Raw genomic sequence first — 168,283 nt, 5'->3', positions numbered from 1 at the left:
ATCAATATAACCCGCATCATAGGTGAAGTTATTTTCACCGGCGTTGCCCAGTGTAAATGTTACTTGTCCCAGCGAACTGGCATCAGTGTCGATAGCGTCGCTATTAGTGCCCGTTGCTGAGTTTGGCTTGCCGCTCAGATTCAACGTACCTGCACTGGCACTTAGCGGAAAAGTCAGTGAGTAGCTACTTCCAGCGGTGAGACCGGTCAGGCTATACACAAAACCAGTAGCTGTTGTGCCTGAAGTTGAATTCGAGAAGTAGTACTCGCCGCTTGAATTTGTTGTCACCGATACACCCGCAGTCGGTAAGCCCGGTCCTTTCAGCAGTACCACTACGCCAGCTAGCGCCGGTTCGCCTGCATCCTGTATACCATTATTATTGGTGTCTTTCCAAACCCGGTTGCCAATCTGAATAGGTGACTGTTCGCAGATGATCTCAAGGTCGCCCAGACTGGCAGCCTTACCAAAAGTGGCTACCCGCTGAGGTTCAGTTAATCCGCCATCCTGAGCTAAGACCTGGTATTGGAAGTCGCTGGTCCCCGTTCTATTGTTAAAATAGCGAGCCCCGGCAGCTCTGAAGTTGGTAAACGGGTCGAAAGCTGTTGCAACGACTTCATTCATACCGGGCCATTGAGCAATACCGCCAACCAGAATCTCCTGGTGACCGCCGTCGGCTGTTGATGAGGTTGGGTCAGTATCTTTGCCTGTGGCATTATTAAGGTACATGTCCTGCCAATAAAATTCGCCACCCCCAGGACCCTGAGGAATTGACTGGTTGGTCGCGATGGTAGTTACAGTTGTCGGTACAATGCTATTGGCTGGGATATTGACTACCGAAGCGTTTGACTCGAGTTGATAGGTACCATCTAGTTTTCGCCCGGCCCGTAGTAAATCGCCAGCGGCTGTAGCCTCGTATACCAGCGTAGAGGAGGTCGTCGTAGAATAGTTGTTGTTACCGGCCTGGTGACCGAACCGGTCAAAGAAGCCAAGAATCATTTCACCATTGTTATCAAATTCGATATCTGATAATACAGGCTGTGGACAAACCGTCTGGTCATACCCCGTGCTTGTAAAGCTGCTTGGAATGTCGGTCCACTGATCGATCCAGGGCCTCCAGTTGGCTGTGGTAAACGAAGTACCTGTGCCTCCATCGAGCCCGCGCGACGTAACATAGCCGCGTGTGTAGTTCAGCGGGAAGGTTAACACCTGCGTAAAGTTGCTGGTAGCGCCTGCCGGATCGTGGGCGTACACATAAGCTTGCAGGTTACTGGCTGTGCCACCCGTTAACTCAGCAGAACAGACTGCTCCGACGTATACTTTGCCCCGATAGAACTTAGCCGCGAAGGGGCGAAGTACGCCATTCACGCACGAGGTGGTAGGTAAAATGTGCCTTGTATACGTTGTTGGTGCAACAGCTGGACTGCCAATGGGTAACTCAATCAATGACCTCTCCTTGAGGTTTATTACCCACAACGTCTTGTCATCATCAGAAATATCAATGTCCCCTAACGACATTTTGCCGACCTGGTCGAAGGCGGCTACGTCATAGTTGGGGGTAGTTTTATTAGTCGGTAAGGCGTTGGTTAGCGCCGTTGGAGCCGAAAGAGAAACACGGGGGGTGGTGCCAACATCGATACCCAAATTAGCCAGATTGACGAAGGGAGTAACGTTCGCCGAAGCACTTGTCGGGTTCGTCATCTTTATGGCATAAATCTGACCGGGGCCTCCAGTACCAAAACCAGAGTGCCGCTTCAGGAAAGCGGCGGCAAAGAGAAGATCACTGCTGCGGTGATAGGCCAGCCCCCAAGTTGCGCCAATGCTGCCTTTCGACAGGTACGTGTTGCGGCCAGTAGCAGCCCCGTCATACTGCCAACCAACCAGCCAGGGGTCCTGAGCGGGACTAGAAGTGCCACTGATCGCCGATGAAGCAACCGGGTCACCATTGGTATAGCAGGATGTCGCCAGGTATGGATTGGCTATACCGCAATAACTGGCCGGGTAGTTTATCCCAAAATTGACTCCGGTGGTGCCGCCGGTCACAAAGCGAACCCCAGACCTACTTTGAGTAGTAGCGGTGCCTGTGACTACAAAACCATCAAAATCACCCGTTATTACGTTGGTGAATTCGACTCGGAATTCGTTACTGCTACCAACTGCCAACGTGTACGACCCACTACTGTTTGTAGTGGTCGATATTGGGGCCACAGCCGAATTGGAACTATAGGCGGTAACAATTACCCCCGGCACCCCCGGCTCGCCGTACGTGTGTGTAGTAGAGGTTTGTACTGTATACGTGCCAGTCGCATTGAAGTCCCTGAAAACAGTACCCGAAATGCTTTGCGCGTGCACGAAGGCAGGCAGTAGCAGACCGAAGATCAGCAGGGTACAATAGCCTAACCACCTGGCACAGACTGAGGCCCAAGGGGAAAACAAGTAATTATTTTTCATGACCAGATCGTAACCAGCCCATGTTGGGCGGTAACGATCTGGATAAGACAATTATAGGGCCACACATGCATGAAAATACGCTTATTTATAATGGGATCAATTGCTGTTTTAATATTGTCTATTTGAATTGTATACTTATAATATATTGATAATCAGATATTTATATAGGTACTGTTTTGTTGGTTCGTATTTTTGCACCTGGTTAATAAGTAACTCAAAAAATACGCACACAGGCAGCTTAAGTGATGAGGCAGTAGGAGCGAAAGTGGCCTGTGTTGTCAAAAATTGTGCCAGCATCTATCATCGCTGGACTAGCGAACCCATAGATTGAGGGGATAAAAACATGAAAAAACAAAGTTTGTTTGGGTTCTGAGGGAGAATCCATCGATATATCGAGGTAGAAGCCCAAATAACAAGCGGTTCTTCCGCAACCAGAGCTATTTTTGACCCTTCAATCAAACAGAACACTCATCTACATGCGTAAACATCTCCTATTGCTCTTGTTGGCAGTCGGATTGGCACAGTCGGGGCTGGCACAAATCACCATTCCGCAAAATGGTGTCCACGACAATCGGCCAAATCTGTATGCATTCACTAATGCGACCATCGTGGTCGACCCACAAACCACCTTGCAAAATGCTACCCTCGTTGTTCGAAACGGACGCATAGAGGCCGTAGGAACCACCGTAACTATACCAGCCGGAGCCGTAGTCGCCAACTTGGCCGGACGACGCATTTACCCGGGCCTGATTGATCTTGACTCTGATTATGGCATGCCCGAAGTAGTTCGGGGAGCACCCGGACAAGGACGTGGCTTCGGCGGCGCTCCTCAGCTTGAAACCAACAAAAAAGGACCCTACTACTGGAACCAGGCCATTCAGCCTGAAAACGACGCCAGCCAGCTATTCAAAGCGGCGGGTCCCAAAGCTGATGAATTGCGTAAACTGGGCTTTGGTGCCGTACTGACGCACAACCACGACGGTATTGCCCGTGGTAGCGGCGCACTGGTAACGGTAGCCGATGACCGGGAGAACATGGTACTCCTGCGCAACGGACTGAGTCAGCACTTCTCATTCAGCAAAGGCACGTCAGGACAGTCGAACCCCAACTCGATAATGGGAACGGTGGCTGTCTTACGTCAAGCGCTGTACGATGCCGATTGGTTCAAGCGTTCGAAGCAAAAGCCACAGATGAACCTGTCGCTTGATGCCTTCAATCGCCTGGCCGGTGTTCCGGCTTTCTTCGAAGCAGGCGATAAACTGGGTATCCTCCGTGCCGACAATATTGGCGATGAGTTCAAGATGCAGTTCATCATCCGGGGTGGAGGCGACGAATACCAAAAAATTGATGAAGTGAAGGCAACGGGGGCTACCCTAATTGTGCCGGTAGCGTACCCACAGGCCTATGACGTGGAAGACGCCTGGGATGCCGATAACGTGTCGCTGGCCGAAATGAAACACTGGGAAATGGCCCCCGCCAATGCCGCCATGCTGGCCGCAGCGAACATTCCTTTCGTGCTGACCAGTTCAGGGTTGCGGAACCGATCCGAGTTTATGGCCAATGTGCGGAAAGCTATCGAACATGGCCTTACCGAACAGCAGGCACTGGAGGCACTGACCACCCGGCCAGCCAAACTGATCAAAGCCGATGACCTGCTGGGTACGCTGGCCGTTGGCAAAGTGGCCAACTTTGTGATCACGTCGGGCAATCTGTTTTCGGCCAACAACGTCATCTACGAAAACTGGATTCAGGGTAAGCAGTACGTGGTGACTAACCCAAACGTAGCAGATCTGCGGGGTACGTACGACCTGAAAATCGGTACAACCGGATCGCCGGACCGTCCAAACCTTAAACTGCTGGTAACGGGCGAGAACCCCGAGAAACCAACCTACCAGATAACCATCAGCGACAGTACGAAGCTAACGCCGATGGTGTCGGTTGATAACAACCTGATCTCGATGCGTGTAGCGCTGAACCGCCGCCAGCCCACGGCTATGACTCGCCTGACCGGCTACCGCGATGGTACCTCATTCCGGGGTGATGGCGAACAGCCGAACGGCCAGCCGGTAACCTGGTCGGCTACCCTAAGCAAGCCATATAGCGCTTCAATAGCCAAAGCCGATACCGCCCGTAAGCCACAACTGGGCGGTATGCTCTACCCGTTTGTGGGTATGGGTAATGCCCAAAAGCCACAGGCGCAGACTACACTGATTAAAAACGCGACTGTCTGGACGAACGAAGCCGCTGGTGTGCAGGCGAATATGGACGTGCTGGTGACGGATGGCAAGATCGTGCAGATTGGTAAGAACCTGCCAGCCCCTGCTAGCGGAAGCGTGATCGACGGGACGGGTAAACACCTGACCAACGGCATCATTGACGAACACTCACACATTGCTTTGGTATCGATTAACGAAGGGTCGCAGTCGAGCACGGCTGAGGTGCGGATGTCCGATGCCATCAACCCCGACGATGTCAACATCTACCGTCAACTGGCGGGTGGTGTCACGTCATCGCAGCTGCTCCACGGTTCGGCCAACGCCATTGGTGGTCAATCGGCTATCGTGAAGTTGAAGTGGGGCGAACCCGCGTCGAACATGCTCATCAAAGGTGCCGACGGGTTTATCAAGTTTGCCCTGGGCGAAAACGTAAAGCAGTCGAGTGCGCAGCCAGCCGGTCAGGTACGTTTCCCGGTAACCCGGATGGGCGTTGAGCAGGTGTACATGGATCACTTCATGCGCGCCAAGGAATACGCCAAAGCCTGGGCCGATTACAATGCGCAGGTAGCCGCGCCGACCAAAGGCAAAAAAGCAACTAACGCTTCCACACTGGAGATGCCGCGCCGGGATATTGAACTGGATGCCTTGTCGGAGATTCTGGCCAAAAAACGGTTCATCACCTGCCACTCCTATGTACAGTCGGAAATTAACATGCTGCTGAAAGTGGCCGATTCACTGGGCTTCAAGGTCAACACGTTTACCCACATTCTGGAAGGCTATAAAGTAGCCGACAAAATGGCGAAACACGGTGTTGGCGGTTCGTCGTTTGCCGACTGGTGGGCGTACAAAATGGAGGTGAAAGACGCGATTCCGTACAACGCAGCCCTGATGAGCCGCGAAGGCGTAACGGTGTCGATCAACTCGGATGATGCTGAAATGGCCCGTCGCCTGAATCAGGAAGCAGCCAAAACAGTATTGTATGGCGGTATGACGGAAGAAGACGCCTGGAAAATGGTGACACTCAACCCCGCTAAACTGCTTCACCTCGACAGCCGGATGGGTAGCATCAAAACGGGTAAAGACGCCGACCTGGTACTCTGGAATAACCACCCGCTATCGATCTACGCCCGTCCCGAGTTTACGATGATTGAGGGTGCTATCTACTACAGCCGCGAAAGCGACGACAAGAACCGCGTAACGATGGAAGCCGAGCGTGCCCGGTTGATCCAGAAAATGCTACAGGCTAAGTCAGGTGGTCAATCTACCGTGCGCCCTACCATGCGCCGTCAGCGGATGTGGCATTGCGAAGATGTTGAGGGTGTGTTCGCTGAAGGAGAGGAAAAGAACTAAAACAGATAAGCACAGAGACGCCGAGCGCACACAGAAAACCCAGTTTGTCTTTGTGTGCTCTGTGCCCCTGCGTTGAAAAAATAGACCATGAGACACATTCTTGTCACCCTACTTGCCCTAGCATCGCTTACGAGCTTTGGCCAGAATCCGGCTCCGGGACGTACCCAGGAGCGGCCGATTGCGCTGATGGGCGCAACCATTCATACAGGGACCGGCCAGGTTATTCAAAATGGCCTGATTACCTTCGATAAGGGCATCATCACCAATGTGGCTGATGCCAGCACGGTACGGCTGAACACCAACGAGATGCAGGTCATCGACGTATCGGGTAAGCACATTTATCCGGGCCTGATTTCCCCCGCTTCGCTGGTGGGGATGCAGGAAATCGCCTCCGTGCGCGCCACCGTCGACTCACGTGAAATCGGGGTGCTGAACCCAAACATACGGTCGCTGATCGCCTATGATTCCGACTCGGAGATCATCCCGACCATTCGCAACAATGGGGTGCTGTTAACACAGGCCATGCCAATGGGTGGTACGGTGTCGGGCTCCTCGTCAATCCTGTATGCCGATGGCTGGAACTGGGAAGATGCCGTTTTGCGGAAAGATGACGGTCTGTGGCTGAACTGGCCAGGCTACTACGCCCGTGAATTCGATTTCGAGACGTTCCAGGCCGCCATCCGGAAAAACGAACGCCGCGACGAAGCCATCCGTGGCTTGCAGGCCACCTTTGCCGAAGCGAAAGCATACGCCGATGGAGCAAGACCTGCGTCAGTAAATCTTCGCTTTGAGGCAATGAAGGGGCTTTTCAAAGGAACGCAAAACCTGTATGTCCGCGCCGATTACGCTAAGGATATCATCGAGGCAGTACGGTTTGCCAAGTCGGCGGGCGTAGTTAAGGTGGTCATCGTTGGGGCAGAAGATGCCAACAAAGTAGCGGGGTTCCTGAAAGAGAACAACGTACCTGTGATCTTGAGCGCGCTGCACCGCCTGCCCAACCGGCAGGACGAGCCAACCGATATGCCTTACCGCCTGCCTGGTATTCTACAGAAGGCCGGTGTGCTGGTTAGCCTGAGCTACGCCGAAGAGTGGTGGCGTACCCGTAACCTGCCGTTTCTGGCGGGTACGGCCGCGGGTTTTGGAGTGACCGATCGGGAAGAAGCCCTGAAGATGATCACGTCGAACACCGCCAAAATTCTGGGGATCGACGGTCAGGTGGGTACGTTGGAGGCGGGTAAGCACGCCACGCTCGTTGTCTCGAAAGGCGACCTGCTCGATATGCGCACCAACTTTGTGGAGCACGCCTTCATCCAGGGCCGCAAAGTCGATCTCGATGATAAGCACAAGCGCCTGTACAACAAGTTCAAGACCAAATACGGTCAGAAGTAAGTCGTAGAGCCGCATGCTTGCGGCTCCTCATGCGTCAGCAATCTATAAGTAGCCTGAGGAGCCGCAGAGATGCGGCTCTACTCTTTTGTGATCAGCGCCACGCAGAAACCGGCGATGCCTTCTTTCCGACCTACGAACCCCATGTGCTCCGAGGTGGTGGCTTTGATGGCAATGTCGTCGCTGGGTACGTTCATCACCTCGGCCAGGCAACTCACCATAGCCGGAATGTGCGGGTTGAGTTTTGGCTCCTGCAGCACCACCGTTACATCGACGTTGCCTACTTCCCAGCCTGCCTCGCGAATCATACGCATGACCTCAGCCAGGAGTACTTTACTGTCGACGCCTTTCCAGCGTGGGTCTTTGTCTGAGAAGTGATACCCGATGTTCCGCATATTGGCGGCCCCGAGTAGCGCATCGCAAATGACGTGGCAGATAATGTCAGCATCAGAATGACCGTAGGCACCGTGCGTGTGCGGAATCTGGATGCCTCCCAGCCAAAACGGATGACCCTCTACGAGTTTATGGACATCGTAGCCTTGTCCAACGCGAATTTTCATGAATGAGTACTAAGCGTAGTTAAGTGAGTCTGAACGGCATCGATGAAAGCTAGTGCAGCCTGTAAACCAGCCTCAGCATCGGCCTGCGTAAAAAGCACATCGACGCTGAGACTGAACCCGCGATTGAGCAATTATGAACGGGTTAAAGATCTGAGTTGCTGTACGATTGGTATCAGGCGGCGGCTTCGGCACGTCGGTAATACAATGTCGAGCTATTTTCGGGACGGAGAATCTGACGGGCTGCCGTCTGAATGGCGTCGGGTGTAACGGCCTGAATTTTCTCGGTTTCCTGATTCACTAGTTCGGGGTCGCCTGCGTTGGCAGCGAAGGCCAGGTTCATGGCCCGGTTTAGTAGTTCTACTTCCGAAAACGCCAACGTCGATTCGGCCTGATTCTTCACCTTCGTTAGCTCCTCGTCGGGTACGTAGTTGTCGATTACTTCCTGCAACACGGTCTGCACGGCGGCATCGGCCTCTTCCAGCGTGACGCCTTCATTCAACGTCCCCTGAACCAGCAATAGACCCGGGTCGATCGACGAGGTTATGTAGGCTCCTACGTTACTGAACAGTGACTGCTCTTTCAATAATTTCTGGTACAGGCGCGACGATTTACTGCGACCCAGCAGATCGCTGAGCAGGTCGGCTTCGGCAAAGCCCGCATCAAACCGGCCAGGCATGTGATAGGCCTTATAAAGTGCATTCAGGGGTACATCGGCGGTAGTCTCGGCAAAGCGGGCGGTAGTTTGGCGCGCTTCGGCAGGCAGGCTACGGATGTAATCTTTCCCGGCCGGGATTGGCTCGAACCACTTCCGGCAAAGCTGCTTCACCTGCTCGGCAGTCACGTTACCGGCAACGACCAGAATGGCGTTGTTGGGCAGGTAGTACTTGTAGAAAAAGGATTTTACATCATCGAGCACCGCATTTTCGATATGACTGATGTCTTTGCCAATGGTGGCCCAGCGGTAGGGATGCTGTTGGTAAGCGAGCGGACGGAGTTTCAGCCAGACGTCGCCGTAGGGTTGGTTCAAATACCGCTGGTTAAACTCTTCGATCACCACTTTCTGCTGTACGTCGAGCACCTGCTGATCGAACGAGAGACTCAGCATCCGGTCAGACTCGAGCCAGAACGCCGTTTCAAGGTTGGCCGACGGCAGGGTAATGTAGTAATTGGTTATGTCGGGGCTGGTAAATGCGTTGTTTTCGCCACCTACCCGTTGCAGAGGTTCGTCATAGCTCGGAATATGCTTTGACCCGCCAAACATCAGGTGCTCGAACAAGTGCGCGAAACCCGTCCGGTTAGGGTCTTCGTCGCGTGAACCAACGTTATAAAGAATATTGACGGCGGCCATTGGTGTGCTGGCATCCTCGTGGACGAATACCTTGAGGCCGTTATCTAAAACAAATTGAGTATATTGAATCATCGAAAATGGTTCGCAAAAGCCGTTATACAGGCTATAAACAAAAGTACACTGTCAGGCGCAGATAGCCATCGCAACTGGTCATCGTGGACCGACAATAAACCATTGACCGTTAAAAACAGTCATACTGGAGTTACTACCTCTTTATGAAACGCATCCTGTTAGTACTTCTGTTCGTTGTTGCTCCTTTTATTGCCCCCGCCCAAATTCTGACTGATCCAGCCGGTCAACAAACGGTAGCTAAAGCACTCAACCATATTTACAATTACGAGTTTGCCGAGGCGGCTCCCTACATCCGTCAAGTTCAAACGAAATATCCGCAAAGTCCGATTGTTCCCGTGTTGCGCGCACTAACGCTTCAATGGCAATACCTGCCTATCAGTGAAAGCCGCACCGTGACTGACCAGTATGTGAAGCAGGTCGAGCTGGCGATTCAGGGTGTCGAAAAGATGATCGACAAAAAGAAAAATGACCCTGAGGCGATCTTCCTGGGGTTAACGGCGCATGGCTACATGTCGATGAAACACAATTTCGATAATGAGACGATGAAAGCCGTCAGTGAATCGCGAAAGGCATATGTCTACATGAAAGACGGATTTGATCTGCTGGATGAAAACGTTGAGTTCTATTTCTCAACGGGTCTTTACAATTATTATGTTGAACGCTACCCGATGGATCATCCGGCGGTGAAGCCCTTTATGTTTTTCTTCAAAGGAGGCGACATCTCCCTGGGATTGAAACAAATGGAGGTGTCGGCCAGGCGGGCATTGTTTACCCGGCCTGAAGCCAACCTGTATCTGGCGCACATTTATGTGAAGCATGAGACGAACTTTCCAAAGGCGGTTGAGCACCTCGATTTCCTGGTTGATAACTACCCGAAGAACCCAATTTTCATGCTCAGGTACGTAGAGGCACTGCTATTGGCGGGGCGGTATACCGAGGGGCAGGCGGCGCTGCAAAAGCTGAAAAAGATGCAGCATAAGTTACTGCCGGCGGCAATTTATACATTCGAAGGAATGCTGGCAGAGCGTCACAGCAAGAATGATTCACTGGCCACATCAGCCTATCAGGCAGCCTTGAAACAGCCGGTGAACATTGCCTACACGCAGGAAGAGCATGGTTTAGCCTACGCTGGGCTGGCCCGGATTGCGGCCCGCGCCAACAACCGAACCCAGGCAAAGGAATACTACAAAAAGGCGCTGGAGGTAGCCGAGTACAAGTTCGTTATTCGGGAGGCTAAGGCGTACAAATAACGACTGCTCACTAAAGGCCTAGTTCGTTCTCGTCAAGGCCGTGATCCCGCGCCGAAAATTTCATGATCTCCAGTACTTCGCGGTAACTGAAAAGCCGTCCGCTCAGGTAATCCTGTTCGTTGGGTTCAGCATACACCTTCTTGCCCTGCAAATCGCGGATGTTCTCGTGAAGGGAGATAATTACGTCATGAAAAAACTCGGTGAATCGTTCGGGAGCGGAGGATAGACGTGGAAAAGCGAAAGCCATTACGCCACTAACCAGCCAGTAGCTGATGAATACGTAATGGCTTTCACCCTATGAAACAGGTTGAAATCTAATTTCTTTTGCTGATCTCGTCGCGAATTTTGGCGGCGCGCTCGTACTCTTCGTTGCCAAGGGCTTCGTCGAGCATCTTCTGCAACTCGTCGACGGTCATGTCTTTCAACTGCTCGCTGAAGGCGCGTGGTGACCGGCTCGAAGTACGTACCAGTTCTTCCTGTTCTTCCTCTTCCTCATCGGCCGAGGCGGTAATGCCCGCTTCAGAAAGAATGGTTTCGTAGGTGAAGATAGATACGCCAAAACGGATACCAATGGCGATGGCATCAGACGGACGGGCATCGACTACCGTTTCCTGCACGCCGTCTGAGCAAACGATACGGGCAAAGAAAATGCCTTCGCGCAGATCAGAAATCACGATCTCGCGCACCGTAAACCCGAAGTTCTTGGCAAACTGCTTGAACAGATCATGAGTCATAGGCCTGTTCGGCACAATCTTCTCAATCTCGATGGCAATGGCCTGTGCCTCGAACATACCAATAATGATCGGTAAACGACGATTACCGTATTCTTCACCTAGTACCAGCGCAAACGAACCCGACTGCGATTGACTCGGCGATAAGCCTAATATCTCTAACTTAATTTTTTCCACGACGCAAAATTAACTGATAGCAGCCTTGTTTGTTCGGTTATTGATGGGATAATCGGACCGTTTGTTCGACAAATCAAGTCACGAAGGCCGGATAACGTACCTGGCCAGCTGACTTCACCACCCAAAAAAAGCTAAAATCAGCCAAAAAGCTACTTCACCTTCACCAGCAAAGTAATGATGTTAGCGGTCATGCCCGTACTGCGCAGGTAGTGGCCATAGCGTAGTTCAAGTGCATTCCAGCCGCGAACACCCATGATGCCGCCCGGTGGCGCATAGCGGACCCCGGAGCCTACAAATTGGGTGGTCATGTTACCAATGTCGTAATCGCTGGTGTAATAGGTCTGGGTTGGACTATGCTGGCCGTAAGGATGAAAATAACGGACCGCCGTTTGGGTATGAAACCGATAAAATGGGCTCACAGACAGAAAGGGGGTCAGCTTTACCGGCACTTCAACACTGGCCGTGTGGGCTACCATGCCCCAGTCATCCAGGTAGAACCGGTAGAACGTTCGGAGAATTGCCCGGTCGCCTTCAAAGTAGTTGGCGCGCAGACTAATCGGAAATTTCAGGCGGGTGCCGGGAAGTTTTTCGGTCGTTACTGCCCCGTTGGTGAAATACACGCGGTGAAACGGCGTACTCAGCAAGCCATCCTGATACGAGGGCTCTGCGGTAGCCAGCATCTGCAACCTTTTGTTTACGACCTGCGATACCGACAGGGCCAGATTGAACGAATTTCGGGGTTTGCTGTCTACTCGAACCCGATCGCCATGAGAGCCCGATCCGTAGTAAGACGGTCGAAGCTCCGATGGGAGAATGGCGTCGTAGGTGTCCAGAAATGCACTGGCGCGAAGACTTACCTCGCGGTTCCGGTCGGCCGAAAGTTTGGCGAATTGCGCCGTGAACCCGTGCGATCGATAATCATACTCTGTTGAATACGAGTACCCTAAGCCTTTGGTGATCCGGCTTTTGGGGTCGAATACCCGCCATGACACGGACGGGTAGATGTGTACATCGCTTTTTGAGGCCGATGATACCGTCAGCGGATCAATATTATCCGATGAAGCTGAGGTGTAGGCGTCGATGTTGACATCGATGTTGAACGTGTGCAGCCGCCCGTATCGATCCGTTTTCGATAATGTTAGGTCGAACGAATTGGCGAAGTCGGTGAGCTTTTCGGTACCGATCCCCCCCGTCACGGCCGATTTATTGCCATCCTGACTGTAGTAACTGGAAACGAAATTGATCTCTTCCACTTTTAGCGGGCGAGCTTCGTACAACGAGCCCGCTTCGGGTTTCGACTGAGCCCAGGCAGTAGCAAAAGAGAGTAACGTGGCGACGGTGAATACGATTTTTTTCATGAAGTGACAGCGGGGGAAAGAGTCGTTTTAGTTACAGCCACAGCCACCGCTGCTCTTACCACCGCTAGCGCCCGACGGCCCTTCCCGGTAGAGGTAGAAACTGCCCTCGAATTTCTCTGATTTGCGGTTCGCCAACTCCATCTCCGAATCGTTGATCCGGTTCTTTTGATACTCTTTCACCGAAACGCAGGACGCTACCGATACCAGCAGCGCACAAATGAAAATGACCGATAGTGCCGTGGGTAGGCAGCGTTTTATGAATGATTTCATTGATGTAAACGAATATTTTTTGACGTAAACAGTCGGTCGTGGTCGTCGATCAGGATGCAGCCGACCTGCGGCATCTGGTCAATCAGGTGCAGGCCTACGCTTCGGCCCATGACCATGACCGGCGTGGCCAGGGCATCGGCAAGCTCGGCGTTAGGCGCCAGAATCGTTACGCTTTTCAAGCCCGTTACCGGATAGCCTGTTCGTGGGTCGATGGTATGGCTGTAGCGTTTGCCTCCAATCAGCACGTATTTCTCATAATCACCCGATGTTGCCACGGCAAACCCGCTGATCGAGAGTGTCGAAAAAGCAGTTTGGCGCGTATTTGGGTCCGCAATGCCGATGGTCCAGGGGGTGCCGTTCGGTTGCATTCCCCAGGCCGTCAGATCACCTGCTGCGTTCACAACACCCGACGTGATGCCCAACTGAGCCATAACGTACCTGGCGCGTTCGGCCGCGTAGCCCTTGCCAATACCCCCAAAGCCAAGGCGCATGCCCTTCTCCCGGAGAAAAACGCTGTGATCGGCTTCGTTCAGGAGCACGTTCCGGTAGTTGATCAGCTGCACCGATTGCCGGGCCGTTTCGCGGTCGGGGAGGGTAGTCATGCTCGTGTCGAAATTCCAGAGCCGCTGATCAATCGAGCCGTAGGTGATGTCAAACGCCCCCTGTGTCAGGGCCGAGAGCTTTAATGACCGACCAATGAGAGCAAACACTTCCTGGTCAACCATCACCGGGGCAATACCCGCCTGCGCATTGATCTGGTTAGTTTGGCTGTCGGGATTAAACGTTGTCAGCAGCGTTTCAATCCGGCTTACCTCATCAACGGCGGCATCGATGCAGGTCTCGGCAAAATCTGCGTCGGGCGTTACCGCGCTGATTTCGAATCGGTTGCCCATCAGCCGCATCACCTTTTTATGCAGCTGACCAGACGGATCAGTGAGCAGCGACGTGCTGGGCATCGATCTGATTGACGAGAGATTGGGCCGTAAGCGTAGCCGGATAGCCAACCCAATGGGTCAATTCCTTGCCGGAATCGTCGATCAGGACGGTGAGCGGAAACTGTCCCTCCGGATTATACCGTTCGGCCAGGCTTTCGTTATGGGTGGTCTGTTGCTGGCTCAACTGGTTCTTTTTCGAGCGGGGAAAATCGGCGCGAACCAGTACCAGGTTTTTGTCGGCGTAGGTCAGAAACACGTCTGATTCAAACACCTCTTTTTTGAGTTTGATGCAGGGCCCACACCAGTCAGAGCCTGAAAAATTGAGCAGAATAAGCTTATGATTGGTCTTGGCCTCTGTTTTGGCCTGTTCCATATTTAGCTGCCACTGCGGTGCTTTGGTCATGCCCAGGATCAGCAGGAAAGCAAGTAGGGATTTCATAGGTAAAAATTGGCGGTTCGGAGGAAAACAAAGACTAGCTATAGACAACCAGCGTGGTGCCGTCGGTAATGACTTTGTAGGCGGTAATTCCGCGACCGGCAAGGCTGTTTCTGCCGGTCCCGTCGATGTTGAACTGAGCGCCATGGGCTGTGCAGTAAAACACGCTGCCGCTGTAGATGACCTGTCGCTTGGGCTCGTGGCTACAAGTCTGTGTCACAGCCGCATAGGAAGTTGCACTCACCTTGGCTACCACAATGCCGCTTGAAACAAGGTACCCGCCAACATTTTTCAGGGCGGTTGCTGTAGCGAGGTTGATTTTAAGCAAGGGGTTTTTCACGCCAAGTACATCCGTTGAAGACGCTGTGGTGCTGGTTGGCGTACTAACCGACGTACTGGTCGACGACGTTACTGTTGTGCCATTTGGGCCGGTAACTGGCTGGCCTTGCGCGTTTAGTGTCAGTGCAGGTACGTAGGTATCTTCTTCGTGCACACAGGATGTGAGTACGGCCATCAAGGCCGCGCCCCGAAAGCCGAGGTTCTTAAGAAATGTGTAGCGATTCATAGGGTATACAAGCTGCGCCGGTTATACACGATGTTACGCACCATCTGCCTGGTTTGTTGCTTGACAGAACATTAAATAGTGATAAAAAAAGGCCTGCTTACCAAACGTCATGGTAAGCAGGCCTTTTTGACGAGCAGCTAAGCGGCTAAGCTCAGACTGAAGTACGTCAGTATGTGAGGCTTACAAGGCCTGAACAGCCTTCGTCAGCTTGGGCAGAATCTCAAACACATCGCCCACGATACCGTAGTCAGCCGATTTGAAGAACGGCGCATCTGGGTCTTTATTGATCACCACGATCACCTTCGACGAGTTTACGCCCGCTAGGTGCTGAATGGCTCCTGAGATACCGGCAGCGATGTACAGGTTCGGGCTTACCTTGATACCCGTCTGACCAACGTGCTCATGGTGAGGGCGCCAATCGAGATCCGACACGGGTTTCGAGCAGGCGGTAGCCGCATGCAGCGCTTTCGCTAAGTCTTCAACGATGCCCCAGTTTTCTGGACCTTTCAACCCGCGCCCAGCTGAGACAACGAGGTCGGCTTCAGGCAGCAGAATGTCTCCGGTTGCTTTCTCCGTGTTAGTCACTTTGAGCACAAAATCGCTGTCAGCAACGGTCGGGGTGAATCCTTCTACGCTGGCTGTGGCGTCAGTTTCTTCGGGCGCAATGGTGTTTTTCTTGATCGCCAGAATTTTTACATCGGCTTTCAATTCATTGTAGGCAAAGGCTTTACCCGTATAGATGCTGGTCTTCACACGGAAACCGCTGCTCAGGTCGGGTAAGTCGATCACGTTCGGCGCCAGACCTGCTTTCAGCTTGCCAGCCAGACGTGCAGCCATCGCGTCGCCCAGCGACGATTTAGCCAGCACTACTACTTTTGCGCCTTCCTGTTGGGCGGCGGCGGCCACCACCGAGGCATAAGCCATACCGTTTACTTCGTTCAGTTTGCTGTCGGCGGCGTGCAGCACCTTCGTGGCACCAAATCGGCCTGCCGTGGCAAGCTCGCCCTGATCGGCCGCACCGATTACGATCGCCGTCGCCGACGTACCCAGCATACCAGCTACTTTAGAGCCGTAGAAAATGGCCTCCTGTGAGGACTTTTTGAGCTTCCCTTCGTCGAGTTCAGCAAAGATTAGGACAGACATAAAAAGGTTGGTGTTTACTGTTTGACGTTCGATGTTGTTTTGCCTGACGTTGCGCGTCCTATTGCCGTGCAACGTCAACCTGTTACCCTCAAACCTCAACCATCTATTAGATGACTTTCGCTTCGGTGCGGAGGAGCGTGATAAGCGTCTCTGCTTCGTCGGCGGGGATCATTTTAACACTGCCGCGAGGGGCAGGCATTTCGTAGCTGGCTACAGCCGTGAGCGAATCCTGACCGGCGGGCTGAACAATTTTCAGTGGCTTGGTCCGGGCCGTCATGATACCGCGCATGTTCGGGATTTTCCATTCAGCAATTGGCTCCTGACAACCCAGTACCAGCGGCAACTGGGCCTCCAGGTCTTCTTTGCCACCCTCAATTTCGCGGGTCATCTTGGCCGTGTTACCGTCGATGTCGAGCTTCATAACCGGCGAGATTGAAGGTATACCCAACATTTCGCCCACGATACCATGCACCTGTCCACCGTTATAATCGATCGACTCGCGACCCATCAGAATCAGGTCATACTGCGTTTCCTTAGCGATAGCGGCGATTTGCTCGGCCACGAAGTAAGCGTCGATTGGCTCGGCGTTGACCCGGATGGCATCGTCGGCACCAATGGCCAGGCACTTGCGGATTACCGGCTCGGCATCAGCTTCACCCACGTTGAACACCGTTACCGATGCACCCAATTTCTCTTTCAGCTCAACGGCCCGTGCCAGCGCATAGTCGTCGTAGGGGCCGGTGATGAACTGCACCCCTGCTTTATTGAACTTGGTGTTATTATCGGTGAACGTAATTTTGGTCGTTGTGTCGGGTACACTCGTGACGCAAACTAAGATTTTCATAGACTGTAGTTTAGTTTGATGTTTTGCGTTTGATGTTTGATGTGGCGTTGCGGAAACGAAGAGGTTGTGCGATAGCGGCACAACAGCAAACGTCAAACGCAAAACATCAAACGCACCTTCATTGCTGCGAAATTACGCATGATCACTTAAATAGTATGCATGCATACTACTTTTCTTACTAACTCATGAATCAGGAACGTATCCAACAACTCCTTCAGTTTGTCCAAGATGAACCCGGCGAACCCTTTAATGTTTATGCCCTCGGCATGGAATACCTGACGGAGAACCCCAGTCAGGCACAGCACTACTTCGAGCGGCTGCTCACTGACCACCCGCAGTACCTGCCTACGTACTACCACGCCGCTCAACTCTACGTTGATCTGGGGAACCGTGCTAAAGCCGCTGAACTCTACGATTTTGGGCTGCTGCTGGCCAAGCAGCAAGGCAACGTGAAAACCTTCGATGAGTTGAACCGCGCCTTCCGCTCTTTCAAAGACGATGAAGACGATTTGTAGCGTGTAGGCTCAGGTACGTTGCTGGTACGTTTTGGCCGACTTGTTTTCCTAGTAACTGTACTGGGACAAAGCTTTTTTCTGCCCCTTGTAGCGGGAAATAAAACATTGAAGGCTTCGTCAGGTTTGCCCTAAAACGAAAAAACAGACCAATGAAACAGGCTCCTGACGATTTTAAGCCATTGCCATACAGCCCATCGTATGAACAACCGGCTCCCGACGAAGCAGAAACCATCCAGGAAATCATTGCTACAATGGCAGAGATTCAGCAGAAAACCTATAAGTCGCAGGGCCATGCTATACGCAGTGTGCACGCCAAAAGTCATGCGCTGCTGAAGGGTGAACTGCAGGTGTATGATAACTTGCCTCCTTACCTCGCGCAGGGGCTTTTTGCCAAGCCCGGCACGTACCCGATTGTGGCCCGTATTTCCACGCAACCGGGTGATGTATTGCCCGACAGCGTATCGACGCCCCGTGGTATTTCCTTCAAGGTGTCGGGCGTGGAAGGCGAGCGCCTGCCGGGTTCAGATGAGCAGGATACGCAGGATTTTATTCTGGTAAATAGCCCTGTTTTCCCGAAAAAGCTAAAAGAATTCCTAAGCGGTTTAAAGCAATTCGATGCGCTGACGAACAAAGCCGAGGGCTTCAAAGAAGGGCTTTCCAAGGTGCTTCGGGCTGCCGGTGAAGTGGTTGAAAAAGTGACTGGTTCTGATGCGGGCGTAATGGCCGGTATGGGCGGGCAACTCGCCACGCACCCCATGGGCGACACCTACTACTCGCAGGTGGCTTTTTTATACGGTGATTACATGGCCAAGTTCTCTCTGACGCCAGTAACGTCTAACCTGACATCACTCAAAGACAAATCCATCGATATCGACAGTGACGATTACGCCCTGCGCCACTTATTGCAGGAATTTTTTGCCGGTAATGGTGGCGAGTGGGAACTGGGCGTTCAGCTATCGACCGATATTGAAAAAATGCCGGTAGAGGACGCGTCGGTAGAATGGCCGGAAGAAGAAAGTCCTTACCTCACCGTTGGCAAGGTTACCATATCGCCCCAAATAGGCTGGTCAGACGAAAAATCGGCGGTGGTAGACGACAAGATGTATTTCAGCCCCTGGCATGGACTGGCCGCTCACCGTCCGCTGGGCGTCATTCAGCGGGCACGTCAGGCGACCTATAAAGCATCAGCCGATTTCCGCCGGAATATGTACGGTAAATCAGCGGATCCGGCAGATGTGAAGTAAGATCAGTGTGCTCACTCAGTGTAGGACGTTCTACAGAAGGTCAACCGCCAGAAGTTTCTTTTAGTGACCCTCTGGCGGTTGTGCGTGTCTGCCCGACGATCACCATTTTTCGTAACAAACGTATGAATCAGAATACCCCACCGGAAGAATTTACTGGTGATCTGGAACTAGGCAAACCCAAAACAGAAGCGGCCGGTATGACGGCCATTGCCAAATCGTTTGAGCATGTGTTGCGCGGCACGGGCGTTGGTCGTGGCTGGAAGGCCCTTGTCAATCTGAATCAGAAAGACGGGTTCGATTGCCCTTCCTGCGCCTGGCCTGACCCTGATGGGAAGCGCTCGGCTATTGCTGAGTATTGCGAGAGCGGGGCCAAAGCGGTAGCCGATGAGGTCATGACCAAACATACAGCTTCGCCCGTGCTGTTTCAGCGGTACTCGGTGGCTGACCTGCTGGAAAAAAGCGACCTCTGGCTAGGGCAGCAGGGCCGATTGACCCAGCCCATGATTCTAAGGCCCGGAGCCACCCACTACGTACCGATCGAGTGGCCCGACGCCTTTCAGCTCATTGCCGATCAACTCAACGCGCTCGACTCACCGAACGAGGCCATTTTCTACACCTCGGGCCGAACCAGCAACGAAGCCGCTTACCTCTACCAGCTCTTTGTGAAGATGTTCGGGACCAATAATATGCCCGACTGTTCCAACATGTGCCATGAATCGACCACCGTTGCCTTGACGGAGACGCTAGGATTGGGGAAAGCAACGGTGACATACGAGGATTACGAAGCCGCCGACGTAGTGATGATTATGGGGCAGAATCCGGGTACGACGGCTCCCCGAATGCTGACGCCGATGGAGAAGATGAAGCGCAACGGCGGGAAGATCATCGCCGTCAATCCGTTGCACGAAGCAGGACTGCTGGCGTTCAAATACCCGCAAAGTCCGCGCGATATGCTGTTGGGCGGCGAAAAACTGACCGACGTATTTCTGCAGGTACGTATCAACTCCGATCTGGCGCTGCTGAAGGCTATGTGTAAGCTGTTGCTCGAAGAAGAGAAAAAGGCGCCGGGAAAGGTGCTCGATAAGCACTTCATTGACACGTACACATCGGGCTATGAGGACTTTGTAAAAAGTCTTGACCATTTCGATCTCAATGATCTGGCCGCTCAGTGTGGGCTAACGGTGGCTCAGATTCAGGAAGCCGTCGATCTGTTCAAATACACGCCCAAACTGGTAATCATTTGGGCAATGGGGTTGACGCAGCATAAAAACGGCGTTGCCACCATCAGTGAGCTCATTAATCTGCTGTTGCTGAAAGGGAGTATCGGCATCAAAGGGGGAGGAGCCAGCCCCATTCGCGGACACAGCAACGTGCAGGGTGACCGAACGATGGGTGTGTATGAAAAACCGAAACCCGAACTGCTGGCAGCACTGGAAAAGGAATTCAAGTTTACCCCGCCTCACGAGCATGGCTACGATGCCGTGGCCGCAGTGAAGGCCATGCATGAAGGGAAAGCCAAAGTCTTCTTCGGACTGGGTGGCAATTTCGCGATGGCCGTATCCGATACGAATTACACGGGTGAGGCACTTCGGCGGTGCAAACTGACCGTGCACGTATCGACCAAACTGAACCGGAGCCACCTGATTCACGGCGAAACTGCGCTGATTCTACCCTGTCTGGGTCGTACCGATCAGGATGTGCAGGCAACCGGGCCGCAATTTGTTAGTTGCGAAAGCACCACCGGCGTAGTGGCACAGTCGCACGGGGTAGTGGAGGCGGTTTCCCCCCATCTGAAAAGCGAGGTGGCCATTGTGGCTGGGCTGGCTAAAGCCACGCTGAACGGGAGGTCGACCGTAGATTGGGATAGTCTGACGGCCGATTATGACCGGATCCGCGAACTCATCGCTAAAACCGTCGACGGGTTTGAGAGCTACAACGAGAAGGTGCGCAAGCCGGGCGGATTTTACATTCCCAACGGCCCCCGCCAACGGGACTTCGCCAAAACCAGTGACGGGAAAGCGCAGTTTACGGTCAACGTACCCACGCGTCATGAGCTACAAACGGGTAACCTGCTGTTGATGACCATTCGCAGTCAGGATCAGTTCAACACAACCGTTTATGCGAATGACGATCGCTACCGGGGTGTCTACAATGAACGCCGGGTGGTCTTTATGCATGCCGACGACATCGCCAATCTGGGTTTACAGGAAAAACAGGTGGTTGATATGCACAGCACGTATGATGGCATGACCCGCACCGCCCATCGTTTCATTGTGGTGCCCTACGACATTCCCCGTGGCTGCGTAGCCGCTTATTATCCGGAAACCAATGTGCTCGTGCCCATCGATCAGATGGCAGAAAAAAGCAATACGCCTATATCCAAATCAATTGTGGTCACGATAACGCCGACAAACGAGTAGTCGTAGTGCTGATTTTGATAGGGTAAGTGCCCGAAAATCCAGTGGCGGCGACCTGCCTTAGGCGTACTCGGGAAGAGCAATGTCATCATCCTTTTGCTCGGCTTTGGGCTTAGAACTAAACAGGCTAACCAGTTTCTGGACCGGCTTGCTGGCGACAACCCCAGCTACCGTGTTCAGAACGGACACGCCTAACTTCGTACTTGGGTAGACCAGCCCAGGCACACCCGGCGGTAATTTCTGAACGGCCTCGACGTACGGCCGCATACGTTTTTCGTAAGCGGCAAAGGCATCCTGATGGCGTTCGTGGCTGGCCAACTCCCCGGCTAGTAGGTAGGCGCCAACCATGGCCAGGGTAGTGCCTTTGCCGGTCAGCGGAGTGGGGCAGTAGGCCGCGTCGCCAATCATCGCTACCCGACCAACTGACCATCGAGGCGCTTTTATCTGCCCAATTTTGTCGAAGTACACATCCTGGGTGTCATCAATGGCGTTGCTGATCCGGTCCGCTTCCCAACCCGCACCGGCCAGTTTGGTTTTCAATACGCTTTTCTGCTCGGCGGGCGACAGCTTCTCATATGCTTCGCCAGGTTCCATAAAAGCAACTGATGCGCGTATGGTACCCTGATTGTCGGGGCGGAGCATAACGATCCGACGGTCAACGGCCGTATACCAGCGCCACCAGTTATTGTCTGATTCCTTCCTGGGAATGGTCAGGTAAGCGGTGTACAGCCCCAGGTAGTTGAACAGGGGTTCCTCGCCAAACACCAGTCGGCGGGTACTCGATCGGACACCGTCGGCTGCGATAACAAACTGAAAACGCTCCGTTTTTCCGCTCGAAAAGGTCACGGCAACATCCTCGGGGTGCTGCTCCAGACCCGTGATTGAGTCACCGAACCGATAAGTTACTGCCTCCTTTGTCGCCTCGTACAGAATGCTGACCAGGTCGCCCCGCAGAATTTCCAACTCCTGGGTTCCACTCATCGAGCTTTCTTTGGGAAAGGCAGCAGCTACCTGATTAGTCTGGCCAATAAACTGCAACCCAACCTCACCTGTATTGGCCGCCCGAATCGCGGCTTCAATCCCCATTTTCTGCGCAATTCGCTGAGCTGGTCCGTTGACATCGATGTTCTGGCCGCCCAGGCGCAGGAAATTCGAACGTTCAATAACGGTGACCTCGAAGCCATATTTAGCCAGCCAGAAGGCCAGTGTAGGGCCTGCAATACTAGCTCCTGAAATAAGTACTTTCTTGGCTTGGGGTGGGGCCATAGCTGGTAAACGGGTATAGGTGGAAAGTAAACCGTATCGTTTCAGAACTGGTTATCAAATGAACTGTTCAGCATAATGGGACCACTTAGTAGTGCGGCGGTTGAGTTCCTCCATTCGGCTTAAACGTACGTCAATTGTAGAAAGTCAACTAGTGCCGTCGTTGTTTTACTCGTTTGCTAAGACAGACTTTAAAGCGCTTGACATACCGTTCATTGTTCGTGCGTATTTTGCGCCAATGAAAATCACTGGCGTAACGCTCTACCACTATAACATTGCGCTGAAGGCACCCATTGCTATTTCGCTGGGCACCATCGATGCGGCCCGTAATATCCTGGTCCAGCTTGACACGGATACCGGACTGACGGGCTGGGGCGAAGGGTCACCGTTCTGGATGATCGTGGGCGAAACGCAGGCATCGGGCATGGCGGCGGCGCAGGACATGGCTCGCCTGTTGATCGGCCGTGACCCATTGGCTATTGAAAGTTGTCTGCAAGCTATTTTGCGGTACCTGCCCGGCCACCCAACTACCCGCTCGGCGTTCGATATGGCCCTGTATGACCTGGCTGCCAAAGCCGCCGATATGCCCCTCTACCAGTTTTTGGGCGGTGAGAAACGGACTTTGGTAACCGACGAAACTATCTACCTGAACGACCCCGAACGCATGGCCGAAGACGCCCGGCGTATCGAGGCAAATGGGGGAGAGGCAATCAAGGTAAAAGTAGGCACTACGGCCCAGGCCGACCTCGACCGGCTGGCCATGATTCGGCAGGTGATCCGCTACGAAACGCCCATTCGCCTGGACGCTAATCAGGGGTGGGACGTACCCACTGCTCGCGCTGTGCTTGCCCGTATTGGCGACTGGAACGTACAATACTGCGAGCAGCCCATCGCAAAGACGAACGTACCCGGTTTGCGCCTCCTGCGCCAGCAAACGAATGTGCCCATCATGGCCGATGAATCGGTGTTTGACGCGACCGATGCCATTCGGCTGGTACGCGACGAGGCGGTGGATTACCTGAACCTCAAGCTCTCGAAAAGCGGCGGTTTGTACGAAGCGCTGAAGATCAACGCCATTGCCGAGGCAGCTGGTATGGCCTGTATGATTGGTTGCATGTCGGAGTCACGGCTCGCCCTGACGGCTAACGCGCACTTTGCGTCGGCCCGCCAGAATATTCGTTTCTGCGACTTAGATGCCTGTTTCGAGCATGCCGAAGACCCGGTGCTGGATGGTATCACCTACGATGGCTACCTCATTTCGCTTCCCGACGTACCTGGCATTGGTGCCGAAGTTGACCCCGTATTTCTGGCAACCTGCGCATCTATTCGGTTGGCATAGCGCTCAGTACCGAAGCGGAGCAGCGTCCGGCCTCAGCTTCGGCAAATGGTGTCTCATTCATTAACTTCCAAGCTGAAACCGGACACCGTTCCGCTTCGATACTACATCTACCACATCCACCATATGCCTGTCACGATTACTACCACCCAAACCGACGACGATCTGCGGGGGCTACTGGCGCTGCAACAACGCAACCAAGTACGTAACCTCACACCCGAACAACAGCAGAAGCAGGGGTTCGTAACGCTTGTTTACACGTTCGAGCAGATGAAGAAAATGCATGACGCTGCCCCAACCGTGATAGCCAAAGACGGAGACGAGGTAGTTGCCTACGCCATTACAACGGTGCCCGAGGTGCGCGCCGACGTACCTGAGCTTGCTGCTCTGTTTGAGCTGATCGATACCCTGCCTTATGAGGGGAAACTGCTGGCCCACTACCCATATTATGTGGTAGGGCAAGTGTGTGTCGATGCGCGCTACCGGGGGCAAGGCCTGTTCGATAAGCTCTATGCACACCATAAAGAGTTGTACCAGGATCGCTACCGCCTGTTCATCACCGATATCTCCGCGCGCAATACCCGTTCACTGCGGGCGCATCAGCGGGTAGGATTCAAGTCTGTTCATTCTTTCCATGAGCCTACCGCCAATGAAACCTGGGAGGTGGTGGTGTGGGATTTTTTAATCTAGTCAGTCGTCATTGTCGTCAGTCAATTGGCACTTGCCTATTTATGCTGTCAGCCTTGGTTAGCGGAGTTGCGCTAATTGACTGACTTTTCGTACATGCAAAAAACGCTTTATCTCTGTCTGTTCGCTACCTCATTGCTGGCTCAGCGAGTTCCTTCGGCATCGTCTACACCCAACCAGTTCACGGTTAGCACCAATCCGGTTGAGCAGGGGTTCTCGCCCGAGCGGCTAAAGCGGGTCGACGCGCTGTTACAGGGGTTTGTCGATCAGGGCCTTGCTCCCAATGCCGTTGCACTAGTGGCGCGTAACGGAGAAATTGTGTTGCATAAGGCGTACGGCTACAGCAATCTCGCCGCGAAAACGCCCGCCCGTACATCCGACATTTACCGCATTGCCTCGCAGACGAAGGCCATCACCACTACCACGCTGATGACCCTGTTTGAAGAAGGGAAATTCATGCTCGATGAGCCGATCTCGAAGTACATCCCAGCGTTTAAAAATCCGGTGGTGCTGGTTAGCTACCTCAAAAATGACCCGGTAAAAGGCGCGTACCAAACTCGTCCGGCCAAGTCAGAAATCACGATAAGGCAGTTGCTCTCGCACAATGCGGGTATTCCCTACGAACACCCGCTCGACCAGCGTCCCGAGTTTAAAATTCCATTTTTTGGGTCGAAGGAGCCTGATAAACTGGAAGATGTGGTGAATAAACTGGCAAAGCGCCCACTATTGAAAGACCCCGGTGATGGATTTACCTACGGCCTGAGTACGGATGTTATCGGGCGGCTGGTCGAAATCCTTTCCGGAGAATCGCTCGAGGTGGCTATGCGCAAACGCGTACTCGATCCACTGGGCATGAACGACACCCACTTTTACCTGCCACCCGGTCAGGCAGGGCGATTGGTGGAGCTGTACACCAAGAATGCCGGCGAGCCGCTCAAGGTTAATGCCAACGATACGTATCGCACCTTTGCCGTGCTGGGTGCCAAGACGTATTTTTCAGGTGGAGCCGGGCTGGTTGGCACGGTTGAGGACTACGCCAAATTCTGCCAGTTACTGCTAAACGGAGGTACGTTTAACGGAAAGCGTATTCTGGCCCGAAAGACCGTCGATCTGATGCTGCGGAATCAGATCGGTGAGGCCAACGTGTGGGACCGGCAGGATAAATACGGCCTTGGTTTTCAGTTGATCACGACAAACAGCCACTACGGCGATCAGGCTACGCCGGGCTCGTTTACCTGGGGCGGCATGTACTGTTCAGAGTACACGATTGATCCGGCCGAAAACCTGATAATGCTGGTCTATACCAACATACACCCCTATGCGCAGTACGGCGATTTTGTCCGTAAATTCAGAGTAGCGGTGTACCAGGCGTTAGAGTAGCGATTTTGTAATCTGGCCGGGAAGACTGAAATTTAAAGCTGCGGGACTATGCCGCTAAACGGACCCGGTATCTTTGCCCTCACTAAGACCCACCACAACCCAGTTGATTTTTTGCACTTCTCATGAAACTAAACATTACAACTAAAATCGTCATTGGCTTTGTGCTGGGCGTTCTGATTGGTCAGATTTTACACAGCAGTTACGATGTCGCTACCGCCGAAGCTATCGGTCAGAAATTTCAGGTAGTGAGCAAAGTGTTCCTGAAGCTGATCAAGATGATTATAGGCCCGCTCGTTTTCTCGACACTGGTCGTCGGCATTGCCAAACTAGGCGATTTTAAAGTAGTGGGTCGAATCGGGATCAAAACACTTGGGTATTTCTATTTCGCCACCATCCTCTCGCTTATCATTGGGTTGCTGGTCGTTAACGTAACCAAGCCCGGTAGCATTCAGAGCTGGCCACGTCCGGCCGCAGGTACGTCGATTGGCGTCGAGGGCAAGAAGCTGAATTCGATCGAAGAGTTTATCCTCCACATCTTCCCCGACTCGGCATTCCGGGCACTGGCCGAGAACGAGATTCTGCAAATTGTGGTGTTTTCGCTGTTCTTCGGTGTAGCCCTGGGTGCTATTGGCGACAAAGGCAAGTCGATCACCAAGGCGCTGGACGCCCTGAGCGAATTGGTTTTCAAGATGGTTGGGTACGTGATGCAACTGGCCCCATTCGCTGTATTGGGTGCTATGGCAGCGGTAGTGGCGTCGAAGGGACTGAGCATTCTGGCGTCGTATGCCTATCTGCTGGTGTGTTTCTACGGAGGGCTACTATTCTTCATCTTCGTAGTGCTGCTCGCCATTTGTACGGTAATGAAAATTCCGTTCTTCCGCCTGCTGAAAGCCATGAAAGCGCCGCTCCTGCTTTCCTTCAGTACGGCTTCGTCGGAGGCATCATTGCCGCAACAGATCAAGGTGCTGGAGAATTTCGGTATCTCGAACCGCATCATTGGCTTTGTGTTGCCGCTGGGCTATTCCTTTAATCTCGACGGGTCGATGATGTACATGACCTTTGCCACGGGTTTCATTGCGCAGGCGTACGGCATACCGCTGACGCTCAATCAGCAGATTTTTATGCTGCTGACGCTGATGATCACCTCGAAAGGCATCGCCGGTGTTCCCCGTGCCTCGCTGGTCGTCATTGCCGGTACGCTGGCCCAATTCAACCTGCCCGTCGAAGGGCTGGCGCTCATTCTGGGCATCGACCCCTTCCTCGACATGGGCCGCTCGGCAACGTCGGTAATGGGTAATGCCGTAGCCACCACGGTAGTAGCCAAGTGGGAAGGCGAACTTGACCTGAACCACGTACCTGTGCTGGATACCGAGTAGGCTACACGACGGATTTCAGTCTATTTAGTAGAGTAAAACGGACTGAAGTCCGTGGTACAGGGCGACTCGTACCTGCTAATCCCACCAAAAATTCGTACCTTTGCGGCTTAATTTCAGCCACAACGAACGCGAATGATATCAGTATCGAACGTCTCGCTGCGCTACGGCAAGCGGGTACTCTTTGACGACGTAAATATAAAATTTGTGCCCGGTAACTGCTACGGCGTTATTGGTGCCAATGGTGCGGGTAAATCAACGTTTCTGAAAATCCTCTCTGGTGAGATCGAGCCGCAAACCGGTCAGGTGACTATGGGTGTTGGCGAGCGGATGTCGGTGCTTAACCAGAACCAGTTTGCCTTTGACGAATTCCCGGTGCTGCAAACGGTGATCATGGGTAACAAGCGCCTGTATGAGATCATGCAGGAGAAGGACGAGCTCTACGCCAAAACCGAATTTACCGATGCCGACGGCGAACGTGCCGGGGTACTGGAGTCGGAATTTGCCGAGATGAACGGCTGGGATGCCGAGTCTGACGCTGCTTCGCTGCTGTCGGGGCTGGGCATAACCGAAGACCTGCATTACACGCAAATGGCCGATCTGAACGCTTCTGAAAAGGTGCGTGTGCTGCTGGCCCAGGCCCTGTTCGGTGATCCGGACATTCTGCTCCTCGACGAACCGACCAACAACCTTGACGTTGAATCCGCCATCTGGCTGGAAGGCTTCCTGGCCAACTTCAAGAATACGGTGATTGTGGTATCCCACGACCGTCACTTCCTTGATCAGGTGTGTACGCATATTGTTGACATCGACTTCTCGAAAGTGAAACAGTATGCCGGTAACTACACATTCTGGTACGAATCGAGCCAGTTGGCCCTGCGTCAGCGCCAGGATCAGAATAAGAAGACCGAAGACAAGCGGAAAGAATTAGAAGAATTCATTCGTCGTTTCTCGGCCAACGCCTCAAAGTCTAAGCAGGCCACGAGCCGTCAGAAACTGCTGGAAAAGCTGACGATCGAAGACATCGCCTATTCATCACGGAAGTACCCGTACATTCATTTCAAGCCGGAGCGTGAACCTGGTGACCAGATTCTGACGGTCGACAACCTGTCGTACACGGGCGAAGATGGCCAGAAGCTGTTCAGCAACGTATCGTTCTCGATGAACCGGAATGATAAGGTGTTCCTCTACAGCCGCGATAGCCTCGCCGTAACGGCCCTGCTCGACGTACTGTCGGGCACAAAGCAGGCCGATTCGGGTACGTTCAAATGGGGAGTAACGATTACCAATGCTTATTTCCCCAACGATACCGGCCGTGACGCCTATTTCCAGGCTGCCGATGACCTGAACCTGGTCGACTGGCTGCGTCAGTATTCGGTCGAGAAAGATGAGTCGTTTATCCGGGGTTTCCTGGGTCGGATGCTGTTTTCGGGCGAAGAGTCGCTGAAGAAGGCGTCGGTCTTGTCAGGGGGTGAGAAAGTACGTTGTATGTTGTCGCGGATGATGCTGTCGGGTGCCAACGCCCTGATGCTCGACGAGCCAACCAACCACCTTGATCTGGAATCGATCGAAGCAGAAAACCGGGGTCTGATCGAGTTCAAAGGCCCGGTGCTGTTCTCCTCGCATGACCATCAGTTCGTGCAGACCATTGCCAACCGTGTGATCGAGTTATCACCAACCGGTATGCTCGACAAGCTGATGACGTACGACGAATTCATTGCCGATCCGCGCGTAAAGCAGCAGCGGGAAGAATTATATAAACAAGTAGCATAAACTAAAAATGGTTTGTGGTTTGTCGGTTGGGGTTTGATGTTGCGTTGCTAATTCACTGTATTCTGGAGTAGCAGCGCAACATCAAACTCCAACTGACAAACCACAAACCTGATTTTCCAATGAAAGCTCTAATGAACACCGATCGTGGTACAATGACGATCGAATTTTTCGAGAAAGACGCACCGGGTACGGTTGCCAACTTTGTGAAACTGGCTAAATCTGGCTTCTACGACGGCGTCGTATTCCACCGGGTGATCCCTAACTTCATGATCCAGGGCGGTGACCCAACCGGCACTGGTGCTGGTGGCCCCGGCTACAGCATTCCCTGCGAACTGAATGGCGACAACCAGTACCACGACCGTGGCGTGTTGAGCATGGCGCACCGTGGCCGTAACACCGGTGGTTCGCAGTTCTTCATTTGCCATAACCGTCAAAACACGGCTCACCTTGACCGGAATCATACCGTATTCGGTAAAGTAACCGACGGCATTGATCTGGTCGATCAGATTAAGCAGGGCGACAAAATTCAGTCGATCACGATCACTGAAGAAGCTGAAGCGTAGGCTATAGCCCTTTTTTCAGGAGCCCCGCCAGACTTCTGGCGGGGCTTTTTTGTGGGTACGTTGCCAGACTGACCGTCCTACAGGTAATAAAGTTTTCAGGATGGCAGTACCAGCTATTAGCCGGGTTTACTAAGCTGGCTTAGGCCCGTTGTAAATCGTCATGATCGTGTCATTGTACTCAAAATAGCCGTAACTCGATACCTGGTCTTTCAGCACCTGTTCGCCAATAAACGTTAGTACGGCTGTTCGTTGCGATAAGGGGAGCTTAGTTTGACTTACCCAGAAACGGGGCTCGGGTATGCCAATAATGACTAAGGCCGGTGAGAGCGCAAATTCGTACCACATGGTAAAGCAGGATTCAGGGCTATCGTAATAGATTGTGCCGCCACGACCATCCTGGGCATACCGTAAGCGCGGACCGATGCCAGTAGTTGAGGGACGATTGGATGGGTTCATAATAATTGAGTGGCTCGTAGTTGGGAGTGGTCGACTAGTTCTTAAGCTTAGCCAGGCCTCGATGGTAAACCGATGCGAATAAGATACAGTATACCTAACATTTGTCACTGGTAGACAGTGATTTACCGTAGAACGGTGAGCCGTGCATTAATTACCGTGTTGGGTAAGCCATGCGTCTACGGCTCCAGTTGCTGTGAAGCGAACATCCTTGAACTGATCAGGGCGGGGCGTATCCAGCGCTTGTTTGAGTTGAACTACAGCAGGATAGAACGTACTGCTTTTGCCGGGAAACTGCATATCGATCGCACGCAGCAGGTTGTCGATGCCGTACATGTCGAAGCTCCAATGTTGCAGGTTATTACTATCAGTTATGTCGGCTTTAATCGTTTCTGCCAACCACAGGATACTCTGGTTTAGGGGTGCTTCGAATTGTTGAGGATGCGCTACAGGGTTGCCATCCAGGAAGTAGTAAACCTGCTGATAGGATTGTTTACTGGTCAGCAGAGCCAGTAAGTCAGCTTCCCAATTGGGGTGACTCTTAACTTTGTTTACTGCCGCTTCCCGCGTGTCGGTGGGACGTACCTGCGATGTTTGGCTCAATAAGCCATAGATCGAGTCAGTAGGTTTGTGAGCAGCAATTTCATCAAGTACTTTTTGGTGCCAGAGCTCGTCGCGCTGTTGCTCTTCAGCCATCACCCGTGTAGCGGTTTGGACTGAATCACGCAGATAACCAGTCACCAGACCGGCACTATAGATACTACTGAAAAGAAAACCAGTATAAAAAATGCTTCTCAGGGCACCCTGTGACAGGTTTTGCGCCAGTTGACTATTGAGCGAAAAGAAACAGGCACCCAACCAGAACAAAGGAATCCAGATCTGGGCACGGTGAATGGCCAGCCAGTGTAAAAATTCTGGGTACGTATCTCCATCGGTGTGCCACTCCCAGGTAAACACGGCGCAGAAAAAGGCTGTCAGTGCCATGCCGAGCCAGGCGATCAGACTTACTCCTGTACGGGCCTCTGAACTGCCAGCCAGCCAATGAAGATTACCTTTCACGAGCAGCGTAATCGTTAAGGCCAGGCTACTCAGAGTCAGGCCGAGGCCCCAAAATACGAGTGCCAATCCGTAGCCCATGCCACCGCTTTCGCCACCTAGGTTAGGCTTACTGGCCGTGAGCAATGCCAGTCCGATGTAGCACAGTACAGTCAGACAAAAGAAGATGTAGGCCATTCGTCGTGAGATTTGGTGGTGCTTTCAGTAGTTACGCTTCTGGATAGCGTCAGTTCTCTATCCCGCCACTATTCTGCCTGGCCTGCTGTGGGGTAGCGGCCAATCGCTTTTACTACTTTCGTCAAAGTTAGACGACCTACTAAAACACGGAGTACTATATTGATTATCAGGTAAAACTCCAGGGATTTCGCAGCTTGTTGACCGCTTTGGCGTTCGTTCCGTCGGCTGGCTATGTCAAGCCATCGTCTGGCAAGACCAAGTAGAGGTGAGCCCTAATCGTTGACAGGGCTATCAAACAAAATTCACTATAGGATGATGGGCCTTGTGCGATTGAAGCACTACGTCTCAATAACACGACGCGAAGTCGAGCAGACGGGGTTACAACACGCCAGCGCCAGCCACAGACCTACTAGCCTTGTACGCGGCGGAGGTTGTCCAGGATCACGGCCGTGGCAATGCCCACATTTAATGATTCGGCGTTACCGTACCGGGGAATCGTGATCCGTTGGGTAACAAATGGTGTTACAGCCGGGCTTATGCCATTCGCTTCATTGCCCATCACAATATACCCACCCGACCCGTTGAATGGACTCTGGTGCACATCATCGCCATCCAGAAAGGCCCCATAGACCGGCGCGTCGCGCTGGCCGAGCACGGTAGTGATGTCGCCGTACCACCAGTTTACCCGCGTAAACGAGCCTTTACTGGCCGAAATCACTTTCGGGTTATACACATCGGCAGTGGTATCTGAGCACAGGATGGTATCGATCCCGTACCAGTCGGCAATGCGGAGAATGGTACCCAGATTACCGGGGTCTCGAATGTCATCGAGGACCAACGCCCAGGTACCCGTAGCCCGTAAAAGCGGTACATTTGCGCGCATACGCACAACGGCCAGGGCGGCGTTATTGCTTTCGAGTGTGCCAACGCGCGTTAGTTCATCGGCGGTGGCGGTTTCGATCCGGCAACGTTGGCGGTCTGCCAGTAGGGCGTTTTCTTTGTAGAACGCGTCTGTGGTGAGTAACAAATCGACATCGAACGTAGACGACAAGACTTCCTGTACACTCTTCGCGCCTTCGACCAGAAAACAGCGCTCCTGCTGACGGTACTTTTTCTGGTGTAACGACCTGACAAACTGCGCGATAGATTTTGAGATCATAAGCGAATGAATAATTTTAAATCGGTCCGCCGATACGGTGTAATGACTAGTGGACAATCGGTCGGTCGTGGCAGAGCAATGGTGTTGAGGTTTTGGGTCAGGCCAACCCGCGTCTCCTTGACGTTTGTTTGTTATGCATTGTTCATTCTATTCGTTACTTCCTGTGCGCCCACCAAACGCTTAGACAATCAGTATCTGCTTTTTTCGCAGTCGGTAAAGGGTAACCAGACCGTTGAAACCGACGAACTGGAAGCCTTAATTCCCCAACGACCCAATAAACGGCTACTCCAACTACCTTTTACGCCCGGTCTCTGGATTTACCTGGGTACGTCGGGTCACTACAATCCAGATTCGGCTGCCCGCGTGTTGGAGGCCCGTACCGCCCGGTTTGAGCAGGAAAGCCAGGTTGTCGGAAACGATGCTAAAGCGTTGAAAACCCTGAACCGGCAGTTCAACCGGGATGCCCGAAAGACCCAGAAGTACATTGAAAAAGGTAACTGGTGGATGCGCAATTTTGGCGAACCACCGGTTTACTACGCACAGGCCGATGCGGAGGCCAACACGACAAAAATGCAGCTTTTCCTCGAAAGCAAAGGCTTCTTCAAGGCAAAAGCCCGATATACTGTCGATACGCTGACGGATAAGCGGGTGCGGGTCAACTACATCGTGACCGAGAATAAACCGTATACCCTACGATCGATCACGTATGCTATTCCTGATAAGAAGATCGATTCACTGGTGGGCTATTCCCTGGGATCTACTTTTTTGAAAGTAGGTGCCCGCTTCGATATAGCCAACATTGATGCTGAACGGGTAAGGCTGGAAGAATTGCTTCGCAACAGCGGGTACTACGGTTTCTCTCGACAGTACATTCAATTTGATGTGAACGATCTGGCCACGGCCCGTGACGGCGATTCGCTCAGTCGCCCGGTTGAACTGGAAGTCCAGATTCTAAATCCACCGGGTAAAAGCAGTCATCCAGTTTATGAAATTGGCGAAGTACAGATGACGCTGGCGCGAGATCCCCGTGCTCCGCTGGATACCGTGCAACGAAACGGCATTCGGTATTTTCTGGAAGAGGGCATGTACTCTACGCGGCTGCTCGATACCAAGATTGCCCTGCGCCCCGGCTTGCTCTACCGCCTGCGCGACTACGCTGACACGCAACGGCAATTGTTTTTACTCAACCAATTCCGGTTTGCCAACGTCAACTTTACCGATACCACCGGCCGCCGACTACGAACAGTGATTACGGCTACGCCCCTCGACAAGTACGATATCACCACTGAACTGGGGCTGACGGTACTATACCAGGGGCAGGGCTTTCCGGGTCCGTATGCCAACGCGTCGCTGCGGGTACGTAACCTGTTCGGTGGCCTCGAAACGTTTGAAATTGCCGCCCGCTATGGTCTGGAGGCGCAGCTTGGCTTCGCAGCTGACTCCGTACTTTACTCGCAGGAGCTGGGGCTAACGGCTTCGCTGTTGTTTCCCCAAATCCTGTTTCCCGGCAAAGCCCGATTCCTGTTCAACACCCTCAACCCACGTACCCAGCTTTCCGTGGGCTATACGGTTACCACCCGTCCTGACTACACTCGACAAAATCTGCGGGCGGCTATGACCTACCTGTGGCAACGGAGTCAGGCACAGCAGTTTAATTTAAGTATCGCTGATGTCAACTATCTGGAGGCTAAGCCGCAACCCGGGCCGGTTGGCGAGCGGTTCGAGCGGTACCTGGATGAATTGACCAGCCAAGGGAGCACCATAAAAAATAGCTTTCTCAATGCCTTCTACTCCAGTGTCAGCTTTGGCTACACGTACAATACCAACGTGTTGGGCCAGAATAAGCGCGCCAACTTTTTGCGAACTACGGTTGAATCGGGCGGCACAACGATGAATCTGCTAAAGACATCGGCGGTTGAGTCGCTGTCAAAAAGTACCGGATTGAACTACTATAAATTTCTGCGTACGAACATCGATTACCGACACTATTTGCCTATCTCGCCGCGTGCACTGCTGGCTTTCCGGGCAAATGCAGGGGTAGTATTTGGCTATGGTTCGAACCGGACGGCTCCTTACGAAAAACGGTTCTTCGCGGGTGGCTCAAACAGCGTGCGCGCCTGGCTTCCACGCCGGTTGGGCTTGGGTGCCGCTTTCCCCAGTTCTACAACCCTCACCGATGGCACATCGGTACCCATATTTGCGCCTGATAAAAGCGGCCAGTTCGATTACCGGTTTGAACAGCCGGGTGATGTGCTGCTGGAAGGGTCAGCCGAATTGCGGGCGCGGCTGTTCAAGTTCGTTGCGGATATTAATGGCGCTTTCTTCATCGATGCTGGTAACGTGTGGCTGTTACGCGATCCGGGAAACAACCCAAACGCTGTGTTCCGACCGGGTACGTTCTACCAGCAGTTAGCTGTAGGTACCGGTGTTGGCCTCCGCCTCGATTTCTCCTTCTTCGTGCTCCGCTTCGACTTTGCCGTAAAAGCCTATGACCCTTCGCGCCGATACGTTGATGCCACCAGCAGACAACTCATTGATGAGCGGTTTATTCTGAACAAGTTTTCGTTTAAAAACGCCTTCTCCGGTGCCAACCCCGTCAACGTAGTCTTCGGCATTGGGTATCCCTTCTGATACAACGCTTGAAGATTGACAGGGGCTACAACGTAGCGCCAGCTCAGGTACGTTGTCAGCTTTCCACCGGAGTTGCTGCGGTGGAAAGCTGACAAGATCGGGTGACAGGGGACTAAAGAACGTTTATAACGATCCTGGGTAAGCTTGTCACTCTGAGCTTGTCGAAGGGTCTACAGAAAGCAGCGATTTTTGGTGCTAAAATTTTATTAGAAAGCTCTTCTGGCCGACGTAAGTGTTTGCTGCAGAATGAAGTAATGCTCAAATATCTTTTTCGAAATATAGATAGATATAGACAGCGGCTCCAAAATTGGTCGACGATGTAGACGTTAATCGGTACCCTTGAGAGGCGTATTCGTCCAGCTTGGCCTGGATTTCTTCTTTGGACTTCTTGATAATGTGTTCGGAATCAAACGTTAGCTTGGTGTAGTAAATCAGGGCTTCAACTTTGTAGTCTTTCATGGTTTTATGGTTTAGTCATCTAATTAGTTGGCTTCACTACGATGGACTGTCACATCCAGTACTCTGGATACAGTGCCTGGTCAATCGAGATTTGCCCATGTTACTTATATTGGACGGGTTACCCAACAATTATACGTGCTAATAGAGAAAGCAAGATAGGCTAAGCACAGATGCGTTACACTTTCACACATTATTTTACTCAGTTATAATAAGACGCTGTTCAAACCTGCTTGCATTTCTAATACATTAAACATGATACTCGGTTTATAAGTAGCCTACACTCGCTGCTCAATAATGGTCAATATACTTTTTGCGGTTTTATCTAATTCATCAAAGTGTGAATTCAAAATACGAAGAAGTTCTACTGTTTTCTCAATAAACTCTTCATCTGAAATTTGATTAATTTCTGAAAGCGCAGTTAAAATGCCATCTCCTCTGTGAGCCATCGTTTTATTGCGAATGGCTTTGAAATAGTTTATATTCTGTGTACGAAAACGCTTTAACTGACTATTGTGACTACCTAACAGTTTCGCCTCTTCTATTAAGTTATTCGACCTCATCTCTGCTTGATAATTAAGTCCAAAATAACCCTTACTCTCTTCAAGAAAAGTTACAATAATTACTGATAATGAGCGACAAACTAGCACTTTTTCGTACTTTGACTTGCCCTCGGTCCAGTAATCCAAATGATAGAGTGTGTCAAGAATCACAACTAATATTATGGAGTAAACGGCGAAAAAATGGTGAAACTTTTGAAATGTACCTGCTCTAACCAGAAAGGAATGCAACAAGTCTAATGAAGCCTCAATCTTACCTATCTTATCTTGATCACTCATAGATTCACTGTTAACTCTAATTGCTAACGCCAAAGCATATTCGGTAGCTTAAACGCTATCGACCACGATGTGCGGTCTGTAAGACTCAAGCAAATCTAAATACCCTCCTTAGGTAAACGAACGGGTCACCAGTGTTGCCGTTCAATCCTGGTCACCCGTTCGTATATTCACTCCTTATAGCCTTACCATCAGGCGCTTCACCATGTCGTTTTTCCACGATACGAAGTCGCCAGCTTCGATATGGGCGCGGGCCTGCCGAACCAGCCAAAGGTAGAACGTCAGGTTTTGCAGAGAGCCAATCTGACCGGCCAGCAGTTCATCGGCTTTGTAGAGGTGGCGAACGTAGGCTTTGGTGTAGAACGTGCTGGCGTACCCACCCAGGCCAGCGTCGATCGGGCTGAAATCGCGGCTCCACTTTTCGTTCTTCATGTTGATCATGCCCTCTGTTGTGAAGAGCAGGCCATGTCGTCCGTTACGTGTGGGCATCACACAGTCGAACATGTCGACCCCCAGTCCAATTGCTTCCAAAATGTTGGCGGGTGTTCCCACGCCCATTAGGTAACGGGGCTTGTGGCGGGGCAGAATCTCGTTGACCAGGTCGATGGTCTTGTACATCTCTTCGGCAGGTTCACCCACGGCCAAACCGCCAATGGCGTTACCGGCTCGTTCTTTGCCCGCAATGACTGCCGCTGACTCGCGCCGGAGGTCTGGGTACGTGCTGCCCTGCACAATGGGGAATAGATACTGGTTACAGCCATAGTGCCCCTCTGTGTCGTCGAAACGCCGGATACAGCGGTCGAGCCAGCGGTGGGTCATGTCCATCGACTGCTTGGCATAGGCGTAGTCGCAGGGGTAGGGGGTGCACTCATCGAAAGCCATGATGATATCGGCCCCGATCGTACGCTGAATATCCATCACGCCCTCTGGCGTGAACGTGTGCTTCGACCCGTCGATATGCGATTTAAACGTAACACCTTCCTCCTTGATCTTGCGCGTACCGGAAAGAGAATACACCTGATAACCGCCTGAATCAGTCAGAATGGGCCGTTTCCAGCCGTTGAAGCCGTGCAGGCCACCCGCTTGCTGGAGCACGTCGAGGCCGGGACGCAGGTACAGGTGGTACGTATTGCCCAGAATAATGTCGGCGTTGATATCGGTTTCGAGTTCGCGCTGGTGTACCGCTTTGACCGTTCCTGCCGTACCAACGGGCATGAAAATGGGCGTCTGAATAGTGCCGTGGTCGGTGGTTAACGTACCTGTGCGTGCCTGCGAAGCCGGGTCGTTGTGTTGAATTGTAAACGTCATTGGTTGGAGTTTACCGGTTACGGTTTACACTTGCGCTGCTAACTACCCTCAAGGTGCCTATGGCTGCGCACCTGTGAACTGCAACCTGTAAACGATAAACAGAAAGCATTGTGCTGAAACCACAAAGGTACGATGCCACCGTTTGTCTCTATCTTTGTCATGCGATTAGTCCCACTTCTTCATTTGATTAAACAGCTACCGTTCTGGTGATTACTAGTTTACTGGCGGGATGGCTCGGCGTGCTGACGATTCAGGTGCTCTGCCTTCTCTTTTTGTTTGCCCGAACGGCTTTCCGGCCTGTTTCGGCCCCGGTTGGCGCGCCGCCTTCTGCGCAGGGTGTAACCGTTGTGGTCTGTGCCAACAATGAGCACGATAACCTGCTCGAACTGCTGCCGATGCTTACCTCGCAGGATTATCCGCTCTATGAAGTGCTGGTAATGGACGATCGGTCGACTGATCTGTCTGACGTGTTGCTGGAAGAGCTGGTTCCCCTGCTGCCTAATCTGCGCTACATCCGAATCGATGTGGAGGCCGCGCACGTAACGCCCAAGAAATATGCGCTGACGATTGCCATGAAGAAGGCAACGTACCCAACCGTGCTGCTCACCGATGCCGATTGCCGACCCACATCTGATCAATGGCTGACCGGGATGATGGAACCCCTGAGCGACGAGTCAATTGACATTGTACTGGGCATATCGCCTTATGACCGCAAACCCGGTTTCCTGAATTTTCTGATCCGTTCCGAAACGCTGTTTACGGCCGTGCAGTATGTGTCTTTGGCCCTGGCGGGTCGGCCTTATATGGGCGTAGGACGTAACCTGTTGTATCGTCGCGAGTTGTTTTTCCGCCATAAAGGATTCTACAGCCATATGCGGGTTTGGGGCGGCGACGACGATCTGTTTGTCAACGAGGCTGCCACAGCCCGAAACGTAGCCGTAAGTCTCCATCCTGATACGTTTATGACCTCCGCGCCGAAGGAAACCTGGCGGGCCTGGCGCAGGCAAAAACAGCGCCACCTGAACGTAGGTAAACGGTATAAAACAGGTGATAAACTTCGCCTGGGCTTAGTCACTGCCACGCACGTGCTCACCTGGTTGTTGGGGCTGGTCGTGGCCGGGTACGTTAGCTGGCTGGCCGTAACGCAACAGACGCAGGCCTTGCTTCAACCACTGTTGTTGGCGACTACCGGCCTGTTTTTACTTCGTTTTGCCTTATTTTGGGGGATCATTGGCCGCATCAGTCACCGGCTGGGGACTATGGTACGCTGGTACGCAATTCCCGCCACTGATCTAACGCTGGCCATCTATTATTGCCTGTCTACCCTGCGCATGGCCCTAACCTGGCGCAGAAAACAAACGGGGTGGTAATTTTTAGTTTGACGTGTGTCGTTTGATGATTGACGTTGCGTTGCCTAGGAACGTAAGGTTGGTCAGCATGTGGCAACGTCAACCATCAAACGACAAACGTCAAACTGAGTTGAACGACATTCTCACTTATTTCCCCAACCTGACCGACGAGCAGAAAGCGCAGTTCGCGGCACTCGATGGGTTATACCGCGACTGGAACGCGAAGATCAACGTGATATCACGCCAGGATATCGACGCGCTGTATGAAAAACACGTCTTGCACTCGCTGGGCATTGCTAAAGTGGTGCAGTTCAAGCCCGGCACCGAAATCCTCGACGTGGGAACGGGCGGTGGTTTTCCCGGTATCCCTCTGGCTATCATGTTCCCATTGGTTCAGTTTCACCTCGTTGACAGTATCGGCAAGAAGATCACGGTGGTGAAGGGCGTAGCCGAGGCGCTGGGACTCACCAACGTACGGGCCGAACAGGTACGCGCCGAGGCTATCTCCGCTTCCTACGACTTTGTTGTCAGCCGTGCGGTGACGCGCCTACAGCCATTTATGAGCTGGACACGCTACAAAGTGACCAAGCGCGGTAACAACGACATACCCAATGGAGTTCTGTACCTGAAAGGCGGCGACCTGACCGAAGAACTAGCCGAGATTCCTGACAAGTATAAGCTTTATAGTCTCTCTGACTATTTCCAGGGAGAGTTCTTCGAGACCAAAAAAGTAGTACACATCAAAAAATAGTTTTCTGACTATGGTCTACAGTTGCGTTACAACAGAAGACCCTGACGTGAAAACACCATAATGACCATGAACGAACGTTTCAGCAGCAGCAGTTTCAAAGACCCGATCCGTCAGGATGTGGTTGAGTTTAACGACAAGGGTGTAACCTTCCGCGTGAAGAAGCTCATCGGCGGAACCGACAACTTCATCTTCTACTCCGACATCTCGGGCGTAGAGATCGACAACGGCCTTTTCTTCTCCACGATTCGCATCCTGCCTCGTGCCCGGCCTGAGATCGTGCTCAACAACTTCACCAAAGGCGATGCCCGGCGGGTGAAGGAGCTCATCTTACAGAACGTACCTGCCAACCGCCCTGATGTGTTCGGTGGTCCAACGAACTACGGACAGCGGTAATTTTTTTGCCTGACGTGCACAAGGGTATCCGTTGATAGTCATTAGGTTGTACTGGTGACCGGATGTTTGAACAGCCGATAGCTCGTAAAAAAGGCAATTTTTTTCGCCAAACACTTGCGCTGAACCCGCTGCCGCCCTACTTTTGCACCACGATATCAGAACAACGACATCGTCCGGCATATTCCCGAATAGCTCAGCCGGTTAGAGCATCTGACTGTTAATCAGAGGGTCGCTGGTTCGAGCCCAGCTTCGGGAGCAAAAAGCCCCAAAACATCTTGTTTTGGGGCTTTTTTTTGTTTCTGTATATCTTTTTGTAACACTTTTTCTTTTCAAAAAATGGATCTAGCCAAGTTTAACAACCACAATATTGAGGATTGGGTAGCTTATGGTAGAGCTACACTAGGAGCACAATGGAATACCGCTATTGAAACTATACTACGAGTTGGGCATTACAATCCTAACACGCTTCCTTCTTACAAGGGTAAGGCGTTTAGCGGTGATGTAATACAGTACAATCAGTATCTAGATAAATGGATAGAGAATTATACCAAGGGGTTTAAAGGACGACCTTCGAAGATGAAGGGCAATCCAGGCGGTACAGTGGCAGATTCTTTAATTAAAATGATATTAGGTGAGAAAGTAAAAATTAAAGATGACGAAAGGTTACAAGCAATTTCGGAAGGCCATAGTTTAATGATGACTACTGAGAATTTAGTTGGCTCTCTATTAGAAGAATATCTTTCTACCAAATTGGAAAAAGATGGGTGGTTTTGCTGTTGGGGCTCATCTTTAAAATCGATTGATTTTTGTAGAAAGGATAATATCTTATTACAAATAAAAAATAGTGATAACTCAGAAAATAGCTCAAGCGTTAGTGTAAGGAAGGATACAGATATAAAAAAATGGTTTCGAAGATTCTCCAAAACAGACAAACACAATTGGAGTGAACTGAATGAACTTGTTGGTCGTAATGACTTATCTGAAGAAGACTTTCGAGACTTTGTAGTGCAAACTCTTAGACAAAACCCAGATTGTTTGGTAGTTGATAATTATGAGTATTTGTTAAAATTGGGGAAATAGGTAGGGTCACTAACTATAAGTTAAATGATCCTACCCAAAGTTTAATTAATCTTCTTCGTTAAACATTCCCTCATTGGGTGTGCCCTTCATGGTCACTCGGCCCATGACAGCATATATGTTATCTCCACAAATTTCAAAACACTGTTCAATTAGCTTGTTTCTTAAAGCAGCTTCCTCAGGGGAATAAAGTTTTTCTCCATTAGGTAAAATGTAGTCTTCAAAAGGATCATCCGGATGAAATCCACCAGTGAGTCCTTCGCTTACTAATATATTAGCGAATTCCACCACATCTTCGATATTACAAATTTGTGCTAACATATTCAGATATTAATAGCCAACGAAAGTCAAGCGTTTCTTCTAAGGGTATCTTATCGAGATACTTCTAAGGTTGCTACTTCAATCTCAGAGTCTGCATAGCTCTCAACACTATCAACATGAGTCGTAGAACTGAATACCCCTGTTTCAATAATAGCTTGGCACAATTCGCTTATGACTGGTACTGATACACTGTTACCTAAAAGCTTCATCCATTTATCTCTACGCTCAGGAAGGTCAAAATTCTTCGGGTACCCTTGTATCACACAAGCTTCCTCTTTTGTAATTTTCCTGAATTTGCCTTCTTTGTAAACTTCGTTCAAAAATCTTTCTTTGAGATCTTCGTGTGATTTTCCTGAAACGTTAACTGTAGACACGTAATCGTTCGTGTCGCTTGCTACAAGCGTTGAAAAGACTTCTGAGTTAGGAAGATAAATTCTGTTTACCCCATTTATTCCAGAACTAATCTTAGAGTATCTGAACTCATATCTAAGCTCTGTGCAATTGATCAAACCTTTTGATTTTAGCTGGTCTAGAATCTTTTTTAATTTAAATTTAGCTTGCTTGATTTTTCGGCTATTCTTAACGTCATCTAACCAAAGCTTATCTCCATTTGAGTGATCTAAGACTATGTTTTCAAATTTGTCTAAGACAACGTCATCTAAAGAATTAATTTGAAATAAGTACTCGACCTTTTTTAAAATTCCCTTCGAGACTAAAGTTTCCAAATCTTCAATATTTATCGAAGAGTCTAAATTTCTAAAATGCTCAATGGACAAGGGATTCCCGTCGTAAGGGCCATAAAGCTTCTTTCTCCTATTAGTTAATAGTAATAAGCAAATTTGTTTCTCTCTATCGGTCGTTTCTATTATATCCCAAGAGTGTACGGTTGATGGGCCGTTTCTGATATCATTGAAAAGAAAAAAATCGTTAAGTTCCTTTCTAGACTTGGGGGCAGGAGTAATGACTCCAAAGAGGTCAGTAAATGTTTGTTTTTCTGATGGCTTTCCACTTGCTGGTAAGTCAAGGAAATCATGTAATTTGAGTTTTTTCTCGACTTTTTCTGGCAGTGAGAAATTTTGAAGGTATTCTTTCTTATGAAAACCAATAATATATACTCTAATACGGCTTTGAGGTACTCCGTAATCAGAAGAATCTATTAAGAAAGCTTTAGCATAGTAACCCGCTGACTCAATTCTTTCTAATATATGAGTTAGTGCCTTGCTATTTCTTGGGTCAAAAAGTCCCTTAACATTTTCAAAAATGAATGCTTTGGGCCTACTTTTATTTAACAAAAATAACGTGTCATTCCATAGTTGTCCACGATCATCATCAAAACCAAGGTTTTTTCCTGCAATCGACCAGCTTTGACATGGAACGCCACCAGTTAGAAGATCATGCTTTGGTAGATCTTTTATTGAAGTTATATCTCCTAGATTATAATCTTTTGATTCATTGAAATTTTTGCAATAAGTTTCTATTGCAGTTTTATCAATTTCACTGAATGCTACACACTCGCCACCGTTTTGACTAAGGCCTAACCTGAATCCTCCGATTCCAGCGAATAAATCTATGAATGTGAATCTTGCCATTGTAATGAGCAAAGTATTACCTGATTATTACGAAAGGCTAATATAACGTATCTGGTTTAAAACTGTGTCACTATTATGGTAGATATAAACAGGCTCATATTGTAATATAATTCACGTTATTTAGGATCAAACCGCCACAATTCAAGGTTATAAGAGGGAGTGTTTACTATACTAAATGTTTGACTATATGAAAGTTAAGCGTAGAAGGAAGCTTATGACTGATGAGGACGTCTTACCTAATACTAGTCGGATAATGTCTAGTATCAAGAAGAAGGATTCAAAGCCTGAGCTTCTGGTAAGAAAGTTTCTGTTCTCGTTAGGTTTTAGATATAAACTTCATGATGAAAGTTTGACCGGGACTCCGGATATTGTACTTTATAGTCACGGTGTTGTGATATTTGTAGATGGATGCTTCTGGCATGGTCACGCAGGCTGTTATAAGACTCCACTAACACGTAAAGAGTTTTGGGAAAACAAGATTCAAAATAACATAGAAAGAGATAATCACCAAAGAGCTATGTTGGAAGAGTTAGGTTGGCGCGTTTTTGTGATTCATGAATGTGAACTGGCAAAAGGCAGAAGGGGAACTACTTACTACAATCTTTTGCGCTTTATAGATAATGATATATACTCAGAATAGTATTATTTAATATATTATTAGCCTAGGGTAATTAAAATATGCTTACTTAAAGCTAATGAATTTCGATTGTTCAAGTAGCTGCACTTGTGTTGGTCAACAAACTGCATTTATTTCTTATTAGGGCGTATAAACAACAATAGGTCGCTTTCACATGAAAGCGACCTATTGTTGTTTATACGTTTCTCTTTCTTAGCCTTAAATGGGCCTTTTGACAATTCTGCCCACAGAATGCCGTATCTACTCTTCGTGCTTCAAACTCTACACTACAGTATACACATTTTTTGTTATAGAATAAGCCGGTGTGTACTTCCCTCCATCTGCCATATTCTTGATCGTGGTGATGAATGATCTTATCCTTCTTGACTGTTTCAAATTGGTAGTTCCGTAGGCCGTTTTTTCCTGATTCTGGTTTATTTGTATCCATTGATGTACGCGTTAAGCCTTGCTTAAGACCCCGTTGATGGTGGTGTTAAAGCTTGGTTATTTTGAAATAAATTAGAAAAAACCTCGTGAAAAGCATATATGGTGTCCTAAATGGTGCCTCAAATGATACAAATGGTGTCTGAAATGGTATCCTAAATGGTGCCTCAAATGGTACCCTGTATGCTACCCCCTACGATTAGGTGAAACGATGAGCTATGAGGTGGTCATTGAAGTCTTTGCTATTAGGGTAATAGGTTGAGCAATCCTGCACTGCTAACCCTAATTTCTCTAACTTATTTAAAGCATTCTTTCCGGCTTTGTCATTGTCAAAGAATACATTCAATTTGTCGTACTCTGTAATGATTGGCAATACCTCGTTGAGTAAGGAAAGTGAATTGAGTATGTAAGTGGTGTTCTTGAGTTTTGTGACCCCGTAAAGCTCACAGCAAGATAGATAGTCAAATACACCCTCAAACACGTTTACAGAGCCTTTAGAAGGGCTTTCAATGCTTCTAAACCATTTAGGACTTGTACAACCTTTAAACGGTTTACTTCTTAGCTCGTATCCCCCTTTATCGTTGCGAAAACCAATCGCAAAGTATTGTTTCCCATTTACGGTATAATTGACCTCCTGTAAATAGATAGATGCAACCTCAGTTGAAATCTTTCGGCTATTTACATATTCAATCAACGCTCTATTTCTTAATGGCTGAACGCTGATTATTTCAAGGGTTGATGTGGTAAGTATGGGTAAAGTTTGGCCGCTAAAAGAAAAGGATTGCACTGGGTGTTTTCTCTCGATCTGTTGAAGTATCTGGATAGCTTCAATGAATGAGCAACGTTTAATATACTGTACTAATCGAATCACATCTCCTTTTGCTCCTTCTCCACTAAAATCGTGAAAGACGTTTTTTGCCGGATCAACTAGAAAGGAAGGTGTTGACTCTTGAGAGCATGGTGAATAGTAAAATATTTCTTTACCTATCTGCTTTACTGGTTTGTGTCCCAGCGATTCTAAGTAGCCCGTTATTGGTACGCTTTTGAGCTTGTTCAATTGTTCTTGTGAGAGCATAAGTGTTATGGTTTACTTTACCAAAGATTATTTGGTTTGCAGTGAAAATGTCGTCTGTTTTTGAGGACGAGAATGCGAACGAACTTAGAAGGGTGTATGTGAAATGGTTCGTTCGTTCTTTCAGGCAATGAGAATCAATTCAAGATTAACCAAAGAATATTCTGTCCTTTTCTTTTAGCGGCCAAATCATTAAAACAACACGTTATTCATTTTTAGAATATCAGATTGAAGCGAACGAACTGAACATGAACAGCTATATATATACTTAGTTCGTTATATATATTTTCGCGTTCGTTCGTCTTTCTGGCTAAAGGTCAATTGCTTCCCCTTTCTCATTTATTGGGAAATAGACGTTCGTGTCTTCTATCAATTCCAGCCTTATTAATCCCTTTTCAATCATCCCATCTAAAAGCCTTTTGGTTTTCATTCGTGCAGCGTCTTGACTTGGTTGCGGTCCAAGGCTATGCTTTATAGATGTTTTCAGACTCCTTTCATCTGTATTGCCTAGACCCTTGAAACACTTGTCTCTTAGTTTCGTAAGCTCTTGCGTTTTGCTATAGTCTTTTGATCGCATTGATGCTCTTTCTTCAGCAGTCAATATGTGTAGGCTTGGTCGTCTGGTGTCTGGATCAAACGTGAAGGCTATATCTTCAAAATCAGCACTTTTACGTAGATAGCGACTTTGTATTAGGTGGCGTATTGGTTTTGTGCTATTGTCTTTCACTACAGCCAATGCACCACTTGATTTTCTTTCTAATTCACTTCCAAGGTGACCACGTGCTTTTCTGTTTCCATCACCCGGATTTTCGTGAATGACCAATATCATACAGGTATTGAGCTTATTAGCGTATTTCATCACCCAACGCACAGCTTCATTACTTTCCTGTTCATGGTTTGGGCTTTTGATTAGGTCTGCTATTCCATCAATAAGCCATAGATGCGAATTTGAATAGTACTCAAATAGCAGTTCTACAGCCTCTTTGCATTCATCCTGTGTGTATTCTCTGAATCGGTGTACGTGGAAATTTTCAGGTTTCTGAGTCTTACCCATAATCCCCAATACACCTTTTAGAAAGTCGGCTGTGTCTTCTTCACTGCCTTCAGTATCGATGTAGATTACATCTTTACCTTCACAGTAGCGGGATTGTATACCAAGTGTATCTAAATCAACAGGTATACGTTGCATCAAAGCAGTAGCTATAATGAACTGTGAAACGGTCGTCTTACCTGCTTTACGTTGACCCATTATCAGCGAGAAATCACCCTGCCGGGCAAATACGCAGTCAGCAACAGTTACAACAGGTTCAGCCCTTTTAACCTGGTTGAAGTCGGTTAAGCGTGTAGCCAGAACTTGTTCAAGGGTTAATCTTTTTCTTGCAGATCGATCCGTAGAATAACCATTTGGCCCACTTTCGTAGGCCAAATGAAAAGGAATTGCTGTATTATTCATGCCTCTTTCCTGTTCACGAATGCCTGAATGTCACGGATAACAGATTCTTCGCTTCGCTGTGTGTAGTACTGTTCTGTCGTGCTAGTCTTCTTATGCCCTAGCATAATTGCCACACTGGTTAGAGGCACACCATTTTGTACATACATTGAAGCACAGGTTTTGCGGGCAACATGGGTTGTAAGTCTTACTTCAATCCCACTAATTGCTTGTACTTCCTTCAAAATCCGGTTCATTACTTGGTTTGCATAAACTGGTAAAAGCTTCTCTGTGCTTATACAGTGTATGTTGTTCTTGTACCGCTCAAGTATTGCCAGTGCTTGAGGTACTACCGGAATGATTGATAAGTTGCCATTCTTACCCCTATGTATTCTGATTAGTAGTTCACCCTTCTCAGTTGTTTGTAAGTGACTCTTATCAAGGGCTTTAACTTCGTTGTATGCAAGTCCTGTGTAGCAACAAAACAAGAATACGTCTTTGACGTAGTTGTACTGAGTTGAGTGAAAAACTGTGCTAAAGAGCTTTAAAAGATCACTTTCTCTTAAAGCAACTACATCTTTACGGTCACGCTTTGGCTTGAAGAAGACAAGTGGGTTCCTATCAAGCCACTCATTAGCGATTGCATAGTTCAATGTCCTCTTTAAAAACTCAGCATGTAATACAGCGTGGTTATGACCATGCCCAAATACGCGTTTACAGAAGTTAGTAAGGTTCTTTCCATCGATGAGCTTCACATCTGATAGTTTGAAAAACGGGTTAATATGATGCTCAAGAACGTACCTCTTTATACGTTCGACCAGATACCGCTTCTTCTCTACGCTCTTCTGCTTATAGTCAATTCCAGAAAGCTGTTCAAACTCCTCTTTATAAAAGCGTTCTAAACACTCAATCAGTGTAGGCTTTGATGATCCTAGACCCGCTTTATCTAGTACTAGCTTCTTAAGCTCGTACAAATCTGGTTTACGGCGTGTTATAAGGAAGTCGGTAAATGCTCGTTGAAAATCAGACCGTAAACCCTGTAAGTAGATCGTTGCTGACTCATTACCACTTACAGAGAAGTCGTTCTTGTCTAAGTGATTTGGTTCACAACTAATGCCAGTTGAAAAGGCCACTGTATGATCTTCATAGAAGAGTTTGAGGTAAACGTTCGTACCTCTTTGGTACAAATGGAGTGTTAATTTTCTAACACCTTCCCCTTTCGTTCGGGGCTTTTTTTGCGTTAACTTTGTCATTATCAAGTCGTCAGGATTTGGTAAAACCAAGTAGCCCTACCCGTCTGGACACGGTGTAGGGCTTTTGCTTTCACAGAAGTTTTTGTACAGGAATACCGAAATGGAGAGCGATAGCTCTTAGCTCGTCTCTATGTGGCTGTAAGTCTCCTCTAAGGATTTTAGAAAAGCGATGCTTATTTATGCCTACGCTTTTGTAGAAATCAGTAGTAGGCTTAAATTGCATATTCGCGGGCAATGACTCATTGATGAGCTCGCGAATGGGGGTTAAGACAGTTGTTTGCATATTTTCAGAGTGTTTATCTGTTGCAAACATAGACCTATTTCGCATATATGCGTATTGTATATATACGATTTAAGTATAATTTAGAATACTTATAGATAACATATGTCTACCATTCACGAGACTATCAAAGCCATTCGTACAGAAAAGGGGCTTAAGCAAGAAGAAGTAGCTTCTAAGCTATCAATGGCTCAAAGCAATTACGCACGGTTAGAGAAGGGATTAACTCAAGTGACAGTTGACCGGCTAGAGCAGTTGGGCAATGTCTTTGAAATGTCAATTGCTGCTATACTTAGCTACGAAGTAGGTCAACAGCAGCCAACGAGGGAGGATATTGAATACTATATCAACTTATGCAAGAAGTACGAAAAACAGATAAGTACGCTTAAAGCTCGTATAACAGAGTTAGAAGAAGAAAGTATTGACGACTTAGTGAATAAAAGCGATGAAATAAAGTATATGAAGGGGAAACAGAAAGAGATAAGTGACAAGCTGAAACAGAAAGAGAAAGATTTTGTTGAAAAACTTATTCACAAAGATCAGATTATAGAAGAAAAAAATCGTACAATAGCTTTAATGGAGATGACTATTAGAGCGCTTTCAAAAGATTCCGTTAAGGAATAAATTAATAAAGTAATTATCTCCTATAAGATTGTTGATTATTCATTTTAATTTCTTGCCATGAACTACCAATTAGATGTAAAGACCCAAATTTATTTAAATAAAACAAATTTTCTTTTCTACTTTTTTTATTCTTTTCATAGGACAGTCGAACCAAAGATTAAATCGAAATGGATAATATCCTTAGAGGAAGAAGCAAATTGCTTCGTTTTTGGGCAGAATAATAAATGGGTAGAGTTAAATTGTTCATGGGGGCTTGTAGTAGAAAAAAATTTATTAGTGGACATTGGAACTAATAGATTCGGAGAGCCATTGAAAATTGCAAAGTTTGTTAATAACCCTAGAAATAGTGAATGGCATGGTTATCCGGCTGATTACGTACGAAATAGTCAAGATCGCCCTTCTACACCTATCCTTCTAAAATGGAAAGAGGAAAAAATAATAGCAAAACACCAAGTTGTAAAAATTAGACAAGGGAAAATATGCAACCTGTAAAAATATCAATTGAGGGCGATTATATTGACTGTCAGGTGTATAGTGGGAGGTTATACCTTTGGACTTTAGATGGTGCCTTGAAAGTGTACAACTGGTATAGTGTAGTAGAATCGTTGATCGAAAAAGAAGTTGATAGACTGACATTTGAATATTGTTTTCTCCAAAACGATAAGTTGTATAAAAGTTCAATAATGGAGTTAATAGCTGTAGACTATGAATTTAGAAATCTTTTTTCAAGAAAATTCAAGAGAGTAGCAAGTAAGGAGTACGTCATTAGAGAGGTCGAAATGTTTGATTTCTTAATTGGTGAACAAGATACACCTACTAATATCATTCCCACTGATACGGAAATATATGGTAGTAAATTGTATTTTATAAATGAAATGGGTTTGTTCTCAACTGATGCTCATCGGAAAAAAGGTCTAAAACCAGTGCATGGTAAACCTGAAAAATTGTGGGACTGTAATCTATTATCGATTAAAGCTAATAAATATCCTCAAATTGGTCTTTCTGGAGGAGATCAAGGGTTATTTGAGTTAAATATGGCCGATTCGGTAGGAGAAGATTTAAAACAAGTTGAGTCAACTGCTCCTATTTTTGAAATTAGTACGGAGCATTCATCTTTTTCTAACTACACATTCTTAAGTTTGTATAACAGCTCACTTGTTTCTAAATCTTTCATGGTAAAATTTAAATGGAATATTAAAGAAGATGAACTTACTGGGCGTAAAAGCTATACTAGAAATTTTGAAAAAAATGTCTACGAAGATGTTATTTTTGATGAATCCGCGGATAAAAAATCTATTAGTTGGGGCGTTGGTGATAAAATATTTAGAGCTAGTTCTAATACATTTGAAGTAGTTAAATACCTTTATAAGCCAAAGGCATATAAAGGTGAACAATCTTTTAGTAAGTTAAAAAGTGTAGAGTTTGCACCGTGGAAAGGGGATGTGATAGCTGGTTCTACATCATCTTTTGGAACAATTGTGGAATGTGAAAATGCATTGGTCATTTTGCTAAGTGACAATAATTTTTTTACAATTGAGGGCCCGATCACGAGATGGCGTACTTACCCAAGATCTTTAAATTATCAGAATCATCTTCATGTGATTTTAGAAGATAGAATAGATATTTATTCTTTTAATCAAGACTACTTTCAGAAACAAGGGACGAAAATAATGGGTATTGAGCATATTGCTGATTAGATAATAGTGGAGGGAGACTAATCTGATTTTGAATCTTAACCTACATTTTGAAGGTATTTAGATTTGTAGTAATTTATTTTAAAGTATAACTGAGCCGCTTAGATTATTATTCTGGTAAGCAATATGTGCCTCCTTTACTTTTTCACTAAACTTACATTGTTGGCACAAATCTAGTGACATGCAACATTGACTGTTACAGTGTAAATCGCATATATAAGGTGTTCTGAAAGGAATTTAAAGCAATTTATATGCTAAACAGTATATACAGATATAGTAGTATGTTGTGGTTATTTTTTGTAGTATACTGTTTATCAATATCTTAGCTCAAAAAAATATCTCCAGCTTCGGGAGCAAAAAGCACTTACGATAAAACTTGGGTGCTTTTTTTATGCCAAATTTGTTCGGCTTTTTATTCATCTTAGCAACAGTACCCACTATGCACCGCTGCATTAAGCCATCGTTTGTAGACTTTTCCTCTATTAAGCGAGTGGGCTAGCTACATGAATTGGGGACATTGGCTGAGTAGCAATCAATATGACAGAGCACGTACACGAACTCGCGGTTAAGCTGTGGGACTATCATCATGTGAATCATCAACTGGTTAAATCAGATGCTATTCTGGTGCTGTGTAGCCACGACGTGCGGGTTGCTGAACGAGGCGCGGAACTGTTTCTGGAGGGCTGGGCACCCCTGTTGATATTCTCCGGTGGTCTGGGCGTTATCACCAAATCGATGTGGTCGGAGCCGGAAGCCGATCTATTTGCCCGTATTGCCCTGGCGATGGGTGTTCCGGCTGATCGGATAGTAATCGAGAACCAGTCGACCAACACAGGCGAGAATGTACTGTTTACAAAGCAACTGCTGGAAAAGCGCGGCCTTGACCTGACCTCGTTTATTGTGGTGCAAAAGCCATACATGGAGCGCCGGAGCTACGCCACATTCAAAAAGATATGGCCTGAAAAGCAGCTAGTGGTCACGTCTCCCCAAGACGCGTTCGATACGTACCTGAGCACCTACACAAACCCAGGCTTAACGCCCGACGATGTTATTAGTATCATGGTCGGTGATCTGCAACGGATAAAGCTCTATCCGGAGAAAGGCTTCCAGATTCCACAAGCTATACCCGACGATGTATGGTCAGCCTATGAGGTATTGGTCGAAGCAGGATATGATCGCCACTTAGCCACGCAATAAGGCATGTGCTGGTGGGTGTCGCACTCAACTAGTCCCTGCAATAAGACTTGTACGTCCACAACGATGAGGATGGGTCCATTCCCTTGTCAACAAGGGCAAGTATGTCAGTAGTGAATGCTGGCGAGCACCCATAGTTCACTTCATACATGGTTAACACCTGTTTGAAAGTCTGCATGTCGCCCGCTGTGTAGGCAGTTGTCGCAAATTCATACAGTACCAACGGTGTAGTGCCCTCATCAGAATGGTAGCCCCCATTCCAGATCCAGTTCATATAGGCAGTGTATTTTTTTGCGTGGCGAAAAATAGTACCAATCATATAGGCATTTTTTATTCGCTCATCGGCAGGCACACTAAACAGGTCCTGTTCGAACTGATAAGTAGAGTCCATTAAGGCTTTTGTGCTGATCTTCATTAGTGTCGCTTCGCCTGGAATGCGCACATGCCTTTCAGCTTCTTCAAAATAAGTATAGGCGAGTTGATAGTCGTTTAGCGAAAAAAATAGACGGCCCAATTGAAAATAAGGCAGTTGAATAGTTGGGTTGATCCGAATGATCTCTCTGTACTTGGTAACTGCCAATTCTGTTTTGTGTAATTGTGCGTACAAGTCGGCCGTGATACTGAGCAGGTGAATTGAAGGAGGCCTTTTTTTTATCTGGCTTTCTAAGAAATTGACAGCTAACGATATGTAGTTGTTTTTCTGTGTTTCTGGGAGGTCACTATTTATCACTTCATAGCAATACTCATAGATAGGCTTCGCCATCGTGAAGTCTGCCGGAGAGTCTCGTTTAGATAGCTTGTTAAGTGAGGTTAGCCTATCCTTGAAATCGGTCGTGTCGAATTGACGAGATATGAGGTACGACTGCACTACCGGTATCAGGCTGAAATACGTCATGCAACCTGTATAAAGTGCGCTGGCAACGCAGAGACTTCTAAGCACACGCCGGTTGGTGCTAATGAACAAGTGATCGGGTGGGCAATTCGCCAGTACATAAAGCGACACGATACAAAGCAGCAACCAGTTGATAAGGTTGTCAATGTTAAAAAACAAGTAGATCACAGAACCGGACCACCAGGCCATCAAAAGGGCTTTCTTATGACTGTCGAGTGTGGTTTGGCGTATACACCATAATAAAGCAAGCCACAGAAGGACGTAACAGCTGCCACTCACTACGCCGCCATGCACAAACCAGTCCAGGAACACGTTGTGGCTACGATCGTATAAAACTGGACTGGTACTAGCCGTGTTTCGCTGGTACTTGTCATAGAGATAAATGAAGTTATCACTGCCCCAGCCTACTAGTGGTTTTTCTTTAATACCGAGGAGAGCGATTTTCCACAATCTGAATCGGTCATTGATCGTGTTTGTGTGAGAAAGTAAATAAATTAAATGATTACGATAAAAGAATAGAACGGCAAAAAATACAAGTGAAATGCCAGCAATAAATCGAAATAACTTACCCTTTAAGCGTATAGCAAGTAGTGTCTTTCTTTGAAAGATAATATATACAATAAGGCTAACGATAAGTTCAAGGTACGTTGTTCTGGCAAATGTAAAGAACAGCCCAGTTAGCAAAATCAGGCAGAAAGGAATGACTACATAATAGTATTTTTTGAGACTATTCAGGTCGTCGATAGACAGAAAAAGTAATAGAAGTGAACTATATAAATAATGAGCGAGGTAAGATGGATTACCAAGTGTAGCTGTCAATCGATAATAAGCGCTGTTTTGTTTATCGAAAAGGAATCCACCCAGCGTAACTAGTAAAGCAACGATGGCCCAGGTACGAAAAAGGAAAGACCAGTTTTTAGTTGTAATTCTGGACGTGGAGCCAATTGCGTAGAGTAAAAAAATAGATACCATATACCAGAATCCTTCCATGCGGTTAAAAGTTGAGTTGAAACTCATCAATTTATCGTAGGAAAAAAACTGGGTAATACCGTAGATGCCGAGTAAACTAGCGAAGGCTATAGAAAATAAGTTGTAGTGAAGCTGTTTTAGCTTATTACGTACTAAGAGATATAGTAGGCTGACTAATAAGAGTATAGATGAAAAGTAGATGTATTTTGGCACTCGATACGTAGAGAATCCTTGCATATCAGCCACTAAAGGTGTAACTGACAAAAGAAGAAAGCTACCTACTACTATTTGGTCTATTCGTAGTGTAGTTATCTTTTTCAGGACCGTGCGCTGCATATCAATATAATTGAACTAATGATAATTAGTTGATATATCAGTACAGTAAAGAACAGAGAATAGGGTCTCTGCTTATTCTCTGTTCCTGGTTGCTTTATGTCAGATCGACATATAGTTTATAAGCACTAGTCTGGCGTTACAATGCTGCCGCACTCACCCAGGTTATCACCATGTGCTAAGTGAGCCGCTACAGCTTCCTGAGCAACGCTAATCGTGATTGGATTGGCTCCGTCAGGTTTGTGGCAAATAGTTACTTTGGTAGCTTTGGCGTTTGACAATTTTCCCAGTGCTGCATCATTCTGGGGAGTCGCACTCTCATCTTTTTGGCAAGATAGTATTGCGACTGAGACAAGTGTCGACAGACAAAGTGTGCTAAGTAGTTTTTTCATAATGGTAAAGGATATAAGCTCTTACTCGTTTGGCTTTTCAGAATTTCGCCCCGTTTTTATGGTTTCTGGACTCCATTTTTACCGCATTAAATTCCGGTATGGCAAACCTACTGAAATCAAAAAAAAACGACACTACCGCTCAGTAAGTATATATACATATACTTATGCCTTCCCTGTTCGAACTGATTGCGTTTTTGCCATCAGGATAGGCTAACATGTAGCCTACTCCCATTTATCATAAACTAGCTTTAAAGCGACCTTTGAGCCATGTACGTTGATCGCTTCACTCGGGATCGGGGCTACGCGCGGATCAACAATTGCCTTTACGTTTAACAGCGTATAGTAACCAGCATCCGGTAATCTGCCTTCATGGCTGTAGTAAACGACACGGCGTGGCTTACACTGCCAAGTCGACCGGAGGGTTGTGCCCGCTGTTACTTGGGCTCATCTACCCGTGATACCCAGTAGCGCTTGACGCGAGGTGAATCGGGGGGGAGTCAATACACAAAAAAGGGGAACCAGCTTATCGCTGATTCCCCTTCTTGGTTACTACGCTTAATGATGTATCTACAGCCGGACAGTTGCCGGTAAGTATTTTGCGATCAGGTCCTCATAGTAAGGACGAAGTTCACTAACAACGGGTGTCTTCGGGCTTTTTGAATACAGATCGTATGGATTGAACTTGTCGACCCACTTGAACATAGCCCTGTCGTGGCCGTTGAGCAGGTGATCATACGCCTTCTCTCGGTGCTGAGAATAGAACGAATGATACCGAATCATATACAGTGCTGGCTCAGGCAGGTAGTCCTTCGTAATATGATACAGGTATTCATCATGGCCCCACGACATCGTAACGTTGTCCAGGCCACACTGGTGGCTATAAATGCCGTATTTTGTGTTGAACTGCTCGTTCTGACTGTCAGGGTTATCCGCGAAGAACTCGGGATAAACGATTTTGTCCGAATGCTGGCAACCAACCGGGAACGTGTCACCTACCACGGCCCATTGCGGCTCGCCAAATAGGCACAGGACTTTACCCATATCGTGCAGGAAGCCCGTCAACACAAACCAGTCGGGATGACCATCGGCGCGAATTGCTTCGGCCGTCTGGAGCAGGTGCTGCAACTGGTCTAGCTCAATATCGGGGTCTGAATCGTCAACGAGGGTATTCAGGAATTCCATAGCTCCCCAAACCGACATTTCCTTTTTGTTGAACGCCAGGTAGTCAGCCTGTTTCTGCTTCACAAAGTCGTATGTCTGGTACCGGTGATTGAGCTTGTAGAATTCGCGGACCGAATCGCGAGCAGGAGCTTCGTAATTGCGGAATTCCTCTTTGGTTTTGTGCTCCGGCTGCGTCCCGGCCGGATCTGGGTAACGGGCGATTAGGTCGTCTTCCCACTCTTCGAGTGACCCTAATGGGTTTATTTCCTGCGCAGTCAGTGTTGGTTGCTGGTTCATGTGATTCGTGCAGCTATTTCTTGGTTAAATGTAAGAATTAATTGTACACGTTCTACGCGCCCGGAAGCGTGTAGCCTGTTCTCAGATGGCAAAACGCAGACAGAGATACTGGTTTAGCCTACTTTTTTTACTGACTGCCAGGCAATCAGGTACGTCTCCGATTAAACGCCCGCCACGGGATGTGGCTGGTAGGCCGCTTCCAACTGCTCAATCTCATCCGCGGACAGGGTTATGTTGAGTGCGCCAAGGGCGTCTTCCAGGTGGCCGGGTTTACTGGCTCCAATAATCGGGGCTGTCACTACAGGCTTGGAAAATAACCAGGATAGGGCGATTTGAGTGGGCGGAATGCCTCGTGCGTCGCCCAACTTTGTCACGAGATCAGCAATGGCGAAATCATCGTCGCGCGTGTACAGTGATTTGCCAAACGCGTCGGTTTTGGCCCGTTCAGTCTCGTTCCGCTCCTTACTGCGATTGCCCGTCAGCAGACCCCGTGCCAGGGGCGACCAGGGAATAACGGCAATGTTCTGATCCTGACAGAATGGGAGCATTTCGCGTTCTTCTTCGCGGTAAACCAGGTTGTACTGCGGTTGCATTGACACAAAACGAGTCCAGCCGTGCAGATCAGCGGTATACTGCGCCTTCGCAAATTGCCAAGTAGCCATAGACGAAGCACCAATGTACAGGGCTTTGCCGGCCTTGACTACGTCGTGCAGGGCTTCCATGGTCTCCTCAATCGGTGTATTGGGATCCCAGCGGTGAATCTGGTACAGGTCTACATAATCGGTGCCCAAGCGTTTCAGGCTCGCGTCGATTGCCTGCATGATGTGCTTCCGGGAGAGACCCCGGTCATTTGGGCCGGGACCCATCGGGTTAAAGACTTTTGTGGCCAGCACAATGTCGTCGCGCTTCGCAAAATCACGTAAGGCGCGGCCCACAACTTCTTCGCTGGCACCCGCCGTATAGACGTCTGCCGTGTCGAAAAAATTGATGCCTGATTCCAGCGCTTTCTGAATAAATGGGCGGCTTTGTTCCTCGTTTAGTGCCCATGGCCAACGGTCTGTTGGTGTACCGTAGGTCATGCAACCCAGACAAAGTTTAGACACCACGAGGCCGGTATGGCCAAATCGAACGTATTCCATACTTAGTTAGTCATCTTCGTTTGAAGACGTAACCCCCCTGCTCGGGCATGGTTTATACGACTACGGTACGAATGAGCTTTTTTCTTCCGTTACTCGACTGCCCGATGACTACATGGATCTGGCGGGAGGAGCGAACATGCACTATTAATTCGACTAATGAATAGCGTGATCGACCTTGATATCCTGACCTGACCAGATCTTTTTGGCCGACCAGTCGGCGGCGGGGGATGTCCAGAACGGATCGTCGGCGGGGAGCCCGAGTGGGAGAAACGCTTCCGTACAGAGATAGAGGCTACCTGTGGAGATGTACGTTTCACCAATCGATGGCTGATGACCGCATAACCCGATTTGTAGCCAGCCTTTGGCGTCGAACGTACCTGGCGCGTCCATAGTGCGGTGAATGACGGCCGTCAGAGCACTACGTACCTGACCGGCCGCTAGCTCGGGTGGGAGTTGCTTGTGCAGCGCTACCTGAGCCAGCAACTGAAACGCACCGCACCGATAGGCCAGCGACCGACCAAAGGCGGCAAAGGAACCATCGGGCCCGATCAAACGCTCCTGGACGATGGCGTACCGCTGAGCGCGGGTCAATAAGGTATCTAGCAACGCTTTGTCGCCCTTTTCGGCCACCACCAGGGTCTGCACAACGTCGAGCAGCATTGGCTGAATGACATAACTGTTGTAGTAATCCCAGTGGAAATCAGGACCATCGCCGTAGACGCCGTCTCCTTTATACCAGCTTTGATGCTGTTTAATGGCATAATCCATCCGCATTTCATCGCCCTCTCCGGTGAATTTGAGCAGGGCTGCTTCAATCATAGCGCTGAACAAGAGCCAGTTACTATAGCCTGGCTTAATGACCCGGCTCGATTTCAGCGCGTTAATCAGTCGGGCCTGGGTCTCTTTATCCAGTTTCTCCCACAGTTGCGTGGGCGCACGTAACAGACCATGCGCTAAGAAGGCAGCATCTACCAGGGGCTGGCCGCCCCGGTTGAAATTCAGGTAATCAGGCGACTGTGGGTTTACGCCGTTGGCAATGGCTTGCCGGGCCAACTCCGCATATTTCTGTTGCCGGACTTTCTCAGCCTCTGCTGCCGGGTGTTCCAGCCAGGGGGCAAGCCCCGCCAGTGTCCGGCCCAGCGCTTCCAGATGCGACACATTCCGGCGGCCAGCCTCTTGCCCAGGTGCTGATTCAACCGGCATGGTTGCTTTCAATTGCCCTTTTGCCAGAGCGGTCAACACTGGATCCGCCACCTTTAGCAAGGTCTGTAGCCAGTACGTCCGGTCGGTATCGGCTAGTGGCAAAGCACCCAGTGAATTAGATTGCGCGGCGAGGAATGGCTGCCGGGCCTTGGCCGCGGTGACACTCAAAAAGGGAACGGTTGACAAAAAACGGGTAAAGTAGCGGCGATTCATAAAGAAGGAGCAAGGCCCGTACCTGGTAAAGAGCCTGATTAGGTAAGCAGATGAGCGGCCTAAAATAATCATGTTACGGCCGCAAATCGATTAATCAGGGCAGTGTTCCGTTTCTGAACAGTTCGTTAAAGACGGTACGAATCAACTAGTCGGGAATGGCAAGCGTTTGGTTTTCAGCAGGTTGGCTTGCGAGCGCCTGGTTTTTGGCGGATGCCTCTTTTGCCCGTTGCTCGACCAGTAGATGGATGCGATAGACAAAGAAAATACAGACCACAAAGGCCAGCGAAACAACGTACCCCAGTATATCGTAATTGGCAAGCGGGCTGTTTCGATCTGCTTGGGTAACGATTAAGCCGGCCGTGATTGAGGCTAGACCACCTGCCAGCTGCTGCAGCGATGCCGTAATACTCATGTATGCGCCCCGGTCTTTCATGTCGGGCAGATTGGTGCTTAGGATATTGGCGGGAATCATTCGGCTCATGATGCCCATAAACATGATGACGTTGATCACCACCACCTGCCAGAGCGGCACAGGGGGCAGGTTGGTGTAAAGTAGTACCATCACTATCGCCAGAATTGAGCCACCGCTGAAGAGCCTAAATTTATTGACCCGATCACTTAACCGACCAATGACCGGCATTACGACGATAGATGACAGACCGGTAAACATGAAAACGAGCGGCAACTGCGCTTGCGTCAATCGGATGTTATTGATCAGGTAAGCGCTGCCGAATGGCATAAGCATGAACCCGCCGACCGACAGGAAAGCAATGGCCAGAAAGCCGGTCTGGTAAGCTTTATTGGCTAGCGTATTCAACAGATGCCGGAAGGGATTGGCAGTTGATTGCAACGCCAGGTGTTGGGTCACCGGCTTCATCCGCAGCAATATGGCCAGACCAATCAGGGTAGCCAGTAATACGATCAGTAGAAAGACGGCGTGCCAGCCCCAGAGGTTAGCGATGTACAGCCCGAAAGGGATACCCAATACCTGGCTGGCGGCGAAGGCCATTTGAACAATTCCCATGACCCGTCCCCGTTGGTTGACCGCGAAAAGATCAGCAATGATTGCCATACCTACTGACCCGATTACGCCGCCAAACAGACCGGTGATGATCCGCGCAGCCAGCAACATCTCGAAGCTGTTGGCCAGGCCGCAGAACAACGTACCTGCAATAAATCCGGTATAGAAGAACAGCAGTAGCTTTTTTCGATCGTAATTATCGGCAAAGCCAGCCGCCAGAATCCCCGAAGCGCCCGCGCTGAATGCATAAGAGGAGACGACCAGCCCGAAGCCAGAGGGGGGCATATTCATCGTTTTCATCAACATGTCGCCTAATGGTGACAGAACCATGAAATCGAGAATGACGGTAAATTGCAGAAGCGCCAGTAGAGCGATCAAAAATTTCTGATAAGTAGTAAAAGCGGGTATCGGGTGTGGTTGCATAATCATTGGCTGACCAGCGGCCCCAAAGCTGCGGTGCATGGCTGATCTGCGTGAAGCCCGGCTCACTAACCTGGCTGACAACTACTCAACAGGCTATTTACAGGGAATACAGGGTTTTGGCTCTAATATACAAGTTGTCGAAACGGGGCAATGGGCTAATGCAGGAATTAATTTAAGTATAATCCCGGAGGATTCCTGGCCGAACAGACTGGTACAGTGTTCGGTAGGTTTGGCCGATCTGTGTAAAATTGCCGGTAAACGCAGGCAGATTAGAGTAAGTAGGCTACTAAAAGCTACTTCTACAGCACAAATTCTCTGAAGCGTATGACGATCTATAAAGTACTGATTTGGCTGGCAGTTGTATGCCTGTTTTGTGCGCTTTATGCTGCCTCAATGGGAGCGCTTGCTCAGGCAGGTCCCTTCCTGATCACGTTTTTTCTGGCGCTGGCCGTCGGCTTCAGAGGCTACGAAAAGTTGGCTGGCTTTTCGTACACCGTAGTCATTTTCGCCTCGTTAACTACTGCCCTTTACTATCCAGCGCTGTTTGTGGAGGTTAACGGCTATAAGCTTTCCGGCCTGATCACGCCGTTGATTCAGCTGATCATGTTCGGCATGGGTACGTCGATGAGTGCGCGCGATTTTCTGGGCGTCGTGAAAATGCCTAAAGGCGTACTGATTGGCGTCTTAAGCCACTTCATTATCATGCCATTGCTAGGTTTTACACTGGCCAACATCAGCGACTTTGAGCCTGAAATTGCCGCCGGGATCGTGCTCATCGGTTGCTCTCCAAACGGTATGGCTTCCAACGTTATTTCGTATCTCGCCAAGGCTAATCTAGCTCTGTCGATCACTATAACGGCCATATCTACCACAATCTCTCCGTTTGTTACGCCATTGCTAATGAAGGCATTAGCTGGCGCATTCGTCGACATCGACATGACGCATATGATGTGGGATATCATCAGGATGGTCATCCTGCCAATTGGGGCCGGGCTTCTGTTCAATCGGTTTTTGAGCGGTAAAGCGGCGTGGCTCGACGCCGCCATGCCACTGGTGTCTATGGCTGGCATTGCCTTTATTATCGTGGTCATCACGGCCGCTGGCCGGGCAAGTCTGCTTACGATCGGACCCGCTTTAATTGGTCTTGTGCTGGTACATAACCTCTGCGGGTATATGCTCGGCTACTGGTCGGCACGGCTGTTCCGTATGTCTGAACGCGACTGCCGAACGATCGCCATCGAGGTAGGGATGCAGAATGGCGGACTGGCGTCGGGCATTGCTAAGGAGATGGGTAAAATGGCTACCGTTGGGCTGGCGCCCGCCATATTTGGTCCGGTTATGAATATCACCGGCTCTATGTTGGCTTCGTGGTGGCATCGAAAACCAATACCTGAGGCAGGTAACAGGCAGGCAGTGGTAGCAACCACTACGTAGCCGGATACGTTGCAGCGTATAGCTGACCTACGCTGTGCGGACAACCAGGTTGGCAGGTGGCTGCCAGGCACCGTTTCGCCACTCAAATTCAAACACTTCGGGGGCGATTCCCCACATCGACCATTTTCCGGCATTGATGGAGTCGCCGGTCTTTTGGCGGTATTGCAGAGCAGAAATCGGGGTGGTTAGGGCTCTCTGATGATCGGTGCCGGTAGTGGGTAAACTGGCAAGCGCATTTCTGTAGGCTTCCTGACTGATAATGTATTCGGTATGCGCGTCTTGACGTGCCATGCTGCTATGTTGTTTTTGTACGTTAACCGGCTGGTGAGCAAGAGTGTTGTTGAATGGCTCAGTTAACCTGTTCAATTGCCTGATATAAAGTTCGCCCTGAACGGTCCACAACAAGGTGAGTACCGTTCAGGGCGAACAACTAACTGGTTAATCAGAGGCTACTTACCGAAGGCGAACAACGCTGATCGGTGTGCAGACCTTGGTTGGGCAGGTTGGGCAATCGGTTGGGGCCGTTACGGGCAGCGTAATGGCGCAGCCACTCACCGCATCCCGAATGATCACTGAGAAGTTTCCGGTGTTTCCGTCGATGGTGCGGTTGCTTCCGTAAGCGAATGGACCAATCTCAGCTGAATTGCCTACCGTAACAAAGTACGATGTGCTGCTACCGAGCGTAGACGGGTTGATGTTGAAGCTGTACGTAGCGGTACCTGGTGCTCCACAGATAGCCACGATGGGCGCCTGAACAGGTGGCTGGTTCACAATAACCGTGAAGCTGGCTACATCTGAACAGCCACCGGCGGTTGTAGCCGTGACCGTATAGACAGTCGTAACACTGGGACTAACGTTGATTGAACTACCCGCAGTGCCGTTGCTCCACGAATAAGTCGTGCCAGCTACTACGTTACCGATCGATAGGGCTGTACTCGTGCCGGCGCAAATAGCCGACAGACTAGCCACAATTACAGGTGTTGGCCGTGGGTCAACGACAACGATCAATGGACAGCAGTTTCCGGATGCACAACCCGTTTGGCCCAGCGCTGTGAAGCTGTAGCTGCCCGCCAGCGAAGTTGAGAATGTAGCTGTAGTGGCTACAGAAGTAGTTACGTCGTTTACTGTTCTGAACCACTCAATACCGGCGGTGTAGGTGCCGGGGGCCGATATCTGAAGCCGCTCTCCTTCGCACAGGCGAATCGGTACACTAACGCAGGCACTGGCAATGTCATCTTCAGCCGTGTTCCCGTTACCCGGTGTTGAGTTCGGATCGGTCTCAAAACTACGAATTACCTCCGCGGTATTTGAATTGACGCCTTCGCCATTCACACGTACGGTCACGTTCAGCGTAACAGATGTAGTTGGACCGGCAAGTGCACTACCGATGGTCCAGCGACCGGTAGCCGGGTCATAAACGGTCCCCGGTGATGCGGTATGCGACAGGTACGTCAGGCCAGGAGCCAGGGTGTCTAATACGACCACGCCGGTAGCATTGAATTGGGCTGTCCGGGAAACAGTTACGGTGAATGTGGTTGAACTGCCAATAGTAGCGGTCGCGCTGCTCGACGATTTTGTTACAGACAAGTTGGCGATGTTTTGATCACAGCCGTTGGGCGTGCCGTCGCCATCTGTATCGAGCAGGTCACTTCCCGTTGCGCAACGATCCATGCAGTTGGCAACGCCATCATTGTCGCTATCGGCTACTACGTAAGCATGATACACCCGCAGATCAACAGCTACGCTAACGCCCGATATAGAAATACGAATGGCATTGAAAGGTTGCGTGGCTTTGAAGCCCACCTGAAACGGTGCCGTGCTGCTTCCCAATACACCAGCGGTTATGAGTGAGGAGCCACTAAACGTTTGTACAGGCGTGTTGTTTAAGTACGTCTGTACCGTCAGGCCGCCCAGTACGTTCAGGTCAATCAGCCCGTTTCCGTTGGCGATAACGAAGCCTGCTTCATACGAACCTGTTGAATACGTTGTTGCTGAACGTACCTGAATATACTGCGTACAGGCCAAACCAACCAGAGTACTGATTGTCGCGTAGTTGGTCGTTGAATCAGCATCGCTGAGATTGGCCAGGCCAGATATGCCGCCACCAATGCAAACGCCGCTGGATACGCCACTGGTTACGCTTACTGATTCGCCATTGGTTAGCAGCGCGTTGACACAGCTCTGGCGGCAGTTGGCCGGACCTTCAAACGCGTTATAGACATCTACGGCACTGCCAGCGGTGACGGCACCTGTATACACCAGCTCTACCTCATCAAAATCCTGCGTTGTGACAAAACTTAGTACTTGCTTACCGTCGCCACCCCCATTGAGCACGCTTGCTTTCAGGGTACCCGAACCACTCGAAAAGGTAGCCGTTTCAATGGGATTGTTGTTGCCCGTCCGGTAGGTTCTGATCGAAAACTGGTTAAGCAATGTCGCATTCAGAAGACCCAGTAGCCCATTCTGCCGGGGTCTGATTACGAAGCCAACTTCGTTGCCACCAGGGTAGTACTGTAATGAATCTTTGACTGAAATTCGATAGCCACCCAGCGCTGATACGCCCAGATCAATGGTCGTGAAATTGCTAAGATCGCCGTCTGTAACTGCAGTTGCGCTGCTGCTGCCCGAGCAGGCAACGCAGATGCCTGAGGTACGGGCACTGTTTACGTAGGGGCCACGGCCTGCTCCGGAAATCGGGTCCATACAGACCTGATTATTTTCGATTGTTTGCGGAGTCGTTTGTCCAAACACCGTGGACATACCGATGAGCAACGCAACCAGCGCGCTGGCTACGTTGGGTAGAATGTTTTTCATAAGAAAAGTTGGATTTTGAGTCTTTACTCAAGTCAGAAATGTCTCTGTAATGGCGGTAAAGCGTACTGCTTCGTTGAGTTAGCGCATAGCAATGCCCGTGAAGCTAATTTTAGGCTTCAAAAGGCACTTAAATCAGGGAAATGGTAGTGGCTAGTTTGGGCGTTAACGCTACGCCTGGATTAGAGGGAGATAGTGTGTTTGCATAGGTCGCCTGTACGTTTGAAAATAAATACTTTATATGATCATATCTTTTGTCTACGCAATTAGTATACCAACTGTAGTATCGCATAAGAAAATTCGTGAATTATAGATGCTAAGTAGGCTTAAACGTAGGTTAAATTAACTTACTGAGTGAATTTCAGCCAACTAAAAACTTTTCACACCGTTATGTGATGAGTTAAGATCGGCAGTGAAGGGTGCAACTTGTACAAATGAACAACTGACCGTTATAGCCAGAACTTATGGATAAGTGGCTGTAACGGCCGTTTGAAGGAACCTAGCCGCTTTCGACTGGGCCTCATGGAGGGGTAGGTGGGGGGGCGAAATAGCGATAGCTTGTTGCAGACCCAATTGCTGAATCTGCGCTGGAGTCAGGTCTAGCTGGCCACAAAAGGCAACGACCGGTTTTTGCTGCGCCCGCCCCAACTCGGCAATGCCCCGTATGGCTTTGCCGTGCACTGTTTGGCTATCCAGCTTTCCTTCGCCAGTGATAATCAAATCCGCTTTAGCAACAGCTTCGGCCAAATGGGTATACTGCGCTACCAAAGCAAAACCAGGTTCTAAGTGGGCTTTCAGGAAGACACGTGCGCCAAACCCCACGCCACCGGCGGCTCCACTACCGGGTTCATCGGCTACCGTCAAATCCCACGTTTGCTCAACCAGGGCAGCAATACGCCGTAACCCATCATCGAGCTTACGCACGTCAGCTTCAGTGGCTCCTTTCTGGGGAGCATATACAAAAGCAGCTCCCACAGGGCCATATAGCGGGTTAGTTACGTCGCAGGCAACCCGGATACGTACCTGACGAATGGCCGGGTGAACAGCCGTGTCATCAATGCGGGCAATCCGGATCAGGTTGGCGCCAATCGGGAAAACGGGTTGCTCCCGGGCATCGAAGAACTGGTAGCCCAGGGCCGCTGCGAGGCCAATTCCCGCGTCGTTGGTTGCGCTACCCCCGATGCACAAGACCAACTCGGTGATCCCGCTGCCAAGCGCGTCCTGAATTAGTGTTCCGCTGCCAAATGTGCTTGTATAGAGCGGGTTACGGTCCCCTTGAGTCAGTAAATGTAGGCCAGACGCCTCGGCCAGTTCAATAAATGCCGTTTGTCTATCACCCGATACCCCGTAACGGGCCGTGATTGGCCGACCCAGCGGGTCTGCAACTGCACAGTACTTGAACGTACCCAGCGTAGCTTCGGTCAGGAGGGCAGCAGTTCCTTCACCGCCATCGGCAATGGGCTGAACTGCAACCGTCCAGCCGGGGTGCGTGGCCAGCAAGCCAGCTTTGATTGCTTCTGCTGCTTGCTGAGCCGTTAATGAGCCTTTGAATTTGTCTGGAACAACGAGTACATGCATACGAAATGAGGGATCGGCCTATACCCGTTTAACCTGCTTTCGCGGCTATTGGGCCGGGGCTGACGTCGGTATTTTAGGAATAGGCCGTCCAAAATTCGGGCTACCGTCGGCGTTCCAGCTAAACTGCTGAATGTGAGGTGCCCGTTTGTTGCCGCAGCCATCGGTGGCCGACGGATTTGCGTGATAGATCATCCAGTTCTGTCCTTTGCCGTCTGTGAAAAAGCCGCCGTGGCCGGGCGCGTAAACACCGTTTTCGGCCGCCTCGGTAAACACGGGCTGCGGTGATTTTATCCAGTTAGCAGGGTTCAGTAAATTACCTTTGCCGCGATAGGTCAGTAGCCCGAGGCAATAGTCGAGCCAGCAGGCGTTGGCCGAGTAAGCGATAAACAGCCGTCCGTCATGTTGCAGGGCTTCAGGCCCTTCATTGACAAAAATTTGGGGCACTTCGCCATTTTTCTGCCAGGCCGCAGGTACGTCGCCATGCTTTTCCCACTCAAACTGAGGCGACGAAATCTTGGCTCTGCGCCCCTTTTTAAGTGTCCAGGGATTGGTCATCTCACTGATGAAAATATCCTGCTGGCCGTTCTTTCGGCCATCCCATCCGGACCAGATAGCATACCGCTTTCCGCGAAAATCAAACACCGACATATCAATGGCCCAATGATCGTCACGATCCCCGATTTTGCCGCGTACGACCCATTCACCTGTAAACGGATCGGCGGCGGCATTCTCGATTACCCAGACTCGGTGACTGAAATTTGTGGCTGAGTCAGCTGAAAAATATACGTACCACTTATTATCAAAGAAGTGGATCTCAGGCGCCCACAGTTCTTTCGAATACCCGGTTTTTGCGGGCGGGTTAAAAATGACCTTCCGTTCGGCGGTTGCCAATTCAGCCAGATTTTTAGTTCGCCAAAGCGTCAGGTTGCCGCCCGTAGTGTTCATGTAGTAATACATCCCGTCTTTTTGCAGTACCCACGGGTCTGGCCCTGACTGTTTAATTGGGTTGGTGAACGTGGCTACCTGTCCGTGAACAGCAGAGATGGTCAGGCACAAGATGAGAAAGCAGAACAAACTCTTTTTCATAAACAATAGATTGGAGACGAGTTAATCAGGTATAGGGAATCTTCAATAGGGCAAAGGCAGAAAACACGAAAAATAGGCCCACATCGCTTCTCAATCCAGAGCAAGAATAGGCCGACAGTTCGTAATATGCATTAACTTGCAAGGCAAGCCGCCTGCTGGTTTGCTTTACCCATATTGGTATGAAATACATTTCCTGCCTGTTTGTACTCATCTTTGGTTGCACATCCCTGGAGACAAAAACAACGGCACAGCCCGACGCACCGCTTCCCAAAGTGCGTGTTACCGGAACGCTGTTTGCTACATTGGGTCTCGATACCTTGGGGTTAAATCAGTCTGTGTTCGATCTGGCATTGCGCGGCATGAAGCTGGTGCCTAAGAAAAAGCCATACCTACTCATTGCGGATATGACACAGCCGTCGTCGGCCAAGCGATTGTATGTGCTCGATCTGGAAAAAAAGGAGGTACTGCTACGTACCTATGTGGCCCACGGGCGTAACTCGGGCGGCCTAATGGCTACGCAGTTTTCGAACGCAACCAACTCTAACCAGACCAGCCTCGGATTTTATCGCGTCATGGGCCGTTACCACGGTAAACACGGGCTGTCGCTTAAGCTGAAAGGGCTTGAGAAAGGATTTAACGACAATGTCTTTGCCCGAAATATTGTGTTGCATGGCGCGGACTACGTGAGCGAAGATACCGTTCGCGTGAGAGGACAACTTGGTCATAGTGAAGGGTGTCCGGCTATTCCTAATGCCATCACGAAGCTCATTTTAGGTAAGGTGGAAGGGGGTGCCTGCCTGTTCGTGTACTATCCCGATCCGACGTACCTGGCGGCGTCTTCGTTTGTCAATGCCCCGGTAACGAACTAGTCCGTGCCGCCGGCCAGTGGGCGAAACCGGATTGGGTATAGGCTGAAAATGGTATTAAAAACGGGCCGAGTTGGGCTTACTAGTGAATTAAACTAGTAGACTATTCGTTTTATGAAGACCGTTATATACGTAACCCCGCGACTGCATGAAACAAGCATTGATCACAGTTTTCTCGTTGCTCTGTCTGTCAATGACAGGATCTGAACCAGTTGTGCTATCTGCCGAAACTCACCGCAACACCGCGCCTGTAAGCCTACCACCTGCTCCATCTGCTTTCCAGCTGTTATACGATGATCTGAACCTGGCCGGGTCCGGGCTGAGTCGAGAGGCGTATACGATTGCCTTGCGGGGTATGCAGCAAATTGTGGGCGCAAAGCCCTTGCTGTCGATTGTCGACATGAGCCAGCCGTCGACTAAAAAACGGTTGTATGTGATTGATCTGGTTAAGCGTAAGCTTCTGTTCAATACCTATGTGGCGCATGGCCGAAACTCAGGGGAGTTACTACCCCGACGGTTTTCAAATACCAATTCTTCGTTTCAATCGAGCCTTGGCTTTTATAAAACCCTGGGTCTTTATCAAGGCAAACATGGCCTGTCAATGCAACTACAGGGACTGGAGAAAGGCATAAACGATAATGCCTTCTCACGCGCTATCGTAATGCACGGTGCCGACTACGTATGCGAAGATTTTATCCGTCGTACGGGTCGGTTAGGTCGTAGCCAGGGATGCCCCGCCGTGTCGACGGCTGAATGCTCGCCCATTGTACGTACTATATCGGGCGGTTCATGCCTCTTCATCTATTATCCCGACGAAACGTACCTGAAAAGGTCGGCCTTGCTGAGGCAGTCGTAAGACGCAGGTAGACCGATTTATAAACCATAAAAAAAGGGGATCGCTTGGCTAAGCGATCCCCTTTTTTATAACTGGGCAGCAGGGCTAACGCATAGTCATCGCTGACTGATTTGCATAGACATCTTTATAGTACACCAACTGGCCTTGCTCGTTCACGTCGGCGAGGTTGTAAGTCACAAAAACCGGGTAAGGTGCCGGTAGTTTAAACGACGACGGTGTCTGATCAGTGAGGCACCGATTGTAGAAACCCTGGTCGAATTTAGGCGAACCCAGTACCAGGTTAGCCAGCTCTACTGGTTTCTCTACCCGGACGCAGCCATGACTACGCCAGTGGTCGGTCGTCTGGTCAAACAGTTCGCGGGCGTTGGTATCGTGCAGGTAGATTGCGGGCGGCCCGTTGAGAACGAATTTGATCAACCCCAGCGAATTGTTGCACCCCGATCGTTGCCGAAACCGATACGGAAAATTCGATGCTGATACGTTCGCCCAGTCAATTGATTCAGGATCTACAGGTTTATCGCGTGCATCAAGCACATCCATGTTCTGGCTGTCCAGGAAGCTTAGATTTGCCTGTACTTTAGGCAGGATCTCCTTCAGACCGATGCCCTCAGGTACGTTCCAGTACGGGTAGGCAACGATCTCGGTCAGGTAACAGTTGAAACGGGGCGTGGCTTTAGCTGCCTTACCAACGATAACGTCCATTGGTAATTCGCGCTTACCTGTTTTATCAAACACGGCCAGACGCGCTGCCGGAATATTGACCACGATGAACTTCTCGGTTTCGAAGCGGTTCAAATACCGATAAAAGTTGAGCGTCTCCTTTATTTGCTTAAGCTGCGTTGGCGAGGCAGTTGCCTTCACCTCGTTGTACTTGGCGAGCAGCGAGCGGTAAGGGGCAAACGGTGGTGTTGCACTAGCCAGAGCCGCCGATGGATCTTTAGCCCTCACAATGCCCCCTACTACCGATGTATCGACCTTCTCGGTTAGCTTCGTAAAAGACTGGTCGGCAGGCTTATGGCCATACTGGATTTCAGTCACCAGTTTTTCAAGGGTAGCCTGTGCCTGGATGATGTTTGTCTGCGGCGCAGCGATGGCGAATTCTGTCGTATCGATTCCCACCGAATCGGCGAAGTGGCGCGTTACCTGAAGTTGCCGGGCAACGTCGTTTCCGGGATTCTCCTTTTTACAACCCGAAAAGAAGGTTGTTAAAGTCAAGAAAGTACCGGTAGCTAGTATGAATGATGTGCGTTGAGTCATACTATATAGACGAATGATTAACCTAAAATGTTATCATTCGTTAAGCAACTGCCCAAACGCTGACCTATAGCATTTGTTCCCGTTTACGAATGGCGTACCCAAAGCAGAGGAGTGCCGACGCAATTAGGTAATGGTAAGCGTCGATGGGGTGGAGGGGGAGAATCACATGTTCAACCTTAGTGGCAAAAGCCATCAGCATCACGGCCACTACGATCCAGATTGCCCAGTGTTGCTTTCGTAATAATGCTAGCACAGCCAGCAGCATAACCAGCAGGATACCAAGTGCCGCTACTACAGGGGCAAAAACCGCTACTTCAGGGAAAAACAGGCACATGAACAGCAGGATACCAATGCCCAGCGACACGCTGAATGTTACGGGCGACGCAGTTCGGTCGAGTGCGGTGGTATACGTCGCGACCACCACAGCAACAACACCCAGACTGCCGGCGAGCAGGGTAAGCGAACTATGCAGTGGTTCCAGAAGGGAGAGACCGGCAAACGTGAAAACACCAACGAAGGCCGCCAGAGAGATGGTAAGAAAGAAGAAGCCCCAAAGTAGCCTGTTATAAAATGGAACTCGTCCGAATGCCGTGCTAAAGACCCAGACACCCGTTGCGGCCAGTACCGCGTCGGAGATCATATGCGAAAGAATCATTGCGGAAGATACCGTTTTTCGGTCTACTTTTGCGCCATTATCTGCAATATAGACGTCAACTCGCGAGGCACCGCCTACGATCCACGAACAGCATGAGCGTATTAGTAAACAAGCACTCGAAAGTGATAGTGCAGGGCTTCACAGGCTCTGAAGGGAGTTTTCACGCCCAGCAAATGATTGACTACGGCACAAACGTTGTCGGTGGTGTAACGCCTGGAAAGGGGGGACAAACTCACCTTGACAAGCCCGTTTTCAACACCGTACTGGAAGCCGTTTCAACAGCTGGAGCCGATACATCGATCATTTTTGTGCCGCCAGCTTTTGCTGCCGACGCTATCATGGAAGCTGCTGACGCAGGCATTAAAGTGATCATCTGCATCACGGAAGGCATTCCTACTGAAGATATGGTTGCCGTTAAGGCGTACCTAAAAGGCAAGGAAACCCGCCTGATCGGTCCCAACTGCCCTGGCGTAATGACCGCTGGTGAATGCAAGGTAGGTATCATGCCTGCGTTCATTTTCCAGAAAGGCAAGGTGGGTATCGTATCGAAATCAGGTACGTTGACTTATGAAGCCGTAGATCAGTTGACTAAAGCAGGCCTCGGCCAGACAACGGCAATCGGTATTGGTGGTGACCCAATTATTGGCACAACCACTAAAGAAGCCGTTGAACTGCTGATGAACGACCCCGAAACGGAAGCAATCGTTATGATTGGCGAGATTGGTGGTGGCATGGAAGCCGAAGCCGCTCGCTGGATCAAGGCCGATGGTAATCGTAAGCCTGTTGTTGGTTTCATTGCTGGCCAGACAGCGCCCAAAGGCCGTCGGATGGGCCACGCTGGTGCCATCGTTGGTGGAGCTGATGATACAGCTGCTGCCAAAATGGCCATTATGCGTGAGTGTGGCATTCACGTGGTTGAGTCGCCGGCTTTGATTGGCGAAACCATGCTGAAAGCGCTGGGCCTGTAATTACCGGCGAATCGTAGAAAATAGAGCAAGAACGAAGGAGTGAAAGAGCGAATGAGCGGCTTACGGACAAAAACACTAATTTGTTTAGGTGTCCGCATAGCCAGCCATTCCCTGTTTCACCTCTTCGTTCTTTTTGTTTTCCTGTCTGTGCCAGTCAATGCGCAAGGCCGACAAGAAGGTATTGGCCCCGCGCAGGCCTATTTCCCGGTGCACGATTTTCAGCAGGAGTTTTTAATCTACGACGAGGCTTTCAAAACCTACGTTCCCTTCATTGCTGAGCAGCACAACACCGAAAATGCACTTAGCGCCTCCGTGGACATTGAGAGTAATCGGCACTATAAGTTGTTGATTCAGAGTGAAAAGGATGGCTTTCTCTTTATCGATGCTGCGTTGCGTCGCAAGTGCCCGGCTGGTAAGTGGCTAGTACTGGATATCGACAGCCTGTACCAGTTGTACCGAAAACCCCAGCTGTTTGTTACGCTCTATGGTCCGTCGGCACTCAGTAACTGGCAACTGGTAGTTGGCTACCCCCGGGCGGCGGCAAGTCAGACCATTCGGCTAAATGACGATTTGTTGAGCGTTAGGCCCAGAAATAAATCACCATACGGTAATTTCTTTAGTGTCTGTCTACTTTTCCTGCTGGCCAGCCATGCCTTTTTGTATACCTTTTTCAGGCGTGCATTCCAGCTATTTTACAATCCGATTAATCTGCTGCGGTTAGAAGCTCCCGATGATTCGTTCATCGTTAATCGGCCGCTAAGCCGCATCTCGCTGGCGTTTACGCTGAATCTGAGTTTATTGCTCACATTTTTGTTCGTGTATATTCAGCACCTAAACGTCCCTTTATTCGGATTGAATGGCGTGCTGGCTCAATACCAAACATTCTTATGGCTAGTAGCCAGTTATGCCGTAATCAGCTTGATTGTCTTTTTGCTGCTTATAGGTAAATACTTATTGATTGCTGCCGTTGGTAGTTTATACAAGTATGAAGCGTTGGTTAACTTGCACTATTTTAAGGTCTTACAGTCATCCCTGATTTTTAGTGTATTGCTCGTTCTATTGGTCAGTGTCGTGTACCCGTATATGTCGGCAACCGATACCTCCGTGAGCTATATACTGATTCCCTTCGTTGGCTTCTATTTAGTGAGGCTAGCCTGGCTGTACGTAACCTTTGTCCAACTAATGCCGGTCAAGAATCTCTATTTATTTTCCTACCTTTGCATTGTGGAATTAATCCCGCTTGTGGTCGGTATTCGGTTTGCCGTATGACAAGTAGGCACTTTTCCTGACTGCATAACCACACCGCGTAGCCGCCGGAATGCGTAACATAGAGGTAGATTCAATGAGCCATACCAACACACAGCCCACCGAGGAACGTCAGACGAAAGTCAGCCATGTGTTAGTGACCCAATCCAAACCCGCCGACGATAAATCTCCCTACTTCGATCTGGCCGAAAAGTACAATATCACCATTGACTTCCGGCCGTTCATTCAGATTCAGGGTGTTTCCTTCAAGGAGTTTCGTAAGCAGAAGATCAACATACTGGAACATACGGCTATCATCTTCACAAGCCGGAATGCGATCGACCATTTCTTCCGTATCTGTCTGGAGGCGCGCATCGACGTACCTGCCGACATGAAGTACTTCTGTATCTCAGAGCAAACAGCCAATTACCTGCAGAAGTATATCGTGATCAGAAAGCGGAAGATCTTTTCGGGTACGAAAACCGCTCGGGAGCTTTTTGACCTGATCCGGAAGCACAAGACAGAGAAATTTCTGTTCCCTTGCTCAAATATTCGGAGCAACGATATTCCCGACTTCATGGATACCGGAGGATTACATCTGTCGGAGGCTGTGATGTACGAAACGGTTGCTACTGATCTGTCTGATCTGGATGTCAGCCATTTCGACCTGATTGCCTTCTTCAGCCCATCGGGGGTTGCGTCCTTGATGTCGAACTTCCCTGATTTCAAACAAAATGGTATCCGTTTAGCCGCCTTTGGGCCTACTACTGCCAAAGCCATCACGGAAGCCGGCCTGACTTTAGATATCGAAGCTCCACTGCCAAACGCTCCGTCGATGACAGGTGCGCTGGACCTATACATTCGGAAAGCTAACAATAGTTAAGCCTTAGACGTTAGAGAGAGGTCGATATCAGCATAAAAAGCTGGTATCGACCTTTTTTTCGGTCAATATTTTGTGTTTACGGGCGTTAATCAGGTAATTGACCAAGGTAATGACTGCTCGTATTTTCTTCGTCTATGCTTCGCAAACTCTACGTATCTATTGGTGGCTGGCTGCTCGCGCTTACGGCGTTCGGACAGCAAGACCCTCAGTTTAGCTTTTTCCCCTTCGCGCCCACATTCTACAATCCGGCTGCGGCTGGTTCTGAAGGACTTACGCGAATTCAACTTATCTACAGAACCCAGTGGGCTGGTTACCAGACATCTGCAGGTGCAGGTGGAGCGCCGACCACACAATTACTGACGGCTAACCTGCCTCTGACCCGCCTCAACAGCGGCGTGGGCATCTATGCGTTCAATGATGCCATTGGTCCGCAAAGTAACCAGTCAGTACAGGTAGCCTACGCCTATAGATTGCCACTAAAATCAGGTACGTTGGCATTTGGCGTCCAGGGCGGGGTGTACAACAAATCAATCGACTACAGCGACGTGATTGTAAGAGATCCGGGCGATCCCTTGATTGGAACGGGTAAGGTATCACAACTCCAGCCAGATGTTAGCGCAGGTATTCATTACAATACAATTGATTATTGGGTAGGCGTGAGCCTGTTTCACCTGAATGCTGCCAGCTACAAGCTTGGTACCGTCAATGGGATCAACCCGATGTCGCGAACGGCATACCTGTCGGCGGGGTACCGGCTTGGCCTAAGCTATGCCGTAGACGTTCAGCCGTCTCTTCTCTATAAATACAGTACAGAAGCGGGCCCGCAAGCCTCATCGCTCGATCTAAACCTGTTAGCCACGGTAAACAACCAATATTTTGGCGGGGTAGGCTACCGAACTGGTGACGCGATAACAGGTATGATAGGCATCAATCTGCTGGCTGGAAATGCACTGCGTTTAGGCCTTTCCGGCGATCTGATTACCACAGGTGTGACAGCCAAGCGACCAGCCTCGTATGAATTTATGCTGAGTTACGCGTTACCTGCTCCCAGCACAAATAAAAAGCCGATCATTCGTACTCCAAGATTCCGATACTAACCCCACTTTTTTAACGTTTTGGGACTAACCAGGGGGCAAAGTCGATAAATTGGCGTTATTGTTGTGAGGCAGTTTGGAGCCACAGATTTACTTTTGACTGTTTAGGTCTTCTGCCGCCATTTTACGCAGGAACAGCTTCGATCTGGCAATCAATATTTACATACAATAACCGTGAGGATTTTCGTTCTTACGTCAGTCTTGCACAAGTTTTATGCAGTTTATACATATGAAATCGAACCGAATGCCGGCACATACACTCCGGGGCGTATTGGTTGTGGCGACAGTGCTGGTTTTGCAGAGTTGCGGCTTTGTTAAATCTAAATTTGGGGGAGGGAAATCAGGCGACGTTGGTGTGAACAACGGTGAAATTGTGGCTAAATCACGGCCCGGTTACCGACAGACCACACCATACGGAATGGTTCTGGTGCCTTCCGGCTCATTCATCATGGGTCAGGCCGATGAAGATATCGCGGCTACTCAAATCAACATGAACCGTCGGGTAACCATCAGTTCGTTCTACATGGACGATACGGAGATTACCAACCATGAGTATCGGCAGTATGTAAATGCCATGCTGGCTGACTCTGCCGCCTCAATTGGTGAAGAAGAAATCATGGCCAAGTATTACCCCGATACAACTGTCTGGAAAAACGACTTTACTTACCACAACGGTGACCCAATGCTCGAGTACTATTATAGCCACCCGGCGTTTGATACGTACCCAGTTGTTGGTGTAAACTGGAAAGCTGCTCAGCATTTCTGCCAGTGGCGTACTAATTTGTACAACGACTATCGCACTAAAGAGAACCTCGTGAATGCGCCTCGTTTCCGGCTGCCCTCAGAGGCCGAGTGGGAGTGGGCTGCCCGCGGTGGCAAACAGGGTGCTAAATACCCCTGGGGTAACCCATACGTAGCAAACGGAAAAGGATGCTACTTGGCTAACTTCAAACCACAGCGCGGTAACTTCGATGCAGACGGGTATCCATACACGGCACCTGCTAATCAGTATAACGCCAACGAGTATGGCCTATACAATATGGCGGGTAACGTAGCCGAATGGTGCCGCGATGCTTATGCCGAAAATGCTAACGCCATCGTCTGGGATATGAACCCCGACAACCAGAACGCCGATGAGCCCCGGAAAGTGGTTCGTGGTGGTTCATGGAAAGATATTGCCTACTACCTCGAGTCAGGTACACGTACCTACGAAGATGAGAATGCCCGTCGGTCATACATCGGATTCCGTTGCGTGATGGACAACCTTGAAGGCCGTACTGCATCGGCACGGGGTGGTCGTTCTTCGGCTGGTCGCTCGTCGTCAACGAAAGCATCAAAGTCTAGCAGCAGCAACAAAGGCATGCGCGCCAGCAAATCGTAACCCTTTTCAATTCCACTTTTTTAATAATCATCTGTAAACCAACTCATGGCAGCAGGAAAAGTAAATTTCTTTTGGGATCGTCTCGTTCCTACCGTTTATAGTGCCGGTGCCGCCGTTGTAATCTTCGGAGCCTGGGCCAAAATCACCCACAATGAACAGTTCGGCTTTATGCTGACAGTGGGCTTGCTGACAGAGGTAGTAATCTTTGCGCTGTATGCGATTCAGAGCTTTACGCAGCCCGTTACATCGGGTGATGATTATGCCTGGGAGCGTGTGTATCCTGAGTTAGCCCCCGATTACAAAGGCGAAACCCGCAAAGCCGTGGCAACCCCACAAGCCAATGGGTTGACCGCCAATATGGATCAGATGCTGGCACAGGCGAAGATTACCCCTGACGTGTTCGAAAAACTGGGGTCAGGCTTTCAGAATCTGAACACGACAGTGTCTAAGCTAACTGATCTTACAGATGCGACCGTTGCTACGAATGATTATGCACGCAACGTGAAGTCAGCCTCTGGGTCAATTTCCGAAATGAACAAGTCATATGGTACGGCCATCACTGCCATGAATTCAATGGCCGACGCCACTACCGATGCCAAAGATTATCGGGATCAGTTCCAAAAGGTAACCAAGAACATGGGCGCGCTGAACGCCGTGTATGAATTGGAACTCCAGGATACCAACAAGCACCTGAAAGCGATGAACGCTTTCTACGGTAACCTGACGTCTGCTATGCAGAACATGGCCGATGCCAGCAAAGACACGCAACAGTTCAAATCTGAACTGGCGAAACTGACGGGTAACCTCGCTTCGCTGAACAACGTCTACGGCAGCATGCTGACAGCCATGCGCGGCAGCAACCAATAAACCAGTTTATCGTTCGATGTTTGGTGTTCGACGTTGCGCTGCTATCGGGCAATGCAATTGCAAACGCCAAACATCAAATGGTATAGGTAGAGCATCTTTCCAATCAAACTACATTTAATCACTACCAACTAATGGCAGGTGGAAAAGAGACACCCCGTCAGAAAATGATCGGGATGATGTATCTGGTATTGACCGCATTACTTGCGTTGCAGGTAACCTCGGCCATCCTGGAGAAATTCGTCCTGCTGAACAACTCGTTAGAGCAATCAACGGGGTCAGCCAATCGGGTCAATCAAGAGACAATAGAGAAAATTCGGGCTGCAGTTAGTAAAACGGGTAACCGCCCTGCCGACGTAGCCGTATTGCAACAAGCCGATCAGGTGCGTAAGAAAGCCGCCGACATGATGAGCCAGATCGATGCGCTGAAGCAGGAGTTGATTACCGATGCGGGCGGCGGAACCGATGAGCAGGGAAACATCAAGAACCTGAGCGAAGAAGAGAAAGTAGCTCAACTGCTGGTAGGCAACAACCGCAACGGAGCAGCCTACAAACTACAGACATCGTTGAACCAGTATACCGATGACTTGTCGAAATTGGGCAATGCTAAGTTTGCTCCGTTAGCCCTTGATGGTAAAGACGATCCAATCGCGCAACGCTCAAACGAGCAGCGGACAAAAGACTTCGCTACACTGAACTTTGCGCAAACGCCTGTACCAGCTGCATTGGCTGTACTGAGCCAGAAGCAGGCCGATGTGCGCCGGATTGAAGGCGAAACGCTGGATTACCTAGCCTCGAAAGTAGGTGCGCAGGACGTGAAGTTCGACAAGATCATGGCCATGTTGAGCATGGACTCAAAAGTGGTTGTGGCCGGTACGAAATTCAAAGGCGAGATGTTCCTGGCGGCTTCGTCATCGGGCATTCAGCCCCGGATGAGCCTCAGCGGCGGTCCGGTTCGGATGGACAACGGTCGTGGTATCATTGAGTTCACGGCACAGGGTGGCGCTTATGACAAGAATGGTCTGGCTCGTCGGGTGCTATCTGGTTCGATCTCGTACAACGCGCCGGATGGCACCGTGAAAACGGTTCCGCTCCAGGCTGAGTACTTTGTGGCAAAGCCATCGTATCAGGTAGAGACGGGTACGATGCCTCCGCTTTACCTAGGTTGCGAGAATAAGCTGAGCATTCAGAGCCCACAACTGGGAGCCCTGTGGAATCCGAATTTCTCGGCTGATGGTGCAGCTGTACTGCAATCAGGCGAGAAAGGTAAGATTACGGTCGTGCCTAATTCGCAATCTGTTGCACTTAATATCAGTAATGCTGGTAACCTGCTTGGTACAGAGCGTTTCCGGGTCAACCGGGTACCACGTCCGTCTATCGAATACCTTGTTGGTGGACGACCAGCAACGGATCCACGTGGTGTGCCAGTAGGTTCAGCTCGTAGCATTAGCGTTCGTGCAGTGGCTGACCCAAGCTTTGCAGCTTTCGCACCGAACGACGCCAATTTCCGGGTAACTGGGGTAACTATCAACCTTGTTCGTGGCACCCGCCGCGTTAAAGGACCTTTATCACTTGGTCCGGGTGGAGGCTCATTAGGTGAGATGGCTGCTGAAATGGAGCCTGGTGATCGTCTTACAATCCAAGTAGAGGGCGTTCAGCGGCGCAACTTCCGTGGTGAAACCAGCGACGTTCCGATGGGTAACCTGCTGCAACAAATCTCCTTATATTAACTATACTAAAGCGGCTTTCGGGCCGTTTTTAGTGCATAGACAGGTAAAGAACACAGGCTATGAAGCAAGTGACAATGATACGGACGATTGCTCTTACTGCTACGGCAACGCTGGCGCTAATGGGCGGCTCGGCTATGGCGCAGGAGCGTGACAATAGCAAAGCCAACTCGATGTCGGTTCGTCCTATCGACGACAGTGACATTATGATGAAGAAAACCCTTTGGCGTCGTATCGACCTGAAGGAAACGCAAAATCGCAGCATGTTTGCCAAAGGCAATGAGATCACAAAATACCTGATCGATGCCGTGAAAGCTGGCCTGCTCGACGCGTATGAGAATGACTCATGTGTGAAGAAGATTTCACCTGAGAAGTTCCACGAGCGGTTGCTGATTCCTAACCAGGAGGGGGGCTTGTCAAAGGAAGAGATTGAAGCTGGCTTTGGTAAGCCAAATGATACGAAAAGCGACGGCTGGGATACTCCTAAAAAGCAGGATGCCCCCAAAACAGCGACTAAAAAGCCAGTTGATGATGGCTGGGGAACACCTGCACCGAAGGCTACAGCTAAACCTGCTGATGATGGCTGGGGTGCTCCTGCTCCGAAGAAAACGACCGCTAAAAACACCAAGGGGAAGAAGGGCGCTAAGACGACGCAACCGATTGCTCCAGTTGTGAAAGATACTGTTGCTGTTGCACAGACAGCTCCTGCATTGACAGGTGATGAATACTTCGCTAAAGAGTTGAGCGTGTTGGAAGTAATGGAAGACTGGATTTTCGACAAAAAGCGGTCACGCCTTTACTATGATATCCAAACGGTGAAGATGTTGCTGCCTGCTGATAAAAACGCGGCTGGCTTCGAATTACCCATTGCGACGTTCAAGTACAAAGATCTGGACAAGTTATTCCGGTCAGACCCTAAGAAGTTTGTTTGGTATAATACACAAAACCAGGCCCAGCACAAGAACTTGGCCGATGCGTTTGACCTGCGTCTGTTCTACGGTCGGATCACGAAAGTAGCTAACCCAGAAGACAAAGAGCTAGTTGGTATTTACGGCGATAAAGAAGGTCTGTTGAAATCGTATCAGGCTGAATATGACCTGATGGAAATCGAGCACGGTCTTTGGGAATACTAAGCATATCGATGCAGTTACGCCACATCTTCAAGATACGGTGTACCTAAGAGTTACTAAAAGAGGGCCTGTGCTGATCAGCACAGGCCCTCTTTTGTTTTCTTTCAGCTTCGAGTTTACTGCGAGCGAAGCTGCCAACTACGTACCCAGTTACACTTCCTGTTCCTGCGCGTTGAAGTAGGCTTTAACCTTCTGGGCCTTGTCGTCGCCAATCAATTCAGCAATCGCGGCTACATCTGCTTCTTTAATCTTCTTAACGCCCTTGAAATGCGATAGTAACTTGCCGGCGGTTTTTTGGCCAATCCCCTCGATGCCTTCCAATTCACTGATCAGGCTGTTCCGACTACGCTTATCACGGTGATGCGTAATACCAAATCGGTGGGCTTCGTCGCGGCAACGCTGAATCAGTTTTAACGATTCCGAGCGTTTATCGAGGTACAGCGGTAAGGTATCTTCGGGGAAATAGATCTCTTCCAGTCGTTTTGCAATGCCGATAATTGGGATTTTTCCGTAGAGGTTCAACGCTTTTAAGGCATCGCAGGCGGCACTGAGTTGTCCTTTACCACCGTCAATGATGATCAGATCGGGTAAAGGGCCATTCTCCTCCAGCATGCGGCTGTACCGACGAGTCACTACTTCGTGCATGCTGGCAAAGTCATTGGGGCCAATAACAGTCTTAATACTGTAGTGCCGGTATTCTTTGTTAGCAGGCTTCCCGTCAATAAAGCACACCATGGCCGACACTGGGTTAGTACCCTGGATGTTTGAGTTATCAAAACACTCGATGCGGTTCGGGAGTGCTTTTAACTGCAGATCCTGCTTTAGCTTGATCAACACACGGTCTTTCTTACTCGAACTGGCCGTTGCTTCCGCGGCCTGACGTTCCTGTCGTTCGCGGCGGAAATAGAGTACGTTTTTCAGCGACATATCCATCAGCTTGCGCTTGTCGCCAATCTGTGGAACGGTCACCTCCGCCTTTAGGTCCGTATCGAGCGGAATGTTGGAAATGATTTCTTTCGCCTTACTACCATACTGATCCCGAAACTCAACGATCATCATCGTCAGGAGGTCAGCGTCGCTTTCTTCCAGTTTCTTTTTGATCTCAACCGTATGCGTCTGAATGATGGTACCGTTTACCACCTTCATAAAATTAACGTAGGCAGAGACGTCATCAGAGGCAATGGTGAACACATCAGCGTCGGCAATCTTCGGGTTCACTACCGTCGATTTACTCTGGAACCGTTGGAGTACATCGAGCTTGTCTTTGTACTGCTGTGCCTGTTCAAACGCCATCGTGCCAGCCGCTTCGACCATCCGGCCCCGAAAATAATCCTGGGCGGGTTTGAGTTGCCCTTTCAGAATGGCGTGAATCTGCTCAATATCGGCGTTGTAATCAGCTTCGGCCTGTTTCCCTTCACAGGGACCTTTGCAGTTGCCAATATGATACTCCAGGCATACTTTAAACTTGCCCGCTTCGATGTTTTCAGGAGCCAGGTTATAATTGCAGGTACGTAGCGTAAAGAGTTGGCTAAACATCTCCAGCACTGTGTACATGGGCTTTAAATTGGCAAACGGCCCGTAATACGTTCCCTGACCGCGCTCTATCCGCCGCGTGGTGACCACACGGGGAAAGTGCTCATTGGTTACGCAGATGAATGGGTACGTCTTGTCATCGCGCAGGAGGATGTTGTAGCGCGGCTGGTATCGTTTGATTAACTGGTTCTCGAGGAGCAGCGCATCAAATTCGGTGTGGACGATCGTAAACTCGATTTTCCTGATCTGACTAACCAGCCGCTGTGTTTTGCGGTCATGCTGGTTCGATTTGACGAAATAGCTGCTGACGCGGTTTTTCAGGTCTTTGGCTTTGCCAACATAAATAACCTCCCCCGTAGCATCGAAATAGCGATACACGCCGGGCTCATGAGGCACTCTGGCCAACTCCTTTTTATAATCGAATTCTGGCATGATAAAATAACGAACGTACCCAGCTAAAGGTTGCCCATTTTGAGCCTGTCTAAGGGCTACAAGTAAGCAAAATACCGACTTAGCAACGTACCTGCGTCAATTCAGAATTTCATCCTCGTCAGTCGGGGCGATCTGCGGAGGAATGTAGCGCTGCGTCGAGTCGATATAGTAGCCACCACAGTCTACTTTGTAGCCGTTTGGTTTCAGGAAAGGTCCCGGCTTATACTTAGTGAGCGATTTATCAGCGTATACCTTCTGCATAAACAAAGCCCAGGCGGGCATGGCTAACCGTGCGCCCTGGCCAAAGGCAATGTCTTTAAAGTGAATGGAACGTTCATCGCCACCCACCCACAAGCCTGAGACAAGGTTCTGGGTGATCCCCATAAACCAGCCATCGGAGAAGCTCGATGTGGTGCCGGTTTTGGCCGCAATCTGATTTCCGTTTTCCAGCAGCTTATACTGGCCAGCTAGTCGTGCCGCTGTGCCGCCTGGGTCTTCGGTGGCTCCGCGCATCAGGTATAGCATGTCATAAGCTTTCTGGGCGCTGATTACCTGCACGGCATTCAGCGTGAAGTTGTGCAAGATGTTATCATTCTTGTCCGTAATCCGGTAGATCGTGATTGGCTCAACCCGGTGGCCGCTGTTGGCAAACGTGCAGTAGGCCGCAACCATATCCATCACCGACACATCAGCGGTACCGAGGCAGAGCGTTGGGTTCTCCATAAAGCCGGTAGTATCGATACCCAGGTCAGCGGCCGTTTTCTTGACCGCAGCAGAACCTGATTTTTTGATCAGGCGTGCCGAAACACTGTTCACCGATGCGCCAATGGCCTCGCGCAGCGACAACGCCCGCCCGCTATACCGACCTGTTGAGTTTTTAGGAACCCAGGCACGCGGGCCATTCCCGTCTTCGTACGGCTCAAACCGAACAGGGCTATCGGTTACCCGATCACAGGTGGTAAAATAGTTGTTATTTAGGGCTGTCAGGTAAACAAATGGCTTAAATGTGGAGCCCGGTTGACGTTTTCCCTGGGCTACATGGTCAAATTTCATATGCTTAAAATTGATACCGCCAACCCAGGCCCGAACGTACCCGGTCGTGGGGTCCATTGATACGAAACCGGTGTGCAAGAGCCGTTTGTAATAACGTAGCGAATCAAGCGTACTCATGATGGTGTCTTTTTCCATCCGCCGGTTTGCATAGGTAAACACCTTCATTTTAACGGGCTTATTTAATTCGCGCCAGATCGTCTTCGTATCGTCGCCGTAGACCTCTTTTAACAGGCGGTAGCGGCTGGTCTTTTTGACAGCGTTTTCAATGAAGTTGGGCATCTCCTGCCAGTCGCCGCGTGCGTTTTTAAACACCCATGGATTACGACCGCGCCACTGTTGGTAAAACTTACCCTGCTGATCCCGCATGTTCGCCATAACGGCAGCTTCAGCGGCTGCCTGCATGCGAGAGTCGAGGGTTGAATAGATCTTGAGACCGCTGGTATACAGGTTCAATTCTTTACCGTTTTCCTGATTATACTGTTTGATCCAGTTTTTGAGGTACTCTCTGATCGAAGCGCAGTAGTACGGAGCCTTATTTGTATTCTGGTTCTCGATGTTAAAATCGAGTTTTAGGGGCTTGATCTTATACGTGACGTATTGCTCCGTAGTCAGGAATTTGTACTTCTTCATCTGGCTCAGCACCACATTGCGCCGCTCGCGGGCCCGATCTTCAAACACGCGCGGATCGAACAGCGACGGATTTTTCAGCATGCCTACCAACGTGGCGCTTTCTTCAACCGACAGCTGCCAGGGTTCGCGGTTGAAATACGTTTTGGCCGCCGTTTTTATACCATACGTATTATTGCCGAACGATACCGTGTTCAGGTACATCATGATGATCTCCTGTTTGGTGTAGTTCCGCTCCAGCCGCGCAGCCAGAATCCATTCTTTTGTTTTGGCAATAATGAGCCGTATCACCGGAAGGTTACCCAGAATACCCTCGTACTTCTCTTCACGCGTATTAAAGAGGTTCTTGGCCGTCTGTTGCGTCAGCGTGCTACCACCACCGGTGCTGGCAGTGTTCTGAAACGTAAGAATACCCGTAATGGCTCGGGCAATTGACCGGGCATCAATACCCGAATGCTTCATGAAGCGGGCATCTTCAGTAGCCAACAACGCCGAGATGACATTGGGCGAAACCTGCGTAATATCAATGGGTGTCCGATTCTCCAGATAGAATTTACCCATCTGAACACCGTCGCTGAAATAAATTGTCGACGCTTCCTGACTCTTCGGGTTCTCCAGGGCTTTCAGGTCCGGCATACCACCGAAAAGCCAGAGAAAGTTAACCGAGACAGCCAGCACATAGAGAATAATGGCGGTCAGAAAAAGTAGTGTATACGTCCAAAGTCGGGAGATGGTGGTGCGGTACTTCCCGGAAGCAAATTCAATCATGGGGGAGGGGAACATTTCAAGTTTCAGCTTCCAGGTTTCAGAGGCTTTGCTCAACACCCACGTAGTAAGCAGCGAAGCCCCTGAAACCCGATAGCTGAAACTCGAAACTTATTTTTATTTCCTTTTCGCCGTCAGCTGCTCAGCGGCGGCCTGGCGTTCTTTTATATGTGAAAGTAATGGACTGAGTGGATAATCGCGAACGAATTCAGTAAGTGCCTGCCGATACGCATCGACGCCTTGCACCCGTCCAATCAGAATAATTCGTAACAACGCCATCTTATCGGCAATCTTCGATCCACCGAACGTACCTAGCGCGGCTTCGGTTCGGGCCAGCGCCTCAGTGCTATTACCCGACTGATACAATTCATACAGCTGAGTATAGGTCTGGTTGGCAGCGATCTCATTCACAGGCCCTTTTCCTGCTGCTGTGCTACCGCTCGCAAGCGCTGTGTTGCCGCCTGCTGCGGTTAGCAACTTAGCATAAGTAGAGGTGGGAAATTCGCTCAGTAGCTTATCCCGCCATGGAGATGGTCTGCCTGCCTGTTCAGCCGAAAGGTGCATTAAATAGTAGGCCTCTGGCTTATAACTGGTATTGGGGTAGCGTGCCATCAGGCGATCGAGCGTAGACATGGCTAGTACCGGTTGCTCCAGTTGAAACTTGTAAAGCTTTCCCTGCCGGTACAGCGCTGATTCGAGCTGGTCGTTCGATTTCTGGAGTGCCTCCGCCGAAAAGGGAATCAACCGGTATAGTTCATCTTTCTTTCCTTTACGCTGATTCAGGGTGTTGGCAACGGGTGGTCGTGTACCCGCAGCGGGCAATGGCACCACCGGATTAGTCGCATCGGCTGGGTTTGATCCATTCAGCGGGTTGTTCTGACCGGCAATGGCCTGCGACGCGTCTTTATTTTGTCTGCGCCAATCATCAGCTAACGGCCTATTTCCCCAAATCTGCATGAATTCCTGTTTCCCCTGCGCCAGCTGAACCGGATTATACAGCACCCAGCGGTCGTTAGGGGCCAGATCCGAGTTGGTAGCCTGGGCACCGGACAGATTGTTGCGGCCAGTAATTTGTCGGGCTAGTTCGGCCTGGGCCGCGTCTGCTTTTTCACGCTCGTCGATCAGTTTGTCCAACAGTTGGTCAAGAGCCGCGGGATTCATCTGTGCCATCCGTTGCAGGCTGTCTTCGCGGTCAATAGTCGTCTGGTTGTTAACAAACTCGTTAAGCGCCTTCTGACGGTTTGCAATTGTCGTATACAGGGCGTGATTCTGGGGAAGTAAAGCAAGCGAACTATCGTAATAGGCCTGCGCCTTGCTGTAGTTTCGCTTCTTTTCGAAATACAGATTACCCATTTCGGCATAGGTAAGTGGAACCTGAGCCGTGTTAGTTAGTCCTGTTTGTACCGCTTTGTTAAAATTAGCAAGAGCCCGATCGTAATTACCCCGGCGCACATCAGCCCGGCCCATTGTAAAGTAAATCTTATCCTTCAGGTCTGAGTTTTTGCGGTCGGCTAGCATCTCCTCAAACCGTCCGGCGTTTCGGGCGAGTTGCTTCGGATCCTTCCCATCGGCCTGCATCAGGTAGATGTTGGCAAAAAACTCCTGATCGTAGTTGGGATGGGTACGCAGCACCTGCTGAAAATGATCTGTCGCCAGTGCCGATTTACCTGCCAATTCATACAGCTGACCGGCAATCAGGTGTAGTCTGGCCGTTGCCTCTGACTTTTTCAGGAGGGGGAAGGTGGCATCCAGAATACCAGCCGCCACGAGGAGTTCACCTTTACGCTGATGCAGATATGCTTTTGTCAGGTAAAATTCTTTTGTGTTGATTTTATTAAGCGGCTGGGCGCGGAGGTATTCTGCCACCGTCAATCCATTCGGAAAATCCCCTGTCTCCGCGTAGGCGCGCATCAGCAGAATGAGTGCTTCGTGCTTGTCGTCGTCATCGGTGCCTTTTGTGTTCACATACTTAAACACTTCAATCGCGTTGGGTAAGTCTTGCCGATATAGGCGCGTTTTGCCAATCAGCACGTAGGCATCATCGACCCATTTGCTGTTCTGGTGACGTTCGGCAACCAGCGACGCCTTTTTGATGGCATCATCGAGTTGAGGCCGCACCGACTGAATCGCGTTTGAATCGAGTGGGAGCAGGATGGGTAATGTTTCATTGTAATTATCCTGCCTGTTTTTAAACAGGTACCGCTCCACTTCGTCAATATCGTCGCGGGCCATTACATAGGCGTTGAAATGAGCTGTAAGGTTGTGATACCCCTTGCTGACAGACCCATTACTATGCTGCGAACAAGACCAAAATCCACCGGACAGCAAGGCAATGAGGCCCAGAGAAGCGATGTATTTAGGTCGAAATTGGTGCATACAAGCTAAAGAAGTTGGTTGTTGCCCCATTGTGGGCCGTACCTTCGTAGAATCGATAAAACAAAGCTGACTCAAGATATAACTGAAACGAACGGGTTACCAGCCAACGTATCGAATCCTGTGCCAGACTGGCGAAATTAGCTATTTTCCGACGATGAATTCACCCGAAACCCCAAACAAGCCTTCTCACGGCAATAACGACGATCGCCGCCCATCGGCCTTCGCGCAGTACAGTGGCATCGGCATTCAGATGCTGGCCACCATTGGCATTGGCGTGTATGCGGGTATGCGCCTGGATCAGTGGCAGGAAAACAAAATGCCCGGCTGGACAATTGGTCTATCCCTGTTTGCCATTGGGGCGTCATTGTACCTGTTTATTAAGCAGCTTCCCAAAAATTGATACCGTCATTCTGACGATGAAGATCCCCATGCTTCGGGTATCTTATCAAAAGTTTATTTGGGCGTTTGGGCAACTGGCCCATTAAAATCATGTTAATCCCGTCAAAAGGAAAATTTACTATTTAATGCGCGACTCGTTGCTGTTAACGGCATTCCTGGGAATTGTATTTTTTGTAGCTGACCGATTCTACAAACCGAGCTGGCTGCACCCGTATTGGCCCTATCTGCTGCTGTTCTATTTCATGTTGTCAGTGTTACTACATAGACTCATGAGTTTCGTAAAAGACCCGAAATCAGCGCAGTTCACCACTTTCTTCATGGCATTCGTTACGGCAAAGCTCATTTTGAGCCTGGTGTTCATGGGCGTTATGCTCTATACCAACGTACCTGCTCGAAAGATCTTCGTATTTAGCTTTCTTGGATTGTATTTAGTTTACACCAGTTTTGAAATCTACGGCCTTACGCGTAAATTGCGGCGCGATTCGTAGAAACGCTTACTTATTTCATATGATGAGTTCGTCAATTAATAGATTTTTGCTTGCCTTTGCCCTCGTATTCAGCACGATTGCTGGTGTATTTGCGCAGGAGCACACTGTAGAAGGTCACGAAGCCCATACAGAAGAAAAGAAAGGATTCAAGGTTGGTGATATGATCACTCACCATATCAGTGATGATAAAGGTTGGGAGTTTGCGCATGGCCTTACCTTACCGCTACCAGTCATTTTGTATTCAGCAGATCGGGGTGTAGAGGTTTTCTCCTCATCACGGCTGGCTCACGGCGAAGTCTACAACGGATATAAGCTCGAGCACGGACACGTTCATCGGGTCGATGAAGCTGGTAAGCCGTTAGAAGATGTTCATGTACGCGATTTCTCGATCTCTAAAAATGTGGCTTCGTTGCTCATCAGCGCGATCATCCTACTTTTCGTTTTTACGTCAATCGCTAAAAGCTACACCGTAAATAAAGGCAAGGCACCGAAAGGTCTTCAGTCGTTCCTCGAACCGATCGTCATGTTCGTTCGTGACGAAATCGCTAAGCCGAACCTTGGTCCAAAATACGAGAAATACCTGCCTTATCTTTTGACGCTTTTCTTCTTTATTCTGGTAAATAACCTGCTAGGCTTGTTACCTGGTGGAGCTAACCTGACGGGAAACATTGCAGTAACGATGGTGTTAGCAGTCATCACGTTCTTCGTGACGAACCTGAGTGGAAACAAGCATTACTGGATGCACCTGGTAAAACCTACTGGTGTACCTGTGGCTTTGTTGCCGATCATGATTCCTGTTGAGATTGTTGGTCTGATCATGAAACCAATGTCTCTGATGATCCGATTGTTCGCCAACATTACGGCTGGTCACATCATCATTCTGGCACTGCTGTCGCTGATCTTTATCGCTGGTCAGGCCAGCGCAGGGGTTGGGTATGGCGTAAGCTTGATCGTAGTTCCCTTTACTCTCTTTATGAACCTGATCGAATTGCTGGTTGCTTTCCTGCAAGCGTTCATCTTCACACTGCTGACGTCGATGTACATCGGTAGCGCCATTGAAGACCATCACGAAGCCGATCACGGCATCGGTTACGAAGGTCCAGGCGAGGAGATCGGTTAGTTTTTTGTTTGCTTTCTTTTGTTTCTTTTTCACTTATAAATCTGTTTGAAGATGTTAGCTTTCATGCTGTCAATCTTATTGGAAGCAACTGGTAGTGTAGCCATCATGGGTGCCGCTATCGGTGCTGGTCTGGCCGCTATTGGTGCTGGTCTTGGTATTGGTCGTATCGGTGGTAGCGCGATGGAGGGTATTGCCCGCCAGCCAGAAGCTGCTGGTCGTATCCAAACCGCCATGCTGATCATTGCCGCCCTGATCGAGGCCGTGGCTCTGTTCGCTGCCGTTATCTGTCTGCTGGTTGCCCTGGCTTAATCGCCCGGTCAGCAGTGCGTATCCTGTCTGAGCATTAGGCAACGACGCACGGGATACACCGAATTTCTAGAGAGCCTGCCAATTGGGGTTGCCGTTGGCAGGCTACTTCTACAACAAAAGAAAGCGTACGATTTTCTTGACTCATTTATTCTATTCATAATTTACTATGGACCTGCTTACCCCCGATATTGGCCTGTTAGTATGGCAAGTAGTCATTTTTGGTTTACTGTTCTTTCTGCTCAGCAAGTTTGCTTGGGGCCCTATCGCATCAAGCCTGAAAGAGCGTGAAAACAGCATTCAGGGTGCCCTCGACCTCGCCGAAAAAACGCGGGGCGAAATGGCGAAACTGAAATCAGAGAATGAGCAAATTCTTGCTCAGGCCCGTGCCGAGCGTGATGCCATTCTTCGCGGTGCTAAGGAAACGGCTGACAAAGTTGTTGCTGAGTCGCGTGACAAAGCTGTTGCCGAAGGTCAGCGGATGCTGGAGCAGGCGCGTGAAGCCATGCAGAATGAACGTCAGGCACTGGTTGCCTCGATGAAGAAAGACGTAGTAAACCTCTCGATTGAAGTAGCCGAGAAAGTACTCCGTCGCGAGCTGGCCGACAAAGCTTCGCAGGAGAAACTGGTACAAGACCTAGTGGCTTCATCACGGTTAAACTAAACGGTAGTAAACCATGGCTATTTCAACGGTTGCTGCCCGCTATGCTAAATCACTGATTGATTTGGCCCAGGAGAAAGGTATTGTGGAGGAGATGTATGGCGACATGCTTTATTTCCAGCGTACCATTGCTGAGAATCGCGCGCTGGGTGTTCTGCTGAAGAACCCAATCGTGCGTAATGCAAAAAAGTGGAACATCATCAATGCGGTGTTTGGCAGCAAGCTGAACCCAATGACGATGTCTTTCTTTCAGATCGTTGCCCAAAAAGGTCGCGATAATATTCTTGAAGACATTGCGGTTGCTTTCTGTACCCAGTTCGATAAACTGAAAGGGGTTGAACGGGCTACCGTTATCACAACGGTACCGTTGACCGAAGAACTGCGTACCCAGTTGAAAGAAAAGGTGAAAACCCTGACAGGTGGCAAAACTGTGGAGTTGGAAGAGAAGCAGGATAGCAAGCTGATCGGTGGGTACGTCCTCCGCGTTGGTGACCGCCAGATTGATGCCTCGCTCCGCAGCCAGTTGAACGACCTGCGTTTGGCATTCATGAATTAAGCAATTCGCGTAATACAGGCAAAAGCCGCCCCAAACCGGGGTGGCTTTTGTATTTTTGTGGGTATACAGCCCAGGACCGCTTGTTAGCAACGTACCTGAGTTGTTACTTCATCGACTTCCCGATAGTTCTAGTTGTTCACGTACCCAAGTTAAGTAGTGATTATCCCTCTTGCCCATCGCGCCACCCAGGCTCAGGAATATTATTTCTCGATCAAACTCGCTGAAGTACGTAAGTTACAGGCGGCCGGTCACGATGTCATTAATATAGGCATTGGTAACCCCGACATGATGCCGTCTGAATCCACCATCAATACGCTGGCAGAAACGGCGCAGTTACCTTCGGCGCATGGCTATCAATCCTATAAAGGTATTCCTGCTCTGCGCCATGGAATAGCTGATTATTACGCTCACACATACGGCGTGACGCTCGATCCGGAAACAGAGTTATTACCCATGATCGGCTCGAAAGAGGCGATTACCCACTTATCGTTGACGTTCCTAGACGAAGGCGATGAGGTGCTGGTGCCGGAACTGGGTTACCCGGCTTATCGGGCGGTGAGTCAGATGGTAGGGGCCAATGTGGTCGAATACACCTTGCTGGAACACGCAGGCTGGCAACCCGACTGGCAGCAAATGGCCGATCAGCTTACGGAACGTACCCGGATCATCTGGTTGAATTACCCGCATATGCCAACGGGTGCACCTGCCACGCAGGGTCTGTTCGAACAGGCGGTTCGGTTTGCGCATGAGCATAAGGTGCTATTATGCCATGATAACCCGTATAGTCTGGTATTGAACAAGAAAGCCCCAATCAGCCTGCTCTCGATCGACGGGGCAAAAGAGGTGGCGGTTGAGTTGAACTCGATGAGCAAGTCGCATAACATGGCGGGTTGGCGGGTTGGCTGGCTAGCCGCGGCAAAGCCGTATATCGATGCCGTACTGACGATCAAAAGCAACGTGGATTCAGGTATGTTTCTGGCCCTGCAACAGGCGGCAGCAACGGCGTTACATAACCCGGACGAGTGGCATGCTGAACGGAATGCCGTGTATCAGGGCCGTCTGGAAGCCGCCTACGCGTTTTTAGATACGCTAGGTTGTACCTACGCTCGCGACCAGGAAGGCATGTTCCTCTGGGCAAAGTTACCCGATAGTATACCGTCGGCTGAAGCCCTGGTCGACGATTTACTGTACAATAAGCATATTTTCATTGCCCCCGGCCTCATCTTCGGTCCAAAAGGAAACCGATACATTCGGGTTTCGCTCTGCATGCCGAAAGAACGGATTCAAGAGGCCGTTAATCGTCTGAATCAAGCAAGTCTCAGCTAGACGAAAGCGGAACAACCTGTAAAATCACAGAAATAAAGTAAACCCTGGTTCAGATGACTATTTCCATTGTTGGTGTCGGTTTGCTCGGCGGATCGTTTGCGTTAGCTGTTCGAGAAAAGTACCCCAAAGCCCGCTTCATTGGGGTCGACGCATCGGCGGTGCATGGCCAATTGGCGTTGGCAAAAGGTATCGTTGACGAAATGATGCCATTGGAGAAAGCCGTCGCGCAAAGCACGCTGGTGGTGCTAGCTACGCCGGTGAATACCATTCTGAATCTGCTTCCTGCTGTGCTGGATAAGCTGCCTGCTAACGGTACTGTGCTTGATCTAGGGTCAACCAAAGAGGGGATATGCGCATTGGCCGATCAGCATGTGAAACGTACCCAGTTTGTTGCGGCTCACCCGATGGCGGGTACCGAAAATTCAGGACCCGGTGCCGCTTTCCGCGAGTTGTTACCCGGCAAAAACCTGATCATCTGCGACCGCGAAAAAAGCCAGCCGGATAGCCTGAGTCTGGTTCAGGCCGTATTCAGCGACATTGGCATGAAGCTGTTTTACATGACGCCACAGGAGCATGACTTACACCTGGCCTATGTATCGCACCTGAGCCATATCAGTGCGTTTGCCCTGGGCCTGACGGTGCTGGAAAAGGAAAAAGACGAGCAGGCCATCTTCGATATGGCGAGCACCGGTTTCAGCAGCACGGTCCGCCTCGCCAAAAGCTCCCCCCAAATGTGGGCCCCCATTTTCGACCAAAACCGCGATAACGTATCGCAGGCGCTAGCCGACTATATCGATTTCCTGCAACGCTTCAAAGCCGTAATCGACGACCGGGACGTACCAGGCTCGCTGGATTTTATGGCCCGTGCCAACGTCATTCGCCGCGTGCTGGAGGGCATCGAGAAGCGGTGAGTAGTGCTTAAACGTAGCAAGTGTTTTTAGCTGACTTGCCACAATTTTGTAAAAAACGCGGTACTGGGGGTTAATAAGGCTTATTGCCGTATTGACTGACGCCATGTATAGAAACAGTATCGCCCTTGTTAGTGGGTTGCTAACGCTTGTACTCCTTATCCTGTCGTGTAAGACCGATGAATTGGTATCGGCCAGGACAGCCAGTATTACCGCCCTCAATTGTTTGAATGCTACCTTCTCGGCATCGGCCACCAGCGGTGCTTCCTACGTGGCTACGGCCAGTATACCCTACACCGGTGGAAATGGCGCCGATTATCCGGCTGGCACCGCCGTTCCTTCAACAGGGGTAACCGGACTGACGGCTGAGCTATTGCCCGGTACGTTGGCAACGGGAAATGGCATGGCCAGCTTTGTCATTAAGGGAACACCCGCATCGGCAGGTACAGCCACTTTTTCAATTTCTCTGGGCGGCCAGTCATGTACGTTAGCTGTACCCGTTACGGCCTCTAAAGCCAGTATCGCTACGTTGACCTGTACGGTCGCACCCGCCGTGGGAGTAAGTGGAACGCCCTATTCAGGGTCAGTAGCTATGGCCTACACCGGTGGAAATGGCGGCACGTATGATCTGTCTTCGGCCGCATCGACAGGAGTTGAGGGGTTGACCGCAACTGTGCAGGCCGGCACATTGGCCGACGGAGCCGGAACACTTATGTATACCATCACGGGTACACCAACTACATCGGGTACTGCCGCATTTACCCTTAGCCTGGGCGGAAAAAGCTGTGAAGTAGTGGTAACCATCAATGCCGCTGCCCCCACGGTAGCCCCGAAAGATACTGTTGCCGTAACGTACCTGGGAACAACCGCTACCGTAAGTAACCCGTTCGAGAGCGAAGGCGTAAAGGTGGCCGTCAGCGGGGCAGACGTGACTGTAACGTCGACCAACACGACCAAAGAAATGGTTTATCTCTTATCGGGCACGGCTACAAGGGGAAGCTTCAAAATTTATAGCCAGTATAAATATAACCTCGCGCTAAAAGGCGTTAGCCTAACCAACAGTTCTGGCCCGGCCATCAACAGCCAGTCGAGCAAAAAAGCGACGATTAACGTAGTAGCGGGTACCACCAATACCCTGGTCGATGGTATCACCTATGCCAGCAGCACCGAAGATCAGAAAGGAACATTCTTTAGCGAGGGCCAACTATATTTTACAGGGACGGGTACTCTGAACGTAACAGGCAATAATAAACACGCTATCGTAGCAGACGATTATATCTACGTCAGCCAGGCTACCATCACGGTAAAATCAGCCGCTAAAGACGGAATCCATGCCAACGATTATTTCACCATGGATAATGGCACGGTCAATGTTACCGCGTCGAGCGATGGTATTGAGGTCGAAGAGGGGTATATCGTTTTGAATGGCGGCAACCTTACCGTCTCAAGCGTCGATGATGGCATTGCGGCAACCTACGAAGGAACAGACACCAAGATCGTTCCGTACATAGCCATTAAAGGAGGGAACATCAATGTGACAACGTCGGGCGAGAAAGGGAATGCCCTAAAAAGCGAAGCGTATACAACGATTAATACAGCAAATCCAGTGATGCTGACTGTTGGTGGCAAAGGGGCAAAAGGCATCAAAACCTCCGGCGATTTCACGCTCTCAGCCGGTACGGTGTCGATCAATACTACAGGATCGGCGTTCTATGAAACAGCGGCGGCCGATATTACGTCGCCGGCAGGTATTAACTGCGACAAGAATCTAGCTATTAACGGCGGCACGCTGACCATCGTCAGCACCGGAGCCGGTGGCAAAGGAATAAGTGTCGATGGTACGGCAACCGTCAGTGGTGGCAAAACGACCATTACCGCCTCGGGAGCAAAATACACCTATAGCAGTACACTGACCAGCGAAGCCAAAGGCTTTAAAAGTGATGGGGCATTTACGATGACCAATGGTGAACTGACTATTGCTGCAACTGACGACGGTATCAAATCGGAAAAGTCAGTAACAATCGTCGATGGTGCGATCAACATCACAAAATCGTACGAAGGTATCGAGTCGAGCACCATTACGATCGACGGGGGAACGATCAATGTGACGGCGACGAATGATGGCATCAACGCCACCTATGGAACCGTTTCCGGTGGAACCGAATCGAACGACAACAGCAACCTGTTCATGAACGGCGGAACGCTGATCGTGGCTGGTAGCGACGCCATCGACAGCAACGGAAATATTACGATAAACGGGGGCGTCATTATCGTTTGTGGTCCAACAAGCCAACCCGAAGAAGGCATCGACTATAACGGCACGTTCCTGGCAAATGGGGGAATTCTGATTTCCGGAGGGTCCAGCGCGAACATGACCAAAGCCATGAGTACCGCCTCAAAGCAGGTAAGTATGTATATCAAATCGAGTGCGCAGCTCGCTGCCAGTTCATTACTGCACATTGAAGATGCCAGTGGTAAAGAGCTGCTGACGTTCAAGCCCCGAAACGCAGTCAGCTATTTTCATTTCTCAAACCCCGCCTTGGCTAAGAGCACACCCTACAAAATATACTTCGGCGGAACCTATACCGGTGGTGGGTTTGTCGGTGGCTCGTCGGGATGGGGCCTGTACACGGGGGGAACATACTCAGCTACCGGTGCTGTGCTGAAAGCCAGCCCGACTATGTCAGGCAGCGCTACAGTTAATACCATATCGTTCTAGGCACAAAGCGTTCTACCCACACAACTAGGTCTTACCTGAGCCGGTTGTGTGGGTTTACCATGTGGCGAATTGAGAAAATGCAGATTGTTGAAAACAGTTATTGGTTGCGATTAGTAACGTAAAGGAGGTCGCCACGTATAGGCTTCCTGCTATCAACAACCAATACCCATGCAGTCAACAACAGACCAAAAGCCTGCTACCGCCTCGGGCACCATTACGCTAGGCGGCGATTTAACCGTAAACCGGCTGGGATACGGTGCCATGCGCATCACCGGCGAAGGCATCTGGGGACCACCCAAAGACCGGGATGAAGCGTTGCGCGTATTGAAACGCTGCCTCGACCTGGGCATCAACTTCATCGATACCGCCGATAGCTACGGCCCATTCGTGTCAGAAGAATTAATCGCCGAAGCCCTGCATCCATATGCGGACGGGCTGGTGATTGCTACAAAAGGCGCTTTGTTACGTACTGGCCCGAACCAATGGCCGGTAGATGGAAGCCGTAAGCATCTGGAGGAAGCGCTGAACGGTAGCTTGAAACGCCTGAAAGTAGAACAGATAGACCTGTACCAACTCCATCGGTTCGATGACAAGGTACCGTCTGAAGAATACCTGGGCTTCCTGAAAGAAGCACAGCAGCAAGGTAAGATCAAGCACATTGGCTTATCGGAAGTCGACGTTGATCAGATCAAGGAAGCGCAGCAATACTTCGAGGTGGTATCAGTACAGAACATGTACAGTTTCGGCCAGCAGAAATGGAACAGCACGCTGAAGTTCTGTGAAGAACAAAACATTGCTTTTATTCCGTGGTACCCACTGGGGGGCGGTGACCTATCGGCCGAAAAAGCGATCAAAAAGGTAGCCGAACGGCATGGTGCCAGTGAATACCAGATTGCACTAGCCTGGTTGCTGGCCGCGTCACCTGTAATGCTGTTGATTCCAGGTACGTCGTCGGTGAAGCACCTGGAAGACAACACCGCTGCCGCAACGATTAAGCTGACCGACGAAGACCTGCAGGACATGCCGCTTCCGCAGTAAGCGTTTTATGCTGCGAGATAGGCCCTTCACCTGGACATTGACCTACCTCACAAAGCAAAAAAGGGGTGCCGTTTATAACGGCACCCCTTTTTAATATATAAAACAGACTTATTTGCTGTTCTTCAAGCCCTCCATCTTCGCCAGAGCTGTTTTCAACTCTGACAGTTGACGGGTTAGGTCTTCTTTAACATAAGCAGGTAGGTGATCTTTCTCAACCGCCTCTTCGTATGCTTCTACAGCGGCGTTTTCGCCGAATGTCACTGAACTCAACACCGTGTCACGGTCTTTGCCAGTGATAGCCGACTTAATGTCGATCCAGGCGCGGTGAATCTTGCTGCTTACATCGGTCGATGTCGCGTCGGTTACGGCCGAGCCGTCCAAACGTACAATATGGTCGGCCAATTGGCTGCGGAAGTTTTGGCTCTGCACGATCATCTCGTTAAACAGGTGGTCGAGCTGGCTGTCTTCCGTATCTTCTACGGCTTTCATATAGCCTTGAATACGGTCATTGTTGATCTTTACCAGATCATTTAGGTCCTCTACAATCTCTTCGTTCTTAATCATGACTAACGCTGATAGAATGGTTTAACTACAGACTAAAAACTGTACGAGCGGGTCAATGTTCAAAAAAAGCCGCCCGGTTTATCAACCGGGCGGCTTTTTTACATAGTTTTCCCGTAGCGGATTGCCAACACGGAAAGCGGATACAGTTGGCATCTGTGTAGAGCCGCCTGGTTTAAAACTCAGCTGATTTTGGGGCACGCGGGAAAGGAATAACATCCCGAATGTTGCTCATGCCGGTTACGAAGAGAACCAGTCGCTCGAAGCCAAGTCCGAAGCCTGAATGCGGCGCTGAGCCAAATCGGCGCGTATCGAGGTACCACCAGATTGCTTCTTCTTCAATACCGACTTCGGCCATACGGGTAGTTAGTTTTTCCAGATCGTCTTCGCGCTGCGAACCGCCAATGATCTCACCAATGCCCGGGAACAGCACGTCCATAGCGCGAACGGTTGGGCCAGGGGCAGTTGTCGACTCATCCTGCTTCATGTAGAATGATTTGATGGCCCGTGGGTAATTGGTCAGAATAACCGGTTTTTTGAAGTGTTTCTCCACCAAATACCGCTCGTGTTCTGATTGAAGATCGATGCCCCAGCCTACTTCGTATTGGAACTGGCCTTTTTTAGCCGGTTTTGAGTTGCGGAGAATCTCAACGGCGTCCGTATAAGTCAGGCGCTCAAAGTCATTGTCAACCACAAACCGAAGTTTCTCGATCAGGGTCATCTCGCTTTGCTCTTCTTTCTTCTTGGTCTTTTCTTCCTCTTTCAGGCGATTTTCCAGGAAGGCCAGATCATCGGCGCAGTGCTCCAGCGCGTATCGGATCACCGATTTAACGAAGTCCTCGGCCAGGTTCATGTTGTCTTCCAGTTCGAAGAACGCCATTTCCGGCTCAATCATCCAGAACTCGGCCAGGTGGCGGGTCGTGTTCGAGTTCTCGGCGCGGAACGTGGGTCCGAACGTGTAGATCTTCCCTAGTGCCAGCGCACCCAGCTCGCCTTCCAGCTGCCCGGAAACGGTTAGGTTGGTTTCGCGGCCGAAGAAATCCTGGCTATAATCGACCTTGCCGTCCTCGGTTCGGGGTGGGTTAATGGGGTCGAGGGTCGATACGCGGAACATTTCACCGGCACCCTCTGCGTCGGAAGCGGTGATGATCGGCGTATTCAGGTAGTAGAACCCGTTGTCGTTGTAGTACTTATGCACAGCAAAGGCCAGCGCGTGGCGAATGCGCAGAATGGCACTGAACGTGTTGGTGCGTGGGCGCAGGTGGGCAATCTCGCGCAGGAACTCAAGAGAGTGCCGCTTGGGTTGTAACGGATATTTCTCTGGGTCGGCGGGGCCGTAAATATGCACCTCGGTAATTTTTACCTCCACGGCCTGCCCCGCACCCTGCGACGGCACCAACTCACCCGTGATGGCGACACAGGCACCGGTAGTGATGAGGCGCAGGGTCTCGTCGGGCAGAAACCCCGCTTCGGCTACCGCCTGAATGGTGTGAATTGTGGAGCCGTCGTTGATTGCCACGAATACGGCGTTTTTGCTTTCGCGCTTGGTACGTACCCAGCCCTTCACCGTCACGGTCTGGCCAGGTTCCGTCTGAAGCAGTTGCTTAACAGGTAGGTAACTCATGGGGCAAAGATAAGCCGTTGGGCCAATTGGGTTCAACGTTTACCGGCCAAAGTCCGGCGTTGAACCGCAAATTGACCCGTTCTTCATATTCCAGTCCCTGTCTGTTGGTCCGGTTTTCACCTTTGGGCCACCTATGTTACTGTCTATGGCTACCGAAAACCCAAAACGAACCGTGCTCGATACTGTGAAGCAGTATGGGGGGCGGCTATTTGGGTTTATCCGTGATCGGGTGCGCACGGAGGAAGATGCGGAAGATATCTTGCAGGATGTCTGGTACCAGCTTAGCCGGGTGGTCGATCTTGATCAGATCAGCAGCCTCAGCGGCTGGCTCTACGAAGTAGCCCGCAACCGCATCACCGACCGCTACCGACGTACCCGTGAAACGACCTTTACCGATGCCGCCCGCTCGGATGAGGATGACGCCGATTTGTCGCTGGATGATCTGCTTATGATCGATCCGGAGTCGGCCGATGATCCGTCGTTCCGCGATTTGATCTGGGATGAGCTGATGCGCGCCCTGGCTGAACTGCCCGACAGTCAGCGGACTGTCTTTGTGCAGAATGAACTGGAAGATCAGACCCTGCAGGCCATTGCCGACCTGACGGGTGAGAATCTGAAAACCATTATCTCGCGGAAACGATACGCTGTGCAGTACCTTCGTAAACGGCTCCAATCACTCTACGACGAACTGTCGAATTCTTGACAACCATGCGCTACGGACCCAAACGCCGCTTCATCTGGATACCCTTCTTCGTGCTGCTCAGCGCCTCGTTGCTCTCGGCAGCGGTCATGTGGCTCTGGAATCACGTCCTGGTCGAGGTAGTCCAGGTACGTCCGGTCACGTTCTGGCAAGCCGCCGGACTGATGCTGCTCAGCCGACTGTTGTTTGGTAACTGGCCCGGTCGCGGCCGTCCGGGGTGGGGTCAGGGCACCCGATCTGCCTGGAAAGCGAAATGGCAACAGATGAGCGACGAAGAGAAAGCCCGCTTCCGCGAACAGTGGCGAAAACGGATTTAAGGTTTGATGTTTGTCGGTTGATGTTGCGCTACTGAGGAGTTAACCCATTGATAAACAGGGTAAATTAAGACGTCAAAAAAAACGTCAAACTTTTTTAAAGTAATTCCCCGACTTGTGCGTCATCCTGGTTGAAGCCGTTTATAACCCCGGCTGTCAACCTGATTATGAATCGCATGCCTCGCTTCCTGTTGCCCGCCATCGCGTTTGGCGCGGCGTTGATTGCCTTCCCATTTTTCTTCTTAAAACTAGCCTTGTTCGGACTGTTCGTGGGTGGAGCCCTGCGCTTCATCGGTCGCCGGGCTTTTGGTGGCGGATCGAGTAGCCAGTCAGCGGCTACCTGGGGTAGTCCATGGCAGGCTCGCCGGATGGAGTTTACAGACCGAATCCGTACCATGAGTGATGCCGAGTATGCCGCGTATACGCAAAAAAACCAGCCGCAGCGCACCATTCACCTGAAGCCGTTTGGCGATAACAGCGAAGATTTTGTGCTGTAACGGGCAATGTACCCAGTGAGTATCCAGTCAACTTAAACAACAAAAACATGTATCATCACCAACATCGCCATCAGCAGCATGGCAACCCATTTGCGCAATTTATTCGGCCTTTTTTCGGAGGTTGGCGTCGGCCAAAGCATAACGTGCCCATGAACGTAGAAGATCATGGCGATCACTACCGAATTATGCTGTATGCGGTCAGTTTCGACAAGGCTGATATCAAGATCAGCGTGTTGCACGACCAGCTCATTATTCAGGGTACCCGTGCACACGATCCCGCTACCGACCCCGCTTTCCTGCTACAGGAGTACCCGTTGAAATCGTTTGAGCGCACACTTCCCCTAAGCAACCGCGTCGATACGGCGGGGATCACGGCCAAGCAGGAAAACGGCGTACTGGTGCTTACCGTGCCCAAAAAACCTGAGCAGGTTGTGAACGTGAGTTAAGCGTAGCCTGGCTAGTCGTAATCGTAAATGTGTCCTCCATCCGTTGGCTGACGTCCTCTGTTGCTTTGTTCAGGTACGCATCGTACCCTGGCAGCGTCACGAAGGACGAAAGACAACGGATGGAGGACACGTTCAGTTATTAATGGAGCGGCAGGCTTTTTATTCGCCCGCCAACTACGTCATCGACCGGGTATTGAATCAGGAATGCCTTTTCGTCAATAGCCAGAATCAGACTGCGAAGGCGACTGATTTCGAGCCGGGTAATGACCACGTATAGTACGTCGACATCTTCCGGCATGTTGCCTCGCTTGCCATGCCCCTGAGCCCCTTTCAGGACGGTTACGCCCCAGCCCGCAGTTGAGAGCTCTTCCCGAATGGCAGTATAGTCTTTTGAGACAACCAGAATGGCAGTGTATTCGTCGATACCATGCACGATGAAGTCGATGGTTTTTGAGGCCGCGAAGTAAGTGATCATCGAATACAGCGCCAGTTCAATCGTGAGGAAGAAGGCGGCCGCACCGAAAATAAAGACGTTGAGGAGCAGAATGACATCACTCACCTTCATGGTGGCCGCCTGACGGCTGATAACCAGCGCTGCCACTTCGGTGCCGTCCAGCACAGCCCCGCCCCGCATGGATAGACCGATGCCCGCGCCAATAAAGAAACCGCCAAACAGGGCCGTCAAGAGCAAATCAGGCGTTACGTCGGGGTAGGGCACGAAAACCAGGCAAGCTGATAAACCAGCGATACCTAACGTACTTTTTATGGCAAAGGCCCGACCGATTTGCCGGTAACCGAGCCAGATAAAGGGCAGGTTAATGACCACAATGCCAACGGCGAGTGGTATGCCCAATAATGAAGAGAGCAGCATGGAAATACCCGTAACACCGCCGTCGATAAACTGGCTGGACAGCAAAAAACCTTTTAGGCCAAAGCCAACGCTGAGTATTCCGGCAATAATAAACGCCGCGTCGCGGACATAATGGGTTGGTGGATGTATTGGCATGATAGTAAGTAAGCTAGTTGAAAATAAAGTGGGTTTGGTAACCCCCTATTTAACTAACGCGATACGGGATAAATCGTTGGCAAGCTGCCCGAATGAACCGAAATTAGGCTTGGCAGTCGTACTTTCCCGGCGTATATTAGACATACTTATCTCGCATAAAATAGTCACCAGTATGGGCCTTATTCAACCGATCGGTACGCTCGACCGAACCCTTTCGAAAACCGCCATCGTTCGTCTGGCATCCGACCACGGGCAGCAAATTATTGACAGCGGCAACTATGACCTGCTGAAGACCTATGTGGAGATGAAGCGGTACGAGGTATACATCAAAACGATCATTGCCCGCCTGAAAAACCACAGCGTCGCCCAGGCGCAGGAACTTCGGGCCATTACGCAGCAACCAACCGTGCCGCCCCTGAATGAGGATGCCGAAGCATCCGTCACGTTTCTGCCCATGCCAACGAGTTCGGCCACGTCGCTCAGCGAAACAGACGAGCTTGCCGACGATCCGATTGTTCGGAACAACACGATCAGCTACACTACCGCCAGCGTTCAGATTACCAAACGGGTCACCTACGATTACTCGCAGGATGCTGAATGGCAACGGCTTACGGCCGAAATTGCCGCGTTGAAGCTGCAACTCAAACAACGCGAGGAATACCTGAAAACGCTGGACGATACGCCCGCTCATGTACAGGAGAATGTCTCAGTGCGCCTCTAGGTACGTTCTATACTTGAGCTATTTGTTGAGACACGGGACCAATTCGGTAATGAAATAGTTACACCTTTACAGACTTGCTCAACACTGATAGATACCTGTTAAGCGTGTACACCTACTCTTCCGACGCTGCACTCTGGGATGATTTTTTGACGGGCAACCGCGAGGCCTACGCGTGTATGTATGAGCGGTACGCTAAAACGCTGTATAACTATGGCTACAAAATTGCCCAGAACAGGCAGCTTGTCGAAGATTGCCTACAAGACCTGTTCCTAACCATCCTGGAAACCCGCACCCGGTTGGGCCGGACCGACTCCATCAAGTTTTACCTGATGCGTTCCCTTCGCCGCGAGATTGTGCGGCGGTTGCAGGCCGAACAACGATTCGATCCAGACCCCGATGCCCTCGACTTTCAGGTAGAGTTCCACTACGAACCCACCTGGCTCGATTCGCAGATCTCGGCTGAGCAATCGGCTGCGTTACTGGTTGAACTGAACGCCCTGCCGCCCCGGCAGAAAGAGGCGCTTTTCCTGAAATACTTCGATAACCTCAGTTACGAAGAGATTGCAGGGGTAATGAATATCGAACAGTCGTCGGCCTATAAAATCATCTACAAGGCCATTGCCGCGCTCCAAAAGCGCGTGGGCAACAGTGTGCTGATGCTACTTCTGCTGTAAAGTGGATGCATGCGTGCGCGCTTTATTTTTATCCTGAGAAATAGTTGCATTCGTGAGGGATAATATGAGGCTGTGATTTCTTCTGTAAGAAATCGCCCGGACTACCGGACCAGCCAATGCCTCACGATCTACCATCCGACTATTCGCAGTTTACCCTACGGGATTTTGTCCTTGACGAGTCCTTTCGTCGGTGGGTGCTCCAGCCTGACGAGGCGACGATGTCGTTCTGGCATACGTTTATGCTGCGCCATCCGGAAAAGCAACTCGTTGTTGATGATGCGGCTTCCCTGCTTTTACACCTGCGTACCAACTACGACGACCTCACCGACGCGAGTTATGAGCGAATCTGGGCCTTGCTCGACGAAGCCCATGCAGCGCAGTTTACGCCCGTATTGGCGTTGGCTGCTAGCCGGTCGGTTTGGCAGCGATTCGGAAGCTGGAAAGTAGCCGCCGCTGTAGCTGGCCTACTGGGTACGTTGGCTACTGGCTGGTATATCCGCGAAAGCCGGCATCGACATGAAGAGCATACTGCCTTTGGCGAGACGCGTACTCTGGTGTTGCCCGATGGTTCAACCGTACAGCTAAACGGCAATTCGACGTTGACCTACCGCGACGACTGGGCGGCCAATCAGGCGCGCGAGGTATGGCTGGACGGAGAGGGCTTCTTTACTGTGACCAGGCAGGCGGTGGCCGGGCAGCGGATAAAGTTTGTAACCCACACGCCAGGTCTGGATGTGCAGGTGTTGGGCACGCAGTTCAACGTAAACTCACGCCGGGGCCAGACCGACGTAACGCTGGTAGAAGGCAAGGTGCAGTTGATTCGGCCGGGCAACAAAAAAGCTACCGTGCTGGAGCTGAAACCGGGGCAAGTAGCCACGGCTCGTCCGGGTATTGAGCAGGTGGCCCTGCAACAAACGCTCCCTGATGTGCAGACGGCCTGGACCCAGAAACAATTTATGTTTGACAGAACCCCCCTGCGCCAGGTTGGGCAACAACTCAGCGATGCCTACGGCCTAACGCTGGTGTTTGATGACGAAGCCCTGGCTAGCCGGCAGTTTACGGGCAACCTGTCGAGTCAGGACGTAGAAACCCTGTTACTGGCGCTGGCTGCCACCTTCGATCTGACGGTCGAGCGTGACAGTAGTACCGTGTATCTCCGTAAAAATAAGTAACGGGTCGGCGGCTTTTGGCTGGTCGATCGCTAGTGCACAGTTGTATCAAATCGAGTTGTTTGATTGGTTTATTCTACTGAATTGATCAACGTTATTTTAATCATCCAAAACCATGAAGAATAGGTACGTTACCTTATCTGTGCTGGTTGGCCTTAGTCTGTACAGCGTGCCTCATCTGGCTGCTGCACAGATGATGACACGGGCCAACACGCCGAGCAGGAGCACTACGCTGCACCTCGACGCACAGAACGACGACATTCGCCTGAATCGGACGCGATCGCTGAAAAAGGCCTTGTCAGATATAGAGCGAAAGTATGGCGTCAACTTCGCGTATGACGAGCAACTGATCAATGGGCGGTTGGTCGATGCCGAGCTGACGGGAAACACCCTGGAGCAGACGCTGATCAATACGCTGGCGGGACAGGGATTGCGGTTTCGAAAGATCAAAGACAACCTCTTCGTCATTCAGGCTGCGCCTGCTCCCAAACCGGTTACGGCCACCCCTTTAGCCAATCCAGCCACGGATCGCTCCGGACGGGGGACCGCCGACGTGGTGGGGGCGCCGGTCAGTGAGGCGGTCGTTAAGCGGATTACGGGTCGGATAACCGACGAAAATAACGCCGGACTACCGGGGGCCAACGTCATCGAAAAAGGGACCACAAACGGCGCCACCACCGATGCCGACGGTAATTTCGTGATCAACGCCAGCGACAATGCAACTACGCTGACGGTGAGCAGCGTGGGTTACACCACGCAGGATATTACGATTGGTGACCAGGCGGTAATCAACGTGAAGCTGGTACCCGACGACCGCACGCTGAACGAAGTGGTAGTCATTGGGTACCAAACTGTTCGGAAGAAAGACCTGACCGGCGCTACCGACGTAATCAGCCCTACGCAGTCGAACCGGGTAACCGCCAACTCCCTCGCAGAATCGATTCAGGGTCTGTCGCCGGGGGTAACGGTGCGCAACACGGGTTTGCCCGGTCAGGGCTCGTCGATCCAGATCCGGGGGGTGGCCAGCTTCCTGAATACCGATCCGCTCTACATCATCGATGGCATGATTGCCGATGCCAATCCGACGATCAACACCAATGATATTGAGTCGATTCAGGTGTTGAAAGATGCATCGGCGGCGGCTATTTACGGCTCACGGGCAGCCAATGGCGTTATTATTATCACTACGAAACAGGGCAAAGAAGGGCCGGTGAAGGTGTCGTTTTCGGCCAAATACGGCGCGCAGAGTCTATACCGCCGCTGGGATGTTACGGACGCACAGGGCTTTGCAGCCCTGCAACGCGATCAGTACCGCAACTCAGGCCAGCCAATTCCGGGTAGCATCAACGTGCCTGACAATCAGTTGATAAACACGAACTGGCAGGATCAGGTGTTGCAAACGGGTAACCTGCAAGACTATAACCTGACCTTGTCGGGCGGAAACGCCAGCAGTTCGTACCTGGTATCGGGTAGCTATTTCAACAACAAAGGCTACGTGCAGGGAACAGGCTTCGACCGGGTTAGTGCCCGGATAAACACTCGCAGCCAGATTGGCCGGGTTACGGTTGGGGAAAACATGGTGCTGACGAATTCAAACATTCAGAATCCGCCGGGCTACATCAATCCCATTTACGACATGGCCTACATGCTGCCCGTCATTCCGGTGCAGGACCCCAGGTACGTTAACGCCACGAACCCCGAAGGCTACGGTATCGGTACGATCCCCGACGCTATTTCGTATGCTTACAACCCTGTAGCGGCCCGGAATCTGGTAACCAACAAGAGCAACTTTGCCAAGATCGTGGGTAACGCGTTTGTCGATGTCAAGATTCTGGACGGACTGACGTATCGCTTTAACGCCGGTCTGGAAGCCAGCTTCGACTATACGCAGAACCTCCGCAAAATCGGTGTGTATCAATACAGTGCGGCTCCGGTGCCTAGTTCGATCGGTGAAGATCGATCACGGTTTACCAGCACGCTGTTCGAGCACACGCTGAATTTCAACCGCACGTTTGGGGCGCACAGCATCAATGGCGTGTTGGGTGTCAGCCAGCAGAATACGCAGCGCGATATAACGTCGGGTTCACGGACGAATCTGGCGCAATCGGGTGGGCAGTATTTCGAGACCATTAATGCGGCTACGGGTGTCTCGAATTCGGGCGGAGCTACGCCCGACAAGTATTCGATTCTGGGCTATATCGGCCGGGTCAATTACGCCTATAACGATCGGTATCTGCTTACCCTGACGGGCCGGGTAGATCAGGACTCGCGGTTTGGGGCCAATTATCGGGTCGGTTTCTTCCCGTCGGTCGCGGCTGCCTGGCGCATCAGTCAGGAAGAGTTTTTCAACGTTGGCTGGATTTCGGATCTGAAACTGAGCGCCTCGTACGGCAAACTGGGTATTGTGGTGCCAACACTGGGTTCGTTCCCGTACACGGCCTTCATCAACAGTAACCCCCGCGCCATTTTCGGTGTCGACCAAACCCCCAACGTAGGGGCGTACCAGGCGCAATTGGCTAACCCCGATTTGCGGTGGGAGGAACGTACCCAGCAAAACATCGGGCTGACGGCCAGCTTCCTGAATAACCGCATTTCAACCGAGATCAACGTGTATAATTCGCTCTCGACAGATGCCATTCTGAACCTGCGGGTGCCGGGCTATCTGGGTAACCTCCGCGGCGATCCGTTCGTGAACACGGCGTCGATCCGGAACCGGGGCGTTGAGTTAGCGCTGACGTACCGCGACAATAGCAAGGCTGTGAAATGGGATGTATCGGGCAACTTCACAACGATTAAAAACCGGATCGAGAACGTAGGTAACCAGGGGCTGAACATCAACTATATCCAGAGTGGTAACACCCGTTCGCAGGTGGGTCAGTCAGTAGGTCAGTGGTTTGTGCTGAAAACCGCCGGTATCTTCCAGAATCAGGGTGAGATCGATGCCTACGTTAATCGTGATGGCACGCGGATTCAGCCCAACGCCAAACCCGGTGATATCAGGTACGTTGATACTGACGGCAACGGTACGATCAACGTTGACGACCGGCAGTATGTGGGTTCACCCTGGCCAACGCTACAGGCTGGCCTGCAGGGCAATGCCAGCTATAAAGGGTTTAGCCTGAATGTGCAGTTGGTTGGCGTATTTGGGTATACGGTGTACAACAGTGTGCGGGCTGGCCTTGATGGCTACCAGAATACTAACTTCCGCCGCGATGTCAGCCCCTGGTCGCCAACGAATACCAACACATCGGACCCGCGAATCGGGCTGCAAAACGACGATCTGGGCATTCAGAGCAACAACCTGGCCTACACCGATCGCTGGCTCGAAAACGCGTCGTACGGCCGGATTCGTAACATTGAACTGGGTTACACACTGCCAGCACCGTTGCTAAGCCGCGCGAAGGTGCGCAATGCGCGGGTGTACGTAAGTGGACAAAACCTTTTCACAGTAACGAAGTACACGGGCCTTGACCCGGATGTGACAGGTGCCAATATTCAGGAGCGGGGTGTCGATAATGGCCACTATCCGTCACCACGGGTAATTTCGGTCGGTATCACTGGTGATTTTTAATTTATAAACGACCCCACCCCCGGCCCCTCCCCTTAAACAAGGGAGGGGAGGCGCTTCGGTGTAGCTCCGCATGTTGGCGAAGCCTACGCTAAAGAGGCCCCCCTCTCCTTGTTTAAGGGGAGGGGCTGGGGGTGAGGTCAACAACTACCATGAAAAACATACTCATTGGCGTAGGGCTGGCAGCAACAACGCTGCTGGTCGGTTGCCGACAGAACCTGGATATAGTGAACCCAAACCAGATCACGACTGAGTCGTTTTGGAAGTCGGGCGCTGATGCACTGGCCGGGGTAAACGCCATTTATAGCACCATGCACCGGGAAGGTACCTCGCGCTGGGTGCCGTTCTTCTACATCATCCGGTCCGACGAGGGGCGGAGTCAGAGTCCGTATGCGCCCATCCCCAATAATGCCGATCAGTTTCAGATCACGGATACCAACCTGGATTTTGGCTACACGGTCTGGCGCGATAATTTCATCGGGGTGAACCGGGCCAATCAGGTCATCAACAACGTACCTGGTATTACCATGGACGCCACCCTGAAAAATCGGTACCTCGGCGAAGCCAAGTTTATGCGTGCGCTGTTTTATTACCAGCTGGTTACGCTGTATGGTAGCGTTCCGCTGATTACCGGCGTTGCGGTGGCAGGCGACAAACCAACGTCGGCTCCGCAAACCGAGATCTGGGCGCAAATCGAGAGAGACCTGACCGAGGCAGCGGCGGTGTTGCCAGCGACCTACGGAACGGCCGATCTGGGCCGGGCTACCAAAGGCGCGGCGTATGCGCTGCTGGCCAAAGCCCAGATGCAGCAGCGTAAATACACCGAAGCGCTGGTGCCGCTGCAATGGCTGGCCGACGGGGAGGGGAAAAGCGTGTACTCGCTGATGCCTACCTACCGCGACAACTTCCTGATTACGTCGGAAAACAACCGCGAGTCGGTATTCGAAATTCAGTTTGCGCTGAACCCCGCCGAGTTCACGGATGATGATACGCAAGACCCCAACCACAACTATGGCACGTCGGTGGCGCAGTTTTTTGGCCCGTCGGGAGTCGGTTGGTCAGATGGTGAAGCGAACCGCTGGCCGATCTACGAATTCAACGAACGAACCACTACTGGTGCCCGTGACCCTCGTCTGGAAGCATCGTTCCTGTTCGACTCGACGGATGTGCGCGGGCCGGCCTTTACCCAGATTTATGGACGGACGTTCGCGCAACGGTACGGTACCGGCGGCGACAGCAAGCGGGTGTGGTTCCGGAAGTTCCAGAACGACCACTGGAAGAATGAAGAGGGCTACCGCTCGCCCAACAACTGGCGTTACATCCGGTATTCAGACGTGCTGCTCATGTATGCCGAAGCGCTGAATGCGACGGGCAAAACTGCGCAGGCGTATGCCTATGTAGATCAGGTACGTGCGCGGGCAGGTTTACCAACGCTCACGGTGGCCCGTCCGGGCTTATCGCAGGCTCAGTTCCTGACGCAGCTCAAGCATGAGCGCGTTACCGAACTGTCGGGCGAAGGGCACCGCTGGAACGACCTGGCCCGATGGGGCGATCTGGGCCCAGGCCTGGCGCAACGCGACCCTGGTTTCCGTAACTTCGTAGTTGGTAAACACGAGGTGTTGCCCATTCCGCAGATCGATCGCGACCTGAACCCCAACCTGGCTCAAAATCCGAATTACTAAACAAAGAAGGGTTCCACCTAGAAACGCGGAGCTACAGAGTTTTCTTCAATAGAAAATAATAACTCTGTAGCTCCGCGTTTCTAGGTGGAACCCTTCTTTACGCCAACTATGAGAAATACACTCTTTTCAGCGCTTATCCTGATTTGCTTTGTTGGTGGGTATAGCTGTAAATCAACAACCAACGGGCCGGTAACGCCAACGCCGCCCGTGGTGACGGTCGATACCGTTGGTAAGTTCAGGAATCCGATTTTGCCCGTTGGTCCCGACCCCTGGGTAGCGCAGAAAGACGGGTTTTACTATGTGATGCACACAACCGGCGGTAATCTTCGGATTTATAAGACCAGCACCATGAGCCGGCTCGATCAGTCCCGCCCCGTTACCGTCTGGACACCCCCCGCCAGTGGCCCTAATTCGCGGAACATCTGGGCTCCCGAGCTGTTCAACGTCAACGGGAAATGGTACATCTACTATACAGCCGACGATGGGCAGGACCGAAATCACCGGATGTATGTGCTGGAAAACGAAGCTGCCGACCCAACTACCGGTACGTGGGTAGATCGTGGCCAGTTGGCCCTGCCCGAAAACAAGTGGGCTATCGACGGAACACTGCTCAATCTGAACAACCAGCTCTATTTTGCCTGGTCGGGCTGGGAGAATGACCTGGGTGGCGCGCAATACCTGTATATCTGCCAGCTAACGAATCCGTACACGGTAGCGCCCGGAGCGCGGGTACGTGTGTCGGCTCCCGACTATTCCTGGGAAAAACAGGGGTTCGGCGTCAATGAGGGGCCGGAGTTTCTAGTCAATGGCAACAAGGTGTTTCTGGTCTATTCGGCCAGCTTCTGCGGCACTGATTTGTATAACCTGGGCCAGCTAACGGCCAACACAACGGCGAACCTGCTTGACCCCGCCAGCTGGACTAAATCGGCTACACCTGTCTTTGGGCCAAATGCAGGCGGTGGTACCTACGGCGTAGGGCATAACGGCTTTTTTAAGTCAGTCGACGGTACCGAAAACTGGATCATCTACCACGCCAACGCCGCGTCGGGACAAGGTTGCGGCGATTTCCGGTCAATCCGGATGCAGCCCTTCACCTACCGCACCGACGGCACGCCCAACTTTGGGACGCCGCTGCCCGTGGCCGAATACATCAAACGTCCGGCGGGTGAATAAAGCCTGACACCTAGCTGGTTTAAACGTACCTATGACGGCTCAGAGCCTGCATATATCATGGTTCGTAGATACCAGTAAACTACATGAAGATGCTGACGCTGGCTGTTTGTTCAATCGGATAACGGCTGTTGTACTGGCTGGCCACCATTCTGTAAGTACATAGAAGGGTGGCCAGTTTGGCTTTATGCTGGTAAAGCAGTTGCCTATAGCTAGGCAGAACAAGCATTGGCTGTTACACCACGGCCGCGCCTGATTTGATGGCTACGGCCGAACCGTCGGCCAGAAAAACGGAACTGGGTGGCTTCTCGAAAAACGGCGCAAACGTTGGCCCGTATAGGCGGGGTATGTTGCAGTTGACGTCGTAATCGGATACGGTATGGATTTTCCATTGCGGGTGAACCACCTCATACTCCGACGTCTTGCCTGCGCCCCGGCCGGTATATCCCCAGTAATGCTCGGTAATGAAGGCCTCTTCGCTATCGGCTACCAACGGTTGGCCCAACAGGTCGGCGCTCACGCGGATATGATTCCAGTCGCGGTCTACTTTCCATTCGTAGCTGATATGCTGGGTGTCGCCGGTTTGAGTCAGGCTGTGCCGCATTGGGTGCGTGGCGTAGGGCTCACCATACAGGGTTTTGGCTACTAGGGTAATGGCTAGTTTTGGTACGATCTCTTTCACAAACACAACGCCCCGTTTCCAGCCGGTATCGGTTTTACGCCGTACATAGAATCGCAGATTAAACTCCTCAAACTCTCGGTGGAACGGTACCGATAGCTGACCCAGTAGCTTCACTTTCTGAAAGTAAAAGCCGACGAGACTGCCATAGCAAACGCCGTTGAACTCGTCAAGCTCAGTACCATAGGGAACCAACGGCGCCAGCACGTCGCGGTCGATGGCATAATTAGCAAAAATCAGGTTTCGCCATTCGGCGGTCAAGAAGGTGGTAGCCATACGGTGGTTGATGAACGGTTTAGCAATGTAACGATGCGTATACTAGATCGTTCATCTGTTCCCCGAATGATGCCCTGCCAGGCCGCTTGTTTCGTCCATAGTAGATGGATCGATAGCTACATTATCGGCGATGCATTAAACTGAAACAGCCCGGCAAGAATGTATCTCGCCGGGCTGTTTGCTTAACTGTGCTGGTTGACTTACTCAATCCACTTTAGTACCACGCCGGCTAGCGGTGGCAGCGTAACCGGTAAGGCGTACGGCTGACCGTGCATCGGCGCATCTTCAGTGTGAATTGGCTCAGCGTTTAACAGCCCACTACCGTAGAAGTCAGCTTTATCGGAGTTGAAGATCTCGCCATAAAAACCCGTCGATGGTACGCCCATCCGGTAACCGGGTCGGGGCACAGGCGTCATGTTTAGGGCAATGATCAGCGTTTCCTCTGGTTTCTCACCCCGGCGCAGGTACGTTACCACACTGTTTTCGTGGTCGGTGGTGTCGATCCATTGAAAGCCATCGGCACTGAAGCTCCGCTCATACATGGCTGGTTCGGTGCGGTAGAGTTGGTTCAGGGCTTTCACGCACTCGGCTATGCCTTTATGCGGGGCAAAGTCGAGCAGATGCCAATCGAGGCTACGCTCAAAGTTCCACTCCGAGGTTTGTCCGAATTCACCGCCCATAAACAGCAGCTTTGTGCCGAAATGGGTAAACATGTACGTGTACAGCAACCGCAGATTGGCAAACCGTTGCCACTCGTCGCCCGGCATTTTGCTCACCAGAGAATGCTTGCCATATACCACTTCATCGTGCGAAAGCGGCAACACGTAGTTTTCTGAAAAGCCGTATATCGTGCTGAACGTCAGTTCGTTCTGATGGTACTTGCGGTTGATTGGCTCGCGCTCGAAATACCGCAGCGTATCGTTCATCCAGCCCATCATCCACTTCATACCGAAGCCAAGGCCACCCGTATAGATTGGCCGTGACACGCCCGGAAACGCCGTTGACTCCTCGGCCACCATCTGAATGTCCGGGAACTCGCGATAAACCGCTTCGTTGATTTCCTTAAAGAGCGAGATAGCATCCAAGTTTTCCCGGCCACCATAGATGTTAGGCTCCCATTCGCCCGCGTTACGTGAGTAATCGAGGTACAGCATCGACGCTACGGCATCTACTCGCAGTCCATCGGCGTGGCAGCGGTCGAGCCAGAACATGGCGTTGCTAAGCAGGAATGAACGTACCTCCGGACGACCGTAGTTGAAGATATACGATTTCCAGTCGGGGTGGTAACCCTTGCGTGGGTCGGGATGTTCATATAGGTGCGTGCCATCGAATTCATAGAGGCCGTGTGCATCGCCGGGGAAGTGAGCCGGCACCCAGTCGAGAATAACGCCGATACCCGCCTGGTGCAGGCGCTCCACCATCCGCATGAAGTCCTGCGGGTGTCCAAAGCGGCTACTTGGTGCGTAGTAGCCCGTTACCTGATAGCCCCATGAAGGCGCATAGGGGTATTGCATCACTGGCATGAATTCAACATGCGTGAAGCCCATCTCCTGTACATAAGGAACGAGGGCGTCGGCAATTTCGCCGTAGGTTAGCTCCCGCTCCGGATTCGATGGGTCGCGCCGCCAGGAAGCCATATGCACCTCGTAGGTAGATACGGGCTTGTTCAGGCCATTTTTTTCGGCCCTCGTCGACATCCACTCGTGGTCATTCCACTCGTAGTACGTATCCCATACGCGCGACGCCGTGAGGGGTGGCACCTCCCACAAGTGGGCGTACGGATCGCCTTTTTCAAGCTCACGACCGCCTTCGTGTACGATAAAATACTTATACGTCTCTCCGTTGCCGATGTTTGGGACAAACGTCTCCCAGATGCCCGACGAATCCCAGCGAACGTTCATGGGAGCACTGCCCCGATCCCAGCCGTTGAAATCACCGATTATAGCCACGTATTTGGCCGACGGTGCCCAAACGGCAAAGTAGGTACCTACCACCCCCTGGTGGGTTACTACGTGTGAACCGAATTTTTCGTAAAGCTTGGAATGAGTGCCTTCCCGAAAAAGGTGAATGTCAAGGTCCGTGAATCGAGAATAGGCGCCTGTTGGTGTTTGGATTGGCTGTTCAACAGGAGTTGGTTCTGGAAGGGTAGGGGTATTATCCGCCGCCGCGGTAGTTTTGCGCTTGGCCATAGGTTGATTAATGTGCTTAGAAAAGGAACACGTTAGGCGCTTGAAAGTTAGTAAAAACCAACGCAAAAGGCCCACTACATAATTTGCGGTCAGTGGCAAACTACATAGTGGGCCTCTCGGGCGCGTATTCAGATCGATTAGACCTGTGCTTTTTTCATGCAGCACGATGGGCCACCCGACGCTTTCTCACATTTTTTCTCGCACTGTTCAGCTTTCGTTTTTTTCTCTTTCTTCGCTTTACTGGTATCACCGGCAAATGAAGCAGACGACAAGGTAGCAACCAGGGCCAGGCCCATCATTACAGTTTTCATGGTAAGTAGTTGGTTTAGTTCAGCCAATAACCTACAAAATCTGGACCAGAAAACGGGGGCAGGTCTAGGGTTTGAGGTTGCGCTGCTGACTCACCATCTCGCTGACTAACAGCGCAACCTCAAACCCTAAACCTCAAGCTAGTTCTCCAGCACCAGTGACCAGCTGATATCGGCGGTGGGGCGAAGCTGTGCGGTGGCAGAGCAGTATTTGTCCATCGACAGGTCAATGGCGCGACGCACTTTTGCTTCGTCCAGGCTGCCTTTTAGTCGATATTCGATATGAATTGAGTTGAACGGCGCTGGTGTGGCACCCGCTTCCCGCTGACCACGTACCTGGATTTTGAAGTCGTCGATGACCTGCTTTTGTTTATTCAGAATCACTATGACATCAATGGCACTGCAACCCGCCAGGCCCATCAATAGCATTTCCATTGGCCTGGCTCCTGCGTTGTGCCCCCCAATGTCCGTCGATCCGTCGATATCGACGGTGACGTTGGAGACGCCCGTAGCAGCAAAATGAAAGGCATCATCCACGCGGACTAAATCGACCGTCATGGTGTTATACGTGGGGGCTACTGCGGTAGCATCAGTGGTTTTCATAGGTAACGGTTTTGACACAATCGTAAAAAGAACGTATCTTCAATTTGTTAAACAGACAAAGCGCATGTCCGAAAAAGTTTCCAATGACTTATTCGACTTAAAGAATGACCCCCGCCTGAGTGTCTATCTCTACCGGACGGGCTTCGGCTGCTGGCTGCTGTATATCATGGCCGGTGCACCAATCATGGCCAGTTTACGCTTCTACCGGACTGATTTGGGCATCCTGTCTTTCTTTATGATGATTAGTGGCTTAACCGCCTCAATGGTATATGACTATCATCATAACACAGCCCTCTTCATGCAGAAGAAAAAGTGGCTGGCTATTGGCTACTGTCTGCTTGCCGGACTAATCTATTTTGTTGTGCTGGGCCACAAATCGCCCACCCTTCCAAACTGGCTCTCGTTCTAGCGGGGTGCTTTTGGCATACAAACTAGCCGCGTTTGCATACCACATATCCGCAACAGCCTACAAGAGCGGTATGCTGCCTAGCTTTCAGTTCAGGTTCGCTATAGATTTGACACATCTATTTAACCAGCTTACTAATACTGATAACTAACATGGCTACTTCTACTGTCTCTAACCATGCTGCAAATCGGATCGGTTTTGATGAATGGCCTTCGCTCCGGCTTTATCAACGCGAGTGCGGTCAGCAATCATTCTCTGTTGCCAATCTGGTTTACCTTCAGTCAGAAACCAACTACACCTGGCTGAACTGGAAAGATGGGAAGCGGATGCTGATGCCCCGTACACTTAAATTTTACGAGCCTAAACTGCCGAACCAATTCTTCCTGCGTTTACACCGCAATTGCCTGGTCAATGCCCGTTATATCGTTGGCGTTGAGCGCGAATTGTCAAGTGCTTACGTAGTGCTGACCACCGGCGAGCGGCTCCCAATCTCCCGGCGCCGCTGGACAACCATTAAACGAATGGTTGACGCCCATACGCAGATGAATTAGTGCAAACCATAGAAGTGTCAATTCTCCTGGTTCAAGGGCTCTGCTACACTAACGAATGTAGATGTAGTGGAGCCTTTGGATCAAGAGGCTTGACAACTGAAGCATATAAGCTCATTTCAATACGTTTGTAATTTCGTTGAGGCGGTCCATTTTAGCCTGGAAATCGCCGGTCAACTGCTTCCTGATGGCGGTCAGGTTATCCAGGGTCTCCTGGAGTGAGTCGGGAAGCATTTCCTCCAGCACCTCCCGAAACCGCTTGGCGAAAGTTGGCGATTTACCGTTTGTAGAAATGGCGATCTTCAAATCGCCTTTTTTTACGACCGAACTCAGGTAGAAATCGCAAAGCGGCGGGGTATCGGCCACATTCACCAGAATTTTTCGGGCTTTACAATCGGCCTGTACCTGCCGGTTTACCTCCTTGTCATTGGTACCAACAATGACGATATCTTTCCCGTCCAGGAAATCGGGTCGGTAGGTGGCAACCACCAGGGTCACTGCTTGGTGTTGCTTGGCTAGTTCATGAATTTCAGCACGAATCTCCGGGGCAACCAGCGTAACGGGAGCATCAGGAGAATTAGCCAGCACAGCCGTTAGCTTCTCTAAACCAACGTACCCACCCCCAACGATCAGGGTTTGCAACTGGTCTAACTTAACGAAAATAGGGAAGAGGGTATTCATGCAAATCGGGTGGTTCAGCAAGCTTGTCTGCCTGTTGAACCACCCGATTTGAATTCAGGTTTCATGTTTCCGGCCGGATACTGACCGTACTGTTGACTTAAAACTTAAAGCCCAGATTTACGCCCAGAATCCGACGTTGTGAGTTCGAGGTATTATCGCGCAAGACATTCTGGAAACCGTGGTGATAAACGAAATCCAGGAACAGTGGGCCCGCGTCGAAACCAATGTTGGCCAGACCATTCAGCGTAGCATCGTTAAAGTCGCTACGTTGCAGGTTCAGAACGCTGTTATTACCAGCCAGGGGAGTGGCAAACTCGGCACCAACCTGTAACCGGATACCCGACACGCCCCGTTCTGACTGCGCCAGTTTGATACCTACGTAGGCAGGTACGTGCAGGTACTTCTGATCGACGTTCGAAATAATGCCGCCTGGCGTGGTGCCATCGCCCGACCGGTAGAACTCAGAACTCGATGTCAGGTATTCAGCACCGATCTGACCGTAGAAACGGCCTCCGCCCCGTACGAAAAAGCCAAGCTGATAACCTAACCGGCCTGCCAGACCAGTGGCATTGCCTTCAGCGTCCAGTGATTCTCCCTCAAAACGGGTTGAGTTAGCCCCACCGTAAATACCAAACGTAAAGTTTTTGTAGTTGTCTCGACGATCCTGTTTTGTTTTCTTTTCGATCGATTTCTGCCCATCGTCGAAGCCTTCGTCATAGGCTTTGCTCAAGTCATCGATGCTGTACTGTCTACCCGAACTGCGGTCGCGGTAGTCATTATCATAGCGTGAATCGCTCGACTGGCGGCTGCGAAATTCACGGCGGCTGTCAATGCGCGCATCAACGTCATTACCGCGGCGGTCATCACGACGCAATTCCAGATCGCGGTCTCTAAGCTGGCGGTCCCTGTCGCGCAGTTCACGTTCCCGGTCGCTGAGACGATCATCACGCCGGTCATCGCGACGATTGTATTGGTCTTCAACCCGGCGGCGATCTTCCAGTCGGTTATCGTCGTAGCGCTGCGCAGCAGCGGTGTTGGCCCCCAGCATACCTGCTCCCAGGGAGAAGGCAACCAGTGCAATGGCCCGTACTTTCTTTTTCATAATCTGTTGAGTTGGTAAGCTTGTTTATTTTCTAAAACCGGCGTCTTGCGGGATTGTTCGTATAATTGTCTATCTGTCCTATAGAAATAAAAAAAATGGCCATCCTGCTCAGGGATGGCCATCACTAACTGCTGCCTAAGCAACAGCGGCACTCATCTAGGACTGCACTCTAGAATTTAAAGCCAACACTGGCGCTCAGAATACGACGTGACGATCCCTGGAAATTGGTGATCTGTACGGCGTTGCTCAAGCCATGGTGATAAGTCAAGTCAATCAGGAATGGACCCATGTCGAAGCCTAACTGGCCAAGTGCATTGAATGAACCACTCTTAATTTCTGAATCACTCAAGTTAAACTGGCCACTCGTTGAGCTAATGCGGTTTGCATATTCTACACCAGCTTGCACACGAATGGCTGAAATACCACGATCTGATTCGGTCAGTTTGTAACCAATGTATACAGGCACCTGGATGTACCGGATGTTGATCTGGTCACGAATGGCGGCTGCCGATTGACCATCATTTGGACGGAAGTAGTTTGAGCTAGAAGCAAAATACTCAGCGCCGATTTGGCCAAACAAACGACCACCACCCCGCACGAAGAAACCAGCCTGATAGCCTAAGCGACCTGATGGATTCTCTGCGTTGATGCTTTCACCCCGGAAACGAGTTGTGTTTACACCAGCGTAAATACCATATGCAAAGTTCTTGTAATCGTTGGTGCGTGCTGGACGTGCTGTTGTTTCAGTTGAATACGTGCTGTTTGTCGTAACTGTTGATCCGTTGGTGGCAGCTCCCGAGTTATACGTATCTGTTGTTGTTGGGGTCGTTGCAGATGTGCCGTTACCCATGCTGTTGGTATTGTAGCTACCATTGGTTGAGGGCGTAGTGGTCGACGTACCCGTTCCCATACTATTTGAGTTGTAGCTGCCATTGGTTGATGGTGTCGTGGTCGACGTACCCGTTCCCATACTATTTGAGTTGTAGCTACCCGTGGTCGATGTGCCAGTACCCATACCATTGCTGTTGTAGCTGCCCGAAGTTGACGAACCACTGTATGAACCTGATGCAGTGCCAGTACCCATACCGGTGCTGTTGTAGCTGCCTGTGGCTGATGAGTTGCTGTATGAACCCGTCGACATACCCGACGTACCCATGCTGCTACCTGTTGTTGAACCGCTGCTGTACGGCGTACCTGTGGTCGAGGTAGGCCGGTTTGTGCTGCTGTTGGTTCCCATTGTTGCGTTGCGGCTATTCTCGTTGTTTGTATTTGACGAGTTATAGTTCGACGTGCTTGTTGTCGTTGACGACGTCCTGGTCGTCTGGTTCTGGCCGAAGGCCACGCCTGCCGACAGTAAGCCGACAGCTAGAAGTACCTTATTCATTTTCATAACGTTTTTTGTTGGACACTAAAAAAGGCGTGGTGTGAACCACGCCTCTTTAACCTATAGGGTTGTTAGATTGTTTTTTTGTTACCGCATTTGCTTATACATGTTAATCAGACCATTAGTCGAACTGTCATGGCTGGTAACAGGGGTATCAGCCTCTAACTCAGGCAGAATTTTACTGGCTAGTTGCTTTCCTAGTTCAACACCCCACTGGTCGAAACTAAAGATATTCCAGATCACACCCTGCGTGAAAATCTTGTGTTCGTACATCGCAATTAGGCTTCCTAAGGCTCTGGGGGTCAGTTGCTTGAGCAGAAACGAGTTGGTTGGTCGATTTCCGGAGAACGCTTTGAACGGTGCAATCTGCGCAATTTCAGCTGCTGTCTTGCCCGCCTTCTGTAACTCGTCAGCAGCCTCCTGTTCTGTTTTACCATTCATCAGTGCTTCTGTCTGCGCAAAAAAGTTTGACAACAGTAACATATGGTGGTTGCCAAGTGGCCGCTGACTAACCGCGGGAGCGATAAAATCACAGGGAATTAGCTTGGTACCCTGGTGTATAAGCTGGTAAAACGCATGTTGTCCGTTAGTGCCAGGCTCGCCCCAAATGATTGGACCGGTTTGGTAATCAACCGGTTGACCGTAACGGTCAACTGATTTGCCGTTGCTTTCCATATCACCTTGTTGGAAGTAAGCCGCAAACCGGTGCATGTATTGATCGTATGGCAGAATGGCCTGCGACTGCGCTCCGTAGAAGTTGTTGTACCAGATACCCAGCAAGGCCAATGTAACAGGTATGTTCTGCTCCAGCGTTGTATCCCGGAAGTGCTCGTCCATGGCATGCCCACCCGCCAGCAGATCAGCAAAATTGTCGAAACCGATGTAGCACGCAATTGATAAACCGATAGCCGACCAGAGCGAATAACGACCACCAACCCAATCCCAGAAGCCAAACATATTGGCTGCATCGATCCCAAAAGCTGTTACTGCCTGCTCATTGGTCGAGATAGCCACAAAGTGTCGGGCAATGCCTTCGGTCGTGCCGCCATTATCGAGAAACCACTGCCGCGCCGAGTTGGCGTTGGTCATGGTTTCCTGAGTGGTAAACGTTTTAGACGCAATCATGAACAGCGTCGTTTCGGGACGTATCTGTTGTAGGGTTTCGTAGATATGAACGCCATCTACGTTCGATACAAAGTGAACCCGCAGGTTAGGGCGAGCATACGGTTTCAGGGCTTCGGTTACCATGACCGGTCCCAGATCTGACCCGCCAATACCAATGTTTACGATGTCGGTAATGGCTTCGCCGGTATGGCCTTTCCACGTACCTGAACCCAGCTGCTCTGAAAAGTCGCGCATGTGATCGAGTACCGAGTTGATGCCCGGCATCACGTCTTCTCCATCTACCATAATCGGCGTATTAGCACGGTTACGCAAGGCCACGTGCAACACCGCGCGGCCTTCTGTACCGTTAATTTTGTCGCCGGTGAACATCTTGCCAATTGCGTCATTAATGCCTGCCTGTTCGGCCAGCTGGCGAAGCAGGTTCATGGTTTCGGCCGTTACGCGGTTCTTCGAGAAATCGACCAGCATATCCTCGAAGCGGAGCGAAAACTGGTTGAATCGCTCTGGATCATCGGCAAATAAATCGCGCATGTGCGTTGATTCGGTAGCCTCAAAATGGGCTTTCAGTTGCGCGAAGGCGGGAAGAGCCAGGAAGGGGTGATTTGTCAGCATGGTTGTAGTCAATTAAAAAGCTGTGCGAATATCGACGTTTATTCTACGCCATCAAGCACCAGCACGTGTCCAGTCATCGGGAATTGACGGCGCTGATCGTCGGAAATGCCGTCTGCCGCCGATGTTACATAGAGTTGATTGCCTACTGAAGCTACTTTAGTAACATTTAGCGCCGGTAGCTCGATGGTACGAAGCAGGCTGCCCTGCGTGGTAAATTGCCGGATGCAGTTTGTGCCATACTCGCCTATCCACAACGTACCTGAGGCGTCCATCGATACGCCATCCGGCGAGCCTCCAAAAGGCCACTCGATTAGTAACATTTCAATAGGGGTAGCTGCGTTTAGCTCAATCTGATACACGCCCTTCTGTCGACCCGCATGTCCTTCCGATTCGGCTACATAAATAACCTGGTCGGTCGCTGAGACCGCCGGGCCATTGCTAATCAGAAAGTTAGTCGATAGTTCGGTGGCTTTCCCCTGCTGGCTGTAGCAAAGAACCCGGCCAAGGGGATGCTTCACCTCCATATCCATCGTTGTCACGAAAAGCGACTGCCCGTCGGCCGACAGGCTGCCGTCGTTGACCCGAATCTGTGGTGAATCGGTATCTACCGTATCCAGGCGCTCAAGTTCGGGTGGTTGCTGGTCGCGCAGAAAGGCGGCGTGCGGTCCAGATTTCAAGCCCAGCCAGTAACGTACTCCATCGGGATGCGGTAACACAAAGCCAACCAGTTCGGGCGTTTGCCATACCTGAAGGTCGCTACCGTCGGTGCTCGAGCGGTACACGCGCCGCTCCAAAATATCGACCCACCACACATGATTGTGCCGCTGGTCATAGTAAATACCTTCTCCCAGTTGCAGATTTCCTGCGAAAAAAGAGTTTATCTGCATGCGCTAAAATAGGTTAGTCAATGCATAGTTCGTCCATCCGGTCTGGGTCCATCACAAACGTGTTGAGGTCGACAAACCCACGAATTCCCTTTACCCAGCCGCTTTTGTTATGCTGCCAGATATACAGTTTGTCGGGGTCGTACCGATTCAGGTTCGATTTAGAATAATCGGCGATCCAGAGGGGGTATACATCGAAATTGTCTTTGATAAACCGCTTATACAGGCTGGGGTTTGTATAAATGATGGGCCGGACATTGTACTCTTCTTCCAGCGCATCGAGAAACAGGTGCAGATCAGCGATAATTTTGTCGTCAGCTACCCCGTTTGTGACCTCAAAATCAAGCACGGGGCCAAAGTCACCCGTTTTCAAAGAAACCCGTTTAATGAAGTTGGCGGCCTGTTTAATGGGGTCGCGGGTAGGGTGATAGAAGTGGTACGCACCCCGGCGAATGCCTACGCGTTTGGCTTCTTTCCAGTTTTTGGTAAACGTGGGATCGCCCAATGTAGCGCCTTCAGTGGCTTTGATAAACACAAACTGCATGCGCACGTCCTGCTCGTTCATGGCCGCTACCCGATCCCAGTTAATGCGGTTGTTGTGTCGCGATACGTCAAGCCCGTGGACCGTGTAACGCAATGGAAATTTTACGCCGTATCCGTCAACAAAACGCCATTCCATTACATCGGCCGGGCGGGTCAGTTTCCAGAGTAGTGCCCCAACCAGTAACGTACCTGCACCCAGCCAGATCAGCCGTTTGTACTGATGATAGATGAATCGGAGCAGAACGAGTGCTTTCATGAACGATGGGTAAATTGGATTGCAAACATACAAAAATGGCAACGGCAACGCCCGAAGACGCTGCCGCTGCCATTTTTGGAAAACCAATTTGATGATTGTGGTTTGACGTTACGTTGCTCAATAGCGAACCAGCAGCACGACGTCAAGCCCCAACCATCAAACCAAAAACTAGTTTTTAGTTTGATCCTTCCAGTTTCACCAGCTTGTTATACAGGCCGAGAATGAGGAGGGGAGCTGCCCACTGGCCAATCAGCAGGGCTTCGTGCCGTTTGCCAGTGGCAAAACAGGCAGCAGCCGTGGCTAATGAGCCCATACCACCCCACAAAAATAGGTCAGAGGGAAGTTTAGCGGTCTGTTGTTCAATGGCCTCTGCTACTGGGCCTTCGTCGTGTTGGGGATTCAAATTCTTAGGCATGTCGTTGAGTTGTTTTGTTTGGTAATACGTATACGTACTGTCAAACGTAACCGACCGGCAAAGGTTTTCAAAAATACCCCATGCGAGAACCCAACGGGCCGTTTCCTATTTGTTTGGTTGAGGCGTTTTCCGCAGATATGGCTTCACAAACGTGACTCCTTTAGGGAATTTCTCTTCGAGCTGATCGTTCGTTACAGCAGGCGTAACAATCACATCTTCACCTTCTTGCCAGTCGGCGGGGGTTGCCACCGAATAGTTGGCTGTCAGTTGCAGCGAGTCGATGACGCGCAGGATCTCGAAGAAATTCCGGCCAGTCGAGGCTGGGTACGTAAGGGTCAGCTTTATTTTTTTGTCGGGCCCAATAATGAACACCGACCGTACCGTTGCCTTCTCGCTGGCGTTCGGGTGAATCATGTCGTACAGGGTAGCAACCTCACGGTTTTCGTCGGCAATGAGCGGGAAATTGACCGTTGTGTTGTTTACTTCATTAATGTCTTTTACCCATTCGTGATGCTGATCGAGTGGGTCAACGCTCACGGCAATTACCTTAACACCCCGCTTGGCAAACTCATCGCTCAACTGCGCGGTGCGGCCCAATTCGGTGGTGCAAACAGGTGTAAAATCGGCTGGATGTGAAAAAATCATGCCCCATGAATTACCAAGCCATTCGTGGAAATGAATAGGACCTTCAGTTGTGTTGGCTGTGAAATCAGGGGCGATATCGCCTAATCGGAGTGACATGGATTGGACAGTTTAGTGTGTTTATTCGATCGAGTAAATAGAGTAGTAAGTAAACTGAAAAACCGGCTTGGTTGCCGGTTCTCATGTGTGCTGGTAACAATGTGCGGGGCGGAAAGGGTTCCGATAAACGACCGTTGGGTACGTACCTGACCTACTGTTTGGTAGTTGCGGCCGAATCGACCTTCATTAATTCTTTAGGTGTCGGTGGACGGAAACCGCCAATTTCGCGCTGCATATCAGGCTTCTTGGTTTGGTACATCACCCACTGTTCCTTTGTCAGAATAGCTTTGAATTTGTCTTCCTTTTCTTCATTATACATGATCATGGCGTCTTGCACCTGCTGCCGGGCGTTCGGATTCGATTTTCCGCCGTCGGCACCAACAATTTCCTTGATCGCTTCTTGCTGAAGTTTGGCGTAGTCATTGTTCAGCGTCTTGATGCTTTTGGCCTGGTCTTTTGTCAAGTCCAAGTGTTCTTTCATCCACTTCGTTTCCTTGGCCGCCAGCTCACCCGCAATATTGGGCATCGATGGTTTGAAGTTAGCGCCTGATCCGGCCATGCCACGTCCCATACCGCCCATTCCATTCCCATAGCCACCGCCGCCATAACCTCCGCCGTAGCCTCCACCATATTGGCCGTAGCTGGCCGTTGTTAGAACGAGTAAGCACGTTGCACCGGCAACGGATTTGACCAAAAGGGAGATGCCCATGACTTAGGTTATTACGGATGAAGCCCTAAAGTTCGGGAATGTTAGAGGTAATCACCAACATTCCCGAACTCAAGGGCTTCGCTTTAATCCTGAATTTAGATAAGCTTCTCTTCAACTGCCATTCTGACCAGTTCGGCGGCATTGCGCACCTGAAGTCGACGCATCATGTTCGCCCGGTGATTATCAACGGTACGTACGCTTAACTGTAACTTTTCGGCAATAAGGCGGCTGCTGAGGCCCTCGATCAGATGACTCAAAATCTCCTTTTCTTTTTTCGACAGCTTCGAGCGCCGTGCTTTTCCGGCGCCTGCAGCCGTGCCAGGATCTTTGCGCATCTGCTGCATGTAGCCATTCAGAATGATGGTGGCGACTGGCGAACTGAAATATTTCTCGCCCGTAGCAACAGTCTTAATGGCTTTGATCATTTCATCGCTCGATGAATCTTTCAAAATGTAGCCGATTGCACCGGCTTCTACCGCCCGTAGAATGTAGTCTTCATTGTTGTGCATCGAGAGCATCAACACCCGAACGGACTTATTTAAACGCGTAATTTGCTGCGCCGCCTGAATACCAGACATGCCGGGCAATGATATATCGAGCAGCACCACATCAGGCAGGGTGTTGGCAGCCTGGTGCGCTTTCAGTTTGTCAAGGGCCTCTTCGCCATCGTTGGCTTCGTCAATGATGGACAGTCCTTCATTTTGTTCCAGTAACAGTCGGACTCCGTCGCGCACTATGGCGTGATCGTCAACCAGCATTAGTTTGATCATAATCGTGAGATAACAATTGGGGATGATAGGGGATACTTACTTTCAATTTTGTGCCTTTTCCAGGCGTTGAGGTTAATTTAAAAATTCCGTTGAGCAGCTTTATTCGCTCATGGATATTGTGCACCCCCTGTCCGTGTGGTTCTTTTAGCAGGCGTTGGGTCTTAAACCCTTCTCCGTTATCAGTAACCGTCAAGTGAAGGTATTGATCTTTTTCGAAGAGTTGAATGCTTATTTTGGATGCTTTTCCGTGCCGTATGGCGTTCGTAACCGCTTCCTGGCAAACGCGATAAAGGGTAATTTCAATGTTTTTGTCGAGACGTTGCGAACTATCGGACAGCCATTCATCTGCCTGTAAATGAATCGTCAGCGCCTGACCGGCTTCGTTTTCGGTACGGTTGTGATTGTCGACCAGCATTCGTAAACCCGGAATCAGTCCGAAATCACTTAAAACACTGGGCATCAAGTTATTCGAGATTGACCGCGTTTCCTGAATGGTTTGCGTAATCAACGTTTTCAGCGCCGATAAATTTGGGTTTACCACCCCCTCGTTCGTAAGCCTGGTTTCCAATCCTTCAACCTGAAATTTAATAGCCGTCAACATTTGACCAAGTCCATCGTGCAGTTCCCGCGACAACCGCTTGCGTTCTTCCTCCTGGCCGGCCATCAGGTAAGCCGTTCGCGATTTTTGCTCGTTGATCTGTTGTTGAAACTGAACTTTAGTAGCCTCAAAAAGTTGTTGCCGGGCCTTTTTTAGCGATTTATTGGTACTGGTCAACTTGCGATTAACGTCGGCAGTGCGTTTCTCCGCCGCAACAAGCCGATCTATGGTTTGCCGGAGCCGTCGGGCTGCCGGGCGGAAAATAAAGAAAGCGATGGCCGCTAAGGTACAGAGTGTCAGTAGATGAAGGCCAAGTTCTACCCGTTGTAAGCGGGCCAGTTTTTGCCGAAGCTCAGAGGTGTACTGCTTAACTACAAGGTCGATTTTCTCCAGAAAAGGCGTTTCGTTTGCCAGTAATAGGTCGAGGCTGGCTCTGGCAGTCAGCGTGCGCATCTCATCGGGGTTTCTGAGTCGTAGCAACTGCCGGATACTCGTCTGAAGCGCTTCGAAATGGGGCCTTACATTTTCGTACCGCTGCTTAACTTCATTGCTGTTCTCAACGACCCGGGCCGAAAGCTGACCGGTTGAGTCGCGCACTAACCCGTTGCGGCCATCTATATGTGACTGCTCGATGGTCTTAAAATACGTGGCCAACTCGCGCTGGATGGCCCGGAAGGCTACCGAATCGGGGGTATCGGCCAACTGAATTGCTTTTTTTGCAATTTGCTGACTCTGATGTCGTTGAGTAGCCGTATAGCGAATGACCCACAATTCGTCCTGGAACTTATCAATTTGCCACTGTGTAATCACTTCGGCGATTGTGAGCAGCAACGCCAGGCCAAGCAGCGTGGCGGTATACAGGCGTGTGAGCCGTATAGGCTCCGCCTGAGAAGGACTGGCAGACGGTAATTCGGGATGGTCGTTGAGTAGAACGGGCACTGGCTTACAGCTGGACGCGTTGTTACAAGTAAAATTAATAAACTTTGTAGATTTACTTTTCAGTTCCTCAAAAAACTTACTTAGGTATGAAACGCTTCATCGCTATTGGTCTTCTTCTCTGCGCCGGGTTAGTTAGTTTCCGGCCCGCCGATATGCCGTCAGTGGCACCGGCATTAGTAAAACCAACGGTTGCCGACCCTGTGAAATTGTCCTGGGAATCGCTTCGGGACGTAACCTTTAAAAAGAAGTGGTATGCCGAAGAGTCGGTTTATATGCTTTATCCAACGTTTGGGCCGGCCATTCAGAAGATGAGCGGTAAGCCCGTTGAATTGACCGGGTACGTGTTGCCCGTTGATCTGGAATCGAATGTATATGTACTCTCGGCATTTCCTTACTCAGCCTGTTTCTTCTGTGGTGGCGCTGGTCCGGAGTCGGTAGTATCACTCAAGTTCAAGAAGCCGGGCCGTAAGTTTAAGACCGACGAACGCCGCACATTCCGGGGGACGTTAAAACTGAACGCTGATAATATTTACGAGTTGAATTACATTATTGCTGACGCTGAGATGATTGAGTCTTAGTTGCTGCAAAATTAAAGTTTTTCGTCTGTTAGGCTTGACAGGATAGCTGAAAAACCCTAGTTTTGCACTCGCAATGGGGGATTAGCTCAGCTGGCTAGAGCGCTTGCATGGCATGCAAGAGGTCATCGGTTCGACTCCGATATTCTCCACCTCCATTGAAAAGCCCTGAAAACATCACGTTTTCAGGGCTTTCGTTTTTTCAGGCTATTTGTTGGCTTGCCTCAGAAAGGTCGTAATGCCTTTACGAATCGACCCTTGAAGTAGTTCGAGTACAAATTATCTTCACGAACGCCACGCGACGAGGAGGCATGAATAAATCGGATATCGTTTTCTCCGCGCACTTCGGTAACAATAGCGGCGTGAGATACGTACCCGGACTTGCCGTGATCGGGCACGAAAAAAATAAGATCACCGGGTTTGATTTCAGCTACTTCTACTTCATGCCCCACTTCCGATTGCTGCCATGAGATTCGTGGCATTTGTAGGCCCACCGCCGAAAAGGCTGAACAGATTAACCCCGAGCAGTCGATGCCATCGTAGGTGTTACCACCCGAGCGGTACGGTGTACCGGTGTAGGTACGTGCCTGACTGATGACCTCGCGGGCGTATCGGCTGACGTACGTTTTCGAGTCAACCGTTTTGAGGGGTGTGGCCGGTTTAGTTGATTTCGACGTTGCTGTTCGCGCAGTTGTGGGGCGTTTGGCTGTGGCTGGCCGTCGCGACGACGAGGAAAGGAGCGGCCCTGTCGATGCGCAGGAGGTAGCGAATAAAAGTAGGCTCGCAAAAAGCCAGAAGTAGGCGGCAGTTAGGCGGTAGTACGTCTGGGTCATGTAAAGAAACGTTAAGGAGAAGTTTCAGGCGGTCTGGCTGAACCATAGTGGCGGACCACCTGACACTTGATAATCGAAGCTATCAGATTTTCATGGATAACGCAATTCGTTTTCGCGTGGTATCCACTTCCAGCACCTTCACTGTTACCTGCTGGTGCACTTTAACTACCTGATTTGGGTCAGTAACGTATTTATTAGCCAATTGCGAAACGTGCACCAGTCCATCCTGTTTCACGCCAATGTCGACAAATGCACCGAAGGCGGTGATGTTGGTCACCACGCCGGGCAGAACCATGCCTTCGTGCAGGTCGGCTACTGTCTTCACCCGCTCGTCGTACGAGAACACGGTCAGGGCTTCGCGTGGGTCGCGGCCTGGTTTCTCCAGTTCGGCCAAAATATCGGTCAGGGTTGGCAGGCCAACGGTAGTCGACACGTACCTGGCGGGATTAATCTGTTTACGCAACTCCGGTTTTTTCAGCAAATCGGCTACTGTGCATCCCACATCGGCGGCCATCCGGCCAACCAGGTCGTACCGTTCGGGGTGAACGGCAGAATTGTCGAGCGGATTTTTCTTCGCATCGGTAATGCGAAGAAAACCAGCGGCCTGTTCAAACGCTTTTGGGCCAAGCCGGGGGACTTTCTTGAGTTGCTCGCGCGTTTGAAAGGCACCCTGCTGCGCGCGATACGCCACGATATTCTGCGCCAATTGAGGCCCAAGCCCCGACACGTATTGCAGTAGGTAGGCGCTGGCCGTATTGAGCGAAACGCCCACTGAGTTTACGCAACTTTCGACCACGTCATCGAGCCCCTTCTTCAGCCCGTTTGGGTCAACGTCGTGTTGATACTGCCCCACACCAATCGACTTAGGGTCAATTTTTACGAGTTCGGCCAGTGGGTCCATTAGGCGGCGGCCAATGCTGACAGCACCACGAACGGTTACGTCTTTATCTGGAAACTCCTGCCGGGCCACGTCTGAGGCCGAATAAATTGACGCGCCTTGCTCGCTCACCATCACAATTGGCTTGCTTAGGTCGAGCGATTTAACAAAGGATTCAGTTTCTCGTCCGGCGGTGCCGTTGCCAATGGCAATAGCGTCGATACCGTGTTTGTCGATCAAGCTGCGGACGGTTTGAGCGGCGCGTTGTTTTTCGTTGTCGGAAGCAAATAGGTTCAACACAGTATCGGCGATCAGATTACCCTGCGCATCCAGGCAAACCGTTTTGCAGCCGGTCCGGTAGCCGGGATCAATGGCCATGACGCGCTGCTGACCAAGGGGTGGGCTAAGTAGGAGCTGACGCAGGTTACCCGCAAAAATGCGAATGGCTTCCTGATCGGCCTTCTCTTTTGAGAGGTTATCGAACTCGTTTTCTAGCGCCGGGCGCAGCAGCCGTTTGTAGCTGTCTTTGATGGCCAGTTCCATTTGCTCCTGGCTGGCTCTGGTAGCGCCGGCATAGGTACGCCCGCCAAACTGACGTTCGAGGCGTTCGATGGCGGCTTCTTCGTCGGGCGCAATGCTCACGTTTAGAATTCCCTCGGTCTGACCCCGGCGCAGGGCCAGCAGCCGGTGTGACGGTACTTTGCGCAATGGCTCGGCAAAATCGAAGTAGTCTTTGTATTTCGCGCCTTCTGTGTCTTTGCCTTTTTTTACCGTAGACCGGATAATGGCTTCGCGCTCAAACAGCATCCGAACCCGTTGCCGGGCGTCAGCATCATCGCTGATGCGCTCGGCAATGATGTCGCGGGCTCCCTGCAAGGCATCGGCTGTGTTGGACACGGTGTCGGACAGGTAACGGCTGGCGGTTTGCTCGGGGTTAGGGTCGCGGAGGCTGAATATCCGATCGGCGAGAGGCTCCAGGCCGCGTTCGATGGCCATCATAGCCCGGGTTTTCCGCTTCTGTTTGTACGGCAGGTACAGGTCTTCCAGTTCCGTCATGGAATCAGCAGCCTCCAGCTTCTTACGTAGTTCGGGCGTCAGCTTACCCTGTTCGGCAATAGTAGTGAGGATCGTCTCCCGGCGCTTGTCAAGATCGGTCAGCTTCTGGGCCAGGTCGCGGATGTTGGCAATCTGCACTTCATCGAGTCCGCCGGTTAGTTCTTTCCGGTAGCGGGCAATGAAGGGGACTGTGGCCCCCCCGGTGAGAAGGTCAAGGGTGTTGGCAACGGACTTAGCCGACAGCGTCAGTCGGCTGGCAATGATTGATTCGTGAGGATGGGGCATTGGCACTGTTGTCTGTTTACAGCTCCGGCAGACAACCAGATGGCTGCTTCGAGCTGGGTACGTTGCGCCAAAAATAGTGAAGAAACAGCCCTGCCTGCGGTTGCTAATCAGTTCATCAGGCGTTGCCCGCCAGAATGTCCGCTAACGTAATGACGGTCAGCCCCTCGATCGTCGAAAAATCATCGATGTTATTTGTGACGACTGGCAGTTTATGAACAAGCGCCGTAGCCGCAATAATAGAATCGCCCAGCGATCGTTTACGCTGCTGCCGGAGACGAATGGCCAGTTGGATTATTTCTGTTGTGATGGAGAGATTTTCTATAGAGCTAAAAAATCATCAAAATAAGCTTTGTCAATTGCCTCTAAACGAGGAAAGCCGACAACTTCAAGTTTGGTTATATCTAAAGTATGCAGGTTTCTTACCTGCGAAAGTAAATAGTGTTGTAGCTTCTCATAAGCAGGCTGAATAGAATAAATAATGATGTTGCTGTCGAGAATCATTCGTCACGTCCATCAAGTACCCTATCCCAACTACGAACATCCCGTTGCTACGCTGACGCGTCACCAAACTTCTCACCAGTTTTATGCTCGACCATTTTATCCATCGCGTTTCTGAGCCGCTCTTTTCTAGCTGCCAGATCATCGATAGGTTGACTGCTTTCTTCTTTGGCTATCACCCGTCCACGAACGGTGGGTTATAGCTCAAGCAACCGGGCTTCGTCTTCTGTTGTTTCCAGTTCAATCGTTACAACAACCATGGGCTTCTTTTTTTGTGAAGATAACAATTGACCTGATTGGTTGAGTTTCAGTTACTCTGCAAGCGATGCCAGCCTGATGCTTACCGCACGTTTGTGCGCATCCAGCGATTCAGCTTCGGCCATCGCTTCCACAACGGGCCCCACGTTTTTAATGCCTTCCGGGGTAATGTGCTGCACGGTGATTTTTTTCACAAAACTGTCCAGCGAAACGCCACTGTAGGCGCGGGCAAAGCCGTTGGTTGGCAGCGTGTGGTTTGTCCCTGACGCGTAGTCTCCGGCCGATTCAGGGGTGTAGTTACCCAGGAAGATGGAGCCGGCATTGGTGATCTGCTCGGCCACTGTTTCGGCGTCGGCTACGCTCAAAATCAGGTGCTCGGCGGCATACTGGTTCAACAACTCAATGGCGTCGTCGTGGGTGTCGAGCAGAATGGCCTTGCTGTTGTCGATGGCTTTGGCGGCCAGATCACGACGCGGTAGCTTGTCCATTTGGGTGCTCAGCACCAAGTTTACCGATGATAACAGTTTCTTACTAGTCGACACGAGTAGTACCTGACTATCGGCACCGTGTTCGGCCTGCGAGAGCAGATCGGCGGCTACAAAAGCGGGTACGGCCGTATCGTCGGCGTAGACCGCTACTTCGCTGGGGCCGGCGGGCATGTCAATGGCGGTGCCTTCTTTAGCAACCAGCATTTTAGCCGAGGTAACGTACTGGTTGCCGGGGCCAAAAATTTTGTATACCTGTGGGATCGTCTCCGTACCGTAGGCCATAGCGGCTACTGCCTGCGCGCCCCCAATACGGAACACCTTGGTGACGCCCACCAAAGTGGCGGCAAAATAAATGGCCGGGTGGTTGCTGGGTGAGCAGAGAACCACTTCCCGGCAACCCGCCAATTGTGCCGGCACGCCCAGCATCAGCACGGTGCTGAAGAGCGGTGCTGTGCCGCCGGGAATGTAAATGCCGACCTTATCGATCCCTACACTTCGCCGCCAACAGGTAACGCCGGGCATGGTCTCGATCTTCTCGACCGGTTGTTTCTGCGCCTCGTGAAAGGTGCGGATATTGCTGTAGGCCTGCCGGATAGCGGCTTTCAACTCGTCGCTGAGTTGCGCTTCGGCGGCATCCAGTTCGGCCTGATGCACCTGTAATCCCTCAACCGACAGGTCGATTTTATCAAAGCGTTGCGCCAGCTCGATGAGCGCGGCATCGCCCTGGGTACGTACCTGCGCCAGAATTGGGGCGACAATTGACTCGATTTGCGCCGACGATTGCATGGGTCGCGCTAATAACCGGGGCCATTCAGCACGGTCGGGAAAAGGAATGATTTGCATGGAACGGTTGGGTGTGTAGACACGCATCTTTGCGTGTCTACAGGCGTTAGCCATTATATGTCATCCTCGCGTGTCATTGGGCAACATTTGTGTGATGTACAATTGCTGTCGTCTGATGCGACGCGAGGATGCGCCTCTACTAGTTAATCATTTTCTCAATCGGGACAACCAGAATGCCTTCGGCACCAGCTGCGCGAATGGCTTCAATGTTTTCCCAGAAATCGTTTTCGTTGATCACCGAGTGAACCGAGCTCCAGCCTTCGGTAGCTAGTGGCGTTACGGTTGGCGCTTTCATGCCGGGTAGTAACTGCGAGATAGCCTGAATAGCCTCGTTCGGCGCGTTCAAAACAATGTATTTGTTGTTTTTAGCCGCCTGCACCGCGTTGATACGGAAAAGCAGTTGATCGAGCAGGGTTTGCTTGTCGGCAGATAGCCCTTTATGGGCGATCATGACCGCCTCAGAGCGGAAGATAGTCTCCACCTCTTTCAGACCATTGCTCAATAGGGTGCTGCCTGACGACACAATGTCGCAAACTGCTTCCGCCAGCCCGATGCTTGGCGCAATCTCGACCGAACCACTGATTTCGTGAATATCCGCCCGGATGCCGTTTCCAGCCAGGTACGTACCCAGCAGGTGCGGATAGGAGGTAGCAATACTCTTACCTTCCAGGTCGCCCAGGCCGTTATAGACCGTGCCACGTGGAATAGCGATGGACAGGCGGCACTTCGAAAAGCCCAGCTTATGCACCGTATTCACTTGCCGGCCTGTTTCGACGGCTACGTTTTCGCCCACGATACCGAGGTCGGCGACGCCATCTTCAACGTACCCGGGAATATCATCGTCGCGGAGGAAAAGGAATTCGGCGGGGAAGTTGGAAGATACCGACTTGAGTTTACCCGTGCCGTAGTCGAAACGGATGCCACAGGCTTTAAACAGTTGATATGAATCTTCGCTGAGTCTGCCCGATTTCTGAAGGGCAATGCGAATGGGAGCGGTCATTACGTGCGTGTAGTCGATTTTGAGGGTGCAAAGATAACTAGTAATGGTGGAATGGCAGGGGGGCGGGCCGTGAGTATCTGGCAATGAATAAAGAGATCACGCGCAGTGCTCATCGGCTATCAGTAGAAAAAGCTACATCCTATTTTTTATAGAAAAATTGCAATATTTAACAATAACTTAACATTGTTTGTGCGCACCCTAAACCTTTTTTCTGTATGAATCAACTCTATCGAATCGCTGATTCGTGCCTGTTTATCACAAATAGAGTCATCTGTCAGTTAATGCTGGCGATGCTGTTTGTGCATATGGCGCAGGCACACACTCCGTTGGGAGCTACCAGGTTGCTTGTTACCGTGGAAAAGCCGGTTTCGGGTATTATTACCGATGAGGTGGGCGCGGGCCTGCCGGGGGTGAGCGTGGTGGTGAAAGGCACCCAACGTGGCACGACAACCAATGCCGAAGGCCGATTTACGATTAACGTACCCGACGACGCAGCCATTCTGGTGGTGTCATTTGTGGGGTATCTACCGCAGGAAGTAAAGGTTGGCAGTGAAACGCAGTTCAAGATCGGGCTAAAAGCTGACACCAAGGCACTGGGCGAACTGGTGGTAGTGGGCTACGGCACTCAGAAAAAGGCAAACCTGACGGGAGCCGTCGATATGGTTTCCGGTGAGGTGTTTGATAACCGGCCCATGACGAACCTGAACCAGGGTCTGCAAGGCGTATTGCCCAACCTGAACATTAAGATGGGTGACGGGAAGCCCAATCAGGCTCCTGCGTTCAATATCCGGGGCACCACTTCGATTGGGCAGGGGGGCAATGCGCTCGTGCTGATTGATAACGTGGAGGGTGACCCAAGCCTGCTGAACCCAAACGACATTGCCAGTATCACCCTGCTTAAAGATGCCGCCTCGGCATCGATCTACGGGGCGCGGGGCGTGTTTGGCGTAGTGCTGATTACCACGAAGAACCCGTCGGCAGGGAAAACAAGCGTTACAATTTCGAGCAACTATTCGATCAAAGACCCGATTGCCCGGCCCAATCTGGTAACTGATGGCTACACCTGGGCTTCGATGTTTGCCGAGTCGTTTGTCAATTTCGGGGGTACGTTCCCGCAGAATGCCAACAAGACCCTGAAGTTTTCGCAGGCATACCTGGCCGAACTGAAAAGGCGATCGGAAGTGGGTGGCCTGCCCGAGATCGAGATCGACCCGGTTACCGGCGAATATGTGTATTATGGCAGCACCGACTATTACGGTCACCTGTATAAAAAGCATACCAGTTCCAACGAGCAGAATATCAGTATTTCGGGTAGTAGCGATAAAGCGAGTTATCTGGTAACGGGCCGCTATTTCAACCAGGGCGGTTTGTTTCGCTACAATTCAGATGACTACCGGATGTTCAACTTCATGGGCAAAGGGTCAATTCAATTGTATCCGTGGCTGCGGGTCAACAACATGTCGCAGTATTCAGACATGACCTACCACAACCCGCTGAACGTGGGTGAAGGCGGTGGCGTTTGGCGGAACATTGCCGATGAAGGGCACCCGCTGGCACCGTTACTCAACCCCGACGGTACGCTCACGTTTTCGTCGGCCTATAGCATCGGTGATTTTTATTACGGTAAAAATGGCATCGACAACAACAAGAAGGTGTTCAGGAATACCACCGGTTTTGTGGCCCAGTTTTTCAACGACAAGTTCAGAATCAAAGGAGACGTTACGATTCAGAACACCGATAATAACGACCGGACCAAGGCTGTTCCCGTGCCGTATAGCGTGAAGCCGGGTGTGATCTCGTACATCGGGACTACCACGAATTACATCAACGATGTATACCGGGAAACGACCTACATGACCACCAACCTGTATACGGAGTACGAAAACACGTTCAAGACCGACCATTACTTCAAAGCAATGGTAGGCTATAATTACGAGCAGTCGAATTTTAAACGGCTTTCGGCGCAGCGTAACGGACTTATTTTCGAAGACGCCAACGATATTAACCTGGCGCTGGGGCAGGCCATTACAACAACGGGTGGCTGGGAACGCTGGAAAATTCAGGGTGGTTTTGGGCGACTCAACTATTCGTACAAAGACCGGTATCTGTTCGAGGTAAATGGTCGGTACGATGGTTCATCTAAGTTTCCGGCCAATCAGCGCTTCGCCTTTTTTCCATCGTACTCATTTGGCTGGCGGGTGTCGAAAGAGCCGTTCTGGAAGGTATCAGAACAGGCCATTTCTGACTTTAAGCTGAGGGCCTCCTATGGGTCGCTGGGTAACGGAAATATTGGGTCGTATGCCTACCTGGAGCAGTTCGGTATCACCCAGTCGTCACTTATCCTGAACGGGCAGAAACCCCAGCAAACGCGTAACCCAGCGGTAATTCCGGAAGGGCTGACCTGGGAAACGGCAACAACTAAAAACATCGGAGTCGATCTGTCGATGTTTGCCAACAAGCTGAGCTTCGTGGCCGATGCCTACATCCGAAACACCACGGATATGTTTACCGTCGGCCTGACGTTGCCCGCCGTATTCGGGGCTACTGCGCCGAAGGGGAACTACGCCAACCTGGAAACGAAAGGGTGGGAGATGATGCTCTCGTACAAAGATCGGTTCATGGCCGGCTCAAAACCCGTCAATTTCGACGTTCGCCTGACGCTGTCTGATTACAAAGCGGTGATTACGAAATACAATAACCCGCAAAAACTGCTGAGTGACTATTACGAAGGGCAGACTCTGGGCGAAATCTGGGGATACACTACGGCGGGATACTTCACCTCGGCCGATGATGTGAAAAATAGCGCGACGCAGAACCTGTTCAGGACGGCCTCGAGTGGGTTATGGTTTCCCGGCGACATCAAGTTTGCCGATACCAACGGTGATGGCGCCATTACCCCCGGTACCGAGCGGGTCGATAACCCCGGCGACCGCTCGATCATCGGTAACACAACGCCCCGCTACACCTATGGGGTTATGCTGGGAGCCGATTATAACAACTTCTTCTTCTCGGCCTTCGTGCAGGGGGTTGGCAAGCAGGACTGGTACCCAAGCCGCGAGGCGAACCTCTTCTGGGGGCAATACAACCGACCCTATGGTGATATTCCCAAAAGCCAACTGGGCAATATCTGGACCGAGCAGAACCCGGATGCTTACTTCCCCAGGTACGTGTCTCGCATTGCCAGTAACGCGAATGGAACGCTGGCCGCCCCGCAAACAAAATACCTGCAAAACGTAGCCTACATGCGATTGAAAAATATCCAGTTTGGCTATAACCTGCCCCGTGCCATTGCCGGTAAGATTGGCGCTTCAGCGGCGCGGGTATTTGTGTCGGCCGAAAACATCTGGACCTGGTCGCCTTTCTTCAAGATCTCGCGCGATATCGACGTAGAGAGTGCGGTGGCCTCCGATCAGGTGTTTAGTCCGGGTGGCAATGCGGGCGATGGGTATAACTATCCGATTTTGAAAAGTGTGACCGGTGGCTTATCAATCACCTTCTAAGCGTTAAAACGGCTACAATGATGAAATTGAAAATAACGTGTTTAACCCTGCTTTCCCTGCTGGTGCTGAGTTGTAACCTGGAAGAAGTGCCAGAAGCAACCACCACCAAAGGGCCCATATTTGGCAGCGAAAATGGACTGGTGCTCTATACCAATTCGTTCTACAATATCCTGAACGGCAAAAACCTGCACCGGGCCGACGCCATGTCGGATTACCTGGCCCGGCGCGAGAGCCCGGCGTTTATTACGGAAGGCAACTACAGTCCTCAGGTAAGTACAGGCTGGTCGTGGTCGGAACTGCGGAACATTAATTACTTCATTCAGAACTGCAATGACCCGAATGTGCCGCTGGCTATCCGGAAAAACTACCTCGGTATTGCCCGGTTTTTCAGAGCCTGGTTTTATTTCGATAAGGTAAAACGGTTTGGCGACGTACCCTGGATCAATAAGGCGCTGGATGTAAAAGACACCGAGCAGCTTACCAAAGGGCGCGATTCGCGGGTGATGGTGATGGACTCGGTACTGGCCGATCTCGACTATGCCTGCGCCAACATCACCGCCGCCAGCGAACCCTCGCGTAGCCTGATTACCAGGTACGTGGCCTATGCTTTTAAAGCCCGTGTTGCGCTGCATGAAGGTACGTTCCGGAAATACCACACCAGCCTGGGCCTGACCAGCTCGGCCCCCGGCCTGCTGAACCAGGCGGCGGTGGCAGCCAAAAAGGTAATGGATGAGGCGGGGTATAAGCTATATGATGGTGCTGGCACCGACAAATCATATCGGCAGGTATTCATTAACCCGGCTCCGATTGGTACTGAGGTGATGCTTTCGGCGGTGTGCGATCTGGCCCTGAACAACCTGAACGACGGCAACTGGTACTGGACCAGCGGCACCTATGGCGATAAGGCGAGTTTCATCCGAAGCTTCATTAACACATACCTGAAAATCGACGGTACGCCCTATACCAATGACCCGGCCTACAAGACCATGCTGTTTAAGGAGGAGGTGAAAGGCCGCGACCGGCGCCTGCAGCAAACCATTCGTACGGGCGATTACAAGCGGGTAAACTCGGGTGTACTGGTTCCTGCGCCGCCGCTGTTCTCGTACACCTTCACGGGATATATGCCGATCAAATGGGCGCTTGATGACATGTATTATGACACCCGCGACCTGAACATCAACTCGGTGAGCATCTTCCGGTATGCCGAGGTGCTGCTCAACTATGCTGAAGCCAAAGCCGAACTGGGTACGTTGACTGATGCCGATTGGGCATTGACCATTGGAGCTTTGCGCAAGAGGGCTGGTATCACGGGCGGGCTGACGGCCAAACCAACCGTTGCTGATCCGTATTTGCAGGAGACCTATTTTCCCGGTATAGCAGATCCATCGCTGTTGGAAGTTCGCCGAGAACGCGGAATTGAACTCTGTCTGGAAGGCTTTCGCTTCGATGATATCGTGCGCTGGCGGCGGGGTGAGCTGATGAAAATGGAGTGGAACGGTATGTACGTTCCCGCCCTGGATACCCCGCTCGATCTGAATGAGGACGGTATACTGGATGTGGCTTTCTACAAGACTCTGCCGCCCAGGGTGGCCGGTGTAACCTACGTTGAGGTGTCGCCCCTGGTGGGAGGGAAACCCAATTCGCAGCTGATAAAGGGGACTACGTCTGGTGAATTAACGTGGCTGAACAACATTCCCCGCGTCTGGACAGACAAGCACTATTACTACCCTATTCCATCAGGTGATATCATTACCAATCCTAAACTACAGCAAAACCCTGGCTGGTAAGCAACGACTCTTGCCAGGTTGTTAGCCCAAACGCGAACCTACCCGATGGCGGGTGGGTTCGCGTTTTTTTGTAGTCAACGTAGGCCGGGGCTACCGTCTACTAAATTTCTACAGGCCCGGTTTTGTCCAATACCACTACATATACTGATACGTAAATTATCGTGACTCAATGCGTTGGCAGTGCTAACCGGAACCTGTATACTTGTAACCCTATAATGCTACTTCCCTCCACCTTTTAAGCACTAAGCGTTTCATGCGTATACTCTACTTCCTAACTGGTTTGTTGTTGCTTCTACCTTTTCTGGCCGTAGGACAATCGATCAGCGTTCAACAAATCGGTTCAGGCAGTACAGTCTGTGCGGGTTCTGCAGTTGACGTGTTCTTTACTACCTCAGGTACGTTCGCAACCGGTAACAGTTTTCGGGTGCAATTATCAAACAACTATGGCAGCTCGTACATCGATTTACCCGGCTCGTTTACCAGTAGTCCGGCCACTGTTGTACTGCCCGCATCCAGTGCGCCGGGAAGCAGCTATGTGGTTCGAGTGCTGGCAGACAAGCCATTGATAGTTAGTTCATACAGTTATTCGTTTAAAATCGCTGCCAAACCAACGGCGCAGATTACAGGTAGCACCGCCCGAAATACACCGGTAAATCCCTATACCACGGTAAACCTGACTATGGCGATAACCGGTGGAAGTCCATACACGCTTGTGTTACAGGATAGTACCCGGTTAGTTAGCTATAACGATTACATCAGCAGCAGCGATTTTCCGGTATACCCTGCTCAAACGACTACATATAGCCTGGCCAGGGTGGTAAATGCCTGTGGTACAGGTCCAGTGAGTGGTAGCACTACTGTGCCGATCAATGCTGTTGGCTTTCAGCTAATCGGTCGGGGTAACGAAAGCGCTTGCCTAGGCTCCGAATTACCGGTTTACTTTTCTACCACAGCGCCATTACCGCCGAACACGACGTTCGAGGCTGAATTGATTAGTACGAATGACGGTAACCGATCTATTTCAGTGCCTGTGAGTGGCACGACAAGCCCATTGCTGGTTAGCCTGCCTAAACAGGCCATCGGTTCGTACAACTATGGGTATCAGCTCAGAATTTATTCGAAATCAGGTACGCTATCGGCCTTTTACCGCGACGGTTCAACCTTCAATCTGGATTCATCACCCCGGCTCTCTTTATCGGGAGCACCTGTGTCGATGCCATTTGGCGGGCAGACGTCGCTGATACTCAGCTTTACTTCGTCGGCATCGGCTGATGTTTTCCTGAGTGACGGCCGTCAGGTCTCTATCTATAACAGTAGTAATTTCGGCGGGTCTGTACTAACATCGGTCGCCCCAACCGCCACTACGTCCTACAGTATTGTTTCGTACAGTGGCGTGTGCAGCGAAGGGGTGAGCTACGGTAGTCGTTCGGCCACCATTCAGGTACGTCCTGGCCTGCGGATCGATTCCCTGTCGACCTCGCAGGTTTGTGCCGGTCAGCCGGTGACACTTTATTACACTACAACGCCTGGCTATACACTTCCTGCCCAACTCCGGATTCAGTACGGCAGTACTTACAGGGCCGATGCGGTGGTAACTAAACCCGGGCAACTGGTTTTTACGCCCCCTACGTCCAGCACGCCGGTTCAGAGTCAGTCATTGCAGCTTCGCAATGCGCAGGTTGATACGCTGATCTCTACAGCTCAACTGCCGCTAACGGTTAGAGCCGCAGCGAAGGCATCTTTTGTTAATAGCCAGCAAACGGTGCAGAACGCGGGGCAGCAGTTTATTGGGTTGTATGTAACATCAGGAAGCACAACGACCATACAGTTTCAGAACGGCGAACGATACATCGTAAATCCCGGACCGAGTTCAATATACTACAGCCAATATTACCTGCCGATCTACGTAGCTAAAACGGCCACGTTTACCATTATTTCGGCAAAAAATGAATGCTCAGAAAATCTGGAACGTAGTAGCACCACGGTTACGGTGCTGAATCCAGCAGCGAGCCAAACGGGTATTACGCTGGCTAAAGTGAACCAGACCGGGCAAAGTCCCTGTCTTGGAGGCCGAGAATGGCTAAATGCCTATCCGTCAGGAAATTTCAACGCCGACAATCAATTTCAGTTAGAAATATCTGCTGCTAATGGAGGCTTTTCGGGCTCACCTGTACAGTCATTTACGAGTTTGGAAGAGGTATCTTTTCTGCTGCCTACCCAGGTGGGCTCCTACCAGGTTCGCCTGTCGTCGACCAGTCCGGTCACGAGAAGCAACGAGCTATACTATTTTGTCAGCGGCCTCCCAACGGCAACTTCCAATATTTATACGGCTAATAGTGTTGGCTCAACTAGCCAGTCGCTAACTGTGGCGGCGGGCCAGTTTGTTACTGTTCAAACCAACTTTAACGGTGGGCGTAGCCCCTACCAGTATGAATTGGCTAACGGCAGTAAAGGGCAGTCCGATTATGGGTTTCAGGCTATATTTCAACCCATGACGACGACTAGTTTTAGCCTGGTTCGGGTTACAGATGCCTGCGGCACATCGGCAACAATTACGTCGGGGCCTGCCATCGCTGAGGTGGTACCCACTCTTCTCAGAACCGGGGGGGTGAATGTCTCGCAGGTATGTGTACAATCGCCGGTGCTGGTGCCTTATTCACAATATGGCACTATACCGGCAAGTGCGTCTTACGTGGTGCAGTTTTCAGACGATTTAATTACCTGGCAAACGGCGCCTACTTCGGGGTCAGTCAGTCCGTTGACGGTAATGCTTCCTGCTTCATTGACCAATAAACAGGTGTACTACCGGGTCGCTTACCTGCTTAATAACACGTTGGTGTCCGGTGTCCGGTCTGAGAGTAAATTATTGATCAGATCAGCGCCCGACGTGGTTCTGACAACACCCAGTGGGGCAACCGCTATTCAGATTGACCGTAACAACTCATATTCGGCCGAAGTTAAGCTGTTCGATTTGTCATCCGATGCCACGGCTATTCTGGCTAGTGGGACAACGGTGACAAAAACGAGTGTGTATTCCAGTGGCACCTCCTACTACGTAAGTCAACCGGGTACGTATAGCGTTGTCAGTGCCTATAACAGCTGTGGGTATGGTCGGGCAACGGGACAGATAAAAGTCACCGAAAAACCCTACCTGGCGTTGCTTCGAACAAACAGAACGAGTGCCTGTGTGGGGCAGACCGTATCCTTCACTTATGCCGCAGCGGGTGATTACGAAGCGGGCAATAAATTGTCTGTTTACCTGGTCGATAATTATAACAGTTCGCAGGCCCGGACACTGTTGACTGAAACCTCAGCGTTGAATGGGGTAGTGTCGTTTACGGTGAGCCCAATCCTGAAGCCAAGCTTGTATAGTGTTCAGCTACAGGCTTCGGCTCCAGCTACCACTTTGTTTGGCTTTACCCTGAGCGTAGATGCACCGGTTAGTGTTAGTCTTACTGCCGTTACACGAGTAGCGTATGAAGGAGACGTACAGGAATTGGTACTTGGCTCACAGGCTACCGGGCCTTACACGGTGACGCTCAGTACACCTACTGGGTTGAGCGTCATCAACTCATCCTACAACTACTATTACGCACTTGTTCGGCTTACTCAAACGGGGAGTTACTCGATCAGTAGTGTGGCCAACCAATGCGGCGTTGGCACATCAACGGGCGTTGTTTCTGTTTCTGTCCTTCCGGCTTCCAGCGTCACCATTCGGCCAACGCTCAGCGTAGGTACGTATTGCACGGGGCGGCAGTATCTGGTCTACCTAACCACAACCGGTGTATTTAGCAACACTAATACGTTTACAGCCTACCTTACCGACTCTACCGGCGCTACCATTCGCACCTTGCCCACGGTGAGCGGCGTGTCGCAACTTACCGTCACCGTTCCCACTGATTTACCCGCCAGCGACCGGTATCTGCTGAGGATCGGATCGAGTAGCCCGCAGCATATAGGCTCATCGCCTACTCAGGGCCTGGCTGTTCGGCTGTCGCCTACGGGGACGCTTTCTGGTAACTCGTCTATTTTTAAGGGGGACTCTACCCGTATCAGCGTGGCACTGACAGGAATGCCACCCTGGCAGTTTGTGATCTCCGACTTTTTTGGCTCACGAACGTTCAGTTCCAATACGACGCCTTACACACTGACGGTGAAGCCCGATACAACGATTGGTTTTAGGCTTATGGAAGTGCGCAATAACCAATGCGGCCTGGGTACGGCTACCGGTACGGTCCTGATCACCGTGTCCAGGCTGCTGGCTACCGAACCGGCTTTACCCTTGCAGGTACGTACCTGGCCTAACCCCACGGCGGGCTGGCTACAACTCGAAGGCGACCTGTCTGGCCGGGGCGATGTGCTGGTGGGGCTGCATACGGTGGCGGGTACGTTGGTACAGCAGTCGGTTGGGCCAGTTCGGCAAGGGAAACTCCAGCATCGCCTCGACCTGAGTACGCTGCCGGCGGGCGTCTACATTCTGACTGCCGAGCAGGAGGGACGTCGCAGCCAGTTTAAAGTAGTAAAACAGTAGTGGCGTTACTGGTCAACAGCAGAAGTTTGTTTCGCTATCACCCCAATTAGATGATAGTCAGTTGGTTAAAAATTAGTTAGTAGCGCATTCAGAAGAGCCCAACGATACGTGTTGGGCTCTTCTTTTAGTGGCTGCCACGATCTGTTATGGAATCGTTGTTGCTGCTGCATCTATGACGTACATGTTTCCGGAAAACTACATGACACTATTTCGGCTTGCCCTGACTATTTTCTTCTTTGGTTGCCTGTCTGTCCGCGCTCAGGTTACCGTATTGCTCCACGCCGATACGGCGAAATACAACATTAGTCCGGTGCGACTGGCTTCGGAATACGTGTCGCTCAATGCGCTAATGGGAGGTATGACCGCCGAGCAGCGAAAGGCGCTGTATGCAGTAAAGGCCGAGTTTGACCGGAGTCGGTTCGCGTCGATCGAGAGTCAGGGAGCCATGCCGTCCTACGGTTTCTGGTACCAGGTCGACGAATATGTGCAGGGAAACGGTAAGGCCGTCTGGGTGATCGTGAAGCCAATGGGTGTTGTGCCCGATAAACTACAACAGGAGCTGATCAGCCGGCTGACGGTGTACTACCGGGAAGCGACGCTGCCAGTTGCCGTCTCGAAGCCGTTTCGCACGAGTTTTGCGAGTTCGTATGGCCGGCCAATGATGAGCGAAACGCGGCGGGTACGTTCCGGCGACAGCACAGTCAGCACGCTCGAAGCCGCCCGCAAGACCACTCGCCCCGACACGGTGAAGTACCTGCATTTCAATCAGCTGGGGCTGACAACCGTACCAGAGCTGGTGTATCGGTTTCCGAACCTCGAAGAACTTGATCTGTCTAAAAATCAGCTGACGCAGTTACCCGCCCGCCTCACGGCCGAGATCCCCAGCCTACGCCGGCTGAGCGTACTCTTCAACAATATTGGCGATGACAGTGTGTTTATTACAAAGAATGCGCGGCTGACGGCGTTGACGCTCCAGGGTAATAAGCTCACCCGTATTCCGGCATCGGTGCATCACTGTAAACAGCTGGAAAGCCTCTGGATGGGCAATAACAACCTGGCTACGTTGAACCTGAAACCGTTGCGCGGATTAAGAAAACTCAACGATTTTAACCTGTATAATGCGGGAATAACCTCGTTGCCGAAGCAGATCAGGCGGTTGAAGCACGTTCAGGTGCTCGATCTGTATTACAATCAACTGACCGAACTGCCCCGGCAAATTGGCCGGATGAAGCGGCTGGAGCAACTGGCGATTTCCAACAACAAGCTCACTGTACTACCCCCGCAACTGGCTCGGCTAAAGCGGCTAGGTACGTTGTTTGCGCATCATAACAAGCTGAGCCAACTACCCAACGCGTTTGGCAAACTGGCCTCGTTGCAGGTCCTTGATATTGGCTACAACCAGTTCAGCGACGTACCCACTGTGCTGCTCGGTCTCAACACATTGGAGTCGGTGGATATCAGCAACAACAACCTGCAAACCCTGCCCACCTCGCTGGTTGGGCTAAAAAGCCTGAAGAAATTTTACATCCGCAGCAATCCACTCACCAGCAACGATGCCAAATCGGGACCCTATGCGCAACTGATCGAGGCGCTGGAAACCAATAAGACAGAAGTGTTCTATTGATCACAGGTCGTTGTAAAAGGCAAATACCGAGGCTAAGCCCGACCTGGTTTTGAGGTCGGGCTTCTGGTTTTTCAGGAAGGTTGTCAACTGGGCTTCTTTATCGGAAAAGAGTGCCAGCAGTGCTTTTTTGCTGGGCGAGAATGGAACAGCCTGCCGGTTCATGGCTACGTACCAGACTTGCTTTATGACCAGTTCATCATCTTTAGAGCCGACGTTCATAGCCAGGTTGTAGTTTGCCTTTGACACTGATACCGAAGGGTAGCGTAGTAACAGGGCTTTGCCCGGCGTAACCAGCTCAAAGAAGCCCTGCAACTGGTTCGCCTCGCCGCTGAACTCCCGTACATTGACGTAATAGCTAATGCCCTTCAGTGCTTTGTTATTCATCGCAAACTGACGTACCTGCGCAGCAGTGGCTACCCGAATGTCGGTTGGTGCGGCCTTGATTTCGACCTGGTTCAACTGGAGATCGTAGCGGACGGGGACCCCAATCAGGGAGTCAACAGTGGTGCCGGGCAACTTCTTGTAGAAGCGAATAGTGCCGGCCTGGAACGTGGAATCTTCGTAAGGTGATCCCAGCACTTGTTTACGGTGCATATCGAAACCCGCCAGACCCTGGGCCTGTTGCACACGGGTTGCCGTATTTGACAGGTTGATCCAATCGCCGGACGTTTGAATAGTAGGCTGAGCCAGCGCTGCCAAACCAGCCAGCAGTAGAATGATCGTCAGGTTAAAACGCATGGTGCACAGAGCCGTTTTTGCCACAGAGTGTTGGGTGACAGAACAAAAAAAACGGGCAGCCTTTGAAAAGGCTACCCGTTTAAACGATAAAACGTACACTTAGAAGTTTGGCTTCATCAGGTACTTGTCGTAGAAGTCATCGATGGCTTTAACGGCCTCGGTGGGGGTATCTACTACGCTGATCAGTTTCATGTCTTCGGGGCTGATGTTATGCTCTTCATTTAGCATCGTATCTACGATCCAGTTAATGAGTCCTTCCCAATACGATTTGCCCACAAGCACGATTGGGAAGCGCGCAATTTTCTTGGTCTGAATCAGGGTGAGAGCCTCGAAGAGTTCATCGAGCGTACCCATACCACCGGGCATAACCACAAAACCCTGGGCATATTTTACAAACATCACCTTGCGCACAAAGAAGAAGTCGAAGTTGATGTTTTTGTCCTGATCGATATAGACGTTGCTGTGCTGCTCGAAGGGTAGTTTGATATTTAGACCAACTGATTTGCCACCCTGCTCGTAGGCACCTTTGTTACCCGCTTCCATAATGCCCGGTCCGCCGCCGGTGATTACGCCATAGCCGTGACGGACCAGTTTGGCCGCGATCTCTTCGGTCATTTTGTAATACGGGTTGTCGGGCTTGGTACGGGCCGAACCGAAAATAGATACGCAGGGCCCAATTTGTGCCAGCTTGTCAAATCCTTCGACGAATTCGGCCAACACTTTAAAGATCACCCATGAATCGGATGTCTTGATCTCGTTCCAGTTGCGGTCCTGAAAGGCTTCTTTGATTCGAAGCTCTTCCGGGGTCAGTAATGATTCGTCGCGAACGGGGAGTTCTTTTTGCAACTCACTGGTAGTCTGTATGTCTGACCGGTGCGTTGCTTCTTTTGAGCCTGGACCGGTATTTACTTCCTGCGGAGTGGTGGCAGTTGATAAGGGATTAGTAGTCTCCATATTGTTTGTTGTGAACAGTAAGTACGTAAAACGAGTACCCCTGTACGAGTGCTTTCGAAAAGCGGAATAGGTATAAAAAACAAATTCTCCGAACGCGACTAAGCGAGTCCGGAGAACAATAACGTATTTTATGGGGCAAGCTGTTCAGATTGCTAACTGATTTTTCTGGGGGAACGGCAAAATCAGTCTCTAGGCAGATTTGTCCTACCGAATACGTTCGTATATACCTGGTGTTTCGGTGGTTTTGTAGCGAGCTGCCAGTGCCGGTACACGCTGGAACAGTTTTGGAATCACCTGCTGCCGATCGACCACAAAATCGGGCGGGTCTTGCTGAAATTTGTCGTAAATGTCGATGACCGCTTCGTAGTTGTCCAGGTTACGGAGGTCATACTTCGCCAAGTCCCAGTTGAGGTAGGGCGTGGCTGGGCGGTTGTAGCGATACCCGCTCAGGTCTTCGCCAATGATTAGTACTTTCCGGTTCCGAATACGGTCGGGAAGGGAAGAGGGCTTCACCTGTAAGCTACTAAGCAGCCCTACTTCTACACCCGGCAGTAGCCGCATCACGCCCTGATACAACACGCCGGCAATAGCCAGCACCACGCCCAGGAAGGCCAGTTCGCGCAACCACACTTTCCGGAAACTGGCGAAGTACAGGACGGCGAAAAAAGCCATAGGCGGCACGAACGTAAGAAACAACATGGGTGCCAGAAACGGCATGAGCGGAATAGTGAGCACTGCCGTAATAGCCCACATCAGCATGATTTGCTGGCAGCGTTGCTGAAAGTTAACGTACCTGTTTACGCTGTTGAACAAATTAAGGAAGCCCAATACGCCTATAGAAAGCGGCACAATTAGACTGGCAAACAGCGTTTTGAAGTCGCTGAGGTCGTACTGCCGCACCCGAAAGACGGATGTGAGGAGGTTCCGGTTGAAATCGTCGAGCGAGTCGGTAAAGTAATAATAGAAGACAACCAGTAAAATAGGGAACGCAAAACCAAAGACGGTAAGTGAGTGCTGCCTGAACGTAGCGCCCGTAAAGAAGAGCAACGAGAGCGAAGCCCACAAAATAAACAGCCCCGATGGCAGGTAAAACAGGGCCGCAAGCCCTACGTATATGCCCACTTCGAACACTTCGTCGGTAGCGCCCTGTCGACCCAACTGCCGGATCAGCGCCCCGAAGGCCAGCAGCAGGAACGTCAGTGACATGAGCACCGGGGAGAGCGTAGCACAGTCGAAAGAAAGGTTGAGGAAGAGCGCGTAAAAGAGTCCCGGCCAAAAAGATCGCTCAGAAAACACTTCGCGGGCATTCATGATGTAGTTGAAATACATCAGCTGGAAGATCGACACGCCCGTGGCCACAGCCCAATACACCCCCTGCGAACGCCCGACGGCCAGGTCGATGAACCAATAAACCCCCGCTGAAAACGGACTGACGCTATCCCAGATATCGCTGTAGAGCGTATATCCCTGCCGCATCTGTTCGCCAACGAGCATCCAGTTTAGTTCAGGAATCAGCAGCGGAAGAGGCGTAATCAGGAGGGGCAGCCGGATCAACAGCAGCACGGCCAGCAGGCTGAGGTACTGGTAGGGTGCGAAGGAGCGAAAAAAACTGAGCAACTTACGAGGGCGAATATGGGTTAGTACACTAAGCCAACTGGCGAAATTACGGATATTTGCCCTATGGAATCGAAACGACAGCAAAAGGTAGCCCGGCAATTGCAGAAAGACCTCGGCGAGATTTTTCAACGCGAGCTGCCCCACGCGTTCAATGGCGCGTTCATAACCGTCACCAACGTGCGGGTGTCGCCCGACCTGGGGATTGCCCGGGTCTACCTCAGTTTTTTGGCTGCAAAAAACAAAGCACTCCTCATGGATACCATCGAGGAGAAAAATAAGACCATCCGGCAATTGCTGGGTGAGCGTGTCCGGCATCAACTTCGGATTGTACCCCATCTCCAGTTTTTTCTCGACGATACCGCCGAGTACGCCGAAAAGATGGATAAACTTTTCGCAGGTATCGTCATTCCGCCCGCCCCGGAAGAAGACGAGGACTAACTGAAAAACGGTAAATTTCAGGTGTCAAGTGCGTTTCTGGTCCACCAGTTGGTTGATTCGCAGCGCACTCGACACCCGAAACTAGTTAAACTTACTCCCACCTGATCGAAACGGCCTGTTCCAGGTCGGGGTGGAGGCTGATAGCAACAGGGCAGGTGTGCGCAATGCGCGCCAGTTTTGTTTTTTGCTCAGCACTGATTTCGGAGTCATCGGCCGTTTTGGCCCGCAAAATCAATTCAATCTCAATTTTGGCAATACGGCGGGGTGCATCCTGCGACATGACCTTGGTCACGCTGGCTTCACTACCGTCCAGCTCGATGCCATCGCGACGGGCAAAAATGGCCATCGTCGTCAGGATACACGTACCCAGCGCGTTTGCTACCAAGTCGGTAGGAGAGAAGGCTTCGCCCCGTCCCTGGTTGTCGGTAGGCGCATCGGTATGGATGCTGGTACCCGACTGAAGGTGGGTATCTTCGGTACGTAAATCGCCGAGGTAAGTAATTGCAATGGTAGCCATAATGCAGGGGTTGACTAGTGAACGAACCGCCAAAAATAGCCAAAGCGGCCTAACCCCCCGGCCTCAGGATGGATAGTGTGCAAAATTGTGGTTAGTTTTGTTGACAGGCGGTCTTCTTAGATTTGTCATTTCCTCTGTTCTGTCTTCTAACTAACCTTTGCGCATGGTAAACGAACCCGTTGCCTCATCGGGCCAACCCCTCACGCAGCAATCCGATAACCGATCGGCACTGTACACACTGATGACCGTCTGGTTCTTCTGGAGCTTCGTGGCGGCCTCAAATGGTATCCTGATTCCGCTGTTTAAAGAAAAATTTCAACTGACCCAGACGCAGGCTCAGTATATCGACTTTGCGTTTTACGCCGCCTACTTTGTAGGGTCAATCCTGTACCTCTTGGTGTCAGCGTCGATGAAGACGGATGTTCTTAACCGGATCGGCTACAAAAACGGAATCATTTATGGCCTGTTGATTTCAGCCGTAGGTACGTTGTTATTCTATCCAGCCGCCGAAATGCAGTCGTACGGGTTGTTGCTGTCGGGTCTGTTTATCGTTGGGCTTGGTTTCTCGCTCCAGCAAACCGCCACGCAGCCGTTTATGATCGCGCTCGGGCCGCCGGAGACGGGCTCACAGCGGATAAACCTGGGCGGAGCCGTTAACAACCTGGGCGGTACCATTGGACCCGTACTGGTGTCGTTTGCTATTTTCGGATCTATCTCACCCGAAGCCGCCAAGAATGCCACGGTAGAATCGGTGAAAGTGCCTTACCTTGTTTTGGGCGCTCTATTCCTGGCAATGGCCGTCTTTTTTAAATTATCCAAGTTACCGCACATTACCAACGATGAAAAGGTTGAAGTAGGCACCGGCGTACTTCGGTTTCCGCAACTCGTGTTGGGGATGACGGCCATTTTCGTGTATGTAGGCGTGGAGGTTACCATCGGCTCGAACCTGGGCGAATACCTGAAACAGGTCGAAAAGCTCGAAGCCTCACAGGTATCCAAGTATGTGTCGTTGTTCTGGGGGAGTATGATGATTGGCCGCTGGACGGCGTCGATTGCTAACTTCAATCCATCGGCGGCCATGAAAAAGGTATTGGTCGTTGTGGTGCCATTTGTCGCGTTTGCCATTGTACTTGGCGTAAATGCGCTTTACAGCGGCGATGTAAGCGATTTGTTTCCTTATGCCATCTGCATTTTGGTGATGATCGCTACCTACATTGCCAGCCGCGAAAAGCCTGTTACCATTTTGCTGTATTTTACGGCTGTTGGGGCAATTCTCAGCATCATCGGTGTATTTGCAACCGGTAAAATAGCCCTGTTCTCGCTCATCAGCGGTGGCTTGTTCTGCTCAATTCTGTGGCCAAGCATTTTCTCGTTGGGTACCGCGGGACTGGGTAAATACACCAACCAGGGGGCCGCTTTCCTGATCATGATGATTCTCGGTGGCGCTATTATTCCGCTGGTGCAGGGTAAAATCGCCGATTCGGTTGGTATTCAACTCTCCTACTTAACGGCTGTAGTTTGTTTTGCCTACCTGTTCTTCTTCGGACTTCGCGTGCAGTCAATACTTCGCAAGCAGGGGATCGATTTTGATAAAGCTGTGGTCAGCAAAGGCGGTCACTAAGCCTGCTTAACAGCAGTCAAAACCGGGGTCAATAATGGTAAGTCAGCTAGCGCTGTAGCCCATTATTGACCCCGGTTTGTTGATTAACGACAGTGCCGCCCAAATAAATTACTCCGGTGAAACAAATGCCGTGAAACAACCGGCCAGACCTGCACGTTTTTACCTAAAAGTAGTATCTTTCGTGTTCTGACATTACGCCGATGAAATCTCTATATACACTGGTTTATTGTTCGCTGGCTAGCCTGCTGCTCCTGGCCGTGCCTGCGTCTGCCCAAACACCTGACGGGTCTGATGAAGATAATTTTCAGACCGTTACCACATTTGGCATTACGACCAACACCAACGCTGGTTTGCTGGGTGGCTTTGTTTTTCGCCAGTCAAAAAAGTTGGATGGTGAACTGTTTGGTAAAACGCAATACCGCTACATCAGTCTTGAAGTAGTGAATGTGAAACACCCGCGTGAGTACGCGGCCGGTAGCAGCAATTTTGGCGGGTCTTTCCTGCTTGGCAAAGAGAATTACCTGTTTGTGCTGCGCCCGCAATATGGCCGTGAGCTATCCCTGTTTCGCCGCAACACCGATGAGGGTATCTCAGTAAATGCCATCTTCGCTGCCGGGCCGTCGTTGGCCATCATCAAACCATATTACGTCGAGGTATCGGCTGGTAACACCACTCGTCAGATTCCGTATTCGCAAGCCGTTGCTTCGCCAACGGCGGGTGGACGATCTGAATTCATCGTTGGCTCGGGGGGCTTCTTTCAGGGACTGGGCGAATCGAGCCTGAACGTGGGCCTACATGCTAAAGCCGCGCTGAGTTTCGAACTGAGTGCTTTCCGCAGCAATACGACTGGTCTCGAAATCGGTTTTCTGTCCGAGATTTTCCCCAGCAAGATTGTCATTGTGCCTAATACTAACACGGCCCTTGGTGACCGTACGTTGGGCAACCGCAGTTTCTTCACTTCAGGGTACGTAACCCTGTTCTTCGGTACTAAGAAATAGTTTGACGTTTGCTGTTCGTGGTTTGACGTTGCGCCGCTTGGCCATTAGCTGGTTAATTGGCTAAGTAACGTCAAGCCACAACAGCAGACGACAAACCAACTTCTTTCCGAACTTTACGCCGCTGAAACGCATTTTTCAATAAATAAGCGGCTTTACTATCATGATCGAACTACCTGTTATCGCCTCTGAGCAACAGCGTAAGAAGAGACCCGACTGGCTTCGGGTGAAATTGCCTATCGGTCCGGAATACGCGAAAGTTCGTAAACTAGTCGATACCTATAAACTGCACACGATCTGTGAAAGCGGCAATTGCCCGAATATGGGTGAGTGCTGGGGCGCTGGCACCGCCACGTTCATGATCCTGGGCAACGTGTGTACCCGTAGCTGTACATTTTGCGCGGTAGCTACTGGCCGACCAAATGAGTATGATACCGACGAGCCCCGCCGCGTTGCCGAGGCCATTGTCCTGATGAAGGTGAAACATGCCGTGATCACTTCGGTGAACCGGGATGAACTGAAAGATAAAGGTGCTGAAATCTGGTACCAGACGGTGCGCTCTGTAAAGGAAGCCTCTCCGACAACGACTATCGAGACACTGATTCCTGACACGAAAGGTAATTGGGATGCCCTGATCCGTATGATCGAAGGCGGCCAGGAAGTGGTGTCGCACAATATGGAAACGGTCGAGCGGCTGTATCGCCGGGTACGTCCACAGGCGCGCTACGAACGGAGTCTGGAGCAGATTCGCCGCACCAAAGAGTATGGGCAGCGCACTAAGACTGGTATCATGCTCGGGTTAGGTGAAACTACCGATGAGGTGCTGAAAGCGATGGACGACTTGGTTGAACATGGCTGCGACGTGCTGACACTGGGGCAATACCTGCAACCAACCAAGATGCACCACGAAGTGATTGAGTGGATTCACCCTGATACCTTCGCTATGTATAAAGAGCAAGGCGAACTACGGGGCATTAAGTATGTTGAATCGGGCCCGCTGGTGCGGTCAAGTTATCATGCCGAGCGGCACGTGAACGTGTAACCAACTGACGTCTAATTCCGTTATACTACCAAAGCCTTGTCTGTACGGCAGGGCTTTTTTTGTGGCTGACGTATGAAGAAATACGATTATGTTATTGCGGGTGGCGGAATGTCGGGGCTGAGTTTAGCTTACTACCTGACGCTATCGAAACTGCGTGACCGTTCGGTGCTTATTATTGATAAAGAGCCCAAGAACACAAATGACCGTACCTGGTGTTTCTGGGAGCGGGGTATCGGGCCCTTTGAGCCAATTCTCTTCCGTAAATGGGATACTGTCGATTTTTACGGAACCACGCTCTCGGGCTCGCTTAACATCGGCGACTACCAGTACAAAATGCTTCGTGGCATTGATTTTTATGACCACATCAGAACACATCTGGCTAATTTCCCGAATGTAGAATTCAGACAGGGAACGATCAACCGGTTAAAAGACACCGCAGATGGCGGTTTTTTAATCGTTGATGATGAGCCGATCATCGCCGATTTTATTTTTGACAGTACTCATCCGCTCAATCTTCGGAATCCAGACAATCATAACCTGCTCCAACATTTCAAGGGGTGGGTAATTACAACCGAGAAGCCCTGCTTTGATGTGAAACGCCCCCGTATGATGGATTTTCGGGTGGCCCAGGAAGGTGACTGTCGCTTTCTGTACGTGCTGCCGTTTAACGAGAAAACGGCTATGGTTGAATATACCATTTTCAATGACCATCTGCTGGCTCCTGAAGCCTATGAGACGTCATTGCGGGCCTATATTGACCAATTTTTGGATACAGGTACGTATCAGATCAGTGAGACTGAGTTCGGCGTGATTCCAATGTCTGACGAGCCAGCACTGGAAAACCCCGCCGCACACATTGTGCGTATAGGTACGTCGGGCGGATACACCAAGCCGTCTACGGGGTACACCTTCCAACGTACCCAGCGGTACCTGCGTGAGCTGGTGAATATGCTGGTGGCAACCGGGAAGCCTGAACGCCGCCGGTCATGGTTTACCGAGCCATTCAAAGGGCTGCTCGACAGTGTACTGCTGAACGTGCTACAGAACAAACGGCACCCGGCCGACGATATATTTACGCGGCTCTATGAACGTAATCCACCCGCCCGCATCTTTCGGTTTCTGGATGAAGATACCAGTTTGTGGGAGGACCTGCGTATCATGAGTACCGTACCGCTCGCGCCGTTTACGGTGGGCGCATTTGATGTGCTGCGAAAGCGCATTTTCTGATCGCTCAATTCGTGTTGAACAAACAGACGGAGCGGCGTTCTATCGCAATTTTAGTTTAGTTTTGCCTCATAAACCAAGTTATAACGGAGTCGCAATGCCTTATCTTTTTACGTCCGAGTCAGTTTCTGAAGGACACCCCGACAAAGTCGCCGATCAGATCTCCGACGCCCTCATCGATAACTTTTTAGCGTTTGATCCCAATAGTAAGGTCGCCTGCGAAACACTGGTGACCACAGGGCAGGTAGTACTGGCCGGTGAAATCAAGACGGAAACGTACCTGGACGTGCAGAAAATCACGCGTGATGTGATCCGCAAGATTGGCTACACCAAAAGTGAATATATGTTTGAAGCCAACTCGTGCGGGATCTTCTCGGCCCTTCACGATCAGTCGGCTGATATCAACCAGGGCGTTGACCGGAAGGTTGAGAACGACGATTTTGACACGAAAGCCAACGCACAGGGTGCCGGTGATCAGGGCATGATGTTCGGCTACGCTACCAACGAAACCGATAACTACATGCCGCTGGCGCTCGACTTGTCGCACGCAATCCTGCGCGAAATGTCGTTGATCCGGAACACCGAGCCCGGCCTGATTGGTTACCTCCGGCCAGATGCCAAATCGCAGGTGACGATTGAATACTCCGACGACGATAAACCTATCCGGATTGATACGATCGTAGTATCGACCCAGCATGATGATTTTGATTCTGACGAGGCGATGCTGGCCAAGATCCGGGAAGACATTATCAACCTTGTTATTCCCCGCGTTAAAGCAAAGCTGAAGCCAGAGTTGCAGAGCCTGTTCAACAGCGATATTACGTATTACATCAACCCAACGGGTAAGTTCGTTATCGGCGGGCCTCACGGCGATACGGGCCTGACGGGTCGGAAGATCATCGTTGATACTTACGGCGGCAAAGGTGCCCATGGCGGTGGTGCTTTCTCGGGTAAAGACCCCTCGAAAGTTGACCGGTCGGCAGCCTATGCAACGCGCCACATTGCCAAAAACATGGTAGCAGCCGGCCTGTGTGATCAGGTATTGGTACAGGTGTCGTACGCAATTGGTGTAGCCAAGCCCTGTGGTCTGTATGTGAATACGTATGGTACGGCCAAAACGGATCTGCATGATGGCGTCATTGCCGAGAAGATTGCTCAGTTGTTTGATATGCGTCCATACGCGATCGAGCAGCGGTTGAAACTACGTAATCCGATCTACTCAGAAACGGCTGCTTACGGGCATATGGGCCGTAAAAATGAGACGGTAACCAAAACATTCGCTGGCAACGGGCATACCGTAGAGCTTGAAGTAGAACTCTTCACCTGGGAAAAACTAGATTTCGTTGATCAGGTAAAAGCTGCATTCGGCCTGTAGATTCTAAGCTGGCAAATCGTCAAAAGAGGGAGTCCTTATTTTGAAAAGTCATTGCTTATGGCGACTTTTCAAAATAAGGACTCCCTCTTTTGACGATTCTCAAAACTGAAAATTAATACTCGTCCTGTTCGACGGCTTCTTCTTCCTGTTGGGCTTTTGCTTTGGTAATTGCCGGACTAGAGAAATCAGTTCGTTTTTCTTTACAACGTACCAGTTTGTCTTTCATCACATCCATCAAATGCTCGATGGCTGCTTCAAATGACTTGTTACGTTCTACGACGAAAAGCTCCTTTCCGGGGATGTTGAGCCGCACCTCGACAATTTTGTCTTTCACTTTGGCGGTTTCGGCTCCGTCTAATTTGAGAAACACCTCTGCACTCACGATCCGGTCGTGAAAGGTGTCGAGCTTGTTAAGTTTCTTCTGGATGAAGTCCAGAAGTGATTGGTCGGCCGTGAAGTGCACGGCGTGAGTCTGTACTCTCATACTATCCAAGCGGTTATCAAGTGAAACATATACCTATGGACTACCTAAGTTGGTTATTTAGGGTATATGAGTCAAGGTGTACGAAGAAATATGCAATCGTGTTTCACGGACGCAATGGGTAAACCTGTCTGTTGTGTACTGTCAGCCCAGATACGTACCTGTTCGTGGAACGTTGCGAAAATGAAAATTCTTCCTATTATCTAAAAAAGTAAGTAAACGCTACGCGTGCTATACAAAGGCCCGGCTGATCATTAGATCAGCCGGGCCTCGTTTGTTTAATCTGGGCCTATAAGTCGGCCACAGATTTATGGATTTCGTCTTTTGTCTTACCAGTTTTTTCCTGTACCCGGCCCCACATCTCGTCTTCCTTACCTTCGGTGTAAGTCAGATCATCATCGGTCAGGTCGGCATATGCCTGCTTGATTTTGCCTTTCATTTGATCCCATAGACCATTGGCTGTCGTTTCGTTCATGACGTTGCGTATTAGTTAGTGAATAATGAACAGGCTCCCCGTGAGCCTGATTCTATAACAGGGTCAAGAAATAATTGTTTATCTAGTCTATGGAATTTCTAAATCACTCCCAGATAATTACCTCCGCATTGTCATACCAGGGCTGTAATCGGGCATCATAACGAGCCTCAATGATGCTTCGTTTGATCTTCATGGTTGGGGTCATCAAATTATTGTCGACCGTCCAGGCGTCGCGTACAATCACTAGTTTGCGCACCTGCTCGTACGAATGCAGCCTGGGATTTAAGGCTGTGAGTGTGTCTTCAAGACTCCGCTCTACCGTTATTCGGTCGGCATGACGACCCATCTCCGATAACACAATCAGTGCCAGGGGCTGAGGCAATTGCTGACCAGCTACGCAGATTTGCTCAATAAAGGCATTGTCGGCGAACCCAAATTCAATCTGCGATGGGGCTACGTATTCACCTTTCGTGGTTTTATACATCTCCTTTACACGACCGGTTATACTGAGGTAGCCATCCTCATCCAGCGTACCTACGTCGCCAGTAGCTAACCAGCCATTTTGCAGAACGCTTTCAGTCAGGGCAGTCTCTTTGTAATAGCCACGCATCAGCCAGCCCGATTTGGTCATGATTTCACCGGTATGCGGGTCTATGGTGACTTCCATGCCCGGATACAACTGCCCAACGGTGCCATCGCGCATAGCGTGCCGGGGCATAAGCGACACCGCGCCGAGATTTTCGGTCATGCCGTAGGCTTCCTGAATGTGAATATCCAGCGCTCTGAACCACCGAATCAGCGATTGAGGCATGGGGGCGGCCCCCGTCAGCACAAGTTTAGCGTCGTTGAGCCCTAGCCCCTGCCTGATTTTGCGTTTGATGACGCCCGATAGAATTGGAATCTGGAGAAGGAAGTCAAGTTTTTTCTGAGGAATTTTTTCCAGAATACCCAGCTGAAACTTTGTCCAGATGCGGGGCACAGCCAGGAAGTGGGTTGGTTTGGCAACTGCAAGATTTTTCGCAAAGGTATCAAGCGATTCGGCGAAGTATACAGTTCCCCCAGTTGCCAGGCTGATGGCCTCAACTACGTTCCGTTCGGCAATGTGGCAGAGGGGTAGGTAAGAGAAGAAACGGGCGTTAGGTGTATCGTGCAACATATGATGCCGCGTATCGGCCATAGCCTGGGCCACAGCTCTATAGTCGATCATGACGCCTTTTGGGTTACCAGTCGTGCCCGATGTGTAAATAATTGTAAACAGGTCGTCGGGCTGCGGGTGATATACAGCCTGCATGGGCTCATACTGGGCCATAATTGACTCCCACGACATCAAATCCGGATCAGTGCGAGTGGCGGACCCATAGGTTGGAAAACCAATCAGCGTTACACCATCGGGAACACCCGGCTTCATGGCAGCCCACCGGTTTGGTTCGGTGTCGAGCTTACCCACAAACAGGACCCGGCATTCACTATGGACCAGCACCTGCCGCAATTGATCGCCGGTCAGGGTGGGGTAGAAGGGTACTGATACATGGCCACTTAGTAAAATGGCCAGATCAGCAATGAGCCAGTGTGCACAGTTTTTCGAGACCAGCCCGATGTTGCTGCCTGCCGGTAAGCCCAGCGAGCTCAGGTACGTTGCCATGCGCCGGGCCTGTTGCCCCACCTCAGCCCAGGAATAGTCGATAAAGGCATCGCCCACCGGTTGGCGCAGGTACGTGACATCTGGTTTTGTCTTCTCCCATTTCAGGAAGAGTTCAACCATATTCAGTGCGTATACTGACGTTGATGAAGCGGGGCTCGGTGCCATGATAGTTGTAAAGCTTAAGTTTGAGTACAATTTAATACTGAAATAACCATATAAACAACTATCAAACAAATACACAGCCGTCTGGTTAGGAAGAAGGCAAATGGGGAGTATCCAACAACCCGGCCCCTAGACTTATCTAACTCAGCGTTATGGCTACTACCCGAAAAGAATCGTCGACAGCGGCAGAAAAACCAGCAGCAAAAAAACCAGCCACAAAAAAAACAGCTCCTAAAGCCAAAAAATCGACAGGAAAGGACGACAACTACACCGACACAGCCTTGCGTGACCGACTTAAAGAACAAATCAAAGCCGGGGATAAAGGAGGAAAGCCGGGACAGTGGAGTGCGCGGAAATCTCAGTTGCTGGCGCACGAATACGAAAAAGAGGGTGGCGGTTACAAAAAAGACAAAAAGACTGACGCCCAGAAAAACCTGAGCGAATGGACAGACGAAGACTGGAAAACATCGGACGGCAAACCGGCTGACCGGGAGGGCGGCACTACCCGTTACCTGCCTAAAGAAGCCTGGGACAAACTTTCTGACGACGAAAAGAAAGCCACCAACGCTAAAAAAGTGGCTGGTTCAAAGGCGGGTAAACAGCACGTAGCCAACACGGAAAAGGCGAAGAAAGCAAAAAAGGCATAGGGAATATTCAGGCCAGTGTGTGGGTGCTTGCTCGGCAGCCTAGTAGTAAATTGGGCGCTGACTACTCTTCGGTATCATACAGTACTGTATGATCATGAAGAAGGCATTCTTTGGCTTTTTAGCCACATTGCTAGCGCTGACCGCTACGGCTCAGCGCTCATCGGGTTTCGACGGATTAGACATGAACCTCGGCAATCTGTCGCGCCTGTCCGATGCTAAAACCCGTTCGATTAGTCCCGAGAATTTCAGTGGCGGGAAAGGGCAGGGCGGTATGGCCGATCCGGTTGGGCAGAAAGGGCAACGGAACGTGGCCAATGCCGCCAACGAAGCCCGCGATTTGGGTCGTGGCTGGAAGGTCAACCCGTTTATCATTGTCGAAAAAGGCGAAACCATTACCATTGCCGATATGGAAGGGCCGGGGGCTATTCAGCAGATATGGATGACACCCACCGGCAACTGGCGCTACTCAATCCTACGGTTTTACTGGGACGATGAAAAAGAACCATCGGTAGAGGTGCCCGTGGGTGATTTCTTCGGCATGGGCTGGGGCGACTATGCGCATTTGAACTCGCTGCCGGTGACAGTTAATCCCGGTAGCGCCTTCAACTGCTACTGGAAAATGCCGTTCCGCAAGCGGTGCCGGGTGACGCTCGAGAACCTGAATAAGGACGAGTCGATGCGCCTGTACTATCAAATCAACTATACGCTGACGACTGTTGGTGATGATGAGGCGTATTTTCACGCGCAGTTTCGCCGGTCCAATCCGACTAAGGGTGCCTTGCATACCATTCTGGATGGCGTGCAGGGCAAAGGGCATTACGTGGGTACGTACATGGCCATCGGCGTAAACAACAATGGCTGGTGGGGCGAAGGCGAGATCAAGTTTTTCCTGGACGGCGACACTACGTACCCAACCATTGCCGGCACGGGCACCGAAGATTATTTCTGTGGCTCCTACAACTTCGAGAATCAGAAAACAAGGCAATATCAGGAGTTTTCGACGGCCTACGCGGGGCTACATCAAGTCATTCGCCCCAACGGCCTCTACCAGTCGCAGCAGGCGTTTGGCATGTACCGCTGGCATATTATGGACCCCATTCGGTTCGAGAAAGACCTGCGGATTAATATCCAGGACCTAGGCTGGCGCAGCGGTGGACGCTATTATCCGCAGCAGTCTGACATTGCTACAGTGGCGTACTGGTACCAACGCGAACCCCATGCCCGTTTCCCGAAACTGCCGACGAAAGATGAACTGGAAGTTCCCCGGTAAATTCCGCGATATGACTGATTGATCGAATCCGAATTAGTTGTAGTTTGGCGTGTCAACTACTCCGCCTATGCGCCAGTTTTTCTTATTCGTGCTTTTCCTGTTGCCTGCCCTAGCGGGGGCACAAGCTACTAAAATGATTAAAAAGGGCTCACCGTATTTTCGGGAGCAGTTTGAGGTGCTGGCCGATGACCGGTCTGTGCGGGAAGGCGTTTACAAGAAGTTTTCTCTCGAACGGAACACCATACTGGAAGAAGGGCAGTACGCAGCGAATCAGCGCGTTGGCGTTTGGACCTTTTATGATGGAAATGGGAATCCAGAATTAGAGTATGATTACAGCCTGAAAAAGGTCAACTCAATGAATCGCAAGCATTTCGCTGAATCAGTTGCGCAGGTGATGGTTGGCGACAGTGTGCGGCAAATCTTTCTGGATCGGGGTCCTGTTTACCTGGCAAGCTCGGTTCAGGTCTATAGCACGATGGCTCGAGAGGCTCGAATCCCGGCTCATTTAGCCCGCTCGGGCCAGCAGATGTTTTCATTCAAAGTGCTGGCTACTGTTTCGGCTTCGGGCGCTGTGTACCGGGTATTACCATCAAACCCGGATGCGGAGTTTATAAAAACCAGCAAACAGGCAGCGCGGCTTGCCTTCGAGGGAGTCGAGTGGGTACCCGCTGTTCATGAACAGACTCCAATTACAGCTACGTACCTGTTTAGTGATATTCTGCTGACGAGTGGGTATTCGGTATCAACGCCAGTGCCGGTGAGAAGTCAGATAGAAACACGTCGTATAAATTAGCGTAGCACATAGCAAAAAGCCCATCGCTGATCAGCGATGGGCTTTTTGCTACTCAAAATAGCTCCGGTGGAAATCGAAGTGGTACGCCACCCCGGCCGCATCCGGCGTTTAGAAAACGCCTATTCTGGCTTATTGAATCTAGTGGCTCCGGCGGGAATCGAACCCGCATCTAGCGTTTAGGAAACGCCTATTCTATCCGTTGAACTACAGTGCCAATACTCACTCATACTCCTCGAACCCGCATCTAGCGTTTAAGAAACGCCTCGGTCCGTCGTCACGGTTCTATCCGTTGAACTACAGCGCCAAAAAAAGAGACGCAAGCCTGCGTCTCTAAACGGAATGCAAAAATCGACAAAAAAGATTAATTGCCCAATTCCGAAGGCACTTCTTCGGGCGTTTGATCGCCACCCAGTGTCGCTGATTCGATGAGCGGTACGTCGAGCCAGTTGGGATAAATCTGGAAGTGCCGCATTTTCACCATCTCGTAGAGCAACTCACGCAATTCGTCGATGTTCTTTTTCGTCTGGGCAGAGATAAAGACAACATGCTCGGCTTTGCGGGCTAGGTACGTCTGTTTCAGGTACGCAAGCGCTGTTTTCCGCCGAGCATCAGCCGGGATAGTACCTTCTGAATCCTCGCCGTACTCGGGTGCCCATTCTTCCCGTGGTACAAATGCGTCCATCTTGTTGAACACCAGCACCACCGGCTTATCGGCAACACCCAACTCGGCCATTGTATTACTCACCACCTCGATCTGCTCTTCAAACGACGGGTGCGATACGTCGACAACGTGCAGCAGAATGTCGGCTTCACGTACCTCGTCAAGCGTCGATTTGAACGATTCGATCAGCGATGTGGGCAGCTTACGGATGAACCCGACGGTATCGGTCAGCAGGAAAGGGATATTGCCCAGCACTACTTTCCGTACGGTTGAATCGACGGTGGCAAAAAGCTTGTTTTCGGCAAACACATCGGCTTTGGCCAATGTCCGCATCAGCGTCGACTTGCCCACGTTGGTATACCCCACCAGCGCCACCCGCACCAGCCGATCGCGCTCTTTACGGCGGGTCATGCTCTGCTTGTCGATCTTCTCCAGCTTTTCCTTTAAAAACACAATCCGGTCTTTTACAATCCGGCGGTCAGTCTCGAGTTCTTTCTCACCCGGCCCACGCATACCGGCACCCCCTTTTTGGCTGCTAAGGTGAGTCCACATACGGGTAAGGCGGGGATACAGATACTGATACTGAGCCAGTTCGACCTGCACACGTGATTGCGCCGTTTGCGCCCGCATCGAGAAGATGTTCAGGATCAGCAGGCTGCGGTCGAGCACTTTCACGTCTTTAAATTCAGCCTCCAGGTTACGTACCTGGGCTGGCGACAGGTCATCGTCAAAGATGACAGTATCCACCGGTTCAGCCTGAATAAAAGTCCTTATTTCTTCCAGTTTGCCTTTTCCTACAAACGTCCTGGTATCGGGCCGCTCAAGCTTTTGGGTAAACGTTTTCTTGGTAACAATACCCGAAGTCTCGGCCAGAAATGCCAGCTCTTTCAGGTATTCTTTTGTCTGTAACGGCGTCTGCTTCTGTGTAGCAACAGCGACCAGCACAGCGGTTTCAGGGTTCTTATGATTATCGATCATGTGTTGGATTTTGGGAAAAGGTCATGAGCCAGCAGCGTCATTCGCCAGGCTGTAAATCGTGGTAAAAAAGTGTCGCTGACCTTGATGGCTATTCAGTTAGGCACTGGTAAACAACTAGTGTGTAACTATAACTGATGGCGGCACTTAATGACCCTTCGTATACGATAACGGGCCACTTTGGGCAAAAGTTTCGGGTGGTTGAGGGCCAGGTTTTGCCTGTTTTTTTACACATGCATCAGCCGCCAGCGTCCCTGCCTGAACGCCCAGACCGACACCACCGCCAGCAACGACTCGGCGATCGCCACTGACCAGAAAACGCCCGATGGCCCCCAGTGTAAGACATTGGCGAGCAGATAGGCCAGCGGAATTTCAACCAGCCAGAAGCAGACAATGTTGATGAACATTGGCGTGCGGGTGTCGCCGGCGCCGTTCAATGCCTGCGTCAGTACCATCCCGTAGGCCATAAACACGTACCCGACGCAGAACACACGCAAGCTTTCTACACCGATTGCCAGCACCTGTCCATCGCGGCTGAACAGGCCAACGATACGCTCGGCCCAAATGTAAAGCGCTAGCCCAACGGGCACCAGAAAGATCAGGTTGCAGAGTGCCGCCCGCCAGGCCGATGTTTCGGCCCGGTCGGGCTGACTGGCGCCCAGATTTTGCCCAACCAGCGTAGCGGCGGCATTTGCCATACCCCACGACGGTAAAATGGTGAAGACGAAAATGCGGATGGCGATGGTATACCCGGCCACCACATCGCTGCCGAACGTGGAGATAATCCGGGTCAGGAATAGCCAGCTGGCCGACGAGATCAGAAATTGCCCCGTGCCACCGGCCGCCAGACCCAGCAACGTACCGATTACGCCAACATCGGGGCGAAGCGCTTTGGCGTTGACCGATACCCGCCCGTTCCGAATGGTAAGGGCGTACAACTGATACAGTACCCCGGCCGACCGGCCCGCCGTTGTGGCCACCGCCGAACCCATAACGCCCATTTCCGGAAATGGCCCAAGACCAAAAATAAAGACCGGGCAAAGCACGATATTGATGCCGTTTGCCAGCCACAGTGACCGCATGGCAATCGAGGCGTCGCCCGCTCCACGCAATGCCCCGCTGAGCGTGTGCAGCAGAATAATGGCCGGAGCCGACGCAAAAATCACGCGTGTGTAGCCCACGCCGGTGTCGATGAGGTGCTGATCGCCGCCCATCAGTCGGAGCATGTCACTGGCGAAGAGTACCCCGGGAATGCCCAGCAACAACGCAAAGGCCAGCGAAACAAACAACACTTGCCCAACTGCCTTGTTGGCACCCTCGGTGTTGGACTCGCCAATCCGCCGCGACACCAGGGCCGTTGCCGCTGTGCTTAGGCCAATGGCAATGGAGTACACCAGCGTAAGCACCGACTCAGTGAGGCCCACCGTGGCAACGGCTTCTGTGCCGATTCGGGCCACAAAAAATACGTCGACAATGGCGAATAGTGATTCCATGACCATTTCCAGAATCATGGGAACAGACAGCAGAAAGATAGCCCGGTTGATACTGCCGGACGTAAAATTGGTTTCTGAGCCGCGCAGTGCAGCCAGGAATAACCGGAAAAGCTTAGTCATTGTAACGAGAAAAATGCCGTAGCCTAACAGGCTAGTGATGATTCGGCGGTAGAATAAACGAAGAGCCAGCTGGCCGTGACGGCAGTAGAGAACTGGCAGGAAGAAGCCCGTTTGGGGCTTTACTACAGGAGAATCATCGGCATTGGCGACCGCAGGCGCGGTGCAGTTAACGGTACAAACCTACTGGAATTATCTGAAAAACACCAATTGGCGTTGAGCGAACGGCAGAAATACCCCTGATGTGGCAGTCATTAGAGGTACATACCACAACCTAATGGCGTGTCTGAAAGTTGTGCCTGTATGGATAAACCGCCGCTGGTACTCAACGATATTGCCAATTTTTTACAAACAGAATTCAAAACCGATCGCTATCCGATTAGTGAGCGTGGCGGAATATACAAGCCTGCTGATCGACCCATTCGCCGCGTTGGACTGTCGCTTGAACCGTGGCCCAAAATTGGGGAATGGGTACGTGCCCAGGACCTCGACGCACTTTGGCTGCATCGTCCCTGGCAGCTCAACACGGCCGTACTCCCACCCGACGTGGGCGTATTGACGCACCACCTCCCGTTTGACGAGTGCCTGACTACAGGCTACAACACGCGGCTGGCGCAAGTGCTTGGCCTGGAGTCGCTGGCCGAATTGGGCTACAAGCAGGCTGCGGATGAGTCGGGTCGTCTATTACCGAAACGGGCCATTGGCATGATTGGCGACGTACCTGAGCGAAGCACCGAGTCATGGCTCGAACAGATTCAGGTGGCCTTTGGTGGCTACGACCGCGTGGAAGCAGGTCAGGTACGTTCCCACCGGCGGGTGGCCGTTGTGGGGGCCATGAACCCGGAGTTGGTGCATGAAGCGCATGAGCGCAGCGTTAGCCTATACCTGACCGGCGAGTACCGAAAAGGAACGCAAAAAGTCGTAGATGAAACGGGAATGACCGTTATCGCCATTGGGCACAAGCGCACCGAAGAGTGGGGACTCCGCGCGCTGGGTACGTTACTGACTGGGCGGTGGGAAGGGTTAGAGGTACTGTAACACAGACTTCAGTCGGGGACGCCCAGTCCGTTTTTGTTCTCTATCAACACGGACTGAAATACGCGTTATGTAAAAAGGAGACGTAACTACTACAACCCCTACTTGCCTGCCTTTTTTACTAAACCCGTCATCATTTCAGAGAAATAAGCGCCGTTTTGGGGGCCAAACCAGTTCATGACGCGCGTTTCATAGGCATCTTTTTCGTAGTACTCGTCGGGCGTGATGTAGCCTACGTATCCACCGTTGAAACTCGTCACCATCAGATCGAGGCCCTGTTGGCTGGCGGCTTGCGTTAGGGGCGGCAGTAGCTCACCCGAAAAGTCGCAGGGGGTGCCGATGAGTAGGGCGGGTCCCAGCCGCAAGGCTTTCAGATCGGACGGGTAATCGCCGTAAACAGTATGGAACAGCCACGGACGAATGCGCCAGTCGCCCAGCACACGGGGGGCGGGGTCGCGCAGGGTCAGGGGGAGTGTTAATAGGCCCAGGGTACTGTCTGCCTGGGTGGTAACTTTATTCATGGCTGGCTTTAGCCGGGCCAATATATCGGCGGCATAGTGGTTCACCAGCGGGAAGTCTTTTCCAGTTGGCGGCCCTTTGGGTCCCATGCTCCCGACTGATCCGGCCATGAATACGGCAAAGCCGCCTGTTTCGCGTTCCAGCCCATCGACAACCCGACCCGGCCAGTCGCGGGACAAGTATTGGTAGCTGAAAATATCGATCAGTGTCGCGTGGGCCGGGTACGTTACCAGCGTAGCTGTTTTGCCATCATTCCGTTTCAGGCGCAGCAGTCGGAAAAACGGGTCGACGGGGTATCTTTCGTCGAGGCGGTTATAGACAAACTCGGGCGCGTTTACCTGCTGGTAACCAACTTCAGCGGGCTGCAAATCCGCCTTTGCTTGTTTCAACGCTGCCAGAATGGTATTAGTAATGTGGTCGACAACGCGCTGGTCGTAGCTGCCCGAGAACAGGTTACCAACCAGGCCGGGTGCCCACCCGCCGAGGCTATTGTGGCTATGAATGGCTCCGAAATAAACCGACTCCCAGGTCATTCCAATTTCGGGCAGGCGTTTCCGGAGCTGCTCGCTCACGGTTGGGGGCGTAATGAGCAAGTCGGAGGCAACTAGGGCTACCGGGCCATTGCCATTGTCGAACACCAGGGCACGTACCCAGACTGAATCCGCCACGGTAGTCCAATGTTTACCACGCCGAACGCCGTAGCCGCCGGTTGGCGTGGTGAAGGCAGTTGTCAGATTTGCTTTGGCCCAGCCCGCCCGCAATGCCGTTTTAGGAGCCGGTAAGCCGGGAAGCGCCGTTAAGCGGGAGGTGGTTTGTGTATAGAATTCGGTTTGCCGGTACGGCGTATGATCGTTTGGCGACAGGATTACCGCCAGAAGGAGCAGAATGGCTACTATAAGACCCAGCAGGACACGAGCGAGAATACGCAGAAATTTCATGAGGCAAAGGTACGGCGGTCGCCGAGAAACATTTTTGCCCAATTTAGGGGTTACCCATACGTTACTAACAACACGACATTTGGCTCAAGGCTTAGTTATACGGTCAACCGGCTCCTGGTATGACGTCCGCAACGTGGACGGACACATTTACCGCGCCCGGCTGAAAGGAAAATTTAAAATTAAAGACCTCAAGGTCACCAACCCGATTGCGGTGGGCGATCGTGTGCAGTTTGAGGTGGAAGATGAGGTCGAAAATACGGCAGTGATCTTTGATATTGCCCCGCGCGAGAACTACATTATCCGGCAGTCGGTGCACAAAACGGCACATGGCCACATTCTGGCGGCCAACCTCGATCAGGCGGTCCTGCTGGCTACGCTGACATTGCCCCGAACATCGCTGGGTTTCATTGATCGGTTTTTGGTCGCGGCCGAATCGTTTCGAATTCCAACAACGGTAGTTTTCAACAAGGCCGATATCCTGAATGAGGACGGGCTGGCGTTCCAGCGCGAATTGCAGGATATGTACGAGGCGATCGGCTACCAGACAATGGCCACATCGGCTCTTGACGGAGTGGGAGTCGAGGCGTTTCGGGAGTTGCTCGACGGGAAGATTACGCTGCTGTCGGGCCATTCGGGCGTGGGGAAATCAACGCTTGTCAACGCCATTGCCCCTTCGCTCGATCTCCGTACCAATGAAGTCTCTACGTTTGCCAATAAGGGAGTGCACACAACCACCTTCGCCGAGATGTTTGAGCTGACGCCGGGTACGTTCATTATCGACACGCCGGGTATCAAAGAGTTAGGTTTGGTTGAAACGTCGAAGGAAGAGATTGCGCATTATTTTCCGGAGATGCGTAACCGGCTGAATCAGTGTCGGTTTCATAACTGTCTGCATGTCAACGAACCCGGTTGTGCCATTAAAGAGGCGGTAATCGAAGGCGACATTGCCGAAAGCCGCTATAACAGCTACCTCAGCATGGTATTAGGCGAAGATAACAGGAGATAAACGTCAGGTTTCAAGTGCGTTGCTAGTGCCCAACAAGTTGATCAGTTGAGTTCTTGAAACTTGCATTATTTCCCCGGTTGATGCTGCATCCGCTTGTTGATCAGGGCTTCTACGTCGGTTGGTGGGCGTTTCACGACCAGGTGACTGTGGCCTTTGCCGGCATCGTTCCAGGTGTTGCTTCCCTTTGGCCCCATGACTAAACGGCCTGCTCGGGTGCTGTAATACGGCGCTGTGCCTTCTACGGCAACGAGCACGGCAGTTTGGTCCCAGCTCATGCGGCCGTTTCGGTCGCTTGCCGACAGAGGTAGGCAGATGCGGAACACATCTTTCACGGGGCTGTTACGAATGGCTGTGTTCTGCACCAGCGGTAAGCCCGTTTTGATCGCTTCCCCAATTTCGAACCCACTGAGCAGCATGGGCGTTGGCCAGTCGGCATATACGATTGTGGAGGCCGTAGTGTCCCGGTGTACGTTGTATTCATGCCCCGCCGAAAACTTGCCCGCCATGCTCACCAGCCGATTCACTTTCTGCATGACCAACTGCCGGCCCGTCAGTTTCGAGAACCGATCGGGTGGCGAGTTCAGCAGGTTGGCAAGGTTGGTCAGAAAACCGACGGTAATAATGGTAACGCTGCGGTTGGGCTGTTGGGTCAGCAATTGCCGGTAGAGGGTTACCGCATCGGGTGCCGCGTCATTTGTTGTCATCGAATGCGGATAACGCGCTACCAGGGTGTCTGACCAGTGCTGCGAATCGGCATCGGTGACGGCCCAGCCTTTGGGAACCCCAATGGGAATGGTTGGCCGGCCAAAATACGTGTTGAGCACGCTCAGCACCGGCACAACGCGCGGGTATTTGCTCGATGCAATCGTGCCCAGAATTGACACGCGCCCCTCGTCGGCATAGCTGTGAAGCATGGCAATAGCGCCAACATCATCATAGTCCGGTCCCATGTCAGTGTCGAAAATGACGGGCATAGGCTCTGGCTGTTTCTGCGCAGCGGCTGGGTACGTGGCCAGAAAAAAGAGAAGCAGGAGGTAGCGCATAGCAATACAACGTAGAGGTCTTATGCACAGGAAGCACATCGAACCCTATTTCTATCTGTACTGAGTTACACGCGTGTAGTTGCTAACGCGTTGCGACCTGCAACGGCGCTTTTACTCCGGGAACATCGTCTTGTCGAGGCCCGGAATGATGCGGAGTGCGTTTTTGTAGTACACTTTTTTCAGCACCTGATCTGAGAGGGCCATCCCGTACATGCGCCAGAAGGCGTGGTATTTTTTGTGGTACGGAAAGTACTCGTCGTCGGTTTCTAGCACCCGGAAATAGGTCGGATATTCGCTGGGCACCCAGCTATCTTTTCCAAACACAATACGGTCCTGATGCTTGGTGAAAAAGCGGTTGGCAGCGCGGGGCTGGCGACCTAGTTCGGCAATAACCGCCCCAATCTCAAGCACCATGTTCGGAAAGGCACTCATCACGCTGTCGAGCTTAGCGAGGTTGTTTGGA

At 50.9% G+C, this 168,283-nt stretch carries 146 protein-coding genes and 3 tRNA genes (1 of these 149 running past the window's edge); 73 read left to right on the top strand and 76 right to left on the bottom strand.

The features are described from left to right. On the bottom strand, positions 1-2,448 hold a 2,448-nt coding region (locus F7231_RS24785), incomplete at its 3' end, for an SdrD B-like domain-containing protein (protein WP_166693923.1). A gap of 476 nt (positions 2,449-2,924) precedes the next feature. Between F7231_RS24785 and F7231_RS24780 the strand changes: the two genes are divergently transcribed. Further along, a complete protein-coding gene (locus F7231_RS24780; protein ID WP_166693922.1) occupies positions 2,925-6,014 on the top strand; it encodes an amidohydrolase family protein in 3,090 nt (1,029 codons plus the stop codon). Positions 6,015-6,101: 87 nt separating this feature from the next. After that, positions 6,102-7,403: an amidohydrolase family protein gene (locus tag F7231_RS24775; protein ID WP_166693921.1), complete on the top strand. Its 1,302-nt coding sequence runs from the start codon at positions 6,102-6,104 to the stop codon at positions 7,401-7,403. Between the two features lie 77 nt (positions 7,404-7,480). On the opposite strand, the gene ispF is transcribed toward F7231_RS24775, so the two are convergent. After that, positions 7,481-7,960 carry a 2-C-methyl-D-erythritol 2,4-cyclodiphosphate synthase gene (gene ispF / locus F7231_RS24770; protein WP_085413107.1) on the bottom strand — a complete coding sequence of 160 codons (480 nt, stop codon included), beginning with the start codon at positions 7,958-7,960 and terminating at the stop codon, positions 7,481-7,483. 172 nt (positions 7,961-8,132) lie between these two features. Next, positions 8,133-9,380 carry a M16 family metallopeptidase gene (locus F7231_RS24765; protein ID WP_085413108.1) on the bottom strand — a complete coding sequence of 416 codons (1,248 nt, stop codon included), beginning with the start codon at positions 9,378-9,380 and terminating at the stop codon, positions 8,133-8,135. Between the two features lie 143 nt (positions 9,381-9,523). On the opposite strand from F7231_RS24765, the gene F7231_RS24760 reads away from it, so the two are divergent. Next, positions 9,524-10,630 (top strand): tetratricopeptide repeat protein, encoded by a 1,107-nt coding sequence (locus tag F7231_RS24760; protein WP_166693920.1) that lies wholly within the window; start codon positions 9,524-9,526, stop codon positions 10,628-10,630. A 10-nt stretch (positions 10,631-10,640) separates the two neighbouring features. On the opposite strand, the gene F7231_RS24755 is transcribed toward F7231_RS24760, so the two are convergent. The 9 genes from F7231_RS24755 to F7231_RS24715 all read right to left on the bottom strand — a co-directional run bounded on the left by F7231_RS24755 (position 10,641) and on the right by F7231_RS24715 (position 17,089). Next, a complete protein-coding gene (locus F7231_RS24755; protein ID WP_166693919.1) occupies positions 10,641-10,877 on the bottom strand; it encodes a hypothetical protein in 237 nt (78 codons plus the stop codon). 67 nt (positions 10,878-10,944) lie between these two features. After that, positions 10,945-11,538: a bifunctional nuclease family protein gene (locus F7231_RS24750; protein ID WP_085413111.1), complete on the bottom strand. Its 594-nt coding sequence runs from the start codon at positions 11,536-11,538 to the stop codon at positions 10,945-10,947. 149 nt (positions 11,539-11,687) lie between these two features. Then, on the bottom strand, positions 11,688-12,896 hold the full coding sequence (locus F7231_RS24745; RefSeq protein ID WP_166693918.1) for a DUF3570 domain-containing protein: 1,209 nt from the start codon (positions 12,894-12,896) through the stop codon (positions 11,688-11,690). Between the two features lie 27 nt (positions 12,897-12,923). Continuing rightward, on the bottom strand, positions 12,924-13,166 hold the full coding sequence (locus tag F7231_RS24740; protein WP_085413113.1) for a DUF4266 domain-containing protein: 243 nt from the start codon (positions 13,164-13,166) through the stop codon (positions 12,924-12,926). Next, a complete protein-coding gene (locus F7231_RS24735) occupies positions 13,163-14,122 on the bottom strand; it encodes an FAD:protein FMN transferase (RefSeq protein WP_166693917.1) in 960 nt (319 codons plus the stop codon). The genes F7231_RS24740 and F7231_RS24735 overlap by 4 nt, the downstream gene beginning before the upstream one ends. After that, positions 14,097-14,540: a thioredoxin family protein gene (locus tag F7231_RS24730; RefSeq protein WP_166693916.1), complete on the bottom strand. Its 444-nt coding sequence runs from the start codon at positions 14,538-14,540 to the stop codon at positions 14,097-14,099. Before F7231_RS24730 ends, F7231_RS24735 begins: the two co-directional genes overlap by 26 nt. Before the next feature lie 34 nt (positions 14,541-14,574). Beyond that, positions 14,575-15,102 (bottom strand): Rieske 2Fe-2S domain-containing protein, encoded by a 528-nt coding sequence (locus F7231_RS24725; protein WP_085413116.1) that lies wholly within the window; start codon positions 15,100-15,102, stop codon positions 14,575-14,577. A gap of 180 nt (positions 15,103-15,282) precedes the next feature. After that, the gene (locus F7231_RS24720) at positions 15,283-16,245 is read right to left on the bottom strand and encodes an electron transfer flavoprotein subunit alpha/FixB family protein (protein WP_166693915.1); all 963 of its coding nucleotides are present in this window, start codon (positions 16,243-16,245) and stop codon (positions 15,283-15,285) included. A 106-nt stretch (positions 16,246-16,351) separates the two neighbouring features. Beyond that, the gene (locus tag F7231_RS24715) at positions 16,352-17,089 is read right to left on the bottom strand and encodes an electron transfer flavoprotein subunit beta/FixA family protein (protein ID WP_085413118.1); all 738 of its coding nucleotides are present in this window, start codon (positions 17,087-17,089) and stop codon (positions 16,352-16,354) included. Positions 17,090-17,274: 185 nt separating this feature from the next. Here F7231_RS24715 and F7231_RS24710 point away from each other — a divergent pair, with 185 nt between their 5' ends. The 3 genes from F7231_RS24710 (at position 17,275) to F7231_RS24700 (ending at position 21,268) form a co-directional block, all read left to right on the top strand. Beyond that, a complete protein-coding gene (locus F7231_RS24710) occupies positions 17,275-17,604 on the top strand; it encodes a tetratricopeptide repeat protein (RefSeq protein ID WP_085413119.1) in 330 nt (109 codons plus the stop codon). Between the two features lie 149 nt (positions 17,605-17,753). Next, positions 17,754-18,848 carry a catalase family protein gene (locus tag F7231_RS24705; RefSeq protein ID WP_166693914.1) on the top strand — a complete coding sequence of 365 codons (1,095 nt, stop codon included), beginning with the start codon at positions 17,754-17,756 and terminating at the stop codon, positions 18,846-18,848. A gap of 122 nt (positions 18,849-18,970) precedes the next feature. Next, positions 18,971-21,268: an FdhF/YdeP family oxidoreductase gene (locus F7231_RS24700; RefSeq protein WP_166693913.1), complete on the top strand. Its 2,298-nt coding sequence runs from the start codon at positions 18,971-18,973 to the stop codon at positions 21,266-21,268. Between the two features lie 57 nt (positions 21,269-21,325). Here F7231_RS24700 and F7231_RS24695 read toward each other — a convergent pair whose 3' ends face one another. Then, the gene (locus tag F7231_RS24695) at positions 21,326-22,531 is read right to left on the bottom strand and encodes an FAD-dependent monooxygenase (protein WP_166693912.1); all 1,206 of its coding nucleotides are present in this window, start codon (positions 22,529-22,531) and stop codon (positions 21,326-21,328) included. Between the two features lie 235 nt (positions 22,532-22,766). On the opposite strand from F7231_RS24695, the gene F7231_RS24690 reads away from it, so the two are divergent. From F7231_RS24690 to F7231_RS24665, 6 genes are all read left to right on the top strand, one after another. Then, the gene (locus F7231_RS24690; protein ID WP_166693911.1) at positions 22,767-23,867 is read left to right on the top strand and encodes a mandelate racemase/muconate lactonizing enzyme family protein; all 1,101 of its coding nucleotides are present in this window, start codon (positions 22,767-22,769) and stop codon (positions 23,865-23,867) included. A gap of 123 nt (positions 23,868-23,990) precedes the next feature. After that, positions 23,991-24,554 carry a GNAT family N-acetyltransferase gene (locus F7231_RS24685; RefSeq protein WP_166693910.1) on the top strand — a complete coding sequence of 188 codons (564 nt, stop codon included), beginning with the start codon at positions 23,991-23,993 and terminating at the stop codon, positions 24,552-24,554. A 93-nt stretch (positions 24,555-24,647) separates the two neighbouring features. Further along, complete coding sequence (locus F7231_RS24680) at positions 24,648-25,931, top strand: serine hydrolase domain-containing protein (protein ID WP_166693909.1); 1,284 nt, start codon at positions 24,648-24,650, stop codon at positions 25,929-25,931. A 122-nt stretch (positions 25,932-26,053) separates the two neighbouring features. Then, positions 26,054-27,307 carry a dicarboxylate/amino acid:cation symporter gene (locus F7231_RS24675; protein ID WP_085413125.1) on the top strand — a complete coding sequence of 418 codons (1,254 nt, stop codon included), beginning with the start codon at positions 26,054-26,056 and terminating at the stop codon, positions 27,305-27,307. Positions 27,308-27,439: 132 nt separating this feature from the next. Continuing rightward, positions 27,440-29,077 carry an ABC-F family ATP-binding cassette domain-containing protein gene (locus F7231_RS24670; protein ID WP_085413126.1) on the top strand — a complete coding sequence of 546 codons (1,638 nt, stop codon included), beginning with the start codon at positions 27,440-27,442 and terminating at the stop codon, positions 29,075-29,077. 119 nt (positions 29,078-29,196) lie between these two features. After that, a complete protein-coding gene (locus tag F7231_RS24665) occupies positions 29,197-29,640 on the top strand; it encodes a peptidylprolyl isomerase (RefSeq protein WP_229364879.1) in 444 nt (147 codons plus the stop codon). Positions 29,641-29,769: 129 nt separating this feature from the next. On the opposite strand, the gene F7231_RS24660 is transcribed toward F7231_RS24665, so the two are convergent. From F7231_RS24660 to F7231_RS24650, 3 genes are all read right to left on the bottom strand, one after another. Further along, entirely contained in the window at positions 29,770-30,096 is a 327-nt protein-coding gene (locus tag F7231_RS24660) for a hypothetical protein (RefSeq protein ID WP_166693908.1), read from the bottom strand. A gap of 147 nt (positions 30,097-30,243) precedes the next feature. Next, positions 30,244-31,326, bottom strand: a complete 1,083-nt coding sequence (locus F7231_RS24655) for a hypothetical protein (protein WP_085413128.1) — start codon at positions 31,324-31,326, stop codon at positions 30,244-30,246. 409 nt (positions 31,327-31,735) lie between these two features. After that, a complete protein-coding gene (locus F7231_RS24650; protein WP_085413129.1) occupies positions 31,736-32,485 on the bottom strand; it encodes a TrmH family RNA methyltransferase in 750 nt (249 codons plus the stop codon). A gap of 117 nt (positions 32,486-32,602) precedes the next feature. Between F7231_RS24650 and tamL the strand changes: the two genes are divergently transcribed. Then, positions 32,603-35,116 carry a translocation and assembly module lipoprotein TamL gene (gene tamL / locus F7231_RS24645; protein WP_229370320.1) on the top strand — a complete coding sequence of 838 codons (2,514 nt, stop codon included), beginning with the start codon at positions 32,603-32,605 and terminating at the stop codon, positions 35,114-35,116. 258 nt (positions 35,117-35,374) lie between these two features. Here tamL and F7231_RS24640 read toward each other — a convergent pair whose 3' ends face one another. From F7231_RS24640 to tgt, 3 genes are all read right to left on the bottom strand, one after another. Then, entirely contained in the window at positions 35,375-35,575 is a 201-nt protein-coding gene (locus tag F7231_RS24640) for a DUF4177 domain-containing protein (protein WP_085413130.1), read from the bottom strand. Between the two features lie 275 nt (positions 35,576-35,850). Continuing rightward, positions 35,851-36,411, bottom strand: a complete 561-nt coding sequence (locus F7231_RS24635) for a hypothetical protein (protein WP_166693907.1) — start codon at positions 36,409-36,411, stop codon at positions 35,851-35,853. A gap of 174 nt (positions 36,412-36,585) precedes the next feature. Then, positions 36,586-37,716 (bottom strand): tRNA guanosine(34) transglycosylase Tgt, encoded by a 1,131-nt coding sequence (gene tgt, locus F7231_RS24630; RefSeq protein ID WP_166693906.1) that lies wholly within the window; start codon positions 37,714-37,716, stop codon positions 36,586-36,588. Between the two features lie 206 nt (positions 37,717-37,922). Between tgt and F7231_RS24625 the strand changes: the two genes are divergently transcribed. The 5 genes from F7231_RS24625 to F7231_RS24605 all read left to right on the top strand — a co-directional run bounded on the left by F7231_RS24625 (position 37,923) and on the right by F7231_RS24605 (position 41,289). Continuing rightward, the gene (locus F7231_RS24625; protein ID WP_166693905.1) at positions 37,923-39,086 is read left to right on the top strand and encodes a glycosyltransferase; all 1,164 of its coding nucleotides are present in this window, start codon (positions 37,923-37,925) and stop codon (positions 39,084-39,086) included. Positions 39,087-39,153: 67 nt separating this feature from the next. Continuing rightward, on the top strand, positions 39,154-39,816 hold the full coding sequence (gene rsmG, locus F7231_RS24620) for a 16S rRNA (guanine(527)-N(7))-methyltransferase RsmG (protein WP_166693904.1): 663 nt from the start codon (positions 39,154-39,156) through the stop codon (positions 39,814-39,816). 66 nt (positions 39,817-39,882) lie between these two features. Next, positions 39,883-40,209, top strand: a complete 327-nt coding sequence (locus F7231_RS24615; RefSeq protein ID WP_166693903.1) for a hypothetical protein — start codon at positions 39,883-39,885, stop codon at positions 40,207-40,209. A gap of 182 nt (positions 40,210-40,391) precedes the next feature. After that, positions 40,392-40,465 (top strand) — tRNA-Asn (locus F7231_RS24610). Positions 40,466-40,545: 80 nt separating this feature from the next. Next, positions 40,546-41,289 carry a SinI family restriction endonuclease gene (locus F7231_RS24605; RefSeq protein WP_166693902.1) on the top strand — a complete coding sequence of 248 codons (744 nt, stop codon included), beginning with the start codon at positions 40,546-40,548 and terminating at the stop codon, positions 41,287-41,289. A 45-nt stretch (positions 41,290-41,334) separates the two neighbouring features. On the opposite strand, the gene F7231_RS24600 is transcribed toward F7231_RS24605, so the two are convergent. Beyond that, the gene (locus tag F7231_RS24600; RefSeq protein WP_208295682.1) at positions 41,335-41,607 is read right to left on the bottom strand and encodes a hypothetical protein; all 273 of its coding nucleotides are present in this window, start codon (positions 41,605-41,607) and stop codon (positions 41,335-41,337) included. A 50-nt stretch (positions 41,608-41,657) separates the two neighbouring features. Continuing rightward, positions 41,658-43,196 (bottom strand): DNA cytosine methyltransferase, encoded by a 1,539-nt coding sequence (locus F7231_RS24595; RefSeq protein WP_208295681.1) that lies wholly within the window; start codon positions 43,194-43,196, stop codon positions 41,658-41,660. A gap of 175 nt (positions 43,197-43,371) precedes the next feature. Here F7231_RS24595 and F7231_RS24590 point away from each other — a divergent pair, with 175 nt between their 5' ends. Beyond that, entirely contained in the window at positions 43,372-43,836 is a 465-nt protein-coding gene (locus F7231_RS24590; RefSeq protein ID WP_310589389.1) for a very short patch repair endonuclease, read from the top strand. Positions 43,837-44,455: 619 nt separating this feature from the next. Here the strand turns inward: F7231_RS24590 and F7231_RS24585 are convergent. The 3 genes from F7231_RS24585 to F7231_RS24575 all read right to left on the bottom strand — a co-directional run bounded on the left by F7231_RS24585 (position 44,456) and on the right by F7231_RS24575 (position 48,010). Then, positions 44,456-45,331 (bottom strand): DUF8464 domain-containing protein, encoded by an 876-nt coding sequence (locus F7231_RS24585; protein WP_166693901.1) that lies wholly within the window; start codon positions 45,329-45,331, stop codon positions 44,456-44,458. A gap of 307 nt (positions 45,332-45,638) precedes the next feature. Next, positions 45,639-46,781, bottom strand: coding sequence for a hypothetical protein (locus F7231_RS24580; protein ID WP_166693900.1), 1,143 nt, complete (start codon positions 46,779-46,781; stop codon positions 45,639-45,641). Then, positions 46,778-48,010 carry a site-specific integrase gene (locus F7231_RS24575; protein ID WP_166693899.1) on the bottom strand — a complete coding sequence of 411 codons (1,233 nt, stop codon included), beginning with the start codon at positions 48,008-48,010 and terminating at the stop codon, positions 46,778-46,780. The genes F7231_RS24580 and F7231_RS24575 overlap by 4 nt, the downstream gene beginning before the upstream one ends. A gap of 385 nt (positions 48,011-48,395) precedes the next feature. Between F7231_RS24575 and F7231_RS24570 the strand changes: the two genes are divergently transcribed. From F7231_RS24570 to F7231_RS24555, 4 genes are all read left to right on the top strand, one after another. Next, positions 48,396-48,914, top strand: coding sequence for a helix-turn-helix domain-containing protein (locus F7231_RS24570; RefSeq protein ID WP_166693898.1), 519 nt, complete (start codon positions 48,396-48,398; stop codon positions 48,912-48,914). Between the two features lie 57 nt (positions 48,915-48,971). Next, complete coding sequence (locus F7231_RS24565; protein ID WP_166693897.1) at positions 48,972-49,406, top strand: hypothetical protein; 435 nt, start codon at positions 48,972-48,974, stop codon at positions 49,404-49,406. Then, on the top strand, positions 49,394-50,611 hold the full coding sequence (locus F7231_RS24560) for a hypothetical protein (protein ID WP_166693896.1): 1,218 nt from the start codon (positions 49,394-49,396) through the stop codon (positions 50,609-50,611). The genes F7231_RS24565 and F7231_RS24560 overlap by 13 nt, the downstream gene beginning before the upstream one ends. A 534-nt stretch (positions 50,612-51,145) precedes the next feature. After that, on the top strand, positions 51,146-51,805 hold the full coding sequence (locus F7231_RS24555; protein ID WP_166693895.1) for a YdcF family protein: 660 nt from the start codon (positions 51,146-51,148) through the stop codon (positions 51,803-51,805). Positions 51,806-51,833: 28 nt separating this feature from the next. Here the strand turns inward: F7231_RS24555 and F7231_RS24550 are convergent, their stop codons facing one another. The 6 genes from F7231_RS24550 to F7231_RS24525 all read right to left on the bottom strand — a co-directional run bounded on the left by F7231_RS24550 (position 51,834) and on the right by F7231_RS24525 (position 59,884). Continuing rightward, on the bottom strand, positions 51,834-53,684 hold the full coding sequence (locus F7231_RS24550) for an O-antigen ligase family protein (protein WP_166693894.1): 1,851 nt from the start codon (positions 53,682-53,684) through the stop codon (positions 51,834-51,836). 440 nt (positions 53,685-54,124) lie between these two features. Then, complete coding sequence (locus F7231_RS24545) at positions 54,125-54,388, bottom strand: hypothetical protein (RefSeq protein WP_085413136.1); 264 nt, start codon at positions 54,386-54,388, stop codon at positions 54,125-54,127. A 567-nt stretch (positions 54,389-54,955) separates the two neighbouring features. Then, the gene (locus F7231_RS24540; RefSeq protein WP_166693893.1) at positions 54,956-55,846 is read right to left on the bottom strand and encodes an inositol oxygenase family protein; all 891 of its coding nucleotides are present in this window, start codon (positions 55,844-55,846) and stop codon (positions 54,956-54,958) included. A gap of 161 nt (positions 55,847-56,007) precedes the next feature. Then, positions 56,008-56,985, bottom strand: a complete 978-nt coding sequence (locus tag F7231_RS24535) for an aldo/keto reductase (RefSeq protein ID WP_166693892.1) — start codon at positions 56,983-56,985, stop codon at positions 56,008-56,010. Positions 56,986-57,138: 153 nt separating this feature from the next. Beyond that, the gene (locus F7231_RS24530) at positions 57,139-58,401 is read right to left on the bottom strand and encodes a DUF2264 domain-containing protein (protein WP_166693891.1); all 1,263 of its coding nucleotides are present in this window, start codon (positions 58,399-58,401) and stop codon (positions 57,139-57,141) included. A 145-nt stretch (positions 58,402-58,546) separates the two neighbouring features. After that, positions 58,547-59,884, bottom strand: a complete 1,338-nt coding sequence (locus F7231_RS24525) for an MFS transporter (RefSeq protein WP_229370315.1) — start codon at positions 59,882-59,884, stop codon at positions 58,547-58,549. A gap of 285 nt (positions 59,885-60,169) precedes the next feature. Between F7231_RS24525 and F7231_RS24520 the strand changes: the two genes are divergently transcribed. Continuing rightward, entirely contained in the window at positions 60,170-61,279 is a 1,110-nt protein-coding gene (locus tag F7231_RS24520) for a bile acid:sodium symporter family protein (protein WP_166693890.1), read from the top strand. 27 nt (positions 61,280-61,306) lie between these two features. Here the strand turns inward: F7231_RS24520 and F7231_RS24515 are convergent, their stop codons facing one another. The 4 genes from F7231_RS24515 to F7231_RS24500 all read right to left on the bottom strand — a co-directional run bounded on the left by F7231_RS24515 (position 61,307) and on the right by F7231_RS24500 (position 66,754). Further along, on the bottom strand, positions 61,307-61,570 hold the full coding sequence (locus F7231_RS24515; protein ID WP_166693889.1) for a hypothetical protein: 264 nt from the start codon (positions 61,568-61,570) through the stop codon (positions 61,307-61,309). A 162-nt stretch (positions 61,571-61,732) separates the two neighbouring features. Further along, positions 61,733-64,093, bottom strand: coding sequence for a DUF11 domain-containing protein (locus F7231_RS24510; protein WP_166693888.1), 2,361 nt, complete (start codon positions 64,091-64,093; stop codon positions 61,733-61,735). A gap of 459 nt (positions 64,094-64,552) precedes the next feature. Continuing rightward, positions 64,553-65,668: a glycerate kinase gene (locus tag F7231_RS24505; protein WP_166693887.1), complete on the bottom strand. Its 1,116-nt coding sequence runs from the start codon at positions 65,666-65,668 to the stop codon at positions 64,553-64,555. A 45-nt stretch (positions 65,669-65,713) separates the two neighbouring features. Further along, positions 65,714-66,754 carry a glycoside hydrolase family 43 protein gene (locus F7231_RS24500; protein ID WP_085413144.1) on the bottom strand — a complete coding sequence of 347 codons (1,041 nt, stop codon included), beginning with the start codon at positions 66,752-66,754 and terminating at the stop codon, positions 65,714-65,716. Between the two features lie 179 nt (positions 66,755-66,933). On the opposite strand from F7231_RS24500, the gene F7231_RS24495 reads away from it, so the two are divergent. Next, the gene (locus F7231_RS24495; RefSeq protein ID WP_166693886.1) at positions 66,934-67,623 is read left to right on the top strand and encodes a murein L,D-transpeptidase catalytic domain family protein; all 690 of its coding nucleotides are present in this window, start codon (positions 66,934-66,936) and stop codon (positions 67,621-67,623) included. Positions 67,624-67,768: 145 nt separating this feature from the next. Continuing rightward, positions 67,769-68,476: a murein L,D-transpeptidase catalytic domain family protein gene (locus F7231_RS24490; protein ID WP_085413146.1), complete on the top strand. Its 708-nt coding sequence runs from the start codon at positions 67,769-67,771 to the stop codon at positions 68,474-68,476. Positions 68,477-68,560: 84 nt separating this feature from the next. Here F7231_RS24490 and F7231_RS24485 read toward each other — a convergent pair whose 3' ends face one another. Both F7231_RS24485 and F7231_RS24480 read right to left on the bottom strand, forming a co-directional pair. After that, entirely contained in the window at positions 68,561-69,691 is a 1,131-nt protein-coding gene (locus tag F7231_RS24485) for a L,D-transpeptidase family protein (protein WP_229364884.1), read from the bottom strand. Between the two features lie 106 nt (positions 69,692-69,797). Next, on the bottom strand, positions 69,798-70,388 hold the full coding sequence (locus F7231_RS24480) for a DUF6962 family protein (RefSeq protein ID WP_166693885.1): 591 nt from the start codon (positions 70,386-70,388) through the stop codon (positions 69,798-69,800). Positions 70,389-70,480: 92 nt separating this feature from the next. Between F7231_RS24480 and sucD the strand changes: the two genes are divergently transcribed. The 8 genes from sucD (at position 70,481) to porN (ending at position 79,683) form a co-directional block, all read left to right on the top strand. Continuing rightward, positions 70,481-71,356: a succinate--CoA ligase subunit alpha gene (sucD, locus tag F7231_RS24475; RefSeq protein ID WP_085413149.1), complete on the top strand. Its 876-nt coding sequence runs from the start codon at positions 70,481-70,483 to the stop codon at positions 71,354-71,356. A 147-nt stretch (positions 71,357-71,503) separates the two neighbouring features. Then, positions 71,504-72,625, top strand: a complete 1,122-nt coding sequence (locus tag F7231_RS24470) for a DUF4271 domain-containing protein (protein WP_310589387.1) — start codon at positions 71,504-71,506, stop codon at positions 72,623-72,625. Positions 72,626-72,698: 73 nt separating this feature from the next. Continuing rightward, entirely contained in the window at positions 72,699-73,484 is a 786-nt protein-coding gene (locus F7231_RS24465) for a uroporphyrinogen-III synthase (RefSeq protein ID WP_085413151.1), read from the top strand. Between the two features lie 134 nt (positions 73,485-73,618). Then, complete coding sequence (locus tag F7231_RS24460; RefSeq protein ID WP_085413152.1) at positions 73,619-74,581, top strand: PorP/SprF family type IX secretion system membrane protein; 963 nt, start codon at positions 73,619-73,621, stop codon at positions 74,579-74,581. 226 nt (positions 74,582-74,807) lie between these two features. After that, a complete protein-coding gene (gene porK / locus F7231_RS24455) occupies positions 74,808-75,959 on the top strand; it encodes a T9SS ring complex lipoprotein PorK/GldK (protein ID WP_229370313.1) in 1,152 nt (383 codons plus the stop codon). A gap of 45 nt (positions 75,960-76,004) precedes the next feature. Further along, positions 76,005-76,826, top strand: a complete 822-nt coding sequence (porL, locus tag F7231_RS24450; protein WP_085413154.1) for a type IX secretion system motor protein PorL/GldL — start codon at positions 76,005-76,007, stop codon at positions 76,824-76,826. 131 nt (positions 76,827-76,957) lie between these two features. After that, a complete protein-coding gene (gene porM / locus F7231_RS24445; protein WP_166693882.1) occupies positions 76,958-78,553 on the top strand; it encodes a type IX secretion system motor protein PorM/GldM in 1,596 nt (531 codons plus the stop codon). A 59-nt stretch (positions 78,554-78,612) separates the two neighbouring features. Beyond that, entirely contained in the window at positions 78,613-79,683 is a 1,071-nt protein-coding gene (gene porN / locus F7231_RS24440) for a type IX secretion system ring subunit PorN/GldN (protein WP_166693881.1), read from the top strand. A gap of 147 nt (positions 79,684-79,830) precedes the next feature. On the opposite strand, the gene uvrC is transcribed toward porN, so the two are convergent. The 3 genes from uvrC to porW form a co-directional block, all read right to left on the bottom strand. Beyond that, entirely contained in the window at positions 79,831-81,645 is a 1,815-nt protein-coding gene (gene uvrC / locus F7231_RS24435; RefSeq protein ID WP_166693880.1) for an excinuclease ABC subunit UvrC, read from the bottom strand. A gap of 96 nt (positions 81,646-81,741) precedes the next feature. Continuing rightward, a complete protein-coding gene (locus F7231_RS24430; RefSeq protein ID WP_085413158.1) occupies positions 81,742-84,093 on the bottom strand; it encodes a transglycosylase domain-containing protein in 2,352 nt (783 codons plus the stop codon). Positions 84,094-84,207: 114 nt separating this feature from the next. Next, positions 84,208-86,466 carry a type IX secretion system periplasmic lipoprotein PorW/SprE gene (porW, locus tag F7231_RS24425; protein WP_085413159.1) on the bottom strand — a complete coding sequence of 753 codons (2,259 nt, stop codon included), beginning with the start codon at positions 86,464-86,466 and terminating at the stop codon, positions 84,208-84,210. Positions 86,467-86,620: 154 nt separating this feature from the next. Here porW and F7231_RS24420 point away from each other — a divergent pair, with 154 nt between their 5' ends. The 10 genes from F7231_RS24420 (at position 86,621) to F7231_RS24375 (ending at position 95,987) form a co-directional block, all read left to right on the top strand. Further along, positions 86,621-86,866 (top strand): AtpZ/AtpI family protein, encoded by a 246-nt coding sequence (locus F7231_RS24420; protein WP_166693879.1) that lies wholly within the window; start codon positions 86,621-86,623, stop codon positions 86,864-86,866. 268 nt (positions 86,867-87,134) lie between these two features. Continuing rightward, complete coding sequence (locus F7231_RS24415; protein WP_157510640.1) at positions 87,135-87,353, top strand: hypothetical protein; 219 nt, start codon at positions 87,135-87,137, stop codon at positions 87,351-87,353. Between the two features lie 19 nt (positions 87,354-87,372). After that, entirely contained in the window at positions 87,373-88,473 is a 1,101-nt protein-coding gene (atpB, locus tag F7231_RS24410) for a F0F1 ATP synthase subunit A (RefSeq protein WP_085413162.1), read from the top strand. A 63-nt stretch (positions 88,474-88,536) separates the two neighbouring features. Next, positions 88,537-88,782 (top strand): ATP synthase F0 subunit C, encoded by a 246-nt coding sequence (gene atpE, locus F7231_RS24405; protein ID WP_370723402.1) that lies wholly within the window; start codon positions 88,537-88,539, stop codon positions 88,780-88,782. 166 nt (positions 88,783-88,948) lie between these two features. Further along, positions 88,949-89,443 (top strand): F0F1 ATP synthase subunit B, encoded by a 495-nt coding sequence (gene atpF / locus F7231_RS24400; protein WP_085413164.1) that lies wholly within the window; start codon positions 88,949-88,951, stop codon positions 89,441-89,443. Positions 89,444-89,456: 13 nt separating this feature from the next. After that, a complete protein-coding gene (gene atpH / locus F7231_RS24395) occupies positions 89,457-89,996 on the top strand; it encodes an ATP synthase F1 subunit delta (protein ID WP_085413165.1) in 540 nt (179 codons plus the stop codon). Between the two features lie 156 nt (positions 89,997-90,152). Next, entirely contained in the window at positions 90,153-91,322 is a 1,170-nt protein-coding gene (locus tag F7231_RS24390) for a pyridoxal phosphate-dependent aminotransferase (protein ID WP_166693878.1), read from the top strand. Positions 91,323-91,375: 53 nt separating this feature from the next. Beyond that, positions 91,376-92,233: a prephenate dehydrogenase gene (locus tag F7231_RS24385; protein ID WP_166693877.1), complete on the top strand. Its 858-nt coding sequence runs from the start codon at positions 91,376-91,378 to the stop codon at positions 92,231-92,233. A gap of 103 nt (positions 92,234-92,336) precedes the next feature. Next, positions 92,337-94,949: a carbohydrate-binding domain-containing protein gene (locus F7231_RS24380; RefSeq protein WP_166693876.1), complete on the top strand. Its 2,613-nt coding sequence runs from the start codon at positions 92,337-92,339 to the stop codon at positions 94,947-94,949. A gap of 168 nt (positions 94,950-95,117) precedes the next feature. Next, positions 95,118-95,987: an aldo/keto reductase gene (locus F7231_RS24375; RefSeq protein WP_085413169.1), complete on the top strand. Its 870-nt coding sequence runs from the start codon at positions 95,118-95,120 to the stop codon at positions 95,985-95,987. Between the two features lie 108 nt (positions 95,988-96,095). On the opposite strand, the gene F7231_RS24370 is transcribed toward F7231_RS24375, so the two are convergent. After that, the gene (locus F7231_RS24370; RefSeq protein ID WP_085413170.1) at positions 96,096-96,551 is read right to left on the bottom strand and encodes a ferritin-like domain-containing protein; all 456 of its coding nucleotides are present in this window, start codon (positions 96,549-96,551) and stop codon (positions 96,096-96,098) included. 172 nt (positions 96,552-96,723) lie between these two features. After that, positions 96,724-98,172, bottom strand: a complete 1,449-nt coding sequence (gene asnS / locus F7231_RS24365; RefSeq protein ID WP_085413171.1) for an asparagine--tRNA ligase — start codon at positions 98,170-98,172, stop codon at positions 96,724-96,726. 145 nt (positions 98,173-98,317) lie between these two features. On the opposite strand from asnS, the gene F7231_RS24360 reads away from it, so the two are divergent. The 4 genes from F7231_RS24360 to F7231_RS24345 all read left to right on the top strand — a co-directional run bounded on the left by F7231_RS24360 (position 98,318) and on the right by F7231_RS24345 (position 100,129). After that, positions 98,318-98,875, top strand: coding sequence for an RNA polymerase sigma factor (locus F7231_RS24360; protein WP_085413172.1), 558 nt, complete (start codon positions 98,318-98,320; stop codon positions 98,873-98,875). A 5-nt stretch (positions 98,876-98,880) separates the two neighbouring features. Continuing rightward, positions 98,881-99,189 (top strand): hypothetical protein, encoded by a 309-nt coding sequence (locus F7231_RS24355; RefSeq protein ID WP_085413173.1) that lies wholly within the window; start codon positions 98,881-98,883, stop codon positions 99,187-99,189. Positions 99,190-99,353: 164 nt separating this feature from the next. Next, positions 99,354-99,683 carry a hypothetical protein gene (locus tag F7231_RS24350; RefSeq protein WP_085413174.1) on the top strand — a complete coding sequence of 110 codons (330 nt, stop codon included), beginning with the start codon at positions 99,354-99,356 and terminating at the stop codon, positions 99,681-99,683. 47 nt (positions 99,684-99,730) lie between these two features. Beyond that, positions 99,731-100,129 (top strand): Hsp20/alpha crystallin family protein, encoded by a 399-nt coding sequence (locus F7231_RS24345; RefSeq protein WP_085413175.1) that lies wholly within the window; start codon positions 99,731-99,733, stop codon positions 100,127-100,129. Between the two features lie 139 nt (positions 100,130-100,268). Here F7231_RS24345 and F7231_RS24340 read toward each other — a convergent pair whose 3' ends face one another. Further along, entirely contained in the window at positions 100,269-101,135 is an 867-nt protein-coding gene (locus tag F7231_RS24340) for a YitT family protein (protein WP_085413176.1), read from the bottom strand. 172 nt (positions 101,136-101,307) lie between these two features. Between F7231_RS24340 and F7231_RS24335 the strand changes: the two genes are divergently transcribed. The 6 genes from F7231_RS24335 to F7231_RS24310 all read left to right on the top strand — a co-directional run bounded on the left by F7231_RS24335 (position 101,308) and on the right by F7231_RS24310 (position 110,122). After that, the gene (locus F7231_RS24335) at positions 101,308-101,856 is read left to right on the top strand and encodes a hypothetical protein (protein WP_166693875.1); all 549 of its coding nucleotides are present in this window, start codon (positions 101,308-101,310) and stop codon (positions 101,854-101,856) included. 104 nt (positions 101,857-101,960) lie between these two features. Then, a complete protein-coding gene (locus tag F7231_RS24330) occupies positions 101,961-102,530 on the top strand; it encodes an RNA polymerase sigma factor (RefSeq protein WP_310589385.1) in 570 nt (189 codons plus the stop codon). Between the two features lie 116 nt (positions 102,531-102,646). Then, a complete protein-coding gene (locus F7231_RS24325; RefSeq protein WP_166693874.1) occupies positions 102,647-103,702 on the top strand; it encodes a FecR family protein in 1,056 nt (351 codons plus the stop codon). Between the two features lie 112 nt (positions 103,703-103,814). Continuing rightward, positions 103,815-107,270: a SusC/RagA family TonB-linked outer membrane protein gene (locus F7231_RS24320; RefSeq protein WP_166693873.1), complete on the top strand. Its 3,456-nt coding sequence runs from the start codon at positions 103,815-103,817 to the stop codon at positions 107,268-107,270. 149 nt (positions 107,271-107,419) lie between these two features. Then, entirely contained in the window at positions 107,420-108,949 is a 1,530-nt protein-coding gene (locus tag F7231_RS24315) for a RagB/SusD family nutrient uptake outer membrane protein (protein ID WP_085413180.1), read from the top strand. 108 nt (positions 108,950-109,057) lie between these two features. Beyond that, complete coding sequence (locus F7231_RS24310; protein WP_166693872.1) at positions 109,058-110,122, top strand: glycoside hydrolase family 43 protein; 1,065 nt, start codon at positions 109,058-109,060, stop codon at positions 110,120-110,122. A 232-nt stretch (positions 110,123-110,354) separates the two neighbouring features. Here F7231_RS24310 and F7231_RS24305 read toward each other — a convergent pair whose 3' ends face one another. From F7231_RS24305 to F7231_RS24290, 4 genes are all read right to left on the bottom strand, one after another. Next, on the bottom strand, positions 110,355-111,074 hold the full coding sequence (locus tag F7231_RS24305; protein WP_166693871.1) for a YqjF family protein: 720 nt from the start codon (positions 111,072-111,074) through the stop codon (positions 110,355-110,357). Between the two features lie 200 nt (positions 111,075-111,274). Next, on the bottom strand, positions 111,275-113,263 hold the full coding sequence (gene glgB, locus F7231_RS24300; RefSeq protein WP_166693870.1) for a 1,4-alpha-glucan branching protein GlgB: 1,989 nt from the start codon (positions 113,261-113,263) through the stop codon (positions 111,275-111,277). A gap of 137 nt (positions 113,264-113,400) precedes the next feature. Then, positions 113,401-113,574: a hypothetical protein gene (locus F7231_RS24295; protein WP_166693869.1), complete on the bottom strand. Its 174-nt coding sequence runs from the start codon at positions 113,572-113,574 to the stop codon at positions 113,401-113,403. 138 nt (positions 113,575-113,712) lie between these two features. Continuing rightward, the gene (locus F7231_RS24290) at positions 113,713-114,174 is read right to left on the bottom strand and encodes an OsmC family protein (protein ID WP_229370311.1); all 462 of its coding nucleotides are present in this window, start codon (positions 114,172-114,174) and stop codon (positions 113,713-113,715) included. 64 nt (positions 114,175-114,238) lie between these two features. Between F7231_RS24290 and F7231_RS24285 the strand changes: the two genes are divergently transcribed. Beyond that, entirely contained in the window at positions 114,239-114,583 is a 345-nt protein-coding gene (locus F7231_RS24285) for a hypothetical protein (RefSeq protein WP_085413185.1), read from the top strand. A gap of 149 nt (positions 114,584-114,732) precedes the next feature. Beyond that, positions 114,733-115,131, top strand: coding sequence for a LytR/AlgR family response regulator transcription factor (locus F7231_RS24280; RefSeq protein WP_085413186.1), 399 nt, complete (start codon positions 114,733-114,735; stop codon positions 115,129-115,131). A gap of 111 nt (positions 115,132-115,242) precedes the next feature. Here the strand turns inward: F7231_RS24280 and F7231_RS24275 are convergent, their stop codons facing one another. From F7231_RS24275 to F7231_RS27790, 11 genes are all read right to left on the bottom strand, one after another. Beyond that, positions 115,243-115,809 carry a precorrin-2 dehydrogenase/sirohydrochlorin ferrochelatase family protein gene (locus F7231_RS24275; protein ID WP_166693868.1) on the bottom strand — a complete coding sequence of 189 codons (567 nt, stop codon included), beginning with the start codon at positions 115,807-115,809 and terminating at the stop codon, positions 115,243-115,245. 97 nt (positions 115,810-115,906) lie between these two features. Next, positions 115,907-116,911 carry a hypothetical protein gene (locus F7231_RS24270; protein ID WP_085413188.1) on the bottom strand — a complete coding sequence of 335 codons (1,005 nt, stop codon included), beginning with the start codon at positions 116,909-116,911 and terminating at the stop codon, positions 115,907-115,909. Between the two features lie 169 nt (positions 116,912-117,080). Further along, complete coding sequence (locus F7231_RS24265; protein WP_229370309.1) at positions 117,081-118,295, bottom strand: porin family protein; 1,215 nt, start codon at positions 118,293-118,295, stop codon at positions 117,081-117,083. 87 nt (positions 118,296-118,382) lie between these two features. Further along, positions 118,383-120,032, bottom strand: coding sequence for a glucose-6-phosphate isomerase (pgi, locus tag F7231_RS24260; protein WP_166693866.1), 1,650 nt, complete (start codon positions 120,030-120,032; stop codon positions 118,383-118,385). A gap of 38 nt (positions 120,033-120,070) precedes the next feature. Then, a complete protein-coding gene (locus F7231_RS24255; RefSeq protein WP_166693865.1) occupies positions 120,071-120,919 on the bottom strand; it encodes an SMP-30/gluconolactonase/LRE family protein in 849 nt (282 codons plus the stop codon). A 13-nt stretch (positions 120,920-120,932) separates the two neighbouring features. Beyond that, the gene (locus F7231_RS24250) at positions 120,933-121,715 is read right to left on the bottom strand and encodes a glycoside hydrolase family 25 protein (RefSeq protein ID WP_198172090.1); all 783 of its coding nucleotides are present in this window, start codon (positions 121,713-121,715) and stop codon (positions 120,933-120,935) included. A 175-nt stretch (positions 121,716-121,890) separates the two neighbouring features. Then, complete coding sequence (locus F7231_RS24245) at positions 121,891-122,130, bottom strand: hypothetical protein (protein WP_085413192.1); 240 nt, start codon at positions 122,128-122,130, stop codon at positions 121,891-121,893. A 105-nt stretch (positions 122,131-122,235) separates the two neighbouring features. Further along, positions 122,236-122,871: a peroxiredoxin gene (locus tag F7231_RS24240; RefSeq protein ID WP_085413193.1), complete on the bottom strand. Its 636-nt coding sequence runs from the start codon at positions 122,869-122,871 to the stop codon at positions 122,236-122,238. A gap of 151 nt (positions 122,872-123,022) precedes the next feature. Continuing rightward, positions 123,023-123,580 carry a DUF4890 domain-containing protein gene (locus tag F7231_RS24235; RefSeq protein ID WP_085413194.1) on the bottom strand — a complete coding sequence of 186 codons (558 nt, stop codon included), beginning with the start codon at positions 123,578-123,580 and terminating at the stop codon, positions 123,023-123,025. A gap of 95 nt (positions 123,581-123,675) precedes the next feature. Next, positions 123,676-124,350, bottom strand: a complete 675-nt coding sequence (locus tag F7231_RS24230) for a response regulator transcription factor (RefSeq protein ID WP_510186191.1) — start codon at positions 124,348-124,350, stop codon at positions 123,676-123,678. Continuing rightward, positions 124,328-125,887 (bottom strand): sensor histidine kinase, encoded by a 1,560-nt coding sequence (locus F7231_RS27790; RefSeq protein ID WP_085413196.1) that lies wholly within the window; start codon positions 125,885-125,887, stop codon positions 124,328-124,330. The genes F7231_RS24230 and F7231_RS27790 overlap by 23 nt, the downstream gene beginning before the upstream one ends. Positions 125,888-125,973: 86 nt before the next feature. Between F7231_RS27790 and F7231_RS24220 the strand changes: the two genes are divergently transcribed. Further along, the gene (locus F7231_RS24220) at positions 125,974-126,465 is read left to right on the top strand and encodes a DUF3299 domain-containing protein (protein ID WP_085413197.1); all 492 of its coding nucleotides are present in this window, start codon (positions 125,974-125,976) and stop codon (positions 126,463-126,465) included. Positions 126,466-126,540: 75 nt separating this feature from the next. Further along, positions 126,541-126,614, top strand: a tRNA-Ala gene (locus F7231_RS24215). A 72-nt stretch (positions 126,615-126,686) separates the two neighbouring features. Here the strand turns inward: F7231_RS24215 and F7231_RS24210 are convergent. From F7231_RS24210 to hisG, 6 genes are all read right to left on the bottom strand, one after another. Then, positions 126,687-127,295 (bottom strand): C40 family peptidase, encoded by a 609-nt coding sequence (locus F7231_RS24210; protein WP_166693864.1) that lies wholly within the window; start codon positions 127,293-127,295, stop codon positions 126,687-126,689. Between the two features lie 82 nt (positions 127,296-127,377). After that, positions 127,378-129,513, bottom strand: a complete 2,136-nt coding sequence (locus F7231_RS24205) for a Tex family protein (protein ID WP_166693863.1) — start codon at positions 129,511-129,513, stop codon at positions 127,378-127,380. 115 nt (positions 129,514-129,628) lie between these two features. After that, on the bottom strand, positions 129,629-129,793 hold the full coding sequence (locus tag F7231_RS27865; protein WP_374757388.1) for a PIN domain-containing protein: 165 nt from the start codon (positions 129,791-129,793) through the stop codon (positions 129,629-129,631). Positions 129,794-129,831: 38 nt separating this feature from the next. Further along, a complete protein-coding gene (locus F7231_RS24195) occupies positions 129,832-130,014 on the bottom strand; it encodes a PIN domain-containing protein (protein WP_166693862.1) in 183 nt (60 codons plus the stop codon). 308 nt (positions 130,015-130,322) lie between these two features. Continuing rightward, positions 130,323-131,600: a histidinol dehydrogenase gene (gene hisD / locus F7231_RS24190; protein WP_166693861.1), complete on the bottom strand. Its 1,278-nt coding sequence runs from the start codon at positions 131,598-131,600 to the stop codon at positions 130,323-130,325. A gap of 139 nt (positions 131,601-131,739) precedes the next feature. Beyond that, the gene (gene hisG, locus F7231_RS24185) at positions 131,740-132,600 is read right to left on the bottom strand and encodes an ATP phosphoribosyltransferase (protein WP_085413201.1); all 861 of its coding nucleotides are present in this window, start codon (positions 132,598-132,600) and stop codon (positions 131,740-131,742) included. A gap of 305 nt (positions 132,601-132,905) precedes the next feature. On the opposite strand from hisG, the gene F7231_RS24180 reads away from it, so the two are divergent. The 4 genes from F7231_RS24180 to F7231_RS24165 all read left to right on the top strand — a co-directional run bounded on the left by F7231_RS24180 (position 132,906) and on the right by F7231_RS24165 (position 144,042). Beyond that, positions 132,906-136,100 (top strand): SusC/RagA family TonB-linked outer membrane protein, encoded by a 3,195-nt coding sequence (locus F7231_RS24180; protein ID WP_374757387.1) that lies wholly within the window; start codon positions 132,906-132,908, stop codon positions 136,098-136,100. Positions 136,101-136,117: 17 nt separating this feature from the next. Further along, positions 136,118-137,887: a RagB/SusD family nutrient uptake outer membrane protein gene (locus F7231_RS24175; RefSeq protein WP_198172091.1), complete on the top strand. Its 1,770-nt coding sequence runs from the start codon at positions 136,118-136,120 to the stop codon at positions 137,885-137,887. A 253-nt stretch (positions 137,888-138,140) separates the two neighbouring features. Then, positions 138,141-142,418, top strand: coding sequence for a T9SS type A sorting domain-containing protein (locus F7231_RS24170; RefSeq protein ID WP_166693860.1), 4,278 nt, complete (start codon positions 138,141-138,143; stop codon positions 142,416-142,418). 172 nt (positions 142,419-142,590) lie between these two features. Next, positions 142,591-144,042, top strand: a complete 1,452-nt coding sequence (locus F7231_RS24165) for a leucine-rich repeat domain-containing protein (RefSeq protein WP_085413204.1) — start codon at positions 142,591-142,593, stop codon at positions 144,040-144,042. Here F7231_RS24165 and F7231_RS24160 read toward each other — a convergent pair whose 3' ends face one another. The 3 genes from F7231_RS24160 to F7231_RS24150 all read right to left on the bottom strand — a co-directional run bounded on the left by F7231_RS24160 (position 144,043) and on the right by F7231_RS24150 (position 147,351). Continuing rightward, entirely contained in the window at positions 144,043-144,804 is a 762-nt protein-coding gene (locus F7231_RS24160) for a hypothetical protein (protein WP_166693859.1), read from the bottom strand. A 75-nt stretch (positions 144,805-144,879) separates the two neighbouring features. After that, on the bottom strand, positions 144,880-145,734 hold the full coding sequence (locus F7231_RS24155) for an LOG family protein (protein WP_085413206.1): 855 nt from the start codon (positions 145,732-145,734) through the stop codon (positions 144,880-144,882). 204 nt (positions 145,735-145,938) lie between these two features. Beyond that, on the bottom strand, positions 145,939-147,351 hold the full coding sequence (locus F7231_RS24150; protein WP_166693858.1) for a hypothetical protein: 1,413 nt from the start codon (positions 147,349-147,351) through the stop codon (positions 145,939-145,941). Between the two features lie 63 nt (positions 147,352-147,414). Between F7231_RS24150 and rbfA the strand changes: the two genes are divergently transcribed. Next, positions 147,415-147,789, top strand: a complete 375-nt coding sequence (rbfA, locus tag F7231_RS24145) for a 30S ribosome-binding factor RbfA (RefSeq protein WP_085413208.1) — start codon at positions 147,415-147,417, stop codon at positions 147,787-147,789. Between the two features lie 91 nt (positions 147,790-147,880). Here rbfA and F7231_RS24140 read toward each other — a convergent pair whose 3' ends face one another. Next, on the bottom strand, positions 147,881-148,306 hold the full coding sequence (locus F7231_RS24140) for an OsmC family protein (protein ID WP_085413209.1): 426 nt from the start codon (positions 148,304-148,306) through the stop codon (positions 147,881-147,883). Between the two features lie 163 nt (positions 148,307-148,469). On the opposite strand from F7231_RS24140, the gene F7231_RS24135 reads away from it, so the two are divergent. The 5 genes from F7231_RS24135 to metK all read left to right on the top strand — a co-directional run bounded on the left by F7231_RS24135 (position 148,470) and on the right by metK (position 154,563). Beyond that, positions 148,470-149,927, top strand: a complete 1,458-nt coding sequence (locus F7231_RS24135; RefSeq protein ID WP_166693857.1) for a sugar MFS transporter — start codon at positions 148,470-148,472, stop codon at positions 149,925-149,927. Positions 149,928-150,127: 200 nt separating this feature from the next. After that, on the top strand, positions 150,128-150,925 hold the full coding sequence (locus tag F7231_RS24130) for a hypothetical protein (protein WP_085413211.1): 798 nt from the start codon (positions 150,128-150,130) through the stop codon (positions 150,923-150,925). A gap of 160 nt (positions 150,926-151,085) precedes the next feature. Further along, positions 151,086-151,964, top strand: a complete 879-nt coding sequence (gene lipA, locus F7231_RS24125) for a lipoyl synthase (protein ID WP_085413212.1) — start codon at positions 151,086-151,088, stop codon at positions 151,962-151,964. A gap of 72 nt (positions 151,965-152,036) precedes the next feature. Beyond that, on the top strand, positions 152,037-153,191 hold the full coding sequence (locus F7231_RS24120) for a lycopene cyclase family protein (protein WP_085413213.1): 1,155 nt from the start codon (positions 152,037-152,039) through the stop codon (positions 153,189-153,191). Between the two features lie 94 nt (positions 153,192-153,285). Then, positions 153,286-154,563, top strand: coding sequence for a methionine adenosyltransferase (metK, locus tag F7231_RS24115; protein WP_085413214.1), 1,278 nt, complete (start codon positions 153,286-153,288; stop codon positions 154,561-154,563). Positions 154,564-154,675: 112 nt separating this feature from the next. Here metK and F7231_RS24110 read toward each other — a convergent pair whose 3' ends face one another. From F7231_RS24110 to F7231_RS24100, 3 genes are all read right to left on the bottom strand, one after another. Then, the gene (locus F7231_RS24110) at positions 154,676-155,047 is read right to left on the bottom strand and encodes an HPF/RaiA family ribosome-associated protein (protein ID WP_085413215.1); all 372 of its coding nucleotides are present in this window, start codon (positions 155,045-155,047) and stop codon (positions 154,676-154,678) included. Positions 155,048-155,333: 286 nt separating this feature from the next. Then, complete coding sequence (locus F7231_RS24105) at positions 155,334-155,519, bottom strand: CsbD family protein (protein WP_085413216.1); 186 nt, start codon at positions 155,517-155,519, stop codon at positions 155,334-155,336. A gap of 103 nt (positions 155,520-155,622) precedes the next feature. Next, positions 155,623-157,326: an AMP-binding protein gene (locus tag F7231_RS24100; RefSeq protein ID WP_166693856.1), complete on the bottom strand. Its 1,704-nt coding sequence runs from the start codon at positions 157,324-157,326 to the stop codon at positions 155,623-155,625. A 149-nt stretch (positions 157,327-157,475) separates the two neighbouring features. On the opposite strand from F7231_RS24100, the gene F7231_RS24095 reads away from it, so the two are divergent. The 3 genes from F7231_RS24095 to F7231_RS24085 all read left to right on the top strand — a co-directional run bounded on the left by F7231_RS24095 (position 157,476) and on the right by F7231_RS24085 (position 160,033). Further along, positions 157,476-157,970: a hypothetical protein gene (locus F7231_RS24095; protein WP_166693855.1), complete on the top strand. Its 495-nt coding sequence runs from the start codon at positions 157,476-157,478 to the stop codon at positions 157,968-157,970. Between the two features lie 94 nt (positions 157,971-158,064). Then, entirely contained in the window at positions 158,065-159,240 is a 1,176-nt protein-coding gene (locus F7231_RS24090; RefSeq protein WP_208295679.1) for a glycoside hydrolase family 172 protein, read from the top strand. Between the two features lie 67 nt (positions 159,241-159,307). Beyond that, the gene (locus F7231_RS24085; protein WP_166693853.1) at positions 159,308-160,033 is read left to right on the top strand and encodes a toxin-antitoxin system YwqK family antitoxin; all 726 of its coding nucleotides are present in this window, start codon (positions 159,308-159,310) and stop codon (positions 160,031-160,033) included. A gap of 142 nt (positions 160,034-160,175) precedes the next feature. Here the strand turns inward: F7231_RS24085 and F7231_RS24080 are convergent. From F7231_RS24080 to F7231_RS24070, 3 genes are all read right to left on the bottom strand, one after another. Continuing rightward, positions 160,176-160,247, bottom strand: a tRNA-Arg gene (locus F7231_RS24080). 147 nt (positions 160,248-160,394) lie between these two features. Then, a complete protein-coding gene (gene hflX, locus F7231_RS24075) occupies positions 160,395-161,672 on the bottom strand; it encodes a GTPase HflX (RefSeq protein ID WP_166693852.1) in 1,278 nt (425 codons plus the stop codon). A gap of 224 nt (positions 161,673-161,896) precedes the next feature. Continuing rightward, complete coding sequence (locus tag F7231_RS24070; RefSeq protein ID WP_085415159.1) at positions 161,897-163,282, bottom strand: MATE family efflux transporter; 1,386 nt, start codon at positions 163,280-163,282, stop codon at positions 161,897-161,899. Between the two features lie 300 nt (positions 163,283-163,582). On the opposite strand from F7231_RS24070, the gene F7231_RS24065 reads away from it, so the two are divergent. Beyond that, a complete protein-coding gene (locus F7231_RS24065) occupies positions 163,583-164,317 on the top strand; it encodes a Nif3-like dinuclear metal center hexameric protein (protein WP_166693851.1) in 735 nt (244 codons plus the stop codon). A gap of 98 nt (positions 164,318-164,415) precedes the next feature. On the opposite strand, the gene F7231_RS24060 is transcribed toward F7231_RS24065, so the two are convergent. After that, positions 164,416-165,771, bottom strand: coding sequence for a neutral/alkaline non-lysosomal ceramidase N-terminal domain-containing protein (locus F7231_RS24060; protein WP_166693850.1), 1,356 nt, complete (start codon positions 165,769-165,771; stop codon positions 164,416-164,418). Between the two features lie 79 nt (positions 165,772-165,850). On the opposite strand from F7231_RS24060, the gene rsgA reads away from it, so the two are divergent. Continuing rightward, positions 165,851-166,777, top strand: coding sequence for a ribosome small subunit-dependent GTPase A (gene rsgA, locus F7231_RS24055; protein WP_229364895.1), 927 nt, complete (start codon positions 165,851-165,853; stop codon positions 166,775-166,777). A 65-nt stretch (positions 166,778-166,842) separates the two neighbouring features. Here rsgA and F7231_RS24050 read toward each other — a convergent pair whose 3' ends face one another. Together F7231_RS24050 and F7231_RS24045 are read right to left on the bottom strand one after the other, a co-directional pair. Continuing rightward, on the bottom strand, positions 166,843-167,820 hold the full coding sequence (locus F7231_RS24050) for a nucleoside hydrolase (RefSeq protein ID WP_166693849.1): 978 nt from the start codon (positions 167,818-167,820) through the stop codon (positions 166,843-166,845). A 111-nt stretch (positions 167,821-167,931) separates the two neighbouring features. Then, positions 167,932-168,283: the end of an amidohydrolase family protein gene (locus F7231_RS24045; RefSeq protein ID WP_085413225.1), read on the bottom strand. 773 nt of this gene lie beyond the right edge of the window; 352 of the gene's 1,125 nt are visible here — the last part of the coding sequence; its start codon lies beyond the right edge, outside the window — the gene reads right to left on this strand; the stop codon is at positions 167,932-167,934.

It is taken from the genome of Fibrivirga algicola, from assembly GCF_011742925.1.
GTDB classification, from domain to species: domain Bacteria; phylum Bacteroidota; class Bacteroidia; order Cytophagales; family Spirosomataceae; genus Fibrella; species Fibrella algicola.
The sequence above is the reverse complement of the archived record's forward strand: the minus strand, read 5'-3'. Positions and strand labels throughout refer to the sequence as shown.

What these genes read in the sequence shown, in the direction of transcription:
- F7231_RS24105 (WP_085413216.1), bottom strand. Translation starts at nt 155,519, where the DNA reads ATGAACGAAACGACAGCCAATGGTCTATGGGATCAAATGAAAGGCAAA.
- F7231_RS24090 (WP_208295679.1), top strand. Translation starts at nt 158,065, where the DNA reads ATGAAGAAGGCATTCTTTGGCTTTTTAGCCACATTGCTAGCGCTGACC.
- ispF (WP_085413107.1), bottom strand. Translation starts at nt 7,960, where the DNA reads ATGAAAATTCGCGTTGGACAAGGCTACGATGTCCATAAACTCGTAGAG.
- rsmG (WP_166693904.1), top strand. Translation starts at nt 39,154, where the DNA reads ATGTGGCAACGTCAACCATCAAACGACAAACGTCAAACTGAGTTGAAC.
- F7231_RS24765 (WP_085413108.1), bottom strand. Translation starts at nt 9,380, where the DNA reads ATGATTCAATATACTCAATTTGTTTTAGATAACGGCCTCAAGGTATTC.
- F7231_RS24780 (WP_166693922.1), top strand. Translation starts at nt 2,925, where the DNA reads ATGCGTAAACATCTCCTATTGCTCTTGTTGGCAGTCGGATTGGCACAG.
- F7231_RS24775 (WP_166693921.1), top strand. Translation starts at nt 6,102, where the DNA reads ATGAGACACATTCTTGTCACCCTACTTGCCCTAGCATCGCTTACGAGC.
- F7231_RS24720 (WP_166693915.1), bottom strand. Translation starts at nt 16,245, where the DNA reads ATGTCTGTCCTAATCTTTGCTGAACTCGACGAAGGGAAGCTCAAAAAG.
- F7231_RS24565 (WP_166693897.1), top strand. Translation starts at nt 48,972, where the DNA reads ATGAACTACCAATTAGATGTAAAGACCCAAATTTATTTAAATAAAACA.
- F7231_RS24095 (WP_166693855.1), top strand. Translation starts at nt 157,476, where the DNA reads ATGGCTACTACCCGAAAAGAATCGTCGACAGCGGCAGAAAAACCAGCA.
- F7231_RS24735 (WP_166693917.1), bottom strand. Translation starts at nt 14,122, where the DNA reads ATGCCCAGCACGTCGCTGCTCACTGATCCGTCTGGTCAGCTGCATAAA.
- atpE (WP_370723402.1), top strand. Translation starts at nt 88,537, where the DNA reads ATGCTGTCAATCTTATTGGAAGCAACTGGTAGTGTAGCCATCATGGGT.
- rbfA (WP_085413208.1), top strand. Translation starts at nt 147,415, where the DNA reads ATGGAATCGAAACGACAGCAAAAGGTAGCCCGGCAATTGCAGAAAGAC.
- F7231_RS24545 (WP_085413136.1), bottom strand. Translation starts at nt 54,388, where the DNA reads ATGAAAAAACTACTTAGCACACTTTGTCTGTCGACACTTGTCTCAGTC.
- F7231_RS24680 (WP_166693909.1), top strand. Translation starts at nt 24,648, where the DNA reads ATGCAAAAAACGCTTTATCTCTGTCTGTTCGCTACCTCATTGCTGGCT.
- F7231_RS24510 (WP_166693888.1), bottom strand. Translation starts at nt 64,093, where the DNA reads ATGAAAAACATTCTACCCAACGTAGCCAGCGCGCTGGTTGCGTTGCTC.
- F7231_RS24500 (WP_085413144.1), bottom strand. Translation starts at nt 66,754, where the DNA reads ATGAAAAAGAGTTTGTTCTGCTTTCTCATCTTGTGCCTGACCATCTCT.
- F7231_RS24255 (WP_166693865.1), bottom strand. Translation starts at nt 120,919, where the DNA reads ATGCAGATAAACTCTTTTTTCGCAGGAAATCTGCAACTGGGAGAAGGT.
- F7231_RS24660 (WP_166693908.1), bottom strand. Translation starts at nt 30,096, where the DNA reads ATGAACCCATCCAATCGTCCCTCAACTACTGGCATCGGTCCGCGCTTA.
- asnS (WP_085413171.1), bottom strand. Translation starts at nt 98,172, where the DNA reads ATGAGTTACCTACCTGTTAAGCAACTGCTTCAGACGGAACCTGGCCAG.
- F7231_RS24480 (WP_166693885.1), bottom strand. Translation starts at nt 70,388, where the DNA reads ATGATTCTTTCGCATATGATCTCCGACGCGGTACTGGCCGCAACGGGT.
- F7231_RS24170 (WP_166693860.1), top strand. Translation starts at nt 138,141, where the DNA reads ATGCGTATACTCTACTTCCTAACTGGTTTGTTGTTGCTTCTACCTTTT.
- hisD (WP_166693861.1), bottom strand. Translation starts at nt 131,600, where the DNA reads ATGCAAATCATTCCTTTTCCCGACCGTGCTGAATGGCCCCGGTTATTA.
- F7231_RS24230 (WP_510186191.1), bottom strand. Translation starts at nt 124,350, where the DNA reads ATGATCAAACTAATGCTGGTTGACGATCACGCCATAGTGCGCGACGGA.
- F7231_RS24520 (WP_166693890.1), top strand. Translation starts at nt 60,170, where the DNA reads ATGACGATCTATAAAGTACTGATTTGGCTGGCAGTTGTATGCCTGTTT.
- porL (WP_085413154.1), top strand. Translation starts at nt 76,005, where the DNA reads ATGGCAGCAGGAAAAGTAAATTTCTTTTGGGATCGTCTCGTTCCTACC.
- F7231_RS24070 (WP_085415159.1), bottom strand. Translation starts at nt 163,282, where the DNA reads ATGACTAAGCTTTTCCGGTTATTCCTGGCTGCACTGCGCGGCTCAGAA.
- hflX (WP_166693852.1), bottom strand. Translation starts at nt 161,672, where the DNA reads ATGATCGATAATCATAAGAACCCTGAAACCGCTGTGCTGGTCGCTGTT.
- F7231_RS24690 (WP_166693911.1), top strand. Translation starts at nt 22,767, where the DNA reads ATGAAAATCACTGGCGTAACGCTCTACCACTATAACATTGCGCTGAAG.
- F7231_RS24310 (WP_166693872.1), top strand. Translation starts at nt 109,058, where the DNA reads ATGAGAAATACACTCTTTTCAGCGCTTATCCTGATTTGCTTTGTTGGT.
- metK (WP_085413214.1), top strand. Translation starts at nt 153,286, where the DNA reads ATGCCTTATCTTTTTACGTCCGAGTCAGTTTCTGAAGGACACCCCGAC.
- F7231_RS24635 (WP_166693907.1), bottom strand. Translation starts at nt 36,411, where the DNA reads ATGAGTGATCAAGATAAGATAGGTAAGATTGAGGCTTCATTAGACTTG.
- F7231_RS24730 (WP_166693916.1), bottom strand. Translation starts at nt 14,540, where the DNA reads ATGAAATCCCTACTTGCTTTCCTGCTGATCCTGGGCATGACCAAAGCA.
- atpF (WP_085413164.1), top strand. Translation starts at nt 88,949, where the DNA reads ATGGACCTGCTTACCCCCGATATTGGCCTGTTAGTATGGCAAGTAGTC.
- F7231_RS24665 (WP_229364879.1), top strand. Translation starts at nt 29,197, where the DNA reads ATGAAAGCTCTAATGAACACCGATCGTGGTACAATGACGATCGAATTT.
- F7231_RS24100 (WP_166693856.1), bottom strand. Translation starts at nt 157,326, where the DNA reads ATGGCACCGAGCCCCGCTTCATCAACGTCAGTATACGCACTGAATATG.
- F7231_RS24415 (WP_157510640.1), top strand. Translation starts at nt 87,135, where the DNA reads ATGAGTTTCGTAAAAGACCCGAAATCAGCGCAGTTCACCACTTTCTTC.
- glgB (WP_166693870.1), bottom strand. Translation starts at nt 113,263, where the DNA reads ATGGCCAAGCGCAAAACTACCGCGGCGGCGGATAATACCCCTACCCTT.
- F7231_RS24325 (WP_166693874.1), top strand. Translation starts at nt 102,647, where the DNA reads ATGCCTCACGATCTACCATCCGACTATTCGCAGTTTACCCTACGGGAT.
- porM (WP_166693882.1), top strand. Translation starts at nt 76,958, where the DNA reads ATGGCAGGTGGAAAAGAGACACCCCGTCAGAAAATGATCGGGATGATG.
- F7231_RS24375 (WP_085413169.1), top strand. Translation starts at nt 95,118, where the DNA reads ATGCAGTCAACAACAGACCAAAAGCCTGCTACCGCCTCGGGCACCATT.
- F7231_RS24570 (WP_166693898.1), top strand. Translation starts at nt 48,396, where the DNA reads ATGTCTACCATTCACGAGACTATCAAAGCCATTCGTACAGAAAAGGGG.
- F7231_RS24540 (WP_166693893.1), bottom strand. Translation starts at nt 55,846, where the DNA reads ATGAACCAGCAACCAACACTGACTGCGCAGGAAATAAACCCATTAGGG.
- F7231_RS24740 (WP_085413113.1), bottom strand. Translation starts at nt 13,166, where the DNA reads ATGAAATCATTCATAAAACGCTGCCTACCCACGGCACTATCGGTCATT.
- F7231_RS24600 (WP_208295682.1), bottom strand. Translation starts at nt 41,607, where the DNA reads ATGTTAGCACAAATTTGTAATATCGAAGATGTGGTGGAATTCGCTAAT.
- F7231_RS24180 (WP_374757387.1), top strand. Translation starts at nt 132,906, where the DNA reads ATGGCGCAGGCACACACTCCGTTGGGAGCTACCAGGTTGCTTGTTACC.
- F7231_RS24250 (WP_198172090.1), bottom strand. Translation starts at nt 121,715, where the DNA reads ATGAAAGCACTCGTTCTGCTCCGATTCATCTATCATCAGTACAAACGG.
- F7231_RS24355 (WP_085413173.1), top strand. Translation starts at nt 98,881, where the DNA reads ATGCGCTACGGACCCAAACGCCGCTTCATCTGGATACCCTTCTTCGTG.
- F7231_RS24295 (WP_166693869.1), bottom strand. Translation starts at nt 113,574, where the DNA reads ATGAAAACTGTAATGATGGGCCTGGCCCTGGTTGCTACCTTGTCGTCT.
- F7231_RS24535 (WP_166693892.1), bottom strand. Translation starts at nt 56,985, where the DNA reads ATGGAATACGTTCGATTTGGCCATACCGGCCTCGTGGTGTCTAAACTT.
- F7231_RS24605 (WP_166693902.1), top strand. Translation starts at nt 40,546, where the DNA reads ATGGATCTAGCCAAGTTTAACAACCACAATATTGAGGATTGGGTAGCT.
- F7231_RS24240 (WP_085413193.1), bottom strand. Translation starts at nt 122,871, where the DNA reads ATGTCACTCCGATTAGGCGATATCGCCCCTGATTTCACAGCCAACACA.
- F7231_RS24050 (WP_166693849.1), bottom strand. Translation starts at nt 167,820, where the DNA reads ATGCGCTACCTCCTGCTTCTCTTTTTTCTGGCCACGTACCCAGCCGCT.
- F7231_RS24505 (WP_166693887.1), bottom strand. Translation starts at nt 65,668, where the DNA reads ATGCATGTACTCGTTGTTCCAGACAAATTCAAAGGCTCATTAACGGCT.
- F7231_RS24700 (WP_166693913.1), top strand. Translation starts at nt 18,971, where the DNA reads ATGAATCAGAATACCCCACCGGAAGAATTTACTGGTGATCTGGAACTA.
- F7231_RS24515 (WP_166693889.1), bottom strand. Translation starts at nt 61,570, where the DNA reads ATGGCACGTCAAGACGCGCATACCGAATACATTATCAGTCAGGAAGCC.
- F7231_RS24710 (WP_085413119.1), top strand. Translation starts at nt 17,275, where the DNA reads ATGAATCAGGAACGTATCCAACAACTCCTTCAGTTTGTCCAAGATGAA.
- F7231_RS24195 (WP_166693862.1), bottom strand. Translation starts at nt 130,014, where the DNA reads ATGATTCTCGACAGCAACATCATTATTTATTCTATTCAGCCTGCTTAT.
- sucD (WP_085413149.1), top strand. Translation starts at nt 70,481, where the DNA reads ATGAGCGTATTAGTAAACAAGCACTCGAAAGTGATAGTGCAGGGCTTC.
- F7231_RS24245 (WP_085413192.1), bottom strand. Translation starts at nt 122,130, where the DNA reads ATGCCTAAGAATTTGAATCCCCAACACGACGAAGGCCCAGTAGCAGAG.
- atpB (WP_085413162.1), top strand. Translation starts at nt 87,373, where the DNA reads ATGATGAGTTCGTCAATTAATAGATTTTTGCTTGCCTTTGCCCTCGTA.
- F7231_RS24615 (WP_166693903.1), top strand. Translation starts at nt 39,883, where the DNA reads ATGAACGAACGTTTCAGCAGCAGCAGTTTCAAAGACCCGATCCGTCAG.
- F7231_RS24550 (WP_166693894.1), bottom strand. Translation starts at nt 53,684, where the DNA reads ATGGAAGGATTCTGGTATATGGTATCTATTTTTTTACTCTACGCAATT.
- F7231_RS24640 (WP_085413130.1), bottom strand. Translation starts at nt 35,575, where the DNA reads ATGAAAGACTACAAAGTTGAAGCCCTGATTTACTACACCAAGCTAACG.
- F7231_RS24060 (WP_166693850.1), bottom strand. Translation starts at nt 165,771, where the DNA reads ATGAAATTTCTGCGTATTCTCGCTCGTGTCCTGCTGGGTCTTATAGTA.
- F7231_RS24110 (WP_085413215.1), bottom strand. Translation starts at nt 155,047, where the DNA reads ATGAGAGTACAGACTCACGCCGTGCACTTCACGGCCGACCAATCACTT.
- F7231_RS24320 (WP_166693873.1), top strand. Translation starts at nt 103,815, where the DNA reads ATGAAGAATAGGTACGTTACCTTATCTGTGCTGGTTGGCCTTAGTCTG.
- F7231_RS24165 (WP_085413204.1), top strand. Translation starts at nt 142,591, where the DNA reads ATGACGTACATGTTTCCGGAAAACTACATGACACTATTTCGGCTTGCC.
- pgi (WP_166693866.1), bottom strand. Translation starts at nt 120,032, where the DNA reads ATGCTGACAAATCACCCCTTCCTGGCTCTTCCCGCCTTCGCGCAACTG.
- F7231_RS24590 (WP_310589389.1), top strand. Translation starts at nt 43,372, where the DNA reads ATGTTTGACTATATGAAAGTTAAGCGTAGAAGGAAGCTTATGACTGAT.
- F7231_RS24670 (WP_085413126.1), top strand. Translation starts at nt 27,440, where the DNA reads ATGATATCAGTATCGAACGTCTCGCTGCGCTACGGCAAGCGGGTACTC.
- porK (WP_229370313.1), top strand. Translation starts at nt 74,808, where the DNA reads ATGAAATCGAACCGAATGCCGGCACATACACTCCGGGGCGTATTGGTT.
- F7231_RS24755 (WP_166693919.1), bottom strand. Translation starts at nt 10,877, where the DNA reads ATGGCTTTCGCTTTTCCACGTCTATCCTCCGCTCCCGAACGATTCACC.
- F7231_RS24495 (WP_166693886.1), top strand. Translation starts at nt 66,934, where the DNA reads ATGAAATACATTTCCTGCCTGTTTGTACTCATCTTTGGTTGCACATCC.
- tgt (WP_166693906.1), bottom strand. Translation starts at nt 37,716, where the DNA reads ATGACGTTTACAATTCAACACAACGACCCGGCTTCGCAGGCACGCACA.
- F7231_RS24065 (WP_166693851.1), top strand. Translation starts at nt 163,583, where the DNA reads ATGGATAAACCGCCGCTGGTACTCAACGATATTGCCAATTTTTTACAA.
- F7231_RS24155 (WP_085413206.1), bottom strand. Translation starts at nt 145,734, where the DNA reads ATGGAGACTACTAATCCCTTATCAACTGCCACCACTCCGCAGGAAGTA.
- F7231_RS24655 (WP_085413128.1), bottom strand. Translation starts at nt 31,326, where the DNA reads ATGGCCTACATCTTCTTTTGTCTGACTGTACTGTGCTACATCGGACTG.
- F7231_RS24560 (WP_166693896.1), top strand. Translation starts at nt 49,394, where the DNA reads ATGCAACCTGTAAAAATATCAATTGAGGGCGATTATATTGACTGTCAG.
- F7231_RS24175 (WP_198172091.1), top strand. Translation starts at nt 136,118, where the DNA reads ATGATGAAATTGAAAATAACGTGTTTAACCCTGCTTTCCCTGCTGGTG.
- F7231_RS24580 (WP_166693900.1), bottom strand. Translation starts at nt 46,781, where the DNA reads ATGAATAATACAGCAATTCCTTTTCATTTGGCCTACGAAAGTGGGCCA.
- F7231_RS24140 (WP_085413209.1), bottom strand. Translation starts at nt 148,306, where the DNA reads ATGGCTACCATTGCAATTACTTACCTCGGCGATTTACGTACCGAAGAT.
- hisG (WP_085413201.1), bottom strand. Translation starts at nt 132,600, where the DNA reads ATGACCGCTCCCATTCGCATTGCCCTTCAGAAATCGGGCAGACTCAGC.
- F7231_RS24650 (WP_085413129.1), bottom strand. Translation starts at nt 32,485, where the DNA reads ATGATCTCAAAATCTATCGCGCAGTTTGTCAGGTCGTTACACCAGAAA.
- F7231_RS24555 (WP_166693895.1), top strand. Translation starts at nt 51,146, where the DNA reads ATGACAGAGCACGTACACGAACTCGCGGTTAAGCTGTGGGACTATCAT.
- F7231_RS24385 (WP_166693877.1), top strand. Translation starts at nt 91,376, where the DNA reads ATGACTATTTCCATTGTTGGTGTCGGTTTGCTCGGCGGATCGTTTGCG.
- F7231_RS24685 (WP_166693910.1), top strand. Translation starts at nt 23,991, where the DNA reads ATGCCTGTCACGATTACTACCACCCAAACCGACGACGATCTGCGGGGG.
- F7231_RS24490 (WP_085413146.1), top strand. Translation starts at nt 67,769, where the DNA reads ATGAAACAAGCATTGATCACAGTTTTCTCGTTGCTCTGTCTGTCAATG.
- F7231_RS24715 (WP_085413118.1), bottom strand. Translation starts at nt 17,089, where the DNA reads ATGAAAATCTTAGTTTGCGTCACGAGTGTACCCGACACAACGACCAAA.
- F7231_RS24725 (WP_085413116.1), bottom strand. Translation starts at nt 15,102, where the DNA reads ATGAATCGCTACACATTTCTTAAGAACCTCGGCTTTCGGGGCGCGGCC.
- F7231_RS24460 (WP_085413152.1), top strand. Translation starts at nt 73,619, where the DNA reads ATGCTTCGCAAACTCTACGTATCTATTGGTGGCTGGCTGCTCGCGCTT.
- F7231_RS24285 (WP_085413185.1), top strand. Translation starts at nt 114,239, where the DNA reads ATGTCCGAAAAAGTTTCCAATGACTTATTCGACTTAAAGAATGACCCC.
- F7231_RS24345 (WP_085413175.1), top strand. Translation starts at nt 99,731, where the DNA reads ATGTATCATCACCAACATCGCCATCAGCAGCATGGCAACCCATTTGCG.
- F7231_RS24210 (WP_166693864.1), bottom strand. Translation starts at nt 127,295, where the DNA reads ATGACCCAGACGTACTACCGCCTAACTGCCGCCTACTTCTGGCTTTTT.
- F7231_RS24695 (WP_166693912.1), bottom strand. Translation starts at nt 22,531, where the DNA reads ATGGCCCCACCCCAAGCCAAGAAAGTACTTATTTCAGGAGCTAGTATT.
- F7231_RS24360 (WP_085413172.1), top strand. Translation starts at nt 98,318, where the DNA reads ATGGCTACCGAAAACCCAAAACGAACCGTGCTCGATACTGTGAAGCAG.
- F7231_RS24220 (WP_085413197.1), top strand. Translation starts at nt 125,974, where the DNA reads ATGAAACGCTTCATCGCTATTGGTCTTCTTCTCTGCGCCGGGTTAGTT.
- F7231_RS24130 (WP_085413211.1), top strand. Translation starts at nt 150,128, where the DNA reads ATGAAATCTCTATATACACTGGTTTATTGTTCGCTGGCTAGCCTGCTG.
- F7231_RS24135 (WP_166693857.1), top strand. Translation starts at nt 148,470, where the DNA reads ATGGTAAACGAACCCGTTGCCTCATCGGGCCAACCCCTCACGCAGCAA.
- F7231_RS24430 (WP_085413158.1), bottom strand. Translation starts at nt 84,093, where the DNA reads ATGATTGAATTTGCTTCCGGGAAGTACCGCACCACCATCTCCCGACTT.
- F7231_RS24760 (WP_166693920.1), top strand. Translation starts at nt 9,524, where the DNA reads ATGAAACGCATCCTGTTAGTACTTCTGTTCGTTGTTGCTCCTTTTATT.
- F7231_RS24420 (WP_166693879.1), top strand. Translation starts at nt 86,621, where the DNA reads ATGAATTCACCCGAAACCCCAAACAAGCCTTCTCACGGCAATAACGAC.
- porN (WP_166693881.1), top strand. Translation starts at nt 78,613, where the DNA reads ATGAAGCAAGTGACAATGATACGGACGATTGCTCTTACTGCTACGGCA.
- F7231_RS24350 (WP_085413174.1), top strand. Translation starts at nt 99,354, where the DNA reads ATGAATCGCATGCCTCGCTTCCTGTTGCCCGCCATCGCGTTTGGCGCG.
- porW (WP_085413159.1), bottom strand. Translation starts at nt 86,466, where the DNA reads ATGCACCAATTTCGACCTAAATACATCGCTTCTCTGGGCCTCATTGCC.
- F7231_RS24380 (WP_166693876.1), top strand. Translation starts at nt 92,337, where the DNA reads ATGTATAGAAACAGTATCGCCCTTGTTAGTGGGTTGCTAACGCTTGTA.
- F7231_RS24290 (WP_229370311.1), bottom strand. Translation starts at nt 114,174, where the DNA reads ATGAAAACCACTGATGCTACCGCAGTAGCCCCCACGTATAACACCATG.
- F7231_RS24575 (WP_166693899.1), bottom strand. Translation starts at nt 48,010, where the DNA reads ATGACAAAGTTAACGCAAAAAAAGCCCCGAACGAAAGGGGAAGGTGTT.
- F7231_RS24120 (WP_085413213.1), top strand. Translation starts at nt 152,037, where the DNA reads ATGAAGAAATACGATTATGTTATTGCGGGTGGCGGAATGTCGGGGCTG.
- F7231_RS24745 (WP_166693918.1), bottom strand. Translation starts at nt 12,896, where the DNA reads ATGAAAAAAATCGTATTCACCGTCGCCACGTTACTCTCTTTTGCTACT.
- F7231_RS24525 (WP_229370315.1), bottom strand. Translation starts at nt 59,884, where the DNA reads ATGCACCGCAGCTTTGGGGCCGCTGGTCAGCCAATGATTATGCAACCA.
- F7231_RS24465 (WP_085413151.1), top strand. Translation starts at nt 72,699, where the DNA reads ATGAGCCATACCAACACACAGCCCACCGAGGAACGTCAGACGAAAGTC.
- F7231_RS24265 (WP_229370309.1), bottom strand. Translation starts at nt 118,295, where the DNA reads ATGAATAAGGTACTTCTAGCTGTCGGCTTACTGTCGGCAGGCGTGGCC.
- F7231_RS24235 (WP_085413194.1), bottom strand. Translation starts at nt 123,580, where the DNA reads ATGGGCATCTCCCTTTTGGTCAAATCCGTTGCCGGTGCAACGTGCTTA.
- F7231_RS24370 (WP_085413170.1), bottom strand. Translation starts at nt 96,551, where the DNA reads ATGATTAAGAACGAAGAGATTGTAGAGGACCTAAATGATCTGGTAAAG.
- F7231_RS24585 (WP_166693901.1), bottom strand. Translation starts at nt 45,331, where the DNA reads ATGCTCTCACAAGAACAATTGAACAAGCTCAAAAGCGTACCAATAACG.
- F7231_RS24675 (WP_085413125.1), top strand. Translation starts at nt 26,054, where the DNA reads ATGAAACTAAACATTACAACTAAAATCGTCATTGGCTTTGTGCTGGGC.
- F7231_RS24315 (WP_085413180.1), top strand. Translation starts at nt 107,420, where the DNA reads ATGAAAAACATACTCATTGGCGTAGGGCTGGCAGCAACAACGCTGCTG.
- F7231_RS24705 (WP_166693914.1), top strand. Translation starts at nt 17,754, where the DNA reads ATGAAACAGGCTCCTGACGATTTTAAGCCATTGCCATACAGCCCATCG.
- atpH (WP_085413165.1), top strand. Translation starts at nt 89,457, where the DNA reads ATGGCTATTTCAACGGTTGCTGCCCGCTATGCTAAATCACTGATTGAT.
- F7231_RS24280 (WP_085413186.1), top strand. Translation starts at nt 114,733, where the DNA reads ATGGCTACTTCTACTGTCTCTAACCATGCTGCAAATCGGATCGGTTTT.
- F7231_RS24595 (WP_208295681.1), bottom strand. Translation starts at nt 43,196, where the DNA reads ATGGCAAGATTCACATTCATAGATTTATTCGCTGGAATCGGAGGATTC.
- F7231_RS24305 (WP_166693871.1), bottom strand. Translation starts at nt 111,074, where the DNA reads ATGGCTACCACCTTCTTGACCGCCGAATGGCGAAACCTGATTTTTGCT.
- F7231_RS24335 (WP_166693875.1), top strand. Translation starts at nt 101,308, where the DNA reads ATGGGCCTTATTCAACCGATCGGTACGCTCGACCGAACCCTTTCGAAA.
- F7231_RS24275 (WP_166693868.1), bottom strand. Translation starts at nt 115,809, where the DNA reads ATGAATACCCTCTTCCCTATTTTCGTTAAGTTAGACCAGTTGCAAACC.
- F7231_RS24530 (WP_166693891.1), bottom strand. Translation starts at nt 58,401, where the DNA reads ATGAATCGCCGCTACTTTACCCGTTTTTTGTCAACCGTTCCCTTTTTG.
- uvrC (WP_166693880.1), bottom strand. Translation starts at nt 81,645, where the DNA reads ATGCCAGAATTCGATTATAAAAAGGAGTTGGCCAGAGTGCCTCATGAG.
- lipA (WP_085413212.1), top strand. Translation starts at nt 151,086, where the DNA reads ATGATCGAACTACCTGTTATCGCCTCTGAGCAACAGCGTAAGAAGAGA.
- F7231_RS24340 (WP_085413176.1), bottom strand. Translation starts at nt 101,135, where the DNA reads ATGCCAATACATCCACCAACCCATTATGTCCGCGACGCGGCGTTTATT.
- F7231_RS24270 (WP_085413188.1), bottom strand. Translation starts at nt 116,911, where the DNA reads ATGAAAAAGAAAGTACGGGCCATTGCACTGGTTGCCTTCTCCCTGGGA.
- F7231_RS24205 (WP_166693863.1), bottom strand. Translation starts at nt 129,513, where the DNA reads ATGCCCCATCCTCACGAATCAATCATTGCCAGCCGACTGACGCTGTCG.
- F7231_RS24085 (WP_166693853.1), top strand. Translation starts at nt 159,308, where the DNA reads ATGCGCCAGTTTTTCTTATTCGTGCTTTTCCTGTTGCCTGCCCTAGCG.